General features: G+C 71.4%; 207 protein-coding genes, 9 tRNA genes and 1 other RNA gene (2 of these 217 only partly in view). 136 read left to right on the forward strand and 81 right to left on the reverse strand.

Annotated elements, in window-relative coordinates; all coding sequences use genetic code 11:
• Positions 1-485, reverse strand: the 5' portion of a protein-coding gene (locus ACA089_RS01070; RefSeq protein WP_372017583.1) for an arginyltransferase. Its footprint begins 253 nt before the window's first position; only the first 485 of its 738 coding nucleotides appear in the window; it begins with the start codon at positions 483-485; its stop codon lies off the left edge, out of view.
• Positions 486-646: 161 nt separating this feature from the next.
• Between ACA089_RS01070 and ACA089_RS01075 the strand changes: the two genes are divergently transcribed.
• Complete coding sequence (locus ACA089_RS01075) at positions 647-1,213, forward strand: EF-hand domain-containing protein (RefSeq protein ID WP_372012598.1); 567 nt, start codon at positions 647-649, stop codon at positions 1,211-1,213.
• A gap of 75 nt (positions 1,214-1,288) precedes the next feature.
• Here the strand turns inward: ACA089_RS01075 and ACA089_RS01080 are convergent, their stop codons facing one another.
• The 3 genes from ACA089_RS01080 to ACA089_RS01090 form a co-directional block, all read right to left on the reverse strand.
• Positions 1,289-1,810 carry a hypothetical protein gene (locus tag ACA089_RS01080; protein ID WP_372012600.1) on the reverse strand — a complete coding sequence of 174 codons (522 nt, stop codon included), beginning with the start codon at positions 1,808-1,810 and terminating at the stop codon, positions 1,289-1,291.
• Between the two features lie 3 nt (positions 1,811-1,813).
• Positions 1,814-2,725, reverse strand: a complete 912-nt coding sequence (gene tesB, locus ACA089_RS01085; RefSeq protein ID WP_372012601.1) for an acyl-CoA thioesterase II — start codon at positions 2,723-2,725, stop codon at positions 1,814-1,816.
• Positions 2,726-2,881: 156 nt separating this feature from the next.
• Positions 2,882-3,448, reverse strand: a complete 567-nt coding sequence (locus ACA089_RS01090; RefSeq protein WP_372012603.1) for an N-acetylmuramoyl-L-alanine amidase — start codon at positions 3,446-3,448, stop codon at positions 2,882-2,884.
• Positions 3,449-3,472: 24 nt separating this feature from the next.
• Here ACA089_RS01090 and ACA089_RS01095 point away from each other — a divergent pair, with 24 nt between their 5' ends.
• The 4 genes from ACA089_RS01095 to rlmKL all read left to right on the forward strand — a co-directional run bounded on the left by ACA089_RS01095 (position 3,473) and on the right by rlmKL (position 8,716).
• Positions 3,473-3,982, forward strand: a complete 510-nt coding sequence (locus ACA089_RS01095) for an MOSC domain-containing protein (protein WP_372012604.1) — start codon at positions 3,473-3,475, stop codon at positions 3,980-3,982.
• Positions 3,979-4,515, forward strand: coding sequence for a hypothetical protein (locus ACA089_RS01100; RefSeq protein ID WP_372012606.1), 537 nt, complete (start codon positions 3,979-3,981; stop codon positions 4,513-4,515). The genes ACA089_RS01095 and ACA089_RS01100 overlap by 4 nt, the downstream gene beginning before the upstream one ends.
• 178 nt (positions 4,516-4,693) lie before the next feature.
• Positions 4,694-6,307, forward strand: a complete 1,614-nt coding sequence (locus ACA089_RS01105; protein WP_372012608.1) for an ATP-binding cassette domain-containing protein — start codon at positions 4,694-4,696, stop codon at positions 6,305-6,307.
• A gap of 165 nt (positions 6,308-6,472) precedes the next feature.
• Positions 6,473-8,716 (forward strand): bifunctional 23S rRNA (guanine(2069)-N(7))-methyltransferase RlmK/23S rRNA (guanine(2445)-N(2))-methyltransferase RlmL, encoded by a 2,244-nt coding sequence (rlmKL, locus tag ACA089_RS01110; protein ID WP_372012610.1) that lies wholly within the window; start codon positions 6,473-6,475, stop codon positions 8,714-8,716.
• Here rlmKL and ACA089_RS01115 read toward each other — a convergent pair.
• The 7 genes from ACA089_RS01115 to aptA form a co-directional block, all read right to left on the reverse strand.
• Entirely contained in the window at positions 8,713-9,507 is a 795-nt protein-coding gene (locus ACA089_RS01115; RefSeq protein ID WP_372012612.1) for an EAL domain-containing protein, read from the reverse strand. The genes rlmKL and ACA089_RS01115 overlap by 4 nt on opposite strands.
• Before the next feature lie 62 nt (positions 9,508-9,569).
• Entirely contained in the window at positions 9,570-10,418 is an 849-nt protein-coding gene (locus tag ACA089_RS01120) for a chemotaxis protein CheX (protein WP_372012614.1), read from the reverse strand.
• A 39-nt stretch (positions 10,419-10,457) separates the two neighbouring features.
• On the reverse strand, positions 10,458-10,826 hold the full coding sequence (locus tag ACA089_RS01125; protein WP_372012616.1) for a response regulator: 369 nt from the start codon (positions 10,824-10,826) through the stop codon (positions 10,458-10,460).
• A gap of 105 nt (positions 10,827-10,931) precedes the next feature.
• Complete coding sequence (locus ACA089_RS01130; protein WP_372012617.1) at positions 10,932-12,221, reverse strand: DUF445 domain-containing protein; 1,290 nt, start codon at positions 12,219-12,221, stop codon at positions 10,932-10,934.
• Between the two features lie 82 nt (positions 12,222-12,303).
• Positions 12,304-13,791, reverse strand: coding sequence for a CoA-acylating methylmalonate-semialdehyde dehydrogenase (locus tag ACA089_RS01135; RefSeq protein ID WP_372012619.1), 1,488 nt, complete (start codon positions 13,789-13,791; stop codon positions 12,304-12,306).
• A 51-nt stretch (positions 13,792-13,842) separates the two neighbouring features.
• Positions 13,843-14,961, reverse strand: a complete 1,119-nt coding sequence (ald, locus tag ACA089_RS01140) for an alanine dehydrogenase (RefSeq protein ID WP_372012621.1) — start codon at positions 14,959-14,961, stop codon at positions 13,843-13,845.
• Between the two features lie 52 nt (positions 14,962-15,013).
• Entirely contained in the window at positions 15,014-16,363 is a 1,350-nt protein-coding gene (gene aptA / locus ACA089_RS01145; RefSeq protein ID WP_372017585.1) for an omega-aminotransferase AptA, read from the reverse strand.
• A gap of 214 nt (positions 16,364-16,577) precedes the next feature.
• Here aptA and ACA089_RS01150 point away from each other — a divergent pair, with 214 nt between their 5' ends.
• From ACA089_RS01150 to ACA089_RS01175, 6 genes are all read left to right on the forward strand, one after another.
• Positions 16,578-17,126 (forward strand): cupin domain-containing protein, encoded by a 549-nt coding sequence (locus tag ACA089_RS01150; protein WP_372012623.1) that lies wholly within the window; start codon positions 16,578-16,580, stop codon positions 17,124-17,126.
• Between the two features lie 244 nt (positions 17,127-17,370).
• Positions 17,371-18,873 (forward strand): aldehyde dehydrogenase, encoded by a 1,503-nt coding sequence (locus ACA089_RS01155; protein ID WP_372012625.1) that lies wholly within the window; start codon positions 17,371-17,373, stop codon positions 18,871-18,873.
• Positions 18,874-19,448: 575 nt separating this feature from the next.
• A complete protein-coding gene (locus ACA089_RS01160) occupies positions 19,449-22,211 on the forward strand; it encodes a TonB-dependent receptor domain-containing protein (protein ID WP_372012627.1) in 2,763 nt (920 codons plus the stop codon).
• Between the two features lie 44 nt (positions 22,212-22,255).
• Entirely contained in the window at positions 22,256-22,762 is a 507-nt protein-coding gene (locus ACA089_RS01165) for a hypothetical protein (protein ID WP_372012629.1), read from the forward strand.
• A 190-nt stretch (positions 22,763-22,952) separates the two neighbouring features.
• Entirely contained in the window at positions 22,953-23,168 is a 216-nt protein-coding gene (locus tag ACA089_RS01170; RefSeq protein WP_372012631.1) for a hypothetical protein, read from the forward strand.
• Between the two features lie 27 nt (positions 23,169-23,195).
• Entirely contained in the window at positions 23,196-23,390 is a 195-nt protein-coding gene (locus ACA089_RS01175) for a hypothetical protein (RefSeq protein ID WP_372012633.1), read from the forward strand.
• On the opposite strand, the gene ACA089_RS01180 is transcribed toward ACA089_RS01175, so the two are convergent.
• The 3 genes from ACA089_RS01180 to ACA089_RS01190 all read right to left on the reverse strand — a co-directional run bounded on the left by ACA089_RS01180 (position 23,335) and on the right by ACA089_RS01190 (position 26,455).
• The gene (locus ACA089_RS01180) at positions 23,335-24,885 is read right to left on the reverse strand and encodes a glycoside hydrolase family 27 protein (RefSeq protein WP_372012635.1); all 1,551 of its coding nucleotides are present in this window, start codon (positions 24,883-24,885) and stop codon (positions 23,335-23,337) included. The genes ACA089_RS01175 and ACA089_RS01180 overlap by 56 nt on opposite strands.
• A gap of 148 nt (positions 24,886-25,033) precedes the next feature.
• The gene (locus ACA089_RS01185; RefSeq protein WP_372012637.1) at positions 25,034-25,636 is read right to left on the reverse strand and encodes a GyrI-like domain-containing protein; all 603 of its coding nucleotides are present in this window, start codon (positions 25,634-25,636) and stop codon (positions 25,034-25,036) included.
• 51 nt (positions 25,637-25,687) lie between these two features.
• Positions 25,688-26,455, reverse strand: a complete 768-nt coding sequence (locus ACA089_RS01190) for a CHAD domain-containing protein (protein ID WP_372012639.1) — start codon at positions 26,453-26,455, stop codon at positions 25,688-25,690.
• 163 nt (positions 26,456-26,618) lie between these two features.
• Here ACA089_RS01190 and ACA089_RS01195 point away from each other — a divergent pair, with 163 nt between their 5' ends.
• The 6 genes from ACA089_RS01195 (at position 26,619) to ACA089_RS01220 (ending at position 34,631) form a co-directional block, all read left to right on the forward strand.
• Positions 26,619-27,341 (forward strand): DUF72 domain-containing protein, encoded by a 723-nt coding sequence (locus ACA089_RS01195; protein ID WP_372012641.1) that lies wholly within the window; start codon positions 26,619-26,621, stop codon positions 27,339-27,341.
• 562 nt (positions 27,342-27,903) lie between these two features.
• On the forward strand, positions 27,904-28,806 hold the full coding sequence (gene dapA, locus ACA089_RS01200) for a 4-hydroxy-tetrahydrodipicolinate synthase (RefSeq protein ID WP_372012643.1): 903 nt from the start codon (positions 27,904-27,906) through the stop codon (positions 28,804-28,806).
• Positions 28,807-28,944: 138 nt separating this feature from the next.
• A complete protein-coding gene (locus ACA089_RS01205; protein WP_372012645.1) occupies positions 28,945-30,210 on the forward strand; it encodes an HlyD family secretion protein in 1,266 nt (421 codons plus the stop codon).
• A 60-nt stretch (positions 30,211-30,270) separates the two neighbouring features.
• Positions 30,271-32,397, forward strand: coding sequence for a peptidase domain-containing ABC transporter (locus ACA089_RS01210; protein ID WP_372012647.1), 2,127 nt, complete (start codon positions 30,271-30,273; stop codon positions 32,395-32,397).
• A 142-nt stretch (positions 32,398-32,539) separates the two neighbouring features.
• Positions 32,540-33,427, forward strand: coding sequence for a transporter (locus ACA089_RS01215; protein ID WP_372012649.1), 888 nt, complete (start codon positions 32,540-32,542; stop codon positions 33,425-33,427).
• A 703-nt stretch (positions 33,428-34,130) separates the two neighbouring features.
• Positions 34,131-34,631, forward strand: coding sequence for a lipocalin family protein (locus ACA089_RS01220; RefSeq protein WP_372012651.1), 501 nt, complete (start codon positions 34,131-34,133; stop codon positions 34,629-34,631).
• A 6-nt stretch (positions 34,632-34,637) separates the two neighbouring features.
• Here ACA089_RS01220 and ACA089_RS01225 read toward each other — a convergent pair whose 3' ends face one another.
• Positions 34,638-34,865: a hypothetical protein gene (locus ACA089_RS01225; protein ID WP_372012652.1), complete on the reverse strand. Its 228-nt coding sequence runs from the start codon at positions 34,863-34,865 to the stop codon at positions 34,638-34,640.
• 193 nt (positions 34,866-35,058) lie between these two features.
• Between ACA089_RS01225 and ACA089_RS01230 the strand changes: the two genes are divergently transcribed.
• A complete protein-coding gene (locus ACA089_RS01230; RefSeq protein WP_372012654.1) occupies positions 35,059-35,355 on the forward strand; it encodes a hypothetical protein in 297 nt (98 codons plus the stop codon).
• A 54-nt stretch (positions 35,356-35,409) separates the two neighbouring features.
• Here ACA089_RS01230 and ACA089_RS01235 read toward each other — a convergent pair whose 3' ends face one another.
• Entirely contained in the window at positions 35,410-38,571 is a 3,162-nt protein-coding gene (locus ACA089_RS01235; protein WP_372012656.1) for an efflux RND transporter permease subunit, read from the reverse strand.
• A gap of 90 nt (positions 38,572-38,661) precedes the next feature.
• A complete protein-coding gene (locus tag ACA089_RS01240; protein ID WP_372012658.1) occupies positions 38,662-39,861 on the reverse strand; it encodes an efflux RND transporter periplasmic adaptor subunit in 1,200 nt (399 codons plus the stop codon).
• Positions 39,862-40,189: 328 nt separating this feature from the next.
• Between ACA089_RS01240 and ACA089_RS01245 the strand changes: the two genes are divergently transcribed.
• The gene (locus ACA089_RS01245) at positions 40,190-41,449 is read left to right on the forward strand and encodes an MFS transporter (RefSeq protein WP_372012660.1); all 1,260 of its coding nucleotides are present in this window, start codon (positions 40,190-40,192) and stop codon (positions 41,447-41,449) included.
• Between the two features lie 15 nt (positions 41,450-41,464).
• On the opposite strand, the gene ACA089_RS01250 is transcribed toward ACA089_RS01245, so the two are convergent.
• A complete protein-coding gene (locus tag ACA089_RS01250) occupies positions 41,465-41,926 on the reverse strand; it encodes a bacteriohemerythrin (protein ID WP_372012661.1) in 462 nt (153 codons plus the stop codon).
• Between the two features lie 90 nt (positions 41,927-42,016).
• The gene (locus ACA089_RS01255) at positions 42,017-43,303 is read right to left on the reverse strand and encodes an NAD(P)/FAD-dependent oxidoreductase (RefSeq protein ID WP_372012663.1); all 1,287 of its coding nucleotides are present in this window, start codon (positions 43,301-43,303) and stop codon (positions 42,017-42,019) included.
• Positions 43,304-43,436: 133 nt separating this feature from the next.
• Between ACA089_RS01255 and ACA089_RS01260 the strand changes: the two genes are divergently transcribed.
• Positions 43,437-44,324, forward strand: a complete 888-nt coding sequence (locus tag ACA089_RS01260) for a hypothetical protein (protein ID WP_372012665.1) — start codon at positions 43,437-43,439, stop codon at positions 44,322-44,324.
• 9 nt (positions 44,325-44,333) lie between these two features.
• Here the strand turns inward: ACA089_RS01260 and ACA089_RS01265 are convergent, their stop codons facing one another.
• Positions 44,334-45,719 (reverse strand): glutamine synthetase family protein, encoded by a 1,386-nt coding sequence (locus ACA089_RS01265; RefSeq protein WP_372012667.1) that lies wholly within the window; start codon positions 45,717-45,719, stop codon positions 44,334-44,336.
• A gap of 187 nt (positions 45,720-45,906) precedes the next feature.
• Between ACA089_RS01265 and ACA089_RS01270 the strand changes: the two genes are divergently transcribed.
• The 11 genes from ACA089_RS01270 to ACA089_RS01320 all read left to right on the forward strand — a co-directional run bounded on the left by ACA089_RS01270 (position 45,907) and on the right by ACA089_RS01320 (position 58,099).
• Positions 45,907-46,692, forward strand: coding sequence for a gamma-glutamyl-gamma-aminobutyrate hydrolase family protein (locus ACA089_RS01270; protein WP_372012669.1), 786 nt, complete (start codon positions 45,907-45,909; stop codon positions 46,690-46,692).
• Positions 46,689-48,077, forward strand: a complete 1,389-nt coding sequence (locus ACA089_RS01275; RefSeq protein WP_372012671.1) for a glutamine synthetase family protein — start codon at positions 46,689-46,691, stop codon at positions 48,075-48,077. The genes ACA089_RS01270 and ACA089_RS01275 overlap by 4 nt, the downstream gene beginning before the upstream one ends.
• 36 nt (positions 48,078-48,113) lie before the next feature.
• Complete coding sequence (locus ACA089_RS01280) at positions 48,114-49,508, forward strand: aspartate aminotransferase family protein (protein ID WP_372012673.1); 1,395 nt, start codon at positions 48,114-48,116, stop codon at positions 49,506-49,508.
• A gap of 53 nt (positions 49,509-49,561) precedes the next feature.
• Positions 49,562-50,710, forward strand: a complete 1,149-nt coding sequence (locus tag ACA089_RS01285) for a polyamine ABC transporter substrate-binding protein (RefSeq protein WP_372012675.1) — start codon at positions 49,562-49,564, stop codon at positions 50,708-50,710.
• 184 nt (positions 50,711-50,894) lie between these two features.
• Positions 50,895-52,043, forward strand: coding sequence for a polyamine ABC transporter substrate-binding protein (locus ACA089_RS01290; protein ID WP_372012677.1), 1,149 nt, complete (start codon positions 50,895-50,897; stop codon positions 52,041-52,043).
• A 61-nt stretch (positions 52,044-52,104) separates the two neighbouring features.
• The gene (locus ACA089_RS01295) at positions 52,105-53,238 is read left to right on the forward strand and encodes an ABC transporter ATP-binding protein (protein WP_372012679.1); all 1,134 of its coding nucleotides are present in this window, start codon (positions 52,105-52,107) and stop codon (positions 53,236-53,238) included.
• Complete coding sequence (locus ACA089_RS01300) at positions 53,235-54,146, forward strand: ABC transporter permease subunit (protein WP_372012680.1); 912 nt, start codon at positions 53,235-53,237, stop codon at positions 54,144-54,146. Before ACA089_RS01295 ends, ACA089_RS01300 begins: the two co-directional genes overlap by 4 nt.
• Positions 54,143-54,988 carry an ABC transporter permease subunit gene (locus tag ACA089_RS01305; RefSeq protein ID WP_372012682.1) on the forward strand — a complete coding sequence of 282 codons (846 nt, stop codon included), beginning with the start codon at positions 54,143-54,145 and terminating at the stop codon, positions 54,986-54,988. The genes ACA089_RS01300 and ACA089_RS01305 overlap by 4 nt, the downstream gene beginning before the upstream one ends.
• A gap of 77 nt (positions 54,989-55,065) precedes the next feature.
• Positions 55,066-56,427: an NAD-dependent succinate-semialdehyde dehydrogenase gene (locus ACA089_RS01310; RefSeq protein ID WP_372012684.1), complete on the forward strand. Its 1,362-nt coding sequence runs from the start codon at positions 55,066-55,068 to the stop codon at positions 56,425-56,427.
• Between the two features lie 36 nt (positions 56,428-56,463).
• Positions 56,464-57,123, forward strand: a complete 660-nt coding sequence (locus ACA089_RS01315) for a DUF2306 domain-containing protein (RefSeq protein WP_372012686.1) — start codon at positions 56,464-56,466, stop codon at positions 57,121-57,123.
• 115 nt (positions 57,124-57,238) lie between these two features.
• Entirely contained in the window at positions 57,239-58,099 is an 861-nt protein-coding gene (locus ACA089_RS01320) for a pirin family protein (RefSeq protein WP_372012687.1), read from the forward strand.
• Positions 58,100-58,135: 36 nt separating this feature from the next.
• On the opposite strand, the gene ACA089_RS01325 is transcribed toward ACA089_RS01320, so the two are convergent.
• The 4 genes from ACA089_RS01325 to ACA089_RS01340 form a co-directional block, all read right to left on the reverse strand.
• Positions 58,136-58,552 (reverse strand): hypothetical protein, encoded by a 417-nt coding sequence (locus ACA089_RS01325; protein WP_372012689.1) that lies wholly within the window; start codon positions 58,550-58,552, stop codon positions 58,136-58,138.
• A gap of 202 nt (positions 58,553-58,754) precedes the next feature.
• On the reverse strand, positions 58,755-59,186 hold the full coding sequence (locus ACA089_RS01330; RefSeq protein WP_372012691.1) for a DUF4426 domain-containing protein: 432 nt from the start codon (positions 59,184-59,186) through the stop codon (positions 58,755-58,757).
• 32 nt (positions 59,187-59,218) lie between these two features.
• Positions 59,219-60,058, reverse strand: a complete 840-nt coding sequence (gene proC, locus ACA089_RS01335) for a pyrroline-5-carboxylate reductase (RefSeq protein WP_372012693.1) — start codon at positions 60,056-60,058, stop codon at positions 59,219-59,221.
• Positions 60,055-60,762: a YggS family pyridoxal phosphate-dependent enzyme gene (locus ACA089_RS01340; protein ID WP_372012695.1), complete on the reverse strand. Its 708-nt coding sequence runs from the start codon at positions 60,760-60,762 to the stop codon at positions 60,055-60,057. Before ACA089_RS01340 ends, proC begins: the two co-directional genes overlap by 4 nt.
• A gap of 121 nt (positions 60,763-60,883) precedes the next feature.
• On the opposite strand from ACA089_RS01340, the gene ACA089_RS01345 reads away from it, so the two are divergent.
• From ACA089_RS01345 to ACA089_RS01355, 3 genes are all read left to right on the forward strand, one after another.
• Positions 60,884-61,921 carry a type IV pilus twitching motility protein PilT gene (locus tag ACA089_RS01345; protein WP_372012697.1) on the forward strand — a complete coding sequence of 346 codons (1,038 nt, stop codon included), beginning with the start codon at positions 60,884-60,886 and terminating at the stop codon, positions 61,919-61,921.
• 50 nt (positions 61,922-61,971) lie between these two features.
• Positions 61,972-63,102 carry a PilT/PilU family type 4a pilus ATPase gene (locus ACA089_RS01350; protein WP_372012699.1) on the forward strand — a complete coding sequence of 377 codons (1,131 nt, stop codon included), beginning with the start codon at positions 61,972-61,974 and terminating at the stop codon, positions 63,100-63,102.
• Between the two features lie 104 nt (positions 63,103-63,206).
• Positions 63,207-63,917 carry a YitT family protein gene (locus tag ACA089_RS01355; RefSeq protein WP_372012701.1) on the forward strand — a complete coding sequence of 237 codons (711 nt, stop codon included), beginning with the start codon at positions 63,207-63,209 and terminating at the stop codon, positions 63,915-63,917.
• Here the strand turns inward: ACA089_RS01355 and ACA089_RS01360 are convergent.
• Together ACA089_RS01360 and ACA089_RS01365 are read right to left on the reverse strand one after the other, a co-directional pair.
• Positions 63,914-64,810, reverse strand: coding sequence for a DUF72 domain-containing protein (locus ACA089_RS01360; RefSeq protein WP_372012703.1), 897 nt, complete (start codon positions 64,808-64,810; stop codon positions 63,914-63,916). The genes ACA089_RS01355 and ACA089_RS01360 overlap by 4 nt on opposite strands.
• Positions 64,811-64,853: 43 nt before the next feature.
• Positions 64,854-65,396 carry a DNA-3-methyladenine glycosylase I gene (locus ACA089_RS01365; RefSeq protein WP_372012704.1) on the reverse strand — a complete coding sequence of 181 codons (543 nt, stop codon included), beginning with the start codon at positions 65,394-65,396 and terminating at the stop codon, positions 64,854-64,856.
• Positions 65,397-65,473: 77 nt separating this feature from the next.
• Here ACA089_RS01365 and ACA089_RS01370 point away from each other — a divergent pair, with 77 nt between their 5' ends.
• From ACA089_RS01370 to ACA089_RS01380, 3 genes are read left to right on the forward strand one after another with little or no spacing between them, the layout of a single operon-like run.
• Positions 65,474-66,043 carry a YqgE/AlgH family protein gene (locus ACA089_RS01370; RefSeq protein ID WP_372012706.1) on the forward strand — a complete coding sequence of 190 codons (570 nt, stop codon included), beginning with the start codon at positions 65,474-65,476 and terminating at the stop codon, positions 66,041-66,043.
• Positions 66,044-66,050: 7 nt separating this feature from the next.
• Positions 66,051-66,509, forward strand: coding sequence for a Holliday junction resolvase RuvX (gene ruvX, locus ACA089_RS01375; protein WP_372012708.1), 459 nt, complete (start codon positions 66,051-66,053; stop codon positions 66,507-66,509).
• 42 nt (positions 66,510-66,551) lie between these two features.
• Entirely contained in the window at positions 66,552-67,496 is a 945-nt protein-coding gene (locus tag ACA089_RS01380) for an aspartate carbamoyltransferase catalytic subunit (RefSeq protein WP_372012710.1), read from the forward strand.
• Positions 67,497-67,548: 52 nt separating this feature from the next.
• Here the strand turns inward: ACA089_RS01380 and ACA089_RS01385 are convergent, their stop codons facing one another.
• The 6 genes from ACA089_RS01385 to ACA089_RS01410 form a co-directional block, all read right to left on the reverse strand.
• Positions 67,549-69,300 carry a vWA domain-containing protein gene (locus tag ACA089_RS01385; RefSeq protein ID WP_372012711.1) on the reverse strand — a complete coding sequence of 584 codons (1,752 nt, stop codon included), beginning with the start codon at positions 69,298-69,300 and terminating at the stop codon, positions 67,549-67,551.
• A 76-nt stretch (positions 69,301-69,376) separates the two neighbouring features.
• The gene (ppx, locus tag ACA089_RS01390) at positions 69,377-70,915 is read right to left on the reverse strand and encodes an exopolyphosphatase (protein ID WP_372012713.1); all 1,539 of its coding nucleotides are present in this window, start codon (positions 70,913-70,915) and stop codon (positions 69,377-69,379) included.
• A gap of 52 nt (positions 70,916-70,967) precedes the next feature.
• Entirely contained in the window at positions 70,968-73,079 is a 2,112-nt protein-coding gene (ppk1, locus tag ACA089_RS01395; RefSeq protein WP_372017587.1) for a polyphosphate kinase 1, read from the reverse strand.
• Between the two features lie 19 nt (positions 73,080-73,098).
• On the reverse strand, positions 73,099-74,445 hold the full coding sequence (phoR, locus tag ACA089_RS01400) for a phosphate regulon sensor histidine kinase PhoR (RefSeq protein WP_372017589.1): 1,347 nt from the start codon (positions 74,443-74,445) through the stop codon (positions 73,099-73,101).
• An 80-nt stretch (positions 74,446-74,525) separates the two neighbouring features.
• Positions 74,526-75,215 carry a phosphate regulon transcriptional regulator PhoB gene (phoB, locus tag ACA089_RS01405; RefSeq protein WP_372012714.1) on the reverse strand — a complete coding sequence of 230 codons (690 nt, stop codon included), beginning with the start codon at positions 75,213-75,215 and terminating at the stop codon, positions 74,526-74,528.
• A gap of 82 nt (positions 75,216-75,297) precedes the next feature.
• On the reverse strand, positions 75,298-76,938 hold the full coding sequence (locus tag ACA089_RS01410; RefSeq protein ID WP_459077388.1) for a M48 family metalloprotease: 1,641 nt from the start codon (positions 76,936-76,938) through the stop codon (positions 75,298-75,300).
• 163 nt (positions 76,939-77,101) lie between these two features.
• On the opposite strand from ACA089_RS01410, the gene grxC reads away from it, so the two are divergent.
• The 3 genes from grxC to ACA089_RS01425 all read left to right on the forward strand — a co-directional run bounded on the left by grxC (position 77,102) and on the right by ACA089_RS01425 (position 78,961).
• Positions 77,102-77,389 (forward strand): glutaredoxin 3, encoded by a 288-nt coding sequence (gene grxC / locus ACA089_RS01415; protein ID WP_372012718.1) that lies wholly within the window; start codon positions 77,102-77,104, stop codon positions 77,387-77,389.
• A gap of 71 nt (positions 77,390-77,460) precedes the next feature.
• Positions 77,461-77,796 carry a carboxymuconolactone decarboxylase family protein gene (locus ACA089_RS01420; protein ID WP_372017591.1) on the forward strand — a complete coding sequence of 112 codons (336 nt, stop codon included), beginning with the start codon at positions 77,461-77,463 and terminating at the stop codon, positions 77,794-77,796.
• 157 nt (positions 77,797-77,953) lie between these two features.
• Positions 77,954-78,961 carry an isocitrate dehydrogenase gene (locus tag ACA089_RS01425; protein WP_372012720.1) on the forward strand — a complete coding sequence of 336 codons (1,008 nt, stop codon included), beginning with the start codon at positions 77,954-77,956 and terminating at the stop codon, positions 78,959-78,961.
• A 69-nt stretch (positions 78,962-79,030) separates the two neighbouring features.
• Here ACA089_RS01425 and ACA089_RS01430 read toward each other — a convergent pair whose 3' ends face one another.
• The 6 genes from ACA089_RS01430 to ACA089_RS01455 form a co-directional block, all read right to left on the reverse strand.
• Complete coding sequence (locus ACA089_RS01430) at positions 79,031-79,789, reverse strand: Bax inhibitor-1/YccA family protein (RefSeq protein WP_372012722.1); 759 nt, start codon at positions 79,787-79,789, stop codon at positions 79,031-79,033.
• A 247-nt stretch (positions 79,790-80,036) separates the two neighbouring features.
• A tRNA-Leu gene (locus ACA089_RS01435) sits at positions 80,037-80,121 on the reverse strand.
• Between the two features lie 81 nt (positions 80,122-80,202).
• Positions 80,203-80,278, reverse strand: a tRNA-Lys gene (locus ACA089_RS01440).
• An 86-nt stretch (positions 80,279-80,364) separates the two neighbouring features.
• A tRNA-His gene (locus ACA089_RS01445) sits at positions 80,365-80,441 on the reverse strand.
• 43 nt (positions 80,442-80,484) lie between these two features.
• Positions 80,485-80,561 (reverse strand) — tRNA-Arg (locus ACA089_RS01450).
• A 36-nt stretch (positions 80,562-80,597) separates the two neighbouring features.
• Positions 80,598-80,674: transfer RNA gene (locus tag ACA089_RS01455), tRNA-Pro, on the reverse strand.
• Positions 80,675-80,940: 266 nt separating this feature from the next.
• Here ACA089_RS01455 and tig point away from each other — a divergent pair.
• The 8 genes from tig (at position 80,941) to ACA089_RS01495 (ending at position 89,953) form a co-directional block, all read left to right on the forward strand.
• Positions 80,941-82,236 (forward strand): trigger factor, encoded by a 1,296-nt coding sequence (gene tig, locus ACA089_RS01460; RefSeq protein WP_372012724.1) that lies wholly within the window; start codon positions 80,941-80,943, stop codon positions 82,234-82,236.
• A 114-nt stretch (positions 82,237-82,350) separates the two neighbouring features.
• Positions 82,351-82,974: an ATP-dependent Clp endopeptidase proteolytic subunit ClpP gene (clpP, locus tag ACA089_RS01465; protein WP_372017593.1), complete on the forward strand. Its 624-nt coding sequence runs from the start codon at positions 82,351-82,353 to the stop codon at positions 82,972-82,974.
• 152 nt (positions 82,975-83,126) lie between these two features.
• The gene (gene clpX / locus ACA089_RS01470; protein WP_372012726.1) at positions 83,127-84,413 is read left to right on the forward strand and encodes an ATP-dependent Clp protease ATP-binding subunit ClpX; all 1,287 of its coding nucleotides are present in this window, start codon (positions 83,127-83,129) and stop codon (positions 84,411-84,413) included.
• A 166-nt stretch (positions 84,414-84,579) separates the two neighbouring features.
• Entirely contained in the window at positions 84,580-87,045 is a 2,466-nt protein-coding gene (gene lon, locus ACA089_RS01475) for an endopeptidase La (RefSeq protein WP_372012728.1), read from the forward strand.
• A 15-nt stretch (positions 87,046-87,060) separates the two neighbouring features.
• Entirely contained in the window at positions 87,061-87,525 is a 465-nt protein-coding gene (locus tag ACA089_RS01480) for an HU family DNA-binding protein (protein ID WP_372012730.1), read from the forward strand.
• Positions 87,526-87,559: 34 nt separating this feature from the next.
• Positions 87,560-87,634 (forward strand) — tRNA-Val (locus ACA089_RS01485).
• An 88-nt stretch (positions 87,635-87,722) separates the two neighbouring features.
• Positions 87,723-87,799: transfer RNA gene (locus ACA089_RS01490), tRNA-Asp, on the forward strand.
• Between the two features lie 177 nt (positions 87,800-87,976).
• Positions 87,977-89,953, forward strand: a complete 1,977-nt coding sequence (locus ACA089_RS01495; protein WP_372012731.1) for a peptidyl-prolyl cis-trans isomerase — start codon at positions 87,977-87,979, stop codon at positions 89,951-89,953.
• 133 nt (positions 89,954-90,086) lie between these two features.
• Here the strand turns inward: ACA089_RS01495 and ACA089_RS01500 are convergent, their stop codons facing one another.
• Together ACA089_RS01500 and gloB are read right to left on the reverse strand one after the other, a co-directional pair.
• The gene (locus tag ACA089_RS01500; protein ID WP_372012733.1) at positions 90,087-91,265 is read right to left on the reverse strand and encodes a lytic transglycosylase domain-containing protein; all 1,179 of its coding nucleotides are present in this window, start codon (positions 91,263-91,265) and stop codon (positions 90,087-90,089) included.
• Complete coding sequence (gene gloB / locus ACA089_RS01505) at positions 91,262-92,023, reverse strand: hydroxyacylglutathione hydrolase (RefSeq protein ID WP_372012735.1); 762 nt, start codon at positions 92,021-92,023, stop codon at positions 91,262-91,264. The genes ACA089_RS01500 and gloB overlap by 4 nt, the downstream gene beginning before the upstream one ends.
• Before the next feature lie 12 nt (positions 92,024-92,035).
• Here gloB and ACA089_RS01510 point away from each other — a divergent pair, with 12 nt between their 5' ends.
• From ACA089_RS01510 to dnaQ, 3 genes are read left to right on the forward strand one after another with little or no spacing between them, the layout of a single operon-like run.
• Complete coding sequence (locus ACA089_RS01510; protein WP_372012737.1) at positions 92,036-92,680, forward strand: hypothetical protein; 645 nt, start codon at positions 92,036-92,038, stop codon at positions 92,678-92,680.
• A 17-nt stretch (positions 92,681-92,697) separates the two neighbouring features.
• Positions 92,698-93,150 (forward strand): ribonuclease HI, encoded by a 453-nt coding sequence (gene rnhA / locus ACA089_RS01515; protein ID WP_372017595.1) that lies wholly within the window; start codon positions 92,698-92,700, stop codon positions 93,148-93,150.
• Between the two features lie 6 nt (positions 93,151-93,156).
• Positions 93,157-93,894 (forward strand): DNA polymerase III subunit epsilon, encoded by a 738-nt coding sequence (dnaQ, locus tag ACA089_RS01520; RefSeq protein WP_372012739.1) that lies wholly within the window; start codon positions 93,157-93,159, stop codon positions 93,892-93,894.
• Between the two features lie 24 nt (positions 93,895-93,918).
• On the opposite strand, the gene ACA089_RS01525 is transcribed toward dnaQ, so the two are convergent.
• Positions 93,919-94,623: a PP2C family protein-serine/threonine phosphatase gene (locus ACA089_RS01525; RefSeq protein WP_372012741.1), complete on the reverse strand. Its 705-nt coding sequence runs from the start codon at positions 94,621-94,623 to the stop codon at positions 93,919-93,921.
• 187 nt (positions 94,624-94,810) lie between these two features.
• Between ACA089_RS01525 and ACA089_RS01530 the strand changes: the two genes are divergently transcribed.
• Together ACA089_RS01530 and ACA089_RS01535 are read left to right on the forward strand one after the other, a co-directional pair.
• Positions 94,811-94,901, forward strand: a tRNA-Ser gene (locus ACA089_RS01530).
• Positions 94,902-95,166: 265 nt separating this feature from the next.
• Positions 95,167-95,574, forward strand: a complete 408-nt coding sequence (locus tag ACA089_RS01535; RefSeq protein WP_372012743.1) for a DUF6165 family protein — start codon at positions 95,167-95,169, stop codon at positions 95,572-95,574.
• On the opposite strand, the gene ACA089_RS01540 is transcribed toward ACA089_RS01535, so the two are convergent.
• Positions 95,550-98,690 (reverse strand): spermine/spermidine synthase domain-containing protein, encoded by a 3,141-nt coding sequence (locus ACA089_RS01540; protein WP_372012745.1) that lies wholly within the window; start codon positions 98,688-98,690, stop codon positions 95,550-95,552. The two genes, ACA089_RS01535 and ACA089_RS01540, sit on opposite strands and share 25 nt — an antisense overlap.
• Entirely contained in the window at positions 98,653-99,693 is a 1,041-nt protein-coding gene (locus ACA089_RS01545) for a glycosyltransferase family 9 protein (RefSeq protein WP_372012746.1), read from the reverse strand. Before ACA089_RS01545 ends, ACA089_RS01540 begins: the two co-directional genes overlap by 38 nt.
• A gap of 29 nt (positions 99,694-99,722) precedes the next feature.
• Between ACA089_RS01545 and ACA089_RS01550 the strand changes: the two genes are divergently transcribed.
• The 7 genes from ACA089_RS01550 to ACA089_RS01580 all read left to right on the forward strand — a co-directional run bounded on the left by ACA089_RS01550 (position 99,723) and on the right by ACA089_RS01580 (position 104,519).
• Positions 99,723-100,472, forward strand: coding sequence for a 3-deoxy-D-manno-octulosonic acid kinase (locus tag ACA089_RS01550; RefSeq protein WP_372012748.1), 750 nt, complete (start codon positions 99,723-99,725; stop codon positions 100,470-100,472).
• Positions 100,472-101,233, forward strand: coding sequence for an MBL fold metallo-hydrolase (locus ACA089_RS01555; protein WP_372012749.1), 762 nt, complete (start codon positions 100,472-100,474; stop codon positions 101,231-101,233). The genes ACA089_RS01550 and ACA089_RS01555 overlap by 1 nt, the downstream gene beginning before the upstream one ends.
• Positions 101,230-102,252 (forward strand): GTP 3',8-cyclase MoaA, encoded by a 1,023-nt coding sequence (gene moaA / locus ACA089_RS01560; RefSeq protein WP_372012751.1) that lies wholly within the window; start codon positions 101,230-101,232, stop codon positions 102,250-102,252. The genes ACA089_RS01555 and moaA overlap by 4 nt, the downstream gene beginning before the upstream one ends.
• A 63-nt stretch (positions 102,253-102,315) precedes the next feature.
• The gene (moaC, locus tag ACA089_RS01565) at positions 102,316-102,753 is read left to right on the forward strand and encodes a cyclic pyranopterin monophosphate synthase MoaC (RefSeq protein ID WP_372017597.1); all 438 of its coding nucleotides are present in this window, start codon (positions 102,316-102,318) and stop codon (positions 102,751-102,753) included.
• Positions 102,750-102,995 (forward strand): MoaD/ThiS family protein, encoded by a 246-nt coding sequence (locus tag ACA089_RS01570; protein WP_372017598.1) that lies wholly within the window; start codon positions 102,750-102,752, stop codon positions 102,993-102,995. The genes moaC and ACA089_RS01570 overlap by 4 nt, the downstream gene beginning before the upstream one ends.
• 1 nt (position 102,996) lies before the next feature.
• Positions 102,997-103,485 (forward strand): molybdenum cofactor biosynthesis protein MoaE, encoded by a 489-nt coding sequence (locus tag ACA089_RS01575; RefSeq protein WP_372012753.1) that lies wholly within the window; start codon positions 102,997-102,999, stop codon positions 103,483-103,485.
• On the forward strand, positions 103,482-104,519 hold the full coding sequence (locus ACA089_RS01580) for a beta-propeller fold lactonase family protein (protein WP_372012755.1): 1,038 nt from the start codon (positions 103,482-103,484) through the stop codon (positions 104,517-104,519). Before ACA089_RS01575 ends, ACA089_RS01580 begins: the two co-directional genes overlap by 4 nt.
• 198 nt (positions 104,520-104,717) lie before the next feature.
• Here ACA089_RS01580 and ffs read toward each other — a convergent pair.
• An RNA gene (gene ffs / locus ACA089_RS01585) (signal recognition particle sRNA small type) lies at positions 104,718-104,814 on the reverse strand.
• 207 nt (positions 104,815-105,021) lie between these two features.
• A complete protein-coding gene (locus tag ACA089_RS01590; protein ID WP_372012757.1) occupies positions 105,022-106,251 on the reverse strand; it encodes a DUF418 domain-containing protein in 1,230 nt (409 codons plus the stop codon).
• 290 nt (positions 106,252-106,541) lie between these two features.
• Here ACA089_RS01590 and ACA089_RS01595 point away from each other — a divergent pair, with 290 nt between their 5' ends.
• The 5 genes from ACA089_RS01595 (at position 106,542) to ACA089_RS01615 (ending at position 111,995) form a co-directional block, all read left to right on the forward strand.
• The gene (locus ACA089_RS01595) at positions 106,542-109,349 is read left to right on the forward strand and encodes a PAS domain-containing protein (RefSeq protein WP_372012759.1); all 2,808 of its coding nucleotides are present in this window, start codon (positions 106,542-106,544) and stop codon (positions 109,347-109,349) included.
• A gap of 110 nt (positions 109,350-109,459) precedes the next feature.
• On the forward strand, positions 109,460-109,831 hold the full coding sequence (locus tag ACA089_RS01600; RefSeq protein WP_372012760.1) for a YciI family protein: 372 nt from the start codon (positions 109,460-109,462) through the stop codon (positions 109,829-109,831).
• A 70-nt stretch (positions 109,832-109,901) separates the two neighbouring features.
• On the forward strand, positions 109,902-110,459 hold the full coding sequence (locus ACA089_RS01605) for a dihydrofolate reductase family protein (protein ID WP_372012762.1): 558 nt from the start codon (positions 109,902-109,904) through the stop codon (positions 110,457-110,459).
• A 443-nt stretch (positions 110,460-110,902) separates the two neighbouring features.
• Positions 110,903-111,172 carry a hypothetical protein gene (locus ACA089_RS01610; protein ID WP_372012764.1) on the forward strand — a complete coding sequence of 90 codons (270 nt, stop codon included), beginning with the start codon at positions 110,903-110,905 and terminating at the stop codon, positions 111,170-111,172.
• A 79-nt stretch (positions 111,173-111,251) separates the two neighbouring features.
• Positions 111,252-111,995 (forward strand): hypothetical protein, encoded by a 744-nt coding sequence (locus tag ACA089_RS01615; protein ID WP_372012766.1) that lies wholly within the window; start codon positions 111,252-111,254, stop codon positions 111,993-111,995.
• A 193-nt stretch (positions 111,996-112,188) separates the two neighbouring features.
• On the opposite strand, the gene ACA089_RS01620 is transcribed toward ACA089_RS01615, so the two are convergent.
• Complete coding sequence (locus ACA089_RS01620) at positions 112,189-113,079, reverse strand: TolB family protein (protein ID WP_372012768.1); 891 nt, start codon at positions 113,077-113,079, stop codon at positions 112,189-112,191.
• 236 nt (positions 113,080-113,315) lie between these two features.
• Here ACA089_RS01620 and ACA089_RS01625 point away from each other — a divergent pair, with 236 nt between their 5' ends.
• Positions 113,316-113,759, forward strand: coding sequence for a Rid family hydrolase (locus tag ACA089_RS01625; RefSeq protein WP_372012770.1), 444 nt, complete (start codon positions 113,316-113,318; stop codon positions 113,757-113,759).
• 138 nt (positions 113,760-113,897) lie between these two features.
• On the opposite strand, the gene ACA089_RS01630 is transcribed toward ACA089_RS01625, so the two are convergent.
• On the reverse strand, positions 113,898-114,161 hold the full coding sequence (locus ACA089_RS01630; protein WP_372012772.1) for a hypothetical protein: 264 nt from the start codon (positions 114,159-114,161) through the stop codon (positions 113,898-113,900).
• A gap of 76 nt (positions 114,162-114,237) precedes the next feature.
• Complete coding sequence (locus ACA089_RS01635) at positions 114,238-114,774, reverse strand: carboxymuconolactone decarboxylase family protein (RefSeq protein WP_372012774.1); 537 nt, start codon at positions 114,772-114,774, stop codon at positions 114,238-114,240.
• 92 nt (positions 114,775-114,866) lie between these two features.
• Here ACA089_RS01635 and ACA089_RS01640 point away from each other — a divergent pair, with 92 nt between their 5' ends.
• From ACA089_RS01640 to ACA089_RS01650, 3 genes are all read left to right on the forward strand, one after another.
• Positions 114,867-115,775 (forward strand): AraC family transcriptional regulator, encoded by a 909-nt coding sequence (locus ACA089_RS01640; RefSeq protein WP_372017600.1) that lies wholly within the window; start codon positions 114,867-114,869, stop codon positions 115,773-115,775.
• A gap of 321 nt (positions 115,776-116,096) precedes the next feature.
• Positions 116,097-116,264, forward strand: coding sequence for a hypothetical protein (locus ACA089_RS01645; RefSeq protein WP_372012776.1), 168 nt, complete (start codon positions 116,097-116,099; stop codon positions 116,262-116,264).
• Between the two features lie 358 nt (positions 116,265-116,622).
• Positions 116,623-117,360, forward strand: a complete 738-nt coding sequence (locus ACA089_RS01650; RefSeq protein WP_372012778.1) for an rRNA pseudouridine synthase — start codon at positions 116,623-116,625, stop codon at positions 117,358-117,360.
• Between the two features lie 28 nt (positions 117,361-117,388).
• On the opposite strand, the gene ACA089_RS01655 is transcribed toward ACA089_RS01650, so the two are convergent.
• A complete protein-coding gene (locus ACA089_RS01655) occupies positions 117,389-118,246 on the reverse strand; it encodes a PA4780 family RIO1-like protein kinase (RefSeq protein ID WP_372012780.1) in 858 nt (285 codons plus the stop codon).
• Between the two features lie 375 nt (positions 118,247-118,621).
• Here ACA089_RS01655 and ACA089_RS01660 point away from each other — a divergent pair, with 375 nt between their 5' ends.
• The 10 genes from ACA089_RS01660 to ACA089_RS01705 all read left to right on the forward strand — a co-directional run bounded on the left by ACA089_RS01660 (position 118,622) and on the right by ACA089_RS01705 (position 131,578).
• The gene (locus ACA089_RS01660) at positions 118,622-118,756 is read left to right on the forward strand and encodes a hypothetical protein (RefSeq protein ID WP_372012782.1); all 135 of its coding nucleotides are present in this window, start codon (positions 118,622-118,624) and stop codon (positions 118,754-118,756) included.
• On the forward strand, positions 118,749-120,455 hold the full coding sequence (kdpA, locus tag ACA089_RS01665) for a potassium-transporting ATPase subunit KdpA (protein WP_372012783.1): 1,707 nt from the start codon (positions 118,749-118,751) through the stop codon (positions 120,453-120,455). The genes ACA089_RS01660 and kdpA overlap by 8 nt, the downstream gene beginning before the upstream one ends.
• Positions 120,456-120,465: 10 nt before the next feature.
• A complete protein-coding gene (kdpB, locus tag ACA089_RS01670; protein ID WP_372012785.1) occupies positions 120,466-122,544 on the forward strand; it encodes a potassium-transporting ATPase subunit KdpB in 2,079 nt (692 codons plus the stop codon).
• A 10-nt stretch (positions 122,545-122,554) separates the two neighbouring features.
• Positions 122,555-123,178: a potassium-transporting ATPase subunit KdpC gene (kdpC, locus tag ACA089_RS01675; RefSeq protein WP_372012787.1), complete on the forward strand. Its 624-nt coding sequence runs from the start codon at positions 122,555-122,557 to the stop codon at positions 123,176-123,178.
• Positions 123,179-123,210: 32 nt separating this feature from the next.
• Positions 123,211-125,844 (forward strand): ATP-binding protein, encoded by a 2,634-nt coding sequence (locus ACA089_RS01680; RefSeq protein ID WP_372012789.1) that lies wholly within the window; start codon positions 123,211-123,213, stop codon positions 125,842-125,844.
• Positions 125,845-125,857: 13 nt separating this feature from the next.
• Positions 125,858-126,580 carry a response regulator gene (locus ACA089_RS01685; protein ID WP_372012791.1) on the forward strand — a complete coding sequence of 241 codons (723 nt, stop codon included), beginning with the start codon at positions 125,858-125,860 and terminating at the stop codon, positions 126,578-126,580.
• 632 nt (positions 126,581-127,212) lie between these two features.
• Positions 127,213-129,537 (forward strand): arylsulfatase, encoded by a 2,325-nt coding sequence (locus tag ACA089_RS01690; RefSeq protein ID WP_372012793.1) that lies wholly within the window; start codon positions 127,213-127,215, stop codon positions 129,535-129,537.
• A gap of 118 nt (positions 129,538-129,655) precedes the next feature.
• Positions 129,656-130,144: a YidH family protein gene (locus ACA089_RS01695; protein ID WP_372012795.1), complete on the forward strand. Its 489-nt coding sequence runs from the start codon at positions 129,656-129,658 to the stop codon at positions 130,142-130,144.
• Between the two features lie 387 nt (positions 130,145-130,531).
• Positions 130,532-130,864 (forward strand): hypothetical protein, encoded by a 333-nt coding sequence (locus ACA089_RS01700; protein ID WP_372012797.1) that lies wholly within the window; start codon positions 130,532-130,534, stop codon positions 130,862-130,864.
• A 189-nt stretch (positions 130,865-131,053) separates the two neighbouring features.
• A complete protein-coding gene (locus tag ACA089_RS01705) occupies positions 131,054-131,578 on the forward strand; it encodes a hypothetical protein (RefSeq protein WP_372012799.1) in 525 nt (174 codons plus the stop codon).
• 184 nt (positions 131,579-131,762) lie between these two features.
• On the opposite strand, the gene ACA089_RS01710 is transcribed toward ACA089_RS01705, so the two are convergent.
• Entirely contained in the window at positions 131,763-132,239 is a 477-nt protein-coding gene (locus tag ACA089_RS01710; protein ID WP_372012801.1) for a hypothetical protein, read from the reverse strand.
• 356 nt (positions 132,240-132,595) lie between these two features.
• On the opposite strand from ACA089_RS01710, the gene ACA089_RS01715 reads away from it, so the two are divergent.
• The 5 genes from ACA089_RS01715 to ACA089_RS01735 all read left to right on the forward strand — a co-directional run bounded on the left by ACA089_RS01715 (position 132,596) and on the right by ACA089_RS01735 (position 136,421).
• Entirely contained in the window at positions 132,596-132,757 is a 162-nt protein-coding gene (locus tag ACA089_RS01715) for a polyprenyl synthetase (RefSeq protein WP_372012803.1), read from the forward strand.
• A 286-nt stretch (positions 132,758-133,043) separates the two neighbouring features.
• A complete protein-coding gene (locus tag ACA089_RS01720; RefSeq protein ID WP_372012805.1) occupies positions 133,044-133,523 on the forward strand; it encodes a hypothetical protein in 480 nt (159 codons plus the stop codon).
• 558 nt (positions 133,524-134,081) lie between these two features.
• Positions 134,082-134,750 carry a hypothetical protein gene (locus tag ACA089_RS01725; RefSeq protein WP_372012806.1) on the forward strand — a complete coding sequence of 223 codons (669 nt, stop codon included), beginning with the start codon at positions 134,082-134,084 and terminating at the stop codon, positions 134,748-134,750.
• 23 nt (positions 134,751-134,773) lie between these two features.
• A complete protein-coding gene (locus ACA089_RS01730) occupies positions 134,774-135,970 on the forward strand; it encodes an XRE family transcriptional regulator (RefSeq protein ID WP_372012808.1) in 1,197 nt (398 codons plus the stop codon).
• 232 nt (positions 135,971-136,202) lie between these two features.
• On the forward strand, positions 136,203-136,421 hold the full coding sequence (locus ACA089_RS01735; protein ID WP_372012810.1) for a polyprenyl synthetase: 219 nt from the start codon (positions 136,203-136,205) through the stop codon (positions 136,419-136,421).
• 65 nt (positions 136,422-136,486) lie between these two features.
• Here ACA089_RS01735 and ACA089_RS01740 read toward each other — a convergent pair whose 3' ends face one another.
• The 4 genes from ACA089_RS01740 to ACA089_RS01755 form a co-directional block, all read right to left on the reverse strand.
• Entirely contained in the window at positions 136,487-137,245 is a 759-nt protein-coding gene (locus tag ACA089_RS01740; RefSeq protein WP_372012812.1) for an HNH endonuclease signature motif containing protein, read from the reverse strand.
• Positions 137,246-137,352: 107 nt separating this feature from the next.
• Positions 137,353-138,927 carry an ATP-dependent nuclease gene (locus ACA089_RS01745; protein ID WP_372012814.1) on the reverse strand — a complete coding sequence of 525 codons (1,575 nt, stop codon included), beginning with the start codon at positions 138,925-138,927 and terminating at the stop codon, positions 137,353-137,355.
• Positions 138,928-139,017: 90 nt separating this feature from the next.
• On the reverse strand, positions 139,018-139,788 hold the full coding sequence (locus tag ACA089_RS01750; protein WP_372012816.1) for a hypothetical protein: 771 nt from the start codon (positions 139,786-139,788) through the stop codon (positions 139,018-139,020).
• A 302-nt stretch (positions 139,789-140,090) separates the two neighbouring features.
• Positions 140,091-140,183: transfer RNA gene (locus tag ACA089_RS01755), tRNA-Ser, on the reverse strand.
• A 144-nt stretch (positions 140,184-140,327) separates the two neighbouring features.
• On the opposite strand from ACA089_RS01755, the gene dnaX reads away from it, so the two are divergent.
• The 4 genes from dnaX (at position 140,328) to ACA089_RS01775 (ending at position 143,875) form a co-directional block, all read left to right on the forward strand.
• Complete coding sequence (gene dnaX, locus ACA089_RS01760) at positions 140,328-142,340, forward strand: DNA polymerase III subunit gamma/tau (RefSeq protein WP_372012818.1); 2,013 nt, start codon at positions 140,328-140,330, stop codon at positions 142,338-142,340.
• A gap of 12 nt (positions 142,341-142,352) precedes the next feature.
• Positions 142,353-142,679, forward strand: coding sequence for a YbaB/EbfC family nucleoid-associated protein (locus tag ACA089_RS01765; protein ID WP_372012820.1), 327 nt, complete (start codon positions 142,353-142,355; stop codon positions 142,677-142,679).
• A gap of 91 nt (positions 142,680-142,770) precedes the next feature.
• Entirely contained in the window at positions 142,771-143,367 is a 597-nt protein-coding gene (recR, locus tag ACA089_RS01770; protein ID WP_372012822.1) for a recombination mediator RecR, read from the forward strand.
• Between the two features lie 157 nt (positions 143,368-143,524).
• Entirely contained in the window at positions 143,525-143,875 is a 351-nt protein-coding gene (locus ACA089_RS01775) for a histidine triad nucleotide-binding protein (RefSeq protein ID WP_372012823.1), read from the forward strand.
• A gap of 84 nt (positions 143,876-143,959) precedes the next feature.
• Here ACA089_RS01775 and ACA089_RS01780 read toward each other — a convergent pair whose 3' ends face one another.
• The 4 genes from ACA089_RS01780 to ACA089_RS01795 are packed head-to-tail and all read right to left on the reverse strand — an operon-like array spanning position 143,960 to position 148,375.
• Positions 143,960-144,508 (reverse strand): Slp/YeaY family lipoprotein, encoded by a 549-nt coding sequence (locus ACA089_RS01780; protein ID WP_372012825.1) that lies wholly within the window; start codon positions 144,506-144,508, stop codon positions 143,960-143,962.
• A gap of 17 nt (positions 144,509-144,525) precedes the next feature.
• Complete coding sequence (locus tag ACA089_RS01785) at positions 144,526-146,463, reverse strand: transglutaminase TgpA family protein (RefSeq protein WP_372012827.1); 1,938 nt, start codon at positions 146,461-146,463, stop codon at positions 144,526-144,528.
• A complete protein-coding gene (locus ACA089_RS01790; protein ID WP_372012829.1) occupies positions 146,460-147,419 on the reverse strand; it encodes a DUF58 domain-containing protein in 960 nt (319 codons plus the stop codon). The genes ACA089_RS01785 and ACA089_RS01790 overlap by 4 nt, the downstream gene beginning before the upstream one ends.
• Positions 147,419-148,375, reverse strand: a complete 957-nt coding sequence (locus ACA089_RS01795; protein ID WP_372012831.1) for an AAA family ATPase — start codon at positions 148,373-148,375, stop codon at positions 147,419-147,421. The genes ACA089_RS01790 and ACA089_RS01795 overlap by 1 nt, the downstream gene beginning before the upstream one ends.
• 42 nt (positions 148,376-148,417) lie before the next feature.
• Between ACA089_RS01795 and ACA089_RS01800 the strand changes: the two genes are divergently transcribed.
• The 3 genes from ACA089_RS01800 to ACA089_RS01810 are packed head-to-tail and all read left to right on the forward strand — an operon-like array spanning position 148,418 to position 153,196.
• On the forward strand, positions 148,418-150,280 hold the full coding sequence (locus tag ACA089_RS01800; RefSeq protein ID WP_372012833.1) for an ArnT family glycosyltransferase: 1,863 nt from the start codon (positions 148,418-148,420) through the stop codon (positions 150,278-150,280).
• A 34-nt stretch (positions 150,281-150,314) separates the two neighbouring features.
• On the forward strand, positions 150,315-151,346 hold the full coding sequence (locus ACA089_RS01805; protein WP_372012835.1) for a glycosyltransferase family 2 protein: 1,032 nt from the start codon (positions 150,315-150,317) through the stop codon (positions 151,344-151,346).
• The gene (locus ACA089_RS01810; RefSeq protein WP_372012837.1) at positions 151,346-153,196 is read left to right on the forward strand and encodes a hypothetical protein; all 1,851 of its coding nucleotides are present in this window, start codon (positions 151,346-151,348) and stop codon (positions 153,194-153,196) included. The genes ACA089_RS01805 and ACA089_RS01810 overlap by 1 nt, the downstream gene beginning before the upstream one ends.
• A 7-nt stretch (positions 153,197-153,203) precedes the next feature.
• Here the strand turns inward: ACA089_RS01810 and ACA089_RS01815 are convergent, their stop codons facing one another.
• Positions 153,204-153,770, reverse strand: a complete 567-nt coding sequence (locus ACA089_RS01815) for a Maf family protein (RefSeq protein ID WP_372012838.1) — start codon at positions 153,768-153,770, stop codon at positions 153,204-153,206.
• 134 nt (positions 153,771-153,904) lie between these two features.
• Between ACA089_RS01815 and ACA089_RS01820 the strand changes: the two genes are divergently transcribed.
• The 13 genes from ACA089_RS01820 (at position 153,905) to ACA089_RS01880 (ending at position 165,233) form a co-directional block, all read left to right on the forward strand.
• The gene (locus tag ACA089_RS01820; protein ID WP_372012840.1) at positions 153,905-154,426 is read left to right on the forward strand and encodes a YceD family protein; all 522 of its coding nucleotides are present in this window, start codon (positions 153,905-153,907) and stop codon (positions 154,424-154,426) included.
• 96 nt (positions 154,427-154,522) lie between these two features.
• Positions 154,523-154,717, forward strand: coding sequence for a 50S ribosomal protein L32 (gene rpmF / locus ACA089_RS01825; protein WP_372012842.1), 195 nt, complete (start codon positions 154,523-154,525; stop codon positions 154,715-154,717).
• A gap of 87 nt (positions 154,718-154,804) precedes the next feature.
• The gene (locus ACA089_RS01830; RefSeq protein WP_372012844.1) at positions 154,805-155,785 is read left to right on the forward strand and encodes a beta-ketoacyl-ACP synthase III; all 981 of its coding nucleotides are present in this window, start codon (positions 154,805-154,807) and stop codon (positions 155,783-155,785) included.
• A gap of 193 nt (positions 155,786-155,978) precedes the next feature.
• Entirely contained in the window at positions 155,979-156,920 is a 942-nt protein-coding gene (gene fabD / locus ACA089_RS01835) for an ACP S-malonyltransferase (RefSeq protein ID WP_372012846.1), read from the forward strand.
• A gap of 60 nt (positions 156,921-156,980) precedes the next feature.
• A complete protein-coding gene (gene fabG, locus ACA089_RS01840) occupies positions 156,981-157,742 on the forward strand; it encodes a 3-oxoacyl-ACP reductase FabG (protein ID WP_372012847.1) in 762 nt (253 codons plus the stop codon).
• 181 nt (positions 157,743-157,923) lie between these two features.
• Positions 157,924-158,163 (forward strand): acyl carrier protein, encoded by a 240-nt coding sequence (gene acpP / locus ACA089_RS01845; RefSeq protein WP_013535667.1) that lies wholly within the window; start codon positions 157,924-157,926, stop codon positions 158,161-158,163.
• A gap of 140 nt (positions 158,164-158,303) precedes the next feature.
• The gene (fabF, locus tag ACA089_RS01850) at positions 158,304-159,542 is read left to right on the forward strand and encodes a beta-ketoacyl-ACP synthase II (protein ID WP_372012849.1); all 1,239 of its coding nucleotides are present in this window, start codon (positions 158,304-158,306) and stop codon (positions 159,540-159,542) included.
• 97 nt (positions 159,543-159,639) lie between these two features.
• On the forward strand, positions 159,640-160,992 hold the full coding sequence (locus ACA089_RS01855; protein WP_372012851.1) for an aminodeoxychorismate synthase component I: 1,353 nt from the start codon (positions 159,640-159,642) through the stop codon (positions 160,990-160,992).
• A gap of 75 nt (positions 160,993-161,067) precedes the next feature.
• On the forward strand, positions 161,068-162,150 hold the full coding sequence (gene mltG, locus ACA089_RS01860) for an endolytic transglycosylase MltG (protein WP_372017602.1): 1,083 nt from the start codon (positions 161,068-161,070) through the stop codon (positions 162,148-162,150).
• Positions 162,147-162,821, forward strand: a complete 675-nt coding sequence (tmk, locus tag ACA089_RS01865; RefSeq protein ID WP_372012853.1) for a dTMP kinase — start codon at positions 162,147-162,149, stop codon at positions 162,819-162,821. Before mltG ends, tmk begins: the two co-directional genes overlap by 4 nt.
• Positions 162,818-163,792 carry a DNA polymerase III subunit delta' gene (locus ACA089_RS01870; RefSeq protein WP_372012855.1) on the forward strand — a complete coding sequence of 325 codons (975 nt, stop codon included), beginning with the start codon at positions 162,818-162,820 and terminating at the stop codon, positions 163,790-163,792. Before tmk ends, ACA089_RS01870 begins: the two co-directional genes overlap by 4 nt.
• Complete coding sequence (locus ACA089_RS01875) at positions 163,789-164,142, forward strand: PilZ domain-containing protein (RefSeq protein WP_372012856.1); 354 nt, start codon at positions 163,789-163,791, stop codon at positions 164,140-164,142. The genes ACA089_RS01870 and ACA089_RS01875 overlap by 4 nt, the downstream gene beginning before the upstream one ends.
• 41 nt (positions 164,143-164,183) lie before the next feature.
• Complete coding sequence (locus tag ACA089_RS01880) at positions 164,184-165,233, forward strand: DUF4380 domain-containing protein (RefSeq protein WP_372012858.1); 1,050 nt, start codon at positions 164,184-164,186, stop codon at positions 165,231-165,233.
• Positions 165,234-165,259: 26 nt separating this feature from the next.
• Here ACA089_RS01880 and ACA089_RS01885 read toward each other — a convergent pair whose 3' ends face one another.
• Positions 165,260-167,323 (reverse strand): 3-hydroxyacyl-CoA dehydrogenase NAD-binding domain-containing protein, encoded by a 2,064-nt coding sequence (locus ACA089_RS01885; RefSeq protein WP_372012860.1) that lies wholly within the window; start codon positions 167,321-167,323, stop codon positions 165,260-165,262.
• 294 nt (positions 167,324-167,617) lie between these two features.
• On the opposite strand from ACA089_RS01885, the gene rpoE reads away from it, so the two are divergent.
• The 11 genes from rpoE to ACA089_RS01940 all read left to right on the forward strand — a co-directional run bounded on the left by rpoE (position 167,618) and on the right by ACA089_RS01940 (position 177,929).
• The gene (gene rpoE, locus ACA089_RS01890; RefSeq protein ID WP_372012861.1) at positions 167,618-168,247 is read left to right on the forward strand and encodes an RNA polymerase sigma factor RpoE; all 630 of its coding nucleotides are present in this window, start codon (positions 167,618-167,620) and stop codon (positions 168,245-168,247) included.
• Positions 168,244-169,113 (forward strand): sigma-E factor negative regulatory protein, encoded by an 870-nt coding sequence (locus ACA089_RS01895; protein ID WP_372012862.1) that lies wholly within the window; start codon positions 168,244-168,246, stop codon positions 169,111-169,113. The genes rpoE and ACA089_RS01895 overlap by 4 nt, the downstream gene beginning before the upstream one ends.
• 109 nt (positions 169,114-169,222) lie before the next feature.
• Positions 169,223-170,764 (forward strand): DegQ family serine endoprotease, encoded by a 1,542-nt coding sequence (locus tag ACA089_RS01900; protein ID WP_372012864.1) that lies wholly within the window; start codon positions 169,223-169,225, stop codon positions 170,762-170,764.
• Positions 170,765-170,916: 152 nt separating this feature from the next.
• A complete protein-coding gene (lepA, locus tag ACA089_RS01905) occupies positions 170,917-172,710 on the forward strand; it encodes a translation elongation factor 4 (protein ID WP_372017604.1) in 1,794 nt (597 codons plus the stop codon).
• Positions 172,711-172,773: 63 nt separating this feature from the next.
• Complete coding sequence (gene lepB / locus ACA089_RS01910; RefSeq protein WP_372012866.1) at positions 172,774-173,574, forward strand: signal peptidase I; 801 nt, start codon at positions 172,774-172,776, stop codon at positions 173,572-173,574.
• Between the two features lie 54 nt (positions 173,575-173,628).
• Positions 173,629-174,009: a DUF4845 domain-containing protein gene (locus ACA089_RS01915; protein ID WP_372012868.1), complete on the forward strand. Its 381-nt coding sequence runs from the start codon at positions 173,629-173,631 to the stop codon at positions 174,007-174,009.
• The gene (rnc, locus tag ACA089_RS01920; RefSeq protein WP_372012870.1) at positions 173,996-174,688 is read left to right on the forward strand and encodes a ribonuclease III; all 693 of its coding nucleotides are present in this window, start codon (positions 173,996-173,998) and stop codon (positions 174,686-174,688) included. Before ACA089_RS01915 ends, rnc begins: the two co-directional genes overlap by 14 nt.
• Positions 174,689-174,698: 10 nt before the next feature.
• Complete coding sequence (era, locus tag ACA089_RS01925) at positions 174,699-175,622, forward strand: GTPase Era (RefSeq protein ID WP_372012872.1); 924 nt, start codon at positions 174,699-174,701, stop codon at positions 175,620-175,622.
• 17 nt (positions 175,623-175,639) lie between these two features.
• Positions 175,640-176,371 (forward strand): DNA repair protein RecO, encoded by a 732-nt coding sequence (gene recO / locus ACA089_RS01930; RefSeq protein WP_372012874.1) that lies wholly within the window; start codon positions 175,640-175,642, stop codon positions 176,369-176,371.
• Between the two features lie 62 nt (positions 176,372-176,433).
• A complete protein-coding gene (locus ACA089_RS01935) occupies positions 176,434-177,042 on the forward strand; it encodes a GNAT family N-acetyltransferase (RefSeq protein WP_372012875.1) in 609 nt (202 codons plus the stop codon).
• Positions 177,039-177,929, forward strand: a complete 891-nt coding sequence (locus tag ACA089_RS01940; RefSeq protein WP_372012877.1) for a carbon-nitrogen hydrolase family protein — start codon at positions 177,039-177,041, stop codon at positions 177,927-177,929. Before ACA089_RS01935 ends, ACA089_RS01940 begins: the two co-directional genes overlap by 4 nt.
• A gap of 51 nt (positions 177,930-177,980) precedes the next feature.
• Here ACA089_RS01940 and ACA089_RS01945 read toward each other — a convergent pair whose 3' ends face one another.
• From ACA089_RS01945 to queG, 4 genes are all read right to left on the reverse strand, one after another.
• The gene (locus tag ACA089_RS01945) at positions 177,981-178,562 is read right to left on the reverse strand and encodes a phosphatase PAP2 family protein (protein ID WP_372012879.1); all 582 of its coding nucleotides are present in this window, start codon (positions 178,560-178,562) and stop codon (positions 177,981-177,983) included.
• Positions 178,543-179,697, reverse strand: coding sequence for a glycosyltransferase family 4 protein (locus ACA089_RS01950; RefSeq protein WP_372012881.1), 1,155 nt, complete (start codon positions 179,695-179,697; stop codon positions 178,543-178,545). Before ACA089_RS01950 ends, ACA089_RS01945 begins: the two co-directional genes overlap by 20 nt.
• Positions 179,698-179,786: 89 nt before the next feature.
• Complete coding sequence (xseA, locus tag ACA089_RS01955) at positions 179,787-181,148, reverse strand: exodeoxyribonuclease VII large subunit (RefSeq protein ID WP_372012883.1); 1,362 nt, start codon at positions 181,146-181,148, stop codon at positions 179,787-179,789.
• A gap of 42 nt (positions 181,149-181,190) precedes the next feature.
• Positions 181,191-182,276, reverse strand: a complete 1,086-nt coding sequence (queG, locus tag ACA089_RS01960) for a tRNA epoxyqueuosine(34) reductase QueG (protein WP_372012885.1) — start codon at positions 182,274-182,276, stop codon at positions 181,191-181,193.
• Positions 182,277-182,365: 89 nt separating this feature from the next.
• Here queG and ACA089_RS01965 point away from each other — a divergent pair, with 89 nt between their 5' ends.
• The 6 genes from ACA089_RS01965 (at position 182,366) to ACA089_RS01990 (ending at position 189,776) form a co-directional block, all read left to right on the forward strand.
• The gene (locus tag ACA089_RS01965; protein ID WP_372012887.1) at positions 182,366-183,853 is read left to right on the forward strand and encodes an NAD(P)H-hydrate dehydratase; all 1,488 of its coding nucleotides are present in this window, start codon (positions 182,366-182,368) and stop codon (positions 183,851-183,853) included.
• The gene (gene tsaE, locus ACA089_RS01970; protein ID WP_372012889.1) at positions 183,853-184,335 is read left to right on the forward strand and encodes a tRNA (adenosine(37)-N6)-threonylcarbamoyltransferase complex ATPase subunit type 1 TsaE; all 483 of its coding nucleotides are present in this window, start codon (positions 183,853-183,855) and stop codon (positions 184,333-184,335) included. The genes ACA089_RS01965 and tsaE overlap by 1 nt, the downstream gene beginning before the upstream one ends.
• A gap of 75 nt (positions 184,336-184,410) precedes the next feature.
• Entirely contained in the window at positions 184,411-186,000 is a 1,590-nt protein-coding gene (locus tag ACA089_RS01975; protein WP_372012890.1) for an N-acetylmuramoyl-L-alanine amidase, read from the forward strand.
• A gap of 82 nt (positions 186,001-186,082) precedes the next feature.
• On the forward strand, positions 186,083-187,882 hold the full coding sequence (mutL, locus tag ACA089_RS01980; protein ID WP_372012892.1) for a DNA mismatch repair endonuclease MutL: 1,800 nt from the start codon (positions 186,083-186,085) through the stop codon (positions 187,880-187,882).
• On the forward strand, positions 187,879-188,844 hold the full coding sequence (locus ACA089_RS01985; RefSeq protein WP_372012894.1) for a DUF1684 domain-containing protein: 966 nt from the start codon (positions 187,879-187,881) through the stop codon (positions 188,842-188,844). Before mutL ends, ACA089_RS01985 begins: the two co-directional genes overlap by 4 nt.
• A 26-nt stretch (positions 188,845-188,870) precedes the next feature.
• Positions 188,871-189,776 (forward strand): TraB/GumN family protein, encoded by a 906-nt coding sequence (locus tag ACA089_RS01990; RefSeq protein WP_372012895.1) that lies wholly within the window; start codon positions 188,871-188,873, stop codon positions 189,774-189,776.
• 24 nt (positions 189,777-189,800) lie between these two features.
• On the opposite strand, the gene rnfB is transcribed toward ACA089_RS01990, so the two are convergent.
• The 7 genes from rnfB to ACA089_RS02025 all read right to left on the reverse strand — a co-directional run bounded on the left by rnfB (position 189,801) and on the right by ACA089_RS02025 (position 199,675).
• Complete coding sequence (gene rnfB / locus ACA089_RS01995) at positions 189,801-190,232, reverse strand: Rnf electron transport complex subunit RnfB (protein ID WP_372012897.1); 432 nt, start codon at positions 190,230-190,232, stop codon at positions 189,801-189,803.
• 58 nt (positions 190,233-190,290) lie between these two features.
• Positions 190,291-190,881: an HAD family hydrolase gene (locus ACA089_RS02000; RefSeq protein WP_372012899.1), complete on the reverse strand. Its 591-nt coding sequence runs from the start codon at positions 190,879-190,881 to the stop codon at positions 190,291-190,293.
• A gap of 113 nt (positions 190,882-190,994) precedes the next feature.
• Positions 190,995-193,106: a methionine--tRNA ligase gene (gene metG / locus ACA089_RS02005; protein ID WP_372012901.1), complete on the reverse strand. Its 2,112-nt coding sequence runs from the start codon at positions 193,104-193,106 to the stop codon at positions 190,995-190,997.
• 131 nt (positions 193,107-193,237) lie between these two features.
• Positions 193,238-193,678 carry a DUF2147 domain-containing protein gene (locus ACA089_RS02010; protein ID WP_372012903.1) on the reverse strand — a complete coding sequence of 147 codons (441 nt, stop codon included), beginning with the start codon at positions 193,676-193,678 and terminating at the stop codon, positions 193,238-193,240.
• 85 nt (positions 193,679-193,763) lie between these two features.
• On the reverse strand, positions 193,764-194,552 hold the full coding sequence (locus ACA089_RS02015; RefSeq protein WP_372012905.1) for a tetratricopeptide repeat protein: 789 nt from the start codon (positions 194,550-194,552) through the stop codon (positions 193,764-193,766).
• Positions 194,553-194,657: 105 nt separating this feature from the next.
• Positions 194,658-196,646, reverse strand: a complete 1,989-nt coding sequence (locus ACA089_RS02020; protein WP_372012907.1) for a S9 family peptidase — start codon at positions 196,644-196,646, stop codon at positions 194,658-194,660.
• A 131-nt stretch (positions 196,647-196,777) separates the two neighbouring features.
• Positions 196,778-199,675 (reverse strand): TonB-dependent receptor plug domain-containing protein, encoded by a 2,898-nt coding sequence (locus ACA089_RS02025; protein WP_372012909.1) that lies wholly within the window; start codon positions 199,673-199,675, stop codon positions 196,778-196,780.
• A gap of 155 nt (positions 199,676-199,830) precedes the next feature.
• Here ACA089_RS02025 and apbC point away from each other — a divergent pair, with 155 nt between their 5' ends.
• Together apbC and dcd are read left to right on the forward strand one after the other, a co-directional pair.
• Positions 199,831-200,904, forward strand: coding sequence for an iron-sulfur cluster carrier protein ApbC (gene apbC / locus ACA089_RS02030; protein WP_372012910.1), 1,074 nt, complete (start codon positions 199,831-199,833; stop codon positions 200,902-200,904).
• 100 nt (positions 200,905-201,004) lie between these two features.
• Positions 201,005-201,580 carry a dCTP deaminase gene (dcd, locus tag ACA089_RS02035; protein ID WP_372012912.1) on the forward strand — a complete coding sequence of 192 codons (576 nt, stop codon included), beginning with the start codon at positions 201,005-201,007 and terminating at the stop codon, positions 201,578-201,580.
• A gap of 112 nt (positions 201,581-201,692) precedes the next feature.
• Here the strand turns inward: dcd and ACA089_RS02040 are convergent, their stop codons facing one another.
• From ACA089_RS02040 to ACA089_RS02055, 4 genes are all read right to left on the reverse strand, one after another.
• Positions 201,693-201,875, reverse strand: coding sequence for a LiaI-LiaF-like domain-containing protein (locus ACA089_RS02040; protein WP_372012913.1), 183 nt, complete (start codon positions 201,873-201,875; stop codon positions 201,693-201,695).
• 103 nt (positions 201,876-201,978) lie between these two features.
• Positions 201,979-202,143, reverse strand: coding sequence for a LiaI-LiaF-like domain-containing protein (locus tag ACA089_RS02045; protein ID WP_202935625.1), 165 nt, complete (start codon positions 202,141-202,143; stop codon positions 201,979-201,981).
• 30 nt (positions 202,144-202,173) lie between these two features.
• Positions 202,174-202,590, reverse strand: coding sequence for an HIT domain-containing protein (locus ACA089_RS02050; protein WP_372012916.1), 417 nt, complete (start codon positions 202,588-202,590; stop codon positions 202,174-202,176).
• Entirely contained in the window at positions 202,587-203,285 is a 699-nt protein-coding gene (locus ACA089_RS02055) for a dienelactone hydrolase family protein (protein WP_372012918.1), read from the reverse strand. The genes ACA089_RS02050 and ACA089_RS02055 overlap by 4 nt, the downstream gene beginning before the upstream one ends.
• Before the next feature lie 210 nt (positions 203,286-203,495).
• Between ACA089_RS02055 and rimO the strand changes: the two genes are divergently transcribed.
• Positions 203,496-204,866: a 30S ribosomal protein S12 methylthiotransferase RimO gene (gene rimO / locus ACA089_RS02060; RefSeq protein ID WP_372012920.1), complete on the forward strand. Its 1,371-nt coding sequence runs from the start codon at positions 203,496-203,498 to the stop codon at positions 204,864-204,866.
• Positions 204,867-204,944: 78 nt separating this feature from the next.
• On the opposite strand, the gene greB is transcribed toward rimO, so the two are convergent.
• Genes greB through ACA089_RS02075 form a run of 3 tightly spaced genes read right to left on the reverse strand, consistent with a single transcriptional unit; the run spans position 204,945 to position 207,433 of the window.
• A complete protein-coding gene (gene greB / locus ACA089_RS02065; protein WP_372012921.1) occupies positions 204,945-205,454 on the reverse strand; it encodes a transcription elongation factor GreB in 510 nt (169 codons plus the stop codon).
• A 1-nt stretch (position 205,455) separates the two neighbouring features.
• A complete protein-coding gene (locus tag ACA089_RS02070; protein WP_372012923.1) occupies positions 205,456-205,902 on the reverse strand; it encodes a hypothetical protein in 447 nt (148 codons plus the stop codon).
• Between the two features lie 22 nt (positions 205,903-205,924).
• Complete coding sequence (locus ACA089_RS02075; RefSeq protein ID WP_372012924.1) at positions 205,925-207,433, reverse strand: helicase HerA-like domain-containing protein; 1,509 nt, start codon at positions 207,431-207,433, stop codon at positions 205,925-205,927.
• 116 nt (positions 207,434-207,549) lie between these two features.
• Here ACA089_RS02075 and ACA089_RS02080 point away from each other — a divergent pair, with 116 nt between their 5' ends.
• Positions 207,550-209,109, forward strand: a complete 1,560-nt coding sequence (locus ACA089_RS02080) for a transglycosylase SLT domain-containing protein (protein WP_372012926.1) — start codon at positions 207,550-207,552, stop codon at positions 209,107-209,109.
• A gap of 12 nt (positions 209,110-209,121) precedes the next feature.
• Here ACA089_RS02080 and asd read toward each other — a convergent pair whose 3' ends face one another.
• Positions 209,122-209,970 carry an archaetidylserine decarboxylase gene (asd, locus tag ACA089_RS02085; protein ID WP_372012928.1) on the reverse strand — a complete coding sequence of 283 codons (849 nt, stop codon included), beginning with the start codon at positions 209,968-209,970 and terminating at the stop codon, positions 209,122-209,124.
• A complete protein-coding gene (locus tag ACA089_RS02090) occupies positions 209,967-210,620 on the reverse strand; it encodes an SCO family protein (RefSeq protein ID WP_372012930.1) in 654 nt (217 codons plus the stop codon). The genes asd and ACA089_RS02090 overlap by 4 nt, the downstream gene beginning before the upstream one ends.
• Positions 210,621-210,748: 128 nt before the next feature.
• On the opposite strand from ACA089_RS02090, the gene prmB reads away from it, so the two are divergent.
• From prmB to ACA089_RS02135, 9 genes are all read left to right on the forward strand, one after another.
• Positions 210,749-211,678, forward strand: coding sequence for a 50S ribosomal protein L3 N(5)-glutamine methyltransferase (prmB, locus tag ACA089_RS02095; RefSeq protein ID WP_372012932.1), 930 nt, complete (start codon positions 210,749-210,751; stop codon positions 211,676-211,678).
• 229 nt (positions 211,679-211,907) lie between these two features.
• Positions 211,908-213,029, forward strand: a complete 1,122-nt coding sequence (gene aroC, locus ACA089_RS02100; RefSeq protein ID WP_372012934.1) for a chorismate synthase — start codon at positions 211,908-211,910, stop codon at positions 213,027-213,029.
• 5 nt (positions 213,030-213,034) lie between these two features.
• Complete coding sequence (locus ACA089_RS02105) at positions 213,035-214,099, forward strand: 2-hydroxyacid dehydrogenase (protein ID WP_372012936.1); 1,065 nt, start codon at positions 213,035-213,037, stop codon at positions 214,097-214,099.
• Positions 214,100-214,216: 117 nt separating this feature from the next.
• Entirely contained in the window at positions 214,217-215,242 is a 1,026-nt protein-coding gene (locus ACA089_RS02110; protein ID WP_372012938.1) for an aspartate-semialdehyde dehydrogenase, read from the forward strand.
• Positions 215,243-215,321: 79 nt separating this feature from the next.
• Positions 215,322-217,019, forward strand: a complete 1,698-nt coding sequence (locus tag ACA089_RS02115) for a FimV/HubP family polar landmark protein (RefSeq protein ID WP_372012940.1) — start codon at positions 215,322-215,324, stop codon at positions 217,017-217,019.
• A gap of 16 nt (positions 217,020-217,035) precedes the next feature.
• Positions 217,036-217,809: a tRNA pseudouridine(38-40) synthase TruA gene (truA, locus tag ACA089_RS02120; protein WP_372012942.1), complete on the forward strand. Its 774-nt coding sequence runs from the start codon at positions 217,036-217,038 to the stop codon at positions 217,807-217,809.
• A complete protein-coding gene (locus ACA089_RS02125; RefSeq protein ID WP_372012944.1) occupies positions 217,806-218,459 on the forward strand; it encodes a phosphoribosylanthranilate isomerase in 654 nt (217 codons plus the stop codon). Before truA ends, ACA089_RS02125 begins: the two co-directional genes overlap by 4 nt.
• Positions 218,460-218,670: 211 nt before the next feature.
• A complete protein-coding gene (locus tag ACA089_RS02130) occupies positions 218,671-219,756 on the forward strand; it encodes a patatin-like phospholipase family protein (protein ID WP_372012946.1) in 1,086 nt (361 codons plus the stop codon).
• Positions 219,757-219,759: 3 nt separating this feature from the next.
• A complete protein-coding gene (locus tag ACA089_RS02135) occupies positions 219,760-221,205 on the forward strand; it encodes a GntP family permease (RefSeq protein WP_372012948.1) in 1,446 nt (481 codons plus the stop codon).
• Between the two features lie 96 nt (positions 221,206-221,301).
• Here ACA089_RS02135 and ACA089_RS02140 read toward each other — a convergent pair whose 3' ends face one another.
• Positions 221,302-222,189 carry a LysR family transcriptional regulator gene (locus ACA089_RS02140; protein ID WP_372012950.1) on the reverse strand — a complete coding sequence of 296 codons (888 nt, stop codon included), beginning with the start codon at positions 222,187-222,189 and terminating at the stop codon, positions 221,302-221,304.
• A gap of 104 nt (positions 222,190-222,293) precedes the next feature.
• Here ACA089_RS02140 and trpB point away from each other — a divergent pair, with 104 nt between their 5' ends.
• Positions 222,294-223,502, forward strand: coding sequence for a tryptophan synthase subunit beta (trpB, locus tag ACA089_RS02145; RefSeq protein WP_372012952.1), 1,209 nt, complete (start codon positions 222,294-222,296; stop codon positions 223,500-223,502).
• Positions 223,499-223,985: the 5' portion of a tryptophan synthase subunit alpha gene (trpA, locus tag ACA089_RS02150; protein WP_372012954.1), read on the forward strand. The gene runs 317 nt beyond the window's last position; 487 of the gene's 804 nt are visible here — the first part of the coding sequence; its start codon is at positions 223,499-223,501; its stop codon lies off the right edge, out of view. The genes trpB and trpA overlap by 4 nt, the downstream gene beginning before the upstream one ends.

Genomic DNA, 223,985 nt, shown 5'->3' on the forward strand with positions numbered 1-223,985 from the left:
AGCCGGCCCGGTCCCCGCTCCGCGCCCAGGCGCAGCTCGACGAAGCGCGTGTCCGACCAGCTGCCCACCAGGAACTGGTCGAATTCGGCGGTGCCGTGCCCGTCCATGCCGCCGTCCCGATGGCGCGCGCCGAGGTAGCGCTGGTACAGCTCGAAGTGCTCGCCGGTGCGCCGCGCCGGGGCGATCCGCGTCTGCACGTCGGCATTGCGCGCCAGGCAGCGGCGCTGGCTGCGGTCCGGTGCGAACGCCGCCACCGGGATGCGCACGGCCACGCAGGCGCGGCAGTGCGCGCAATGCGGCCGGTACACCAGGTCGCCTGAGCGGCGGAATCCCCAGTCCAGCGCCTGCGGGTAGATCTGCGGCAGGCGCGGATCGCGCGGATCCAGGACCAGGTCGCGGGCGCTGCGCTCGGGCCAGTAGCCGCACGCGTGGCCACCGGTCTGGAACAGGCGCAGGTCGTCGGTGGGGGAGGAATCGTGGCCCATGGTCGCGGCATCGACGGTTGCCGGCAGCATACTCCGGCCGCTTCCACGGGCGGTGGGCGCCCGGCCGCCGGCTGAACGGCGCGGTGCCGGCGTCAACGCCGGCCGGGCTCCGGCGTTCTCCCTGTCGTGGCCATCACGTCCACGACCTACTGGAGAATCGCGTGAACAAGACCCCCACCCTGATCGCCGCCGCGCTGCTGGCCGTGACCGCCGGGGCCGCCGTGGCGCAGACCGCCGGCACCACCGGCGCGTCGCCGCCGCGCAAGGCGCTCGATGCCAACAACGACGGTGTCGTCGACCGTGCCGAGGCGGCGGCGCATCCGCGCCTGGCCGGGAAGTTCGACAGCCTCGACGCGAACAAGGACGGCAAGCTCGATCGCGGCGAGATGCCGCGCAAGCACGGGCGCGGCGGCCGCGACGGCCATCCGTTCGCCGACCTCGATACCGACGGGGACGGCCGGATCAGCAAGGCCGAGGCAGCGGCGAAGCCCGAGTTCGCGGGGCGTTTCGCCGAGCTCGATGCGAACAGCGACGGATTCGTCGACAAGGCCGATCGCGAACTGGCCAGCCGGCAGCGCCGCGACCAGTGGTTCCAGCAAGCCGACAGCAACAAGGACGGCAGCCTGAGCAAGGCCGAGTACGACGCGGCGCATGCCAGGCGTGGCGCCGAGGGTCGCCGGCACGGCGGCGGGGGGCGCGGGCAGGCCCCGGACGCGGCGCGCAAGTAATGCAATGAGGTGGCGCGGCGGAGCGCTGGCCACGCCGGCGCTCCGCCCCTGCGCCGCGCGGCGGAAGAAGCGCGGTCAGCCGCCCGGCGGTGGCGTGATCCGCACGCGGACTTCCTCGTCCTCGCCGGCCTCTTCAGGTTCCTGGGCCGCCGGGGTGGCCGGCGTCGCGGCAGGGGCCGGCGCGACCTGCGGCACGGCCGGTGCGGGGTGGCGTCGCAGCCAGATGAACACCGCCACCGCCGCGATCAGCAGCAGCAGGCCCACGCGCACGCGCCAGGCCCAGCGCTTGCCGCCGTCCTCGAAGCGCGAAGGCAGCGGTTCGGTCGCTGGCTGCGGCAGGCCCGAGTAGGAGCGCGTGGTCGCCAGCAGGCCGGCCTCGCGCAGCAGTTCGCGCGCGCGCGGCTGGTCCTCGGGGATCCGCACCCACACCGCCGGCTGCTGGTTGGCCGGCGCGGGCTCGGAGTAGCTGAACTGCCCGCGGCGCTTGCCGCGGTAGGAACGCGGCTGGCTGATGTGCACCGGGATGCCCGCGTTCTCGAGCAGGCGGGCCACGCCTTCCACGGTTTCCAGTCGCTGGCTGGTGAAGATCTGGCGCATGGTTCAGTCCTTCGCCGGGACCAGGCGCGCGCTGCCCGGATCGGGCACGACCCGGATCAGGCCTTCCTGCGCGGTGCTGGCGACCAGCCGGCCCTGGCGGTCGAAGACCTGGCCGCGGGCGAGCCCGCGCGAGCCCTCGGTGCTCGGGCTGTCGAGCGAATACAGCAGCCATTCGTCGGCGCGGAACGGGCGGTGGAACCACAGCGCGTGGTCGAGCGAGGCCATCTGCACGTTCGGGGTGTAGTAGCTGATCCCGTGCGGGAAGGTCGCCGTGCCGAGCAGGTGGAAATCCGAGGCGTAGGCCAGCAGCGCCTGGTGCAGTTCGGTCGGGATCTGGCCCACGTTCTCGCGCAGCCGGAACCAGACCTGCTGGTAGGGCGGACGCTTGGGCGGATTGAGCTCGTCGCGCGGGTACACGTGGCGGAACTCGAACGGGCCACCGCGCGACAGCCAGCGCTGGACCTTGGTCGGCAGCGTCGCCATCACCTCCGCCGGCACCGGCGGCGCCGGGGCGATGTCCTCCGGCTGCGGCACTTCCGGCATCTTCAGCTGGTGCTCCGCGCCGGGTTCCTCGTCCTGGAACGAGGCCGCGCAGAAGAAGATCACCTTGCCGTGCTGGATCGCGGTGATCCGCCGCACCGAGAAGCTGCCGCCGTCGCGGGTGCGGTCGACGTCGTAGACGATCGGATGCTCGATGTCGCCTGCGCGCAGGAAGTACGCGTGCAGCGAATGGGCATGCCGGCCGTTGTCGATGGTCGCCTGGGCCGCGGCCAGCGCCTGACCCAGCACCTGCCCGCCGAACACATATTTCGTGCCGATGTCGCGGCTCTGCCCACGGAACAGGTTGTCCTCCAGCCGCTCCAGCGCGAGCAGCTCGATCAGTTCGGAAACCACGGGGCCGAGGGCGGGGGGCAAGGGAGCAGCCTGCTGCGGGAAAGAAGGCGATTATAGCGGCGCCACATGGCCCGCCCGTGCCCCGGGAACGCGGTGCAATGGCGGCGGGCGATGCGGTTCAGCCGGCGGCATCGGCCGGGGCGCGCCTGCATCCGGGCGTCGCCTCCGGCTGCAGCGCTACCGCGGCAGCCGCTGCAGCGGGACGCTGGCCAGCACCCGGGTCCAGGGGAACCGGGGGCCGGGATCGCGCTTGCGGGACACCTGCACGGCCGGATCGTCGCTGGCGGGGACCTGGTCGCGGTCCAGGTCCTCGTGCCCGGCGACGTGGCGCAGTGCCGGCAGGCGTGCGGCCAGGTCCTGCAGCAACGCCACCAGCGCATCGACCTGCGCGTCCGGATAGGCCTCGTCCATCGCCTGGTGGCGCGAATCCAGCCAGTGCGGCCAGCGGCCGGTGTTGACCAGTTCGATCCCGATCGCGCGCGGGTTCCAGCCGCGCACGTGGTGGGCGATGCGGTCCTCGGGCACGTAGCGCAGCACGGTGCCGTCGCGGTCGATGTAGTAGTGGCCGCTGTTGCCGGTCCCGCTGTCGTAGAGCACGCGCTCGCCGTACCCGCGCGCGGTGGCCAGGTCGGGCAGTTCGGTGCAATGGATGACGACCACATCGACCTGCTCGAGCGGGCGCTGCCCGAGCTGCTCCACGTAAGGCAACGGCTGGTCGACGATGGCGGGCGCGGCGGCGGTCATGGGGCGGGATGCTAGCATTCGCGCATGCCCGCTTTTTCTTCCTCGCGACCCGCTCCGGACAGCCCGCTCGGGCGCCTGATGGCGACCTTGCCGCGCAGCGGTCGGGTCGAATGGATCGGCCTGCGCCCGGCGCGCGAACAGGCGATGGTCGCGGTGGCCGAGGTGGAGGCCAAGGGCGGTGGCGGACTGCGCGGCGACCGCTACAAGGGCCGCAACGGCGAACGCGGCGTGACCCTGATCCAGGCCGAGCACCTGCCGGTGATCGCGGCGCTGGCCGGGCTCGAGGCGATCGCGCCGGCGACCCTGCGCCGCAACCTGGTGGTGTCCGGCATTCCCCTCGTCGCCCTGAAGGGCAGGCGTTTCCGGATCGGCGAGCTGGTGCTCGAGGGGACCGAGTCCTGCGATCCATGCTCGCGCATGGAGGCCGCGCTCGGGCCGGGCGGCTTCAACGCGATGCGCGGCCATGGCGGACTGTGCGCGCGCATCGTCGAGGGCGGCACGGTGCGCGTGGGCGACGCGGTGGCGGCACTGTGAGCCGCGGCCACTGCATCCTCTCGCACGGATTCGAGAGCGGACCGGACGCGACCAAGGTCACCGCCCTGGCCGAAGCCGCCGAACGCCTGGGCTGGACCACCGAGCGCCCGGATTACACCGACCTGGACGCGCGCGTGGAGGTCAGCCGGGTCGGCGACGTCCCCGCGCGGCTGCAGCGGCTGGTCGACCTGGCCACCGCCGCGGTCTCGCGCGGTGGTCCGGTGGTGCTGGGTGGCTCGAGCCTGGGGGCCTACGTCTCCGCCATCGCCTCGCTGCAAGTGCCGACCCGCGCCCTGTTCCTGATGGTGCCGCCGCTGGGCATGGGACCGATGCCGGCGCTGGACGCCGCGCCGGTGCCGCTGTCGGTGGTGCATGCCTGGCACGACGAGCTCATCCCGGCGGCCGGGGTGATCGAATGGGCGCGCACCCGTTCGGCACGGTTGCTGCTGCTCGACGACGGCCATCGGCTCGCCGCGCACGTGGACGCGACCGCGCGCGCCTTCGCCGAACTGCTCGAATCGCTGCCGCGCTGACGCGCCCGCGGGTCGCGGCCGGTTCAGCCGGGCGCGCATGCCCCGGGTTAGCATGTCCGCCCGATGTTCCCGCTGGAGGATGCGCACGATGCGCCAGTGATGCCGCCGTCTTCGACGGCCCGAGTCTCCGCCGCCCCAGTGGCCGGCCGGAGTGCCATGGCATCACACCGGAGCACGCATGTCGCATCCCTCCCTGGCGCTGGAAGGCGTCACCCAGGTCCTGGCCGACGGCCGGGTCCTGTTCTCCGACCTCCATGAACGCTTCGACCTGCGGCCGACCGCACTGGTCGGGCGCAACGGCGTGGGCAAGAGCCTGCTCGCCGCGATCCTGGCCGGCCGCCTCGCCCCGACCGCGGGCCGTAGCGTGCGCGAAGGGCGCGTGCACTACCTGCCGCAGCAGGTGGTGCCGTCGCCGACGGACAGCATCGGCGGCCTCGCCGGCCTCGGCCCGGTGCTGGCGGCGCTGGCGCGGATCGAGTCCGGCAGCTGCGATCCCGCCGATTTCGAGCGGGTGGGCGAACGCTGGAACCTGCGCGGGGAACTGCAGGACGCGTTGCGCGACGAAGGCCTCGCCGGCCTCGCACCGGAGACGCCGGCCGCGCGGCTGAGCGGCGGCGAGGCGATGCGCGTGGCGCTGGCTGGCGCGTGGCTGTCCGGTGCCGATTTCCTGGTGCTCGACGAACCCGGCAACCACCTCGACCGCGGCGCGCGCGAACGCCTGCGCGCGCGGCTGCGCGACTGGCCGGGCGGCCTGCTGCTGGTCAGCCACGACCGTGCGCTGCTGCGCGGGATGGAGCGCATCGTCGAGCTGACGGCCGACGGCCTGGCCAGCCATGGCGACGGTTACGCGGCCTACCTGGACAGCCGCCAGCGCGAGGCGGACGCCGCCCAGCGGCAGCTCGCCCACGCGCGCGCCGACCGCGCCCGCCAGCGCCGCGAAGCCGTCGTCCTGCACGAGCGCGAGCAGCGCCGGCAGTCGCGCGACCGCCAGCAGCGCCGCGACGCCAACCAGGCCGCGATCCTGCTCGACCGCCAGCGCGAGCGCAGCGAGCAGTCCGCCGGGCGGCGCGCGCTGCTGCGCCGGCAGGCCGAAGCGCAGGCCGGGCAGCAGGTGCGCGAGGCGGCGGCGCGGGTCGCCGATGCGGCGCCGGTGGCGATGTTCGCGCCGGCCCCGGCCAGCACGGCGCAGCGGCGCGTGGCGGTACTGGACGAGGTGGAGTTGCCGTTCGCCGCCCGCGGAACGCCCCCGCTGTCGCTGTCGATCGGTGGCGCGCACAGGATCGGCGTGGTCGGCGACAACGGCTGCGGCAAGTCGACCCTGCTGCGGCTGCTCGCCGGCGTGCTCGAACCGCTGGCCGGCCGCTGCGACGTGCACGTGCCCGTGGCACTCCTCGACCAGACCCTGTCGGGCCTGCCGCCGCAGGCCAGCGCGCTGGACAGCCTGCGCGCCGCCGCCCCTGGCATGTCCGAGGCGGACCGGCGCCTGCGCCTGGCGCTGCTCGGCCTGGATGCGGCGCGGATCGCGGTTCCGGCCGGCATGCTCAGTGGCGGCGAGCGGCTCAAGGCCGCGCTGGCCTGCGTGCTCTACGCGGCCGAGCCGCCGCAGCTGTTGCTGCTCGACGAGCCGGACAACCATCTCGACCTGGACTCGAAAGCGGCGCTGGAACGGATGCTGCTCGATTACCCGGGCGCGTTGCTGGTGGTCTCGCACGACGATGCGTTCCTCGACGGGCTGGCGCTGGGCGCGCGCCTGGAGGCCGGACGCGCGGGCTGGCAGCTGACGCCGTGGTGACCGTGGACGGGGCCGGGCTGGCGTTGCCCGTCCCGATGCCCGACCATTCCCGCCCAAACCAGTCCCGCTCATCCGGCGTGCCCGTGCATCCCGGTGACGGCCGCCGCCGGCGGACCGGCCGGCATGTCCGCGCGCCGGCCGCACGCCCCCTCCGTGGACCTCCCCATGAAGTTTTTCGTCTCCTGCGCCAAGGGCCTGGAATACCTGCTCGCCGACGAGCTGGTGGCACTGGGCGCGGCGAAGGCCACCGCCACGGTCGCCGGCGCCAACGCCGAGGGCACCCTGGACGATGCGCAGCGCGCGGTGCTGTGGTCGCGCCTGGCCAGCCGCGTGCTGTGGCCGCTGGCCGAGTACGACTGCCCGGACGAGCAGGCGCTGTACGACGGCGCCGCGTCGCTGCCGTGGCACGAGCACCTGCGCGAAGGCGACACCGTGGCCGTCGATGCGCACGTGTCCGGCGAGGCGATCACCCACGCGCGTTTCGCCGCGCAACGCATCAAGGACGCGGTGGTCGACGTGTTCCGCGCGCAAGGCCTCGAGCGGCCGTCTGTGGACGTGGACTCGCCGGGCCTGCGCCTGAACCTGTCGCTGCGCAAGGGCCGGGCGACGCTGTCGGTGGATCTCGGCGGCGGCCCGCTGCATCGCCGGGGCTGGCGCGCCTCGGCGCACGAGGCGCCACTGAAGGAGAACCTGGCCGCGGCGATGCTGCTGCGCGGTAGCTGGCCGAACCTGTACGCCGAAGGCGGTGCACTGCTGGACCCGATGTGCGGCAGCGGCACGCTGCTGATCGAAGGCGCGTTGATGGTCGCGGAGGTCGCGCCCGGCCTCGGCCGGATGCAGGCACTGCCCGCGGCGGATGCGGCCCCGCCCGGAGCGGCACCCGCCACGACCAACCCGTGGGACGCGGCGATGGCCACGCGTGCACCGGCCATGCCGGCGACGCCGCCACCGGTCGCCGTGCCCACCCGCTGGACCGGTTTCGACACCGCCGCCTGGGCCACCCGGGTCGCCGAGGCGCGTGCCCGCGCCCAGTCCGGCCTGGCCGCGCTGCGTCCGGTCTTCCATGGCAGCGACTTCGATCCGCAGGCGATCGCCGCCGCGCGCGCCAATGCCCAGGCAGCCGGCGTGGCCGGCGCGATCGTGTTCGAGGTGCGCGACATCGACGCCTTGCCGGTGCGGCCGGAACCGCGAGGCCTGGTGGCGTGCAATCCACCCTACGATCGCCGCCTGGCCGCGGATGGTGCGCTGTACCGGCGCCTGGGCCAGGCGCTGCAGCGGGCAGTACCGGAGTGGCGCGCCAGCCTGCTGTGCGGCGACGCCGACCTGGCCCATGCCACCGGCCTGCGCGCGGCGAAGAAGTACCAGCTGTTCAACGGGGCGCTGGAATGCGCGCTGATCGTCTGCGACCCGGTCCGCCCGCCGCAGCGCGACGCCGCGCCGCGGCCGCTGTCCGAAGGCGCGCAGATGGTCGCCAACCGGCTGCAGCGCAACCTGCGCAAGCTGAAGAACTGGCGCAGCGGCGAGGGCGTGACCTGCTTCCGTGCCTACGACGCCGACATCCCCGAGTACGCCGCGGCGATCGACGTCTACGCCGAGGACGGCGGCGAGCAGCGCAGCTTCCTGCACGTGCAGGAGTACGCGCCGCCGGCCGAGATCCCCGACGCCGACGTGCGCCGCCGCCGCAACGAACTGCTCGCCGCCGCGCGCGAGACCTTCGCCGTGCCGCCGGAGCGGCTGGCGCTGAAGACCCGTGAGCGCGGCAAGGGCGGCTCCAAGTACGGCAAGTACGACCAGCAGGGCGAGCGCTTCGTGGTGCGCGAGAACGGCGCGCGGCTGTGGGTGAACCTGTTCGACTACCTGGACAGCGGCCTGTTCCTCGACCACCGCCCGCTGCGCCGGCGCATGGCCCGGGAAGCGAAGGGCCGGCGCTTCCTCAACCTGTTCTGCTACACCGGCGTGGCCAGCGTGCAGGCGGCGGTGGCCGGCGCGGCCAGCACCACCAGCGTCGACCTGTCCGCCACCTACCTGCAGTGGTGCGCGGACAACCTCGCGCTCAACGGCATGGCCGGCGCGGCGCACCAGCTGGTGCAGGCCGACGCGCTGGCGTGGCTGGAAGCCGAGCGCGGGAAGTACGACGTGATCTTCTGCGACCCGCCGACCTTCTCCAACTCCGCCCGTGCCGACGACTTCGACGTGCAGCGCGAGCACGTGCGCCTGCTGCGGCTGGCCTCGGCGCGGCTGGCGCAGGGCGGGGCGCTGTACTTCTCCAACAACTTCCGCCGCTTCCGCCTGGACGCCGACGCGGTGGCGCAGTTCGCCGACTGCGAGGAGATCAGCGCTTCGACCATCCCGCCGGACTTCGCGCGCAACGCGCGCATCCACCGCGCCTGGCGGCTGGCCGCGGGCTAGCCCGGCCCGGCCAGCGGCGCGGTGCCGGCGTCCGCCGGTGCGTCCCCGTTCCAGGCCTGGAAGGCCTGCAGCGCGCGCGCCGCCAGTGGACGGCTGTACAGGGAGCCCTGCGCCAGGGGAATGCCCGCCGCGCGCAGCACCTGCTCCTGCGCCGGCGTCTCCACGCCTTCGGCGATCACCTGCAGGTCGGTGGCCGACAGCAGCGCCGACAATCCCGCCAGCCACTCCGGCAGCGGTCGAGCGCCGTCGATCTCCGCCACCCGCTGGCGGTCGATCTTGATCACATGGAAGGTGCAGCGCGAAAGGATCGCGAGGTTGGCGCTGTCCAGCGTCACGTCGTCCAGCGCGAAGCGCACGCCGTTGCGCGCGGCCGCCTGCATCTCCGCCATGCCCATGCTGTCGGGAATGCCGCGCTCGGTGATCTCGAGGATCAGCTGCTCGCGCAGGACGCGGTAGTACCCGGTCTTCTGCGCGGCATAGGCGATGCCGCCCCGGCCCAGCAGCGCCGGCGGCACGTTGATGCTCATGAACAGCTGCGGGCGCTCGGCCAGCCAGGGCCCGAGCTCGCGCGCGGCGGTCTCGATCGCGAAATAGGTGAGCAGCCCGCCGAGCGCGCTCTCCTCGGCGACCGGGATGAACTCGCCGGGCCCGATCATCCGCCCCAGCCGCCGCCAGCGCAGCAACGCCTCGCAGCCGGTGCAGCGGCCGTCGGCCAGCGACACGATCGGCTGGTATTCGAGGAAGAATTCCCCGCGGTCCAGGCCTGCCTGGATGTCTGCCGGAGTGACCATGGATCCTCCTGCTGCCGGATCCAGAATAACAGGGGACGCGGCACGCGCCGCGTCCCCGCGGGTCAGTCCCCGACCAGCAGGACGAACGGCCCGAGCTGGGAGTTCATCAGCAGGGCCAGGCTGCGCTCGCGGTCGGCCAGCAGCGTGGCGGCCGGGGTCGACAGGCCGGGCGGGAACGCACGGTACTGCACGTCGTCCGGCAGCACGTTGCGCACCACATACCCCATCAGCACGTTGACGATCTCGCCCAGGCCGTCGAGCGCCAGCGCATCGTCGCAGCGCTCCGGTCCGATCTTCAGGAACGCGCAGGCCATCGCCCGCATGGTGTCCAGGTTGCAGGCCATGCCGATGAACATCGGCTGCTCGCCGTCGATCCGCACGTGGGCCACGTGCGGGAACAGGTCCATGTCCTCCACCCCCAGCACCCCGGCGGCCTGGCACTGGCCGTCGAGCATGCGCGGGAACAGGCGCCCGCACAGCTGGATCGCGCCGTTGGCCAGTTCGGCCAGCGCATGGTCGGCCACGCCGACGGCCAGCGCATGGTTGGCCGCGTCCTGGTCGGCGCGGTGCGCGGCCAGTTCCGCTTCCAGCCGCGCCGGCTCGATGACGCCCTGTTCGAGCAGCACCTGCCCGAACAGCTTGCGCCCGGCCTTCTGCGCCGCCAGCAGGGTGTCCACCTGGGCCGCGTCGAGCAGGCCCATCTCCAGCGCGATGTCGCCGAAGCGGCGGTCGTCGGCGCGCTGGCGGTCGTTGATGCGGCGCGCCTGCGCCTCGGTCAGCAGGCCATGGCGCACGGCCAGCTCGCCCAGCAGCGGGTTGGAGGCGCGCTGCGCCTCGATCGCCGCCAGCAGCTGCTGGGGCGTGATCACGCCACGCTCCATCAGGAACTGGCCCAGGAATTTCACAGCCATCGGTTATCCCCTCAGCATTGTCCGGATGATACCCGCCGGTCAGGCGAGCGCGTCACGCAGCACGCGCTCCATCGCCTCGGGGTCGATGGGCTTCTGCAGGTAGGAGAGGGCGCCCAGGCGCAGGCACTCCTCGATGTCGCTCTGCGCGCCGAGCGAGCTGAGGATCACCACGCGCGCCTTCGGGTCGGCCTCAAGGATCCGCGCCAGCGCCTGGCGGCCGTCGCATTCGGGCATCACCAGGTCCAGCAGGACCAGGTCCGGCTTGAGCGCCTGGTACTGGGCCACGGCCTCTAGGCCGTTGCCGGCCTCGCCGGCCACCTGGAAGCCGGCCTCCTCGAGCTGGCCGCTGGCCAGCATGCGCAGGGCGCGCGAATCGTCGCAAAGCAGCACGGTCGGGCGTGCGGTCATGTCGTATCCCCTGTTCTACGGTGGCCGCAGGAGCGGTCGTCTATCGCATAGCGGCCGGGGCGGCCGGTGCTTGAGGACAATCGATGCTGCGTTGCGGCAGGGTGGTCAGGCCGGGCCGCGTTCCAGCAGCACGATCAGCGCGTGCAGGCCGAGGCCGATCAGGCCGCCGACCAGGGTGCCGTTGAAGCGGATGTACTGCAGGTCGCGGCCCACGCTCAGCTCCAGCTGCTCGACCAGGTGGCGTTCGTCCCAGGCCTTGACCGTCTGCGCGATGTAGTCGGTGACGCCGCCGCGCAGGCGCTGGGCCAGCTTCTCCGCGCCGCCGAGGACGTGCTGGTTGATCGCCTCGCGCAGCGCCCCGTCGCGCGCGAGCGCGCCGCCGAGCCCGGCCAGCGAGCGTTCCAGGTGGCGGGCGAGTACGCCGTCCCCGCGTTCCAGGTCGCGGCGCAGGCTGGCGTGGACCTGGTCCCACAGGCCGCGCACGTATTCCTGCACGCTTTCATGGCCGATCAGGTTCTGCTTGATCGCCTCGACCCGCCCGGCCAGCGCCGGGTCCTCGCGCAGGCGCTGCACGTAGGCCTGCAGCCAGTCCTCGTAGTCGCGGCGCAGCGGATGGTCGGCGCGCGACAGGATCTCGTTGAGCTCGTCGAGCATGGCCCGGGCAATGCGGTCGGCGAGGCTGTCGGCGATGCCTTCGACAGGCTTGACGAAATCCACCGTCCCCACCAGGCGCGGCCATTCCTTGCGCGCGTGCTTGACCAGCAGGCCGGACGCGCGCTGCTTGACCGCCTCGTCGTCCAGGTAGCGGGCCAGGCGCTTGAGCGCCTCGTCCAGCAGCGCCTGGTGGCGGCCGTCGGCGGTGAGCAGGCCGAGCACGTCGCCGGCGGTGGCGGCGGCGTTCCAGCCGCGCAGGCGGGCGGTGACGAAGGCCTGGATGGCCTCGCGCACCGCGCGCTCGTCCAGCAGGTCCAGCGCCTGCAGCGCCCAGCCCCGTGCGAGCCCGGCGAGCCTGTGCGACTGCTCCGGCCGCGACAGCCATTCGCCGAGCTTCGCCGCCGGATCGAACACTTCCAGCCGCGCCAGCAGCGTCTGCGGCTCCAGGAAGTGGTCGCGCACGAACGCGGCCAGGCTGTCGGCGATGCGCGCCTTGCTGCGCGGGACGATGGCGGTGTGCGGGATCGGCAGGCCGAGCGGGTGGCGGAACAGCGCGACCACCGCGAACCAGTCGGCCAGCGCGCCGACCGTGGCCGCCTCGCAGAATGCCGAGACCCAGGCCCACACGCCTTCGTTGCCCATCGCGTGGCTGAGCACGAAGCCGGCCAGCATCGCCAGCAGCATCGCCAGGGCGATGGCCTTCATGCGGCGCAGCTGCGCGCGGCGCGGATCGTCGGTCATGCCTCTCCCGTGCGGATCGGACGGCGGGGGCGCAGTGTAGCCATCGCGGCGTGCAGGCCGCATCGCGGCCGGGGCCGGCGCCTCAGCGCATCGTCGGCATCGTGAACTCGGCGCCGGCCGCGCCGTCCGGCCAGCGCGCCGTCACGGTCTTCAGCCGGGTGTAGAAGCGCACGCCGTCCGGGCCATGCATGTGCAGCGGGCCGAACAGCGACCGTTTCCAGCCGCCGAAGCTGTGGAAGGCCATCGGCACCGGGATCGGCACGTTGATCCCGACCATGCCGGCCTGCACCCGCCGGGCGAACTCGCGCGCCGCGCCCCCGCTGCGGGTGAACACCGCCGTGCCGTTGCCGTACTCGTGCCGGTCCACCAGTGCCAGCGCCGCTTCGAAGTCCGGCACCCGGACCACGCACAGCACCGGCCCGAAGATCTCCTCGCGGTAGATGCGCATGCCCGGCTCGACGCGGTCGAACAGGCTGCCGCCGAGGAAGAAGCCGTCCCCGCGCACGCATGCGTGGCTGCGCCCGTCGACCACCAGCCGGGCGCCCTCGGCCACGCCCAGGTCGAGGTAGCCCCGCACGCGTTCGCGGTGCGCCGCATCGACCAGCGGGCCCATGTCGGGATCGTCGATGCCCGGCGCGATGCGCAGCGCGGCGACCTTCGCCGCCAGTGCGGCGACCAGTGCATCGGCGGTCGCCTCGCCCACGCACACCGCCACCGAGATCGCCATGCAGCGCTCGCCGGCCGAACCGTAACCGGCGCCGAGCAGCGCGTCGGCGGCCACGGCGATGTCGGCGTCGGGCAGCACCACGGCGTGGTTCTTGGCCCCGCCCAGCGCCTGCACGCGCTTGCCGGCGGCACTGCCGCGCCGGTACAGGTATTCCGCCACCGGCGTGGAGCCGACGAAGCCCAGCGCCTGCACGCGACCGTCGTCGAGCAGCGCGTCCACCGCCGCGCGGCCGCCGTGGACGACGTTGAACACGCCGTCGGGCAGGCCGGCCTCGCCGAGCAGCGCGGCCAGGTGCAGTGCGGCCGAAGGCACCTTCTCCGACGGCTTGAGCACGAAGCTGTTGCCGCAGGCCAGCGCCACCGGCGCCATCCACAGCGGGACCATCACCGGGAAGTTGAACGGGGTGACCCCGGCGACCACGCCCAGCGGCGCGCGTTCGCTCCAGCTGTCCACGCCGCGGCCGACCTCGGCCGAGTATTCGCCCTTGAGCAGGTGCGGGATGCCGCTGGCGAATTCGACCACTTCCATGCCGCGGGTCACCTCGCCGCGGGCATCGGACAGGGTCTTGCCGTGCTCGGCGGTGATCGTGCGGGCCAGCGCGTCGGCGTCGCGTTCGAGCAGCGCGCGCAGGCGGAACATCACGCGCGCGCGCTGCAGCGGGGGCGTCGCCGCCCAGGCCGGGAAGGCCGCCTGGGCCGCATCCACCGCCACACGCACGTCATCGGAACCGGCCAGCGGCACGCGGGCGGTGACCTGGCCGGTGGCCGGATCGAACACCTCGCCATGGTCGCCATCGCCGGCATGCGGGCGGCCGCCGATGTGATGGTGGAGCGTCCGCGTCATGGCGTCCTCGCGTGGTCGTTGCATGTCAGGCCATGCCCGGCAACGCCGGCGTCAGGCGGCCAGGATCTCGCTGGCCGGCGTGTACGGCAGCGTCAGCGCTTCGGCCACCGCGCGGTAGGTCAGCCTGCCGGCGTGGACGTTCAGGCCGTTGCGCAGGTTCACGTCGTCGCGCAGCGCCTGCAGCGCCCCCTTGTCGGCCAGCGCCAGTGCATGCGGCAGGGTGGCGTTGGTCAGGGCGAAGGTGGAGGTGCGCGCCACGCCGCCGGGCATGTTGGCCACGCAGTAGTGGATGATGCCGTCGACCTCGTAGGTCGGCTCCTGGTGCGTGGTCGGGCGACTGGTCTCGAAGCAGCCGCCCTGGTCGATCGCCACGTCCACCAGCACCGAGCCGGGACGCATCAGCCGGAGATGGCTGCGCGAGAGCAGGGTGGGCGCGGCGGCGCCGGGAATCAGCACCGCGCCGACCACCAGGTCGGTGTAGGGCAGGCGGTCCTCGATCGCGTCGCGGTTGGAATAGATCGTGGTCAGGCGGTCGCCGTACAGCTCGTCGACGTACTTCAGGCGTTCGAGCGAGCGGTCGAGCAGGGTCACGTGTGCGCCCAGGCCCATCGCCATGCGCGCGGCGTTGAGCCCGACCGTGCCGGCGCCGATCACCATGACCTCGGCCGGCTTCACGCCGGGCACGCCACCGAGCAGGATGCCCGAGCCGCCCTGCGCCTTTTCCAGCGCGTGCGCGCCGGCCTGGATCGACATGCGTCCGGCGACCTCGCTCATCGGCGCCAGCAGGGGCAGGCCGCCGCGATCGTCGGTGACGGTCTCGTAGGCGATGGCAGTGGCGCCGGACGCCAGCAGCGCGGCGGTCTGCTCCGGATCCGGCGCCAGGTGCAGGTAGGCGTACAGGACCTGGCCGGGGCGCAGCATCGCGCACTCGGCCGGCTGCGGTTCCTTGACCTTGACCACCATCTCGGCGCGGCCGTAGACCTCGGCGGCGGTGTCGACGATCTGCGCGCCGGCCGCCTCGTAGGCCTCGTTGGCCAGGCCGATGCCGGCACCCGCGTCGCGCTCGACCAGCACCTGGTGGCCGCGCGCGGACAGCTCGCGCGCGCCGGCCGGGGTCAGGCCGACGCGGTACTCGTGGTTCTTTATTTCCTTGGGAACGCCGATCAGCATGGGAATCTCCGTGGATGTCGGTGTCTGCGGCGCGGGGGACCGGGTCGCGGGGTCAGAGGCCGGAAAGCACCTTGCCCAGCATGGAGAAGATGTCGTCGATGTGCTGTCGTTCGACGATCAGCGGCGGCGACAGCGCGACCGTGTCGCCGGTGGTGCGCACCAGCAGGCCACGGCGGAACGCGCGCTCCAGGACCTGGTATCCGCGCGCGCCGGGCTTGCCCGCTTCCGGCGCCAGCTCGACCGCGCCGATCAGGCCGAAGTTGCGGATGTCGACCACATGCGGCTTGTCGCGCAGCGCATGCAGGCCGTCTTCCCAGTGCTGTTCCAGCGCGCGCGCGCGGGTCAGCAGGCCTTCTTCCTCGTAGGTGTCGAGCGTGGCCAGCGCGGCGGCGCAGGCCAGCGGGTGGCCGGTGTACGTGTAGCCGTGGAACAGGTCGATCGCGCTGTCCGGACCCTGCATGAAGGCGTCGTGGATATCGGCCGACACGAATACCGCGCCCATCGGCACGCAGCCGGAGGTCAGGCCCTTGGCGGTGGTCATCATGTCCGGGGTGACGCCGAAGCGCTGGGCGGCGAACGGCTCGCCGACCCGGCCGAACCCGGTGATCACCTCGTCGAAGATCAGCAGGATGCCGTGGCGGTCGCAGATCTCGCGGATCCGCTGCAGGTAGCCGGGCGGCGGCAGGACCACGCCGGCCGAGCCGGAGATCGGCTCGATGATCACCGCGGCAATGGTGCTGGCGTCGTGCAGCTGCACCAGCCGCTCCAGGTCCTCGGCCAGCTCCACCCCATGCGCCGGCAGCCCACGCGAAAACGCGTTGCGGCCGATGTCCAGGGTGTGGCGCAGGTGGTCCACGCCCGGCAGGCCGGGGCCGAACCACTTGCGGTTGTTGGGCAGGCCGCCGACCGAGATGCCGCCGAAGCCGACGCCGTGGTAGGCCTTCTCGCGCCCGATCAGGCGCACGCGCTGGCCTTCGCCGCGGGCACGGTGGTAGGCGAGGGCGATCTTCAGCGCGGTGTCCACCGACTCGGAACCGGAGTTGGTGAAGAACACATGGTCGAGGGGGCGCGGGGCGATCGCCTTCAGCCGCTCGGCCAGCACGAACGGCAGCGGCGAGCCCATCTGGAAGTTGGGCGCGAAGTCGAGCGTGGCGACCTGCTTCGCCACCGCCTCCACGATCCGCGGGCGCGCGTGGCCGGCGTTGCAGCACCACAGCCCGGCAGTGCCGTCCAGCACCGGGCGCCCCTCGACGTCGCGGTAGTACATGCCCTCGGCCGAGGCCAGCAGGCGCGGGGTGCCGCGGAACTGGCGATTGGCCGTGAACGGCATCCAGAACGCGTCCATCGCCGCCGGCGCCGCCAGGTTCTGCGCGGCGTAGTGGTCGGCCAGGGCGGCACGCAGGGTGGGGTCGTCTTGGCTCATCGGCACGCTCGCAGGGTCGGGTCCGGACGGGACGTACCGGGCCGGCCGGGGCGTCGCCGTTTTAAAAATTCAACGCTCGGGGCGAGTCTACGCCAAAAATTGACCGTGGCGGGGTGGCATGTAAAGTATCCCGCAACACGCCGGACACCCGGCGGCCATCTTCCCCACCCGCGCACGGGAGCCGACACGCGGAATGGACATCGGCGCACGCCTGCAGCGGGTCCGCACCGCCCGCAACCTGAGCCAGCGCGAGCTGGCCCGCCGCGTGGGCGTCACCAACAGCACCATTTCGCTGATCGAGCAGAACAAGGTCAGCCCGTCGGTGAGCTCGCTGAAGAAGGTGCTGGACGGCATCCCGATCTCCCTGGCCGACTTCTTCACCCTGGACCTCGACCCGGGCCCGCCCGAGCAGCCGTTCTATGCCGCCGACGAATTGCCGGACGTGGGCAACAACGACATCCACTACTACCTGGTCGGCCAGCACCGCCCGCAGCGGCAGATGTGCATCCTGCGCGAGGTCATGCCGCCCGGCAGCGACACCGGCGAGGCGATGATCGAGCACGAAGGCGAGGAGGGCGGCGTGGTCATCGCCGGCCAGGTCGAAGTCACCGTCGGGGCGCAGGTGCGGGTACTCGGCCCGGGCGAGGCCTACTACTTCGAGAGCAGGGTTCCGCACCGCTTCCGCAACGTCGGCGACACTGAGGCGGTGATCGTCAGCGCGAACACGCCGGCGACGTTCTGATGGGCAGCTTGGCGGCCAGTGCAGTTCGGCGGCCTCCTTCGACGCACGTGGAAGATGGTAGCGGCGATCCGGCGCGAGGCCTGCCGACGTCCATGTCCCCCGGCTCCGGCCTGCGGCCGCAGCCTCCTCCTTTACTTCCCGTCGGCAGGCCTCGCACCGGATCGCTGGTGCGTGGCGAGGCCGCGAGTGAAGGCACACGGTTTCCGCTTGTGCGGACACGATCGCTGAGGAACTGGAGATTCCGATGAGCAACCCCCGCACCCGTGACGACTGGCAGGCGATGGCCGACGGCCTCGCCCTGCGCACGCAGGCCTTCATCGACGGCCGCTACGTCGATGCCGCCGACAGCGCCACCTTCGACTGCGTCAGCCCGATCGACGGCCGCGTGCTGGGCCAGGTCGCCGCCGGCGGGCAGGCGGACATCGACCGCGCGGTACGCGCGGCGCGGCGCAGCTTCGAGGCCGGGGGCTGGTCCCGGGCGCGGCCGGTGCAGCGCAAGAAGACCCTGCAGAAGCTGGTCGCGCTGATCGAACGGCACGCCGACGAGCTGGCGCTGCTGGAAACGCTGGACATGGGCAAGCCGATCGACGACGCGCGCAACGTTGACCTCGCCGCGACCATCCGCTGCTTCGCCTGGACCGCGGAGGCGCTGGACAAGGTGTATGGCGAGGTCGCGCCCACCGGCCATGACGAACTGGGCCTGGTCACCCGCGAACCGCTCGGCGTGGTCGGCGCGATCGTGCCGTGGAATTTCCCGCTGCTGATGGCGGCGTGGAAGCTGGCGCCGGCGCTCGCCACGGGGAACTCGGTGGTGCTCAAGCCGTCGGAGAAGTCGCCGCTGAGCGTGCTGCGTCTGGCCGAGCTCGTCGCGGAAGCCGGCATCCCCGATGGCGTGTTCAACGTCGTGCCCGGGTTCGGCAAGGAGGCCGGCGAGCCGCTGGCGCTGCACATGGACGTCGACGGCCTGGTCTTCACCGGCTCGACCGCCGTGGGCAAGCGCCTGCTGCAGTGCGCCGGCCTGTCCAACATGAAGCGCGCGTACATGGAATGTGGTGGCAAGAGCCCGAATGTCGTGTTCGCCGACGCGCCCGACCTGGCCAAGGCCGCCGAGGCCGCCGCGTCGGGCATCTTCTACAACCAGGGCGAAGTCTGCACCGCCGCCTCGCGCCTGCTGGTGGAGCGCGGCATCCACGAGGAATTCGTCGCCCGCGTGGTCGAGGCCGGCCGCAGGATGCAGCCGCGCCATCCGCTGCAACCGGGTGCGCCGATGGGCGCGATGGTCGACGAAGGCCAGACCCGGCGCGTGCTCGACTACATCGGAAGGGGCCAGGCCGAAGGCGCCAGGCTGGCGCTGGGCGGCAACCGCGTGCAGACCGTGGAGGGCGGTTGCTACATCGAGCCCACCGTGTTCGACGACGTGCGTCCGGAGCACGCCATCTCCCGCGAGGAGATCTTCGGGCCTGTGCTGTCGGTGATTCCGTTCGACGACGAGGCCCAGGCCCTGCGCATCGCCAACGACACCGAGTACGGACTGGCCGCCGGCGTGTGGACCGCCAACCTGGCGCGCGCGCACCGCATGGCGCGCGGCCTGCGTGCCGGCAGCGTCTGGGTCAACTACTGGGACGGCGGCGACATGACCGCCCCGTTCGGCGGCTACAAGCAGTCCGGCAACGGCCGCGACAAGTCGCTGCACGCCTTCGACAAGTACACCGAGATGAAGGCGACCTGGATCAACCTCGCCGACTGAGCGGGCGGGCGGCGGCCGCAGGGCCCCGCTTCGCGTCCCGCACGCGCCGGGTCGCGCGCGTGTCCGCGCCACCGCGCGGTCGCCACTGAAGTCCGCCGCACGCGCCAGCCACCGCGGCCACGCGCTCCCGGACGGACCTGCCCGATGCGCGCTGCGATGCGTGTGCGTGATGCAACCAGGCGGCATGCTGCCGATCGGGTCAGGCGTGGCGCGGATCGCGAGGCATGGCAGATGGCAGCGCGCGATGTCCGACCGCGTCGCCGACACAGAACCGGAACGCATGAGCAGATGAGCCCGCTGCTCCATGAGCAGATGCTTCCAAATGATTTTCTGATGCCGTCGTGCAACTGGCAGATTCCCGTGACGTTCGCGCATGTCGCGCAGAACCCAGGGGCTTCCAGACCATGTCCACAGGTACTCGTTCCGCTCCCGGGCGTCGCCCGGGGGAATGGCCCGCTGCGGCCCGCTTTCGGCGCCGCGCGCTCGCGCTGCTGGTTGCCGAGGCCGTCTGCCTCGCGCTGCCGGCCTACGCCGCCGATGACGCCGGCGGCGCCGCCGCGGCCGCTCCGGCAGGGGTGACCGCCACGGAACTGGATGCGGTGACCGTGACCGGCTCGCGCATCGCCCGGCCGGACTACGCCAGCAGCAGCCCGCTGACCAGCGTCTCGCGCGAAGCCCTGCGCGACACCGGCACGTCCACCCTCGAGGAAGCCCTGAACCAGCTGCCACAGCTGGGCATCGGCGCGAACAAGACCAATGCCGGCTGGGGCGGAACCGGGCAGGCCACGCTCAACCTGCGCGGGCTCGGGGCCCAGCGCAACCTGGTGTTGCTGGACGGCCGCCGGCTGCAGCCCGCCACCACCGACAACGTGGTCGACGTCAACGCCATCCCCGCCGCACTGATCGAGGACGTGCAGATCATCACCGGCGGCGCGTCGGCGGTGTACGGCTCGGACGCCATCGCCGGCGTGGTCAACGTGCGGCTGAAGGAGGACTTCGAGGGCATCCGGCTGGACGGGCAGTTCGCCCGGTACGGCGAGGGCGATGGCGACACCACCGACCTGGCCGTGACCCTGGGCGGCAACTTCGCCGATGACCGCGGCAACGCCGTGCTGTCGCTGTCGTGGAGCGACCGCGACGGGGTCGACTTCATGGCCCGCGAGTTCTTCCGCCGCAATCCCGGGGGGACCGACTTCCGGATCCAGACCGGCACCTACGAGTTCGGCGCGAACCTGCCGGCGCAGGCCGCGGTCGACCGGGTCTTCGCGCAGTACGGCGCCGCCCCCGGGCGCGTGCCGGTATCGCCGACGACGTACCTGGGCTTCAACGACGACGGCACGCTGTTCGCGGCCAACAAGGGGCCGTTCAACTGGCGCGGCCCGGACGGCCAGCTCAACGACACCGGCACCCAGCTCAACAACCTCAACCAGTTCTCGCTGGTCCAGGTGCCGCTGGAACGCCACGGCGCGTTCGCCCGGGTCGGCTACGACGTCACCGACGAGGTGCAGGCCTACGGCCAGTTCAGCTGGTCCAGCCTGTCCAGCTACGTGGCCGCCGAAGCGGGCAACACCGGCATCAACGTCCCGGTCGCCAACCCGTTCGTCCCCGCCGACCTGCGCACGATCCTGGCCTCGCGTGCCAATCCGAACGCCGACTTCCGCCTGCACAAGCGCTTCCAGGAGGCGGGTCCGCGCACCTTCGAGCGCGACTTCGACACCTGGCAGTTCCTGGCCGGCGTCCGCGGCGACCTCGCCGCGATCAACGGCTCGTGGGACGCGTACGCGAGCAAGGGCCGGCTGCGCGCGCACGAGGTCAACAACGGCGCGGTGGTCATCGCCTCGCTGCGCAACCTGCTGGGTGCCCCGGACGGCGGCGCCAGCCTGTGCGCAGGCGGCTACGACCCGTTCGGCCTGACCGTGCTCTCGCCGGAGTGCCGCACCTACCTGGTCGCGGCCACCGCCAGCCGGACCGAACTCGAACAGGAGGTGGTGGAGGCGAACGTGCAGGGCGGCCTGTTCCAGCTGCCGGCGGGCGAACTGCGCTTCGCCGCCGGCCTGGGCTGGCGGCGCAACAGCTACGGCTTCCAGCCCGACCGGCTGCTGCAGCAGGGCGGCATCGTCGGCGTGCCGGCCAAGGGACCCAGCCACGGCAGCACCCGGGTCGGCGAGGCCTATGTGGAGACGCTGGTGCCGGTCCTGTACGACGCGCCGTTCGCGCGCTCGCTGGACGTCGGCCTGGCGTACCGCTACTCGGACTACGACCTGTCCGGGGGCGTGGACACCTACAAGGCCGACTTCACCTGGGCGCTCATCGAGGACCTGCGCGTGCGCGGCGGCTACCAGCGCGCGGTGCGTGCGCCGAGCGTCGGCGAGCTTTACGTGGCGTCGGAAACCGAGTCCAACAGCTACGGCCTGGTCGCCAACGGCCAGGGCGACCAGTGCGAGGCCGGCAGCCCGCTGCGCCGTGGCGGCAACGCCGCGGCGATCGAAGCCCTGTGCCTGGCCCACGGCATCCCCGCGGCGCTGCTGCCCAGCTACATCGACACCCAGCGCGAATCGCTGGCGACCCGGTCCGGCAATACCGCGCTGGACCCCGAGACCGCCGACACCTACACCCTGGGCGTGGTGTGGACGCCGGACGGCACCGGGCTTTCGGTGGCCGCCGACTACTTCGACATCCGGGTCGAGGACGTGATCGGCACGCTGACCTCGGCGCAGGTGCTGGCCTCGTGCTTCAACCAGGACGGCTCCAACCCGGGCTACTCCGCGGGCAATTTCTACTGCGCGCTGATCCAGCGCAATGCCGACACCGGCCGCATCGACAACATCTACAAGCCCACCTTCAACATGGGCAGCCTGCGGACCAGCGGCATCGACGCGCAACTGGACTGGCAGGGCGAGCTCGGCAACGGCGCGCGGCTGTCCGCGGGGACCGTCGCCAGCTGGGTGGACAGGTACGAGGTGCAGGCGCTGAAGGGCGGCCCGGCCTACGACTACGCCGGCTACGTCGGCACGCTGCCGACGTGGAAGGCGGTCAGCCAGGCGCGCTACCAGCAGGGCCCCGGCAGCATCGGCCTCCGCTGGCGCTACATCGGCGCGATGGAGCATTCGTCCAAGGTGCTCAACCCGGCCTCGACCACGCCGCCGGTCGACGCCTTCAGCTACTTCGACCTGTTCGGCAGCTGGGATTTCGGCACCCGGCTGCGCCTGGGCGCGGGCATCAACAACCTGCTCGACAAGGACCCGCCGCAGGTCGGAGGGGTGGCCGGCGTCACCCACAACAGCACCTACGACATCTACGGCCGCCAGTACTTCGTGGCCCTCACCGTGCAGCTCTGAGCGGCGCGAATCCCCGCGTCGCGTTCCCTACCAGGAGACCCTCCATGACCGCCAAGAAGCACATCCTCGCATTCGTCGCCGCGCTCGGCATCGCCGTGCTCGGCATCCAGGCCGCGGCCGCCCAGGCCCTGGCCGGCCGCGACCTGCCCGACCGGCCGCGCGTGGGCGTCAGCTACTACAAGGTGCCGCCCGGCAAGCAGGACGAATGGCTGGCGCTGTACAAGAAATGGCACCGGCCGATCATGGAGGCGCAGATCAAGGCCGGCACCACCACCAGCAGCAACCTGTACGCCCTGCGCAACCACCAGGTCGGTTCCCCCTACGACTTCGTGATCATCAGCGTGTCGCCGGCCGAGCCCAGGCCGCTGGGCCTGTCGCGCGGCGAGCTCATCAGGAAGCTGTTCCCCGACACCGAGGCCTACGTCGCCGGCGAGAAGCGCCGCTGGGAACTGACCGTGGACCACTGGGACACCAGCCTGCTGGAAATCGACATCGACGACCCGAACCCGTCGGTCTACTACCCGATCATCGACGGCCGGATCGTCCGGTAGCCCGCCTCACGCCGCGCCGGCGATCGCCCCCAGGGGCGGGGCCGGCGCGGCGCCGTGTATCCACGCTTGCTTCCTGCAGGGGCATGCGCGTGGTCCCCGTCACGGCGCTGTCAGGTGGCCACGCCTAGCCTGTGCCGGGATCGCGCCGCGGCTCGCCGCCACGGCGTGCAAGACCTGGAGGACCACGCAGATGCGCCGCAACACATTCACGGGCACCACGACCCTGCTCATGCTCGCCCTCGCGCTGGCGGCATGCCGGCAGGAGCCCGCCGAAGGCAATCCCGCGCCGACCGCCGACGCCCACCAGCCGGAGACACCGAGTCCCTACGGCACCGGCGCCCAGGAAACGCGGTCGAACGATGAGGCCAAGGAAGCCGATTCGCCGAATGATGACGGAAAGGACTGACGGGCGAACGCCGGTCGAGGACCTGCCATGACCCCGCTCGACAAGCCCCTGCGCCGCGAGCTCACGATCGCAGGCCAGGCCTATACCCTGACCCTGGACCCCGACGGCCTGAAGCTGGTGGAAAAAGGGCGCCGCAAAGGCCTGGAGCTGCGCTGGGTCGAGCTGGTCAACGGCGATGCGGCCCTGGCCAGCGCACTGCAGGCGTCGCTGCAGCCGAAGTGAGGTCGTGGCAGGGCGATGCCGCGGTGCGTGGCGCGGCCTTGCGCATGGCGCGGGCGGTGGACATGCCGCGGCGCGATGGCCGGATGGATCGGGCCGCGGTTCCGCACGGGGAGCGTGCGGCACGCGGCCGGTCGACTCTGCGGACCGGTCGCAGCCGGAACAGCGCGGCCCCATGCGGCGCCACCTGCGGCGCGAAGGTGCCTTCCGCCACCGGCAGGTCGGTGCGGCGCCACAGGTCGCGCACCGCCACGCGGCCGTGCAGGCCCAGCGTGTCCAGCGCGACCGGTACCGCACGGGTGGCCGGCGCACCGGCCGGCGCATCGCGCACGTCGAACACGGCCAGGTAGGTGGCGCCATCGCCGCCGTCGGCGACCCACGCGACCAGGCCGTCTTCGGTGCGGAACAGCTGGCGGTTGCCGCGGCTGCGCTGGTTGACCGCCAGCACCTCGTCGTTGGTGAGCAGCGACCAGGTGAAGTCGTCGGTCCGGGTCAGGTCGCCGCCGTGGATCAGCGGCGAGCGGGCGATGCTCCAGAGGGTCATCAGCGTGTACTGCTCGTCGCGGGTGAAGCGGGTCGGCCGGCCGAACTCGACCAGGCCCAGCGGCAGCATGTCGGCATCGGGCCAGGCGCCGTCGCGGCGGTAAGGCGTCCAGTCGTGCAGGCGCTTGAACTGCGCCAGCAGCAGCGGCCACTGGTCCCAGAAGTCGTCGCTGATCCGCCACATGTTGACGTGCCCGCCGACATGCGGCCCGGCCGACAGCGGCGTTTCGCCCGGCGAGATGCTCAGCACGATCGGCCGCCCGGTCCGGTCGATCGCCGTCCGGATCGCTTCCACCTCGGCCTGGTGGTAGGGCCGGGCCAGGTCGTCGACCTTGACGAAGTCCACGCCCCAGTCGGCGAGCTGCTGCATCAGCGAGTCGTAGTACGCCTGGGCGCCGGGGCGCGCCATGTCCACGCCGTACATGTCCGGGTTCCACGGGCAGGTGCTGCCGCGGTCGGCGATGTCGGCGGCGCGGTAGGCCGTGCCGAGGATCGGCGTGTTGCGTTCCACCGCCTGGCGCGGGATGCCGCGCATCATGTGGACGCCGAACTTCAGCCCGAGCGCGTGCACCTTGTCGGCCAGCGGCCCGAAGCCGCGCCCGCCGGCCGCCGAGGGGAACTTCGCCACCGCCGGCTGCAGCCGGCTGTGGCCGTCCATCGACAGCGCCGCGCCTTCCTCGTAGGCGTGGCCGCGCGCGGTGGGCTGGTACCACTGGATGTCGACGGTGAGGTACTGCCAGCCGTGCGGCTTCAGGCGCGCGGCCATCACTTCGGCCTGCTGCATCACCTGTGCTTCGGTCACGGTCGTGCCGAACGCGTCCCAGCTGTTCCAGCCCATCGGCGGCGACGGCGCCCACTCGTGGAAGTCGGCCGCCGCCGCGGGCAGGCCGGCAAGCAGCAGGAGCACGGCCGCCAGGCGCGCGAACCGTGCGTGGGACCGGCGTGGAGGGCGCATCGGATCTCCCGGGGCAATGGGCGCCATCGTGGCGCGTGCGGATGCAGGGAACCGGGCGAGTATCGGATGGGCCGCGCATCGCGACCAATGCCATTGTCGGCGCGAGCGATGCCGATATCGGGATCGCGGGCCGCCGCGCCGGGCGCCGTCACCGCATCGGCTGGCGGATCACCGTGCGCCAGCGCGCCGGGGCGGCACGGCGCACGTCGCTGAGGTAGATCTCGTGGTGCCGGCCGCGCAGGCCCGAACGCGCCTGGATGAAGTCATGGACGCGCCGCACCGTCGGACCTTCGTCGCTGAAGGGACCGACGTGCAGCACCTGGGCGCAGCGGCCCTCGTGGAAGGTTTCCAGGCGCAGGCCGCCCGCCGCATCGAGGCCCTTCGCGCGGGCATGGGCGATGCCGGCCTGCAGCGTGGCATCGTCCACCACCGCTGGCTGCATCACCATCAGCGTCCACTGCCAGCGGGCGCGGTCGCCTTCGAGGAAGGCGGACATGTCGTCCGACCACCACAGGCCTTCCAGCGGCATCACCGCATAGTCGATCGCGACCCGCTTCTTCAGCGCGAAGCGCGCCGAGTACGACGCGGTGAACAGCGCCTGGACCGCGGCGGCATAGGCCGGCGCGGTGTCGGGATCACCCCGGCCGTCGACCATCAGGAAGCGCAGCGCCGGCACGTCGACTTCCACCACCTCCTGCGCGGAAGGCAGGTACAGGTGCCCGAGGTCCTTCTTCGCGTCGATCCTGGCCATGGGCTTCCTGCATCACGCGTTGATGTGGCGTCGCCGGCCGCCGGCGCGGCATCACGTCGACCGCGGCTGCGCCTGCAGCTGCGCCAGCAGTTCGCGGCGACCGTCCAGCGCGCGCAGCCGCCGCAGGGTCTCTTCCAGGACCGCCAGGTCCTGGCGCGCCCCCAGCGCGTCGCTCAGGCGGTGCAGGCGCCGGGAGGCGCCTGGGTCGTGCGCCGGCACGTCGATGCGCAACGCGTCGAGCGCGTCGACCTGCATCCGCAGGCGTCGCACCCGGCGGCGCCAGCGGTGCAGGTTGTCCGGATCCGGGTGCCGGTCCGCCCGCCGGCCGGCCCGCTCCGCCCGCCGCGCCTGGCGGACCACGCCGGTGCGGATGTCGGCCGAACGCACGTCGGCCCACGGCAGGTCGCGCAGCAGGCGCGCGGCGCGCTGGATCGCGCGGCGGCGCCGGGCGAAGCGCGGGTCGACCGCCAGTTCGCGCCGGGCCAGGCGATCGGCCCGGGCCTGCAGGGTCGCCGCGGCCAGGCTCCACGTCGCGTCATCCCGCGGGCGCGCCAGGCGGTCGGCGGTGAGCGCCACGGCGCGGGCGTCGCGCAGTGCGCCCAGGCTCGCGCCGGCGCGCCGGAGGATCCGGTCGGCCGCCTGCACGTCCAGCTCGCGCGCCACCAGCGCGAGCAGCGAACGCGCGCGGCGGATGGCCTTGCGGGCTTCGTGGACCCCGGCATGTGCGTCCCGGTCGGCGGTCGCGAGCGCCTCGACTGCCGCCAGGCATTCGCGCTGGAGGAGATGGCCGAGCCTGCTTCCAGGGGGAGGCGAGGGCATGGGGGCGGTCCGCGGGAAGGGTCCCGGCCGGCGATCCTAGCACCGGCAGCCCGGGGCGACGGAGGCTGCGGGTGCCGCCGCGTCGCGCTGGCCCGGACGGCCGGCTTTCGCCGGCGGATCACGCCCGGGGCCGGACACTGCGTGGCGTCGAAACGGAGGAACGATGGCGACACGGGTCCGGATCGGATGCGCGGGATGGTCGATCCCGCGCCAGCACGCGCACCTGTTCGGGCCGGGCGAGAGCATGCTCGCCCGCTATGCCACCCGCTTCGACGCGGTGGAGATCAACTCGTCCTTCTACCGGCCGCACCAGGCCAGGACCTACGAACGCTGGGCGGCCAGCGTGCCGCGTGGTTTCCGGTTCTCGGTCAAGGTGCCGAAGGCCGCCTCGCACGAGCGTGGCCTGCGCGCCACCGGGCCGGTGCTGGACCGCTTCCTCGACGAGAGCGCCGGCCTGGGCGGGCGGCTCGGCGGCTACCTGCTGCAGCTGCCGCCCGGCCTCGCGCTGGAACCGCGCACCGCTTCGACCTTCTTCCGTGCATTCCGCCGCCGCAGCGAGGCCCCGCTGGCCTGCGAGCCGCGCCATGCGAGCTGGTTCACGGCGCAGGCCGACGCCCTGCTCGAGCGCCATGGCGTGTCCCGCGCCGCCGCCGATCCGGCCCGCGTGCCCGGCGCCGACCGTCCCGCCAGCACGGCCCGCTGGCGCTACTGGCGCTGGCATGGCTCGCCGCGGATCTACTACAGCGAATACTCCGACGAAGCGCTGCAGGCGCTGGCGGCCGCGGTGCGCGCCGCAGGCCGGCAGGGCGCGTGGATCGTCTTCGACAACACCGCACACGGGTTCGCCGTCGCCGACGCGGCGCGGATGCAGCGACTGCTGGAATGAATCCGGCGCGGTTCCGGCCCGTGCGGGACCGCAGCGCGCCTGCGTGGGCTGGCCCGGGCCATGCCGGCTTGCGGGTCCGTCGGCAGGCGGGGGCGGGGCATCACGTGTGCCGGGCGTCCGCCATGGAGTCCGCCGGGGGTACGTGACCGCTGCTTCGCGCCGCCGTTCGCGGGCGGGTTCCGGAAAGAACAAGGCTCCTGCATGCAGGAGCCTTGTCGCGGCAGGGGACGCTATTCCTCTTCCTCGTCCGGCCCGCCCTGGCGCGGACCCCACTCCTGCCCCTCGTCCTGTTCCTGCCGACCCTCGCGCGTGTTCGCCATCTGGATTCTCCCGCCGGCACCATGCCGGGACGCGTACGCTCCGCCTGTTGTTGTAAGTCCGGTGTGGAGAAAACGTGTGGCGGGCGTAACGCGCGGCTCGTCCGCTCCCGGCGCGGCGCATCGGGCTCGAGCGGCTGTCGCCGGTCGTTTCCGGAGTAACCACGCGGACGGTCCGCCGGGTCCGTCGCAAGCCTCCGCGGCCCGATTAGAATCGGCGTTTTCCCTTCGCCCGCGTCCATCGAATGACCAGCACGCCTCGCGTCCTCCGCGGCAGCATCGTCGCCCTCATCACCCCCATGCACGAGGACGGCAGCGTCGACTACGACGCCCTGCGCCGGCTGATCGACTGGCACGTGGCGGAAGGCACCGACTGCATCGGCGTGGTCGGCACCACCGGCGAATCGCCGACGGTGGACGTGGAGGAGCACTGCGAGATCATCCGCGTGGCGGTCGAGCAGGCCGCCGGGCGGGTGCCGGTGATGGCCGGCTGCGGCGGCAACTCCACCGCCGAAGCCATCGCCCTGGCGAAGTACGCGCGCCAGGTGGGCGCCAGCAGCCAGCTGCAGGTGGTGCCGTACTACAACAAGCCCGGGCAGGAGGGGCAGTACCGCCATTTCAGGGCGATCGCCGAGGCCACCGGCGACCTGCCACTCGTGCTCTACAACGTGCCCGGCCGCACCGTCGCCGACCTGCAGCACGGCACCGTGCTGCGCCTGGCCCAGGTGCCGGGCATCGTCGGCATCAAGGAAGCGACCGGCAACCTCGAGCGCGCGCAGTGGCTCATCCGCGAGGCGCCGGAAGGATTCGCCGTCTATTCCGGCGACGACGCCACCGCCGTCGCGCTGATGCTGTGCGGCGGCCACGGCAACGTCAGCGTCACCGCCAACGTCGCGCCGCGGCTGATGCACGAGCTCTGCGTCGCCGCGCTGGCCGGCGACGTGCGCGCCGCGATGGCGATCCAGTCGCGCCTGCTGCCGGTGCACAGGCAGCTGTTCGTCGAGGCCAACCCGATCCCGGTGAAGTGGGCGATGGCCCGGCTGGGCCATTGCGGCGGTACCCTGCGCCTGCCGATGACGGAGCTCGAGGCGGGCCACCAGGCGCCGCTCGAGGCGGCCCTGCGTGAAGCGGGCCTGCTCGCCGGCTGAGTGCCGCCCGTGGTCCCGGGCCTGCGGCCCGCGACCCGGGGTCAGACAATCCTGACGTGTCGGCGATGACCGCTCCGATTGAGCGGTCCCCGCGCCGGTGGGAGGCTGGCGTGACACCGGCATGGACCGTGGTGCCACATGAGCCAGGACCTGTTCCGCAGGGAAGTGATGGAGGCCAGGCGCCATGGCTGGCTGGGGCACATCTCGCTCGTCCAGCCGGTGCGCTTGCGCGTGCTGGCGCTGGGCGCGGGCCTGGCCGCCGCCGCCGTCGTCCTGTTCCTGCTGACCGGCACCTACACGCGGCGCTCCACCGTCGCCGGCCAGCTGGTGCCTTCGAGGGGGCTGGCCACCGTGGTCGCGCCCGCCTCCGGCGTCGTATCCAGGCTGGAGGTGGCCGAGGGCGGGCGCGTGCGCCAGGGGCAGGCGCTCGCGACGGTCGCGGTGCCTCGTGCGACCCTCGCCGAAGGCGACACCTTCGCCGCGCTGGAGCGCCGGCTCGCGTCGCGCCGCGAAGGCCTGGTCGAAGAGCGCGCGGCGCGGCAGGCGCTGCTGGCGGCGCAGGACGCCGGATTGCGCGCCCAGCTGGCCGCGGCCGAACGCGAAGGCGCCCAGCTCGATGCCGAGGTCGCCACCCGCCGCGAGCAGGTGCGTATCGCCGGGGAGACGCTGCAACGGCTGAGGCCCCTGCAGGAGGCCGGCTATGTCGGGCTGCTGCAGCTCAGGCAGCAGGAATCGAACGTGTTGTCCTGGCGTGGCGAGATGCAGGCGTTGCAGCGCCAGTCGACCGCCACGCGCAGGACCATCGCCCAGCTCCGCCAGTCCCTGGCCGAACTGCCCGGCCAGGCGATGGCCAGCGACGCCGGCCTGCGCCAGGAACTTGCGCGCCTGGAGCAGGAGCAGCTGGAGACCCGCGCGCGCGGGGCGCTGGTGGTCAACGCACCGGTGGCCGGTTCGGTGTCCGCGCAGCTGGCCAAGGCGGGCCAGGCGGTGCAGGCCGGGCAGCCGCTGTTGAGCCTGCTACCCGCCGATGGCGGCCTGGAGGCGGAGCTGCTGGTGCCCAGTCGCGCGATCGGCTTCGTCGAACCGGGCGACGAGGTGCTGTTGCGCTACCACGCGTTTCCGTACCAGAAGTTCGGCCACCAGCGCGGACGGGTGGTCCGGATCAGCCGCAGCGCGCTGGACCCGGCCGATATCGGACCGGTGGCGGGCCAGCCACAGGCGCGCGAACCCCGTTACCGGGTCACCGTCGCGCTGGCGCGCCAAGCGGTGACCGCATTCGGCAACGAGGAGCCGTTGCGGCCGGGCATGCTGCTGGATGCCGACATCCTGGGTGAGCGCCGGCGCCTGATCGAATGGGTGTTCGAGCCGCTGTATTCGGTCAGGGGCCGGATCGGCGATGGCTGAGTGCCGGCGCACGCGGTCCTCCGGCAGGCGGCCCTGCGACCAGGGCCTGCGTGTGCGCCGATGGCTCGTGGAGGATGCGCCGTGAAGCCCGTGCTGCAGTCGGAGGCGGCCGAATGCGGCCTGTGTGCGCTGGCCATGGTGGCCGCCGCCCACGGGCACCACGTCGGGCTGGCCGAACTGCGTCGCCGCTACCCCACGTCGCTGAAGGGCGCGCGCCTGTCGCAGCTGATGCAGGTCGCCCAGCACCTCGGCTTCGGCACCCGTCCGCTGCGGCTGGAACTGGAGGAACTGGACCGCCTTTCCCTGCCCTGCATCCTGCACTGGGACCTCAATCATTTCGTGGTCCTGGTGCGGGTGGGACGTTCACGGGCGACGGTGCTGGATCCGGCCTGCGGGGAACGCACGCTCGCGCTGGACGAGGTGTCCGCCCACTTCACCGGCGTGGCGCTGGAACTGGCGCCCGGCGATGCGTTCCTTCCGCGGAAGCCGGCGCCCGCCGTTTCCCTGCGGCAGCTCGGTGGCCGCATCAGCGGCCTGTGGCCGGCGCTCGCGCAGGTCCTGCTGCTGTCGGCCGCGCTGCAGGTGTTCGTGATCCTGGCGCCGTTCCTCATGCAATGGGTCGTGGACCAGGTGCTGGTTTCCGCGGACCGAGACCTGCTGGCGGTGCTCGGGCTCGGCTTCGGGCTGGCGCTGCTGCTGCAGGTCGCGACCGGGCTGCTGCGCGGCTGGTCGCTGGTGCATCTGTCCTCGCGACTGGGCCTGCAGTGGGCAGGCAACGTCTTCGCCCACCTGCTGCGGCTGCCGCTGGACTTCTTCGAGAGGCGCCACCTTGGCGACGTGACGTCGCGCATGGACTCGGTGCAGGCCATCCAGCGCACCCTGACCACGGGGTTCGTCGAGGCGGTCGTCGACGGGATGATGGCCGCGGTGACGCTGGCGCTGATGCTGGTGTACAGCGGGAAGCTGGCGCTGGTGACGCTGCTGGCGGTGGCGCTGTACCTGGCCATCCGCGGACTGGCCTACCGGCCCCTGCGCGACGGAACCGAGAAGCACCTGGTCGCCGCGGCGCGCCAGCACGGCCACCTGCTGGAGTCGCTGCGTGGCATGCAGAGCCTCAAGGTGGCGGGCGAGGAGCCCGGGCGCCGCGCCTCCTATGCCAACCTGATGGTCGATACGTTCGACCTCGAAGCGGGGCTGGCGCGGATGGGCCTGGGCTTCGCTGCCGCCAGCCAGCTGGTGTTCGGCGTCGAGCGCATCGCGGTCATCTGGATCGGTGCGACGCTGGCGATGGAAAGCGTGTTCTCGGTCGGCATGCTGATAGCCTACCTGGCCTACAAGGACCAGTTCGCCACGCGCGCTTCGGCGCTGGTCGACCGGTGGATGGAGTTCCGCATGCTGCGCCTGCACGGCGAGCGGCTGGCGGACATCGTGCTGGAACCGCCGGAGGACGACGGGGAGGCCGCGGAAGCGCGGCTTCCGGAGGATGCGCGCATCGAAGTGCGCAACCTCTGCTACCGCTATGGCGACGGCGAGCCCTGGGTGTTGCAGGACTGCAGCTTCACTGTCGAGCCTGGCGAGTCGGTGGCCCTGGTGGGCGCGTCCGGGTGCGGCAAGACCACGCTGGTCAAGCTGATGCTGGGCCTGCTCCGGCCCACCGCGGGCTCCATCCGCATCGGTGGCTGCGGAGTGGACGGCACGGATCGGCGCAACCTGCGATCGATCGTCGGCGTAGTCATGCAGGACGACCAGCTGTTCGCCGGAAGCCTGGCCGACAACATCGCCTTCTTCGACCCGGACTGCGATCCGGCGCGGGTCGAGGCGGCTGCGCGGCAGGCAGCGGTGCACGAGGAGATCGCCGCCATGCCGATGGGCTACCACGGCCTGATCGGCGACATGGGCAGTTCGCTGTCGGGTGGGCAGAAGCAGCGGCTGATCCTGGCGCGGGCCCTGTACCGCCAGCCGCGCCTGCTGTTCCTCGATGAAGCGACCAGCCACTTGGACGTCCCCAACGAGCGGGCGGTCAACGACGCGGTCGCCAGGCTCAGGCTCACCCGGGTGATCGTGGCGCATCGTCCGGAAACCATCGCCAGCGCCGACCGCGTGCTGCTGGTGGAAGGCGGCAGGGTCGTGCCGCAGGCGCGTCCGGCACGCCCCGCACGGGCCGATGCCGCTGCGGCGCTGCCATGAGCGGCGGCCCGGGGCGCCGCGCGCTCCGCCGGGGAGTGGCCGGCGGGCGCCCGCGATAGACTCCGCCGGTACGGGACGGAGTCGCACGATGAGGCAGGGGACCCGGGAGACCTCCAGAGCGGCGGCACCGTCCCGCTCCGCCGTGTTTGCCGTCCTCCTGCTCGCCGCGTTCCCGCTCGCCGCGCAGGAATTCGAACCGCGCGCCTACGGCAACGTGCCGGTCGGCATGAACTTCGCCGTGGCGGGCGCCGCGCAGACCCGTGGCGGGCTGAACTTCGACGCGTCGGTGCCGGTGACCGACGAATCGCTGCGCACCACCAGCCTGGTGCTCGGCTACGCCCGCGCCTTCTCGCTGTGGGGGCGCTCGGCCAAGTTCGACGCCGCCGTTCCCTACACGCGCCTGGACGGCACCGCGGACTACCTGGGCGTGCCGGTCGAGCGCCGCGTCAGCGGCGTCGGCCGTCCGGTGCTGAGGCTGTCGACCGCCCTGTCCGGCGCGCCGGCGCTGTCGATGGCCGAGTTCCGCGGCTGGCAGCAGGACCTGATCATCGGCGCCAGCCTGCAGGTCTCGCCTCCGCTGGGCCAGTACGACGATGACCGCATCGTCAACATCACCGCCAACCGCTGGTCGTTCAAGCCCGAACTCGGGCTGTCCAAGGCCTCCGGTCCGTGGACCGGGGAGCTGAAGCTCGCAGCGACCTTCTACACCGACAACGACGCGTTCTACGGCGGCGTGACCCGGTCGCAGGATCCGGTGTACGCCCTTCAGGGCAACCTGATCCGCAGCCTGGCCACGGGCGCGTGGTGGTCGTTCGACGCGACGTACTTTGCCGGAGGGCGGTCGCAGATCGACGGGCGCTACAACCGCGACCTGCAGCAGAACTGGCGCGTGGGCGCCTCGCTGTCGCTGCCGGTGGACCGCAGGAACTCGGTGAAGGTGGCGCTCAGCAGCGGCGTGTACGCGCGCACCGGCAACGATTTCGATGCCGTCGCGGTGACCTGGCAGCATCGCTGGGGCGGCGGGCTCTGACGCGGCATCCGGCGCCTGCGCTGCCGTCGGCGCAGGCGGCGCGGGGCGGCGGCGCGGCGGGGGGCGGCGTGGGCAGCCCGCCCCCGGGCGCGCGCCCAGGGCGCGCGGCGGGCGACGCGCCATGCCTCGCCCGGACCGCGGAGGTCATGGCGCCCGACATGGCCCCACGGCGCCACCAGGGGCGCCAGGACCACGCCGACCAGGCAGGCGAACAGGGTTTCCGGTCCATGGGTGTCCAGCGTGCCGGCATGCCACCGCGGCAGCGCGGTGAGCACGACCCACAACACCTTCCAGGCCAGCTCGAACAGCAGCAGCGGCAGCATCCGCAGCGGATGCCGCAGGCCCAGCAGGCACATCAGCGACAGCGCGCCGAGCATGGCGCGGATCACCGGGTGCGGGTCGGCCGGGTCGTCCACGGAGCCGACGATCGACGGCCAGAGCGTCATCCGAGGCCGACGGCGATGAGCAGGTACATGGCGCGCAGCAGCGCCAGGCGCAGCGTGGATACATCGGTCATGGAGCGGGGTCGCAAGGACGATAGCCGCGTGCTCCGGTGCGCGACCATGTGCCGGAGGTCGGCAGGCGCAGGGCAGGGTGGCCGGTTGCGGCGCGGCGACGCGCCCGCGTCCCCGCGCGCGCGGGGCGCCGACGACCGGTTCACGTGCCGTGGCCTAGAACGGCCTGCCCACCACGGAGAACTCCCATGCCCCACGCAGGCGAACCGTCCACGGTCGCGCACGTCGACCTCGGGCGCTACCTCGGCACCTGGTACGAGATCGCACGGCTGCCGATGCGGCACGAGCCGGCCGACTACACCGACATCACCGCGACCTATTCGCTGCTGCCGGAGGGCAAGGTCAGGGTCGACAACCGCGCGCTCGACGGCAAGGGCGAACCGGAGCAGTCGATCGGCGAGGCCTCGGTGGTCGAGGGCAGCGGCAATGCCCGGCTCGAGGTCAGCTTCATGCCCGACGGCCTGAAGTGGGTGCCGTTCACCCGGGGCGACTACTGGATCCTGCGCGTGGACGAGGACTACCGGACGGCGCTGGTCGGCTCGCCCGACCGCAAGTACCTGTGGCTGCTGTCGCGGGAGCCGTCGCTGGCCGAAGAGATCAAGGCCGATTTCCTCGGCACCGCGCGCCAGCAGGGTTACGACCTGTCCGACCTGATCCTCACCCCGCACACCGGCCGGTCGGCAGGCTGAAACGCGCTACCAGGGCCGGGCGCCGCGCAGCGCCAGCGGCAGCGACGCCGCCATCGCCTGCAGGCGCGCGCTGACGAAGGAGGCGTGCTCGGGGCCGGCGGCTTCGGCGATGGCCTCGGCCTCGTCGGCGAACACGTCCATCAGCGCGTCCGGCGCGGTGTCGCGCACCAGGTGCGGCAACCGCGCCTCGAGCGCGTCGAGCATGGCGACCACGTCCGGATCGGCTTCGTCCACGGGCTTGCCTCCGCGCCCTCGGGGGCGGGCGCCGCGAGCGAGCATACCGCCGGCCGGCCTGCGCCGGCGAAGCGCGTCCCGCGACTTCTTCCCCGCTTCACGCTGCGGCCGCCCTCGCTCCATGCGCCGCGGCCATGCTGGCGCCGGCCGCGATGCGGCCGCAACGCCACGCTGCAGTACCGGGAGGATGGGGATGGACAGGCAGGCAAACGTCGGTGGCACGGCCGGAAACGGCTGGCGCCTGGCACTGTGGGGAGGGGCCGCCGCGTTGCTCGGCCTGCCGGCGGCGGCCATGCACGTCACCCGCGAGGTGGCCTGGACCGCGGGCGACTTCGCGGTGTTCGGAGCGATGCTGCTGGTGGCCTGCGGCCTGTGCGAACTGGCGATGGCGCGGCTGCGGCGCCGGCGCGCGCGGATCGCGGCGGTCGCCGCGGTCGGCCTGGCGTTCGGGCTGCTGTGGGCCGACCTGGCGGTCGGCCTGTTCCACTAGCCCGCCGGCGGCAGCACGGCGGCGGACCCGGCCGGGCCCGCCGCCGCATTCGGCCTACTGCGGCTGCGGCTGCGGCTCGCCGTCTGCCGCGGCGCCTGCTTCGGCGCGGTCGTGGCTGTGGTCGCGCGCCAGGTACAGGTAGACCGCGGGCAGCACGAACAGGGTGAACGCGGTGCCGATGGTCATGCCCGCGGCAATCACCATGCCCATCGAGAACCGCGCCGCGGCGCCGGGGCCGTTGGCGATCAGCAGCGGGAACATCGCGAACACCAGCGCCGCGGTCGTCATCAGCACCGGCCGCAGGCGGATGCCCGACGCCTGCTCGATCGCCTCGCGCTTGGACAGGCCCTGCTGCTGCAGCTTGTTGGCGAACTCCACGATCAGGATGCCGTGCTTGGCGATCACGCCGATCAGGGTGACCAGACCGACCTGGGTGTAGATGTTGATGCTCATGCCCGGGAAGGCCTCGACCCCGGTGAACTGCAGCACGCCGGCCACCAGCGCGAGCGCGTTGAGCACCAGCAGTGCGCCGGAGATCGCCATCGGCACGGTGATCAGCATGATCAGCGCGTCGCGGAAGCTCTCGAACTGCGCGGCCAGCACCAGGAAGATCGCGATCAGGGCGAAGGCCAGGGTGACCAGCATCGCCGCGCCCTCCTGCTTGAACTGGCGCGACTCGCCGGCGTAGTCGACGCTGTAGCCCTGCGGCAGCACTTCGGCCGCGGCCTGCTCGAGCACGCGCAGCGCCTCGCCCTTGGACACGCCGGGACGCGGGGCGAAGGTGATGCCCACGGCATTCAGCTGCTGGAAGCGCTTGAGCGTCTGCGGCTGCGCGGTCTCCTTCAGCGTCACCAGGGTCGACAGCGGCACCAGCTCGCCGTCGCGGGTGCGGGTGTAGTAGTTCTCCAGCTGCGCGGCGTTGAGCCGGTCGCTGCGCTGCACCTGCGGGATCACACGGTAGGAGCGGTTCTCCATGGCGAAGCGGTTGACGTAACCGCCGGAGAGCATGGCCGCCATGTCCGCGGCCAGGGTGCGCATGTCGATGCCCAGCAGCGCGGCCTTCTCGCGGTCGATCTGGACCTCGATGCGCGGCTTGTCGATCTTCAGGTCCTTGTCCAGGAAGATGAAGCGGCGGCTTTCCATCGCCTTCTGCAGGATCGCATCGGACAGCTCGTTGAGCTGCTCGAGGGAGCCGATGCCCAGCACCAGGAACTCGCCGCCGCCGCCGTCGCCGCCGGCGCTGGGCAGCGAGGGCGGGACCAGGGCGAAGGTGTTCAGGCCGGTGATCGAGGACAGCTTGGGCTGCAGTTCCTGCTGCAGCACCTGGTTGGTGGAGCGGTCGCGCTCGCTCCAGGGCTTGAGCACGAAGCCGCCCATCGCGCTGTTGCTGGCCCCGCCGCCGCCGCCGAAGCCGCCGTTGAACAGGAAGAAGTCGTTGACCTCGGGAATGCCCTTGACCGCGGCCTCCAGCTCCTCGGTGTAGCGCTCGACGTAGTCCAGGGTGGTGTAGGCGTCGGCGCTGCCGACGGCGAAGATGAAGCCCTCGTCCTCCAGCGGCGCGGGCTCCTTCGGCGCGGTCATGTACAGGAACACGCACGAGACCAGCACCACCGCGCCGAACACCGCGATCACCCCGCGGGTCTCCAGCGCGCTGTGCAGGCGCCGCTCGTAGCCGTTGCGCAGCCATTCGAAGCGGGCGTCCAGCCACGATTCCAGCTTCGTCTTGCCGTGCGCGCTGTGCGGCTTGAGCAGCTTGGCGCACATCATCGGCGACAGGGTCAGGGCGATGATGCCCGACAGCAGCACCGAGCCGGCCAGGGTGAAGGCGAACTCGGTGAACAGCACGCCGGTCAGGCCGCCCTGGAAGCCGATCGGCAGGTACACCGCCACCAGCGTGGTGGTCATCGCCACCACCGGCCAGGCCAGCTCGCGCGCGCCCTTGATCGAGGCGTCGTGCGGACTCATGCCCTCCTCGATGTGGCGGTGGATGTTCTCCAGCACGATGATCGCGTCGTCAACGACGATGCCGATGGCGAGCACCATCGCCAGGAGGGTCAGCAGGTTGATGGTGAAGCCCATCAGCAGCATCAGGAACAGCGCGCCGACCAGCGACAGCGGCACGGTGACCGCCGGGATGATCACGCTGCGCAGCGAGCCCAGGAACAGGAAGATCACCACGATCACGATCACCACCGCCTCGATGATCGTCTTGACCACCTCGTTGATCGCGTCCTGGATCGATTCGGTGCTGTCGTAGGGGATGGTGGCGACGATGCCTTCCGGCAGCTGCGGCACGATCTCGGTGTCCCAGACCTTGCGCACCTCCTCGATCACCTCCAGCGAGTTGGCGTCGGGCGAGACGAAGATGCCCATGAAGGTCGCCGCGTCGCCGTTGATGCGGACCGAGGTGCCGTAGTTCTCCGAGCCGAGCTCGACGTCGGCGATCTCGCCCAGGCGCACGATCGCGCCGTCCTGCTCGCGCACGATCAGCTGGCGGAACTCCTCGGCGCTGCGCAGGTCGGTGCGCGCGGTCAGGTCCACCGCGACCATCTGGCCCTTGGTCGAGCCCAGCGCGGACAGCACGTTGTTGGCCTGCAGCGCGGCGTGCACGTCGCTGGCGGTCACGCCCAGCGCGGCCATCCGGTCCGGCTTGAGCCACACGCGCATGGCGAAGGTGCCGGCGCCGAGGATGTCGGCGCGCTGCACGCCCGGGATGGTGGCGATGCGCGGCTCGACCGCGCGCATCAGGTAGTCGGTGATCTGGTTGTTGTCGAGCTGCTCGCTGGCGAAGGACACGTACATCGCCGCGATCTGCTGGCCCTGCTGCAGGTCGATCACCGGGTCCTCGGATTCGGCCGGCAGCTGGCTGCGCAGCTTGTTGACCTTGGCCGCGATCTGGGTGAGCGCCTCGTTGGCGTCGTAGTCCAGGCGGATGTAGGCCTGGATGGTGGAGATGCCGGCCGCGCTGGTCGAGGTCAGGTAGTCGATGCCCTCGGCCGAGGCCACCTCGCGCTCCAGCGGGGTGGTGACGAAGCCCTGCATCAGGTCCGCGTCGGCGCCGTAGTAGGCGGTGCTGACCGTGACCACGGCGTTCTGCAGCTCGGGGTACTGGCGCACGTTCAGTTCGTTGAACGAGCGCAACCCCAGCAGCAGGATGAACAGGCTGACGACCATCGCCAGCACCGGCTTGTTGATGAAGATGTCGGTGAATTTCATCCGGGTCCTCCGCCGGGACGCTCCAGGCGCGCCGGCAGGAAAGGGAAGGGCGGCGGGCCGCGCCGGGCGCGGGCCCGCCGTCGCGGCGCGTCAGCGGTTCTCGGGCTCGGGCTTGTCCTGCGCCGCCGGCTGCACCTTGTTGTTGATGGTCACGCCGGCATCGTTGCGCAGGCGCAGCAGGCCGCTGGTGACCACCACCTCGCCGGGCTTGAGGCCCTCGGTGATGCCGACCAGGTCGCCGCGGGCCGGCCCGGTGGTGACGAAGCGCTGCTTGACCACGTGCGTGGCCTGCGGCATGCCTTCGGCCGGCGGTTCGGCGGAAGCCTGCTTCGGCGCCTCGACCACGACGTACACGGCATTGCCGTACGGGTTGAAGCTGACCGCGGTCTGCGGCACCACCACCACGTCGCTCGAACGTCCCAGGTCGAAGCCGACCCGGCCGAACGTGCCCGGGCGCAGCGCGCCGCCCGGGTTCTCCAGGCTCGCGCGGACCTTGAAGTTGCGGGTGTTGGCATCGACCGACGGTTCGATCGCGGTGACCTTGGCCTCGAACGGCTTGCCGGGCTGCGCGTCCACTTCCAGGCGCACCGGTGCGCCGATCGCGACCTCGTTCATCCGCTGCTCGGGTAGGGTGAAGTCGACGTGGATCGGGTTGAGCGCCTGCAGGCCGACGATCGGATCGCCGGGGTTGAGGTACTGGCCCAGGTTGATCTTGCGGATGCCGAGCACGCCGTCGAACGGTGCGCGGATGGTCTTCTGCGCGATCAGGGCGCGCTGGGCCTCGGCCTGGGCCTGGGTGGTGGCCGCGTCGGCGATGCGCTCGTCCACTTCCGCGCGCGACACCAGCTTCTGCTGGCCCAGCTCCTGCCAGCGGTCGCGCTGGGTCACCGCCAGCCGGGCCGCGGTTTCCAGCGCCTTGAGCTGGGCCTGCTCGTTGGCGGTGTTCAGCTGCACCAGCAGGTCGCCCTTGCGCACGGTCTGGCCGGACTCGAAGGCGATGTGCTGGACCACGCCGCCGGCCTCGGTGGTCACGTCGGTGCCGTTGTCGGCGACCAGGGTGCCGACCGATTCGGCGGTGCCGCTCCACTGCTCGCTGCGCGCCTGGAAGGTGCTGACCTCCACCGGCGGCTGCGGCATGTTGTCGAAGAACTCGTTGGTGGCCTTGCCCATGAGCGCCTTGACCGCGAACACGCCGCCGAAGACCACGGCCACGCCGATCAGCATCAGGGTCATGCGACGCCCGTAGGAGGCCTTGCGCACGGTGGTGGAGGAGGGGTTGCGTGGGGCCATGGCGATTCCGTTCTGCTCTTTCAGGCGAGGGGCAGGCCGCTTCGACGCGGGGCGCGTCGTGGGCCCGTACAGGGCACTGCGTGGGTGGTTCCGGGTGCGGCGGGCGGCGGGCAGGGCCGGCGGCGGCCGCGATGCGACGTGGCGAGGCGGATTCTGCCGGTGAAGCGGGCGCCGGGCAACGCTTGCGGCCGCCGGCGATCCGTGAACAGCCGCGGGCCCGGCGGCGACCGGTGGACCGCTCCGCCCGCCGAGCACGGCCGGACCGTCTCCCGCGCCGCGCGCATCTGCCAGAATCGGCCCGATTCCACGCCGCCGCGACCGCCCGCCGATGAGTGCACCCGCTTCGCCACGCCGCATCCTGTTCGCCAGCCTCATCGGTACGACGATCGAGTTCTTCGATTTCTACATCTACGCCACCGCCGCGGTGCTGGTGTTCCCGCACCTGTTCTTCCCGGCGGCCGAGCCGGCGGCGGCCACCCTGCAGTCGCTGGCGACCTTCGCCCTGGCGTTCTTCGCCCGGCCGCTGGGCTCGGCCCTGTTCGGCCATTACGGCGACCGGGTCGGGCGCAAGGCCACGCTGGTGGCCGCATTGCTGACCATGGGCATCTCCACGGTGCTGATCGGCCTGCTGCCGACCTACGCCCAGATCGGGGTGTGGGCGCCGGCCCTGCTGGCGTTGTGCCGGTTCGGCCAGGGCCTGGGCCTGGGCGGGGAGTGGGGCGGGGCGGTGCTGCTGGCGACCGAGAACGCGCCACCGGGCCGCAAGGCCTGGTACGGCATGTTCCCGCAGCTGGGCGCGCCGCTGGGGTTCCTGTGCTCGACCGGCATCTTCTTGCTGCTGGCCGGGGTGCTGGACGAGGGCCAGTTCATGGCCTGGGGCTGGCGCATCCCGTTCATCGCCAGCGCCGCGCTGGTCCTGGTCGGGCTGTGGGTGCGGCTGCGGATCACGGAGACGCCGGCGTTCCAGAAGACCCTGGAACGCGAGGAACGCGAGCGCCTGCCGATGGCCACCGTGCTGACGAAGCATGCCGGCACGCTGCTGGTCGGCACGTTCTCGCTGATGGCGACGTTCGTGCTGTTCTACCTGATGACCGTGTTCGCGCTGAGCTGGGGCACCTCGCAGCTCGGCTACGGCCGGCAGGAGTTCCTGCTGCTGCAGATGGTCGGCGTGCTGTGCTTCGCCGCGACCATCCCGCTGTCGGCCATGTACGCCGACCGCCGCGGCCGGCGCCGGGCGATGGTCCTGGCGACGCTGGGGATCATCGCCTTCGGCCTGCTGTTCGAGCCGCTATTCGCCGCCGGCCACCCGGCGCAGGTGCTGCTGTTCCTGTGCCTCGGGCTGGGGCTGATGGGCCTGACCTACGGTCCGTGCGGCACGATCCTGGCGGAAATGTTCCCGACCCCGGTGCGTTACACCGGCGCGTCGCTGGCGTTCAACCTGGCCGGGATCCTCGGCGCCTCGCCGGCGCCCTACATCGCCACCCGGCTGGCCGGCAGCCACGGCATCGCCGCGGTCGGCGCCTACCTGAGCGCGATGGCCGCGCTGACCCTGCTGGCCCTGCTGCTGGTCCGGCGCGCCCCGGAGTGAGGTAGGTCCCGCGACTCAGCGGAACAGCCGCCTGACCGTGCGCGCGAGCCAGCCGCCGTGCTCGTGCTCGCGCGTGAACCGGTCCAGGTGGCGGCGCACCTGCTCGGAGTAGGCGCGGTCGTCGTTGCGGATGTGGTTGAACAGCCAGCGCGAGAGCATGCTCTTGAGTTCGTCGACCACGTCCTCGCCGGCCTGGAAGCGCATCCGGTACTCGCTGACCCGCTTGGTGAACACCTCGTGCACCCGCTTGTGCGCGGCGCAGAACGGGTAGCCGGCTTCCTCCATCAGCTCTTCCTCGAAGGCGAAGTGCGACAGGGTGTAGTCGACCAGTTCGTCGATCACGTCGGCCACCACCAGCGCCGAGGCGCCGGTCTGGGCCTGGTGCAGCTGGTTGATCATCGACACGATCCGGCGGTGCTGGTCGTCGATCACCTCGATGCCGGTGTTGAGGTCGTCCTGCCAGAGCAGCAAAGCCATGCGTCATCTCCTTCGATGCGCGCAGGCTAGGGGCGGCGTCGTCCCGGTGCCTTGATCGGGATCAATCCCCCGCCGCGCGTGCGCGCGCGGTCACCACAGCGCGTCGCGCATCCGGTACCAGGCCATCGCCAGCACCAGCAGCGGCGTGCGCAGCAGGCGGCCACCGGGGAAGGGCGCGTGCGGGATCTTCGCGAACAGGTCCAGCCGCGCGGACTGGCCGCGGATCGCTTCGGCGACCAGCTGCCCGGCCAGGCCGGTGCTGGCCACCCCATGGCCGGAAAAGCCCTGCGCGAAATAGACGTTCGGGGTCAGCCGGCCCCAGTGCGGGGCGCGGTTGAGCGAGATGTCGACGTAGCCGCCCCACAGGTACTCGACCGGCACGTCGTCCAGCTGCGGGAACACCGCGCGGATGCGCCGCCGCATCACCCCGCGCAGGTTCGGCGGCGGATAGCTGGAATAGCTGGCGCGGCCGCCGAACAGCAGGCGGTGGTCGCGGCTGAGGCGGAAGTAGTCCAGCGCCCAGTTCACGTCGGCCACGGCCATGTCGTTGCGGATCAGCGCCTGCGCGCGTTCGGCGCCCAGCGGCGCGGTCGCCGCGATGTACGTACCGACCGGCATCACCCGCGACTCCAGCTCCGGGGCCACGCCGCGCAGCCAGGCGTTGCCGGCGATCACCGCGAAGTCGGCGCCGACCTCGCCCTGCGCGGTCCGCAGCCGCGGCCGGGCGCCGCGCACCAGCTCGACCACCGGCGAGCGTTCGAAGATGCGCACGCCCGCCGCCAGCGCGGCGCGGGCCAGGCCGAAGGCGTATTCGAGCGGATGCAGGTGGCCACTGGCCGGGTCGTACACCGCGCCCAGGTAGCGGTCGCTTTCCAGTTCGTCGCGCAGGCGGCGCCGGTCCCACCACTGCAGCGGATAGTCGTACTTCTCCGTCATCTCGACGATGCCTGCGCGCAGGTCGCGTTCCTGGCGCGGCTTGATCGGCACGTGGGCATGGCCGTCGCGCCAGTCGCAGGCGATCGCATGCCGGGCGATCCGCGCCCGCAGCCGGTCCATGCCTTCGCGCGAGAGGTCGAACAGCACCCGCGCCGCCGCCTGGCCGAGCAGGCCTTCGAGTTTCGACTGCTCGCAGCCGTAGCCGACGATGGCCTGGCCGCCGTTGCGCCCGGAGGCGCCCCAGCCGATCCGCTCGGCTTCCAGCACCACGACCCGGTAGCCGGCCTCGGCCAGCTCCAGCGCCGTGGTCAGGCCGGTGTAGCCGGCGCCGAGGATGCAGACGTCGACATCGTGCAGCGTGCCCTGCAGCGCCGGCTGTTCCAGCAGCGGCGTGGCACTGGCGGCGTACCAGCTGGGCGGGTAGGCGGTGGCGGGCGGCATGCGGGGCCGGCGGCGGGAACGATGGATCGAGCCTACCGCAGCCCGGAGGGGCGGTGCGGTCCTCGGCCGCCGGGTTTCGCATGCGGCCAGGCCCGCTGCCATACTCGGCGAAGGGGATCCGGAACGCTCACGCATGCACATACCTGCTTCGAACCACGCCCGTCGCCGGGCCATGTCCATGGTCGTGCTGGCGGCGCTGTCCGCGTCCGCGCACGCGGCACTGCCGCCGGAGTACTACAGCAACGCGCGCGCCGAGGCCGCGCACCACCTGCAGCTGCGCATCGATGCGGTGACGCTGGAGCCGGGCGCCGGCTCGGCCAACTGCGAGGTGCGCGGCAGGGTGCTCCGCGACTTCCGCGGCGAGGCGGCTGCGGGCACGCCGCTGGCGTTCACCCTGAACTGCCTGGCCCCCGGCGTCAGCCCGATGCCCGGGGCGTCGTCGTGGCACGACTACGCGCAGCTGAAGACGGCGCGCTTCGCTGAAGGGTTCTTCGACGGCGTCGAATCCGGCCCGGTCTACGGCCAGCTCGGCATCGTCGAAGCGGAGCGGGCCAGCCCGTGGTGCGAGGCCGAAAGCGGGCGCTGCGACCTGCCGCCGGCCGCGCCGCCGCGGGTGCTCGAATGCCGCCCCGACGACGCCGCCGCAGGCCCCGGCTGGCGGGTCAAGATCGACAACGCGCGGATGTGGTACTGGGTCGATGCCGCCGCGGGTGCCGGCTCGACCGGCCTGGCGCCGGAACAGCAGGCGCCGGGCTGGCGCCGGTCGATCTGGCCGATCGGGCGGACCCAGGAGCCGCTGGTGGTGGAGCCGCAACGCTACCTGCACCGCACCGCGCTCTTCAGCGAAGGCGGCGAGCGGCTGCTGGAGGTGCGGCAGCTGACGATCGACCGGACGACGCTGGCGTTCGAGGACCAGTACATGGCGGTCGATGGCCCGGAACGGGCACCCACGCGCGGGACCTGCGTGGAAACCGCCGATCCGGAGGGCACCGCTCCGGTGGCCGGCGCGGCCGGTGGCTGAGCCGGACCGCTACACCGTGCGCAGGTACCAGGCGTAGTCCAGGTCCGGCACCCGCGCCTGGAAGTCGCGCATCTCCTTCAGCTTCTGCTGCCCGTAGACGTGGCGGAAGGCGTCTCCATACCAGCGGGCGGCGAAGGCACTGCCGAGGAAGGCGTCGATCGCGTCGCGCCAGTGCGGGCTCCGCGCCTCGAACTGCTCATAGGCGTTGCCCACCACCGGCGCGCCCGGGTCCGGCTGCCGCTCGATGCCGTCGAGCATGCCGGCCAGCACCGCGGCGGCGACCAGGTAGGGGTTGGCGTCGGCGCCGGCGATGCGGTGCTCGATGCGGGTGTTGGCCGCGTCGCTGTGCGGGATGCGCATGGCCACGGTGCGGTTGTTGAAGCCCCAGCTGTCGTTGAGCGGCACGAACGCGTTGGCGACGAAGCGCCGGTAGCTGTTGGCGTGCGGGGCGAACAGCAGCAGGTTGTCGCGCGCGCTGGCCTGCAGGCCGCCCACGGCGTGGCGCAGCGCGTCGGCGGGCGCGTCCGGCGTGCCGGCGAACAGGTTGCGGCCGTCGGCGTCGAGCACGCTGGCGTGCAGGTGCAGGCCGCTGCCGGCCTGGCCGGCCAGCGGCTTGGCCATGAAGCTGGCCAGCGCACCCTGCTGCTGCGCGATCGCCTTGATCGCGCGCTTGAGCAGGATCGCGTCGTCGCACGCGGCCACGGCATCGGCGCGGTGCTTGAGGTTGATCTCGAACTGTCCGGGCGCGTACTCGGCCACCGCGGTGTCGGCCGGGATCCGCTGCGCGCGGCAGGCACGCGCCACCGCGTCGATGAAGGCCGCGTTCTCGTCGAGGTCGTCGATCGAGTAGACCTGGGTGCTGGCGTTGCGCGCGCCGTCGCTGGCGTTGAGCGTGGGCTGCGGCCGGCCGTCGGCATCGGCAAGGCGGTCGAACAGGTAGAACTCCAGTTCCACCGCGACCACCGGGGTCAGCCCGGCGGCGCGGTAGCGGGCGAGCACGCGTTCCAGCACGCGCCGCGGGTGCGCCTCGAACCAGCCGCCGGCGCCGTCCTCCATCGCCAGCAGCAGCTGCAGCGCCGGCCGCGGCGACCACGGCACCGGTCGCAGGCTGCCGGGGATCGGCCGGCAGATCCGGTCCTCGTCGCCGATGTCGTAGCCCAGGCCGGTTTCCTCCACGGTATTGCCGGTGATGTCGGCGGCGACCAGCGACATCGGCAGGCAGACGCCGCCGGCATAGACCTTCTCCAGCGCCTCGGCGGCCACCCGCTTGCCGCGCAGCACGCCGTTGCAGTCGGGCAGCAGCAGGTCCACGTGCGCCTCGGCGTGGCCGGGCAGGGCGTGCAGGGTGGCCAGGTCCTCGGGCGGCAACGCGGACGGGGAGGCGGGGTGGTTCATCGGGGACCTCGGCGGGTGCCAGGCGAGAGTAGCAGGGCGGGGTTCGTCAAGAATACTCAACGGCAGGGGCGCCACTTCGGCCGATTCTGTGCACCAAAGCGGGGCGCAGGGGCTGGCGGGGGCCTTCGTGTTGTAAAAATAAAACGGCCGGGGTAAGTTCGACGGACGCCACCGGACCCCTCCGCGCATGGCCCTGCCGCCCCTCGTCGGCCTGCCCACCGACCGCAAACAGATCGGCCTGCATCCGTTCCTCGCCGTCGGCGAGAAGTACGTGCGCGCGGTGGTCGACGGGGCCGGCGCCACCCCGGTGCTGCTGCCGGCCCTGCAGCCGGCGCTGCCGGTGGACGACTGGCTGGCCCGGCTGGACGGCCTGCTGCTGACCGGCGCGGTCAGCAACATCGAGCCGCACCACTACACCGACGAGCCCAGCTACGAGGGCAACCTGCACGACCCGGCGCGCGATGCGACCACGCTGGGCCTGGTCCCGCGCGCCGTCGCGATGGGCCTGCCGGTGCTGGCGATCTGCCGCGGCTTCCAGGAGGTCAATGTCGCCTTCGGCGGCAGCCTGTTCCAGAAGCTGCACGAGGCCACCGGCTTCAACGACCACCGCGAGAACCCGGACGACCCGCTCGACGTCCAGTACGCGCCCGCGCACGACATCCGCCTGGCCGAGGGCGGGCTGCTGGCCGCCATCGCCGGCGGCTCCACCGCGCGGGTCAACTCGCTGCACGGGCAGGGCGTGGCCCGGCTCGGCGAGGGCCTGGTGGTGGAGGCGATCGCGCCGGACGGGGCGATCGAGGCGTTCCGCCGCGACGGTGGCGGCTTCCTGCTCGGGCTGCAGTGGCATCCGGAATGGCAGGTCGCTTCCAACCCGTTCCATCTCGGCATCTTCCGCGCCTTCGGCGACGCCTGCCGGGCCTACGCCGCGCGCCGCGCGCAGGCGCAACGCACCCTCCTCACGGAATCCGCATGAGCACCCGTCCCACCCGCCGCAAGCCCGCCAGCACCGCTTCGCAGGAGAGCTCGCTGCGGCGCTGGCTGAAGGAGCGGCGGATCACCGAGGTCGAGTGCCTGGTGCCGGACATCACCGGCAACGCGCGCGGCAAGATCATCCCGGCCGACAAGTTCAGCCACGACTACGGCACGCGCCTGCCCGAGGGCATCTTCGCCACCACGGTCACCGGCGACTACCCGGACGACTACTACGAGCTGACCTCGCCGTCGGACTCGGACATGCTGCTGCGTCCCGACCCGGACACGGTGCGGATGGTGCCGTGGGCGGCCGACCCGACCGCGCAGATCATCCACGACTGCCAGACCAAGGATGGCCAGCCGCACGAGCTGGCGCCGCGCAATGTCCTGCGCCGGGTGCTCGCCGCCTACGAGGAACTGGGCCTGCAGCCGGTAGTGGCGCCCGAGCTGGAATTCTTCCTGGTGCAGAAGAACACCGACCCGGACTTCCCGCTGCTGCCCCCGGCGGGTCGCAACGGTCGCCCGGAGACGGCACGGCAGTCCTACTCGATCGACGCGGTCAACGAGTTCGACCCGATCCTGGACCTGATGTACGACTACTGCGAGGCGATGGAGCTGGACGTGGACACGCTGATCCATGAATCCGGCGCCGCGCAGCTCGAAGTCAACTTCACCCATGCCGATGCGCTCTCGCGGGCCGACCAGGTGTTCCTGTTCAAGCGGACCATGCGCGAGGCGGCGCTGCGCCACGGCGTGTACGCCACCTTCCTGGCCAAGCCGATGGAGAACGAGCCGGGCAGCGCCATGCACATCCACCAGAGCCTGGTGGACGTCACGCGGGGGCAGAACGTGTTCGCGGGCAAGAAGGCGGGCGAGCACAGCGCCACGTTCATGCACTACCTGGGCGGGCTGCAGAAGTACGTGCCGATGGCGATGGCGTTCTTCGCGCCGAACGTGAATTCCTACCGGCGCCTGGCGCTGGGCCAGGTGGCGCCGATCAACGTGCACTGGGGCTACGACAACCGCACCTGCGGCCTGCGGGTGCCGATGGACACCCCGGAGAACACCCGGGTGGAGAGCCGCTTCGCCGGCTCCGACGCCAATCCCTACCTGGCCATGGCCGGGACGCTGGCGTGTGGCCTGCTGGGCATCCGCGAGAAGCTGCAGCCGATGCCGGCGATGGACAGCAGCGCGCAGGATGCCGGCTTCGCCCTGCCGCGCTCGCTCAACCAGGCGCTGGACGGCCTGGAGGGCTGCGCCGAACTGCAGGCGCTGCTGGGGCCCCGCTTCGTGCGCGCCTACGTCTCGGTCAAGCGCAAGGAATACGAGACCTTCTTCCGCGTGATCAGCTCGTGGGAACGCGAGTTCCTGCTGCTCAACGTCTGACCCCGACCGCCGACGCCCCGCACGGAGCCACGCCGCATGGAACCGCACCGCACCGAGCCGCATCCCTTCGAACCGGCGGAGCTGCGCGAGCTGCAGCGCCTGGACGCGGCCCACCACCTGCACCCGTTCAACGACAACGCGGCGCTGGCGAAGAAGGGCACCCGGGTGCTGACCCGCGGCGAGGGCTGTTATGTCTGGGACGCCGAGGGCAACAAGCTGCTCGATGCCTTCGCCGGGCTGTGGTGCGTGAACATCGGCTACGGCCGGCCGGAGCTGGGCGCGGCCGCGGCACGGCAGATGACGCAGCTGGCCTACTACAACAGCTTCTTCCAGTGCACCACCGAGCCGACCATCCACCTGGCGGCCAAGCTGGCCGAGCTGGCGCCGGGCGACATCAACCACGCGTTCTTCGTCAATTCCGGGTCGGAAGCCAACGACACCATCCTGCGCATGGTCCGCCACTTCTGGGCGGTGCAGGACCAGCCGCGCAAGAACATCTTCATCGGCCGCCACAACGGCTACCACGGCACCACCGTGGCCGGCGCCAGCCTGGGCGGGATGAAGGGCATGCACGGTCAGGGCGGCCTGCCGATCCCCGACATCCACCACATCGAACCGCCGTTCTGGTTCGCCGATGGCGGCGACCTGTCCGAGGACGAATACGGCCTGGTCGCCGCGCGGCGGCTGGAAGACAGGATCCTGGAGCTGGGCCCGGAGCGGGTGGCCGCCTTCATCGGCGAGCCGGTCATGGGTGCGATCGGCGTGTACATCCCGCCGATGACCTACTGGCCGGAGATCGAGCGGATCTGCCGCAAGTACGACGTGCTGCTGGTCGCCGACGAGGTGATCTGCGGCTTCGGCCGGACCGGCGAATGGTTCGGCTCGCAGTACTTCGGCTTCCAGCCGGACATCATGCCGGTGGCCAAGGGCATCACCTCCGGCTACATCCCGCTGGGTGCGGCCATGTTCAACGACCGCGTCGCCGGGGTGCTCAAGGACAGCGGCGGCGAGCTGGCGCACGGGGCGACCTATTCGGGCCACCCGGTGTGTGCGGCGGTGGCGCTGGAGAACCTGCGGATCCTGCAGGAGGAGCGCATCGTCGAGCACGTGCGCGACGACGTCGCCCCGTACCTGGCCGGGCGCTGGGCCGAGCTGGGCGAGCATCGCCTGGTCGGGCAGGCGCGCATCGCCGGGCTGATGGGTGCGCTGGAGCTGGTCCCGGACAAGGGACGGCGCGCGTTCTTCGAGGAGCGCGGCAAGGTCGGCGGCCTGTGCCGCGACATCGCCCTGCGCCATGGCCTGATCCTGCGCGCCACCTGGGATTCGATGCTGCTGTCGCCGCCGCTGGTGATCACCCGCGCGCAGGTCGACGAACTGTTCGACAAGGCCTGGAAGGCGCTGGACGAGACCGCGGCCCAGCTGGGCAAATGAACAGGCCGGCGCTACGCTGGCCCGATCCCCCGGAACGTGACGAGGAACACCCCATGAAGCTGCGCCCGCTGACCATCCGCCTGCTGACCGCCGGCATCGTCGCCACCCTGGCCGCGTGCGGGGGCAAGCAGGAGGGCGCCGCGCCGGACGGCGCCGCCACCGCCGCCGGTGGCGAGGAGAAGGTGCTCAACGTCTACAACTATTCGGACTACATCGCCGAGGACACCATCCCCGGCTTCGAGCAGCAGAGCGGCATCCGCGTCACCTACGACGTGTACGACAGCGACGAGGTGCTGGAGACCAAGCTGCTGGCCGGCTCCAGCGGCTACGACGTGGTGGTGCCGACCCTGAACTTCTTCGGTCGCCAGATCCAGGCGGGCGTGTTCAAGGAACTGGACAAGAGCAAGATCCCGAACCTGGCCAACCTGGACCCGCAGGTGATGCAGCTGATCGCCGCGCAGGACCCGGGCAACAAGTACGGCGTGCCGTACATGTCCGGCACCACCGGCATCGGCTTCAACGTCGACAAGGTCACCGCCGCGTTCGGCAGCACCGAGGTCACCAACAGCTGGAGCCTGGTGTTCGACCCGGCCAAGATCAGCAAGCTCAAGGATTGCGGCGTGACCCTGCTCGACACCCCGTCGGACATGATCCCGATCGCGCTGCATTACCTGGGCGAGGACCCGCACAGCGCCGATCCGGCGGTGATCCAGAAGGCGGCCGACCTGATCAAGTCGATCCGGCCGTACGTGCAGAACTTCCATTCCAGCCAGTACGTCAGCTCGCTGGCCAACGGCACGACCTGCCTGGTGGTGGGCTGGTCCGGCGACATCATCCAGGCGCGCGACCGCGCCGAGGAAGCGGGCAACGGCGTCAACGTCGGCTTCTCGATCCCGAAGGAGGGCGCGCCGCAGTGGTTCGACATGCTGGCGATCCCGGCCGACGCCAAGCATCCGGAGAACGCCTACGCGTTCATCAACTACCTGCTCGAGCCGCAGGTGGCCGCCAACAACACCAACTACATCCAGTACGCCAACCCGGTCGCGGGCGCCACGCCGCTGGTGGAGGAGGCGATCCGCAACGATCCGACCATCTATCCGCCGGCCGAGGTGAAGGCCAAGCTGTTCACCTACGCGATCAATTCGCCGGAGACCGACAAGCTGTACACGCGGCTGTGGACGGAGATCAAGACCGGCCGCTGAGCGGTCGCGCGGCATGTCCGGCGCCGATGCGCGGCGCCGGCGGCGGTATCCGCGGGACGTCCCGTCCCGCGTGGCCCTGGCGGTGGAAGAGGTGGGAGGCGAAGGGAGGGGAACCCGGTGGCGCCTGCCTTGCTGGCGGCGTCGTGGACAACCAGACGGCCCTGCGGGGCCAGGGGAAGCGACGATGAGTACGTGGACACCGAAGTGGTTGTGCGTTGCGCTGGCGGCGGTCGCGCTGGGCGCCTGCGGAAAGAAGGACGAGGCGGCGTCGCCCGCCGGCGGCGCCAGCGCCGCGGCCGGGGCCGGGGCCGGCACCCTCAACGTCTACAACTGGTCCGATTACATCGCCGAGGACATCGTTCCGAACTTCGAGCGGGAACGCGGGGTCAAGGTCAACTACGGCGTGTTCGACAGCAACGAGGTACTCGAGGCCAAGCTGCTGGCCGGCGGATCCGGCTTCGACGTGGTGGTGCCCGGCCTGCAGTTCCTCGGCCGGCAGGTCCAGGCCGGGGTGTTCCAGCCGCTGGACAAGTCGCGGCTCAAGAACTACGCCAACCTCGATCCGGAGCTGATGAAGCGCATCGCCGTCCAGGACCCGGACAACCGGTACGCGGTCCCGTACCTGTGGGGCACCACCGGCATCGGCTACAACGTCGACAAGCTCACCGCCGCCTTCGGCAGCACCGAGATCGCCGGCAGCTGGGACCTGTTCTTCAAGCCGGAGAACCTCGCCAAGATGAAGGACTGCGGGGTGATGATGCTGGACGCGCCGTCCGAGGTGGTCCCGGTGGTGCTGAACTACCTGGGGGAGGACCCCAACAGCACCGACCCGGCGGTGATCGAGAAGGCCGCCGCGCTGCTGAAGGCCCTGCGGCCGCATGTCCAGACCTTCCACTCCTCGCAGTACATCGACGCGCTGGCCAACGGCAGCGCCTGCCTGGTGATCGGCTGGTCCGGCGACGTGCTGCAGGCGCGCGACCGCGCCGAGGAGGCGGGCAACGGCGTCAAGGTGGCCTATTCGATCCCGAAGGAAGGCACGGCGCTGTTCTTCGACATGCTCGCCATCCCCAAGGACGCGAAGAACCTGGACAACGCCTACGCCTTCATCGACTACCTGCTGCGCCCGGACGTGGCGGCGGCCAACAGCAACTACGTCAGCTACCCGAACCCGGTGCCGTCCTCGCTGCCGATGGTGGACGAGGCGATCCGCAACGACCCGACGATCTATCCGCCACCGGCGACCGCGGCCAAGCTGTTCACCCTGGCCAACCTCCCGCCGGAGGTGGATCGCCAGTACACCCGCTTGTGGACCGAGCTGAAGACCGGCCGCTAGGCTATGCAACGCAGGTGCGGGCCGCCGCCGGGCGGCCCGCCCACCCCAACCTGGAGCGGCCATGGCGATCAACGAGCGCACGAACGGGGCCCCGGCCGAAGCCGGCGCCGAGCGCTACCTCCGGATCGAAAGCGTGCGCAAGGAATTCGACGGCTTCGTCGCCGTCGACGACGTCAGCCTCGACATCCGCAAGGGCGAGATCTTCGCCCTGCTCGGCGGCTCCGGCAGCGGCAAGTCGACCCTGCTGCGCTGCCTCGGCGGGTTCGAGCAGCCGACCAAGGGCAGGATCGTGCTCGACGGCGAAGTCATGAACGGCCTGCCGCCGTACGAGCGGCCGATCAACATGATGTTCCAGTCCTACGCGCTGTTCCCGCACATGACCGTGGAGCAGAACATCGCCTTCGGCCTCAAGCAGGACGGCCTGGCCAAGGATGCGATCCGCAGGCGCGTGGGCGAGATGCTGGAGATGGTCCAGCTCGGCAAGCTGGCCAGGCGCAAGCCGCACCAGCTGTCCGGCGGCCAGCAGCAGCGCGTGGCGCTGGCCCGTTCGCTGGCCAAGGGCCCCAAGCTGCTGCTGCTGGACGAGCCGATGGGCGCGCTGGACAAGAAGCTGCGTTCGCGCATGCAGCTGGAGCTGGTCAACATCATCGAGACCTCCGGGGTGACCTGCGTGATGGTCACCCACGACCAGGAGGAGGCGATGACCATGGCCACCCGGATCGCGCTGATGGACCAGGGCTGGATCCAGCAGGTCGGCACCCCGGACGAGATCTACGAGCAGCCGGCCAACCGCTTCGCCGCCGAGTTCATCGGCTCGGTCAACCTGGTCGACGCGACCATCGACGAGGACGAGCCGGACTACGTCACCCTGCGCACGCCGGCGTTCGACGCGCCGATCTACATCGGCCACGGCATCACCGGGTTCCCGGGCCAGGCGGTGTCCTTCGCGGTGCGCCCGGAGAAGCTGGACATCGGCAAGGACGAGCCGGCGCAGCCGCACAACAAGGCGCGCGGCACGATCGAGGACATCGCCTACTTTGGCAGCCACTCGGTCTACCACGTGCGCCTGCCCAGCGGCTTCAAACTGATGGCCAACTTCGCCAACGAGAAGCGCTGGGCCAGCGAGGGCATGACCTGGGGCGACCCGGTCTGGCTGTGGTGGGACGACAACGACGGCGTGGTGCTGACCTCATGAACGCGCGCGCGCTGAAGCGGTTCCTGCCGGGCGGCCGCTGGGCGGTGATCGCGGTGCCGTTCCTGTGGCTGGTGGTGTTCTTCGCGATCCCGTTCCTGATCGTGCTGAAGATCTCGTTCTCGCGGCTGGCCATCGCCATGCCGCCGTACACGCCGATCGTGGAGTACGTGGACAAGGCGCTGACCCTGCGCCTGAACCTGGGCAACTACGTGGCCCTGTTCACCGATTCCCAGTACGTGCTGGCCTACCTGAGCTCGATCAAGATCGCGGCGGTATCGACCCTGCTGTGCCTGCTGATCGGCTACCCGATGGCGTACTTCATCGCGCGGATGAAGCCGTCCACCCGCAACATCGCGCTGATGGCGGTGGTGCTGCCGTCGTGGATCTCGTTCCTGCTGCGGGTCTACGCCTGGGTCGGCATCCTCGACGCCAACGGCATCCTCAACCGCGCGTTGATGGGGCTGGGGCTGGTCGACGCCCCGCTGCGCATCCTCTACACGCCGCTGGCCGCCTACATCGGCATCGTCTACTGCTACCTGCCGTTCATGGTGCTGCCGCTGTACGCCAACCTGGTCAAGCTCGACCTGCGCCTGCTGGAAGCCGCCTACGACCTCGGCGCCAAGCCATGGCAGGCCTTCCTGCGCATCACCCTGCCGCTGTCCCGTGCCGGCATCATCGCCGGCTGCATGCTGGTGATGATCCCGGCGGTGGGCGAGTTCGTGATCCCCGAGATGCTCGGCGGCCCGGACACGCTGATGATCGGGCGGGTGCTGTGGGGCGAGTTCTTCAACAACCGCGACTGGCCGGCGGCGTCGGCGGTGGCGATCGTGATGCTGCTGCTCCTGCTGGTGCCTATCCTGGTGTTCAACCGCTACCAGCAGAAGGAGATGGAGGGCCGGCTGACATGAACCCGACCCTGGGACAGAAGCTGCTGCGCTGGGCCGTGCTGCTGCTCGGCTTCGCCTTCCTGTACCTGCCGATCCTGCTGTTGATCGTCTATTCGTTCAATTCCTCGCGCCTGGCCACGGTCTGGGCCGGGTTCTCGACCAAGTGGTACGGCGAACTGCTGCGCGACCGCCAGATCCTCCAGGCGGCCTGGGTCAGCCTGCGCATCGCCTTCTGGACGGCGACGGCGGCAACGGTCATCGGCACGCTCGGGGCGATGGTGATGACCCGCTTCCGGCGGTTCCCCGGCAAGACCCTGTTCGGCGCGCTGATCACCGCGCCGCTGGTGATGCCCGAGGTGATCATCGGCCTGTCGATCCTGCTGATGCTGGTGTCGGCCGGCGCGGCGCTCGGCATCCCGTCCAAGGGCATGGTCGCGATCTGGATCGCGCACGTGACCCTCACCGTGTCCTTCGTCACCGTGGTCGTGTCCTCGCGCCTGCAGGAGCTGGACAAGTCGCTGGAGGAAGCGGCGATGGACCTGGGCGCCAACCGGCTCAAGGTGTTCTTCCTGATCACCCTGCCGATCATCGCGCCGGCGCTGGTCAGCGGCTGGCTGCTGGCCTTCACCCTGTCGCTGGACGACGTGGTGATCGCCAGCTTCGTCGCGGGGCCGGATTCGACCACGCTGCCGATCAAGGTCTTCTCCTCGGTGCGGCTGGGCGTAAGCCCGAAGATCAACGCGCTGGCCACGCTGATGATCATGGCCGTGTCGATCGCGGCCGTGGTCGGCTGGTGGCTCATGTTCCGCGAGGAGCAGCGCCGCCAGCGCGACATGCAGCTGGCGCTGCAGGAGAACGGCTGAGGGCAGCGATGGCGGGGCACGGTGCCCTAACGACCGCGCCGGCAGAATCGGCGCCTGCAACGCGAAGCGAGGACGCCATGACGGTCGAGACGATCAACCCCGCGACCGGCCAGGTCGAGTACCGCCACGAGCTGATGGCGCCGGCCGAGGTGGAGGCGGTCCTGGCCGCCGCCCAAGCGGCGTTCCCGGCCTGGGCGCAGCGCAGCCTCGAGGGCCGCGGCGAGGTCGTACGGGCGATCGGCGCCGGCCTGCGCGACCACCGCGACGAGCTGCAGCGGACCATGACCGCGGAGATGGGCAAGCTGCGCAGGGAAGCGCTGGCCGAGGTCGACAAGTGCGCCGACGCCTGCGACTACTACGCGGCGCAGGCCGCCGCTTACCTGGCCGACCAGCCCGTCGCCACCGAGGGCCGGCGCAGTTACGTGCGCTACGAGCCGCTGGGCTGCGTGCTGGCGGTGATGCCGTGGAACTTCCCGGTGTGGCAGGTGTTCCGCTTCCTGGCGCCGGCCTTCATGGCCGGCAATGTCGCCGTGCTCAAGCACGCCAGCAACGTGCCGCGCTGCGCCGACCTGATCGCCAGGGTGCTCGCGGACGCCGGCCTGCCCGCCGGCGTGTTCGGCGTGCTGCACGTCGACAACGACCAGGCGGCGGGGGTGATCCGCGATCCGCGCGTGGTCGCGGTGACGCTCACCGGCAGCGAGCGGGCCGGCCGCTCGATCGCCGGCAATGCAGGCGAGCAGCTGAAGAAGTGCGTGATGGAGCTCGGCGGCAGCGACGCCTTCGTGGTCCTGGAGGATGCCGACCTGGACAAGGCCGTGGCCGGGGCGGTCGCCTCGCGTTTCGGCAACGCGGGCCAGACCTGCATCGCCGCCAAGCGGTTCATCGTGGTCGACGCCATCGCCGACGCCTTCACCCGGCGCTTCGTCGAAGCGGCGGCGAAGCTGCGCCTGGGCGACCCGAACGCGGAAGCCACCACGCTGGCGCCGATGGCCCGCCAGGACCTGCGGGACGAGCTGCACCGCCAGGTGCGCGACAGCATCGCCCGGGGCGCGCGGCCCCTGCTGGGGTGCGAGCCTGACGCCTCGCACGCCGGCTATCCGGCCTCGATCCTGGAAGCGGTGGTGCCGGGAATGCCGGCCTACGAGGAGGAGCTGTTCGGGCCGGTGGCCAGCATCCTGCGCGTGGCCGACGAGGCCGAGGCGGTGCGCGTGGCCAATGACACCACCTACGGGCTGGGCGGCAGCGTGTGGACGGGGGATCCGGTGCGCGGCGAACGGGTCGCGCGCCAGCTGCGGGTCGGCGCCGCGTTCGTCAACGCCATCGTGCGCAGCGACGTGCGCCTGCCATTCGGCGGGACCAAGCGCTCGGGCTTCGGCCGTGAACTGGCCGAACACGGCATCCACGAGTTCATGAACATCAAGTCGGTCTACGTGGCCTGAGCGGGGGCCGGCGCGATCCGGCCAGGGGAGAGCGGAATGCGCTGGAAGGGGCTCGGCTGGTACGCGATGACGGTGCTGGCGGTACTAGTGGCGGGCTACGCGTTCGCCATGGCGGGCGTGCCGGAGTGGCGGCACCCGCTGGTGCGGGGGCTCTTCGCGCAGCAGCCGCTGGCGACGTGGGGGCATTTCGCCGGCGGCGGGACGGCGCTGGTCGTCGGCGCATTCCAGCTGCATGCGCGCCTGCGCAACCGCTGGCTCGGCCTGCATCGCTGGCTGGGCCGCGCCTACGTGCTGGCCGTCGCCGCCGGCGGCATCGCCGCGCTGGTGCTGGCGCTGCGTACGACCAGCGGCGGAGTGGCCGCTGCAGGCTTCGCCTCGCTCGGCCTGGCCTGGCTGGCGACCACCGCGCTGGCGGTGGCTGCGATCCGCCGGCGGCGCCTGGCAGCGCACCGCGACTGGATGGTGCGCAGCTACGCGCTGACCCTGGCGGCGGTGACGCTGCGCATCTACCTGCCAGCCAGCCAGTTCGCCGGGATTTCCTTCGCCATCGCCTATCCGGCCATCGCCTGGCTGTGCTGGGTGCCGAACCTGCTGCTGGCCGAGGCCTTCCTGCGCTCGCGCGGCGCGCGCGACGCCCTGGCGGCCAGCGCCGTCCCGCCACGCTGGCGCCGCGGGCCGGCGCGTTCGCCGGCCTGACCGCGCTCCGGCGCCGTTTCGATGACGGCGGTGGAACAGACGGTTACGCCATGCGCGGTTCCGTTGTGGTCGCGCAGGCATCATCTTCCGTGCGACCGCAACCGGAGAACGTCCCATGACCGCCCCGATCGACACCGCCCCCGCCCGCATCATCCGCAAGGTGCGCGGCCAGGCCGCTTCCGACGGCGCGGGGGTCAGGCTGACCCGCGTGATCGGCGGCGCCGGGCTGCCGGAGCTGGATCCGTTCCTGCTGCTGGACGAGTTCGGCACCGACAAGGCCGAGGATTACATCGCCGGTTTCCCGAGCCATCCGCACCGGGGCTTCGAGACGGTGACCTACATGCTCGACGGGCGCATGCGCCACAAGGACAACCACGGCAACGAGGGCCTGCTCACGCCGGGCAGCGTGCAGTGGATGACCGCAGGCCGCGGCCTGGTCCATTCCGAGATGCCGGAGCAGGAATCCGGGCGCATGCGCGGTTTCCAGCTGTGGGTGAACCTGCCCGCGCGCGAGAAGATGACCGAGCCGCGCTACCAGGAATTCGCCCCCGACCGGATCCCGGTCGCGCACCCGGCCGCCGGGGTCGAGGTGAAGGTCATCGCCGGCCGGGTCGGCGACACCGTGGGCCCGATCGTCCAGCCGGCGACCGACCCGCTCTACCTCGACATCGCGCTGCAGCCGGGCGTGGCCTGGCGGCACGACCTGCCGGACGGCCACAACGCCTTCGCCTACGTGTTCGAGGGCGCGGCGACGGTGGGCGAAGGCGAGGAGGCGCGACCGCTCGATTCACGCGAGATGGCGGTGCTGGGTGGCGGCCGCCAGCTCGTGCTGCGCGCCGGCGAGGCGGGTGCGCGACTGATCCTGGTCGCGGGCACCCCGCTGCGCGAGCCGGTCGCGCGGCATGGACCGTTCGTGATGAACACGCGCCAGGAATTGATGCAGGCCTTCGTCGACTTCCAGGAAGGCCGGTTCTGACGGCGGCGCCGGCGGCGGCGCGCCGCCGCCAGGCGGTCAGTTGAGTGCGATGCCTTCGGCCATCGCCAGCAGCTGCCGCAGTTCTTCGTCATTGCCCGCGTCAACCCACACCTGCGCGTAGCGGTCCTCGCCGAGCTCGACGATCGTGATCCGCTTGCGCTCCCCGGTCTGGGCCGCGATCTCCGGCTGGTACCAGTGCACCTCGTGGGTGCCGATGCGTCCCTCCTCCTCGCGGTTGCGGCGCAGCAGGTTCACGGTCGGTTCGCGGGTCAGCATCAGCCCGAGCACCTGGCGCTCGCCGTCGAGTGCGCGGCATACGGTGAACCCGTCGCCGGCCTTCGCTTCCCAGCGCAGGGTCGAGCCCGCCGGCAGCGAGGGGCATGCCGCGTCCTGCGCGGCGGCGTCGAAGGCCGAGGCCGCCAGCAGGAACCCCAGGCAATAGAGCTTGTTCATCACGCTTCCCCCTGGCCCGCGGCTGGCAGGCCTGTCATCGGATGCGCGGGCGGCGCTGCGTGGCGAGGGCGATGCATGCCGCCACCGGCGCGACATCCGGCGCCCGCACGTTGCTGTCTCCCCTTGGCCGCGCCTGCGTTCCCCGCGCCGCGGCCCCCTCGGTGAAAGTACCCGCCGCGGCCCGGCCATGCAAACCCGCGCGTCAGAAATTGCGCTGGAAGTCGAATTCCTGCCGGCGTCCACCGGCCACCACGCCGACGCGCACGCGCATCGTGTCGTGCACGCCGATGCGCACGGTGCCGACATGGTCGATGTAGTCGCCGGTGGCGACCCGGCGCAGGCTCACCTGCTGGCGTCGGCCGGCCAGGTCGACCGCTTCGGCGGTCACTTCGCCGTGTGCGGTGGTCTCGTCGCCGTCGGCGGTCGGCCGGCGCAGGGCCACCACGAGCAGGGCGGAATCGGCCTCGCGCGCCACGCCGTACTCGCGGGCCACCGCCTCGCCGAGCGCCAGCGTCGGCAGCAGGTTGTAGCGGGCGCGCAGCGGCCCGTCGAGCTCGACCACGCTGGGGGCCGGCGGGACGAAGCGGGCCGGTTCCGGAGCCGGGCCACCGCAGGCCGCGAACAACAGCAACATCGCCGCCATCGCCCCGGCGCGGCCGACCGCGCTCACGACTGGCCCGCCGCGGCCAGCGCCGCGCCGCGTTCGCGGGCCGCGTGGACGGCACGCGCCACCAGGGCCTCGAAACCGCCGCCCTGGAACGCCTCGATCGCGGCCTGGGTGGTGCCCCCGGGCGAGGTCACCCGGCGGCGGAGTTCGGCCGGCGCCTCGCCGGCCTCGGCGAGCATGCGTCCCGCGCCGAGCAGGGTCTGCACGACCAGGGTGCGGGCGTCGGCGGCGGGAAGGCCCTCGGCCACCGCGGCGGCTTCCATCGCCTCGGCGAGCAGGAACGCGTAGGCCGGCCCGCTGCCCGAGACCGCGGTCACCGCGTCGATCAGCGGCTCTTCCGCGACCCAGACCGTAGTGCCCGCGCTCGACAGCAGGGCGTCGGCGCGCCGGCGCTGGCCGTCGTCCACGCCTTCGCCCGCGTACAGGCCGGTCACGCCAGCCCCCAGCAGGGTGGGGGTATTGGGCATGCAGCGCACGACCGGCAGGCCGCCGCCCAGCCACGCCTGCAGGGCGGCGACCGGAATGCCGGCGGCGATCGATACCACCAGCGGACGCTGCCGCTGCGCGGCATCGGCGAGCGGGGTGCACGCGGCCTGCATCATCTGCGGCTTCACCGCCAGCAGCCACAGGCTGGCGCCTTCGGCCGCCTGTTCGCCACGCTCGAAGACCTGGACGCCGAAGTCCGCCGCCAGGGCCTCGCGGGCGGAGGCCAGCGGCTCGGCGACGCGGATGCGGCGCGTGTCCGCGCCGCGCCGGGCCAGGCCGCCGATCAGGCTGCGGGCCATGTTGCCGCCGCCGATGAAGGCCAGGGTGTCGCGGTCGTCGGGCAGGGTGGTCATGGACGCTCCGTGGGGGGATTGGGACCGGCGCCGCGCGGGCCGAACAGCGCCGTGCCGATGCGCACCAGGGTGGCGCCTTCGGCGATGGCGATGGCGAAATCGTCGCTCATGCCCATCGACAGCGTGTCCACGCCGGGATGGCGCCCGGCCAGCGATTCGAACAGGCCGCGCATGCGCCGGAACGCCGGCCGGCGCTGCTCGGGATCCGGATGGGGGACGGGGATCGACATCAGCCCGCGGAACGCCAACGCCGGCTGGGCGGCCACGCGTTCGACCAGGGCCGGCAGGTCTTCGGGCCGGCACCCGGCCTTGCCGGTTTCGCCCTCGACGTTGACCTGGACGAGCACGTTCAGCGGCCCTCGGGCGGGCGGCCGGTGGCGGGCAAGGGCGTCGACCACGCCCGGGCGGTCCACGCTCTGCACCCAGTCGAAGACCTCGGCGGCCAGCGCCGCCTTGTTCGACTGCAGGTGCCCGATCAGGTGCCACTGCAGCGCCGGATGGCGGGCCGCCAGGGCCGCGCGCTTGGCCGCGGCTTCCTGGACGTAGTTCTCGCCGAAGGCGACGTGGCCCGCCGCGGCGAGCGCGGCCACCGCCTCGGCGGGCTGGGTCTTGGAAACGGCCAGCAGCGCGGGCGCTGGCCTCCCGGCCGCGTCCGCCGCGTTCAGGATGCGCTGCATCACGGTTCGCAGGCGGGCATCGGGCATGGATGGACGGGCCATTGGCGGCGGCGGCGGGAGCGCTATACTGCCCCGCGGGGATGTATCGTTCCAGCCTGCGGGAATCCGCCGGCTATCGATTGACTGCCGTATCACGGGGAATTCGCGCATGGATATCGCCGAACTGCTGGCCTTTTCGGTCAAGAACAAGGCCTCCGACCTGCACCTGTCCGCGGGCCTGCCGCCGATGATCCGCGTCGACGGCGACGTGCGCCGGATCAACATCCCGGCGCTGGACCACAAGCAGGTCCACGCGCTGGTCTACGACATCATGTCGGACAAGCAGCGCCGCGACTACGAGGAATTCCTCGAGGTCGACTTCTCGTTCGAGATCCCGTCGCTGGCCCGCTTCCGCGTCAACGCGTTCAACCAGAACCGCGGCGCCGGCGCGGTGTTCCGCACCATTCCCTCGGACGTCCTGAGCCTGGAGGACCTGGGCTGCCCGCCGATCTTCCGCGAGCTGATCAACCAGCCGCAGGGCCTGATCCTGGTGACCGGCCCGACCGGTTCGGGCAAGTCGACCACGCTGGCGGCGATGATCGACCACATCAACAAGAACGAGTACGGGCACATCCTCACCGTCGAGGACCCGATCGAATTCGTGCACACCTCGCAGAAGTGCCTGATCAACCAGCGCGAGGTGCACCGCGACACCCACGGCTTCAACGAGGCGCTGCGCTCGGCGCTGCGCGAGGACCCGGACTACATCCTGGTCGGCGAAATGCGCGACCTGGAAACCATCCGCCTGGCGCTGACCGCCGCGGAAACCGGCCACCTGGTGTTCGGCACCCTGCATACCTCGTCGGCGGCGAAGACCATCGACCGCATCATCGACGTGTTCCCCGCCGGCGAGAAGCCGATGGTCCGCTCGATGCTGTCCGAGTCGCTGCGCGCGGTGATCAGCCAGGCGCTGCTGAAGAAGGTCGGCGGCGGCCGCACCGCGGCCTGGGAAATCATGGTCGGCACCCCGGCCATCCGCAACCTGATCCGCGAGGACAAGGTCGCGCAGATGTACTCGGCGATCCAGACCGGCCAGCAGTACGGCATGATGACCCTGGACCAGCACCTGCAGGACCTGGTCAAGCGCGGCCTGATCACCCGCCACCAGGCCAGGGAATACGCCAAGGACAAGCGCCTGTTCGAATGACGGCCGCGGCATAGCCCGGCCCGACGCCCACGCACTTCCGGAGCACCGCCATGAGCACCATCGACTTCACCTCGTTCCTCAAGCTGATGGCGCACCAGAAGGCGTCGGACCTGTTCATCACCGCCGGCATGCCGCCGTCGATGAAGGTCCACGGCAAGATCAGCCCGATCACCCAGACCCCGCTCACGCCGCAGCAGAGCCGGGACCTGGTGCTGAACGTGATGACGCCGGCGCAGCGCGAGGAGTTCGAGAAGACCCACGAGTGCAACTTCGCCATCGGCGTCGCCGGCGTGGGCCGCTTCCGCGTCAGCTGCTTCTACCAGCGCAACCAGGTGGGCATGGTCCTGCGCCGGATCGAGACCAAGATCCCGACGGTGGAGGAGCTGAACCTGCCGCCGATCATCAAGACGCTGGCGATGACCAAGCGCGGCATCATCCTGTTCGTGGGCGCCACCGGCACCGGCAAGTCGACCTCGCTGGCGTCGATGATCGGCTACCGCAACCAGAACTCGACCGGCCACATCATCACGATCGAGGACCCGATCGAATTCGTGCACAAGCACGAGGGCTGCATCATCACCCAGCGCGAGGTCGGCATCGACACCGACAGCTGGGAGAACGCGCTGAAGAACACCCTGCGCCAGGCGCCCGACGTCATCATGATCGGCGAGGTGCGTACCCGCGAGGGCATGGACCACGCGATCGCCTTCGCCGAAACCGGCCACCTGGTGCTGTGCACGCTGCACGCGAACAACGCCAACCAGGCGATGGACCGCATCATCAACTTCTTCCCCGAGGACCGGCGCAGCCAGCTGCTGATGGACCTGTCGCTGAACCTCAAGGGCGTGGTCGCGCAGCAGCTGATCCCGACGCCGGACGGCAAGAGCCGCCGGGTGGCCATGGAAATCCTGCTCGGCACCCCGCTGGTCCAGGACTACATCCGCGACGGCGAGATCCACAAGCTCAAGGAAGTGATGAAGGAGTCCACCAACCTGGGCATGAAGACCTTCGACCAGAGCCTGTTCGAGCTGTACCAGGCCGGCGAGATCAGCTACGAGGACGCGCTGCGCTACGCCGATTCGCAGAACGAGGTGCGCCTGCGGATCAAGCTGTCGCAGGGCGGCGACGCGCGCACGCTCGCCCAGGGCCTGGACGGCGTCGAGATCGCCGAGGCGCGCTGACCCGGACGCAACAGCCCAGGGACCCGCGAAGGCGGCGGCTTCGCCTCCACGGCGGCCGCACGGCGGCGGTTAGAATGCGCGCCCCCCTCGCGCGCGCCTGACCCGTGAACTCCAGAGACCCGGATCTCCGGCCCGCTCCGTCGCCCGTCGATGGCGCCATCGTCACCGCCGGGCCGCTGACGCCTCCGCCCGATTCGGCCGGCACCCCGGCCGACGCCCGCGCCTTCCACCACTCGGTCGCCGAGGACGTGCAGGGCATGGTCCTGGCCACGCTGGTGGCGTCGCTGGGGCTGACGGTGTTCGCCCAGGGCGGGCTCATGATCGGCGGCATGGCCGGCGTCTCGTTCCTGCTGCATTACGCGCTGGGCTGGAACTTCGGCCTGGTCTTCGTGCTGGTGAACCTTCCGTTCTACTGGATCGCCGTCCGCAGGATGGGGTGGGAGTTCACCCTCAAGACCTTCCTGGCGGTGGGCGCCTGCGGCCTGCTGACCGACCTGCTGCCGCGCTGGGCGGGCTGGTCGCACATGACCGGGCTGTACTCGGCGCTGGTCGGCGGGGCGCTGTGCGGGCTGGGGATCCTGTTCTTCATCCGCCACCGGGCCAGCCTCGGCGGCGTGGGGATCCTGGCGGTGTACCTGCAGCGCGAGCGCGGGATCAGCGCCGGCAAGGTGCAGCTGGCGTTCGACACGGTGCTGATGGGCGCCGCGTTCTTCGTGCTGTCGCCGTCGAAGGTGCTGTACTCGGCGGTCGGGGCGCTGGTGCTGAGCCTGATCCTGATGTTCAACCACCGCCCGCACCGCTACATGGGCGTCTAGCCATCGCCGGCGGTCGCCGGGGCACGGCTGGCCAGCATCCGGTACAGGCGTTTGGCGTCGAACGGCGCGTCCACCTTGGCGTCGTTGTCGAAGTAGCAGTAGACGTCGCGGCGAATCCGCGGTGGCGGCGCCACGCCCGGCAGTGACCGGGCGTCCGCCGGCTCATGGCCGTCGGCCCAGCACCGTATCCGCGTGGCCCAGTGGTCCAGGGCATCGTCGGGATAGCCGCTGGCATAGAGTTCGGCCGGTCCGTGCAGGCGCAGGTACATGAAGTCGGCGGTGACGTCCTCCATGTGCGGGAAGCGGCCGCCGGTATCGGCCACCACCAGTGCCACGCCGTGGTGGCGCAGCAGGCCCACCAGGCCCGGGTCGCGGAAGCTGTCGTGGCGCACTTCCAGTGCGTGCCGGATCGGCCGCCGGGGTTGCGACGGCAACGAGGCGCGGCCGCGCATGCGCACGCGCTCGCGGCGGCGCGCCAGGGCCAGCGCGGCGTCGGTGTCCCGCGGCAGACGGGACAGGAACGGCTCCAGCACGTCCGGGGAATAGCGCAGGGTCGGCGGCAGCTGCCACAGCAGCGGCCCGAGCCGTTCGCGCAGCTGCAGCACGCCGGAGGCGAAGAAGTTGGCGAGCGCCGTGTCCACGTCGCGCAGGCGCAGCATGTGGGTGATGTAGCGCGGCCCCTTCACCGCCAGCACCGAACCGGGCGGGAACGCCGACGCCCAGTGCCGCCAGCTCTGCGGGCGCTGCAGCGAGTAGAACGAGCCGTTGAGCTCGATGCTCGAGAAGCTGTGCGCCGCATACTCCAGCTCGCGGTGCTGGGGCAGGCCCGGCGGATAGAACACGCCGCGCCACGGGCGATACCGCCAGCCCGATATGCCGATGTGGATGGCCATGTCCGCAGCTTCCCCGCCCCGCGCGCAGCGGCGGGTGAAGGCGTCAGCCGGCCGCCCCCATCCACGGCGGCCGCAGACTGGCCACGCGCGCGTAGGCCGGGCAGTCCGGACGGTGCGATCCGGGCAGGTAGCCCAGGCTCATCAGGAATTCGCCGGTGATTTCGCCGCCGGTGAAGCGGAAGGTTTTCCTGAACAGCTTCACCCAGTCGGCTTTCGCGCGGGGATGGTGCGCATCCAGCCACGCGGCGAATCCCCCGTGGGAGGCGCGCAGCCCGCGGATGACTCCGGCGTTGTGGATGGCCGCGTCGACCTTGAGCCGGTTGCGGATGATCCCCGGGTCGGCCAGCAGCCGCGCCCGGTCCGCCTCGCCGTAGGCGGCGACCGTGTCGACGTCGAAACCGTCGTAGGCGCGGCGGAACCCGTCCCGCTTCCTCAGCATCGTCTCCCAGCTGAGCCCGGCCTGGTTGATCTCCAGCAGCAGGCGTTCGAACAGCACGCGTTCGTCCCGTTGCGGGAAGCCGTACTCGGTGTCGTGGTAGGGCCCGTGCAGCAGATGGCCGCGGGCGAAGTCGCAATAGCCGGACATGGCGAAGTCCCGGGGAACCGGCGCCGATTATGGCAAGGACGCGGGCCGCGGCCAGCCGTCGGCGCTAGAATGGCCGCATGCCCGCGTCGAACGACAACCTGGCCAACCAGCTGCTGATCGCGCTGCCCGCGCTGGCCGACCCCAACTTCGCCCGCACCGTCGCGCTGATCTGCCAGCACGACGACGAGGGCGCGATGGGCGTGGTGGTCAACCGCGCCTCCGAGTACACCCTGGGCCAGGTCTTCTCGCAGATGGGCATCGGCAGCGACGACGAGGCGCTGTGCGCGCGCACGGTGCTGCATGGCGGGCCGGTCCACCAGGAGCGCGGCTTCGTGCTGCACGACGGCGCGCGCGAGTGGGATTCGAGCCTGCGCGTGGGCGGTGGCCTGTACCTCACCACCTCGCGCGACATCCTCGAGGCGATGGCCGCCGGCGAAGGCCCGGCGCATGCGGTCGTCGCGCTGGGCTGCGCCGGCTGGGGCGCCGGCCAGCTGGAATACGAACTCGGCGAGAACACCTGGTTGACCGCGCCGGTCGATGCCGAGCTGCTGTTCGAGCTGCCGCTGGAGCGGCGCTGGCAGACCGCCGCCGGCAGCATTGGCGTGGACGACCTGTTCCGCCTGGCCGACTACAGCGGGCATGCCTGATCCGACCATGAGCCCGGCGCTGCCGCCCCCCGACGCGATGGTGCTCGGCTTCGACGTCGGCGCGCGCCGCATCGGCGTGGCGGTGGGCAGCGCGCTGGCGGGCGCGCGCGCGGTCGCGGTGGTGGACGTGCACCCGGCGGGCCCGGACTGGAAGGCCCTCGATCGCCTGCAGGGCGAGTGGCGCCCGCAGGGGCTGGTGGTCGGCGATCCAATGACGCTGGAGGGCGGCGACCAGCCGATCCGCCGGCGCGCCCGCGCCTTCGCCGCCGAACTCAGGGCGCGCTACCGGCTGCCGGTGGCGCTGGTCGACGAGCGCTCGAGTTCGGTCGAGGCCGCGCAGCGCTTCGCGCGCGAGCGCGCCGCCGGCAACCGGCGCCGCCGCGATGCCGGCACCTTGGACGCCGCGGCCGCCGCGGTGATCATCGAGCGCTGGCTTTCGGCACCGGGCGACGCCACGCCCGCCTAGGCCGCATCCGCATCCCATTCCGAACCCGCACGCAGACCGACCATGACCCCGCAGATCGACCCGAACGGCCGCCTCCGCCACCTGCTCACCCTCGAGGGCCTTCCGCGCGCCACCCTGGTCCAGCTGCTCGACCGCGCCGGCCAGATCCGCGACGCGGCGGTCGGGCGGGTCGGCAAGCGCACGGTGCTGGCGGGCAGCGCGGTGTGCACGCTGTTCTTCGAACCCTCCACGCGCACGCGCAGCTCGTTCCAGCTGGCCGCGCAGCGCCTGGGCGCGGACGTGCTCAACTTCGACGCGTCGACGTCTTCCACGCGCAAGGGCGAGACCGCGCGCGACACCCTGAAGAACCTGGAGGCGATGGGCGTGCGCGGCTTCATCGTGCGCCACCCGGAAGACGGCGCCGTGCAGCGCCTGGCCGACGAGGCCGGGGAGGGCACGGCGCTGGTCAACGCCGGCGATGGCCGCAGCGCCCACCCCACCCAGGGCCTGCTCGACATGCTGACCCTGCGCCAGGCCTGCGGCGGCGACTTTTCGAAGCTCAAGGTGCTGATCGTCGGCGACGTGAAGCACTCGCGCGTGGCCCGCTCGGACCTGCACGCGCTGCGCACGCTGGGTGCCGGCGAGGTCCGCGTCTGCGGTCCGGCCTCGCTGCTGCCCGATGCCGGCACCACGGCGGGCTGCGTGGTCGGCGAGGACCTCGATGCGATGCTCGAGGGCGTGGACGCGGTGATGATGCTGCGCCTGCAACGCGAGCGGATGGAGGAAGGCCTGGTGCCCTCGCTCGAGGACTACCACGCGCGCTACGGCCTGAGCGCGCAGCGCCTGAAGCGCGCGGCGCCGGGCGCCGCCGTGCTGCACCCGGGGCCGATCAACCGTGGCGTTGAGGTCACCGACGAAGTCGTGGACGGCCCTCAGTCGTGGGTCCTGCGCCAGGTCGCCAACGGCGTGGCGGTGCGCATGGCCGTGCTGGAGCACCTGCTCGGCTGACGCTCCCGCGCGTCGGCGGACGCGGCGCCCGTGCGCCGCGTCCGCATTCCGCTCATTCCACCGCGATGGCGGCCGCCGGTGGCGGCGTGCCGGCGGTGACCTGCCGCGCGGATTCGACCAGCGCGGCGAACTCGCGGCGCAGCCCCCGGCGGTCCTCGCCCGCGGCGGCACGCGCGCTGGCGGCGACATCGTCCCAGTCCCAGTCGCCGACATTGCCGCCGCCGCGCAGCAGGTCGGCATAGCCGGCCACCGCGGCGGCGAAGTGCAGCGACTGGCTGGGGCGCGCCGCCAGTGCGTCGCGCCGGATGGGGGTTTCGATCAGGCGGCTGCGATCCTGGCCCGGCAGCTTGTAACGCAGGCGGAGGTGGGCCAGTTCGCCGCCCGTAGACGCGGCGGCCGGCGTGGCGCCGGTGCCGTAGCGCAGCGCCGGCAGGCGTTCGCCGCCCGAACCGGCCAGCGCGATCTCGTACAGCGCGGTCACTTCGTGGCCGGCGCCGATGTCGCCGGCGTCGACCCGGTCATTGGCGAAGTCCTCCCGCTCCAGCAGCCGGTTCTCGTAGCCGACCAGGCGGTACTCGGCGACCTGCGCGGGGTTGAACTCGATCTGGACCTTCACGTCGTTGGCGATGGTCAGCAGCGTGGCCTGCATCTGTTCGACCAGGACCTTGCGCGCCTCTTCGGGCGAGTCGATGTAGGCATGGTTGCCGTCGCCGGCATCGGCCAGGCGCTCGGCCATCGCGTCATTGTAATTGCCCTCGCCGAAGCCCAGGGTGGACAGCGCGATCCCCGACCGGCGCTGGTCGGCGACCCAGGTCTCCAGGGTGCCGCGGTCGACGGTGCCGACGTTGAAGTCGCCATCGGTGGCCAGCAGGATCCGGTTGACGCCGCCTTCGGCGAAGGCCTGCCGCGCGACCGCGTAGGCCAGCCGGATGCCGTCGCCGCCGTTGGTGCTGCCGCCGGCTTCCAGCCGGTCCAGCGCCGCCAGGATCTCGTCGTGGCGGTTCCCCGGGGTGGGGGGCAGGACCAGGCCGGCCGAGCCGGCATACACCACGATCGAGACGCGGTCCTGCGCGCGCAGCTGCGGCACCAGCTGGGCGAAGGCCTGCTTGAGCAGCGGCAGCTTGTCGGGCGACTGCATCGATCCGGAGGTGTCGACCAGGAACACCAGGTTGGCCGGCGGCAGGACGGCCTTGGCCACGTCGTAGCCCTTGATCCCGACCATCAGCAACTGCCGCTTCGGATTCCACGGCGATGGCGCCAGCTCGGTGGTGACCCGGAACGGCACCTCGCGGGTGGCCGGCGCCGGGTGGCCGTAGCTGAAGTAGTTGAGGAACTCCTCCACGCGCACCGCGTCGGCCGGCGGACGCACGCCCTGGCGCAGCATCCGCCGCACGTTGGCGTAGCTGCCGGTGTCCACGTCGATGGAGAAGGTCGATACCGGCTGCTCGCTCGCACGCCGCACCGGATTGTCGTCCCGTCCTTCGTAGCGCTCGGTATTGGCCGCCGGTGCAAGCGGCGGCGGCGCGAGGGCCATCCGTGCCTGGGCGGCGAGGTGGACCTGGGCCTGGGACGCCATGGCGTCCTGCCGCTGCTTCGCGCGCGCGGCCTCCATCGCGGCGATCGCGGGGGGCGGTGGCGGCGGTGCCAGCGGGGCGGCCGCGGCCGGGTCCGCCGTCCAGGCCGCAACCGGGGGCTCCTCGCGCACGGAACCGGCGGGCGGGGCGGAGTGGCAGCCGGCGAGCGCCAGCGCGAGCAGCAGCGTGGCGCCGGCGGGAAGCCGGGGGGATTTCGGTCTGGTGCGCATGTCTGACTCCCGTGTTGGACGGGATGTCGAACGCACCAGCAACGCAAGCGGGGTTGGCGCGGCGATCCGGGCCGGGTCAGGCCACCATCGGCTGGAACTCGATGCCCAGCCCGGGCATGCCTTCCTTCTCGACCAGCAGGTCGGCGCGCAGCAGCGGGCGGGTCTCGACCCAGTCGCGGTCCATGACCAGCTGCAGGCGGTTGCCGTCGGCGGCGAGGTCCAGGCGCGGGATGTGGTCGCCATCGTGGGAGCGGTGCAGCAGCACGGCCAGGCGCAGCAGCGCCGCCTTGCGCTTCGCCGGCAGCAACAGGCGGTCCGGAAGCGCGTCGAACGCATTCTTCGGCACCCCGCGCCGGTGGGTGCGGACCAGCGCGGCCAGCACCTGCTGTTCCTGCCGCGAGAAGCCGGCGATGTCCGAGTGCTCCAGCACGTAGGCGCCGTGCACGTGGTACTGGCTGTGGGCGATGGCCAGCCCCAGCTCGTGCACGCGTGCGGCCCAGCCGAGCATGCGCGCGTCGTCGTCGTCGAGCGACCAGGCGCCCGCGACCTGTTCGTGCAGGCGGATCGCCGTGCCTTCCACCCGCGCGGCCTGTGCCTCGTCGATGCCGTAGCGCCGGGTCAGCGCGTCGACGGAAGCATCGCGCGGATCGTTGCCGCCGCCGCGGCCGAGCATGTCGTAGAGGATGCCCTCGCGCATGGCGGCCTTGCTCACCAGGAGTTTCTGCAGCCCCAGCGCCTGGAAGGCGGCCTCCAGCACCAGCACCCCGCCGGCGATGATCGGGCGGCGGTCGCTGGACAGGCCGGGCAGGTCGATCTGGTCGATGCTGTCGGCCTGGAGCAGGCGCTCGCGCACCTGCGGCAGCGCCTCGGCGGTGATCGCGCCCTTGGTCAGTTTCATCGCCGCGCAGATCTCGCCGATCGCCTTGTGGGTGCCGGACGAGCCCAGCGCCTCCTGCCAGCCCAGCGCCCGGTACAGCCCGGCGAACTGCTGGAACTCGGCGCTGATCTCGGTCAGCGCGTCCTTCCATTTCTTCTTCGACAGGCGGCCGCTGGGGAAGAAGCGGCGGGTACTGGCGATGCAGCCGGCCTGCAGGCTTTCGCGCTCGATCGGGTCGAAGCCGCGGCCGATGATGAACTCGGTCGATCCGCCGCCGATGTCGATCACCAGGCGCAGCTGCCCGGGCTTGGGCGGCTGCGCATGGGCCACGCCAAGGTAGATCAGGCGCGCCTCCTCGCGGCCGGAGACCACCTCGATCGGCGAGCCGAGCACCGCTTCGGCGGGCGCCAGGAAGGACTGCGGATCGCGCAGCTGGCGCACGGTGTTGGTGGCCAGCGCGCGCACGTGCAGGCGCGGCACCCCCCGCAGGCGCTGGCCGAAGCGCGCCAGGCAATCCAGCGCGCGCTGGCGGGACGGTTCCGAAAGCCCGCCGGCGCCATCGAGCCCGTCCGCCATGCGCACGGTCTCGCGCAGGCGGTCCACCACACGCAGCTGGCCCAGCGTGTGCTGGGCCAGGACCATGTGGAAGCTGTTGGAGCCCAGGTCGATCGCGGCGAGCGCATCGCCGTCCTGGACCGGGGGGCGCGAGGACGCGCGCGAGGCGAGGGTGCTTGGCATGGCGGGAATGGTAGCGGATGGCCGCGGCCATTCCTCCCCCCGCGCGACCACCCTACAGCGCCTCCAGCAGGGCCAGCTGCGCCGAGTAGGGCGCTTCGCCGGGGGCCGGTTCGCGCTTGCGGTAGCGTCCGTCCGCGCCCAGCTCCCAGGCGTTGGTGTTGTCGGCGAGGTAGTTCTGCAGGGCTTCGCGCTGCACGCGGTCGACCAGGGCCGGGTCGAGCACCGGGAAGCAGGTCTCCACCCGCCGCAGCAGGTTGCGTTCCAGCCAGTCGGCGCTCGCGCCGTACAGTTCGGGCCGGCCGTCGTTCCCGAACCAGTACACCCGGCTGTGCTCGAGGAAGCGGCCGACGATCGAGCGCACGCGGATGTTGTCGGACACCCCGGGCAGGCCCGGGCGCAGGGTGCAGGCGCCGCGCACGATCAGGTCGATCTGCACGCCCGCCTGCGAGGCGGCATAGAGCGCGCGCACGACCTGCGGTTCGTTGAGGGCGTTCATCTTGGCGATGATCCGGCCAGGCCGGCCGGCCGCCGCCAGCCGGGTCTCGCGCTCGATCCGCTGCAGGATGCCGCTGTGCAGGGTGAACGGCGACTGCAGCAGCCGCTTGAGCCGGATCGAGGGCGCCAGCCCGGACAGCTGCTGGAACAGCAGGTGGACGTCGTTGCCGATGTCGGCATCGGCGGTGATCAGGCTCAGGTCGGTGTACGCGCGCGCCGTGCCGCTGTGGTAGTTGCCGGTGCCCAGGTGCACGTAGCGGCGCAGGCGCCGTCCTTCGCGGCGCACGATCAGCAGCATCTTGGCGTGGGTCTTGAACCCGACCACGCCGTACACCACCTGCACCCCCGCCTCCTGCAGGCGGTCGGCCACGCCCAGGTTGGCGTCCTCGTCGAAGCGCGCGCGCAGCTCGACCACCACGGTCACGTCCTTGCCGTTGCGCGCGGCCTGGACCAGGGCATCGACGATCGCCGAATCCTTGCCGGTGCGATAGAGCGTCTGCTTGATCGCCAGCACCTCCGGGTCCACCGCGGCCTGGGCCAGCAGCTCCAGCACGCCGGAGAACGAGTCGAACGGGTGGTGCAGCAGCACGTCGCCGCGGGCGACGGTCTTGAAGATGTTGTCGTCGTCCAGCCGGGTCCGCGGGGTGAACGGCGGATACTTGAGGTCGGGGCGCTGGACCAGGTCGTAGACCTGGATCACCCGGTTGAGGTTGACCGCGCCGTCGATGTAGTAGACCGCGTTCTCGCCCAGTTCGAAGTTCTGCAGCAGCGTGCGCACGATCGGCTTGGGGCAGTCGTGCGCGATCTCCAGCCGCACCGCCGGCCGGTAGCCGCGCCCGACCAGCTCGCTGCGCAGGGCCGAGGCCAGGTTCTCCACCTCGTCCTCGTCCACCACCAGTTCGGAATTGCGGGTCACGCGGAACTGGTAGGCACCGCGGACGGTCATGCCCGGGAACATCTCGTCGACGAACGCGGCCAGCATCGTCGACAGGAGCACGAAGGCCTGCTTGCCCTTCCCGGCCAGGCTCGGCGGCAGCTCGACGATGCGGCTGAGCGAGCGCGGCGCGCGGACGATGGCGAGGTGGCCCGGGCGGCCGAACGCGTCCATGCCCTCCAGCACCACCACCACGTTGAGCGACTTGTTGAGGATGCGCGGGAACGGATGCGACGGATCCAGGCCCAGCGGCGACAGCACCGGCATGACCTTGTTGCGGAAGTACGCGCGCAGCCAGCGGCGCTGGCGGGCGTTCCAGCTGTGACGGCCGAGGATGCCGATGCCCGCGTCGGCCAGCGCCGGGCGGATCACCTCGTTCCAGCAACGGTACTGGGCGTCGACCAGCTCCGCGGCGCGGTCGTGGATGAGGTCGAGCAGCCGCGCCGGGGCGATGCCGTCCGACTGCGCCGGCAGCCCGAGGTCCAGGGCATGGCGCACCGTCGCGGCACGGATCTCGAAGAATTCGTCCAGGTTGGTGCACGAGATGCACAGGAAGCGCAGCCGTTCGAGCAGCGGGACCTCGGGATCCTGCGCCTGGGCCAGCACCCGGAAGTTGAAATCCAGCTGCGACAGCTCGCGGTTGAGGTACAGCGCCGGGTCGCGCAGGGCGTCGCCGTGAGGCTCGTGCTCGTGCGCGCCGGGTGCGTGGTCGGGGAGTCGGCTGTCGTTGTCCATGGAGGTGGGCACTGGCATGTCAGCGGGTGGCGGGTTCGGCCGCGGGCAGGGCGAGGGGATCTTCCTGCCGCGCCTGCACGCGTTCGGAACCGAAATGGCAGGCGAACACGCTGCCCTGGCCGACCGTGCTCTGGATCGAAAGGCGCGCCTGGTGCAGTCCCAGCACGTGCTTGACGATCGACAGGCCCAGGCCGGTGCCGCCGCTTTCGCGCGAGCGGCTGCTGGACACGCGGTAGAAGCGCTCGGTCAGGCGGGGGATGTGCGCCTCCGGGATGCCGTAGCCGGTGTCGCGCACCGACAGGATGGCGCCGCCCTCGGCCGTGCGGGCGAATTCGACGTCGACGCGGCCGCCGGCCGGCGTGTAGCGGATCGCGTTGGTGACCAGGTTGGAGAAGGCGCTGTGCAGTTCCTGGGTGGAGCCGAGCAGGTCGCAGCCGGCGCGGTCATGCACCTCGACCGCGTGCCGGCCCTGGCTGTAGGCCTCGGCTTCGCGGCGCAGCGTGGCCAGCATCGGCGCCATCGCCACCGGCTCCTCGGGCAGGCTGTCGCGCGACTCCAGCCGCGACAGGGTCAGCAGGTCCTCGACCAGGCGCGTCATCCGCTGCGACTGCTTCTGCATCTCCGCCAGCATCGGCTGCCACGGCGGGAAGTCGGCCGGGTCGAGCATGTCGAGGTAGCCGTGGACGACGGTGAGCGGGGTGCGCAGTTCGTGGGAGACGTTGGCGACGAAGTCGCGGCGCATCTGCTCCAGGCGCAGCAGCTTGCTGACGTCGCGGGCGACCAGCAGCCAGTAGTCCTCCGAGTACGGGATCAGGCGCAGGTTCAGCCGCAGCCTGTCGTCGACCGGCGAGGGCGCGTCGAGCATCGGCTCGGCGTTGCGCCCGGCGGCCAGCCACCGCGCGAGGGGCAGCGGCTGCAACCGCTCGACCACCGGCACCCCGAGGTCGCGCGGATGGCGCAGGCCGAGCAGGTCGGTGGCCGCGCGGTTGAACCAGATGGTGCGCTGGGTGTTGCGTTCCACCACCACCACCGCGTCGGGCAGCGCGGCGGCCGCGGCGCGGTAGGCGCGCAGCATGTCCAGCAGCCGGCGCTTGCGCGCGCGCATCTCCACCTGGCTGCGATGCAGCAGGTGGTCGAGTTCGTTCCAGGCGCCTTGCCCGCGCGCGGGTTCCCAGCGCCGGCGCGCGGTCAGGCCCAGCAGCACCCGGCGCAGCCGCCAGTAGTGCCAGGCCAGTACGCCGAGCGCCGTGCCGGCCAGCACCCATCCGGTCTGGCCGACCGCCAGGCCGAGCAGGGTCGCGCCGGCCAGCAGCCCGGCCAGCACGGCCAGCGTCCGGCGCCAGGCCGCACGCAGGTGCGGCGGCATCTGTTCGGTCGTCGTGCCCCGGATGCGCGTGGATGGGAAGGTCGGGTCGTCGGTCATCCGGTGCGGCGCGTCCTGCGCCCTCAGGTCGCGGTCGAGAAGCGGTACCCGGCGCCGCGCACGGTCTGGACCATGTTCTCGACGCGGAACGGCTCCAGGGTCTTGCGCAGGCGGCGGATGTGCACGTCGATCGTACGCTCTTCCACGTACACGCTGCCGCCCCATACGTGGTCGAGCAGCTGCGCGCGGCTGTAGACGCGTTCGGGATGGGTCATGAAGAAATGCAGCAGGCGGTACTCGGTCGGGCCGATCGGCACCGCCGCCTCGCCGGCGAACACGCGATGGGCGGCGCCGTCGATGCGCAGGGGGCCGACCGCGACGCTGCCGTCCTCGTCGTCCTCGCGCGCCCGGCGCATCACCGCGCGGATGCGCGCCAGCAGCTCGCGCGCCGAGAACGGCTTGACCACGTAGTCGTCGACGCCGGCTTCGAGCCCGCCGACCCGGTCGTTCTCCTCGCCGCGGGCGGTGAGCATGATGATCGGCACCTCGCGGGTCAGCGTCTCCCGCCGCCAGCGCCGGGCCAGCTCCAGCCCGCTGGTGCCCGGCAGCATCCAGTCCAGCAGGATCAGGTCGGGGACGCGGTCGGCGATCGCGGCCTGGGCCTCGCGCGCGTCGCCGGCGTGCACCGGCGCGTAGTCGCCCTTGCGCAGGGCGAAGGCGACCATGTCCCGGATCGCGGGTTCGTCGTCGACGATCAGGATCTGCTTCTGCACGGCTTTCCCGGAGTTGGGGGGACGGCCGGGATTAGACTACCGTCCGATGACCGAATTGTGACAGCGGCGCCGGCATGGCGGCTCAGCGCCGCTGCATGTCGGGGTCGCGGATGCCCTGGCGGCGGAGCTCCAGCACGGTCGGGGTGATCGCGACGATGCGCGCATCGACCCGGGCCCGGGAGACGTAGTCCAGGCCACCCTGCTTTTTCAGTGTTTCCAGCTGGATCAGCGCCTGCTCCGGGCGGCCGTTGAGGAACGCGGCCTCCGCATAGGCCTCGGCGGCACGACTGGTGTCGCCGGCGAGCTCTGCGGCGCGGGCGAACGTCTGCTGGAAGACGGGGTCGCCGGCGGAACGGGAGAGCAGGGGCCTCAGCACCTCCTGGGCGCGGCGTCCGGCATCGGCGCCGCCCTGCTCGACCAGCGTGCGGGCATAGGTCAGGACCACGGCCCGGTGGCCCGGCATCCGCCGCAGCAGTTCGTCGAAGCGGCGGTTGGCCTGGGCGCCCTGGCCGGAGCGGGACTCGGCCTCGCCGAGCGCCAGCGCGATCCAGAGGTTGTCGGGGTGGCGGTCGAGCAGGCGGGCCAGCCCGGCGGCCGCGGCGGCCGGCTGCCGGGCCAGTCGGGCCAGCTCCAGCCCGTAGGCCTGCGCATCGCTGAGCCCCTCGGGGCTGGCGCGCCGCAGCGATTCATACTCGCGGATCGCCGCATCGGGGGTGTTCGCGGTCAGGGCGCGCAGGCGTTCCTGGGCCCACGCGAACTGGCTGCCAGCCGCCTCGGCCGTGGGGTCGAACGGCTCGAGGCGGAACCCCGCCGGCAGCAGCGGGTTGGTGCTGGCCGGCGGTGGCGCCTGGACCTTGAACGGGTCCAGCCTTTCGACGCGTTCGCCGCCGCCGGGCACGGACGTCACCGCGGTCACCGAGCCGCGCTTGAGCTGCTCCGCGCGCTGCTTGGCCTCGCTGATGCGCGTGGTGTTGACCGGGTGGGTGCGCAGGTAGTCCGGCGCCGTGTAGCCGCCCTCGTTGCCGCGCATGGCGAAGGACATGCGCTCGAAGAAGCCGGCCATGGCATCGACGTCGTAGCCGCTGCGCGACAGGGTGCGGATGCCGAGCCGGTCGGCTTCCGATTCGTTGGAGCGGGTGTAGTCGATCTGGTTCTGCTGGATCAGCGCCATCGCGCTGGCGACCGCCGCCTGGGTGGCGTCACCCGACGAGCTGCCGCCGGCGGCCTGGGCGGCCACGATCGCGGCGAGCATGCCCAGGAGGATCGGGATCTGGTCGCGCTGGGCGCGCTCGACGCCGCGCAGCACGTGCTGCTGGGTGACGTGCGCCACTTCGTGCGCCAGCACCGCGGCCACCTCGTCTTCCCGCTGCGCGGTGAGGACGAGGCCGGCGTTCATGCCGATGTAGCCGCCGAGCGTGGCGAACGCGTTGATCTGGCGGTCCCGGAGCATGAAGAACGTGTACGGCTGCTCCGGCCGGTCGCTGTTCGCGCCGAGGCGGTTGCCCATGGTCTGCAGCCAGTCATCCAGCAGCGGGTCCTCGAGCAGGTAGCCGTAGTTGCGCAGTTCGCGCAGCATCATCGCCCCGTACTCCGCCTGCCTGGCGGGGGTCAGCACGTCGCCGGCCGACGAACCGATGTCGGGCAGGCGCGGCTCCTCCTGCGCCGGCGCCCGCATGGGAGCCAGGGAGAGGGCGAGGGCGGCAGCCAGCAGCACGGTGCGCAAGACGGATCCTCCGGAAAGGCTGAACGGGTGGGGCGAGCATGGGCGCGGGCGGGACGACGCGCGTGAATCGGTCGTTAACCCGCTGTGTTCCATCCGTGCAGGCTGGACCGGACCACGCCGCTACCATATTCGGTCAGACCCCTTCCGTCCCGCGGAGTTTCCCGTGTCGTCGTCCCTTCCCCAGATCGTCATCTACTCCACCGCCGTCTGCCCCTATTGCGTCGCGGCGAAGAACTTCCTGAAGAGCCAGGGCCGCGAATGGACCGAGGTGCGGGTCGACCTGGACCTGGAGGAACGGCGAAAGATGATCGACCTCGCGCGGCGCACCAGCGTGCCGCAGATCTTCGTGGGCGACGTCCACGTGGGCGGCTACGACGACATGATGGCCTTGCACCGGGCCGGGCGGCTCCTGCCGCTGCTCGACGGGCAGGCGTCCGGGGGAGCGGCGTGAGCGGCGGGGAGACCGGCGGCGAAACCGGCGGCGGGGATCGCGTCCGCGAGTTCACCGAGTTCCGCCAGCGGATGAACCAGCGGATCCTGGCCGAGCCGAACCAGGTGGTGCGCCGCTTCTTCGCGCTGGACACCCAGACCTACCAGGCCGGCGCCCTCGACGTGAAGACCAAGGAGTTGCTGGGGCTGGTGGCCTCGCTGGTGCTGCGGTGCGACGACTGCATCAGCTACCACGTGGCGCAGTGCAAGGACGCCGGGGTCAGCCGCGACGAGTTCTTCGAGACGTTCTCGGTCGGGCTGGTGGTCGGCGGTTCGATCGTCATCCCGCACCTGCGCCGGGCGGTGGATTTCCTCGACCGGCTCGAGGCCGGCGAGCCGTCGGCGGTCCCGGCGCACGATCACGGCTGAGCGGCCGCCCGGGCCCCGTGCCGGAGGCAGCGGCGGGCGGCCCCTCCCAAGGTCGAGGTAGGGGATCGGGCGCCGATCGGGCATAATTTCACCAACAACTTTCTTCCCCCCGCGCCCGGGCCGCCATGGTCCGTGCGCCTGTTCCGGACAAACACCCATGACCCAGAAGATCACGGTCATCCGCGGCGACGGCATCGGCCCGGAGATCATGGACGCGACCCTGTACGTGCTCGACCAGCTCGGCGCGGGCCTGGAGTACGAATTCGCCGACGCCGGCGTGGCCGCGCTGGAGACGCACGGCGACCTGATGCCGCAGGCCACGCTGGACTCGATCGCCCGCAACACCGTCGCGCTCAAGAGCCCGCTGTCCACCCCGATCGGCGGCGGGTTCACCTCGATCAACGTCAGCCTGCGCCGGCATTTCGACCTGTACGCCAACGTGCGCCCGGCCAAGTCGTTCCCGAACACCAAGTCGCGCTTCGGCGACGGCGTGGACCTGATCACGGTGCGCGAGAACACCGAGGGCGCCTACCTGGCCGAGGGCCAGGAGGTGTCGGCCGACGGCCAGACCGCGATCTCCGGCACCCGCATCACCCGCAAGGGTTCCGAGCGCATCGTCCGCTACGCCTTCGAGCTGGCCCGCAGCACCGGCCGCAGGAAGGTCACCGCGGTGCACAAGGCCAACATCATCAAGTCGACCTCGGGCCTGTTCCTCAACGTCGCCCGCGAAGTGGCCGCGCAGTACCCGGACATCGAATTCCAGGAAATGATCGTGGACAACGCCTGCATGCAGCTGGTGATGCGTCCCGAGCAGTTCGACATCATCGTGACCACCAACCTGTTCGGCGACATCATTTCCGACCTGTGTGCCGGCCTGGTCGGCGGCCTCGGACTGGCCCCGGGCGCCAACATCGGCGAGCACGCGTCGATCTTCGAGGCGGTGCACGGCACCGCCCCGGACATCGCCGGCAAGGGCATCGCCAACCCCTGCGCGCTGCTGCTGGCGGCCGCGCAGATGCTCGACCACATCGGCCAGCCGCAGAACGCCGAGCGCCTGCGCAAGGCGATCGTGGCCACGCTGGAAGCGAAGGATTCGCTGACCGGCGACCTCGGCGGAAGCGCGGGCACGATGGATTTCGCCAGGGCGATCGCCAGCCGGCTGTAGCCCGGGCGTCGTGCGCGGGAACGAAAAAGGGCGCCATCGGCGCCCTTTTTCTTGCCCCCGGCGCCCTGGTCAGCGCGACTGCAGCTTGGAGAGCAGGCGCAGGAACTCGAGGTACAGCCAGACCAGCGTGACCATCAGCCCGAACGCGCCGTACCACTCCATGTACTTGGGCGCGCCCTGCTCGACGCCGTTCTCGATGAAGTCGAAGTCGAGCACCAGGTTCATCGCCGCGATCACCACCACGAACAGGCTGAAGCCGATGCCGACGATGCCCGACTCGTGGATCAGCGGGATCTGGATGTTGAAGAAGCCCAGGATGATCGAGGCCAGGTACACCAGGGCGATGCCGCCCGTCGCGGCGACCACGCCCAGCTTGAAGTTCTCGGTGGCCTTGATCAGGCCGCTGCGATAGGCGAACAGCATCGCGAACAGGGTGCCCATCGTCAGCAGCACCGCCTGCATGACGATGCCGTTGAAGCGCGCGTCGTACATCGCCGAGATCGCGCCGAGGAACACACCCTGCGCCAGCGCATACAGCGGCGCGGTGACCGGTGCCCAGGTCTTCTTGAAGATGGTCACCAGCGCCAGCGCGAAGCCGGCGAGCACGCCGCCCCACAGGTACATGCCGATCGCCGGGTTGACCGCGCCGTCGGCGCCGAAGGCCTGGCTCCAGGACCAGCTGCCGGTGAGCACGGCCAGCAACAGCAGCAGGCCGGTCTTGTTGCTGGTGCCGGTCAGGGTCATCGCCCCGCCGTCGCGTGAAACCACCGCGCCGCTGCCGAGGTCGAGGAAGGTCGATTCCTTGAGGGCGGGATTGCCGCTGCGCATGCCGCTGCTCCATAGAGTGTTGTCGGATGGATCCAAGCATACACGGGGAGCCCCAGCCCCCGGCGAGGCGCAAGGAAGTCAGCCGCCGGTGCGCCCATGGCGCGGTGTGCGGATCCCCGGCGACCGCGGACAGGCACGACACGGTGTGCGGCGGAAGCCTCGGCCGGTGATGGTTCCCCGGCCGGTGTGGCCTGCCGGGGATACGCGCCACGTGTCTTGGCCGCCGGTGGCCTGGAAGGGCGCGCGGTGGTGCGAAAGGAGGGACTCGAACCCTCACGGGGTTACCCGCTGGAACCTAAATCCAGTGCGTCTACCAGTTCCGCCACTTTCGCGAACGCGCCCGCATTCTAGCCGCGCCGCCCGGCCGGCGGCGGAAACGAAAACGCCCGGCGATGCCGGGCGCTTCCTCGGGATGGTGGGCCGTCAAGGATTCGAACCTTGGACCTACTGATTAAGAGTCAGCTGCTCTACCAACTGAGCTAACGGCCCCGAACAACTCGATTACAACCGAGCTGCGCATTCTAGCGGATTCCGCTTTCCTGGCAAGCTCCGCGGCGTGCGCCGCGTCGAACAAGTGGGGTGGCTGAGGGGATTCGAACCCCCGACCACTGGAATCACAATCCAGTACTCTAACCAACTGAGCTACAGCCACCACCGAAAAACCAACTCTGAACCGCGTCCGCCGGAGCCCGTGATGGCGCGCCCGGCAGGAATCGAACCTGCAACCGCCGGCTTAGAAGGCCGGTGCTCTATCCGGTTGAGCTACGGGCGCACAACTCGGTATCACATCGACCGCCTGGCGGCGGAATGGTCGGGGTAGAGGGATTCGAACCCCCGACATCCTGCTCCCAAAGCAGGCGCGCTACCAGACTGCGCTATACCCCGGTGTGCTGGGTCGGTCCGGCATCGCCCTCGAATTCCGGCCCGCCGGGCCCGGCTCCCGGGCGCCCGGAGGCTCCCTGGAAGGCCGGCTATTGTTCGTGAAGCACGCCGGGGCTGTCAATGGCGCCCGGGCCCGCAGGCTGGCGCGGGCGCGGCCGATAGGTGAAACTAGCGCGTTCCGCAGGGGCGGCCGGAAGCCGCGTCCCGACCCCACAAACCCGTCGATTTTCCGCCGTGGCAGGAGCCCCGGCCGCAGGAGCCAGACCACCATGCAAGTTTCCGTCGAATCCACCGGCAACCTCGAGCGTCGCATGAACTTCAGCCTGCCGGCGGATCAGCTGGAGTCCACCGTGAGCGGCCGCCTGCGCGAGATCGCGCGCACCGCGAAGATGAAGGGCTTCCGCCCCGGCAAGGTGCCGGCCAAGGTGATCGAGCAGCGCTACGGCGAGCAGGTCAAGGCCGAGGTGCTCGGCGGCATGGTCCGGCAGACCTTCGATTCGGCCGTGCGCCAGCACGACCTGCGCCTGGCCGGCAATCCGCGCATCGATCGCGCGGGCGAGGGCGAACTGGAATTCGTCGCCACCTTCGAAGTGGTGCCGGACTTCGGCGACGTCGATGTCTCCAAGCTGACCGTCGTGCGCAACACCGCCGAAGTCACCGATGCCGACATCGAGCAGATGATCGGAAACCTGCGCGTGCAGCGCCGGACCTGGAGCAAGGTCGAGCGCGCCGCGAAGGAAGGCGACCTGGTTACCGGCTCGCTGTGGACCCGGATCGACGACTTCCGCCAGCCGGCGGAAGGCTCCGAGCCGTTCACCACCGCGATCGGCTCGGGCCAGCTCCTGCCGGCGCTGGAGAATGCGCTGGTCGGGCTCGAGGCGGGCGTGGAGACGATCATCGACGTCGCCTTCCCGGAGGGCTGGCGCCAGCCGCAGCTGGCCGGCAAGACCGCCCAGGTGCACGTGACCCTGTCGCAGGTCTCCGAACCGGTGCTGCCGGAAGTCGATGCCGCCTTCATCAGGAGCTTCGGCGTGCGCAGCGGCGACATGGACAAGTTCCGCGACGACATCCGCAGCAACCTCGAGCGCGAGCTGAAGGGTGCGCTGATGGCGCGCCTGCGCCGTGAGGTCGGCGAGCAGCTGACCTCGACCTGGGCCCACGTGGAGCTGCCGCCCCGGCTGGTGGAGAACGAGGCGCGCGGCATGCTGGCCCAGCAGCTGGAGCAGATCCGCCGCGGCGGCCGCGACCCGGGGCAGCCCCCGGCCAACGCCCACGAGGCCTTCCTCGAGCCCGCACGCAAGCGGGTCCTGGCCGGCCTGCTGGTCGGCGAGGTGGCCCGCCGCCACGACCTGCGCCTGGACCCGAAGCGGGTGAACGAAACCCTGCGCCTGATCGCCTCGACCTACGAGCAGCCGGAGCAGGTCATTGAGATGTACCGCAACGATCCCCAGTTGATGCAGGGACTGCAGAACCGGGTGATGGAAGAGCAGGTGATCGACTGGATCGCCGAGCGCGCCCAGCACACCGAGACGCCGCTGTCGTTCCAGGAAGCGATCCGGGGATGACGGCGGTGGCGGGTGCGGCCTGACCGCCGCGCCCGCTATGCTGCCCCAGGGTGTCCGGAAGGCCGGCGCCCAGCCCCCGACACGGCACGCCCAGGAGCGTACGCACCAATGAGCATGATCCCGACCAAAGCCCTCAACCTGGTCCCGATGGTGGTCGAGCAGACCAGCCGCGGCGAGCGCGCCTACGACATCTATTCGCGCCTGCTGAAGGAGCGGGTGATCTTTCTGGTCGGCCCGGTCGAGGACCATGTCGCCAACGTGATCATCGCCCAGATGCTGTTCCTCGAGGCCGAGAACCCCGAGAAGGACATCAGCCTGTACATCAACTCGCCGGGCGGCCTGGTCACGGCCGGCATGGCGATCTACGACACCATGCAGTACATCAAGCCGGACGTGAGCACGATCTGCGTGGGCCAGGCGGCGAGCATGGGCGCGGTGCTGCTGGCTGCCGGCGCCCCGGGCAAGCGCTACGCACTGCCCAATTCGCGGGTGATGATCCACCAGCCGCTCGGCGGCTTCCAGGGCCAGGCGACCGACATCGACATCCACGCGCGCGAGATCCTGAGCATGCGCGCCCGGCTGAACGAGATCCTCGCCAGCCACACCGGCCAGTCGATCGAGACCATCGCCCGGGACACCGAGCGCGACAACTTCAAGAGCGCCGCCGAAGCCAAGGCCTACGGCCTGGTCGACGAGGTCCTGGAGCGTCGCCCGGACGAGTCCATCCAGGCGGGCTGAACCACGGTCCGCCGAACCTCCGCGGACCGCCCCGAGGGCCGGTCCGCGGCTCCATATATCGGGGCCCGGCGCGCCGCTGGCGCGGTTCCGGCCCTGTGCTATTCTCGAACCGGAGTCCGTCCCAGCGGGCTGCGATACTGGAAAAACGAAGCATGAGCGAAGACCGGCAAGGCCGTTCCGGCGACAGCAACAAGATCCTCTACTGCTCTTTCTGCGGGAAGAGCCAGCACGAGGTGCGCAAGCTGATCGCGGGCCCGAGCGTGTTCATCTGCGATGAATGCGTGGAGCTCTGCAACGACATCATCCGCGAGGAGCTCGAGGAGAAGGCGCAATCGGCGCGCAGTTCGCTGCCCAAGCCGCGCGAGATCCTCGAGGTCCTGGACCAGTACGTGATCGGCCAGCAGCGGGCGAAGAAGACGCTCGCGGTGGCCGTGTACAACCACTACAAGCGGATCGAGAGCCGCCAGCGCAACGAGGACGTGGAGCTGGCCAAGTCCAACATCCTGCTGGTCGGTCCGACCGGCTCGGGCAAGACGCTGCTGGCCGAGACGCTTGCGCGGCTGCTCAACGTGCCGTTCACGATCGCCGATGCGACCACGCTGACCGAAGCCGGCTACGTCGGCGAGGACGTGGAGAACATCATCCAGAAGCTGCTGCAGAAGTGCGACTACGACGTCGACAAGGCGCAGCAGGGCATCGTCTACATCGACGAGATCGACAAGATTTCCCGCAAGAGCGAGAACCCGTCGATCACCCGCGACGTGTCCGGCGAAGGCGTGCAGCAGGCGCTGCTGAAGCTGATCGAAGGCACCGTGGCCAGCGTGCCGCCGCAGGGCGGGCGCAAGCATCCGCAGCAGGAATTCCTGCAGGTGGACACCAAGAACATCCTGTTCATCGTTGGCGGCGCGTTCGCCGGCTTGGACAAGATCATCCAGCAGCGCAGCACCGAGGCCGGCGGTATCGGCTTCGGGGCCAAGGTGAAGAGCCAGGCGCGCAAGGCCGACACCGGCAAGCTGCTGGCCGAGGTCGAGCCGGAAGACCTGATCAAGTTCGGCCTCATCCCGGAATTCGTCGGCCGCCTGCCGGTGGTGGCGACCCTGGAGGAGCTGGACGAGCCGGCGCTGGTCAAGATCCTGACCGAGCCCAAGAACGCCATCACCAAGCAGTTCAAGAAGCTGTTCGAGATGGAGGGCGTGGAGCTCGAGTTCCGTCCGGACGCATTGTCGGCAATCGCCAAGAAGGCGCTCAAGCGCAAGACCGGCGCCCGCGGCCTGCGCACGATCGTCGAGTCGGTCCTGCTGGACACCATGTACGACCTGCCGTCGCAGGAGAACGTGAGCAAGGTGGTGGTGGACGAATCGGTGATCGAGCACAAGACCGACCCGTACCTGATCTACCAGACCCCGCCGGCCGCTCCCAAGGTCGCGTCGGCGGAGTGATGGCGGCACGCTGGTTCATCGTGTGAAGAAGCCCCGGCCAGACCGGGGCTTCTCGCATCTGCATGATACCAAAGGGAAAAGTCGCCGCTTCTTGCATCGCCCGAGCCTTGCCCCCATAACGGAGCGAGGACGGCCCCGGCCGTCGCCCCCATGTTCCGGAGTTTCCATGTCACGCACCCGATCCGACGCCCTCGAGCTGCCCGTCCTGCCCCTGCGCGACGTGGTGGTGTTCCCGCACATGGTCATCTCGCTGTTCGTCGGCCGGGACAAGTCCATGCGTGCGCTGGAGCAGGCGATGGAATCCGACAAGCAGATCCTGCTGGTCGCGCAGAAGTCGGCCGAGACCGATGACCCGGAGGCCGGGGACCTGTACGCGGTCGGCACGCTGGCCCAGGTCCTGCAGTTGCTGAAACTGCCCGACGGCACGATCAAGGTGCTGGTGGAAGGCACCGCCCGCGTGCACGTGGACCGCATCGCCGAGCGGGACGGCGCGCTGCACGGACGGGGCGAACTGGTCGAGGCGGGCAGCGGCCGCAGCGACCGCGAGGTGGAAGCGGTCGCGCGCACCCTCACCAGCCTGTTCGAGCAGTACGTCAAGACCAACCGCAAGCTGCCGCCGGAGCTGCTGCAGACGCTGTCCGGCATCGACGAGCCCGGTCGCCTGGCGGACACCATTTCCGCGCACATCGGCGTGCGCCTGGCCGACAAGCAGCGGTTGCTGGAAAGCGCCGACGTGGGCGAACGCCTGGAGCTGCTGGTCGGCCTGGTCGAGGGCGAGATCGACGTCCAGCAGATGGAGAAGCGCATCCGCGGCCGGGTCAAGTCGCAGATGGAGCGCAGCCAGCGCGAGTACTACCTCAACGAGCAGATGAAGGCGATCCAGAAGGAACTGGGCGACCTGGACGACACGCCGGGCGAGATGGAGGAGCTGGTGCGCCGCGTCGCGGAGGCCGGCATGCCCAAGGCGGTCGAGGCCAAGGCCCGTGCCGAACTCAACAAGCTCAAGCAGATGTCGCCGATGTCGGCCGAGGCGGCGGTGGTGCGCAACTACCTCGACTGGCTGCTGGGCGTGCCGTGGAAGAAGCGCAGCAAGGTGCGCAAGGACCTCAAGGCCGCGCAGGACACGCTCGATGCCGACCACTACGGCCTGGACAAGGTCAAGGAACGCATCCTCGAGTACCTGGCGGTGCAGTCGCGCGTGAAGCAGATGAAGGGCCCGATCCTGTGCCTCGTCGGCCCGCCGGGCGTGGGCAAGACCTCGCTGGGCCAGTCGATCGCCAAGGCCACCAACCGCAAATTTGTGCGCATGTCGCTGGGCGGCGTGCGTGACGAGGCCGAGATCCGTGGCCATCGCCGCACCTACGTCGGCTCGATGCCCGGCCGCATCGTGCAGAACCTCAACAAGGTCGGCACGAAGAACCCGCTGTTCGTGCTCGACGAGATCGACAAGATGTCGATGGATTTCCGCGGCGACCCGTCCTCGGCGTTGCTGGAAGTGCTGGACCCGGAGCAGAACCACTCCTTCAACGACCATTACCTCGAGGTGGATCTCGACCTGTCGGAGGTGATGTTCGTGGCGACGTCCAACTCGCTGAACATCCCGGGTCCGCTGCTGGACCGCATGGAGGTCATCCGCATCCCCGGCTACACCGAGGACGAGAAGCTCAGCATCGCCTTGCGCTACCTGGTGCCGAAGCAGCTCAAGGCCAACGGCCTGAAGCCGGAGGAACTGTCGATCGCCGAGGACGCCGTGCGCGACATCGTGCGCTATTACACGCGCGAATCCGGCGTGCGCAACCTTGAGCGCGAGATCGCCAAGATCTGCCGCAAGGTGGTCAAGGAGATCGCGCTGCGCGGTCCGCAGCCGGTCAAGAAGGTCTCGAAGAAGGCGGCGGCGCGCAAGCCCAGGGCCGCGCTGGTGCAGGTGTCGGCCAAGAACCTGGACAAGTACCTGGGCGTGCGCCGCTTCGACTACGGCCGTGCCGAGGAGCAGAACGAGATCGGCCTGGTGACCGGCCTGGCCTGGACCGAGGTCGGCGGCGACCTGCTCCAGATCGAGGCGACGCTGGTGCCGGGCAAGGGCCAGCTGATCCTGACCGGGCAGCTCGGCGACGTGATGAAGGAATCGGCGTCGGCCGCGCTGTCGGTGGTGCGGGCCCGCGCCGAGGCGCTGGGCATCGAAACCGACTTCCTGCAGAAGCACGACGTCCACCTGCACGTGCCGGACGGCGCCACTCCGAAGGACGGCCCCAGCGCCGGCATCGCGATGGTGACCGCGCTGGTGTCGACGTTGACCAAGGTGCCGGTCCGCGCGGACATCGCCATGACCGGCGAGATCACCCTGCGTGGGAAAGTGACCGCCATCGGCGGGCTCAAGGAGAAACTGCTGGCGGCGCTGCGCGGCGGTATCCGCACCGTGGTGATCCCTGAGGAGAATCGCAAGGACCTGGCCGACATTCCGGCCAACGTGACCGAAGGCCTGCGGATCGTGCCGGTGCGCTGGATCGACGAGGTCCTCGACCTGGCGCTCGAGCGCGCGCTGCGGCCTGCATCGGGCAAGGCCGGGCGCAGCGGCAAGGCGGGCGGACGCCGCCAGCGTCCCGCCGAAGATCAGGCCGGCGTAAAGCACTGACTCGCGAGGCTGGAAATGCAACGGCGCGGGCGCAAAACCCGCGCCGTTGCTGCATTTCCGGCTTGCCGCAAGGGCCCGGCGACCTGTATAACGGGCCCACCCGCCGACGGCCTGACCGTGCGGTGGCACTGGACCACTCGGGTACGCCCGCATCGCGCGGACCCGGTCACCCATCTCGCGGCGCGGCCGCACAGGGAGCACAGAAGAATGAACAAAACCGATCTGATCGACGCCGTTGCCAGCGAAGCCGAAGTCACCAAGGCCGAGGCCGCCCGTGCCGTGGACGCGGTCATCAACAGCGTCACCAAGGCGCTGAAGAAGGGCGACGCCGTGACGCTGGTGGGCTTCGGCACTTTCCAGGTCCGCAAGCGCGCCGCCCGTACCGGCCGCAATCCGAAGACCGGCGAGACCATCAAGATCAAGGCCTCGAAGAATCCGGCGTTCAAGGCTGGCAAGGCCCTGAAGGACGCTGTAAACTAATCGACCCGCTGCCGATGGCAGGGTGCATGCACCCGGGTGCTTAGCTCAGCGGTAGAGCGTCGCCCTTACAAGGCGAGGGTCGGGGGTTCGAAACCCTCAGCACCCACCAGCCTAGGCGGCGCGAGAAGAGAATAAAAAATTTGTCGGGTGGTCTGGCGCAAATGGCGCGAATCACCTTACAATAGCGGTCTTAGCGCGGAGTGGTAGTTCAGTCGGTTAGAATGCTGGCCTGTCACGCCGGAGGTCGCGGGTTCGAGTCCCGTCCACTCCGCCACTATCCGAAAGGGCCCCTGGGAAACCAGGGGCCCTTTCTCTTTCCGGTGCGGCCAGGCGCCCCACGGCTGCCGCATCCGGGCCCTGGCAGGGGCGGATCCGACCGGCACCGGCGCCGGCCACGACGGGTTACACTGCGCCGCTTACCTTTCGTCGCTTAACCACCAGGCTGGCAACAATGCTGCAGAAACTCCGCGAACGGACATCGGGCTGGGTCGCCACGATCATCATCGCGCTGCTGATGGTCCCGTTCCTCTTCGTCATCGACCAGAGCTACCTGGGCGGCGTCGGTGCCAACAACGTGGCCCAGGTGAAGGCCCCGCCGACATGGTGGAAGGGCGCCCCGAAGTGGTGGCCGGCCTCGATGCTCTGGGAACACCGCGAGGTGGGCGGAGACGAGTTCCGCCAACGTTTCGAACAGGAGCGCATGAACCAGCGCCAGGCGCAGGGCGAGGCCTTCGACCCGCGCGCGTTCGAGACCATGGAGAACAAGCGCAAGGTGCTCGACCAGCTGATCGACGAGAAGGCGCTGCAGCTGGCGGCGGAGCGGGCCGGCGTGGTGGTCGGCGACGACGCAGTCCGCGAGTACATCGCCTCGATCCCGGCGTTCCAGGTGGATGGCAAGTTCGACGCGAACCGCTACCAGCTCGCGTTGTCCTCGCAGGTGCCCGCGCGCACGCCCACGCAGTTCGAGCAGCTCGTGCGCGAGTCGCTCCAGCAGTCGCTGATCCCGCTTGCGCTCGGTACCTCCGCGTTCGTGACCGACGCCGAATTCGATCGCATCGTGCGCCTGTCCGGCGAGAAGCGTGACGTCGAACTGGCGCTGCTGCCCGCGGTGCCCGTCGACACGGCCGAGGTCGGCGCGGACGCCATCAAGGCCTGGTACGACGCCCACCCGGGCGACTTCACCCGGCCGGAGTCGGTCACGATCGAATACGTCGAGATCGACGGAAGCCGCCTGCCGGCGCCACCGGCGGCCGACGATGCCACGCTCCGCAAGCGCTACGAAGAAGAGCGGGCGCGCTTCGTGGAGCCCGAGCAGCGACTGGCGTCGCACATTCTGGTCCGCGTCGACGCGGGTGCGGACGAAGCCACGCGCAAGGCCGCCGAAGAGAAGGCGCAGCGCCTGGCCGACCAGGCCCGCGCGCCGGGCGCCGATTTCGCGGCGCTGGCCAGGGCCAACTCGGAAGACCCGGGTTCGCGCGACAGCGGCGGCGACCTGGGCTGGGTCGAGCGCGGGGCGATGGTCGCGCCGTTCGAGGAAGCGCTGTTCGCGATGCAGGCAGGCGAGGTGCGTGGCCCGGTGAAGACCGACTTCGGCTACCACGTGCTGCAGCTGCGCGAGCTGAAGGCGGGCGCGCAGGTCGCCTTCGAGCAGGCACGCGAGGAGCTGGCGCGCGAGCAGGCCCAGGCGGACCGCGAGCGTGCCTTCAGCGACCTCACCGGGCGGCTCACCGACCTCGTCTACCAGAATCCCTCGTCCCTTGCGCCGGCCGCCGAACAGGTCGGGCTGCAGGTGCAGAAGCTCGGACCGTTCACGCGCGAGGACACGCTCGGCATCGGCGCGTCGCCCGAGGTCAAGAAGGCCGCCTTCTCGGAGAACCTGATCGAGGACGGCACCGCGAGCGATCCGATCCAGCTCGGTCCCGAACATGCGGTCGTGATCCGCGTGCTCGAGCACACCCCCGAGCAGCCCCGCCCGCTGGAAGAAGTCCGTGAGCAGGTCGTCGCCGCGGTGCGGGCCGATCGCCAGCAGGCGGCCGCCGCCGCCGCTGCCGATGCACTGGTCAAGCGCCTGCAGGCCGGCGAGTCGTTCGCCGAGGTGGCCGCCTCGGCCGGCACCCAGGTGATGCCGCTTCCCGGCCTGCCTCGCGGCGTGCCCGCGCCCTCGCCGGAAGCCAATCGCGCGATCTTCGCCGTTACGCCTCCGGCGGAGGGCAAGCCTGCCGCCGGCCGTTTCGCGATGCCGGACGGACGCTTCGCGCTGTTCACGGTCACTGCGGTCCATCCGGGTGACCCGGCCGAGCTGCAGGCCGAGCAGCGCAAGGCTTTGCGCGACCAGCTGGCCCAGATCGATGGCGCGGCCGCGGTCGACGGCTACGTGCGCGAGATCCGCAAGAGCTTCGATGTCGTGGTGCAGGAAAGCCAGCTGTAAGCCCAGGGAGGGCGCGCCGGCCGGAGTGCCGGCCCGGACTCGAACTGCAAGGGCGCGGGAGACCGCGCCCTTTCTTCATCCCCGGATGCGGCCGCGATCCGGTGCGTCCTGCCCACGCATGCGCAGGACGCGGCTACTGCAGGCGGAGCACCATGCCCGGGCGCAGCACGCTGTCGGCCTTGAGGCCGTTGAGGTCCAGCAGCCGGCGGGTTGGCACGCCATAGCGCTTCGCGATGCTCCAGGCCGATTCGCCCTTGCGTACCGTGTGGCTGCGCACGGGGCCATCCGGGGCATCCGCGTCCGCGCCCGGGTCGGGCGCCTGCGCCGCGGGGAGGCCTTGGCCCGTGCCCGGCACGAGCGCCCATGGCGCCCCCCGGCTGGGCCAGTGGCCGGCGAGTGCCGGGTTGAGGCGCCGCAGGGTCGCCGCGTCCTGGTCGTTGCGTTTGGCCCACGCCTCGAGCGAGCGCGCGTCGTCGAGCGGCACGGCATGCAGCCGCGGCACGGGGGTCTCCAGCGCCGCGCGCCACTGCGGCTGTTCGCCCGCTTCCTCGAGCAGGCAGGCAAGCGCGTGCAGCTTCTCCACGTAGGCGTAGGTCACCGCCGGCAGCCCCTTGATGCTGGCGGGCGTGGCTTCGGCTGCGTTGCCGCCGCTGCCGTTGAGGGCACGCAGCACGCGGTATTCGCCGGCGTTGTAGGCCATGGCGGTCAGGCGCCAGTTGCCATCGAACCTTTGGTGCAGGGACTTCAGGTAGCTCGCCGCGGCGCGCGTGGATTCTGCCGGGGACAGGCGCCCGTCGTATCCCGCCTCGACGCGCACGCCATGGCTGCGTGCCGTGATCGCGATGAACTGCCACAGGCCCGCCGGCCCGGCCTTGCTGCGGGCGCCCGGTGCATAACCGCTTTCGATGAACGGAATCAGCGCGAACTCGGTCGGCAGGCCGGCCTCGCGCAGGGTCTGCACCACGTAGCCGAACAACGGCAGGGTGTCGGTTGCCGGGTCGCCCACGCGGCGCGGCGCGTGGGCGAAGTGCTTGCGCCACCGTGCCTGCGCGTTGCCGCACTGCGGTTCGGCCAGTCCCGCGCGGAAATCCTGGTAGATCGCCAGGCCGGTGTCGCGGGACGAAGGTTCAGCCGCGACCGTGGCAGGGCCCGACGCCGGCGGAGTGGCGGTCACGGACGGCGGGGCTTCGCGCGCGGAGGGTTCGGGCGGGCCCGGCGGAACGGCGCCCGGCCGTGGCGCCGGGGTGGTGCCGCAGGCCGACAGCGCGGCGGCCAGCAGGCCGCCGGCCACGAAGGACGATGTGCGGCTCATGCGCGGAACGTGTCCTTCCACGCGCGGAGCATGCCGAACGTCTCCACTGAATCGCCCGGTGTCCGCCCCGTCCGGCGTGCCGCCGACGCGCGCACTCCGGGCAGGTCGCAGCGCAGGAAGGGATTGCAGGCACGCTCGCTGGCGATGGTGGTCGGCAGGGTGGGCATGCCTCCCGCGCGTTGCGACGCGGCTTCGGCGCGCCGCCGGCCGAGCGCGGCGTTGTCCGGCTCGACCTCGAGTGCGAACGCGGCGTTGGCCAGGGTGTATTCGTGCCCGCAGCAGACGCGGGTGTCATCGGGCAGGGCGGCCAGCCGCTGCAGCGAGGCGTGCATCTGTGCGGCAGTGCCTTCGAACATCCGCCCGCACCCCAGGCTGAAGAGCGTGTCGCCGCAGAACACGTGGCCGTCCACCTGGTAGGCGACGTGGCTGCGCGTATGCCCGGGCGTGGCCATCACCTGCACGCGCATCCCCAGCACCTGCAACGACGCGCCGTCGCCGACACGGTCGCAGTCGATCTCGATGCGTGGGTCGTCCGGTGCGAACACGTCCAGGCCGGGCCAGCGTTCCTGCAGCGCCGGCACGCCGCCGCAGTGGTCGGGATGATGGTGCGTGAGCAGGATGGCGGCCGGTTCCAGGCCCCGTTCGGCCGCCGCGAGCACCGGCGCCGCATCGCCCGGATCGACCAGCAGCGCGCGCCCTGCGTCCCGGAGGACCCAGATGTAGTTGTCCTCGAATGCCGGCAGCAGGCTCAGTCGCATAGAATCGCGACCATGCCCGCCGCCGCGCCCAGCCGTCAACCCGGCGCCTCGATCCGGTTCAGTGGGAGGGAGGCGCAGTGGCTGCTGGCTGAAGAGCGTCGATGGCTGGACGCCAACCTCGCCAGCCGGCCTGCGCGCCCGTGGCTGTGGCTGGCGCCTGCCGCCACGGCCGCCGGCGACTGGCCCACGCCGCCACCGCGTGGATTGCGGCTGCACGAGCACGCGGACGGCTACGCCGGCACCGTGCGCTGCGGCCTGCCGTTGCCGTTGCCGAACGACTGCCTGGGCGACGTGGTGCTCCAGCATCCGGGCGCGCGCGATGCGGCCGTGCTGGTCGAGGAGTGCGCACGCGTGCTGGTCGATGGCGGCCGCCTGTGGCTGTTCCTGGTCAACCCGTGGAGTCCGTACCGGTGGCGCTCTCCGCGCGACCTGCCGGCGGCGGGCGCGGCCTGGCAGCACCACCTGCGCGCGCAGGGCATGCAGATCGACACGGCCTGCTTCATCGGTCCGAGCTGGCGGATGGCGAAGGTCGAGGGCGCGCAGGCCTCGGCGTGGCCGTTGCGGGCGTGCCGGGTGATCGTGGCCGAGAAGCGCGGCCTGGCGCCGGTGGTGCCGGCGCCTCCGGCCTGGCGCCGTGGTACCGCGCCAGCCGCATGAGCAACGACAGGGAGACAATGAAGAAGATCGAGATCCACACCGACGGCGCCTGCCTCGGCAATCCTGGCCCGGGGGGCTGGGCCGCGCTGCTGCGTTACAAAGCCCACGAGCGCGAGCTGGCCGGCGGCGAGCCGGACACCACCAACAACCGCATGGAGCTGATGGCGGCGATCATGGGCCTGGAGGCGCTGAGCGAGCCGTGCGAGGTGATGCTGCAGACCGACTCACAGTACGTGCGCCAGGGCATCACCGAATGGATGGCCGGCTGGGTGCGGCGTGGCTGGAAGACCGCCGGCGGCGATCCGGTCAAGAACCGCGACCTGTGGGAGCGCCTGCACGCGGCGGCCGGCCGGCACCGGATCGACTGGCGCTGGGTCAAGGGCCACAACGGCGACCCCGACAACGAGCGGGTGGACGTGCTGGCACGCACCGCGGCGCAGCGGGTGCGAGACACCGGCGCGGTACACTGACCGCGCATGCGCCAGATCATCCTCGATACCGAAACCACCGGGCTGGAATGGAAGAAGGGCAACCGCGTGGTCGAGATCGGCTGCGTGGAGTTGCTGGAGCGGCGCCCGAGCGGACGCAACTTCCATCGCTACCTGAAGCCGGACTGCGACTTCGAGCCCGGCGCGCAGGAAGTGACCGGGCTGACCCTCGAGTTCCTGGCCGACAAGCCGGCGTTCGAGGACGTGGTCGACGAGTTTCTCGCCTACATCGACGGCGCCGAGCTGATCATCCACAACGCCGCCTTCGACCTGGGCTTCCTCGACAACGAACTGTCGCGGGCCGGAAGCCACTACGGGCGGATCACCGACCGCGCCAGCGTGGTCGACACGCTGCTGCTGGCGCGCGAGCGCTACCCGGGGCAGCGCAATTCGCTGGACGCGTTGTGCAAGCGGCTGGGCGTGGACAACTCGCACCGCCAGCTGCACGGCGCACTGCTCGACGCCCAGATCCTGGCCGACGTGTACATCGCCCTGACCTCCGGCCAGGAGGAGATCGGCTTCGGCGACGTGCAGGCAGCCATCGCCCGCCCGGCGACGGTCGCGACGTTAGCCCCGGCGAGCGGTGCCCGGCCGCGCATCAGCGCGTCTGCCGAGGAGGCCGCCGCGCACGCCAGGCGGCTGGAAACCCTGCGCAAGAAGGCCGGCCGCGCCGCGTGGGACCTGGCGGTCGAGCCGCCGGCGATGGTCGAAGCCGAGCCCGCCTGATCCACGGCAGGGAGGTCCTGGCGGCTACTGGCAGCGCACCAGCACCGCGGTGACGTTGTCCGAGCCGCCGCCGTCCAGGGCCGCGGCCACCAGCGTGTCGACGCATTCCTGGGCGCTGCAGTCCTGTTCGGCCAGGGTGCTGGCGATGTGGCGGTCGTCCACTTCCTCGGTTAGCCCGTCGCTGCACAGCAGCAGCTGCATGCCCGGGCGCAGCTCGCCGGCCATCGTCGACACGTTCAGGTGGGTGGGGTCGGTCACCCCCAGGGCCTGGGTGACGACGTTGCGGTGCGGGTGGGAGCGCGCCTGCTCCGGGGTCAGCGTGCCCTGCGCGATCAGGTCCTGCACGTAGCTGTGGTCCTGGCTGAGCTGGGCCAGCTTGCCGTCGCGCCAGAGGTAGGCGCGGCTGTCGCCCACCCAGGCCACCTCGAAACGCTGGCCCTGGACCCGCGCGGCGACCACCGTGGTGCCCATGGGCAGGGCGTCGTTGCGCCGGCGCGAGACGCGGATGATTTCCTCGTCGGCGATGCGGATGGCCTGGGCCAGCGGAGTGCCGCTGCGGATCTCGCGGACGATCGTTTCCCGCGCCAGCGCGCTGGCCACCTCGCCGCAGGCGTGCCCGCCCATGCCGTCGGCCACGAGCCACAGGCCGAGTTCGCTGTCGCCGTAATAGGTGTCTTCGTTGAGCTGGCGGCGCAGGCCGACGTGGGTCAGGTGTCCGAATTCGATCATGGCTGCCTGCGGGGCAGGATTGCTCAAGGATGCTTACGCAATCATCCGTGCGGAACGGACAACCCACAAGGCGATGGATGAATGTCCCGGGAAGGCGGCCTGCGCCGCGCCGCGCCGGGTGGTACCGCGGCTTGTCCCGGAACCTCCGGGCCCGTATCATGCACGCCCCCGGTCATGCCGGGGCCACGGAGAGGTGGCAGAGCGGTTGAATGTACCTGACTCGAAATCAGGCAGGCGTTTATAGCGCCTCGAGGGTTCGAATCCCTCCCTCTCCGCCAGATCCGCAGAAACCCCCGGAAGGGGGTTTTTGCATGTCTGGGGACAAGTGGACGCGGTGGCGCCGGTTCCGGGGGCGGCGGCCACCTGGGACCGCCACGGCCCGGGCAGCCGCGCACGCATCGGATCGGCGCAGGCCGCGGCAGCGGCGGCCGCTTCGGCACCTGCTTCGGCGGTCTGCGCCAGCGGGGGCCGCCGTGATGGCATATCCACGGTCCCGGATGCGCCGGCGCTAGACTGTCGGGGTTTCTCCACGACGTCGCCGCCATGTCCGAACTCCTCGTGCCCGTTTCCTTCGGCGAACTGCTCGACAAGATCGCGATCCTGCAGATCAAGTCCGAGCGCATGACCGATCCGGCCAAGCTCGCCAACGTCCGCAAGGAGCTGTCCGCGCTGGAGCGCAGCTGGATGCAGCACCCGGCCGCCGGCGGTGACATCGCCCTGCTGCGTGCGCAGCTGAAGGCCGTCAACGAGCGGTTGTGGGACATCGAGGACGAAGTCCGGGTCAAGGAGAAGGCGCAGGCCTTCGACGAGGAGTTCGTGCGGCTGGCGCGCAGCGTCTACTTCGAGAACGACGAGCGGGCCCGGGTCAAGAAGGAGATCAACCTGGCGCTGGGCTCGGCCTACGTCGAGGAGAAGTCCTACCAGGACTACCGGGGCGGCGAGGCGCCCTGATCGGGCGCGGTCGCCTTGCGCGCCTGCAGCTCCAGCGCGCGGATCCGGATCATGTGCCGGACCATGCGCATGGAAGGGCTCGAAGGCAGGGCCACGCCGTAGCCGGCGTGCAGCTGCTCGACCTCGGCCGGCCGTCCCTGTCCCAGCGCGCCGAGCTGGGCGATGACCAGCCCCTGTTCCTGGACATCCGCCGGCAGCGCCTGCGGCAACTGCAGCAGGCCCTCGCCGCTGGCGCGCATGGCGTCCGCGTCGCGGGCGGCGGCGGCCGCGTACATCTCGAGCATCCGGCGGACCGGCTCGGGCTGCGCCGGGGCATCGATCCAGGCCGGCGCGATCCACGCGCCTTCCAGGTCTTCCGCCGGCAGGTGGCCGAGGGTCGCCACCGCCACCTTGGACGCCGCCTCGGCCCACGTCGCCGGATCCTCGACGGTGCCGCGCGAGAGCCCGAGCAGGGCCTGCAATTCGATCTCCGCCGGTGGAGCGTCGCGATCGCGCATGGCCAGTGCGCTGGCGTGCGTCCCGCCGCGCAGCGCCGCGGCCAGGCCGATCGCGTGCTGCCTGGCGAGCAGCAGGCTGTGGCCGGGCAGCGCAGCCACCGGCTCGCTTCCGCCCGGAATGCCGCGCCGCTCCATCAGGTCGAGCACCGGCAGGCCGTTGTCGGCCAGGCGTTGCAGGGTGTCGGCGCGGTCGCCGCGGAACCGCGTGCGCGGGCCCTGCAGGGCGACCAGCGGATGGAAGTCGCTGTGCGGCTCGGCCTGCAGCGCCCGGACGTAGGTCCGCAGCAGCTCGCGGCCGCCGATCCGGCGCAGCCGCAGCGCCGCGTCGCCGTCCAGGCCGACGCGCGCGGTCTCGCGGGCCAGCGCGGCGGTTGCCTGGAGGCGGGCGGCATCGGCGGCCGGGCAGCGGCGGCGGCAGCCGACCACGACCAGGTCGTTGTCCTGGGCGAGGTAGACCGCGGCGTCGGGGAACGCCTCCAGCAGCGCGGCGACGATGCTCGCCAGCAGCGCATCGTCGATCTCGTAGGTCTGCAGCCATTGCACCAGCAGGCCGTCGTCGGCCAGGTGGCCATGCAGGAAGCCGTAGAACTCGGTGGTGAACAGTCCCGCCACGCCACTGACCCAGGGGTTGGACGGCTCGGACACGATCACGTCGTAGCGGCGGCGATGGCTGGAGAAATAATGGCGCGCGTCGTCGAAATGGATGTGCGAGCGCGGATCGTGCAGGGTGCGCCCGATCCGGCCGGCGAACAGGCGGGTCCCGGCGGCATGGACCACCGGCTCGATCTCCACGGTATCCACGCGCTCGACCCGGTCGCTGCCCAGCAGGGTGTGGGTGGAGAGCCCGAGGCCCAGGCCGATGACCCCGACCTGCCGCGGTGCCGGGTGCAGGGCCAGGGGCAGCGCGCCCAGGCTGACCATGGTCAGCTCGTCGCCGCCGGGCGGGCCGGTCAGGGTCACGGCCATCGCCCCGTCCGACTTGCCGTTGGTCAGCAGCGACAGCATTCCCTGCGAGGGTGACCGGGCCACGCCGATGGTGGCGGTGCGGCCATCGCGCAGGAACGGCACCTGCAGGGTTTCGTCCAGCCGGGCGAAACCGGTGCGGAACGCGCCGGACAGCTGCGCGCGCGGGTCGGGCCGGCCCCAGGCCAGGGCGATGCCGAACGCCGCGGCGACCCCCAGTGCCAGCCCGGCGACCCGGCGCGGCGCCACCTCGCCGCGTCCGTGCGCCAGCAGCCAGAAGCCGAGCAGCACGTCGCCGGCGGCGGCCAGCATGATCCCGGCGCGCACGCCCAGCAGCGGGACCAGTACGTGCATCATCAGCAGCACGCCGGCGATCGCGCCGACGGTATTGGCCGCGTACAGGCGGCCGATCGCCGCTTCGCCGGCGCCGGCGCGCAGCAGGGCCAGGGTGAACAGCGGCAGGGTGGTGCCGGCGAAGAACGCGGCCGGCAGCATCACCGCCATCGCGATGCCCGCGCTGCCCAGCAGGTAGAGGCGATAGCCGCCGTCGGTGCGCGCCAGCGACTGCACCAGCGCGGCGGTCCAGTCGAAGGCGTGCGCGAAGGCCAGCAGCGACAGCAGCGCGGCCACGCCCATCGCGACCTGGGCCAGCGCCGCGGTGCGCAGTGGGTCATGCAGGCGCGCCGCGCGCCGGTGCACCCACGCGCCGCCGAACGCCAGCCCCAGCAGGAACGCGGCGAGCATCAGCTCGAAGCTGTGCAGGGTCGTGCCCAGGGCCTGGTTGAGCAGGCGGATCCAGCCCAGTTCGTAGACGAACGAGCAGGCGCCCGACGCCAGCGCGACCCACAGCACCGTGCGGGCGAGGGCGACCTGCGCCGCCGGCGGGTGGCCCGTCGGTGTCGCGTCCGCCGCGGCCGCGCGGCCGGGGCGCGGCATGCCTCCGTGGCGCAGCGACAGCGCCCATGCGCCCGCAGCCACCGCCAGGTTGGCGAACCCGGCCACGGCCATGGCGCCGGGCATGCCCAGTCGCGGCAGCAGCAGGAAGGTCGCGCCCAGCGCCCCCAGTGCGGCGCCCAGGCTGTTGGCGAAGTACAGGCCGCCGAGCACGCGGGCATCCTGTCCGTCTGCGCCGGCGCCGGTGCCGCTGCGCAGCCATCCGGCGCTGAGCAGCGGGAACGTCGCGCCGAGCAGCAGGCACGACGGCAGGATCAGCAGCGTGGCCGACACCCAGGGGTACAGGCGTCCGGCGAGCCCATCGCCGAGCACGGGCAGTGCAGCCCCGGAGAGCCCGAGGTAGCCGAGGAACAGGGGATGGAAGGCGAGCCCCAGCAGGCCGATGCCGGCCTCGGCCACCGCGTAGGCGCGCAGCAGGTGCGTCCAGCGCACGCCCAGGCGTGCGGCCAGCCAGGCGCCCAGGGCCATGCCGCCCATGAAGATCGCCAGCACCAGGCTCTGCGCGTAGGCCGCATGGCCCAGTACCAGCCCCAGGTAGTGCGTCCACAGCGACTGGTACACCAGGCCCGCGGATCCGGACACCACGAACAGCGAGAGCACCGCCGCGGCCGGCAGGGCGGCCGGCGCCACGCGCGCGGGTGCGCCGCCGCCGATGGCGCGCGCGTCAGGCGCCGTGGTCGGCGCGGTAGCGTTCGAAGGCATCGATCGCGTCGGCGACGGTGACCAGTTCCATGACGCCGTCGTGCTCGATCTTGGTCCCCCATTTCAGTGCCGCGGCCGGCTTGCCCAGGTAACGGCGGGCGGCATCGTCGTAGCGGTCCACGCAGTACCGGCGGTCGGAATAGGGCCCGCTGCGTGCCGGATTGCTGGCCGCATGCAGGCCGAGGACCCGGGTGCCCATCGCGTTGGCGATGTGCATCGGGCCCGAGTCCGGCGTGACCAGCAGGCGTGCACGCGCGAGCAGGGCGGGCAGCTGCTTGAGCGTGTCCTTGCCGACCAGGTCGAGGACCGGGGCGCGCATCGCCGCCTGGATCGCATCGGCGGTGCTGCGTTCCAGTTCGCTGCGGCCGCCGCAGAGCACCACCCGCCAGCCGCGCGAGGCGGCGTGGTCGGCGAGGGCGGCATGGCGGTCGGCGTACCAGTTGCGCCGCACGTGGCTGGAGCAGGGGGAGATCATCAGCACCGGAGTGCCGTCGTCGGGCCATTGCGCCGCGGCCCATTCCCGCGCCGCGTCCGGGACCGGCAGGTCCCAGCGCACTTCGGCCTGGGCCAGTCCGAGCGGCTCGCAGAAGCTGCCGATCGCGTCGAGCACGTGGATGCCGGGGCGGTCGGGGATGCGTTCGTTGACGAAGAGGCCGTGCAGGTCCTTGGAGCGCGCACGGTCGTAGCCGATCCGGCGCCGGGCGCGGATGTGGGCCGACAGCAGGTTGGCGCGGAAGGCCACCTGCATCTGCAGGAGCGCGTCGAAGCGGCCCGCCGGCAGAGTCGCGCGCAGCGCACGCATGCCGGCCAGCCCGCTGCGCTTGTCGTAGACATGGAAGCGCACGCCTTCCAGCCCGTCGAGCAGGCGGAAGCCGGCGGGGTCGATGATCCAGTGCAGCGGCGGCGCGTCGGGCCAGGCGCGCTGCAGGGTGCGCACCAGCGGCACGACATGGGTCACGTCGCCGAGGGCGGACAGGCGCAGCAGGCAGAGTGAGGGGCGCATCGCTTGCAGGTGTTGTTAGACTCGTGCGGATGGTCGCCTTCGACGCCAGCGAAGCCTTGACGCCGTACCGCGCCGACAGCGGGTACGGGGCCATTCTCTTCGACCGCCAGCGACTGCGGCAAGCCGGCGCCGAACTGTTCTCGCCGGCAGCCTGGGGCGAACGGGCCCGGCCGGTGGGGTCGGGCGGCCGCGGCGGCGCCTGGTTCGTCGATGCGCCGTTCGGCGCCTGCGTCCTGCGCCAGTACCTGCGCGGGGGCCTGGCGGCGCGCTTCAGCCGCGACCGCTACCTGTGGCGCGGGGCCTCGCATACGCGCAGCTTCGCCGAGTTCCGGCTGATGCGGGAACTGATCGTGCGCGGCCTGCCGGTGCCGCGCCCGGTCGCCGCCAGCTACGTGCGCGACGGCTACAGCTACCGCGCCGCGATCCTGCTCGAGCGCCTGATGGACGTGCGCTCGCTGGCCGACCGCGCGCTGGTGGCGGGCAACGGCGCGCCGTGGGAGGAGGCCGGGCGGCTGATCGCCCGCTTCCACCGCGAGGGCCTGGACCACGCCGACCTCAACGCCCACAACCTGCTGTTCGACGGCAACGGCCGCGGCTGGATGATCGACTTCGACCGCGGCCGCCTGCGCATCCCGGCCACCCACTGGCGCGAGGACAACCTGCGCCGGCTGCTGCGCTCGCTGCTCAAGCTGCGCGGCGAGCGCGCCTCGGGCGAGGTCGAAGCCGATTTCGCCCGCCTGCGTCGGGCCTACGACCTGGCCTGGAAGCGGGGCTGCTGATGGCCGCCTGGGCGCTGCGGCTGCATGGCGTCGGCAACGCCTCGGCGGTCGAGCTGGGTTCGGCCATGGCCAGCATCGAGCGCGACGGCCGGCCATGGCTGACCATCGACTGCGGCGCCGAGGGCCTGACCGCGTTCGAAGGCCATTACCGCGCCATGCCCGATGCGGTGTTCATCACCCATGTGCACCTGGACCATGTCGCCGGGCTCGAGCGGCTGTTCGTGTCCAGCTACTTCGATCCGCAGCGCCGCGGCCGCGTGCGCCTGTACGTGCCCGCACCGGTGGTGCCGCTGCTGCAGCGCCGGGTCGGCGACTACCCCAACGTGCTGGCCGAGGGCGGCGCCAATTTCTGGGATGCGTTCCAGCTGGTGCCGGTGAGCGACGCGTTCTGGCACGACGGCGTGCGGCTGGAGGTGTTCCCGGTCCGCCACCACTGGCCCGACACCGCGTTCGGGCTGCGCCTGCGCGGCAGCGTGGTCTGGAGCGGGGACACCCGGCCGATCCCGGAGATGCTGGCGCGGCACGCCGACGCCGGCGAACTGGTCGCGCACGACTGCGCGCTGCACGGTAATCCTTCGCACACCGGGCTGGACGACCTGGAGCGCGAGTATCCCGACGCACTGCGGCAGCGCATGCTGCTGTACCACTACGCAGGCCAGGGCGATGCGGCGGCCATGGTGGCCCGCGGCTACCGCGTGGCCCGGCCCGGCGAGGACTGGCCGCTGGCCGAGCCCAGGACCGGGGCGATCGCGCTGCCATGAACCTGGCCCGGCCGCTGCAGGCGTTTCCGCACGACCGCCTCGGCCGTCCGCTGCGCGACCTGCGCCTGTCGCTGATCGACGCCTGCAACTTCCGCTGCGGCTACTGCATGCCGGCCGACCGGATCCCCGACGACCACGGGCTGGACGCGGCCGGGCGGCTGGACTTCGAGCAGATCGAGACGCTGGTGCGCGGCTTCGCCGCCATCGGCGTGCACAAGCTGCGGCTGACCGGGGGCGAGCCGCTGCTGCGCAAGCGCCTGCCGGAGCTGGTCGCGCGGCTGGCCCGGATCCCGGGCATCGACGACCTGGCCCTGACCACGAATGGTTCACTGCTGGCCGCGCACGCCGGCGCGCTGCGCGAGGCCGGGTTGCACCGGTTGACGGTCAGCCTCGACGCGCTGGACCCGGGCGTGTTCGGCGCCATGTCCGGCGGGCGTGGCGAGGTCGGCGCGGTGCTGGATGGCATCGCCGCCGCCGAGGCCGCCGGTTTCAGGGCGATGAAGATCAACTGCGTGGTCCAGCGCGGCGCCAACGAGGACCAGGTGCTGCCGCTGCTGGAGCACTTCCGCGGCAGCGGCCACGTGGTCCGCTTCATCGAATACATGGACGTGGGCACCTGCAACGGCTGGCGCCAAGACGAGGTGGTGACCTCGGCGCAGCTGCGCGACCGCATCGCCGCGCGCTGGCCGCTGCATCCGCTGCAGTCGCAGTACCGCGGCGAGGTGGCCGAGCGCTACGCCTTCGCCGACGGCGCCGGCGAAGTCGGCTTCGTCAGTTCGGTCAGCGCGCCGTTCTGCGGCGACTGCCACCGCGCCCGCGTCTCCGCCGACGGTCGCCTCTACACCTGCCTGTTCGCCGGCGAAGGCCACGACCTCAGGCCGCTGCTGGCCCAGGGCGAGGCCGCGCTGGCCAGCCATGTCGCCGCGCTGTGGTCCCGTCGCGGCGACCGCTACAGCGAGATCCGCGGCAACCCGCAGGCACCGCGCAAGCACATCGAGATGTACCTGATCGGAGGTTGAGTGGCCACCCGCAAGCCGTCCCGCCCGCAACTGACCCACCTGGACGCCGAAGGGCGCCCGGCCATGGTCGACGTGTCGTCCAAGGCCGTCACCGCGCGCAGCGCGACCGCCGAGTGCAAGGTGAGATTCCCGGCCGTCGTGGCCGCGCAGCTGCGCGCCAGCGGCCTGCGCGGCAGCAAGGGCGGCATCGTCGAGACCGCGGTGATCGCCGGCACGATGGCGGCCAAGCGCACCCACGAGCTGATCCCGTTCTGCCACGCGCTGCCGCTGGACGGCGTGCGCATCGCCATCGACTGGCACGGCGAGCGCGAGCTCCGGATCGAATGCAGCGCGCGCACCACCGCGCGCACCGGCGTGGAGATGGAGGCGCTGACCGGCGCGACCGTGGCCGCGCTGACCGTCTACGACATGAGCAAGGCGCTGTCGCACGCGATCGTACTCGGCCCGGCCCGGTTGCTGGGCAAGCGCGGCGGCAAGCGCGATTTCGGCGGGGAGGGCTGATGGCCACGGTGCGGCTGCTGTATTTCGCCAGCCTCCGCGAGGCGGCCGGGCGCGACGACGAGACCGTGCACAGCAGCGCGGGCGACCTGGCCGCGCTGTACGCCGAAACCGCCGCGCGGCACGGCCTGCAGTGGCCGCGCGAACGCCTGAGGGTGGCGGTGGACGGCGCGTTCGCATGCTGGGACGACGCGCTGGCCGATGGCAGCGAGGTGGCCTTCATCCCGCCGGTCTCGGGAGGCTGAGGTGGCGACGAACCAGACCCCGCCGCCCGCGCGCTTCGAGCTGGCCGATGCGGCCTTCGACATCGCGCCGCTGCGCGCGCGCCTGCTCGACGACCGCGCCGGCGCCTACGCCAGCTTCGAAGGCTGGGTGCGCGACCACAACGAAGGCCGGCCGGTAGGCGGCCTGCACTACGAGGCCTATGCCGCGCTGGCCCTCGCCGAGGGCCGGCGCATCGTCGAGGACGCCGCCGCGCGCTTCGCCATCACCGGCGTGCACTGCGTGCATCGCACCGGCGAGCTGGCCATCGGCGACCTGGCGGTGTGGGTCGGGGTCAGCGCGGGCCATCGCGGCGCCGCGTTCGACGCCTGCCGCTTCGTGATCGACGAGGTCAAGGCCCGGGTGCCGATCTGGAAGCGCGAACGCTACCTGGACGGCGACCGCCAGTGGCTGCATCCGGAGACGGGGGCGGCCGCCGGTGCCCCGGGTGGCGACACGGAGGAAGATCGATGACGAGGACGTCCCTGCACCGGCTCGGCCTGTGCGCGGCGCTGTTCGCCGTGGCCGGTTCCGCCCATGCGGCCGAGCTGCTGGTCGGCAACAAGGCGGCCGACACGTTGTGGCGCCTGTCGCTGGAAGATGGCCGCAAGCGCGGCGAAGCGGCGACCGCGCCGGGCCCGCACGAGATCGCGGTAAGCCCGGATGGCCGCATCGCGGTGGTCAGCGAGTACGGCCGGCAGTCGCCCGGCAACACCCTGGGCGTGTACGACGCCGTCGGCGGCCGGCTGCTCCGGCGCATCGCGCTGGGTGCGCACACGCGCCCGCACGGCCTGCGCTTCCTGGACGACGACCACCGCCTGCTGGCCACCGCCGAAGGCAGCGATGCGCTGCTGGTGGTCGACGTGGACGCGGGCAAGGTCGAACGCGCCATCGACATCGGCCCCGGCAAGGGGCACATGGTCGCGCTCGCCGCCGACCGCAAGGTCGCCTACGTCAGCAAGGTCGGCGCGGGGACGGTGGCGCGGATCGACCTGGCCAGCGGGGAGGTGCTGGAACGGCCCGCCGGCGCCGGGGCCGAGGGGATCGCGGTCGCCGCCGACGGCTCGGTATGGGTGAGCAACCGCGAGGAGGAAACGCTCACCGTGCACGATGCGGCCACGCTGGAGGTGCTCGACACGCTGGCCAGCGACGGCTTCCCGATCCGGATCGTGTTCACGCCCAGCGGCCGCCACGCCCTGGTGACGAATGCGCGCGCGGCGACGCTGGCGGTGTTCGACGCGGTCACGCGCGACCCGGTGGCGCTGGTCGAACTGGCCCGTCCCGGCGCCAGTTACCGCGAAACCATGCTCGGCCGCGCCGCGCTGCCGATCGGCGCGATCGTCGATCCTTCCGGCCGCCGCGCCTACGTCGCCGTCAGCGGCGGCAACGAGATCGCGGTGGTCGACACCGCCAGCTGGACGGTGGTCGAGCGCTGGGCGACGGGCGAGGAGCCGGATGCGCTGGGGATCGTCGGCGCCGCCGCAGCGCCGCCTGCGCGGGCGAAGTAGCCCACGCGCGCCGCCGGCTGGCAGCGTCGCCAGGCGGCCCTGCGGCGCCCACATCGTCGCCGGCAGGCGCCCGGGTCGGCCTTCCATGCCGAATCGACGCGGCGGGCGACGGCAGTACGTCCGCGATGGGGTCGGCGGAAGGACGCCGCCACGGGCGGCGGCATGAGGCACGGGTTTCCGGGGCCCGGAAAGGTGGCGGCCCCGCCGGCTGGCCTCGGCGCCCGCATCGACCGATACCGTTGCTGCCTTCCGGCCCTGGCGGGATTTTCGGTCTAGCGTCGCGAGGGGCCGACGGGGCCACCATAGGACTGGAACGCGCGGGGCGACCGCGGGTTCCGGCGCGCGGGGCGGGCTGCGGGAGCGGCCGCCGCGCGAGCGGGACGCGAATTCTAGCCGATCCGCGCAACCGCCCGCCATGGCGGCGGCCATGGCGCGGACGCGCGGTTCAGCGCCGACCCCGCGGTGACCGGATCGATGGCGGCCCCGGCCCGGCCCGCAGGCCTCAGGCCGGCACGCCCGCCTTGCCGCCGCCGCTGCGGCGCACGAACGGCACGTCCACGGTGAGGTAGGTGCCCGCGCGCCACAGCCATTCCAGCGGCCCGTAGTAGAAGCGCCGGAACCAGAGGTGGGCGAACACCAGCTGCGCGGCGAACGCGACCAGGCCGAGCAGCAGCGCCTGCAGCTGGGTCATGCTCGCATGCAGGCCCAGCCCGTAGCCGTAGAACACCGGCACGAACAGCAGCGACTGGGCCAGGTACAGGGTCAGGGTCATGCGGCCGGCGGGCGCGAGCACGCCCAGCGCACGGTGGCCGCCGCCGTAGTAGAGCGTGCAGAAGCCGAGCATCAGCACCGCCATCATCGCCAGGTCGAACAGGCTGCCGAGCAGGGCGCCGGCGAGCGCGCGCGGCATGGTCATCGCCTCGCTCGCCGGCACCAGCGCGGCCAGCGGTTCGCGCCCGAAGTACAGCGCCGCGGCAGCGGCCAGCGCCACCGCCAGCCCGGACACGCGGGCACGCGCGAACGCCCCGGGCCGGGCGAAGAATCCGATCCGTCCCAGCAGCATGCCGACCAGCGACAGGCCCAGGATCTGGCTCAGCCGTCCCGATTCGTACATGAACAGCCACTTGAAGGCCCAGCCCTCGGTGACGTTGGTGCGCAGCGTGTCGGTGAAGCCGCCGTCCAGGTAGACCTGCGGGATGGTCGCGCTCCAGAAGCGCAGCGGCTGGTTGGCCCACGCGCCCAGGGCAGTGTCCCCGCCGGCCAGGCCCGCCGCGATCCGCACCAGCATCAGCGGCTGCAGCAGGAAGAACACCGCCACCGCCAGCAGCGCACCGTTCGCGCGGACCCGGTGGAACGGAAGGAGGAACAGGCCCATCACCGCCAGCACCTCGAGCACGTCGCCGCGGTACCACAGCCCGTGCAGCAGGCCCATCGCCGCCAGCAGCGCCAGCCGCCAGACGAAGCGCCCGGTGAAGTCCACGCCGCGGCGCGCGGCGCGGTCCATGATGATGAAGAAGCTCACGCCGAAGCACAGCGCCAGCAGCGCGAACGCCTTGCCGGCGAACACGAGCCAGACCGTGTCGTGCACGGCCAGCTGCAGCGGGTCGGTCGCCGGGTGCGCCCAGTACAGTTCGAACAGCTCCGGCATGTGCACGATGAACAGCCCGAACAGGGCGAAACCGCGCAACGCGTCCAGCCCCTCCATGCGCGGGGTGTAGCCGACGTTTTCCATGGGGTTCCCCATCCCGAACAGGGACATGCCTGCCGCCCCGGTGGCCGGCGTGTCCACGGTGTTGCTCCCAGGGCTGCGAGCATAACGGCACGGCCCGCAGCGGGGGAGATGCACGGGCACGGCCGGCGCGCTGTCGGCGGCCGGCCGGCGGCCGCGCCGCGATCGCCCGGGCCCGCCCGCCGCCTGCGCGACGGCGGCACCCGACGCGGTGCACTAGACTCGGGTGCCTGCTTTCCGGCCGAGCTGCGCGACGGATCGCCCCGGGCCGCCCTCCCACCGCGAGACCCCACGTGACCGCTCCACAGGACGACATGCACGGCCCGATCCTTTCCGACACCGAGCGGGTGCGCATGGCGCTGGCGGCAGGCGCCATCGTCGGCACCTGGTTCTGGGACGTGCGCCGCGACCAGCTGAGCGTGGACGAGGCGCTGGCGCGGACCTTCGGCCTGGACCCGGCGCTGCGGCGCGACGCGCTGCGGCTGGAGCACGTGGTGTCGATGGTCCATCCCGACGACCGGCAGGCGCTGGGCGAGGCGATCACCCAGGCCATCCGCCGCGGCGGGCCGTACGCGCACCAGTACCGCGCCCGTGGCGCGGATGGCCAGTACCGCTGGATCGAGGCCATCGGCCGGGTCGACCTGGACGCGGCCGGCAACGCGGCCAGCTTCCCCGGCGTGCTCATCGACATCCACGAACGGCGGCGGATCGAATCCGAGCGCGACCAGGCCCAGTCGCTGCTGCACGCCTTCGTCGAGGCGATGCCCGGGGTGGTGTACGCCAAGGACCGGCAGGGCCGGCTGCTGGTCGGCAACCGCGGCGTGACCGAGCTGCTCGGCGTGCCGCCCGAGGCGTACATCGGCCGCACCGACGCCGAACTGCTGGCCGACAAGGACCAGGCGGCCCGGGTCATGGCCAACGACCAGCGCATCATCCAGACCGGGACCACCGAGCAGGTGGAGGAGGAGGTCAGCTACCCGGATGGCCGCCGCGCCTGCTGGCTGTCGACCAAGGCCCCGCTGCGCGACGGTGCCGGCGCGGTCATCGGCCTGGTCGGCACCTCGCTGGACATCACCGACCGCAAGCGCGCCGAGCTGGCCCACCGCGAGATCGAGGAACGCTACCGCCTGGCCGCGCGCGCCACCAACGACGCGATCTGGGACTGGCGCATCGCCGACGGCGAGGTGATCTGGAACGAGGCGCTGGGCACCCTGTTCGGGCACCCGGTCGCCGGCACCACCGCGCAGTGGTGGCTGGAGCACATCCACCCGGACGACCGCGCGCGCATCGACGCCGACATCCACGCGGTGATCGACGGCACCGGCACCGCATGGGTCGGCGAGTACCGCTTCCGCCGCGCGGACGGCAGCTTCGCCTCCGTGCTCGACCGCGGCACGGTGCTGCGCGGGCCGGCGGGTGAGCCGCTGCGGATGATCGGGGCGATGCTAGACCTGAGCGGGCGCAAGGCCGCCGAAGCGGCGCTGGCCGAGAGCGAGCAGCGCCTGCGCCTGGCCACCGACGCCGGCGACCTGGGCTTCTGGGACGTCGACCTGGTCCAAGACATCCTGATCTGGCCGGCGCGGACCAAGGCGATGTTCGGCATCTCGCCCGACGTGCCGGTGTCGATGCGCGATTTCTATGCCGGCCTGCATCCGGAGGACCGCGAGGCCACCAGCGCGGCGCTGGCGGCGGCGATCGATCCCCGGCGGCGCGCGCTGTACGACGTGGAGTACCGCACCGTCGGCAAGGAGGACGGCGTGGTGCGCTGGGTCGCGGCCAAGGGCCGCGGCCTGTTCGAGGGCGGGATCTGCGTGCGGATCGTCGGCGTGGCGATCGACATCACCGCGCGAAAGGCCGACGAGGCGCGGCTGCGCGAACTCAACGAGCGGCTGGAAAGCCGGGTCAGCGAGGAAGTGGCCGAGCGCCTGAAGGTCGAGGAAGCCCTGCGCCAGAGCCAGAAGATGGAGGCGGTCGGCCAGCTCACCGGCGGCATCGCCCACGACTTCAACAACATGCTGGCCACGATCATCGGTCCCCTGGACCTGCTCGCCGGCCGCATCGACGACGGCGACGCGCGCGCGCGCCGCTACATCGACCTGGCGATCGACGGCGCCCGCCGCGCCGCGCAGCTGACCCAGCGGTTGCTGGCGTTTTCGCGCCAGCAGCCGCTCAAGCCCGAGCCGGTCGACGCCAACCGCCTGGTCGCCGGCATGTCCGAGCTGCTGGTGCACGCGCTGGGCGCCGACGTGCGGCTGGAGACCGTGCTGGCCGCCGGCCTGTGGCGCACCCACGCCGACCCCAACCAGCTGGAGAACGCGATCCTCAACCTGGCGGTCAACGCGCGCGACGCGATGCCCGGCGGCGGGCGCCTGACCGTGGAGACGGCCAACTGCCACTTCGACCACCGCTACGCCGCCGAGAACCTGGGCATGCCGGTCGGGCAGTACGTGATGGTGGCGGTCACCGATACCGGCACCGGCATGCCGCCGGACGTCATCGCCAAGGCGTTCGACCCGTTCTTCACCACCAAGGAGGTCGGGCGCGGGACGGGGCTGGGGCTCTCGCAGGTCTACGGCTTCGTCAAGCAGTCGGCCGGCCACGTCAAGATCTATTCGGAGGTCGGGCAGGGCACCACCATCAAGGTCTACCTGCCGCGCCTGCTCGGCGAGGCGGAGGAGTCCGCCCCGCCGCCGGCCCGCATCGCCCTGCCGCAGGGCGAGCGCAACGAGGTGATCCTGGTGGTGGACGACGAGCCGGCGGTGCGCCAGTTCTCGGTCGATGCGCTGACGGAACTGGGATACCACGTGCTGGACGCCGGGAGTGCCGCCGCCGCCCTGCGCCTCCTCGACCTCAATCCGGAGATCGCATTGCTGTTCACCGACGTGGTCATGCCCGAGGTCAACGGCCGCCAGCTCGCCGACGAGGCCAGGCGCCGGCGCCCGGACCTCAAGGTGCTGTTCACCACCGGCTACAGCCGCAACGCGGTGGTCCACAACGGCGTGCTGGACCCGGGCGTGGAACTGATCGCCAAGCCCTACACCGTCGAGGAACTGGCCCTGCGCGTGCGCGAAGTGCTCGACCGGGTCGCCGGCGGCGCCTGAGGCGCCGACGGGGCGCTCCTGCAGCGCGGTGCCGCCGGGGGCGCGGGCGTGGCGCGTCGATTCCGGGCCCGCTGTTTCGTCGTCCCTGCATCCCATCCAAGGATCCGTCCATGAAATACCTCGGCCTGGCCTACTACTCCCCCGAAGCCTTCGCGGCGATGACGCCGCAGGCTGTCGAGGCGCTGACGCGCCAGTGCCCCGCGCTGGACGAGAAGATGCAGGCGACGGGCAAGATGCTGGTCTCCGCCTCGCTCGGCGACCTGCACACGTGGAAGACGCTGCGCCCGCGCGGTGGCCGGACGCAGGTCAGCGACGGTCCCTACACCGAGGCCAAGGAAGTGGTCGGCGGGCTGTTCATCATCGACGCCGACGACGAGGAGGAGGCGCTGCGCATCGCCTCGATGCATCCGGCGGCGACGATCGGCGAGGAATGCGGCTGGACGGTGGAACTGGTGCCGCTGGATTTCTACCTGGGCCGGTGAAGTCCGCGCGGGCCTGGCGTGCAGCCCGGTAGGCAGCGCGCAGCGCATCGTGTCGCCGATGGAGGACGCCGTGGGACTTCTGACCTTCGCTTTCAACCTCACCCTGGACGGTTGCGTCGACCACCGGGAAGGCATCGCCGACGACGAGACGCATGCCCTCTTCACCCGGCTGATGGACGAGGCCGGGGCGATGCTGTGGGGACGCGTCACCTACGAGATGATGGAAGACTGCTGGCCCGCGGTCGCGCGTGGCGAGGTCGCGGCGCCGCCGGCGGTGCGCGAGTGGGCGGTCAGGCTCGAGGCCAAGCCGAAGTACGTGGCGTCCTCCACGCGAAGCGACTTCCCGTGGAGCAACAGCCACCACCTCGCCGGCGACCTGCGCGCCGGCATACGCGCGCTGAAGGCCGCGACTCCTGACGGCGTGCTGCTCGGCAGCGGCCTGCTTGCCGCGGAACTCGACCGGCTGGATCTGATCGACGAATACCGGCTGCTCATCCACCCGCGGATCGCCGGCCACGGCCCGACCCTGTACGCGGGCGGCCTGCCGGGCACGCGACGGCTGGAGCTGGTGTCGGCGACGCCGCTCCGCAACGGCGCGATCGCCACGCATTACCGTCGCGCGCGCTGACGGGCGAGCCATCGCCGTCCCATACCTCCGGTCGATCCCATTCCGACGCCTCGCGGCGCCCTCCGTCTGTTCCACGGGTCAGGCAGTGCCGTCGCGCGCGGATCGGAGGCGTCGCGGCCATCGGCAGCGGCCAGTCCGAAGCCGTCCCCCGGGGCCTGATGCGCCTGCTCCAGGGGCGTGGCATATCCCAGCGATCCGCGGAGGTGGAGGGTTGCCTATTAAGGTTCTACGTCCCACGAAAAACCGGCGCTCATGAGGACAAGCCGACCCGTCGATGAATGCGGCGCGGGCGCGCGGTGCAGGGGCCGGACGGGAGGCGCAATGCTCCATTTTGCGCATCTTCACGAGCCATCCACGTATGCCAACGTCAGCTGAAGGCGCCCGGTGGCACCGATGGGAAAGGCCGCTATATTCCGGTCGTCCCAGACGAAGGAGGAGTGGAAATGTTCCCGACCAAGCAACATGTGACGACGGCCCGTACGCTCGGCGTGGCGCTTGTCGCCGCACTGGGTCTTGCCAGCTGCGCCACCTACGACGACGAGTTCGCGACGATCAATTCGCGCCTCGACCAGCTCGACACGCGGGTGCAGGGTGCGGCCCAGAGCGCGGAGTCCGCCAACCAGTCCGCGCAGCAGGCCAACCAGCGGCTGGACCAGCTGGAGAGCCGCGTCCAGCAGCTGGAAACGGCGCCGCGCCGCCAGCCGCGCGGATAATCATCCCCGCGATACGTGACCGGAGGGAACCGGTGGCCTTCGTCGGCCACCGGTCTTCTTCCCTTATCCAGCTTCCAGCATGAGGAACCGTCCCATCCGCACTCGCCGTTACCCTGCTTTCCGCGCCTACGGCGCCCTGGTGCTCGCCCTTGCATTCGCGGTTCCCGGCGTGGCCACTGCCGGGGACGCCGCCGCGCAGGCGGCGCTCACCGTCGACCAGCTTCCACCGGACCAGCACGTGTCCGACACGGTGATCGAGCTGGCGGGCTGGGTGGTCGCGACCCGCGACAGCCAGGGCTATCCGTTCGCGGTCATGGACAAGTCCGCGGCGCAGATCCTGGTGTTCGACGGCGACGGCCGCATCATCGGCGCCGCGCCGGGGCTCTTCGGCTCGGCGGTGGGCGACCACACCGCCCCGGGCGTCGCGGGGCTCGCGCTTCGCGAGATTCCGGGTCGCGACCGCACGACGCCTGCCGGTCGTTTCGTGGGTGGGTACGGTCCCTCGATCGACGCCGGGCGCGTGCTGTGGATCGATTACGAGTCGGCCGTTTCCATGCACCCGACCGCGACCGGCGTGCCGGCCGAGCGCCGCGCCGAGCGCCTGGCCTCGCCATCGCCCGACGACAACCGCGTCACCCATGGCTGCATCAATGTCGAGCCCGGGTTCTACGAGGGCGTGATCCGCCCGACCTTCGAGCGGGGCGGGGTGTTCTACATCCTGCCGGACACCGACTCCCTGGCGGACACCTTCCCCGAGTTCGTGCAGACCCGCGGTACCGCGCAACGGGACGACGGCAAGCGCGCACGCACCGCCCGCCACTGAGTGGCGACAGCCTCACGCGACGCGTGGTGCCGGGCGGCGGCAGGTCGCCACCGTCCGGCGCCCGGATCTGTGGCAGGCGTGAAGCATGAACGACCGCGTGGAGCGGCTCCGACCGCGGCATGGTGAACCGGGCCCGCATGTGCGGGTGCGCCGGTCGCCTGCGCCCGTCGTCGGTGGTTGAATCGCGTTCGTGTCAGGGCGTGCCGGCGCATGCCGGTGGCCATGCGCGGTCGGCATCCGGCGCCAGGTCCACGAGGAAGAACTCGCCCGAACGTTCCCCGACGGCCTGCGCGAACAGCAGCCGCTTCCCGTCCGGCGAGAGCAGCGGTCCCACCTGGAACACGTCGCTGCGCGCCGGCACGCGCCCGCGCTCGCGCCAGGCTTCGCCGTGGCGGTCGTACACGTACAGGTGCGAGCGCGTCCCGCGATTGGCGACCACCACCAGCACGCGGCCGTCGCGCGACAGGTCGGCCTCGTACTCGTCGGCCGCCGTGTTGGCCGGCGAGGGCAAGGGGGCGAGGTCCCATCCGCCGCCGGCGCGCGGCGTCGCCAGGTAGAGGTCGCGTCCGCCCGGGCCGCCTTCGCGGCTGGAGCCGAACAGCAGGCGCCCATCCGCCTGCGGCCGCGGCAGCAGCTCGGTCTGCGGCGAGTTCACCGGTGACGGCAGCCGCTCCGGCTCGCCCCAGCGGCCGTCGGCATGGCGCGGCACCCGCCAGATGTCCAGGTCGCCCGCGTGCGCGCGGTCGCTGGCGTAGTAGAGCCAGGCGCCGTCGGGGCTGTACGCCGGGTCGGTCTCCAGCGCGCCGGCCGGGGCGGCGAACGCCGGCTCGCGTGGCGCGTCCCACTCGGTCCCGCCGCAGCGTGCATGCAGCAGCCGGTAGCGGTCGAACGCCGGTGGTGCGCGGAAGAAGAACAGCTCGCGGCCGTCCGGCGAGAAGACCGGGGACGATTCGTACTGGCCGGTCGACAGCGCCGGCGGCGTCCAGCGCACCGGGGCCGGCAGCGGGAGGTCGGCGGCGGACGCGGCGACGCACGCGGCGGCCGACAGGATGCAGGGGACGATGACCAGCGCACGCATCGGCATTGCAGGCTCCCGGGACCTGCGCGGAGGGTAACGATCCGCGCGGCCGGGGCGTAATGAACATTCCACAAGCCAGCCTTGAGCGCGGCTCATGCCCGCGGAAGGGCACTGCCCGCTGCGCACCACGCGGGCGTTCGCGCCGACCGCGCGCGGTCGTGCCCGCTGCGCGCTCCCCGATCGGGGGAGGCATGCGTGGCCGGTCGACCGCCACACTGGCCGCCTTCGCACAAGGAGCCGCCATGGGCAACACCACACGCAGGACCGCCAGCTTCGGAGTGCCGTGGGAATCGGCCTACGGGTACGTGCAGGCGTTGCGCGTCAACGACACGATCTACGTATCCGGCCAGCTCGCGCACACGCCGGAGGGCACCCTGGTGGCGCCGGCGCCGCTGGCGCCCGACGGCAGGCCGGCGAACTTCGACACGATGGAGGCGCAGATGCGGCGTGCCTACGAGAACGCGCAGGTGCTGCTCGCCGAGCTGGGCAGTTCGCTGGCCGACGTGGTCGAGGAAACCCTGTTCGTGATCGACGTGCCGGCGGCCTTCGCCGCCAGCGGCAAGGTGCGTCCGTCCGTCTACGGCCAGCCGGTGCCGCAGGTGGCCAGCAACCTGATCGGCGTCTCCGCGCTGGCGTTCCCCGAGCAGCTGATCGAGATCGCGTTGCGGGCCGAAGTCCAGGCCTAGGCTCGGACGCCGCCGCGCCTGGAGGTCGCGCAGGAGGCGTCACGGCCGACACGCGTGGCATGGACCGCACGCCGGGATGCGCACGGCCAGGCGAGGCGGGCCGCGGGCATCGGTCCCCGGGGCCCGCGGCGACGCCGCTCAGGCGACGCGGCACGCATCGGCGAAGCGCGCCGCCTCGATGCCGTCGACCGCGGCGATGCGGTCCAGGCGCACCTCGCTGCCGTCGTCCAGGCGCATGTACTCGGCGCCGTCGCGGGCATGGAGGTCGGCGATGCGGGCCAGGAGGGTGCGGTGCGCGCCGCCGTCGTCGCGCAGGGTGAAGCTGGCGAGGCGTCGACGGATGGCGGTCGCCTCGAGGACGTCATGGAACTCGCAGTTGATGGGAACGTAGGGACGGGACACGGGTCGATCCTCCGGTGGGATGCCAGCAGGCATGCCGCGTGGACCGGCGAGGCCGGTCCACGTGACGGGCGGGCGCTCAACGCAGCTTGACGCCGGGGAAGTCGACCGGCACCGCGAACGCGACGTTGACGTAGTTGGTGAACAGGTTGAGCGCGACGTGGGCCAGGATCTCGACGATCTCGCCGTCGTCGAAGCCGGCCGCGCGCAGCTGCGCCACGTCGGCCTCGTCGACCTGGCCGCGCCCTTCGACCACGCGCAGGGCGAAGCGCAGCGCCGCCGCGGTCTTCGGGTCCGCCGATTCGCCCGCCTGCGCGGCGCGCATCTCCTCGCTGCTCGCGCCGGCCTTGCGGCCCAGGGCGGTGTGCGCGGACAGGCAGTACTCGCAGGCGTTGCGGTTGGCGATGGCCACGGCGATCTGCTCGCCCAGCCGCGGCGGGATCACGCCGCCGCCCAGCGCGCCGAACGAACCCCACATGCTCTTCAGGGCGGCGGTGGAGTTGGCGACGGCACGGAACATGTTGGGGGTGGCGCCGAAGGCCGCGTGGATCTGGCCCAGCAGGGCCTGGCGTTCGTCGGTGGTGTCTTGCGGGTTGATGAGGGGAACGCGGGACATGATCGGATTCCTTGTCGAAGGTCCGGCCGGGGCGGCCGGTTGAGGGGCATAATGGGCGCCCGATCGGGACGTTTGGTGGCTTTGTGTCGCTTATAGATGGCAATTCGTCCACGTCCGCGACCCGCGCCGCCGACGCGCCCGTCCCCTCGATCGACCGCCTCACGCCGGTGCTGGAACGTTTCCGGGTGCAGGCCTCGCTGTTCCATTCCGGCCCGCTGTGCGGCCACCAGGTCTTCGATGCGCGCCCCGGCCGCGGCTTCCTGCACGTGCTGCGGCGGGGCGAAATGGAGATGCTCCACCGCGACGGCGCGCGGATGACCCGCACCCACCTCGACCAGCCGACGCTGCTGCTGTTCCCGCGCGCGGTGCACCACGAGTTCATCAACCCGCCGGTCGACGGCTCGGACTTCACCTGCGCCACGCTGGATTTCGACGGCGGTGCGCGCAACCCGATCGTGCAGTCGTTGCCGGACGTGGTCGCGCTGCCGCTGGAGAAGATCGACGGCCTGGGCGCGGCGCTGGACCTGCTGTTCGCCGAGTCCGACCACGCGCGCTGCGGGTCGCGGCTGCTCGCCAACCGCCTGTTCGAGGTGGTGCTGATCCAGGTGCTGCGCTGGATCATCGACCATCCCGACGAGGCGCGCGTCTCGCAGGGGATGATGATGGGCCTGTCCGACCCGCGCCTGGCGCGGGCCCTGATCGCGGTGCACGAGGCGCCCGATGCGGACTGGACGCTGGAGCGCATGGCCGCGCACGCCGGCATGTCGCGCAGCGCGTTCGCCGCCGCGTTCAAGGCCGCCACCGGCACCACGCCGGCCGCCTACTCGCTGGACTGGAAGCTCAACGTCGCCGCCTCGCTGCTGCGCGCGGGCCGTTCGGTCAAGCAGGTCGCGCTGGACCTCGGGTTCGCCGATGCGCCGGCGCTGTCACGCGCGTTCCGGCGGCGCACCGGCGCCTCGCCGCGCGAATGGCTGGCCGGGCAGTCGTCACAGGCGGGCTGAACGGTCCGGCTACGAGCCGCGTACACGCGCCGGGGCACGCGGCTGCCGCGGCGCCGGTGGGCCTGCCGGCGCACGTCGGTGCGTTGCGGACGGGCTGGCAAACACGGCGCATCGATGCAGGCGCAAGCGCCACCTCAGGCGTCACCTCCCTGCCATCTCTCTCGCCAGGAAACTCACGGCCCGCCACGCCTGGGCCATGCTGCAACTTCTGCAGGCATTGAAGCGGCTTCCTCTGCGTTTTCCACGCGTGCGCGATGCGCGCGTGCCTAGCTTCCGTCCCAGGACGTCGGCAATCACGCCGCGGCCGGCCAGGAGACGGACATGACCCAGCAGAACAACAACAACGAACAGCGCCAGAACCGCCAGCAGGAACAGGAGCAGGACCAGGAGCGCCAGAACCAGAACCAGAACGAGCGGCAGCAGCGCCAGGAGAACGAGGAAGAGGACCGGCAGGACCAGCGCCGGGAACGTGAACGCCAGCAGCGCTGAGCGATCCACGTGACCAGGGGCCTCCACGGAGGCCCTCCTTCTGTCTGGAGCCCCCATGACCCCGGCGACACTCGAAGACCTGCTGCTGCACGTCACCCTCGATTCGTTGCATGCCCACGAGCACGGCTGTTTCGCGGTCCACCGCGTGGACGCGACCGCCGACGACACGTCCACGTCCGTCTGGAATACCGACGGCCAGGTTCCCGATTCCCGGCAAAAAGCGCCCGGCGGAACCGGGGCGTCGACACGTCCTGCCGGCGCGGCCGCAGCCGGGCGTGGCCGCGGGTGTCTGGGCGTGCCGGGGCGGGACCTGCCTTCCCGGCCGTTACACTGCACGCCCCGTCTCCTGGTGGTCCCGATGTCAGCGCCCGTTCGACTTGCCCATCGCGTCAGCGAACTGTTCGCCTGTTCGCGCGCCGAAGCCGAGCAGTTCATCCGCAACGGCTGGGTGATGGTGGAGGGCAGCGTGGTCGAGATGCCGCAGCACAAGGTGACGACCGAGCGCGTCGAGCTCGACCCGGAGGCGCGCCTGGAGGCGGTGGAGCCGGCGACGATCCTGTTCCACAAGCCGGCCGGCTTCGATGCGATCGACGGGCGCAGCCCGGCCAGCGTGCTGGTGCGGCCGGACACGCGCTGGGCCGACGACCCCAGCGGCGTGCGCCTGTTGCGCCGCCATTTCCACCGGCTGACGCCGCTGGTGTCGATGGACACGCAGGCCAGCGGCCTGATGGTGCTGACCCAGGATGGCCGGGCATGGCGCCGCCTGACCGAGGACGCCGACCTGATCGAGCACGAGTACATCGTCGAAGTCGCCGGCGAGATCGCGCCCTACGGCCTGCACAGGCTCAACCACGGCCTGGCGTTCAACGGCCGCGCGTTGCCGCCGTGCAAGGTCAGCTGGCAGAACGAGACGCGGCTGCGCTTCGCGATCAAGGGCGTGCGCGACGGGCAGCTGCGCGCGATGTGCGCGCAGGTCGGGCTGGACGTGCTGTCGATCCGCCGCCTGCGCATCGGCAAGGTGGCCCTGGGCAAGGGCCCGAACGGCCCGATGCCGCCGGGCGCGTGGCGTTACCTGCCGGTCGGCGAGAAGTTCTGACCTCCCGGCGGCCCGCCGGCCGATCGCCTCAGTCGTCCTGCTCCGCCGCCTCGCGGCCCTGCTGGCGGATCAGCGCTTCCTCGCGCGCGTCGTTGATGGCGTGGCGCACGCTGTCCAGGTCGACGCTGCGTTCGTCCGCGGCGAACGTGCCGGTCAGTTCGCTGTCCGGCCGCAGTTCGCCGGCCTCGAACAGGGCCCACATCTCCTCGCCGTACCAGGTGTCCAGCAGCTCGGGCGCGAAGCGCCCGAGGTAGGCGGTCAGGGTGTTGACGTCGCGCAGCAGCATGGTGCGCGCGGCGTTGTTGCCGGCGGCGCTGACGACCTGCGGGAAGTCGATCACCACCGGCCCGTCCGCATCGACCAGCACGTTGTAGGGCGACAGGTCGCCGTGGATCAGCCCGCAGCACAGCATCAGCACCACCTGCCGGACCAGCACGCGGTGGAACTCGCGTGCCTGTTCCGCGCCCGGTTCGAACTCGCCCAGGCGCGGCGCGGAGAACCCGTCGGCATCGGTGACCAGCTCCATCACCAGCACGCCGTGGAAATAGCCGAAGGGCTCGGGCACGCGCACGCCGGCGGCGCGCAGCTGGTACAGCGCATCGACCTCGGTGTTCTTCCAGGCGACTTCCTGCTGTTTGCGCCCGTACTTGCTGGCCTTGCCGATGGCGCGCGCTTCGCGGCTGCCGCGCACCTTGCGGCCCTCCTGGTACTGCACGCGCTGCTGGAAGCTGCGTTGCGCCATGTCCTTGTAGACCTTGGCGCACCGCACCTCGTCGCCGCTGCGGACGACGTACACCGCCGCTTCCTTGCCGCTCTTCAGCGGCCGCAGCACTTCATCGATGACGCCGTCCTCGATCAGCGCCTGCAAGCCTTGGGGAGTCTTCACGGTATCTCTGGACGGGGGGCGGCTGGCACGTGCGTGCGTGCCGCAGGCCGCGAATTTTCGCATGTCCCGGCAGGCGTCGCGACGGCGGGCATGGCGGGACATGCGATCCGCGCCCGGCCGGGTGGTTGCAGGCGTCCGCTCGTGGCCCGAAGCGGACAGCGACGGGGGAGGGGCCAGGGGCCGTTTGCCGGGGTTGGAGGGCCGCGCCCGGCTCAGGGCGGACGCCGATGCGAGTGAGCCACTGGCGCCGCCGAGGGGAGCCCAGCCCGAGGTTACGAAGAATTTACGTCCCCGCTCCCGGTTCGCATGGAGCCTTTACGGGGAGCGCTCCCAGACTTTCGTGACCGGCGGAATGGTTCCGTCCCGATCACGCACATGGCCACCGACTTCCTCATTCTGCTGCTGACACTGGCGGGGCTGTTCGCCGCTACCGGCCTGCTGTTCCTGTTGCTGACCCGCCACGCCAGCGCCCGCCCGGCCGGCAGGAAGCGCGGAGGCGCCCGTGGCTGAGTTCCTCCTCGTCTTCTTCCTGGCGGTCGCGCTCGGCTGGCCCCTGGGCCACTACCTGGCGGCGGTCATGCGCGGCGCGCCGATGCGTGGCGACCGCGTGTTCGGCTGGATCGAACGGCCGGCCTACCGCCTGCTCGGCACCGACCCCGCGCAAGGCATGGGATGGAAGGGGTATGCGGCGGCGTTCCTGCTCAGCAACCTGGCGGTCGGCGTGGTCGTGTGGGTCGTGCTGATGACCCAGGCCTGGTTGCCGCTCAATCCCAACCATGCGCCCAACATGCGCTGGGACCTCGCCTTGCACACGATGGTCTCGTTCCTGACCAACACCAACCAGCAGCACTACTCGGGCCAGGCACAACTGTCGTTCCTGGCGCACATGACCGCGATCGTCGGACTGCAGGTGGTCACGCCGATGATGGGCCTGGCGCTGGTGGCGGCGACGCTGCGCGGCCTGTTCGGCGGCCGCGCCAACAGCCGCGGCCAGGTCGATGGCGGCGCCGCCGCGGTCGACGTGGGCAACTACTGGGCCGACGTGCTGCGGCCGACGGTGCGCTTCCTGATGCCGCTATGCCTGGCGTTCTCGCTGCTGCTGACCTGGCAGGGCGTGCCGGCGACCCTGCAGGGCGGACCGGTCGCCACGCCGCTGGACGCACAGGCCCGGATGAAGGAACAGAAGATCCCGCTGGGGCCGGTCGCGCCGATGGTGGCGATCAAGCAGCTGGGCAGCAATGGCGGCGGCTGGTACGGCCCCAACAGCGCGGTGCCGCTGGAGAATCCCACGCCGCTGTCCAACGTGGTCCAGATGCTGGCGATCGTCCTCATCCCGGTCGCCGTCGCCTTCATGGTCGGCCCGTTCACCGGGCGACGGAAGTTCAGTGCCCTGGTCGTGGGCACCATGCTGGCGATGTCGCTGGCGACCACGGCTGCGGCCCTGTGGTCGGAAGCGTGGTCTTCGACCGCGCAGGACATCGCGCTGATGGAGGGCAAGGAGGTCCGCTTCGGCGCCGAACCCTCCGCGCTGTGGGCGGCGCTGACGACTTCGGTCAACAACGGCTCCGTCAACATGATGCACGACTCGGCCGCGCCGCTGACCGGGCTGGTGGCGATGGCCAACATGCTGGTCAACGCCATCTGGGGAGGCGTGGGCTGCGGCCTGCAGCAGTTCCTGGTGTACCTGCTGCTGGCGGTGTTCCTGGCCGGACTGATGACCGGACGCACACCCGAGCTGTTCGGCCGCAAGATCGAGGCCGGCGAAGTGAAACTGCTGGCCGTGCTGGCGTTGCTGCAACCGCTGGTCCTGCTGGGCCTGACCGCGGCGACGCTGGCGATGCCCTCGGTCACCGGCGCCTCCAACCCGTCCTTCCACGGCATCAGCCAGGTCTTCTACGAGTACGCCTCGGCGTTCGCCAACAACGGCTCCGGCTTCGAGGGCCTGGGCGACGCAACGGCGTGGTGGAACCTGACCTGCGCGCTGGTGCTCGCGCTGGGCCGCTATCCCGCGCTCATCCTGCCGCTGGTGATCGCCGCGCAGCTGGGCGCCAAGCGTGCGGCGCCCGAGGGCCCGGGCACCCCGCAGGTGGAGACGCCCACTTTCGCCCTGACCCTGGTCGCGATCGTCGTGGTCCTGACCCTGCTGCAGTTCATGCCGGTGCTGGTGCTCGGCCCGGTGGCCGACCACCTCGCGCTGATGGCTTCCTGAGGAAATCGAAATGAGCGACTCACTTCCGACAGACGCGGCATCCGTCGCACCGCGGTCGCCGCGGCTCGCCTTGCTCGACGGTCCCGGGCTGCGCCAGGCGATCGTGGCCTCGTTCGCCAAGCTCGCCCCCGCCCACGCCTTCGGCAACCCGGTAATGGCGGTGGTCTGGCTCGGTACCGTGCTGGCCGCCGCGATGACCTTGGCCGGGCAGGCCAGCTCGTCCGCGCTGGGCTGGGCGGTGACCGCCCTGCTGTTCCTGACCGTGCTGTTCGCCAACTTCGCCGAAGCGGTGGCCGAAGCGCGCGGGCGCGGCCAGGCGGCCTCGTTGCGCCGCGCACGCAAGGACCTGGTCGCGCGGCGCGTGCGCACCGCGTCGGGCGGCAACGAGGAGCGCATCCCGGCCGCCGGGCTGCGCCCGGGCGACCTGGTCGTCGTTTCGGCCGGCGAACAGGTGCCGGCCGATGGCGAGATCGTGCGCGGGCTGGCAACGATCAACGAGTCGGCAGTGACGGGCGAGTCGGCGCCGGTGCTGCGCGAGGCCGGCACCGATCGCTCGGGCGTGATCGGTGGCACCCAGGTCCTGTCGGACGAGATCGTGGTCCGTGTCACCGCCCAGCCCGGCCACAGCTTCCTGGACCGGATGATCGCCCTGGTCGAAGGCGCCAACCGGCAGAAGACGCCGAACGAGGTCGCGCTCGGCCTGCTCCTGGTGACCATGACCGCGACCTTCCTGGTCGTGGTGGCGAGCCTGCCGTTCATCGCCGGCTTCGTCGGCGCTCGGCTCGATCCGCTGCTGCTGGTCGCGCTGCTGGTCTGCCTGATCCCGACCACCATCAGCGGGCTGCTGCCGGCGATCGGCATCGCCGGCATGAACCGCGCCTTGGCCGCCAACGTGCTGGCCAAGTCCGGCAAGGCCGTGGAGGTGGCCGGCGACGTCGACGTGCTGCTGCTGGACAAGACCGGCACGATCACCCACGGCGACCGCCAGGCCACCGCGTTCCATCCGCTGGCCGGGGTCGACCTGGAGCAGCTGCGACAGGCCGCGCTGCTGGCCTCGCTGGCCGACCCGACGCCGGAGGGCACGTCGATCGTGCGGCTCGCCAGGGCGCCGGGGTCGCCGCTCGAGGCGCCGGCTGGCGCGGCCTTCGTGGCCTTCACCGCGCAGACCCGGATGTCGGGCGTGGACCTGCCCGGCGAAGGCGCCGGCATGCGGCACGTCCGCAAGGGCGCGATGGACGCGATCGTCGAGCACGTGCGCGGGCTCGGCGGCGCGGTGCCGGTCGAACTGGCCGGGCGCGTCGGGCAGGTCGCGCGCGGCGGTGCCACGCCGCTGGTGGTGGCCGATGGCCGCCACCTGCTCGGCGTGGTCGAGCTGTCGGACGTGGTCAAGCACGGGATCCGGGAGAAGTTCGCGCAGATGCGGGCGATGGGCATCCGCACGGTGATGATCACCGGCGACAACCCGTTGACCGCGGCGGCGATCGCGGCCGAAGCCGGGGTGGACGACTACATCGCGCAGGCGCGGCCGGAGGACAAGCTCGCCCGCATCCGCCAGGAACAGGCCGGCGGGCGGCTGGTGGCGATGGTCGGCGACGGCACCAACGACGCCCCGGCCCTGGCCCAGGCCGACGTGGGCCTGGCGATGAACTCCGGCACGCAGGCGGCCAAGGAAGCCGGGAACATGGTCGACCTGGACTCGGACCCGGCCAAGCTGCTGGACGTGGTCCGCGTGGGCAAGCAGCAGCTGGTCACCCGTGGCGCGCTGACCACGTTCTCGCTGGCCAACGACGTGTCCAAGTACTTCGCGATCCTGCCTGCGCTGTTCGCCGCGGCGATCCCCTCGCTGGCCGCGCTGGACGTGATGCGGCTGTCCAGCCCGACCAACGCGGTGCTGGCCGCGCTGGTGTTCAACGCGGCCATCATCCCGCTGCTGATCCCGCTGGCGCTGCGTGGCGTGCGTTTCCGTCCCGCCAGCGCCACCGCGCTGCTGCGCAGGAACATGCTGGTGTACGGCGTCGGCGGCGTGCTGCTGCCGTTCGCGGCGATCAAGCTCATCGACATGGCGCTGGCCGCCACGTTCGGCGCCTGAGGAGGCTCCCATGGTTGTCATCGATTCCACGCCCGTCCACGTCGGCCCGCGCTCCCGCGTGGCGCTTCTCCTGCGCGGCGCGTCCGGCCTGTCGCTGGTCACCCTGCTGGGCTTCGGCCTGGCCTACTCGCTGGTCGGCGTCGGCCTGGGTCAGCTGCTGTTCCCGCATGCCGCGTCGGGCAGCCTGGTCGAGCGCGGCGGCCGGGTCGTGGGTTCGACCCTGGTCGCCCAGCCGTTCGCGGGCGAGGGGTACTTCCAGCCGCGGCCATCCGCCGCCGGCTACGACCTGATGGCGCTGGCCGGCAGCAACCAGGCACGCACCAACCCGGACCTGCGTGCGCGCATCGACGCCGCACGGGACGCCGTGGCCGCGCGCGAGGGCGTGCCGGCCGCGCGCGTGCCGGGCGACCTGGTGACCCAGTCCGGCGGCGCGATCGACCCGCACATCTCGCCGCAGGCCGCCGCGCTGCAGGTCGCGCGCGTGGCGCGGGCGCGCGGGCTGGATCCCGGTGTCGTGGAAGCGCAGGTGCGCGCGCGCACCGAGCCCCCGCAGTGGGGGCTGTTCGGCCAGGCGCGGGTCAACGTGCTCGAACTCAATCTCGCCCTCGACGCCGCTACCCCGATCGCGCGATAGGCGCCCGTCGCCGCCGCCCCTAGACTGCACCCATGAACGCACCCCGCGAAGCCGTGGCCGACGCACTGGCCGGCGAACTGCGCCGGCAGGAAGCCGGGCGGCTCACCGTGTTCCTCGGCGCCGCCCCTGGCGTCGGCAAGACGTTCGCGATGCTGGTGCGCGCGCGCGAGTTGCAGCGGCAGGGGGTCGCGGTGGCCGTCGGCGTCGTCGAGACCCATGGCCGGGGCGAAACCGCTGCGCTGCTCGAGGGGCTGGAAGTCGTGCCGCGGCGGAATGCCGAGTACCAGGGGCGCCGGTTCGACGAGATGGACGTGGATGCGATCCTCGCCCGGCGGCCGCAGGTCGCGCTGGTGGACGAACTGGCCCATCGCAACATGCCCGGCAGCCGGCACGAGCGCCGCTGGCAGGACGTGGTCGAGCTGCTCGACGCCGGGATCGACGTCTTCACCACCATCAACATCCAGCACCTGGAGAGCCTCAACGACATCGTCCACCGCATCACCGGCGTGCGCGTGTCGGAGACCGTGCCCGATGCACTGTTCGACCGGATGCGGGACATCCGCCTGGTCGACCTGCCGCCGCGCGAGCTGATCGAGCGGCTGCAGCAGGGCAAGGTCTACCTGCCCGGGATGGCCGAACAGGCGCTGCAGGCGTTCTTCTCGCCGGCCAACCTGTCCGCGCTGCGCGAGCTGGCGATGCAGGCCGCCAGCGACCGGGTGGATGGCGACGCGCGCGAGGCGCAGGCCGCGCGCGGCCTGCCGGGCGTGCCGCTGCGCCGGCGGGTGCTGGTGGCCATCGATGGGCTGGGTAGCTCCGAGTACCTGGTCCGGGCCGGGCGCCGGATCGCCGAGCGTCGCGATGCGCCGTGGAGCGTGGTGACGGTGCAGTCCGGCGCGGGCATCGATGGGCCGCGCCAGGCCGAGCTGGACCGGGCCTTCGCCCTGGCCCGCGGCCTCGGTGCCGATACGGCGGTGCTGCATGGCTCCGGCGTCGCCGACGCGCTGCTGGACCACGGCGAGCGCGAGGGAGCATCGACCCTGGTGGTCGGGCGCACCCGCGAACGCCCGCTGGCGCGCATGTTCAACCGCACGCTGACCCAGCAGCTGCTGCGGCGCGGCGCGCACTACGAACTGGTGATCATCAGCTCGCCCGGTGCACGCGCCCGTGCCCGCCGCGGCCAGGACCCGCAGGGCGCGCGCCTGGATCGCCACGAGGCCGGGCTGGTGCTGGCCGCCACCGGCGGTGCGGTGGCGCTGGCCTGGGCCAGCGAGCGCTGGGTCGGCCTGGACGACCTGTCGATGATCTTCATCCTGGCGGTGGTGCTGGTGGCGTCGCGGACGCGCCTGGCCGCCGCCTCGCTGGCCGCGGCGCTGTGCTTCCTCGCCTACAACTTCTTCTTCCTCGCACCGCGCTTCACCTTCCTCATCAGTGCCCGCCAGGGCGTGGTCACCGTGTTCCTGTTCCTGGCGGCCGCGCTGGTGGCCGGCCGCCTGGCCTCGAAGCTGCGCATGCAGGTGCTGGCGCTGCGTGCGGCCAACGCACACGCCACGGTGCTGCAGGCACTGGGAAGGCGGCTGGGCGCGGCCGCCGACCTCGACCAGGTGCTGGAGGCCGGCCGGCAGGCGCTCGGGCGCCATCTCGATGCGGAGGCCTGGCTGCATGCAGGGGCTCCGGGAGCACCGGTCGATGCGCCTGCGGGCATCGACCCGGGCGCGGTCGACTGGGTCCGCGTCCACGGACAGGCCGCCGGGCGCCATACCGACACACTGTCCGGCTCGCCGTGGTGGTACCTGCCCATGCGCGAAGCCCGCGGGGTGATCGGTGTCGCGGCGCTGCGCTTCGATGCCGCACGACGCAGCCTGTCGCTGGAGCAGCGCCGCCTGGCCGAGGCCATGGTCGAGGACATCGCCCAAGCGGTGTCGCGTGTGCAGCTGGTGGCCGAACTGGAAACCGCACGGGTCGGCAGCGAAACCGAGCGGCTGCGCTCGGCGTTGCTCTCGTCGGTGTCCCACGACCTGCGCTCGCCCCTGGCATCGATGATCGGTTCGGCCGGAAGCCTGGCCAGTTACGGCGACGCGATGGGCGTGGACGACCGGCGCAGCCTGCTCGACACGATCCGGCGGGAGGGCGAGCGACTGGACCGCTACATCCAGAACCTGCTCGACATGACCCGGCTGGGCCACCGCGGCCTGACCCTCAACCGCGACTGGATCGGGGTGGACGAACTGGTCGGCTCGGCGGTCACGCGCCTGCAGCGCTACCAGCCGGAGGCGGCGGTGAGGACGGTCATCGCCCCCGGCCTGGCGCCCATCTGGGTGCACCCGGCCTTGCTCGAACAGGCGCTCTTCAACGTGCTGGAGAACGCGGCGAAGTTCTCGCCGCCGGGCGAGCCGGTGGAGGTCGAGGCCCGGTGCGTCGACGCCGCGCTGCGCATCGACGTGCGCGACCGCGGCCCAGGCATCCCCGAAGACGAGCGCAGCCGCATCTTCGACATGTTCTACAGCGTCGAGCGCGGCGATCGCGGCCGGCAGGGAACCGGCCTGGGCCTGGCGATCTGCCAGGGCATGGTCGGCGCCCACGGCGGCAGCGTGCAGGCGCTGCCGGGGCCCGACGGGCGCGGCACGCTGATCCGGATTAACCTGCCGCTCCTGGCTCCGACGACCTGACCACGACTTCGCCATGCCCCCGACCCGTTCCGCGAACCCTGGCGCCGTGCCGGCGGCGCGCGTCCTCGTGGTCGATGACGAACCCCAGATCCGGCGTTTCCTGGACATCAGCCTGCGCAGCCAGGGCTACGACGTCACGCTGGCGGCCAGTGGCCATGCCGGGTTGGCCGAACTGGCCGCGCATGGCGCGGACCTGGTCGTGCTGGACATCGGCCTTCCGGACATCGACGGCCACGGGGTGCTGCAGGCGCTCCGGCAATGGTCGCAGGTGCCGGTGATCATGCTCACCGTGCGCAACGGCGAGCAGGAGAAGGTGGCCGCGCTGGATGCAGGCGCCAACGACTACGTGACCAAGCCCTTCGGCATCGAGGAGCTGATGGCGCGCATCCGCGGCCTGCTGCGCACCCATGCGGTGCCGGCCGGCGCCGCGGTTCCGGTATTCGACGACGGTCACCTGCACGTGGACCTCCTGAGCCGCGAGGTCCGCGTGGGTGGGACGCCGGTCGCGCTGGGTCGAAAGGAATACGCGTTGCTGGCGGCGCTCATGCGCCATCCGGGTCGCGTGGTCACCCAGCCGCAGCTCCTGCGCGAGGTATGGGGGCCGGACCACCAAGAAGACACGCACTACCTGCGCATCCTGGTGGGGAAACTGAGGCAGAAGCTGGGCGATGACGCCACCGCCCCGCGTTACATCGCCACCGAACCCGGGGTCGGCCTGCGCTTCGTTCCCTCCTAGCGCGGCGTCCGCTTCCGGCCAGGAGCGGACATCAGCAGGGCAGGCGAGCGGGGTACTTCATGGTGTGAAGGCACTGTCGGACCCCAAGCAGACTTGCATCCTTGTGGCGCTCGCAGGTTCGCATACAAGCGCGCGCGCTGGCATCCAATCCGAGCGTGACCAACTAGGCCCAAGGTCCTATTCCAGCGAAATCGGGCTGGGGTTAGCTTCGCCCGACGCCGTAGGCCGGAACCCGTCGAATGCCGAGGTATGCAGGCGTCGCGATCCGAACAACGAGTGGGCGTCCTTTTCGGTGCTGTCCCAATACTCATTCGGAACGGCCGGTCCACCGGCATACGCCGGGCGCGGGCAGATCCTGGCCGGGACCGGCAATGAACGTTGAAGTCGCGGAACAGCGAACTTCCAGCGGCTTGATGCTTCCGGTGCGCGAGAACATCCATCCGGTCCACGGGACAACCCTCGCATCGATGCCCGCAGGATTTGCAACCGCGGCCTGATATGGACCCATAGGGGGCAACCGGACCGACGCCGCCGAGTATCGGTGGACACGACGGCAGCAAGGACGCGTCCCTGCCGTTACGGCAGTAGACGCACTTCCCCAGGAAAGATCCCATTCGGCAGGAGCACTCCCCATGATCCATCCGAAGCTTCCCACCCAGGACACGCTGCCGTTCCCGCCCACGCCGTCGGGCAGCATTGCCGGCCGGACCATGCAGGAATCCATTTACCAGCCCGCGCCGCACCCGCGGCACCTGCCCGGCGACGCGCCGAACATCCTGATCATCCTCATCGACGACGCCGGGCCCGGGTTGCCGACTACCTTCGGAGGCGAAGTCACGACCCGGACCATGGACCGGATCGTGGGCGAAGGCATCGCCTACAACCGCTTCCATACGACGGCGATGTGTTCGCCGACCCGTGCATCGCTGCTGTCCGGCCGCAACCACCATCGCGTCGGCAACGGCCAGATCGCCGAGCTGGCCAACGACTGGGACGGCTACTCCGGCCACATTCCCAGGAGCAGTGCACTGGCAGCCGAGGTGCTCCGGCACTACGGCTACTGCACGGCCGCCTGGGGCAAGTGGCACAACACCCCCGCGGAGGAGACCACGGTCGCCGGTCCGTTCGACAGCTGGCCGACCGGGCTGGGCTTCGAGTACTTCTACGGCTTCCTGGCCGGCGAAGCCTCGCAGTACGAACCGAACCTGGTGCGCAATACCACGGTGGTCCTGCCACCGCGCACGCCCGAAGAGGGCTACCACCTGAGCGAGGACCTCGCCGACGACGCGATCGACTGGCTGCAGAAGCACAAGGCCATGCAGCCCGACAAGCCGTTCTATATGTACTGGGCCAGCGGTGCGGTCCACGGACCACACCACATCATGAAGGAGTGGGCCGACCGCTACAAAGGCAAGTTCGACGATGGCTGGGACGCCTATCGCGAACGCGTGTTCAAGCGGGCCAAGGAAAAGGGCTGGATACCGCAGGACGCCAAGCTCACGCCCCGCCACGAGAGCATGCCCTCCTGGGACAGCATCCCCGAGGACGAGAAGCCGTTCCAGCGCCGCCTGATGGAGGTGGCAGCCGGTTTTGCCGAACACGTCGACGTGCAGGTGGGGCGCCTGATCGACGAGGTCGAGCGCCTGGGCTACGGCGACAACACGCTGGTTTTCTATATCTGGGGCGACAACGGCTCTTCATCGGAAGGCCAGAACGGCACCATCAGCGAGCTGCTGGCGCAGAACAACATCCCCACGCAGGTGAGCCAGCACATCGCCGCGCTCGAAGCGCTCGGTGGCCTCGACGTGCTCGGCTCGCCCAAGACCGACAACCAGTACCACGCCGGCTGGGCGTGGGCGGGCAGCACCCCGTACAAGGGCACCAAGCTGCTGGCCTCGCACTTCGGCGGCACGCGCAATCCCATGGCGGTGCGCTGGCCGGCGCGCATCAAGCACGACGGCACGCCGCGCGCCCAGTTCCACCATTGCAACGACCTGGTCCCCACGCTGTACGAAGTCATCGGGATCACGCCACCACGGGTGGTGAATGGCATACCCCAGGACCCGATCGATGGGGTGAGCTTCGCCTACAGCTTCGATGATCCGACGGCCGAGGGTCGCCTGCTCACGCAGTATTTCGAGATCATGGGCAGTCGCGCCATCTATCACGACGGCTGGATGGCTTCGGCGTTCGGTCCGCGGACGCCCTGGCTGCCGGGCGCACCCGCCGGCATCCGGGAGTGGACCCCGGACCAGGACACCTGGGAGCTGTACAACCTGCGGGAGGACTGGACGCAGGCCAACGACCTGGCTGACTCGATGCCGGAGAAGCTGGCGCAGATGAAGGACATCTTCCTGGTCGAGGCGACCCGCAACAAGGTGCTGCCCATCGGTGGCGGCCTGTGGGTGGCGGCTCTGCATCCGGAGATGCGCATCGCCCCTCCGTATACGGAATGGACGTTCTCCGGCAGTACGGTGCGCATGCCCGAGTTCTGCGCGCCGGCGCTGGGCAACAAGCCCAACGTGGTGACGATCGATGCGCAGGTCCCCGACGATGCGAACGGGGTGCTCTACAAGCTGGGCTCCGCGGCCGGCGGACTCACCTGCTTCGTCGAAGACGGCGTGCTGTGCTACGAGTACAACCTGTTCATCATCCAGCGCACGAAAATCCGTGCCCAGGGCAAGCTGCCAACCGGCCAGGTCAGAATCGAGGTCGAGACCACCTACGTCGAGCCCCGGCCGGCCGGGCCGCTCAAAGTGGTCCTCAAGGTCAACGGCACGCAGGTCGCGGAAGGAACGGTTCCGGTCAGTGCGCCGCTGCTGTTCACCGCCAACGACTGCCTCGACATCGGCGTCGTCCACGGCTCGCCGGTTTCGCTGGACTACTACGACAAGGTACCGTTCAAGTTCAGCGGCAGGATCGACCAGGTGCACGTGAGATACCTCACCGCCTCCTGACGGCCGGAGCCTGCGCGCCGCTGCGGCGGGGCGCAGGCCCGCTTCGATCATCTTCAAGGCCTCCGGTTTTCGACACTCCCTGGCTCGCCGGAGGGAGCATTCCAAGCGCGGTTAACCCATGAACGCCATCACGCCTGACACGCAGTTGCCGGAAGACCTCTCGCGGTCCATCGAAGGCAAGGACAGCGGTACCGCCTCCACCCTGCTGGCGTCCCACCGGACCAGGCTGGCCATCCAGCGCACGGGCCTGTCGGACCTGCGTTCGAACCTGGCCAACGAACGCACCCACCTGGCCTACCTGCGTACCGCGATCTCACTGATCGGGTTCGGGATCACCATCAACCGGTTCAGCGTCTTCCTGCAGGAAAAGGGCAGGCTGGCGGAGGACAACAGCGGCCCGTTGATGCGCAGCTCGGAGTACGCAGGCGCCGGGATGGTCATCATTGGCCTGATCGTGATCGTGTGGTCCTTGTACCGGTACTGGCACGTCAAGCAGGACATCGAGCGCGCCGTCTTCAGGCCGCTTCATCGCGCCGTGGTGATGCTGACCGCACTCCTGCTGCTGGCTGGCGGATTCACCTCGGCCTGGTTGTTCCTGCAGTCCTGACCCGGCGAGCTGCGCGCGGGAGGCGATGTCCGTCGACGCGCCCCGGCACCATCGGGTCCGGATCCAGATAGCCGCCACGCGTCCCGGGAGATCATGGCGGGCCTGAAGCGCTGAAGCCGCTGCGGACGGACGCCGTGGTCCGGTCCCGGCGATGGTGTTCGGGGAACGGGGGGAGAGCGGTGGCGGTCAAGTTTCCCGTCTTGCGGGAAGCTCCTGGCCTATGAAGGGGGGGGGCGGACAGAGGCGAAATACTGGTCCTCCTCCACGAAGTGAGCCAGGCCCCGTGCGTGCGGAGGCGTTGCTTGCCTGCCGCACGGCGAAGCCTTACAAGGCCTGTGGCGGCACCCCGCTCCTGCACGTCCCGACCGATGACCTGGAGAACCGAGCATGCGCAAGCCACTTTCGATCGCCGTCCTGCTCCTGTGCGCGACCGCCTGCCAGCGGCAACCGGCCACGGAGCCGGTCGCCAGCATCGGCGGCAGCGGGCCGACCCATCCGGTATCCCGGTATCAATGCGGCGACACCCAGCTTGGGGTGCAGCTGCTCGGCGAGAGCGCGGCGGTCACGGTCGATGGCGGTGCGCCGGTGCAACTGCCGGAGCAGGGGTCCACGAGCGGAAAGACCGTGTTTTCCGATGGGCAGCACACCCTGACGATCGAGGCCGGACAGCTGGCCTGGACGCCGCCGCAGGGCACGCCGGTGGCATGCACGGGAGGCTGATCGGGTTCGGCGCGTCCTGTCGCAGGAAACCGCGGGCGGCGTGCACGTCCGTTCGGGTGGGCCGCCCCCGGTCGTGGGCAAGCGAAGCAGGGGCCCGCGCGCGACTCCGGATGGGGCTCGCCTGCGTTCGATCCCGGCGTCCTGGCGTGCGCCCCGGCTGAGTCCGGCCGACCCCTCCCCGAGGTCCCGATGAAGCGCAGGCCGCCGCTCGACCTCCCGCAGCAGATCGACTACCTCCGGCGGTTCGGCGAATCGCGGGCGCTGCCCGTCGCCGCCGTCATCGCCGCGCTCGTGTGCGTGGCGTGCCTGGTCCTGTTCGGCCGGGTGTCGCAGGAGCCGGTGAAGGTGCTGCTGCTGTTCTTCGCCGGCGTGGGCGGGCTGTTCGCGGTGGCCCTCGCGGTGCAGCTGCCGCAGTTCAGGCGCGGCGCGCGTGCCACCCGGGTCGGACGGCGCGTGCGCGCCACCGTCGACCTGGTGGTCGACCGCAGCGAGCCGGACAGCCCGGTGGTCCGCGGCGCGGTGAGCGCGGAATCGAAGACGTGGGCGCTGGAGTTCGGCAAGCCGTTCGGCTGGGAGCCGCAGGAGGGCGCGTGGCCCTGCGAGCTGGTGTTCCTCGCGGACTGGCACGGCCCGGTGCTGGTGCAGCTGGCGGAAGGGCTGCTGGTGCCGTCGCGGGCGTCGCGGGCGTCGCGAGCGGGGCGGTCAGGCAAGTAGAGCTTGGCCGGCGGTGCGCCTGGGTCGGGCTCGGCGGAGCGGGACACGGCTGCGCGGCGGCTTCGCACCTGGCCCCTCGGCGGCCACCGCCGGCGTGGCGGGCGGACGTGCGCGCTGATTCCCGGTTCTGAAAAGAAACGCCCCGGCGAACCGGGGCGTTTCCGTCATCGGCGCGGGCGCGAGGTCAGGCCGGCGTGGCGGTGGGCTGCGCCGCCTCGCCGCGGCGGCTGCGGAAGCGCGCCGACAGCGCCTGGCGCAGGTTGTCCAGGCCGGCGCTCTTGCCCGATACCTTCAGCACCGCGTAGCCCTCCAGCGAGGCGGTCATCAGGTCGCTGCCCAGCGCCATCTCGGTGTGCTCGAGCAGTTCGCGCAGCCGTTCCAGCCGCTGCCGGCGCGGGCGCAGCGCGTCGAGCGCGGCCAGGTCGCCGCGGTAGGCGGCCACGTCGAAGTTGCGCGGCAGCACCTGGGCGTGCTCGCTGAAGGCGGCCACCGCCTGGCGGCAGAACGCCTCGGACTTGGCGCCCATCTTGGTGAGGTCGCGGCGCAGCTCCGGGTCCAGCCCGAGCAGTGGGGCCAGCTCGGTCTCCAGGGTGGCCAGCGCCGCGTCGATCGCGGCCAGGGATCCGGCGGACAGGTTCAGGTCGATCAGGTTCTGGGTCATGGCAGCAGCGTCCTTGTCAGTGGGCCGGCCGGGAGTGGCCGGCGGGGACACGCTGGCGCGGGACGGCACGCCGGGCTATCGGCGAAGGGCCCGGTGCGGGGTAGGAATTTCCTGACAGGTGGGTAGGAAAAGGCCGGGGGCGGGGCAGGGCGAGGGGCGGGTGGGGTGGGCGGGTGCGCGATCGGGCGGGTCGAAGTCGTTGCAGGGGTTACTGAATGTCGGTGACGGGTGCCGGAGGTGCGTGATCGGGGCGGAAAGCAACGGCGGCGGGGCTGGGGAGCACCGGCGGCGAGGCTGAAAGCCCCGGCGGCGAGGCCCGGGAGCTCCGCGGGCGGGGTGAAAGCCCCGGTGTCGGCGTGATCGGCTCGGCGCTGCCCCGGATCATGCGCATCCTGGAGGCGGAAGACGTCCGCCTGGAGGTCGGCCGCCCACTGTCGCGCAAGGAGCGCGATTACGTGCGCGTGCAGCTGGAGATCGGGCTTAGTGTTTGGGAGATCGTGGCGGGGTTGAAGCGCTGAACGCGCTGCAGAAGGAGGTTGAAACGGCCAGGAGGAAGTGAACCTGACCCCGTTCTGGCTGGCCAGCGTGGCGGGGGTAGGGAAATTCCGAATCGTCGCGGGGAGTTTTCCTACTTATCCGGCCCGACTTCCCCGATTGGAGATTTTCGACGCACGCGCATCCTTACGTGGCCGCCCGCGGTGCGAGATCGGACCAACACCATCGACGAGGGAGTCAGGGGTGCCGTGAAGCATCGCCGTCCCGCGGGACAGGGCGGTATCCCTTCCAATGCAAAAGGACCCTGCAATGAAGAACTTGGTATCGCTGTCGTATTCGGCCGAAGACCTGGCGGCGCTGGACGCCGCGCTGCTGGTGGTCGAGGAGAAGCTGGCCGGCCTGGTGTCGTTGACCCCGCCGGAGGTGCGCGGCCTGGCGAAGATGGGCGAAAAGTCCGAGGTGTTCTGCCGCAGCGTGCTGCAGGTGCTGGAGCAGAACCCGCAGGTGGTCACCCCGGCGCTGGGCCTGGACGAGGCCACCGCCGACCTCGCCACCCTGGACGCACTGCGCCCACGCCTGCGCCGGCTCAAGCTACTCACCACCCGCGGCGAGGACACCCTGCTCGCCTTGGGCGCGGACGTGATGTCGGCCTCGCTGGAGGGATACGCACTCCTGAAGGTGAGCGGGCGGGCCAGCGGGCTGGAGGACCAGCGGCGGGAGCTGGGCAGCAGCCGCTTCGCCCGCGGCCCGCGGCGCGAGGAGGTCGAACCAGTGGTTGAGCCGGCCTGAACCGGGCCCGGCGCGGCCAGGCAGGTGGGAACCGAAGCCGGGCGGAGGCGACTCCGCCCGGCTTTTTGATTGCCTGCGCTGGCGGGAATTCCCTTTCGGGACACGCGCTTGAGTGGCGGAGGCCGATGCGCGAGTGATCGGAACCGGCGCGTCAGTGAGTGGCAGGGAACGATGCGTGGTGGGGGACTGGCGCGTCATTGATTTCCATACGTGCGCGCATGGAAATCACTAGGGCGCGAGTGGTTGGGACGGGTGCACGGGTGATTAGAACTGGCGGGCGCCTAATTTCCATGCGCTGACGCATGGAAATCGGGTCTGCGTCGGTGATTGGGACTGGCGCGCCGGCGATTTCGATGCGCGGCCGCATTGAGATCACTGGGGTACGAGTGATCGGGGCTGGCGGGGTGCTGGAACTTGGGTTCGATACCTCCCCGGGCTTCTCCTGCCTTTGGTCACCGTTCTTCCGCGGCAGCTGGCCTCCGGCAAAATCGCGGCTGGGCGCGTTGTAACGACAAAAATTTCGATGTATATTCGCGCTCACGACAAAGGAGAATTGTCTTGAGCGCCAGCGGCCACGAAATCATCGGCAAAAAGTTGTCGTCTGACATCCCCCGCGGTTTTTGGCTCGCTTTAGAGCGACTGGTGCCTCAGGCGCTGGCCACCGCCAACGCGCAAGGGATGCTGTTCCAAGAGGGGCATCGTCCTTCGGCAACGGGCTTCGCGCGCCATCTCCTACTCAATGAGGTGATGCATCAGGCGCTCGATGAGTCTGGAATTGACCACAAGGCACCGCGGGGCAACGCCATCGTGTTCGGCACAGTGGGGGTGGTGACGATAGCCCGCGTCCACATGGGTCAAGTCAAGTGGGACAACGCTCGGCGCAGCAAGATGAAGGTGAAGCTGTGCAAGCCCAACGCTCACGTAAAGAAGCTCCTTCATCCGGACCTGTTCGAGGACGAGATCTCGATCACGGAACCGGTCGAGATGACTGCATTCGTGGTGACGGAAGCCTGGGGGCCGGGAGATCATTACGCCATCCATATCGTCGTCACCGACGAGACGATGGACCTGCGCCACCCCGTGTTCCGGGAAGAAATCCACCAGTTCCTGCAGCGATACCAGCAGCCCCAAGACGTGGAAGATCGCGTCAAGCCGACGCTCAAGAGCAACATTAAGAAGCTTCTCGACAAGACCGACGACGACCAGCCCGACGCGACACCTGCATGAATCATCGGACTAACAATCGCTCCGTGGGCAACTTCGTACCCGACAGGCTGAGCCAGGCTTTGTCTGTGCGCGGCCTTTCTGCCACGGAGTTGGCGGCGCGTATTGGTGTGACTAACACCACGATCAGCCGCTGGCGCAATAGCAGTCAGATACCCAGTCCCGCGATGTTGGAATCCATGGCGTCGGAGCTGAGAGTTGCACCGGAATGGTTGACGCGCCCGATGCGTAGCGCCACCTCCAAGCCCAATTACCGCGGCAGCATCGCTCAGCTGAAGCAGGAGCGTGGACTGCTGGGTGGTCGCATCGAGTGGCTCGAAGAAGTTTCGGCTCAGCTTGAAGAGTTCGTGGACTACCCTCCGGTGAATCTGCCAGATCTCGGCATTAAGCGTGTTGCTGAGATTACGGACAGCGTGATCGAGGAGGCCGCCGATGCCTGTCGCAAGTTGTGGAACTTGGGTGACGGCCCAGTCGGCGACACGTTACTGCTTCTCGAGAACGCTGGCGTTGTCGTGGCACTGGAAGAAACGGGCATTGCTCGCATCGAAGGACTGTCGTCCTGGAGTATGTCCGGCAGGCCACTTGTGCTGCTGTGTGCAGACAAGGGCAACGCGTTCCGCAGTCGGTTCGATGCCGCCCACGAACTTGGGCATCTGGTGTTACACCGCGGTATCACGGCGCCGGCGGACTCTGCAACTCACAAGCTCATGGAGCAGCAGGCACACCGGTTCGCAGGCGCGTTCCTGCTCCCCGCGCGTGGGTTCGTGGCCGAGGTGTCCACGCCGGTTTCCCTGCATGCGCTGGTGTTCCTCAAGCAACGTTGGGGTGTGTCGGTGGCCGCTATGATCATGCGTCTGCGTGCGTTGGGCGTGGTGTCGGAAGAAGACTATCTGAGATTGATCAAGCATCGGTCGGCTAAATGGGGCAACAAGCGTGAGCCACTGGACGATGAGCGTCTTCCAGAGGCGCCCAGACTGCTCAGACGCACCATGGAGCTGCTGATCAATGAGGGCGTCATCCGGGCTGATGGCCTAGCTGACATGCTTGGTATTTCCGCGCGGGATGTCGAAAGCATGTTCGGGCTTCCGATCGGCTATCTGACCGGAAAGTCGGCCGACATCGTGGAGCTTGCGATCAAACGGCGGGATCCAAGCGATGCAGCGATGCCGACCATGCCGAACGGGCTTCCCAATGTGGTCTCACTTGACCGATTCAGGAAATGACCTGGAAACGGGATTGGGTTGGCTTTTGGGATGAGGGCTGCCATGTTCGCCGGTGGGCTGGGCGGTTCCCGGCGAAGAGAGAAACAGCACCGAGTCGAAAGCCAGAGTTAAGAATGCTATTCGGTCCCTACAAATAGCAAAGGTGCACTCTGACCGGTTCTGGAAGGTGCACTCCGCCCCTTGCTTCGCCGATGGCGCACAATGCGGCGCCCGACCCTCCTCCGGACGCTCCATGGACGCTGAATCCCTCATCCGCACCGCCCTGCGCGAAGCCGGCTACGGCCAGGACGTGATCGGCTCGGCGCTGCCCCGGATCATGCGCATCCTGGAGGCGGAAGACGTCCGCCTGGAGGTCGGCCGCCCGCTGTCGCGCAAGGAGCGCGACTACGTGCGCGTGCAGCTGGAGATCGGGCTTAGTGTTCCGGAGATTGTGGCGGCGTTGAAGCGGTGAAGCGGCTGCGGAGGGGATCCTGACCCCGTTCTTCCCGCTTATCTTCAAGATATCAATCACCACCCTTATATGAGTCGTCTGTAGCCCTCAGTGTGAAACCAGATGTCGTTCGCGATGGCTTTGGCTAATGCCGCCTGCCATGAGTTTCGGCCTATCCTTAGCTCCGTCCGAGCCCCTCGTTGTAGATGCGTGGCGACCTCATCCTGCGCGCCAGCGCTGACGAGCTCATGAACTACGGCCGCATAGACCATTAAACGCTCAGATGCTTGGGTCGCATAGCGGCCGGCCAATTCAAATCTATCGAAGTGGTTAGTGACCCTCTGAGCCACTGCTCGATCCCAGGTGTCAGGAGGCATTACATGGAATGTTGCGGCAGGTCGCGCTGAGTGGATGAGGCTTGCATAAAGCCACTCGTCGACCGCAACGCACGATTCCTCAAAGTATGGGTGCGATGAAATGCCTTCTGCTGTCTCTACCCCGTCGTGCTTCTTCCTGTTGCAGTCGCTACACGCCGGCACCAAGTTCATCGGCAGCACTGCTAAGGAACAATAGCGACCCTTCGCAAGGAAGTGATCCAGGGTTTCTACTGCGCCAAACCCACAGTACGGGCAAATGTTGTTCGGCGCTGACATTTTTATTCGATCGTAGAAAGGACGTGCATGGCTTCCACTCCTCGCGAGCTGCCCTGTATACATCCTCTTGAAGTCTCCTCGCGTAACCATTCCGAGTGCCACTACATCATCGCCACCACGGGGGTGTGACGCCCACTGATGCAGCTGTCCGACCATCGCTAAGGCGCGATAACTATGTTCCTGTTGATCCATTTGATCGGAAATGGCGACAGCCTTGGCTCTCGCGCCTTGATCACGGAGCCCCAGTGCACATGCGGCATAGACAGGTGCCTGACTTAGATCAGGGATTGTAAGTCGCCTCAATTTCCACCCCTGTGCATGCTGGAATCGCGCGTGCCGATCATGGCTGCAAGAATTGATGCGCCCTCCATGCCTATCCTGTTCTTAAAAGAATCGGAAATTTCTTCGAAGGTGCCGCCAGCGTCTACGGCATCTTGAAGCATCGAATGGAAGCCTGATTTGGTGACCTCAAGGCCGAACACTTCCTTTGTGAGGATTCCAACGTTCTCTGCGAATGTCTCGCGAACTGGTCGGTCTCTACGCCACTGCAAGCCCGATCTGTTCAAGATCCAAACGCAGGAACGGGGAACCTCTTGAACCACTACGGGGGAGTGCGTCGCAATGATGGCCACGCCGTTTCTGTCGTGGAGGAGTTCCGAAAGCGCACGAGTGAACGCGGAAAGTAAGGGGGGATGCAGGTGGCTTTCGGGCTCATCAAACAACACTAGAGTCTTCTCCTCCACAAGGTTCACCAAGGCCGTTATCGTTAGGAGTACGATCTTGTGTCCGGAGCTCATTCTTCCAAGAATGTGCCTCGCATACTGACTCGATCGTGCATCTTTTCGACTTGCGGCATCCGCGAGAGTAGGTAGTTCCATGGCGGCAAAGTTCACATCGGATGAAAGCCTTTCTATAGCCTTGAGCCAGCGCTTTGCCTTCGTTTCAAGGCTCATGCACTGTTCAAAGCTTGAGGCGAAATCGTCAACCAGATCTTCTTCACTCTTTAGGGTTGCTGAGTCCGTGGCTGACCCCAGCCGGGATCTCTTCATGCCGATGTAAAAGTATTTGGGTCCCCTCTTTGGTTCGTCGTTGTCCGGCGGCGGAACAAACGGATCGAATGCGCTAAAGGATACGGAGACAACGCTTCCGAAGTAATTATGTGAAAGCTCGCTCTCGTTGCCCAAGAAGTCTCGGGATGCGAACCCGCCAGTCCTTTCTTTGCCGTAGTCCTGGTGAACCGCCTTGACCATTCCGTTCAGAATGGTGGTCTTGCCAATGCCATTTCGACCAATCAGAACATGCACATTCGTCGGCGGCCTTGAGCCTGCGTTGACTCGGAAATCTAGATCCACACTAGCTCGCTTGTCGCTTCCTGGGTCTATATAGGAAAACTGGTAGTCACTCAATATTGCTTCACCGCGGAGCACTCTTCGGAATTGAGCGTGTACCGTGAGTTCATTCACATTACGAAGTAGGGATGTTTCGAAAACGCTTTCTTCTTTCGCGATCTGAAATGCTTGCTCGATGAACGCCACGTCCCGTAGTCCGGACAATATTGCTATCCGTTCTTCTTCTGACAGTTCCTGGACTGCATTGGCGTAGTAGTCGACATCCTGGCCCAACGAGAACCACGCGTCCGGTAGCTGTTCAAACTGGCTGGGGATCGAATCGCTGGTCCTCCCGGTCGTCTGGCCCTTGAACCCGATTTTCACTGCGCCAAGCTCCACATGACGTCCGGCCATGTCGACGTAGTGCAGTACGAACAGCGTCTTAAATGAAAAGTCGTCCCAGTTATCAGGCAGGAGCTGTGCCACGCCGCGCAGACCAGTTCGAAAGCCCGCGCCTTTTGATAAGACTTGGAAGGAGATAGTCATCTGGGTGCTCGTGGCCGTTAGTTGGAGGGGCGGCTTTAGGCCTTTTTTCCTGCGAAGCCCTAAGCGGGTCCGCCCGAACGCTTGACGTTGTCACGTCTCTAGCTTCAGCTTTCGTAGGGCCACATGAATGGTTGCCAAGTAGAAGTAGAACATCCAGCTAAGCCATATGCCGACGTCGTAGTCAGTCTTCTGGCTCTCGTTATGGTGGCGAATTCCGAAGTTGTTTGCGATATTGAATAGATCGCTTTCGTCGGATCTTGTCAGGGCTGCTTGAAGGCGTGGCCGTAAATACTCGAAGACGTCGCATAGCTCGCGGACCGCCTGTCGCCGATCATCGATACTTGCGCGGTGGCGCAGGTATAAACGGACGGCTGAGTCGATTCGACTTCTAATCTTGTCGTCATTGGTGGGGATATCTGCTCGAAAAATTGCTTCGAACCCTGCCTCGGGCTTGTTAAGAATCTCGCCGTTCTCCGATAGCTCGAATCTTTTCTTGTAGTGCATGAGTACCTGATTCATGCGATTTCGGAACTCCTTCTGGCCGGCCTGTTTGCTGAAGGTATGCCAGTGCATTCCGCAGTTGCCGTAGTTATGGAGGTTTCCGTCGACTGGCTTCGATACGTGCTGGTACAGAAATTCGATCACGTCAAAGAGGTCGTCTTCGTCATACGACGTGCCGTACTCGTGTATCGGCCATAGATTGTTCTTTCGGATCGAGAGAAGTATCTCGAGTGAGACGTCCGCGACGGAGCCCGGGGTGAACCCAAGGTCGACACAATGTGAGCCGAAAGCCTCGTCGAAATAGCCCAGCTCCGCCATTTGCTCGTAGCTGCGATTGAAAAGATCGACGATAGTGGGCAATGGGAGGCCATCCTTGTTCGGATTGCTGCCCGTCCGATGTGACCGGTACTGGTGTGCCATCGCGCCCCCGATAATCTGTTTGTCCCTGTGCTGAGAGGATATCTTGGCGCCACTATGCGTCGACAACCGACGGGGTAAGAGGGGATTCACTGCGGCGCTTCGCGCCTTGCCCCTTCGGGGCGACGGCTTCGCCGTCGTGTCCACCCGCTGCGCGGGTGGTCGAACCCGCTGGGGTTCGAATCTAAGTCACCTCTCTCCGCCAGATACGCAAAAGGCCCCCTTGCGGGGGCCCTTTGCGTATCTGGCGGAGAGAGGGGGATTCGAACCCCCGAAGCGCGGTTTAGACGCTTACACACTTTCCAGGCGTGCTCCTTCAACCACTCGGACACCTCTCCGGAACCTGGTGAGGGGGCCGTCGGGCTCCCGTCAGGGCCGCGAATTCTAGCGCCCGCGGGCACTTGCCACAAGCGCGGGGGTGGTCCGGGGCGGGGCCGGGGGCGGGCGTGGCACAATGCCGGTTCCGGTCGAAACGGTGTCCGATGTCCTATCTCGTCCTGGCCCGAAAGTGGCGCCCGAAGCGGTTTTCCGAGCTGGTCGGGCAGGAGCACGTCGTGCGCGCGCTGGGCAACGCCCTGGACACCGGGCGGGTCCACCACGCCTTCCTGTTCACCGGCACCCGCGGGGTGGGCAAGACCACCATCGCCCGGATCTTCGCCAAGTCGCTCAACTGCGAGAAGGGCACCAGCGCCGAGCCCTGCGGGGTCTGCGGCGCCTGCACCGACATCGACGCCGGGCGCTACATCGACCTGCTGGAGATCGACGCGGCCTCCAACACCGGCGTGGACGACGTCCGCGAGGTGATCGAGAACGCGCAGTACATGCCCTCGCGCGGGCAGTACAAGGTGTACCTGATCGACGAGGTGCACATGCTGTCCAAGGCGGCGTTCAACGCGCTGCTGAAGACGCTGGAGGAGCCGCCGGGGCACGTGAAGTTCCTGCTGGCCACCACCGACCCGCAGAAGCTGCCGGTGACGGTGCTGTCGCGCTGCCTGCAGTTCAACCTCAAGCGGCTGGACGAGGGCCAGATCGAAGGCCAGATGACGAAGATCCTGGCCGCCGAGCAGATCGAGGCCGACGCCGGCGCGATCCGCCAGCTGGCGCGGGCGGCCGACGGCAGCCTGCGCGACGGCCTGTCGCTGCTGGACCAGGCGATCGCCTACGCCGGCGGCGCGCTGCGCGAGGACGTGGTCGGGACCATGCTCGGCAGCGTCGACCGGACCCAGGTCGCCGCGCTGCTGGACGCGCTGGCCGACGGCGACGGCGGCCGGCTGCTGGACACCGTCGAGACCCTGGCCGGGTTCGCCCCGGACTGGGGCAACGTGCTGGAGGCGCTGGCCGAAGCGCTGCACCGGATCCAGGTCAAGCAGCTGGTGCCGGTCGCCAGCCGCGACGACGAGGGGCTGGACGTGGCCGGCTATGCCGCGCGCGTGCGCCCGGAAGTGGTCCAGCTCTGGTACCAGATGGCGGTCAACGGCCGCCGCGACCTGGAGCTGGCGCCGGCGCCGCGGGTCGGGTTCGAGATGAGCGTGCTGCGGATGCTGGCGTTCCGGCCGGAGGCCGATGCCGGCCCGCTGGGCGGCGGCGATGCCGCGGCCGGGGCACGCGGGTCTGCCGGTGGGGCCGGGTCGCGTACCGCGCCGGTGTCAGCGGCGGCCGGTGAGGCCGGGGCGGCCGGGTCGCGCGAGGCGGTGCCGCCGCGTGCGGTGTCGGCGCCGGCCGGGGCAGCGCCGGTCGCGTCTGCGCCCGTCGTGCCCGCGCCCGGCGTGCACGGCGCCGCGACCGCCGCGGTCGACGCCGCGCCGGTGCGTCCGGCCGTGGTCGCGGCCGACGATCCGCCGCCGTGGGAGGTGCCCGCGCCGCGCCAGGCCGCGCGGCCCGTGGTCGCGCCGGAGATGGCGTCCGCGCCGCCGCCCGCGCCGGTGCGCCGTGCGCCTTCGCTCGACGATGCGCCGGTCGTGGTCCCGGCCTCCGGCACCGCGTCGCCGGCGGCCGCTGCGGCGCTGGCGCCGGGCATCGTGATGTCGCCGCCGGCGCAGGCGGCAGCGCCGGTCGCGGCCGTGGCGCCCGCATCGGCGTCGTCCGCCGGCGCCGGCCCGGTCGTCGCCGACGCCGAGGACTGGCTGCGCCGCGTCGCCGCCTGCGAGCTCACCGGTCCGGCCCGGCAGCTGGCCGCGCATACCGCCTTCGTCGGCCACGCCGACGGCGTGCTGACCCTGGCCCTGGACCCGGGCTTCGAATACCTGCGCAGCGAGCGTTCGCTGGCCGCGCTGGCCGAGGCGATGGCCGGCTCGCTCGGCGGCGTGCCGAAGATCGCCATCCAGGCCGCCACCGGCCAGGCCGAAACCCTGCACCAGCGCCGCGAGAGCGAGCGCGACTCGCGCCAGAGCGCGGCCGAGCAGGCCTTCCTCAACGATCCGGCGGTCAAGCGCCTGATCGAGCAGCACGGCGCCCGCGTGGTGCCGGACTCCATCCGACCGTTAGACGAGAATTAGACGAGAACCGACATGCGCGGCAATATCGCCCAGCTGATGCAACAGGCGCAGAAGATGCAGGAGAACCTGCAGCGCGCCCAGGAAGAACTGGCCAGGCTCGAGGTCACCGGCAGCGCCGGCGGCAACCTGGTCAGCGTGACCCTCAGCGGCACCAAGGAGTGCCGCAAGGTGCGGATCGACCCGAGCCTGCTGGCCGAGCCCGATGCGGAGATGATCGAGGACCTGGTCGCGGCCGCGTTCAACGACGCGTCCAACAAGGTCGACGTCGAATCCAAGGCGAAGATGGCCGCGGCCTCGGCCGGCATGCCGCTGCCGCCGGGCATGAAGCTGCCGTTCTGATCCGCGCGCCAGGTCGCGGCCGGCGGATCGGACGCCCCGATCCCGGCCCTTCCTGGCGCGACCGGCTTCGATACCGAGATCGACCACACCGATGTCCGCATTGCTCGAGCAGCTGATCGAAGCCTTCCGCGTGCTGCCCGGGGTCGGCCGCAAGACCGCCCAGCGCATGGCCTACCACGTGCTCGAGCGCGGCCGCGACGGCGGCCGCCGGCTGGCCGAGGTGCTGGCCGAGGCGGTGGAGCGGATCGGCCACTGCAGCCAGTGCCGCGACTTCAGCGAGAGCGAGGTCTGCGCGACCTGCGCCAGCGCCGGGCGCGACCGCCAGCAGCTGTGCGTGGTCGAATCGCCGGCCGACCGCCTGGCGATCGAGACCGCCACCGGCTACCGCGGCCTGTACTACGTGCTGCAGGGCCGGCTGTCGCCGCTGGACGGCATCGGCCCGCGCGAACTGGGGCTGGACGCGCTCGCCACGCGCCTGGCCGCCGGCGAGGTCGCCGAACTGATCGTGGCCACCAGCGCCACGGTCGAGGGCGAAGCCACCGCGCACTTCCTCGCCCAGCTGGCGCGCCAGCACGGCGCGCGGCCGAGCCGGCTGGCGCAGGGCCTGCCGCTGGGCGGCGAACTGGAATACGTGGACCGCGGCACCCTGTCGCACGCGTTCGGCACGCGCGGCGAGATGCGCGACTGAGCGGTCCGGGCATGCCGGCGCCGCGATGGCGCGGCCGCCCACGCGCCGGTCGATGCAGGCGCGATGCATGCGACACGGGCCACGGGCTGCGCACCGGGCTAGGAGGCCCGGGGCGTTATGCTGGCCGCCTCCTCACGGCATCGGCAAGGAGCCGCCCATGAACGACACCCTCTTCGGCAAGATCATCCGCCGCGAAATCCCGGCGACTGTGGTCTACGAGGACGAGGACATCCTCGGCTTCAGGGACATCGCCCCGCAGGCGCCGGTGCACGTGCTGTTCGTGCCCAAGGGCGAGGTGATCCCGACCCTCGACGACGCGACCGCGGACCAGGCGCCGCTGCTGGGCCGGCTGATGCTCGCCGCGGCGGAATACGCGCGGCGCGAAGGCTTCGCGCAGGACGGCTACCGGGTGGTGATGAACTGCCGCGGGCACGGCGGGCAGACCGTGTTCCACGTGCACCTGCACCTGCTGGCGGGTGCGCCGCTGGGGCATTTCGGCACGCCCTGACGCGCGTGCCGCCGGCAAGGACCCGGAACGGAAAACGCCGCCCATGGGCGGCTTTTTTTTTTCATCCGGACCGGGGCGGGTCGCTCACCAGCCCCAGTAACCCCAGCGACCCCACGGGCCGCCCCACGGACCCCACGGGCCCCAGGGACCCCACGGGCCCCACGGATCGTTGACCACCCGGATCTCGGTGACCACCGGCCACAGGTAGACCACGTCGGCGGCGAGCAGCGGCAGCCGGTAGTCGTACTCGCCGATGCGCACCGACTCGGTGCTCTGCACGCGGCCGACGAAGGTCACGTCGCGGCCGGGGGTGAACACCGCCGGATCGTAGAAGCCCTGGCGGCAGGCGACGAAGCGGCCCTGGGCCGAATCGGCGCGGTTGCTGTCGGGACGGCCGGTGGCGTTGAGCGGGGTGGACACCACCTGGAAGCAGGTGTTGTCCGGGCCGGTCGTGGTCTCCACGATCCGGCCGCCCCAGCGCACGCTCGCGCCGATCTGCTGGCCGACCACGGCCTGTTCGGGGGTGACGCCGAGGAACGTGCCCTGCAGCGGCTGCGGGGCGCTGGCGCAGGCGCCGAGCAGGGCGGTCGCCGCGAGGGCGAGGGCGAAGCGGAACGGATTGCGGACGGACATGACAGCCTCCCGGGAATTCAGGGGCGGTGTCGCCGCAGGTCCTTTACCAGCTGGCGCGTTCCCCCGTTGCCGCGAGAGTAGCGCGCATCGGCGAAACGTTGGCTGAGCGTGCGCAGCTCCGGCGCGGCCGCCGGATGGGCCACGATGACCCGTTCAGCCCAGGCCAGCGCCGGTTCGTGCGCGGCACGGCCCAGCCCCAGCGTCGCGTAGCGGCGGCCGAGCCGGTGCCACGCGCGCAGCAGCGGATCGCGCTCGCGCTCGCCACGGGCCAGCAGCCAGATCATCCCGGCCAGGGCCAGCGCGGCGAAGGCCACGAACAGGCCGAGCAGGTGCGCCGGTGCCAGCTGCAGGCCGAGCGGGCTGAGCAGGGCCTGCTGCCGTTCGGCATCGAAGCCCAGCACCAGGTCGTTCCAGCCGCGGCGCAGCCAGTCACCCACGTCGTGCACGTTCCCCAGCGCCAGGCCCTCGAGCGCGCCGCCGCCGGCCACGCGCTGTTCGAGCGTGTCGTAGATGCGTTCCGGCGCGACCGCCGCGGTCGGGTCGATCCGCACCCAGCCGCGCCCGTCCAGCCACACCTCGACCCAGGCGTGGGCGTCCATCTTGCGCACGATCCAGTAGTCGCCGAGCGGATTGCGGTAGCCGCCGGCGTAACCGGTCACCACGCGCGCCGGGATCCCGGCCGCGCGCATCAGCACGGTGAACGCCGAGCTGAAATGCTCGCAGTAGCCGCGCCGGGTCTGGAACAGGAACTCGTCGATCGCGTCGCGGCCGGGCAGGGCGGTGTCGAGGGTGTAGCCGAAGTCGGCGCGGATCCAGGCCAGCGCCCGCTCGATGATGGCCGCGTCGTCGCTCCCGGCTTCGGCCCGCCATTGCCGGGCGAGCGCGCGGGTGCGCGGATCGAAGCCGTCGGGCAGCGCCAGCGCGCGCTCGCGCAGGGTCCGGCGCAGGTCCGGTTCGAACACCACCGGCGCGGCGGACTGCAGCAGCCAGCGGCTCGGCGCCGACAGCGACTGCCCGGTCACCAGGCTGCCGCCATGGGTGAGGTGGGCGCCCTCGGGCACCGAGGTGGCCAGGTCCAGCGCGGGCAGGTCGCGCCGGTCGGAAGCTTCCACGTCCAGCTGGTAGCGCCAGCGCACCGGGCCGCTCTCGACCTGCGGCGGCGGCAGCGCCTCGAGCCAGCGCGCGCGCGCCCAGGTGCGGCCGTCGTAGTCCATGAACACCGGCCCGCGCCAGTACAGCTGGTCCGCGGCCGGGGCGGCGCCGTCGAACTGCACGCGCATCGCCGGCGCGTCGTCGACCATCAGGTCCACCCAGTCGCCGGGGCTCATGCTGTCGGACAGGCCGAGCTGGGCGACCGCGCGATCGGGCACGCCCCACAGCGGCGAGCCCAGCCGCGGGAACAGCCAGAACGCGACCAGCGCCAGCGGCAGGCCGATGGCCACCAGCCGGCCCAGCGTGGCCAGGCGCGCGCCCAGCGCCGGCGGCGCGATCGACGCCTCCAGGTCGGCCAGCCGCTGCAGGGTCAGCAGTCCGGCCAGCACCGCGGCCAGCGCGGCGACCATCACCATCGGACCCTGCTCGAGCAGGAACGCGGCGAACGGCGCGAACAGCGCGAACCCGACCAGGCTGCGCGCATCGCGCAGGCTGCGCAGTTCGGCCGGCTTGATCGCCAGCATCGCCGCCAGCAGCGCGCTGCCGGTGTCGCGTCCGGGATGGGTCCCCATCACCGCGACCACCGCCATCAGCATCGCCAGCGTCAGCAGCACGCGCAGCCAGCCCGGCACGGGGAACCACCATGCGATCGCGGCCACCCCCAGCGCGGTGGCGGCGAATCCGGCGCCGAGCGCCGGCGGCAGGGTCGCCAGCAGCGGCAGCAGGGCCAGGCCGGCGGAGGCCAGCGCCCAGCCGCGGCTGCCGGCATCGAGCGGCACGGCGCGGGCGGCGACGGTGCTCACGTCGCGCCCGGCAGCAAGGCCAGCGCACGCAGGCAGGCGTGGTGGTGCTCGGGGCCGTTGCCCGGCCCCAGCGGCGGTTGCGCCGGCAGCTGCAGGCGATAGCGGCGTCCCTCGCGCTCGGCCATGTCCACCCACGCCGCCAGCCGCGACACCCGCGCCTCGTAGGCGAGCCCGCGCAATCCGCCCCAGTCGAGCACGACGTCCTGCTGCCGCGCGCGTTCGTACTCGCGCACGACCAGGCTGCCGCGGCGCGCGCTGTGCTTCCAGGCCACGGACCGGCGCGGGTCGCCGGCGCGGTAGGCGCGCAGCTGGTGGGGCTCGTCGCCCAGCGGGTGGACCTGGCTGCACTGCGCATCGGTGCCGGTGTCGGGCAGCGGCGGCGCGCCGGGCTCGGCACGCGGATAGACCAGCAGCGGTTGCCGCGGCCACACCCGCGACCAGGCGCGGGCGAGCCCCAGGGGCTGGGTGGTGGACAGGCGCACGCGACCGGGGTGAAGCCATCCGCGGCGACGGGTCGGGACCGGCAGGGACAGTTCCGCCATGCCGTCCTCGCCGGTGGCGGCCCAGGCGTCCGCGCCGTCCACGTCGCCGCGCAGGCCGCGCCGGCGGCGGCCATCGCGGCACGACAGCGTCAACCGCAGCCACAGCGGATCGCCGGCGGCCACGGGCTCGGCGGACACCGCGTCCAGGTGCAGGCCGGACAGCTGCAGGTGCGCGGCGATCAGGCTGGCCAGGCCGGCGGCGCCCAGCAGCAGCGCCAGCAGCAGCGCCGGGTTGTTGTTGTAGTTCAGCGCGCCCAGCGCCATGCCGGCGACCAGCAGTCCGTAGAACAGGCCGAAGCGGGTGGGCAGCACGTAGATCCTGCGGCGGCCGATCCGGACCGGCAGCGGTTCGGGCGCGCGCGGCCGCTCCAGCGCCTGCAGGCGCATGCGCAGCTCGCGCAGCGGGGCGGACATCAGTCGACCGGCACCGCGTGCAGGATGGACTTGGCCAGCACCGCGCCGCCGCCGGCTTCGGCCTCGCCGACCAGGCGGTGCCCGGCCACGGCGATGAACAGCGCCTGCACGTCTTCCGGCAGCACGTGGCCGCGGCCGAGCAGCAGCGCATAGGCACGCGCGGCGCGCAGCAGCGCGAGGCCCGCGCGCGGCGACAGGCCGACCCGCACGCCGGGGTGCTGGCGGCTGCGCGCGAGCAGCGCCTGCACGTAGCCGACCAGCGCTTCGCTCGCGTGCACCTGCTCGGCGGCCCGGCGCAGCGCCTGCACGTCGCCGTCGCCCAGCACCGGCGAGGCGCGGGCGATGAGCTCGCGGCGGTCGGCGCCGGTGAGCAGCGCGCGTTCGGACTCGGCATTCGGGTAGCCGAGCGAGAAGCGCAGCAGGAAGCGGTCCAGCTGCGAATCCGGCAGCGGGAACGTGCCCGACAGGTCCACCGGGTTCTGGGTGGCGATGACGAAGAACGGGTCGGGCAGCGGGTGGGTCACGCCGTCCACGGTGACCTGCTGTTCGGCCATCGCCTCGAGCAGCGCGCTCTGCGTGCGCGGCGGCGCGCGGTTGATCTCGTCGGCCAGCAACACCTGGGTGAACACCGGTCCGGGATGGAACTGGAAGCGCGACGTGCCGGCCTCGTACACCGACACGCCGAGCACGTCGGCCGGCAGCAGGTCGGAGGTGAACTGGATGCGCTGGAAGGTCAGGCCGACGGTGGCGGCCACCGCGTGCGCCAGGGTCGTCTTGCCCAGCCCCGGAAGGTCCTCGATCAGCACGTGCCCGCCGGCCAGCAGCGCGACCAGGGCGAGGCGGACTTCCTGCGGCTTGCCGAGCACCAGGCCGTTGACCTGGCGCTGCGCCTGCGCGAGGGCGTCGCGCAGGCCGTCGGTTAGGATGGGGGGCGGGGTATCCACGGACCGCGTCATCGTCGTCCTGCATCGTGGGTCTGAACCGGAGTGTAGCGGTAGATGGAGGCCGAGCATCGCGCGCGGCGTGCGTTCATCGCGTGGTGGACGCTGGCATGCGCGCTAAAACTGGTCGTGGCGGCGAGGCTGCCGCTGTTCGTCGACGAGGCCTTCTACTGGCAGGAAGGACGCCACCTCGCTTCGGCCTATTCGGACCTGCCCGGCATGACCGCGTGGCTGGCGCGGCTGGGCACGCTGCTGGGCGGCGAGCACGTCATCGCGTTGCGGCTGCCGTTCCTCGCGCTGGGCGCGCTGCTGCCGTGGTGGGTGGCGCGGATCGGCCGGCGCTGGTTCGGCGCGATCACCGGCTGGCACGCCGGTACCCTGGCGGTGCTGATGCCGCTGGTCGGCATGCTCGGGGTGCTGGCCCTGCCCGACGTGCCGCTCGCCCTGGCCACCGTGCTCTGCCTGCACGCCGGCGCCCGCCTGCTGCACCAGGTCACGCCGTTCGGTGTGATCGAGCTGGCGCTGGGGCTGGCGCTGGGCGCACTGAGCCACTACCGGTTCGCCGGCGTGGTGGTGGTGGGCGCGCTGGTGATGCTGTGGCTGCCACAGGGCCGTCGGCTGCTGCGCGATCCGCGGATCCTGATCGCGCTGGTGGTCGGCATGCTGGCGTGGCTGCCGCTGCTGCTGTGGAACCTGGAAAACGGTGAAGCGGGCCTGCGCTTCCAGCTGCTCGACCGCCACCCGTGGCGCCTGCACGCCGGTGGCCTGGCCTTCATCCCGGTGCAGGCGCTGCTGGCCACGCCGCTGCTGGCGTGGGCGCTGCTGCAGGCGGCATGGCTGACCGGCTGGAGGCGGCGGCCGGCACGCCCGCAGTGGCGGTTCCTGGCGCTGTTCGGCGCGATCGTGCTGGCGGGGCTGTTCGTGCTCGGCTTCTTCGCCGACCGCGAGCGGGTGAGCTTCCACTGGCCGGTGCCCGCCTACCTGGCCCTGCTGCCCGCCGCGGCCATGATGATCGAAGGCTGGCCGGTTGCATGGCGCCGCGCCGCCTGGATCACCGCGGCGCTGGGCCTGCTGGTGGCGCTCGCCGCGTGCCTGGCCATCGCCGCGCCGGACCTGCGGGCGGCCAGCGCGGGCTCCAAGCATTACCCGCGCAACTTCGCCGGCTGGGAACCGCTGGCCGCGGCCGTGCGCGAGGAACTGGCGGCGATGCCCGAGGGAACCCGGGTGCTCGCCGACAATTTCAAGGTCGGTGCCGAACTCGGCTTCGCGCTGGACGATCCGCGCATCGCGGTACTCGACCATCCGCTCAACCACGCGCACGGGCGCGCGCCGCAGCTGCGGCTGTGGGACATCCAGGCCGACGGTCCGGCGGACGCGCCGACGCTGCTGGTGCTGGCGCCGGGCGACCTGCCGTTCAAGTCGCTGCTGCAGCGCTACCACGCATTGTGCGAGGTGCTCGGGCCCCTGCCGCCGGCGTCGCGCACGGTGCTGGTCGACCACGGTGCCCAGCGCTTCCTGCTGGTGCGCCTGCCGCCGCATGGGCAGGGGCCGCTGCCGGCGGGCGCCTGCACGGCGCCGGCGCTGGCCTGGGTCGACGCGCCCGTGCCGGGCCAGCCGGTGCCCCCGCGTTTCGAGGTGCGCGGCTGGGCGTTCAAGCAGGGCGTCGGGCTGTCGCGGGTGGAACTGACCCTCGACGGCGCGGTGGTCGCCGAGGCGCAGTACGGCGAGCCGCTCGATGTGACCGGGGCCTTCCCCGGCGCGGCCGATCCGCATCTCCCGCGTGTCGGTTTCAGGGCCGTCGTCGACCTGCCGGCCAGCCAGGCCGGCGAGCGCTGGCTGGGCCTGCGCCTGCACGGCAGCGACGGCAGCGTCGAGGACTGGCCGCGGCAGCGTGTGCGGATCGTCGCCGGCGGCGGTTAACATGCGCGCCCAGTCGATCCAGGAACGGGGCAGCATGCACACAGCCGGAAAGCAGGCCGCCGCGGGCGGGGTGGAGCCGTTGCGCATCGCGCTGCTGGTGCCATGCCGCAACGAGTCGGCCACGGTGGCCGCGGTGGTCGCGGCCTTCGCCGAAAGCCTGCCGGCCGCCAGCTGCCACGTGTTCGACAACCGCTCCGACGACGACACCGCCGCGCTGGCGCGCGCGGCGGGCGCGCGCGTGCACCCGGTGTCGCTGCGCGGCAAGGGCAACGTCGTCCGCCGCGCGTTCGCCGACGTGGAGGCCGACGTCTACGTGATGGTCGACGGCGACGCCACCTACGATGCGTCCGCCGCGCCGGCGCTGGTCCGCCGGCTGCTCGACGAGGGCCTGGACATGGTCGTCGGTGCGCGCGTGGACCAGGACCCGGCCGCCTATCGCGCCGGCCACCGCTTCGGCAACCGGCTGCTGACCGGCTGCGTGGCGCGGCTGTTCGGCGACAGCTTCGACGACATGCTGTCCGGCTACCGGGTGTTCTCGCGCCGCTACGTGAAGTCGTTCCCGGCGCACGCGGCGGGGTTCGAGATCGAGACCGAGCTGGCGGTCCACGCGCTGCAGCTGCGCATGCCGGTGGCCGAGATGCCGACCGCCTATGGCGCGCGGCCGGAAGGCTCGACCAGCAAGCTCAACACCTACCGCGACGGCGCCCGGATCCTCGCCACGATCGTCCGCCTGTTCAAGGCCGAACGGCCGCTGCTGTTCTTCTCGCTCGGCGCCGCCGCGAGCCTGCTGCTGTCGGTGCTGCTGGCCATCCCGCTGTTCGTCACCTATTTCGAGACCGGGCTGGTGCCGCGCTTTCCCACCGCGATCCTGTGTTCGGCGCTGGTGCTGCTGTCGGCGGTGCTGCTGGCCTGTGGCCTGATCCTGGACACGGTCACCCGCGGACGCGTCGAAGCCAAGCGGCTGGCGTACCTCGCGCTCCCGGCGACCCGCGGCGAGCTGCCGGTGCGCGCCGCCGGGCGCGCGGACGCCGCCGCGGCGGTGTCCGCCGCCGGCGAGCCACGCTGATGCGGTGGCTGCGGGGCGCGCGTGCGCGCAGCCGGCTGGCGCCGGTCCTGCTGCGCCTGGGTCGCACGTTCGGCTTCGGCACGCGGCGCGGCATCGCCCGCGCGACCGTGGCCGTGTCGCTGCTGGGCGGGCTGGTATCGCTGCTGCGCGGCCAGGATGCGAACTGGGACCTGCGCAACTACCACGTCCACAACGCATGGTCGCTGCTGGAAGGGCGGCTGGGCATCGACCTGGCGCCGGCGCAGATGCAGAGCTATTTCGTGCCGGTGCTGGACGTGCCGTACTTCCTGCTGGTACAGCACGCGCCGGCGCCGCTGGCCGGGCTGCTGCTGGGGCTGCTGCACGGGCTGGCGTTCCTGCCGGTGGCCTGGATCGCCTGGCGCGTGCTGGCCGCCGACCCGCGCCGCGACTGGCTCGCGCCGCTGCTCGGACTGGCCGGGCTGGCCAGCGCCGCGTTCCTGTCCGAGCTCGGCAACACGATGGGCGACGCGACCACCGCACCGCTGGTGCTGGGCGCGCTGGCGCTCGCGCTGCCGCGGGCCGACGGGCGCTGGCCGGCCACGCGCATCGCGCTGGCCGGTGCGTTGCTCGGCATGGCGGTCGCCTTCAAGCTGACCAATGCGCTCTATGCGGTGGCGCTCGGCCTGGCGATGCTGGCGCCGCGGCAGTCGTGGGGCGCGCGGCTGCGCGGGGGCGTGGTGCTGGCGACCGTCGCGCTGGGCGTCTTCGCGGTGCTGGCGGGGCCCTGGCTGTACCGGCTGTGGAGCACGTTCGGCAACCCGTTGTTCCCGCAGTTCAACGCCTGGTTCCAGGCGCCGCTGGCGGCTCCGGTGGCGGTGGCCGACACGCGCTGGCTGCCGCAGGGCTGGGGCGAGGCGCTGGTCCGGCCGCTGCTGTTCACCGTCAATCCCTATCTCGTCAGCGAGATCGCGCTGCTGCAGGTGATGTGGGCGCTGCTCTACCTTGCCGGATTGGCCGCGCTGGCCCGCTGGCTCGTGGTCCGGCGCCCGTCGCCGGCCGCCGTGGCCGGCGACGTGTCGGCCACGCGCATGCTGGGCGTGTTCTTCGCGGTGGCGTTCGCGGTCTGGCTGCTGCTGTTCAGCATCCATCGCTACCTGGTCGTGCTCGAGCTGCTCGCGCCGCTGGTGCTGTGGATGCTGCTGAGGTACCTGCTGCCCGTGCGCTTCGCCACGCGCGCAGCCCTGGCGGCGCTCGCGCTCGCCGCGCTGGTGGCGCTGGCCGGCTGGAACGACTGGGGACACGCCGGCTGGGCGCGCAGCGCCTTCCGCGTGCAGGCGCCGCCCGGACCGCCGGTCGGCCTGGTGCTGGTGGTGGGCGCGGAGCCGCAGGCGTGGCGCCTGCCGTATTTGCCGCCGGGTCCGGCCTACGCGTCCGTGGGGTCCAACTTCCCCGAGACCCCCGCGTACGCGGCGAGGGTGTCGGACATGGTGCGCGCCTCGGGCGGCGAAGTCGCGGCGATCCTGCCGGTGGTGATGGACCGGCGCGTCGACGGCATCGCCCGCCGCAACCTGTGGGCAGGGCGCTTGGGCCTGGATGCCGGCGACTGCCCGGTGCTGCGCTGGCTCGCCCGGCGCAGCCGCAGCCTGCAGCTGGTCGAGCCGTCCCAGGCCCCGGACGGGCGTTGCCGCCTGGCGCCGGCCGCCGATCGCGTCCACGCGACCGCGCAGGCGAACGAAGCGGTCGTCGCCGACGCGGTGCCGCTCCTGGCGCGCCATGGGCTGCACCTGGAGCCGTCGTCCTGCATCCAGCTGGACAGCTGGATCGGTGCGCAGTCGCACCCCTATCGCTGGTGCAGGCTGGTGCCCCTCGCCCAAGACCCCGGTCGCTGAGCCCGGATCAGGGCACCGCGTAGCCGGCCTGGCGCAGCAGTCCGGACAGCGCGATCAGCGGCAGGCCGACCAGCGCGGTGGGATCGTGGGTTTCGATCGCCTCGAACAGCGAGATGCCCAGGCCTTCGCACTTGAAGCTGCCGGCGCAGTCGAAGGGGCGTTCGGCATCGACATAGCGCTCGATCTCCGCGGCGGACAGGGCGCGGAAACGCACCCGGGTACTGTCCACCGCCGCCAGTTCGTGGTCGCCACGACGCAGGCAGACGGCGGTATGGAACTGGACCGTGCGCCCGCCCATGGCCGCCAGCTGGGCGAGCGCAGCCTCGCGGCCCCCCGGTTTGCCAAGGATGCGCCCGTCCAGGTCGGCGGCCTGGTCGGAGCCGATCACCCAGGTCCCCGGGTGCCGGCCGGCCACCGCGTCGGCCTTGGCCCGGGCCAGGCGGCGGACCAGCTGGCCCGGACTCTCGCCCCGCAGCGGGGCCTCGTCGGCCCCCGGGGCCGCGCATTCGAACGGGAGCCGCAGGCGTTGCAGCAGCTCGCGGCGGTAGGGGGAGGTCGAGGCGAGGATCAGCATGGCCGGGGGTTCCGCGTGGGGAGGTCCAGTCTGGGCGCGGCGCGGGGGGGCGGGCAACGTGGCCAACGCCATGTGTACGGAGGTGGCCGCCGGGTTTGACAGGGTGCGGTCCGATCCTTAACATTCAGCGGCTTATGTCCGCAGGTGCGTCTGTCGTGCAGCTTCCCGAAACGCTGGATGCCTGGCGCATGGTCGCCGCGAGGCGGCAGTTCGAAGGGACCTTGCCGCTCTCGGCGATGTCCAGGCTCGGTGGCAGTCTTGCCGACAGCGACGGCGAATGCCGCTTCGCGCTGGAGTTCGGCCAGGACACGCTGCAGGTGCCGTTCGTCGAGCTGTCGATCGAGGCGGGCCTGCCGCTGGTGTGCCAGCGCAGCCTGGAGCGGTTCGTGTTCCCGGTGAAGACCGTGCAGCGGCTCGGCCTGATCCGCGACGAAGCCGACGAGGCCGCGTTGCCGCCGGGGTACGAGGCGCTGCTGGTGCCGGAAGACGGCCTGCTGCGGCCGGTCGACCTGGTCGAGGACGAACTCGTCCTGGCCGTGCCGGTGGTGCCGCTCGCGCCGGACAGCGCGCCGGTCGACCGCACCTGGTCGGCGGGCGAAGAGGAATTGAAGGCGGCCAGCCCGTTCGCGGCGCTGGCATCGCTGAAGAAGAAGTAGACGGCCGCGCCGCCGCCGAAGGCGCCCTGGAACGGCACCGGCGGGTGGCTTGCAGGTCCCACAAGAACACGCAATCAACGAGTTTGGAGCAATCCCATGGCTGTGCAGAAATCCCGTGTCACCCCGTCCCGCCGCGGCCAGCGCCGTTCCCACGATGCGCTGACGGCCAAGCAGCTGGCGACCGACCCGACCACGGGCGAGACCCACCTGCGCCACCACGTCACCGCCGACGGCTACTACCGCGGCAAGAAGGTCATCGCGACCAAGACCTCGGTCGTCGACGAAGACTGAGCGTGACCCCCGGCGCGCGCCGGCGGCGCGCGCCGCGTCCGTGGCACTGAACATCCCGGCTCCGCGGAGCCTCCAGCGGGAACGCGCATGAGCGAGCGGATCTATTCGCGTATCGCCGGAACCGGCAGCTACCTGCCGGAGAAGGTGGTGACCAACGACGACCTGGCCAAGGTGGTCGACACCAGCGACGAATGGATCCACTCGCGCACCGGCATCCGCGAACGGCGCGTGGTCGCCGAAGGGCAGACCACCAGCGACCTGGGCTACCAGGCCGCGCTCAAGGCGATCGAGGCGGCCGGCGTTTCGGTCGACGAGATCGACCTGATCGTCGTCGGCACGACCACGCCCGACCTGATCTTCCCCTCGACCGCCTGCCTGATCCAGCAGAAGCTGGGTGCGCGCGGCTGCCCGGCGTTCGATGTCAACGCGGCCTGCTCGGGCTTCGTGTTCGCGCTCAGCGTGGCCGACCAGTTCGTGCGCAGCGGCGCGGCCAGGACCGCGCTGGTGATCGGCGCCGAGACCCTGACCCGGATGGTGGACTGGACCGACCGCACCACCTGCGTGCTGTTCGGCGATGGCGCCGGCGCGGTCATCCTCAAGGCCGACACCGAAACCGGCATCCTCAGCACCCACCTGCATGCCGAAGGCAGCAAGAAGGAACTGCTGTGGAACCCGGTCGGCGTGTCCGCCGGTTTCGACGCGCAGGCGCCCAACGTGGGCGTGCGCATCGTCATGGCCGGCAACGAAGTGTTCAAGCATGCGGTCAAGGCGCTGGATTCGGTGGTCGACGAGACCCTGGAGGCCAATGGCCTGGACAAGCACGACCTGGACTGGCTGATCCCGCACCAGGCCAACCTGCGCATCATCGAAGCAACCGCCAAGCGGCTGGACATGCCGATGGAGCGGGTCATCGTCACCGTCGACCGCCACGGCAACACGTCCGCCGGTTCGGTGCCGCTGGCGCTGGACGAAGCGGTGCGTTCGGGGCGCGTGCAGCGCGGCCAGCTGCTGCTGCTGGAAGCCTTCGGCGGCGGCTTCACCTGGGGTTCCGCGCTGCTGCGGTACTGACCAGGCCCCGCGGCAACCCTGCCGTCCGGCATCGGCGTCATCGAACCAGCAAGGGCCGCGCATCGCGCGGCCCTTCGACGTTGCGGGGGCTTCGAACGAGGTGTCCGTTCCATACGGCGACATACGGGCTGGTACAGACAAACCCGCGGAATCGCCCGTATCATCGCCGCTCTTTCCCGTTGTGCGGCTGCGCGTGACCGATCCGACGCTCGCTTTCGTTTTCCCCGGCCAAGGCTCCCAGTCCGTCGGCATGCTGGCCGAGCTGGCCGAACTGCATCCGCAGGTCCGCGAGGCCTTCGCCGAAGCGTCCGAGGGCGCCGGCGTCGACCTGTGGGCGCTGTCGCAGGGCGGCCCCGACGAGATGCTCAACCGCACCGAGTACACCCAGCCCGCACTGCTCGCCGCCGGCATCGCCGTGTGGCGCGCGTGGCAGGCACAGGGCGGCGCACGGCCGTCGCTGCTGGCCGGGCACAGCCTGGGCGAATACACCGCGCTGGTCGCCGCCAGCGCGCTGTCGCTGAAGGACGGCGCGCACCTGGTGCGCCTGCGCGGCCAGCTGATGCAGGACGCCGCGCCAACGGGCACCGGCGCGATGGCGGCGGTGCTCGGCGCCGAGGATGCGCTCGTGCTGGAAGTCTGCGAAGCGGCATCCGGCAGCCAGGTCGTGGTGCCGGCGAACTACAACTCGCCGGGGCAGATCGTGATCGGCGGCGATGCGGCGGCGGTGGACCGCGCGCTGGCGTTGCTGGTCGAGCGCGGCGTGCGCAAGGCGGTCAAGCTGGCGGTGAGCGTGCCTTCGCACACGCCGCTGATGCGCGAGGCGGCCAACCGCCTGGCCGAGGCGATGGCCGGCCTGGAGTGGCGTGCGCCGTCGCTGCCGGTGGTGCAGAACGTCGACGCGCAGGTGCACGAAGGCGCCGCGGCCATCCGCGACGCGCTGGTCCGCCAGCTGTACCTGCCGGTGCGCTGGACCGACTGCATGCAGGCGGTCGCCGCGCGCGGCGCCACCCGCGTGGCCGAGTGCGGTCCCGGCAAGGTGCTGGCCGGACTGGCCAAGCGCATCGACAAGTCGCTCGACGCGCGCGCCATCGGTGCGGCAGGCGACTTCGAATCCGCGCTGGCCGACTGGCGCTGACCCGCTTCCGACGCGAGCGGCGCCCGGCGCCGCCCGTCATCACGAACGACGAGGCCTGACATGAGTTCCATTCCTTCCGACGCCCGGCCCCTCACCGGTGAGATCGCGCTGGTCACCGGCGCCAGCCGCGGCATCGGCGCGGCGATCGCCGACGAACTGGCCGCGCGCGGCGCGACCGTGATCGGCACGGCGACCAGCGACGGCGGCGCCGAAGCCATCGGCAACCGCCTGGCCGGGAAGGGCGGCCACGGGCGCACGCTCGACGTCACCGACGCCGCCGCGGTGGACGCGCTGATCGAAGCGATCGGCAAGGAATTCGGCGCGGTCTCGATCCTGGTCAACAACGCCGGCATCACCCGCGACAACCTGCTGATGCGGATGAAGGAAGAAGACTGGCAGGCGATCCTGGACACCAACCTGACCAGCGTCTACCGCACCTCGAAGGCGGTGATGCGCGGCATGATGAAGGCGCGCAAGGGCCGCATCGTCAACATCGCCTCGGTGATCGGCGCCACCGGCAACGCCGGCCAGGCCAACTACGCCGCGGCCAAGGCCGGGATCATCGCGTTCTCCAAGTCGCTGGCCAAGGAGATCGGCAGCCGTAACGTCACCGTGAATGTCGTGGCGCCCGGCTTCATCGACACCGACATGACCCGCGACCTGCCCGAGGACGCCAAGAACGCCATGCTCGGCCAGATCGCGCTGGGCCGCCTCGGCGAGCCGTCGGACATCGCCCGCGCGGTGGCCTTCCTGGCCGGCCCCGAGGCGGGCTACATCACCGGCGAGACGCTGCACGTCAACGGTGGCATGTACATGGCCTGAGCCCCCCGGGCCAGAACAAGGATTTCAAAAGCCACGTAAGCTTTTGATCTGGTTGCGGTTGCCGGGCAGTGCCCGCTGCCGCGGCTTTTGACTACACTATCCGCCCTGTGGACAGTGAACCCCGCGTCGACGCGTGTCGGCGCATCGTATCGACAACCACTCCGCCTGGAGCAGCAAACCCATGAGCACCATCGAAGAGCGCGTCAAGAAAATCGTCGTCGAACAGCTCGGCGTCAAGGAAGAGGAAGTGACCAACAGCGCATCGTTCGTCGACGATCTGGGCGCCGACTCGCTCGACACCGTCGAGCTGGTGATGGCCCTCGAGGAAGAGTTCGAGTGCGAGATCCCGGACGAAGAGGCCGAGAAGATCACTTCCGTCCAGCAGGCGATCGACTACATCAAGGCGCACGTCAAGAGCTGACGCACGCCGCGACCGCGGGCCGCGTCAGGCCCGCGGCGCCGCAACACAACCGGGGCCGCTGCGTGCGGCCCCGTGCGCGTCCGGCGCCGTCCGCCGGCGCGACGCAAGACTCTGATCCGCAGAACCACGAGGAGCCGTCCATGAGCCATCGTCGCGTCGTCGTTACCGGCATGGGTGCAGTCACCCCCCTGGGCAACGACCTGGCCAGCACCTGGGACGGCATCGTCAATGGACGATCCGGCATCGGCCCGGTGACCCATTTCGACACCACCGGCTTCACCACCAAGATCGCCGGCGAGATCCGCGACTTCGATCCCACCGCCTTCGTGTCGCCCAAGGACGCGAAGAAGATGGAGCCGTTCATCCACTACGGGCTGGCGGCCTCGTTCATGGCCCTGGACGATTCCGGGCTGGAGATCACCGAGGCCAACGCCGAGCGCGTGGGCTCGATCATCGGCTCGGGCATCGGCGGCATCCTCGGCATCGAGGAGCAGACCGCCAAGTACCTCGAGGGCGGCGCCCGCAAGATCTCGCCGTTCTACGTGCCCAGCACCATCATCAACATGCTCCCGGGCCAGCTGAGCATCATCCGCGGCCTGAAGGGCCCGAACTTCTCGGCGGTGTCGGCCTGCGCCACCTCCAACCATTCCATCGGCACCGCGATGCGGATGATCCAGCACGGCGACGCGGACGTGATGGTGGCCGGCGGCGCCGAGCGTGGCTCGTCCCCGACGTCGATGGGCGGCTTCTGCTCGATGAAGGCGATGTCCACCCGCAACGACGAGCCCGCGCGCGCGTCGCGCCCGTGGGACGCCGAGCGCGACGGCTTCGTCCTCGGCGACGGCGCCGGCATCCTGGTGCTGGAGGAGTACGAGCACGCCAAGGCGCGCGGCGCGCGCATCTACGCAGAGCTCGTCGGCTTCGGCGCCAGCGCCGACGCCAACCACATGACCGCGCCCAGCGAGGACGGCGACGGCGCGGCGCGCTGCATGCTGGCCGCGCTGCGCGACGCGAAGATCGATCCGGCGCAGGTCGGCTACCTCAACGCGCATGGCACCTCCACCCCGCTGGGCGACCTGGCCGAGACCCTGGCGATGAAGCGCGCCTTCGGCGAGCACGCGTACAAGCTGATGGTCAGCTCGACCAAGTCGATGACCGGCCACCTGCTCGGCGCGGCCGGCGGCATCGAGGCGATCTTCTCGGTACTGGCCATCCACGACGGGGTGGTGCCGCCGACGATCAACCTGGAGAACCCGGGCGAGGGCTGCGACCTGGACTACGTGCCGAACGTGGCGCGCCAGGCGAAGTTCGACGTGGCCGTGTCCAACGGCTTCGGCTTCGGCGGCACCAACGGCACCCTGGTGTTCCGCCGGATCTGACCGGCGGACTGCGCACGCCATCGCGGGCATGGCGTCGCGCCCGCCCGCGGCGCTCCGCTGGCCGGGGTTCCCGCATCCTCTACGCCGGCAGGACCTGATGCTGCGTTTCCATCCGCTTCCTTCCGATACCGACCTGCTGGCGCTGCACCGGCAGGCGCCCTCGCGTTACCCGCTGCTGCTGGAGTCGGTGGCCTCCGGTACCGCCCAGGGGCGCTGGGACCTGCTGCTGGCGACCGATGGCAGCGGCCTGCAGCTCGATCCCGACGGAACGACGCGTGACCTGGGCGGCCAGGTCCAGGCCGGCGACTTCCTCGCGGTGCTCGACGCGCACTGGCGACGCGACCAGGTCGCGGCCGAGGAGCCGCGCTGGCCGTTCCACGGCGGCTGGGCGCTGCTCCTGGACTACGAACTGGCGGCCCAGGTCGAACCCGTGCTGCAACTGCCGCGACGGGACGGCGCCGGGCGCCCGGTGGCGCTGGCGCTGCGTTGCCCCGCGGCCGTGCTGCGCGATCGCGCCAGCGGCGAGTGCATGGCGGTGGTGGAGGAGGCGCATGCCGCGCTCATGGACCTGCTGGTCGCCGACGTCGAAGGCGCCGTGCGGCAGCAACCGCCCGATCCGTGGCAACCGCCGGCCTCGATCGTCGAGGACGACCCGCAGCGCTTCCTCGAGGGGGTCGGCCGTATCCTCGACCACCTGCGCGCCGGCGACGTATTCCAGGTCAACCTGTCGCGCGCCTGGCGCGCCCGTTTCGAGGCGCCGCTGGATCCGGCGGCGTTCTACCAGCGCCTGCGCCTGGCCAATCCCGCCCCGTTCGCCGGGCTTTTCGCCGGTCCCGGCTGGGCGGTGGCGAGTTCCTCCCCCGAGCGCCTGGTGTCCGTGCGCGGCCGGGTGGTGGAAACGCGGCCGATCGCCGGGACCCGCCCGCGCTTCGAGGGCGACGACGACGCGGCCCGGATCCGCGAACTGGTCGGCCACCCGAAGGAACGCGCCGAACACGTGATGCTGATCGACCTGGAGCGCAACGACCTGGGGCGCGTGTGCGAGCCGGGCAGCGTCCAGGTCGACGAGCTGATGACGGTGGAAAGCTATGCGCACGTCCACCACATCGTCAGCAACGTGCGCGGCATCCTGCGCGAGGACGCCACGCCGGGGCAGGTGATCGCCGCGGTCTACCCGGGCGGCACCATCACCGGCTGCCCGAAGGTGCGCTGCATGCAGATCATCGCCGCGCTGGAGGCCACCCCGCGCGGCGCCTATACCGGCGCGATCGGCTGGCTGGACCGCAACGGCGACCTGGACCTGAACATCCTCATCCGCAGCGCCGAACTGCAGGGACACGAAGCGGTGTTCCGCACCGGCGCGGGGATCGTCGCCGATTCGGTGCCGGAGCGCGAGCTCGAGGAAACCCGGGCCAAGGCGCGGGGGCTCCTGCGCGCGCTGGAGCCCTAGGCATGCGCGCGGGAAGACGGCGGCGGTTGCCGCCTGGCGCGGTATGCTGGCCGGATCGTGATCGACGAGGTGGACGTGGCCGGCGGACGTAGGAGCGCACTGCGCTGGGGACTGGGGGTTTCGTGCGTGCTGCTGCTGGTCGCGGCCGCGCTGGCGGGGTGGGGCTGGCTGCATTTCCAGCGTTTCGCCGATGCGCCGGCCGCCAGCGGCGATGCCGGCGCCAGCGTGCGGATCGAGCGCGGCGACGGCTTCGCCACCGTCCTGGGCCGCTTGCGCGAGGCCGGCGTCGATGCCGGCCATGACCTCGAATGGCGGCTGCTGGCGCGGCGGATGGATGCGGCCGGCCGGCTCAAGGTCGGCGAGTACGCCCTGGAGCCGGGCCTGACGCCGCGCGAGCTGCTGCAGCGCATGCGCGATGGCCGCGTGGTCCAGTACCGCGTCACCCTGGTCGAGGGCTGGAATTTCCGCCAGCTGCGCGCTGCGCTCGCAGCGGCCGAACCGCTCGGGCACGAGACCCGCGGCATGGACGACGCGGCGGTCATGGCCGCGCTCGGCCGGCCCGGCCAGCATCCGGAAGGGCGCTTCCTGCCCGAGACCTACCTGTACCAGCGCGGCGACACCGACCTGGACGTGCTCGGCCGCGCGCACGCGGCGATGGAACAGGCGCTCGCCGAAGCCTGGGCCGGCCGGGCGCAGGACGTGCCGCTGAAGTCGCCCGACGAGGCGCTGGTGCTGGCATCGATCGTGGAGAAGGAAACCGGACAGGCGCGCGAGCGCCCGCAGATCGCCGGCGTGTTCGCCCGGCGCCTGCAGAAGGGCATGCTGCTGCAGACCGACCCGACCGTGATCTACGGCATGGGCAGCGGCTACGACGGCAACATCCGCAAGCGCGACCTGACCACCGACACGCCTTACAACACCTACACCCGCCCCGGCCTGCCGCCCACGCCGATCGCGATGCCCGGCCGCGCCGCATTGCAGGCGGCGGTGAACCCCGCGCCGGGCGACGCGCTCTATTTCGTCTCGCGCAACGACGGCAGCCACATCTTCTCGGCCACCTACGCAGAGCACAGCGCCGCGGTGGACTGCTACCAGCGGCGCCGCTGCCCGGCCGGCTCCACCGCGGGCGAAGCGCAGGACGGAGCGCGCCAGCGATGAGCGGAGGCGTCCTCTCGCACCCGCGGTTCATCAGCCTGGAAGGCGGCGAGGGCGCCGGCAAGAGCACGGCGATCGCCGCCTTGCGCGACGCGCTGCTGCAGCGCGGGCACGAGGTGGTGCTGACCCGCGAGCCCGGTGGCACGCCGCTGGCCGAACGGATCCGCGCGCTGATGCTGGACAACCGCGACTCGCTGCGCGGCGACGGCGGCGAAGACGAGCCGCTGTCGGCCGAGGCCGAACTGCTGCTGGTGTTCGCCGCGCGCGCCCAGCACGTGCGCCAGGTGATCCGCCCCGCGCTGCAGCGCGGGGCGTTCGTGGTCAGCGACCGCTTCACCGATTCGAGCTACGCCTACCAAGGCGACGGCCGCGGCCTGGACCCGGCCTGGATCGCCGACCTCGAACGGCGTGCGGTCGGGCTGCGGCCAGGCCTGACCCTGCTGCTCGACCTGGACGTGCGCGAGGGCCGTGCCCGCACCGCCGGCCGCGACCTGTGGCCGGACCGCATCGAAAGCGAACAGGACGATTTCTTCGAACGCGTGCGCGCCGGTTTCCGCCGCCGCGCCGCGGCCGAACCCGGCCGTTTCCGCGTGGTCGACGCGTCGCGCGCGCCGGGCGAGGTGGGCCACGCCGTCGCCGTGGCGGTCGCGCGCTGGCTGGAGGAACAGGCGTGAGCGAATCGCTGGCGCCGTGGCAGCAGCGCGTCCACGACCAGGCGATGGCCACCCTGTCCGCCGGTCGGCTCGGCCACGCGCTGCTGTTCGATGGCCCGGCCGTCCTCGGCAAGCGCGCGGTGGCCGAGCGCCTGGCGGCGTACGTGCTGTCCGGTGGCGAACCGGCCGCCGAGGCGCGCAATCGTCCGCTGATCGCCGCAGGCACGCACCCGGACCTGCACGTGGTGTCATTCGTACCGAACAAGGAAGGCACCCGCCTGCGCACCGAGATCGTGATCGAGCAGATCCGCGAGCTGGGGCAGCAGCTCGCGCTCACCCCGCAGTACGGGCGGGCGCAGGTGGCGATCATCGATCCGGCCGATGCGCTCAACACCTCCGCCTGCAATGCGCTGCTCAAGACCCTCGAGGAACCCGCGCCAGGCCGTTACCTGTGGCTGGTGAGCGCCCGGCCGGGGCGCCTGCCCGCCACCATCCGCAGCCGCTGCCAGCGGCTGGAATTCCGCCTCCCGCCCCGCGACGAGGCGGCCGCCTGGCTGCACGCGCGGGGGCACGCGGTGCCGGCGGCCGCGGAAGCACTGGACGCCGCCCGGGGGCATCCCGGCCTGGCGGACGAATGGTTGCGGGGCGACGGGCTCGCCCTGCGGCGGGAAGTGGCGACCGACATGGCCGCGATGGAAGCCGGCCGGCTGGAGCCGCTCGAGGCGGCGACCCGCTGGACCGCGGACGACCATGCCGCCGAACGGCTGCGCCACGCCGCCGAACACGCGCTCGGCCTGGGCCGCGCGCAGGCGGCCGGGACCGGCTTGACCGATCCGGACCGATTGCACAAGCTGGGGGCCTGGTTCGATGCCGCCAACCGTGCCCGCGAACTGCTGCGCAGCACGGTGCGCGCCGACCTGGTGATGGCAGATCTGCTGCTGGCCTGGCGCGACGCGTCGCGTCCGCAGGCCGGCAAAGGGGACAACCGATGAGTGCTGCAAGCGGGCGCCAGGGCATCCTGTCGCTGGCGGTCAAGGACAAGGCCGCGCTGTACAACGCCTACATGCCGTACGTGCGGCATGGGGGCATTTTCGTGCCCACGCCCAAGCGCTACTTCCTCGGCGACGAGGTGTTCCTGCTGCTGACCCTGCCCGATTCCAGCGACCGCCTGCCGATCGCCGGCAAGGTGGTCTGGGTGACGCCTGCCGGCGCCCAGGGCAACCGCACCGCCGGCATCGGCGTGCAGTTCCCGGAAGGGGCGGAGGGCGAGGCGGTGAAGAACCGGATCGAAACCCAGCTGGCCGGCACCCTCAACGCGGACAAGCCGACCCAGACCATGTGACCGGCCCCGCGCGCGGGGCGCGCGGCGCCTGGAGGGATGCGATGCGGCTTGCCCGGCTCCTGCCTGCCACGGTCCTGCTGGCCTTCGGTGCCGGCCCGATACCGGCTTCCGCCGTCGATGCCCCCGCCCGGGTGCGCCTGGAAAGCCCGAAGCTCGCGCTCGAGGTTTCCCCGCGGCTCGGCGGGCGCGTGCTGCATTTCTCGGTGCCCGGGGCGCCCAACCTGCTGCGCACCGGCGAGGCGGTCGCCTCGCAGCCGGACCCGCGGGTGGACCCGGCCGGCCCGAACATTCCCTACCTCGGCCACGAGATGTGGGTCGGTCCGCAGGCGGCGTGGTGGACCGACCAGCGCCTCAATCCGGCCCGGCGCGACGCGGCGGCACAATGGCCACCCGATCCGTGGCTGGCGCATGCCCCGGCGCAGGTGCGGGTGCATGAAGCCGACCGGCTGGTGCTCGAGGGCGCAGCCAGCCCGGTCAGCGGCGTGCAGCTGACCCAGTCGTTCTCGATCGCGCCGGAGCGGCCGGATACGGTCGAACTGGCGGTCGAGATGCGCAACATCCGCAAGCAGCCGGTGGCGCGCGACATCTGGTTCAACACCCGGGTGCACCCGGAGACGCGGGTGTTCGTGCCGGTCGCCGCGGACGGCAGCGGCGTGCGCGTGCGCTCGGATACCGGCGAGGGCTTTGACGGACTTGTGAGCAGCACGGCCGACGGCCTGTTCTCGCTCGAGCCGCTGCCGCCCGCTCCCGGACTGCAGGGTCGCCGCGGCAAGGTCTTCATCCAGCCGCGGGCGGGCTGGATCGCCGGTTTCAATGCCGGCCAGGCGTTCCTGGTCCACTTCGAGCTGCAGCCGCTGGACCGCATCCACCCCGACCAGGGCCAGGTCGAGCTCTACCTGGCCTGGACGCCCGGCCAGCGCGATACCGGGGTGATGGAGCTGGAGGTGCATGCGCCGTTCGCCACGCTCGCCCCCGGCGAGACCACGAGCGCGCGCGAATGGTGGACGGTGCGCCGTTACGACGGCCCGGACCGTCGCGACGCGCAGGTGGCCTTCCTGCAGCGGATGCTGGCCGAGGCCGGAGTCGAATAGGCTCCGCGCCAGGTCGGACGCCGCGCCTACTCCGGGGGCTGCCGCAACAGCGGATTGTCCCAGCCGGGGCGCGGTGCGAAGCGGTCGCCGTGCCGCGCCTGCAACGCCTTGAGCCGCTCGAGCAGGGCGTCGGCGCCGGTGGCGCGGATGTGCTGGATGGGGCCGCCGCGGAACGGGGCGAAGCCGGTGCCGAAGATCACGCCCGCGTCGAGCAGGTCGGCATCGGCCACCACGCCGTCGTGCAGGCAGGCGACCGCTTCGTTGAGCAGCGGCAGGACCAGCCGGTCCTCCAGGTCGGACGGCGCCTGGTAGCCGCCCGGCGCTTCGGGCTTGACCGGCTTGCCCTGTTCCCACTTGTAGATGCCTTGGCCGTCCTTCTTGCCGCGCCTGCCCGGTTCCACCGTGGCGAGCGTCGACGGCACCTGCAGGCCGAGGAACGGCGACAGCTCCGCGCCCACGCCTTGCGCCACGTCGAGGCCGACCGTGTCGATCAGCTCGATCGGGCCCATCGGCATGCCGAACTTCACCGCGGCCTTGTCGATGACCACGCCGGGGATGCCCTCGGCATAGGCGGTGGCCGCCTCGAGCATGTACGGGAACAGCACGCGGTTGACCAGGAACCCCGGGGTGCCGGCGACCGGCACCGGGAACTTGTCCAGCGCCTTGCAGAACGCGGCCAGCCGCGCGACCACGGCCGGGTCGAGCCGGTCGTGCTGGACGATCTCCACCAGCGGCATCAGCGCCACCGGGTTGAAGTAGTGCAGGCCGGCGAAGTGCGCCGGGCGGGCGATGTGCTCGCGCAGCTCGTCCAGCGGAATCGAGGACGTGTTGGTGGTGAGCAGCGCATCGTCCTTCATCCGCGGCTCGAGCGCGTGGTACAGGTCGCGCTTGGCCTCGGGGTTCTCGATGATGGCCTCGATGACCAGGTCGGCCTCGGGCACGCCGGCACCGGCCAGGTCGCCCTTCAGCCGCGCGGCGACCGCCGGCCGCTTGCCTTCGTCCTTCACCTTCTTCGCGACCAGCTCCTGCGCGCGGGCGAGGGCGCCGTCGATGAAGCGCTGCTCGCGGTCCTGCAGGGTCACCTCGAAGCCCTTGTAGGCCGACCAGGCGGCGATGTCGCCGCCCATCACGCCGGCGCCGACCACGTGCACGTGGCGGATGCCATGGTCTTTGCCGCCGAGGCCCTTGAGCCGCTCGGTGAGGAAGAAGATGCGGATCAGGTTGCGCGCGGTCGGGGTGCCGGCCAGCTTGACCACCGCGCGGCGCTCGGCGTCCAGGCGCGCCTGGATGCCGCTGCCGCCGGCGCGTTCCCACGCCCCGATCAGGGCATACGGCGCGGGGTAGTGGTCCTTCTTCGCCTTGCGCGCGACCTGCTTGGCCATCTGCGGCGCGAGGATCTTCCGCGCCGGCCAGGTGTTGGTGACCCAGCCGGTGAAGCGCTGCTTGAACGGACGCTGCGTGCCCTTCAGCGCCAGCGCCGCGGCGGCATCCTCCAGCAGCGCCGGTTCGACGACCTTGTCGACCAGTCCCATGCCGCGTGCGGCCGAGGCGGACAGCGTGCGGCCGGTCAGCATCAGGTCCATCGCCGCCGGCGCGCCGACCAGCCGCGGCAGGCGGGCGCTGCCGCCCCAGCCCGGGAAGATGCCGAGCTTGGTCTCCGGCAGGCCGATCCGGGTGGACGGATCGGCCGAGGCCACGCGGTAGTCGCAGGCCAGCGACAGTTCGGTGCCGCCGCCCATGCAGAAGCCATGGATCGCGGCCACGGTCGGGCAGGGCAGTTCGGCGACCTTCTGGAACACCGCCTGGCCACGGCGGATCGCGTCGTTGACCGTGCCCTTGCGGTCGAAGTCCTGGAACTCCTTCAGGTCGGCGCCGGCGATGAAGCCGGACGCCTTGGCCGAGCGGAACACCACCCCCCTGGGCGGGTCGATCGCCAGCCGTTCGACGATGTCGCCCAGTTCGATCAGCACGTCCTGCGAGAGCGCGTTGACCGGCGCTCCCTGGCGGTCCAGCGCCAGCACGACGACGCCGTCATCGCGCTGTGCGGCTTGCCAGTGGCTGAATCGCAGTCCGTCGAAGCCTGGGAGCATGGCCTGACCATCCGGTTGTGTATGGAGGAGCCGCTATCATCCCGAGGTTGTTTCCGTGGCGTCAAATCCCGATCCAGTGGATCGGACCGGTCGCGGATGGCGGCGAGCCCGACCATACTGGCCGCGCGGTTAAGGTCCTGCATGACGATCGCGGCACGGCGCCGCAGGCGGGCCGGGCCTGGAAACACCCGCGCGCGGCCCCCGGGCAGCGGCTTCCGCCAGGCCGCTGAACTTTTTCCGGCAACGGCGGTCACAAGGCCCGGAACGTCGGGCTGACCAGGAGTGTGGCCCGGCATGGCCGAAGGAACGCCAAAGGATCCGACCCAGGAGCTGGACCTCGAGCTGGTCCGCCGCGTGCAGCGTGGCGACAGCGCGGCATTCGACCTGCTGGTGCGCAAGTACCAGCACCGGATCACCGGGCTGATCGGACGCTACGTGCCGGACTGGAGCGAATGCCAGGACGTGGCCCAGGAAACCTTCATGCGCGCCTACCGCGCGCTGGGGAATTTCCGCGGCGACGCCCAGTTCTATACCTGGTTGCACCGCATCGCCGTGAATACCGCCAAGAACCACCTGGTCGCCCACAACCGCCGTCCGCCCACGGACGACATCGACGCCAGCGACGCCGAGCAGTACGACGCCGGCGCGCGCCTGCGCGATACCGACACGCCCGAGCGCGAAGCGATGCGCGAGGAGCTGGAGCGGACCGTGATGAAGGCGGTGGATGCGTTGCCTGAGGAACTGCGGACCGCCATCACCCTGCGCGAGGTGGACGGCCTGAGCTACGAGGAGATCGCGCAGAAGATGGCCAGCCCGATCGGCACGGTGCGTTCGCGCATCTTCCGGGCGCGCGAGGCCATCGATGCCGAACTGCGGCCCCTGCTCGACATCCAGAGCGCCACCCGCGAACGAAACCGTCCATGACCCACGACCCACGCATCCAGCCCGGCGACGCCACCGTCGACAAACTCGAACTCCACGCGCGGCAGCAGCTGTCCGCCCTGGTCGACGGCGAGCTCTCGCCCGACGAGGCGCGCTTCCTGCTGCGCCGCCTGCAGCACGACACCGAGCTGTCAGGCCGCTACGAACGCTGGCACCTGGCCGGCGACATACTCCGGGGCCAGGTGCGGCGCGCGGCCGCACCCGGTTTCGCCGAGCGCGTGGCCACCGCGGTCGCCGGCGAACCGGCGGCCGAGGGACGTCCCGCCGCAGTGGCGGGCGCCGGTCGCCGCCGCGGTCTCGCGCGCTGGGGCGGCGGCGCGGCACTGGCCGCCTCCGTCGCCGCCGTGGCGATGATGGTGACCGGCCGCGAAGAACTTCCGCAGCCGGCGCCGCCGCTGGTCGCGATGCAGACCCTGCCGTCCACCGAGGCGCGGCTGGCCGCGCCGCCTGCGCAGGCCGCATCGTCGGCCGCTTCGCGCGAGGCGGCCATCGCCCAGGCGCCGCGCACGGCGGTCGCCGCAAGCCGTCGCACGGCCGTGGTCGCGGACGCCACCCCGGCCGCGCAACCCGGACCGGCGGCGCCCGCGCTGCCGCTGGTCGCCGATGCCGGGGCCGGTGTGCTGCGGCCGACCGATCCGTTCGCGTCCTCGGCGCCGCTGCAGGCGCGGCCGTGGCCGCGCGCCGCACTCTCGCAGCCGGCTTCGAGTTCGTTCACCGCGAGCTTCGGCCAGCAGGCGGCACCGCGCCCGTTCTATCCGTTCGAGCCCGGCCCGCAGCTCGCGGTACCCGCGGCCGCGGACGAGGCAGGCGACCTGCCGGCTCCGCCGCCGGAGGACGACGCGCGTTGACCGGCAAGGGCGTCGCGCGCGCCGGCAGTTCCCCCGATCCCGATAGCTCCGTGTCCACGGCCGCCCGGTCGTGGCCGCTCCTCCCCCTGATCCCGAAGGCATGATCCCGATGAATTCCCGCGTCCGTCCCAGCCTGCTTGCCGCACTGGTCCTCACCGTCCCGCTGATGGCCTGCGCGCGTGCGCCCGAGGGCGCGGCGACCGCCTCCCAGGCCGCCGCGCCGGCCGCGGCCGTGTCCGCCCCGCAGGCGCCTTCCGCTCCGCTCGTCACGGGCCTGCCGGATTTCACCCGGCTGGTCGAACAGGTGGGCCCGGCGGTGGTGAACATCGAGGCGCGGATCCCGGCGCGTACCGCCGGCCGCGGCGGCATGCCCGGCAACGACGAGATGCCGGAAATCTTCCGCCGCTTTTTCGGACCGGACTTTCCCGGAGCGCCGGGCCAGCCCGGTCGCCCCGGCCCCGACGCGCCGTCGGGCCGCTCGGTCGGCTCGGGCTTCATCATTTCCAGCGACGGCTATGTCCTGACCAACCACCACGTGGTCGACGGCGCGGACAGCGTCACCGTGCGCCTGTCCGACCGCCGCGAGTTCACCGCCAAGGTCGTCGGCAGCGACGAAACCTACGACGTCGCCCTGTTGAAGGTCGATGGCAAGGGGCTGCCGGTCCTGCGCCAGGGCCAGTCGGGCTCGATCAAGCCGGGCCAGTGGGTCGTGGCCATCGGCTCGCCGCTGGGCCTGGACCAGTCGGTCACCGCCGGCATCGTCAGCGCGGTCGGCCGCACCGGCGGTCCCGGCCAGCAGTACGTGCCGTTCATCCAGACCGACGTGGCGATCAACCGCGGCAACTCCGGTGGCCCGCTGCTCAACACCTCCGGCGAGGTGGTCGGCATCAACTCGCAGATCCTGAGCAACTCCGGCGGCTACATGGGCGTGAGCTTCGCCATCCCGATGGACCTGGCGATGGGCGCGGTCGAGCAGATCAAGAAGAGCGGCCGGGTCAGCCGCGGCATGCTCGGCGTGCAGATCCAGGGCCTGGATGCGACCCGCGCGCGGGCGATGGGCCTGGACACCAATGACGGCGCGCTGGTCAACAGCGTCGAGCCGGGCAGCGCGGCGGAGAAGGGCGGTATCGAGATCGGCGACGTGATCGTCTCGGTCAACGGCCGCAACGTGGCCACCAGCGCCGACCTGCCGCCGATGGTGGGCATGCTGGCGCCGGGTTCGAAGGCCAAGATCGGCGTGATCCGGGACGGCAAGCCGCGCGAGCTCAGCGTGACCCTGGGCGAACTGCCGAGCGATGCGCAGCGCGCTTCGGCCGGCCCCGACGACGCCGGCGCGGGCCCGGCCGCCGCTTCGGCGGTCGACGAACTCGGCCTGCGGGTCGCGGAGCTGGATGCCGGCTCGCGCCGGCAGCTCGGCCTGGGCGCGGGCGAGGGCGTGCGCATCACCGGCGTGGACGGTACCGAGGCCCGCGAAGCCGGGCTGCAGCCCGGCATGGTGATCCTGCGCGTCGGCCGCACCCCCGTGGGCAGCGTGGCCGCCCTGGAGCGCCAGCTCGGTGGCGTCGGCCCCGGCGATGCGGTGATGCTGCTGGTCCGCGATCCCGCCGGCCGCACCAGCTTCGTGGCCCTGACCGTGGGTTCCGGCGACTGACGATCGAGGCGCCGGCGGCCCCCGCGGGCCGCCGGCGTCCCCGGCACCAGGGCCCGCGGCCGGGGGCGGGGCGGGAACCCCGCCCGGCGTGCGATAATCCGCCGTTGTCCGACGACGGCCGAGACCGCCGCCCCCACATGTCATCCGATTCGATGCGGTTCATCCGCAACTTCTCCATCATCGCCCACGTCGACCACGGCAAGTCGACCCTCGCCGACCGCATCATCCAGCTGTGCGGCGGCCTGGAGGCGCGCGAGATGGAGGCCCAGGTGCTCGACTCCAACCCGATCGAGCGCGAGCGCGGCATCACCATCAAGGCCCAGTCGGTCTCGCTGCCGTACAAGGCGCAGGACGGCCACACCTATTTCCTGAACTTCATCGACACCCCCGGCCACGTCGACTTCTCCTACGAGGTCAGCCGTTCGCTGGCCGCGTGCGAGGGTGCGCTGCTGGTGGTCGACGCCGCCCAGGGCGTGGAGGCGCAGTCGGTCGCCAACTGCTACACCGCGGTGGAGCAGGGCCTGGAAGTGGTGCCGGTGCTGAACAAGATCGACCTGCCCACCGCCGACATCGACCGGGCCAAGGCCGAGATCGAGGCGGTGATCGGCATCGACGCCGACGACGCGGTCGCGGTCAGCGCCAAGACCGGCCTGAACGTGGAGCAGGTGCTGGAGGCGATCGTGCACCGCATCCCGCCGCCGGTCCCGCGCGACACCGACAAGCTGCAGGCGCTGATCATCGATTCCTGGTTCGACAACTACCTGGGCGTGGTCTCGCTGGTGCGGGTCATGCAGGGCGAGATCAAGCCGAAGAGCAAGATCCTGGTGATGTCCACCGGGCGCGCCCACGACGTCGACAAGGTCGGCGTGTTCACCCCCAAGCGCAAGGAACTGCCCGCGCTGCGCGCCGGCGAGGTGGGCTGGATCACGGCTTCGATCAAGGACGTGCACGGCGCCCCGGTCGGCGACACCCTGACCCTGGCCGGCGACCCGGCGCCCAAGCCCTTGCCCGGCTTCCAGGAGATGCAGCCGCGCGTGTTCGCCGGCCTGTTCCCGACCAACGCCGAGGACTACCCGGCCCTGCGCGAGGCGCTGGAGAAGCTGCGCCTGAACGACGCGGCGCTGCGCTTCGAGCCGGAAAGCTCCGAGGCGATGGGCTTCGGCTTCCGTTGCGGCTTCCTGGGCATGCTGCACATGGAGATCGTGCAGGAGCGGCTGGAGCGCGAGTACGACCTGGACCTGATCACCACCGCGCCGACGGTCGTGTACGAGGTCCTCAGGACCGACGGCACGGTGGTCTCGCTGGACAACCCGGCCAAGCTGCCGCAGTCCAACCTGGTCGAGGAGGTGCGCGAGCCGATCATCCGCGCCAACATCCTCACCCCCGAGGCGTACATCGGCAACATCATCAAGCTGTGCGAGGACAAGCGCGGCGTGCAGATCGGCATCACCTACATGGCCAGCCAGGTGCAGATCAGCTACGAGCTGCCGATGGCCGAGGTGGTGCTGGACTTCTTCGACAAGCTCAAGTCGGTCAGCCGCGGCTACGCCTCGCTGGACTACCACTTCCTGCGCTTCGACGCCGGCCCGTTCGTGCGCCTGGACACGCTGATCAACGGCGACCGGGTAGACGCGCTCTCGCTGATCGTGCACCGCAGCCACGCCGACCGGCGCGGCCGCGAACTGTGCGAGAAGATGAAGGAGCTGATCCCGCGCCAGATGTTCGACGTCGCGATCCAGGCGGCGGTCGGCTCGCAGATCATCGCCCGCTCCACGGTCAAGGCGATGCGCAAGAACGTGCTGGCCAAGTGTTACGGCGGCGACATCACCCGCAAGAAGAAGCTGCTGGAGAAGCAGAAGGAAGGCAAGAAGCGGATGAAGCAGGTCGGCCGCGTCGAGATCCCGCAGGAGGCCTTCCTCGCCGTGCTGCAGGTGGACAGCAAGTAAGGGCGGCCGCGGCTGCCGCGTTCCGATCCCGTTCCCAGATGCGTTCCCCGCCAAGGATTACGAATGAAATGGTTTGAGCTCGGACTGGTCGTGCTGACCTTCGCCACCGGCCTGATCTGGCTGGTCGACCGGCTGTTCTTCGCCAAGCGCCGCGCCGCCGCCGGCGGCCTGCTGGACGAGGAGCCGGTGGTCGTCGACTACTCGCGCGCGTTCTTCCCGGTGCTGGCGCTGGTGCTGGTGCTGCGCAGCTTCGTCGCCGAGCCCTACAAGATCCCGTCCAGCTCGATGATGCCGAACCTGCTGATCGGCGACTTCATCCTGGTCAACAAGTTCGCCTACGGCCTGCGCCTGCCGGTGAACAACCACAAGTTCGTGTCGATCGGCGAGCCCGAGCGCGGCGACGTGGTGGTGTTCAAGCCGCCGCACGCGCCGGACCAGAACTGGATCAAGCGGGTGATCGGCCTGCCGGGCGACCGCATCGGCTTCCATGGCGACACGCTGTACATCAACGGCGAAGCGGTGCAGTACGAGAAGCTCGGCGACTTCGTCGGCCAGGGCCGCGGCGCGGAGATGACCGGGGCCAGCCTGCTGCTGGAGAAGCTTCCCGGGCGCGAGCACCAGGTGCTGGAGTGGCTGGACCGGGCCAACCCGGCCGGCCAGGGCGAATGGACGGTGCCGGCGGGGCAGTATTTCGTAATGGGCGACAATCGTGATAATAGCGAGGACAGCCGGTTCTGGACCCAGACGCACTTCCTGCCGGAGGAGAACCTCCGGGGCAAGGCGTTCCTGATCTGGCTGAACTGCGAGGGGTGGTTCTGCAAGGGGAGTTTCGATCCGTCGCGGATCGGGACATCGATCAAGTAGCGTGCCGGCGCGTCGGGTGCACCTGCCGGTGGCGCACGTCATAGGGGGTTGGGAATGAAGCGCAAGCAAAGCGGTCTGAGCCTGGTGGCGTTCCTGGTCGTGCTGGCCGTCGTCGGCTTCGCCGCCTACATCGGCATGAAGCTGTTCCCGATGTACCAGGAGTACTACTCCGTCCGCACGGCGATGAAGGGGCTGGCGAACGAGCCGGGCGTGGGCGACATGGATCCGCGGAGGATCCAGGACCTGTTCTTCCGGCGGCTGGACATGAGCTATTCCGACAACGTCAAGCCGCAGAACGTCAAGTTCGAGCGCACCGACGGCGGCTGGGACATGCGCGTCCAGTACGAGGTGCGTCGCCCGCTGGTCGGCAACCTGGACGTGGTCGGCCACTTCGACAGCACCCAGAACCTCTCCAGGCGTGGTGGCGGGCAGTGACCGCAGCGTGTTGCGCGACCGGATCGGCCACCCGTTCGCCGATCCGGCGCTGCTTGCGCAGGCGCTGACCCACCGCAGCGCCGGCACGCCGCACAACGAGCGCCTGGAGTTCCTCGGCGACGGCGTGGTGAACCTGCTGGCGGCCGAGGCCCTCTACCAGCGCTGGCCGACCGCCGACGAGGGCGTGTTGACCCGGGCGCGCGCCGAACTGGTCCGCGAAGCCTCGCTGGCCACCATCGCCCGCCACCTGGAGCTGGGCGACCGCCTGACCCTGGGGCCGGGCGAACTGAAGTCGGGCGGGTTCCGCCGCGATTCGATCCTGGCCGACGCGCTCGAAGCGGTGGTCGCGGCGATCTACCTGGACGCCGGCTACGAGGCCTGCCGGCGCGTGGTCCTGCCCTGGTTCGAGCAGGCGCTGGCGGCCCTGCCGGTCGGCAAGCCGGAGAAGGACGCCAAGACCCGCCTGCAGGAATGGCTGCAGGCGCGGCAGCGTCCCCTGCCGGCCTATGAACTGGTGTCCGAGAGCGGCGAGGAGCACGCCAAGGTCTTCCTTTCCCGGTGTACCCTGAGCGAACCGCCGGTCAGTGCCGACGGGCAGGGCACCTCCCGCCGGCTGGCCGAACAGGCCGCCGCGGCCGCAGTGCTGGAACGGCTGGAGCCTTCGCCCCGGCATCCATGAGCGTCGTCGAGTGAACTCCGAAAACAACCAAGACTCCCACCGCTGCGGCAGCGTCGCGGTGATCGGCCGGCCGAACGTCGGCAAGTCCACCCTGGTCAACGCGCTGGTCGGCGCCAAGGTCAGCATCGTCTCCAACCGCCCGCAGACCACCCGCCACCGGCTGCTGGGCATCGCCACCGTCGAGGGCGGCCAGCTGCTGCTGGTCGACACGCCCGGGCTGCATCGCGGCGAAGGCCGGTTCAAGGCCTCGGCGATGAGCCGGGTGATGAACCGCACCGCGCGCGGCGCGGTCGAGGACGTCGACGCGGCGCTGATGGTGGTCGAGGCCGGGCGCTGGGACGAGGAGGACTCGCTGGTCTTCAACGTGCTGCGCGATGGCGGTATCCCGGTGGTGCTGGCGGTGAACAAGGTCGACCGGCTCAAGGACAAGAGCGTGCTGCTGCCGTTCCTGGCCCAGGTCAGCGAAGGCCGCGACTTCGCCGCGATCCACCCGGTGTCGGCGCTCAAGCACAAGGGGCTCGAGGCGCTGGTCGGCGACCTGCTCAAGCTGGTGCCGGAGGCCCCGCCGGCCTACGAGGAAGACGAGATCACCGACCGCAGCCAGCGTTTCCTGGCCGGCGAACTGGTCCGCGAGCAGCTGATGCGCCAGCTCGGCGACGAACTGCCGTACGCGACCACGGTGGAGATCGAGCGCTTCGCCGAGGATGGCGAGCTGCTGCGGATCGGCGCGGTGGTGTGGGTCGAGCGCGAAGGGCAGAAGCCCATCGTCATCGGCAAGGGCGGCACCCGCCTGCGCGACATCGGCAGCAAGGCGCGGCAGCAGATGGAACGGCTGTTCGGGCGCAAGGTCTTCCTGGAGACCTGGGTGCGCGTGCGCGAGGGCTGGTCCGATGACGAGGCCGCGCTGAAGGCCTTCGGCTACGGCGAGAACTGAGCGACGCTCGCGCCGGGATGCGGATCGAAGGCGAGACCGGCTTCGTCCTGCACGCGCGGCCGTGGCGCGAGACCAGCCTGCTGGTCGAGGTGCTGAGCGCCGGCCACGGCCGGATCGGCCTGGTCGCGCGCGGCGTGCATTCGCCGAAGCGGCAGGTGCTGCGCGCCGCGCTGCAGCCGCTGCAGCACATCCGCTTCGACGCGGTGCTGGCCGGCGAGCTGGCGCAGCTGCGTGGCGCCGAGGCGCTCGATGCGGCCCCGGCGCTGGCGGGCGACGCGTTGCTGGCGGCGTTCTACCTCAACGAGCTGGTGTTGCGCCTGGCGCCCCGCCAGGATCCGCTGCCCGAGCTCGACGCCGCCTACGCGCGCACGCGCGAACGCCTGCGCGGCGGCGAGCCGCTGGCCTGGACCCTGCGGCGTTTCGAGCGCGACCTGCTGGACGCGCTGGGCGTCGGCTTCGAGCTCCACTGCGACGGCGACGGCGAGCCGCTCGATCCGGCCGCCCGCTACCGGCTCGACCCCGAGCATGGCCCGCGCCGCCTGCTCAGCGACCGCGGCCATGCCGAGCGCAGCGCCGCGGCCACCGGGCGCGCGCTGCTCGCCCTGGACGCCGACGCGCGACCGGAGCCGGCCGACCTGGCCAGCCTGCGGCTGCCCTTGCGCGCGGTGCTGGCCCACCACCTGGGCCCGCGTGGCCTGAAGTCGTGGGAGATGGCGGCGACCCTGGGCCGGATCGCCGCGGTGCGCTGAGCGCCGGTTCCCGCGCCCCGGCATGGCGACGCGGCTGGAGGCCCCGGGACTAGAATCGTGCGATGACTCCACGCCCCGAGATCCGCCACGTCCATGGCGAGGCCATCGCCCCCTGGCTGGAAGACGTCGCCCGCCTGCGCATCGCCGTGTTCCGCCACTGGCCGTACCTGTACGACGGCGATGCCGCGTACGAACGCGACTACCTGGCCGCGTACGCGCGCTCGCCGGACAGCATCTTCGTGCTGGCCTTCGATGGCGGACGCGTGGTCGGCGCCTCCACCGGCCTGCCACTGGCCGACGACGCGCCCGCATTCGCCGCGCCCTTCGGCGCAGGCGCCATACCGGCGACGCAGGTGTTCTACTTCGGCGAGTCGGTCCTGCTGCCGGAGTACCGCGGGATGGGCGTGGGCCATGCGTTCTTCGACCGGCGCGAGGCGCATGCGCGCGCGTCGGGCCGCCATCGCTGGACCGCGTTCTGCGCGGTCGACCGCGACCCGGACGATCCGCGCCTGCCCGCCGGCTACCGCCCCAACGACGCGTTCTGGCACGGGCGCGGCTACCTCCGCCAGCCGGGCATGGCGATGCGGCTGCGCTGGAAGGAGCCGGGCCTCGGCGAGGTCGACCACACCCTCACGTTCTGGCTGCGCGACTGGCAGGAGCCGTCGGCATGAAGGTCGCGGTATGCAAATACGCGGTCGGGCAGCCGGCCGACTTCGAGGCCTTCGCCGACAGGCAGCAGCGCCTGCTCGAGGAAGCGGCCGCGCGCGGCGCCCGGCTGGCGGTGCTGCCGGAATACCTGTCGCTGGAGCTGGCGGCGGTGTTCCCGGCCGCGGTACGCGGCGACCTGCACGCTTCGCTGCAGGCGATCCAGCCGCTGCGGGCGCGCTGGCTGGCCCTGTTCGCCGGCCTGGCGCGCGCCACCGGCATGCACGTGCTCGCCGGCAGCTTCCTGCTGGCGACCGCGGAAGGGCGCTACCGCAACCGCAGCGACCTGTTCGCGCCCGATGGCGGCCACGCGTGGCAGGACAAGCTGCAGCTCACCGGGTTCGAGAAGGCCACCGGCGTCATCGAAGGCGGCGATGCGTTGAAGGTGGCCGGGATAGGCGATGTCCGCGCCGGCATCTCGGTCTGCTATGACAGCGAGTTCCCGTTGCCGGTGCGTGCGCAGTACGAAGCCGGCGCACGCCTGCTGCTGGTTCCCAGCTGCACCGACACCGCCGCCGGTGCCACCCGCGTCCAGGTCGGCTGCCTGGCCCGCGCCCTGGAGAACCGCATGTTCGTGGCCCAGGCGGTGACCGCGGGGCGGGCGGCCTGGAGCCCTGCGCTGGACGAGAACACCGGCGAGGCGACCCTGTATGCACCGATGGACCGGGGTTTCCCGGACGACGGCATCCTGGCCCGCACGCGCGGGGATGAGGCGTGGGCCGTGGCCGAGCTCGACTTCGCACTGCTCGAGGGGACGCGTGGGCGCGCGCAGGTGGCCAACGACCGCGACTGGCGCGGCCAGCAGTCGCCGGCGCTGGCGCGGGCCCGGGTGGTGGAGTTCACCCCGCCATAGGTCGTTTCGCCCATCCGCCTGCGCGGCCGCCAGCGCCGCGGGTGGCCCGGGCTAGAGCATCGTTCCCGCCCACAGCGAGGCGCCGGCCAGCAACGAGCCGATCGCCGTCGCGGCCAGCACGTCGCTCGGGTAGTGCAGGCCCAGCACCACCCGCGACACCGCGACCGACGCGGTGAACGGAATCAGCACGGCCGCCAGCCACGGGTAGTAGGCGAGGGCGACCACGGTGAAGGCCACCGCATGCAGGGTGTGTCCGGACGGGAAGCTGAACTCGTCCAGGGGCGCGACCCAGGCCCGGATGCGGCCATCGGCCGCGAACGGCCGGGGCCGACGGGTCCAGCGCTTGAGCCGGCGGTAGAGGGCCAGCGCGGCCACGCCGGTGAGCGCCAGGTGCAGCGAAGCGGCGAGTCCATCGCGTCCGTCGAACGCCACCAGCGTGGCCATCAGCGCATACCAGAACACGCCGTCGCCCAGCCGGCTCACCACCGAGAAATAGCGGCGCACCGCGCCGCGCGCGCCCCAGCGGTTGGCGCGGATGCACCAGCCCCGGTCGTGGGCACGCAGGCGCGCGCCGCGGCGGTCGCCTTCCGGGGCGAAGGTCGGGTGGCTGCGGTCAGGCGGCGAGAGCGGCATGTCGGTCTCCACGACGGGCCAGGGCGGCCAGCAGGGCGTCGAAGTCGGCGGCGACCTGTTCCGGCCGCAGGCGCAGCATGGCGGTCCGTCCCGCCCGGCCCATGGCGCGCAGGACCAGGTCGTCGCCGGCCAGCCGGGTGGCGGCATCGACGAATCCGGCATCCGTGTCCGCGAGGGCGCCGTGCACGCCGTGGACGAGGTGTTCGCGCGCGGCGCCGGAGTCGAATGCCACCGTCGGCACGCCACTGGCCATCGCCTCGAGGGTGACGTTGCCGAACGTCTCGCTGCGACTGGGGAACAGGAACAGGTCGCCGCTGGCGAAGTGCCGCGCCAGTTCGGCGCCGCGACGCACGCCGCAGAACACGAAATCCGGGTTGGCGCGCGCGAGTGCCTCGCGCGCCGGTCCGTCGCCGACCCACACGAAGCGCGCGTCCGGCCGCTGCCGCTGGATCGCGCGGAACGCGCGCACCGCCAGGTCGAGATTCTTCTCCGGCGCGATGCGGCCGACGTGGATCGCCACCAGCGTTCCCGCGTCCGCGCCCCAGGCCGCCCGCAGCGCGTCGTCGCGCGAGGAGGGCGACAGCTGCGCCGAATCGACCGCGCGGGCGAGCCGGACCACGCGTTCGAAACCGCGGGCCTGCAGGAATTCCTGAAGTTCCAGCGTCGGCACCAGAGTGGCGTCGGCGCGGTTGTGGAAGCGGCGCATCCAGGACAGCGCGGTCCCCTCCAGCCAGGGCATGCCGTAGTCGCGCATGTAGTGGTCGAAGCGGGTGTGGAAGCCGGATGCGACGGGAATGCCCAGCCGTGCCGCGGCGCGCAGCGCCGACCATCCCAACGGTCCTTCGGTCGCGACGTAGACCGCATCGGGCGGTGCCTGCAGCCAGTGGCGGGCCAGCAGGCGCGTGGCCGGCAGCCCGAAGCGCAGGCCCGGGTAGCGCGGCAGCGCGGCGCCACGCAGCAGCAGCGTGGCCAGCGTTCCATCCTCGGCCGCGGAGCGCGCGTCGCCGGGTTGCCGGGGCCGCACCACCTCCACCGCATGGCCCCGCGCACGCAGGCCATGGGCCAGGCCCTGCACGGTCAGGGCGACACCGTTGACCTCCGGCGGCCAGGTTTCGGTGACGAGGGCGTAGCGCATGCGGCGGCTCCGGTTTTATCCAGACTGCGCCGCCTGCATGCAACCGCGGTGACCGCTCGATGACCGCGGCGTGACCGCCGCGCGTGGCGTCAGGCCGCGTTGTCGTCGCGGTCGCGGCGCACGCCCTGCACGGTGACGGAGATCACGCCGTCGCGCACCCGTGCCTGCAGCGGTTCGCCGGCGGCGACCTGGTCCACCGACTGGACCAGCCGGCCGTCGTCGCCGCGGGTCACGATCGAGTAGCCGCGCGTGACGGTCGCCAGCGGGCTGCAGGCCTCGAGCGAGCGCGCCAGCGCCCGCAGCTGCAGGGCATCGCGCTGCAGGACGCGGGCGATCGCCGCCTGCGGACGGGCCTGCAGGCGCTGCAGGCGCGCCTGCAGCTGGGCGAGGCGCCGCGCCGGGTGGTGCGCGCGCAGCACCGCGTCTGCGTGGCGCAACCGCGCGTGGCGCTGCTGCACGCGCTCGCGCCACAGTGCGTCGAGCCGACGGCCCAGCGCCTGCTGGCGTTGCCGCAGCAACTGCAGGCGGGCCTGGGGCGACTGCGCCTGCAGCCGCAACACCGCGCGGTCGGCGCGCTGCATCGCCTGGCGCAGGCGGTGGCGCTGCACCGCCTGCACGCGCGCCGCCAGCGCGCGCAGCCGCGCCTGCAGGTCGCGCCGGTCCGGCACGAGCAGCTCGGCTGCGACCGAAGGCGTCGGCGCGCGCACGTCGGCGGCGAAGTCGGCCAGGGTGAAGTCGGTTTCGTGGCCGACGGCCGACACCACCGGCACCGGCGAGGCGGCGATCGCGCGCACCAGGCGTTCGTCGTTGAACGCCCACAGGTCTTCCAGCGAACCGCCGCCGCGCGCCAGCAGCACGGCGTCGTAGCGCCCGCTGGCGCCGGCGCGGCGCAGCAGGTCGGCGATCTGCGCGGCGGCGGTCTCGCCCTGGACCAGGCTGGGCAGGACCTCCACCTCGAGCAGGGGCAGGCGCCGCGCCAGCACGCTGAGCACGTCGCGGACCGCCGCGCCGGTGGGCGAGGTGATCACCGCCAGCCGTCGCACGAAGGCCGGAAGCCCGCGCTTGCGCGCCCCGTCGAACAGTCCTTCGGCCTCGAGCCTGGACTTCAGCGCCTCGAACGCGCGGCGCAGCGCGCCTTCGCCGGCCTCCTCCAGGTGGTCGAACACCAGCTGGTAGTCGCCGCGCGCCTCGTACAGCGTCAGCCGGCCGCGACCGAGCACCTTCAGGCCTTCGCGCGGGACGAACTTCAGCCACTGGCTCTTGGGCCGGAACATCGCGCAGCGCACCTGGGCGCGCGCGTCCTTCAGGGTGAAGTAGAGGTGGCCCGAGCCCGGCCGGGTGATGTTGCCGAGTTCGCCCTCGACCCAGACCAGCGGGAACGCGCTCTCCAGCAGGTCGCGTGCCAGCGTGTTGAGCTGGCTCGGGCTGAGGACGGGATTCTGCTCGGACATCGGCACGCGCGGGTCGGCGGGACAGGATAGCGCGAAGCCGGCTCAGCGCCGCGGGTGGCGCCGGAGCGCCCATTCGACGTGTTCGCGCACCAGCGGCGAGGGGTGTCCACGACGCGACTCCAGCGCACCGAGCACCGCCGGCGTGGATGGCGCGTTGCCGAGGGCCACGGCGATGTTGCGCAGCCAGCGCTCGTGCCCGCTGCGACGGATCGGGCTGCCCTCGGTGCGGCGCAGGAACTCGTCCTCCTCCCACGCGAACAGCTGCGGCAGCGTCGCCGTGTCCAGGTCGTTGCGCGCGCGGAAATCCGGTTCGTCGCTGCGCCGGGCGAACTTGTTCCATGGGCAGACCAACTGGCAGTCGTCGCAGCCGAAGATCCGGTTGCCGATCGCCGGGCGCAGGTCCTCGGGGATCGGGCCTTCGTGTTCGATGGTGAGGTAGGAGATGCAGCGGCGCGCGTCGAGCCGGTACGGGGCGACGATCGCCTGCGTGGGACAGACGTCGATGCAGCGGGTGCAGGTGCCGCAGTGCGCGCTGGCCGGCGCGTCGACCGGCAGCGGCAGGTCGACGTAGATCTCGCCGAGGAAGAACCACGAGCCGCCGTCCCGGTCGATCAGGCAGGTGTGCTTGCCGATCCAGCCCAGGCCCGCGTTGCGCGCCAGCGCGCGCTCCAGCACCGGCGCCGAATCGACGAACACGCGATGGCCGAACGGACCGACCTCGGCCTGGATGCGCTCGGCCAGCTTCTGCAGGCGGTTGCGCATCAGCTTGTGGTAGTCGCGTCCCAGCGCGTAGCGGGCGACGTAGGCGCGGCCGCCATCGGCCAGCGTCGACCAGACCTCGTCGCCGTCGTTGCGGCCGTAATCCAGGCCGACCGAGATCACCCGCAGCGTGCCCGGGATCAGTTCCTGCGGACGCGAACGCTTGTCGCCGTGCGCGGCCATCCAGTCCATCGTCCCGTACAGGCCCTGGGCGAGCCAGTCGCGCAGGTGCGCCTCGTCCTCGCCGAGTTCGATGCCGGAAATGCCGACGCGCTGGAAGCCGAGGCCGGCGGCGAGCGCGCGCACGCGCCCGGCGAGCGCGGCCGGGTCGGCGGCGCGTCCGGTCACGGGCGGGGTGGCGGCGGTCATGGCGGAATTATAGGGACCGGCCGCCGCGGGCCCCGCGCGCCCTGCGGGCCGCAAGGGGCTGCGCGCGCGGGGCGGCTAGAATCCACCCCGTGCATGCCACCTCCGCCCTCTACGACTCCGCCGCCGCGCGCCGGATCGACCGCCTCGCCACCCAGGCGCTGGGCGGCGACGGTTACGTGCTGATGCAGCGCGCCGGCCAGGCGGCCTGGCAGGTGCTGCTGCAGCGCTGGCCGCAGGCCAGCCGCGTGGTCGTGGCCTGCGGCCCGGGCAACAACGGGGGCGACGGCTACGTGCTCGCGCGCCTGGCCTTGCAGTCCGGCCGCCGGGTGCGGGTCGTGCACCCGGTCGATGGCGGGCCGCGCACGCCGCCGGCCCAGCGCGCCTGCACCGAGTATCTGGCCGCCGGTGGCCAGGTCGACCTGTATCCGGGGCCGCTGGACGATGCCGACGTGCTGGTCGACGCGCTGTTCGGCATCGGCCTGCGCGAGGCGCCGCGCGATGACGTCGCCGCGCTGATCCGCGCGCTCGACGCGGCCGGGGCGCCGGTCTTGTCGCTGGACGTGCCCAGCGGCATCGACGCCGACCACGGCTGCGCACCGGGCGCGGCGGTGCATGCGCACTGCACGCTGCAGTTCATCGTCGCGCATGCCGGGCTGCGCACCGGCGCGGCGCTGGACCATCGCGGCGAGCTCCTGCTCGATCCGCTTGGGGTGGATGCCGCGGCAGACGGCGCCCCGGCCTCGCCGGCGGCGATGCTGCTCGACGCGACGTTCCTGCGCGAGCGGCTGCGACCGCGGCCGCGCGACACGCACAAGGGCCGTTCCGGTCGCGTGCTGTGCGTGGGCGGCGACCACGGTGGCGGCGGTGCGGTCGCGCTGTGCGCGGAAGCCGCGCTGCGCACCGGTGCCGGGCTGGTCACCGTCGCCACGCGTGCCGCGCACGTGCCGGCGATCCTGGCGCGGCGTCCGGAGGCGATGGCGCATGCGGCCGAAAGCAGCGCCGAATTCGCACCGCTGCTGGAAGCGGCCGACGTGATCGCGTGCGGCCCCGGCCTCGGCCGTGGCGAATGGGGCAGGGCGCTGCTCGCGCGCGTGCTCGCCTGCGGCAAGCCGCTGGTGCTCGACGCCGACGCGCTGAACCTGCTGGCCGGTGGGCCGCAGGCCCTGGCCGACGCGGTGCTCACGCCGCATCCGGGCGAGGCCGCGCGCCTGCTCGACACCGATACCGCGTCGATCCAGCGCGACCGCTTCGCGGCCGCCGATGCACTGGCCGCGCGCCATCGCTGCGTGGTCGTGCTCAAGGGCGCCGGCACGATCGTCGCCGCACCCGGCGAAGTCCCGTGCGTGGTCGAGGCGGGCAATCCCGGCATGGCCACCGGCGGCATGGGCGACCTGCTCACCGGCGTGATCGCCGCGCTGCGCGCGCAGGGGCTGGCGGCCTTCGAATCGGCGTGTGCCGGTGCACTGCTGCACGGGCTGGCCGGCGACGCGGCCGCCATGCACGGCGGCGAGCGCGGGTTGCTGCCATCGGACCTGTTGCCCTGGCTGCGCCGACTGGCCAATCCGGAGGAGAGTTGATGCAGATCGCACTGGCCGACAGCGAGGCCACCGAAGCGCTGGGACGCGCACTCGCCTCGACCCGTCCGCCGCTGGCCGCGGTGCACCTGCACGGCGACCTCGGTGCGGGGAAGTCGACGCTGGCGCGCGCCCTGCTGCGCGAACTCGGCGTGCAGGGGCCGATCCGCAGTCCCACCTACACCCTGGTCGAGCGCTACCCGGTGCCCGGTGGCGAAGCCTGGCACCTGGACCTGTACCGGATCGGCGATGCGACCGAGCTGGATTTCCTCGGCCTGGACGGTGGCGAGGCCACGCTGTGGCTGGTCGAATGGCCGGAGCGGGGCGCGGCGGCGCTGCCTGCCGCGGACCTCCACGTCCATCTGGCGCAGGCGGGTCCGGGACGGCGGGCCTGGCTGGAGGGCGGGACGCCGAGCGGCCTGGACTGGCTGGCTGCGCTGGCACAAACCGGCAGTTTGCCGGGCTTTCCTGCCGGGCGACCCTAGGAAGGTATCCCAGGTCCCGGATTATTAAGGGAAAACCCCTTGCACTCGTCGCGGCATGGTGGTTGAATCCGGCCCATGCGCCAAGGGAATGCCCGGTTCGGACGATGCAGGGGGGGCTTCGTGCTCGCCGCGCTTGCGCTGGCCGGCCACGCCTGGGCGGGCCAGGTCAGCTCCGTGGCCCTGCACCAGGGCGCAACCGGGACGCGCGCCGAAGTCCAGCTGCAGGGCGCCGGCACCTACAAGACGCTGACGCTCAGCGGACCCGATCGCCTGGTGCTGGACCTGCCCGACTCGAGCGCGGCGCGCGGCCTGGCCCTGCCGGCTGCCGCCGGGGTCGTCACCGCGGTGCGAACCGGCCAGCCGGTCCCCGGCACCCTGCGGATCGTGTTCGAACTGTCCGCGCCGGTGGCGGCCCTGCCGCTGCGGACCGAATCCACCGGCAGCGGTGCACGGCTGCTGATCGAATGGCCCGGCGACGGGCCCGCCCCGACCTCGCCGACGCGCACCGCGGTCGCCGCGGCGGTGCCGGCCGTGGTCGCCGCCCCGACCTCGCCGCCGACCGCCCCGCCGCCCAAGGATCCGCGCGAAGACGCCGCGCGCGCGACCGCGCTGTTGACGGCGCAGGTCACGCAGGCGCTGCGCCAGCCGACCGCCGCTGCCGTTCCGCCGGCGACCGCCCCGGTCCAGAGCCCGTCGGCGTCGGCCGGGCCGGTCGCGACCGCCGCGTCGCCCCGGTCGATCCTCGAAGGCAGCCCCACCGCGCCCCCGGCGGCGACGGTCTCCACGGGTTCGACGGCGGCCGCCACCCCCCAGGTCACCCCGGCGCCGGTGCCGGCGAGCACGCCCGTGCCCGCCACCCCGCCGCCGCCCGTCGCGCCGCCGCGCCCCGCCATTTCCGCCGCCGGCATGCGCCCGCTGGTCGTGGCCATCGACGCCGGCCATGGCGGCCAGGATCCGGGCGCGATCGGCCCCACCGGCAAGCGCGAAAAGGACGTCACCCTGGCCATGGCCCGCGAGCTGGCGCGCCAGATCAATGCCACGCCCGGCCTGAAGGCGTTCCTGGTGCGCGATTCGGACGTGTTCATCCCGCTGCCGTCGCGCGCCCAGCGCGCGCGCGCCGCCAAGGCCGACATCTTCGTTTCCCTGCATGCGGATGCGGCCGAGAACCGCAGCGCGCGCGGCTCCTCGGTGTACGTGCTGTCGACCAAGGGCGCGTCCTCGCAGCGTGCGCGCTGGCTGGCCGACAAGGAGAACGCGGCCGACCTGGTCGGCGGCGTGCGCCTGCAGCAGACCGAGAACGTGCTCGCCGGCGTGCTGCTGGACCTGGCCCAGAGCGGGCACATGCGCGCGTCCGAGGATGCAGCCAACCACGTGCTCGGCGGGCTGAAGCGGGTCGGCAACAACCACAAGCCGAACATCGAGCGCGCCAACTTCGCCGTGCTGCGCACCTCGGACATGCCGGCGATGCTGGTGGAGACCGCCTTCATCTCCAACGCCGAGGAAGAAAAGCGGCTGACCGATCCGGCCTACCAGCGCAAGGTCGCCGGCGCGGTGGTGGACGGGATCAACACCTACTTCACCCGGCAGCCGCCGCCGGGCACGCTGTTCGCCGCGCGCGCCGAGGCCGAAAGCCTGGCCATGGCCGGGGCCGGCGGCACGCCCTGAGCCCCGCGCGGGACGCGGCGCACGCCCGCTCCGGCTATCATCCACGCATGTCTTCCGAACCGGCGCGCGACGCCGCGACGCCGTGCCGATCCGACCGCTTCCGGACACCCTGATCAACCAGATCGCCGCCGGCGAAGTCGTCGAGCGGCCCGCCTCGGTGGTCAAGGAGCTGGTCGAGAACGCGCTCGACGCCGGCGCCCGCCGGGTCGACATCGACCTGGAAGAGGGCGGCATCCGCCTGATCCGGATCCGCGATGACGGCGGCGGCATCGCCCCGGACGAACTGCCGCTGGCGGTGTCGCGGCACGCCACCAGCAAGATCGCCTCGCTCGACGACCTCGAGGCGGTGGCCACGCTCGGTTTCCGCGGCGAGGCGCTGCCCTCGATCGCCTCGGTCAGCCGCTTCCTGCTCGCCTCGCGCCGCCCCGGCGACGCGCACGGCGCGGCGCTGCAGGTGGACGGCGGCCGGGTCGGCGAGGTGGGACCGAAGGCGCACGCGCCCGGCACCACGGTGGAAGTGCGCGACCTGTTCTTCAACGTGCCGGCGCGACGCAAGTTCCTGCGCGCCGAGCGCACCGAGCTGGGCCACATCGAGGAGTGGCTGCGTTCGCTGGCGCTGGCGCGCCCGGACGTGGAGCTGCGGGTGAGCCACAACGGCAAGCCCTCGCGGCGCTACCGGGCCGGCGACCTCGACGCCGCCGCGCGGCTGGGCGAGACCCTGGGCGAGGACTTCGCGCGCAGCGCGCTGCGCATCGACCACAGCGGCGCCGGGTTGCGCCTGCATGGCTGGATCGCGCAGCCGCACTATTCGCGTTCCAGCGCCGACCAGCAGTACCTCTACGTGAACGGCCGCGCGGTGCGCGACCGCAGCGTCGCCCACGCGGTGAAGCTGGCCTACCAGGACGTGCTCTTCCACGGGCGCCAGCCGGCCTACGTGCTGTTCCTGGAGCTGGATCCGACGCGGGTGGACGTGAACGTGCACCCGGCCAAGCACGAGGTGCGCTTCCGCGATTCGCGGCTGATCCACGACTTCGTGTTCCGCACCCTGCAGGAGGCGCTGGCGCACACGCGCGCGGGCGCCGAGGTGGCGGCGATGGCCGGTGCGCCGGTGGCTGCCGGCGGGTCCGCCGGGCCCTCCGCCGGCGGCATGCCGGCGTGGACCCCGCAGCCGCAACCACTGGGACTGCGCGTGGACGAAGCGGCAGGCGCGTACGCGGCGCTGTACGCGCAGCCCGCGGCCACGTTCGCGCCGGCACTGCCGCGCCAGGACCTGGCCCTGCCGGCCGGCGATGGCCAGGTGCCGCCGCTGGGCTATGCGATCGCGCAGCTGCACGGGATCTACATCCTCGCCGAGAACGCCGAAGGCCTGGTCGTGGTGGACATGCACGCCGCGCACGAGCGCATCGGCTACGAACGGCTCAAGGGCGCGCACGACGGCATCGGCCTGCGCGCGCAGCCGTTGCTGGTGCCGCTGGCGCTGGCGGTCGGCGAACGCGACGCCGACGTGGCCGAACGCGAGGCGCAGACCCTGGCCGACCTCGGCTTCGACGTCACCCGCAGCGGCCCGCAGACGCTCAACGTGCGCAGCGTGCCGGCCTTGCTGGCGCACGCGGAACCCGAGGCGCTGCTGCGCGACGTGCTCGCCGACCTGCGCGAGCATGGCGACAGCCGCCGCGTCGCCGCCGCGCGCGACGAACTGCTGTCGACCATGGCCTGCCACGGCGCGGTGCGCGCGAACCGTCGGCTGACGGTTCCGGAAATGAACGCGCTGTTGCGCGACATGGAAGCCACCGAGCGTTCGGGGCAATGCAACCACGGCCGCCCGACCTGGGCGCGCTTCAGTCTGGGGGAGATCGATCGATGGTTCCTGAGGGGAAGATGAGCATTGCGCGCGCCGCCGGCATCGCCATGGGGATGGCGTTGCTGGCCGCCACGCTCGCCGCCTGCGGCGGCATGGGCGGGGCGGATCCCGCGGACAAGGCGGGCGCGACGCCCAGGGTGGACCAGGCCTTCGTCGCCGAGCAGCAGGCCTGGCGAAACCAGCGCCTCGAGGAGCTGCTGCGGCCCGACGGCTGGACCAGCCTTGTGGGCCTGCACTGGCTCGAGCTGAAGGCGCATTACCTGGGCAGCGGCGCGCGCATCGGCAACGGCGTGCGCTTCGCCTTCGGCCCGGAGAAGATGGGCATGATCGCGCGCGAGGGCGCCGGCGGCTGGTCCTTCATCCCGGAAAGCGGCGTGGCGCTGACCTTGAACGGCGAGCCGCTCAAGGGCCGCGTCGCCCTGCGCAACGACCACGACGCCGAGCCCAGCGTGATCGGCTTCGACGAGGGCAGGGGCCAGGTCACCCTGATCCGCCGCGGCGACCGCGATGCGCTGCGGGTGAAGTACGCCGATGCCGCCACCCGCCTGCAGTTCGCCGGCCTGGAGTATTGGCCGGCCGACCCGTCGTGGCGGATCGAGGGGCGTTTCATCGCCCATCCCCCGGGCAAGACCCTGCCGATCGGCGACATCGTCGGCACCCGGAGCGATTCGCCCAACCCGGGCGTGGTCGAGTTCGAGCGCGACGGCCGCCTGTTCCGGCTGGAGGCGCTGGGCGAGCCGGGCGGCGAGCTGTTCTTCGTCCTCGCCGACCGCACCAGCGGCCACGGCAGCTACCCGGCCGGCCGCTTCCTCGAAGCGGCATGGCCCGGCGCGGACGGCAAGGTGGTGCTCGACTTCAACCGCGCCTACAACCCGCCGTGCGCGTTCACCCTGTTCGCCACGTGCCCGCTGCCGCCGCCGGAGAACCGGCTGGACCTGGCCATCGCCGCGGGCGAGAAGAACTACGTGGCGCCGGTGCACTGACGCACCCGCCGGGAGGATTCCACACGATGCGCACGACCCGACTGTTCCTCGCCTTCGTGGCGGCCGCGTTCCTTCCCGTGGCCATGCCGGCCCGCGCCGAGCCGCCGGTGCCGCTGCTGTGGAAGGTGTCGGACGCGGACAGTTCGATCTACCTGCTCGGCTCGTTCCACATGCTGACCCGCGACGACTATCCGCTGGCCGCCGATGTCGAGGCCGCCTTCGCGGACGCCGAATCGCTGGCGTTCGAGCTGTCGCCGGAGGAGGCCAACTCGCCCGGACTGCCGGCGCAGATGGCCCGCGCCGCGCTGCGCAAGCGCCCCGGCACGTTGCAGCAGGACCTCGGGCCGCAGCTGTGGAGCCGGCTGGAGGCGTACGCGAAGGCCAACGGGTTGCCGCTCGCGCAGCTGGCGGCGTTCGATCCCTGGTTCATCGCCCTGAGCGTGAGCCTGACGGAGATGGCGAGGATGGGCCTGGATCCGGCGCTCGGCCTGGACCGGCATTTCATGGATGCGGCCGCGCGCGCCGGCAAGCCGGCCGCGGGGCTGGAACAGGCATCGGGCCAGATCGCGGTGCTCGCCGGCATGACGGCGCTGGAACAGACCCAGATGCTGGCCGAGTCGCTGGAGCAGGCCGAGCAGGGCCCCCGCGAACTGCGCGACATGCACGCGGCCTGGCGCGCCGGCGACGCGGAGCGGCTGTGGAACCGGATGGCGGCGGACATGAAGCGCGACTACCCGGCGCTGTATCGCCGGATCAACGTGGAGCGCAACGACGCCTGGCTGCCGAAGCTGGAGCGCGAACTGGCGCGCAAGGACGACGACGTCCTGGTGGTGGTCGGCGCGCTGCACCTGCTCGGCGGGGACGGCGTGGTCGAGAAGCTGCGCGCCAGGGGATACCGGGTGGAACGGATCTGCTCGGCCTGCGCGCGCTGAGCGCAGGCGTCCGCGCCCGCCGCCTCACGCCCTGCCGGGGTGCGGCTCCATCACGATGCAGTCCACCGGGCATGCGGGGACGCACAGCTCGCAGCCGGTGCAGAGCGCATCGATGACCACGTGCATCAGCTTGTTGCCGCCGATGATCGCGTCGACCGGGCAGGCCTGGATGCACTTGGTGCAACCGATGCAGTCGGCCTCGACCACGACCGCCACCTGCGGTGGCTTGTGCGTGCCGCGGGCGCGGTCATAGGGCACCGGATCGACCCCGAGCGCCAGGGCCAGCGCCCGCGCGCCGGCGTCGCCGCCGGGCGGGCAATGGCCGGTGCCGGCCTGCCCGCGGGCCATCGCCTCGGCGTACGGCCGGCAGCCGGGAAAGCCGCACTGGCCGCACTGGGTCTGCGGCAGCAGGCGGTCGAGGCGTTCGACCAGGTCGGGGGCGGAGGCGTCGGTCATGCGGCGGGTGGAGCGCGAGGGCCGCGCGTCGGCGGGAATTATCGCGCGGCCGCGGGTTTCAGGCGACGCGGCGGCCGCGGTACCAGCGCTCGTGCGCCAACGCGAGCATCGGCCGGTCTTCGCGGCTGTCGCCATAGGCATGGACCCGGGCGAACGCGGCCAGGTCATAGCGGGCGAGCACGTCGGCGGCCTTGTGCCGGCCGCGGTCCCCGTGCAGGTAGCGGCCGCTGAGCCGGCCGTCGATGTTCTCCAGGCGGTTGCACACCAGCTCCAGGCCGTGGCGCCGGCACCACGGCCGCAGGTATGCATCGAGCGAACCCGATACCAGCACCAGGGTGTCGCCGCGGCCGCGGTGCCACGCGATCCGCGCCATCATCTCCGGGCGCAGGAGGCCGGGCAGCACGTCTTCGGCGTAGCGTTCGCCGGCCGCCTCGATCTCGCCCGGATCCCGGCCGGCAAAGACCAGCCGGGTGACGCGGGTACGCAGCGCCGCCGCCGACACCAGCCCGATCCGGTAGCCCGCCAGCCACGGGCCCACGCTCCACTTCGCCGCGGCGAGCTGGCGCGGCGACGCCAGGCCGCGCAGGAAGCGCGCGTAGGTGTCGCAGGTGGTGACCGTGTGGTCGAAGTCGATCAGCGCCAGGTCCATCGGGGTCTCGACCGTGGCCGCGCGTCGGCGCGGCGGGTGTGCGCAGGACGCGACCGGCATGGCGCCGGCGCAGCGGCCTGTCCGTGCGGGCCGCGACGCCCGGGCTGGCGCCTTTACCGCACCGGCATGCCCGGCAGCGCGCCCGCGTCGGCGTCCAGCAGCGCCAGCGCGCCACCGTCGAAGCCGGCCGACAGGATCATCCCCTCGCTGACGCCGAAGCGCATCTTGCGCGGGGCGAGGTTGGCGATGAAGACCACGCTGCGGCCGACCAGCTTCTCCGGCTCGCCATAGCTGCCGCGGATGCCGGAGAAGATCTGGCGCTGGCCCAAGTCGCCGGCGTCCAGCAGGAAACGCAGCAGCTTGTCCGAGCCGTCGACGAAGCCGCACTCGAGCACCTTGCCGATGCGCAGGTCCAGCTTCGAGAAATCCTCGATGCCGATGTGCTGCGGGGCATCCGCGGCGGGCGTGGCCGCCACGGGTCTGGCCTCCGCCGGCTTCGCCTCGGCCTTGGCCGGAGTGGCGGGAGCGGCGGCGAGGGTGTCCTTGGAAGCGTCGGTCATGGCGTCGATGAGCTTGGGGTCGATGCGGGTGAACAGGGGCGAGTAGGACGCCGCCAGGGTGCGGCCGTCGAGGTCGATGCGGCGGTCAACGGCCAGCTCGACCCCCAGCCAGGCCTCGGCCCTGGCGACGGTGACCGGCACGACCGGCTTGAGCACGCCGGCGATGTCGGCGAAGGCCTGGATGGCGGTGCTGAGCACGACGTGCAGTTCCTCGCGCCGTGCCGGATCCCTGGCCAGCGCCCACGGCGCGGTCTGGGCGATGTACTCGTTGACCTGGTCGGCGGCGGTCATCGCGTTGCGCGCCACCGCGGCGAAGTTGTCGTCGGCGTACAGCACGGCGGCCGGGCCATGGGTGTGCGCCGCGACGCTGCCGAGAAGCGCGGCCCGCTTGCGCCAGATGTCGCCCAGCCCGTCGACATCGGCAGTCAGCGATGGCGCGGTCCACAGCACGTTGCCGAAGTGCGTCTCCAGCAGCTTCGCGCAGCGGCTGGCGATGTTGACGAACTTGCCGACCAGGTCGCTGTTCACGCGGGCGACGAAGTCGGACAGGTTGAGGTCCAGGTCGTCCACGCCGCCGGAGGACTTGCAGGCGAAGTAGTAGCGCAGCGCGTCCGGCTCCAGGCCCACGTCCAGGTAGGTGCGGGCCATGATGAAGGTGCCACGCGACTTGGACATCTTGGCGCCGTCCACGGTCAGGTAGCCGTTGACATGCAGCCGGGTCGGCGCGCGCAGGCCGGCCCCGTGCAGCACCGCCGGCCAGAAGAGGCCGTGGAAGTTGACGATGTCCTTGCCGATGAAATGGTGCAGCTCGGCGTCGCTGTCGCGTGCGAGGAAACGGTCGAAGTCCGCGCCGTTGCGCGCGCACAGGGTGCGGAAGCTGGAGAGGTAGCCGATCGGCGCGTCCAGCCAGACGTAGAAGTACTTGCCGGGCTGGCCGGGGATCTGGAAGCCGAAATACGGCGCATCGCGCGAGATGTCCCACGCGCGCAGGCCGCCCTCGGCGTCCAGCCACTCCATCAGCTTGGCCTTCACCCCGGGCAGGGCCACGTCGCCGGCCAGCCATTCGCGCAGGAAGGCCTCGAAGCGGCCGACCTCGAAGAAGAAGTGCTCCGAATCGCGCATTTCCGGGGTGGCGCCGGACAGCACCGACTTCGGCTCCCTCAGGTCGGTCGGCGCGTAGGTCGCGCCGCAGACCTCGCAGTTGTCGCCGTACTGGTCGGCCGAGCCGCAGTTCGGGCAGGTGCCCTTGATGTAGCGGTCCGGCAGGAACATGCCCTTGGCCGGGTCGTAGAACTGGGCCACGTTGCGCCGGCTGATGTGGCCGGCGGCGTCCAGGTGCGCGTAGAACAGCTCGGTCAGCTCGCGGTTGGCGGCCGAGTTGGTCGAGTCGTAGTGGTCGAAGGCCACGCCGAACGCGGCGAAGTCGCGCTCGTGGCTGGCCTGCATCCCGGCGATGAAGGCTTCCGGGGTGACCCCGGCCTTCTCGGCGGCGAGCATGATCGGGGTGCCGTGGGTGTCGTCGGCGCACACGTAGTGCACCGTGTCGCCGCGCATGCGCCGCGCCCGGACCCAGATGTCGGCCTGGATGTAGCCGACCAGGTGGCCCAGGTGCAGCGGGCCGTTGGCGTAGGGCAGGGCGTTGGTGACGAGCGCGGAGCGGGACATGGCGGGCAGGCTGCGGAGGGGCGGGGATTATCGCACGGGGGCGAAGCCGCACCCGCCGCCGCCCGGCGCATGGCCCGAAAAGCAGCGACCCGGCCGGGGCCGGGTCGCGGGCATGCCGTGGCGGGACGGGCTTACTGCCGGAGCCAGGTCTGCGACTTGCAGATGAAGGCGATACAGCCGGACACCTCCAGCTTCTTCCCGCCCTCGACGAGTTCCATCTTCGACTTGTAGACCTTGCCCTCGTCGGGCTTGAGGATGGTGCCGCCGGCGTACTTGCCGCCGCCGCTGGCCTTCATCCCGCGGATGATCTCCATCCCCGTGATCGGCTTGTTCTTGCGGTCGTCGCTGCACTTGTCGCAGACCGGGTTCGGCTTGCTCGGGTTGAGCAGTTCGACAATGTGGCCGCTGAGGGTGCCATTGGCCGCTTGGGTGATCTCGACGATCGACTTCGGCTTGCCGGTTTCGCTGTCGATGGTCTTCCAGCGGCCGACGACCGAGTCGGCGGCACTGGCGGCAAGCGGAACGGCGGCCAGCACGGCGCTGGCCAGCGTGACGAACAGGATGTTGCGCATGTTCCCCTCCCAGGGATGTGATCGGTCCGCCGTCGGAAGCAGGGACTGGAGACGTTATACCGCATCCGCATGCGTATGGATGTGGCTACGGCGGCGGCGGATCCTGCCTCGGGGCTTCCGCGGGGGGCTGGTCCCCACCGGCCGGCGGGAGCAGCGGCCTGATCCCGGCGGCAGGCACCTGCTCGACCTCGCCGACCGATACCCGTCCGGCGGGAGGATCCTTCCACAGGCTGTCGTGCCAGGCCAGGTACTGCGCCGGGTTCCAGTAGCGTTCGTCGTAGAACTTCGAACCATCGATCGAGATGGTGCTGTCGGGCCCGGGCACCTCGATCCGGACCGAGCCGGTGAAGCCGGTGCGGCTGCCGGTCACCTGTTTCTTTTCCCGGCGCAGGATGATGGCCAGGCGCGGCAGGGCGACATCGTCGCCATACTCGGCGTAGAGGGCTTCGCCGACGTCCAGCGCGCGCTGCCGCTGCTGCTCGTCCAGCTGGCTCCAGTAGAGCTCCCGCCATGCGGCGAAGCCTGCGTAGTCGCGCTCGGCGGCCAGGTCCATCCAGGCGTAGGCCTGCGCGGGATCCCTGGGCAGGCCGTTCCCGCTCCACAGCATTTCCGCCAGCATGCCCTGGGAGGGCTTGTCGCCGTAGCGCGCAGCCCGCTTGAAGAAGCGGACCGCCTGCTCGTGCTTGCCGGCCTTGAAGGCGTCCATCCCCAGCATCCGGTAGCGCAGGTCCGGATGGCCCTCGAGGAAGCCCGCGCTCAGGAGCGCGCTGTCGCCGGTCGGATCCGGCGGCGGCGCCGCCAGCAGCGCGGGAGACGCGACCACGAGCAGCAGGGCCGCGACCAGGGGTCGCAGGCGGGTGGGGTGACAGGTCATGGCAGCCGGGTCCTTTGGCAATGGGCGACGGGGTATCGTCCGCGAAGGCCCGTGCGGGCGCATGCGCCTGTGGTCACGGTCGGGCCGCGCGCGGCCCGGCTCCGGTCACGGCGCGGCGCCGTCTGCCCCTGTCGACTGGCCGATGTGGCGGTCGAAGAACGCGAGCATCCCGGTGTAGAGGGCGACCCGGTTGTCCACTTCGTAGAAGCCGTGCATCTCGCCTGACTGGATGACCATGCCCTCCGGCGGGTTGCCCGCCGCGGTCAGGGCCTTGGCCATCAGCTCGGTCTGTTCCGGCGGGGCACGCATGTCGCGGGCGCCGGCGGCGAGGTAGACCGGGATCTTCACCTCGGCCGCGCGCCGCGCCGGCGAGTTCTCGGCCCACCGCTTCGCGTCGGTGCCGTGCGTGCGGCGCAGGAAGCGCTGCCCGGATTCGCGTTCCGGGATGTCGCCCTTCTCGAACATCATCGCCACGTCGTACACCCCGACGTAGCCGAAGGCGCACTTGAACATCCCGGGCGCGCGGATCGGCGCCATCAGCGAGGAATAGCCGCCGAAGCTGCCGCCGTACAGGCAGATGCGGTCGCGGTCGGCGAAGCCGCTCCTGACCGCCCACTGGGTGGCGTCGATGATGTCGTTCTGGATTCCCTGGCCCCACTGCCCGTGGCCGGCATCGCGGAAGGCGCCGCCGTAGCCGCCGGAGCCGCGGAAGTTCACCTGCAGCACCGCGTAGCCGCGGCTGGCCAGGAGTTGTGCTTCCTGGTTGAACGCCCAGTCGTCGCGCGGGCCGATCGGACCGCCGTGCGGATTGACGATCATCGGCAGGTTGCGTCCGTCGGACCCGCGGGGGATGGTCAGGAAGCCGTGGATCGTCTTGCCGTCGCGTGCGGTGAAGCTGAAGGGCTTGACCGCCGCCATCGCGTCCTTGTCCAGCTTCGGGCGCCGCTTCATCAGGAAGCTCGCCTTGCCCGTGTCGCGGTCGTACAGGTAGAGCTCGCCCGGGTTGGTGTCGCTGTACACGGACACCACGATCTTGCGGCCGTCACGGGTGTGGCTGGAGAAATCCACCATCTGGCCGCCGAACGCGCCGGCCAGCGAAGCGTACAGCTCCGCGTCCGGGTGCGCCTCGTCCACCAGCGTGACCGCTGGCGCGCCGGCCTCGGTCACCACCGCCACCAGCGCCGATTCGTCGGTCGACCAGATGTAGCGGGAGACCTCGGCCTGCCGGTCCTGGAACAGCGGCTTGAACTGGCCCGTGGCGGTGTCCAGGGTGCCGACCGCGGCCGGCGCGCGGCCGTCGTCCTGGGTCACGAATACGGTGCCGTCGGCGGCGGTGTGGAGGATGTCCAGGTGCCGGCCACCGGCCGTGGAGGCGTTGACCAGCGTCCAGTCGCGGCCGTCGCGGCGGTACAGCTCGGTGCGTTCGTCGTACTCGCCGTCCTCGTTCTGGCTGGAATAGCAGACCGCGAAGCGCGCCTGCTTGGCCTGGTCCAGCGCGATCCGGCAGTTCTCCCGCGGCGCCCGCCCCATCGACAGGCGCCGTCCGTTGAGCACGTCCACCTTGAACAGCTCGCTGCCTGCGCCCTCGCTCGAGCGCGGCGAACTGGCTTCCATGATCACGAACTGGTCGTCGTCGCGCAGGGTGTCGACCAGGCGGAAGCGTTCGGAGGAGAGGGCCTTGCCGCGCTGCGTGGCGTCCAGCGTGCCGTAGAAGATCAGCGGCCGGGGCTGGGAGCCGTCGGCATTCACCGCGAACCATTCGCCCGTGTTGAAGGGCTGGGCGTAGCCGCCCATCTTGCGCACCGCGTTGAACATCAGCCGTTCGGGGCCCACCCACTCGAACGAGCCGACGCTCTTCTTGTCCGGCAGCTGGGTGACGTTGGCCACCTCCATGCTGTCGGTGCGCATGACCGTGAGCACGTCCTGGTCGCCGCGGTCCACGGTGATGGCGAGGTAGCGGCCGTCCGGCGAGATCTTGGCGGTGCCGAAGGCAGGATGGTCGACGAAGTCGCGGATCGCCGCGGGCGCGGCGGTTGCGGTGGCGGATGCGAGCAGGCCGGCGGCAAGCAGGCGGGCGGCAAGGCGTGGCTTCATGGTGTCCCCGTTGGAAATCCCCGCTTCGATGGTAGCGGAGGGCGCCGGGCGCGTGCGTGTCCCGGGCACGTCCGGTGCAAAAAAAAAGGCCCGGCGTTGCCGCCGGGCCCAGGTGGAACATCGCGATCCGATCAGTTGAACTGGTAGGTCGCTTCGAAGCCGACCTGGCGGCCGATCGGGTCGAACGCGCGCCAGAAGTACGGGTACGTGTAGTTGGTGATGTCGGTCGGATGGTGGTTGTCGAAGATGTTCACCACCGAGACGCGGAAGGTCAGGTTCTCGGTGATGTCCTTGGCGACGCTCGCGTTCCAGGTGATGTACGGCCCGATGCGGGTGTCGAACTCCGGATAGGCCACCGGCACGGTCGGATCCCAGATCGGGGTGCTGCCCAGGCGGTTCATGAACACCGTGGCGGCCCAGTCGTCCAGCTTCCAGTTCACGGTCAGGCGGACGCGGCTGCGGTTGTCCAGGTTGCTGTTGAGGTCGCGGTAGCTCTGCAGCGGCTGGTCTACCGACAGCTTCTGGGTCTGCTCGAGCACGTGGGTCCACTGCAGCGACGTGTTGAAGTCGCCGAAGCGGTCGGTGTCGAACTGGTAGCGGACCGTGCCGTCGATGCCCTTGGTGCCGAGGAACGACTGGTTGATCGGCCCGGAACGGATCTCCGTGAGCGCGCCGGTTTCCGGGTTGCGGTCGATGCGCGAGGTGATCGAGTTGCAGTAGCCGCTGCCCGCGGCATGCGGGAACGTGCTGCCGTTGGGGTAGCTGCCGGTGATGCAGCCCAGCTCGGCGGCCAGGATGTCGGTGCCGCTCAGCACCGCGACCACGTCGTTGAGTTCGATCTGGTAGTAGTCGGCCGAGAACGACAGGTCGTCGGTGGCGTCCCAGACGAAGCCGGCGGTCCAGGAGTCACCCGTCTCTTCCTTCAGCGTCGGCTGGCCCTCGGAGGTGGTGAAGACCTGGTAGCTGTAGGTCGCGCCGGAGGTCGAGCAGACGTTGCCGCTGGTGCTGATGCCCGCCTGGTAGCAGCGGTAGTAGTCGGTGACCGTGCCGAACGAACCGCTGGGCTCGGAGAACACGTAGTGCATGTCCGGTGCCTTGAAGCTGGTGGCGTAGTTGGCGCGCAGCAGCAGCGAGTCGATCGGGCGGAACTCCAGGCCGGCGCCCCAGGTCGGCGCGGCGTCCACTTCGGTGATGTCGTCGTACTTGTCGTAGCGACCCGCCAGGCTGGCGGTCAACATGCTGAACAGCGGGATCTTGAACTCCACGCCGGCCGCATAGCGGTTGCGGTCGCCGCCGCCGCCGGTGCCGGTGAGGTTGTAGATCTCGCGCACGTCCGGCAGCAGGCGACGATCGCTGTCCACCCGGTAGCTCTGGCGCTGGGCTTCGACGACGCCGGCGAACGACAGCGGGCCGGCCGGCAGTTCCCAGAGGTCGCCGGACAGCACGAAGTTGCCGGCGCCGTTCCGGGACTCGGCCTCGTAGTGGACCATCGTCGACATCGAGCGGTAGTCCGCCGCCGAGATCGGGCCGTAGAAGCGGTCCAGGTTGAGGCGGTAGACGGGCAGGCCGTTGGGCACGCCCGCCAGGCCGGTGTAGGCGCCCTGGCCGGTGGTGCCGAGGCGGTTGCCGAGGAAGAACGCGGTCGCGCCTTCCACGGTCATGCGCGGACGGTCACGCACGATCTCGTAGCTGGCGCCCGAAAGGGTCAGTTCCCAGTCGAAGCGGTCGGCCATGGTGCCGCGCAGGCCGACGGCCAGGTCCAGGGAGTTCTCCTCGAACTTCTGGAAGGTGCCTTCCTCGCCGCCATAGGTTTCCGGGGTCAGGGCGCGGATCGGCAGGACGCGCATGCGCAGGTCCGGGTCGTAGAACGTCGCGTTGGACTGCGGGCCGCCGAACCACTGTTCGACGCCGCCGCCCAGGCGGCTGCGCGAGTTGAACGCCATCACGCTCGCCCAGCCTTCCAGGGTGTCGGTGAGGTTGAGCGTGCCGTAGACGTAGCCCGACAGGTCGTTGCTGCCGTTGGCGACGGTCTGCTCGGCCGGGTAGCGGTCGTAGCCGCATCCCGGGCCCAGGTTGGCGCCGGTGGAGGAGCTCGTGTAGAAGTGCGGGTCGTAGAACGGGCTGCCGCTGCAGTCGCGACCGGCCGGCATCACGTAGCCCTGGGTGGCGCCGGTGCTGCTGATGCGGCGGATCTGGATGCCGATCGGCGGCTGGTAGCCACCGCGGCCGTTGCCGTTGGCGAGCGGGAAGGTGCCCGGGGGAGCCGGGTTGTCCTCGGCCGAATCCATGAAGTCGCGCTGCCAGCCGAACAGCGGCTCGACGTTGTACGACTCGAACGCGTAGGTGACGCTCCAGTTGTCGCCGGTCCTGCCGCCGACCCACTGGATGTCACCCATGTCGCGGCCACCATCGGTCGAGGTCTGGCCCTTGACGCGCAGGACGTTGCCTTCGAAGCCCGTGCGCAGCACCACGTTGACCACGCCGGCGACGGCGTCGGACCCGTAGACCGCCGAGGCGCCACCGGACAGGATCTCGATGCGCTCCACCGCCGCGGCGGGGATGTTGCCCAGGTTCTGGAAGTTGCTGCGCCCGTTGTACGGGAACGGATAGTCGTTTGCGCGGCGGCCGTTGATCAGCAGCAGCGTGCGGCCCGGGCCGAGGCCGCGCAGGTTCACCGGGCTGGCGTTCGGGGTGAAGCCACCGGCGGCGTTGAAGTCGTTCTGGACCGAGCCGGTGTTCTGGTTGATCGAGTCGATGGCCTCGGCGACGGTGACGAAGCCTTCCTGGCGCATCTGCTCGGCGGTGATCACGGTGACCGGCGACGGACCTTCGATCTGTGCGCGCTTGATGCGCGAGCCGGTCACGGTCACCTTGTCCAGGTTGGTGGTGCCTTCCGCCGCGGCGGTGGCCTGCGCCGGGGTTTCGGTTTCCTGTGCAAGCACCTGGCCGGCCACCAGCGGCAGGACTAGGGTGGAAATGAGCGCCGCGCTCAGGCGGCTACGCTTGGGCGCGTAGTAGCGCTTTTTCATCGATGGGATCCCCTAACAAGTTCAAGAAGTCGGCTCACCCCGAGCCAAACTGAATACGGCCATAACAAATGACCTGGCCCGACCTTAACACGCTTTTAATTCCAGATGCATCCATTTGTCACAATGACGTCCGACACGGCTGATGACCTGATTTCATGAGCAACTTTCCAACGTTCATTTCGTCCCTGCAGCACCTGGTCGAACCCGGCAGCGGGCTCGCCCTGACCGGGCCGCAGGCCCGCTGGGAGGGGCGCGCCGACGCGCACGGTTTCCACGTCGAGCTGACCACCGGCTTTCCCCTGGCCGCGGCGGCCGCGTCCGCGATCCGCGACGAGGTCGCGGCGCGGGCCCTTGCCGCCGGCAGCGCGCTGGCATCCTTCGACGCACGCCACCGCATCGCCGCCCATGCGGTGCAGCCGGGCCTGTCGCCGGCCGCGCGCGTGCGCAACGTGATCGCGGTGGGGTCGGGCAAGGGCGGGGTCGGCAAGTCGACCACGGCGGTCAACCTGGCGCTGGCCCTGCAGCGGCTCGGCGCGAAGGTCGGGCTGCTCGACGCCGACGTCTATGGCCCCAGCGTGCCGGCCATGCTGGGCCTGTCCGGGCGGCCGGAGAGCCCGGACGACAAGTCGATCGAGCCGATGCGCGCGTTCGGAGTGGAGGCCATGTCGATCGGCCTGCTGGTGGACACCGACACGCCGATGATCTGGCGCGGGCCGATGGCGACGTCCGCGCTCACCCAGCTGTTCACCGACACCCGCTGGGGCGACCTGGACTACCTGGTCATCGACCTGCCGCCGGGCACCGGCGACATCCAGCTGACCCTGGCGCAGAAGATCCCGGTCGCCGGCGCGGTGATCGTGACCACGCCGCAGGAGATCGCCACGCTCGACGCGCGCAAGGCGCTGAAGATGTTCGAGAAGGTCAACGTGCCGGTGCTGGGCATCGTCGAGAACATGGCCGTGCACGTGTGCAGCAACTGCGGCCACGCCGAGCACCTGTTCGGCCAGGGGGGCGGCCAGGCGATGGCCGCGCAGTACGGCGTGCCACTGCTGGGCTCGCTGCCGCTGGACCTGCGCATCCGCGAGCAGGGCGACGCCGGCACGCCGGTGGTCGCCGCGGCGCCGGACTCGGCGCCCGCGCAGGCGTACCTGGCCGCGGCGCAGGCGCTGGCCGCGCAGCTGGCGGCGCGGCCGCGCGCCTCGATCCCGATCGCCTCCACGCTGGCCTGAGCCGGCGTTCCCCGACCGTGGCGGCGGTGGCGGCTGCCGCCGCCGGTCGCCTCCGCTAGAATCGCGCGGTCATGGGCCGCCGCGCCCCAGGGAACACTTCATGAGCATCAAGAGCGACCGCTGGATCCGCCGCATGGCCGAGCAGCACGGGATGATCGAGCCGTTCGAGCCGGGCCAGGTCAAGCATGCGGCCGACGGCCAGCGCATCGTCAGCTACGGCACGTCCAGCTACGGATACGACGTGCGCTGCTCGCGCGAGTTCAAGGTGTTCACCAACATCAACTCCACGATCGTCGATCCCAAGCACTTCGACCCGAAGAGCTTCGTCGACATCGAGGCCGACGAGTGCATCATCCCGCCCAACAGCTTCGCCCTGGCGCGCACGGTCGAGTACTTCCGCATCCCGCGCGACACCCTGGTGGTGTGCCTGGGCAAGAGCACCTACGCGCGCTGCGGGATCATCGTCAACGTCACCCCGCTCGAGCCGGAGTGGGAAGGGCACGTGACCCTGGAGTTCAGCAACACCACGCCGCTGCCCGCGCGGATCTACGCCAACGAGGGCGTGGCCCAGATGCTGTTCTTCCAGTCCGACGCCGACGACGTCTGCGAGACCTCGTACCGCGACCGTGGCGGCAAGTACCAGGGCCAGACCGGGGTCACCCTGCCGCGCACCTGAGCGGGCGGGCAACCGGATCGCAGGAGAAGGGCGCGGATACCGCGCCCTTTGCACATGCGCCGGCCGGGTCAGCACGGCGCGGCGAGCCTCCGACGCGGCGGCTGGACGCCGCTCAGCAGTGCCGGGCGCTGCCGCCGGCGGGGAGGAGCAGCTTGCCGACGCCGGCCGCGATGAGCAGCGCGGGCCACCAGGTGCCCAGCAGCTGGCCGGCATCGATGCCAAGGCCGAGGTTGTCGAGCAGGAACAGCGTGCCCAGCACGATCAGGACCAGGGCGGGAATCAGGCGGCGGTGCATGGCGGCGTCCTCGGGAGGGTGTGTCGCCATGCTGGGGCCGGGGCGGTCGCGGATCAGGTGCCGGAAGTTACTTTTTGCGCCCTGGCCACGGCCGGCGAACGGACTACTTGCGCCGCAGCAGCATGCCCACGCCCACCGCCACCAGCACCGCCGGCCACCAGGTCGCCAGCAGGCTGCCCAGGCCGCTGTCGATCCATCCGAGGTTGCGGGCCAGGAAGAACAGCCCGAGGACGATCAGGACGAGCGCGGCGAAGACATTGGAGCCCATGGCGGGTCGTTCGGCAGTTGGAGTGGGCGCCTATCCTAGCCGCGAACGCCACAGTGCCGCACGCGCGGCCAGCGCCTCGGGCGCGTGCCGCTGCATCGCGCCGCTGCCCCAGACCGGCCCGGGCCAGGCCGCGTCGGCGGCATGCCGGCCGACCACGTGCACGTGCAGCTGGCGGACGATGTTGCCGAGCGCGCCGATGTTGAGCTTCTCCACGCCGGCCTCGGCGCGCAGCAGCTGCGAGAGCTGGTTGAGCTCGGCCAGCAGCATGCGCTGCTGGCCGCCGTCCAGGTCGATCCACTCGCTGGCGTCGGCCACCCGCGGTACCAGCACCAGCCAGGGGAAGCGGGTGTCGTCGATCAGCCGCACCTGGGAGAGCGGGCCGTCGGCGATGAAGGCGCTGTCGGCGGCCAGGCGCGGATCGAGCTGGAACCCGTCGGCCGCGCTCACTTCAGCTGCTCGGCAAGGAAGCTGAGGGTGCGGTCCAGCGCCAGGCGCGCGCTGGGCTTGTCGTAGGCGTCCGGATCGACGTCGCGGTTGAAGGCGTGGCCGGCCGGGTAGGTGTGGACCGGCATGCCGGGCAGTGCGCGCCGGTGCGCGTCGACGGCCGCCGCGGTGATCGAGGCGTCGTGCTCGCCGAAGTGGAACATCACCGGCGCGCGCGGCGCGGCGACCAGCGCCGCGTCCTCCAGGAAAGGCAGGTTGCGCGCGCCGTAGTAGCTGACCGACGGCAGGCCCAGCTTCAGCGCCGACAGCATCGCCACCGTGCCGCCCCAGCAGTAACCGACGGTCCCGACCAGTGGCGGCGCCTGGAACACCGACAGGTGCGCCCGCAGTTGCGAGGCGGCGGCCGAGGCGATTTCCAGCGCGGCATCGATCCCGAGCTGGCCGACCAGCTCGCGCCCACGGGCGAAGCCCGCCGCGTCGTAGCCCAGTTCCACGCCACGCTCGACCGGATCGAAGAACGCCGGCGCCAGCACCGCGTAGCCCTCGGCTGCGAAGCGGTCGGCGACGGCGCGGATGTGCGGGTTGACCCCGAAGATCTCCTGGATCACCACCAGGCCGGCCTTGGGAACCCGGGCCGGGTCGGCCTGCCAGGCGGCGACGGGGCCGCGCGCGGTGTCGAGCTGGATCCACTGGCCCATCGGGGCGCTCCGGTCGAGGTGGGGGCGCCAGTGTAGGCGGTCGACGCGCCGGAGCCGGTGGACGCGATCCCGGAAGCCGGCGGCGTCCCGGTCGATCCTGAACACCGCCCCGCGCCAGGCCCGGTGGCGGCGGGCCCGCGCGTATAATTCCGCGCCCGGCCACGCCGGCACCGCCACCGTCCCGGCAGCCCGCCCCACACGCCCGTCACCATGTCCCTGCAGAACCCGAAAGTCGGCTTCGTCAGCCTCGGCTGCCCGAAAGCGCTGGTCGATTCCGAGCGCATCCTCACCCAGCTGCGCGTGGAGGGCTACGACATCGTCCCCAGCTACGACGCCGCCGACGTGGTGGTGGTCAACACCTGCGGCTTCATCGACTCGGCCGTGGCCGAATCGCTGGACGCGATCGGCGAGGCGATGAACGAGAACGGCAAGGTCATCGTCACCGGCTGCCTGGGCAAGCGCTCGGAGCTGATCCGCGAGCAGTATCCGGACGTGCTCTCGGTGTCCGGCCCGCAGGACTACGGCAGCGTGATGGAGGCCGTGCACAAGGCGCTGCCGCCGAAGCACGACCCGTTCCTGGACCTGGTCCCGGACTACGGACTCAAGCTGACCCCGCACCACTACGCCTACCTGAAGATTTCCGAGGGCTGCAACCACCGCTGCAGCTTCTGCATCATCCCGTCGATGCGCGGCGACCTGGTGTCGCGCCCGGTCGACGAGGTGTTGCGCGAGGCCGAGCGCCTGGTCAAGGGCGGCGTGCGCGAGCTGCTGGTGGTGTCGCAGGACACCTCGGCTTACGGCGTCGACCTGAAGTACGCGTCGCGCAGCTGGCGCGGCCGCGAGTACCAGACCCGGATGAAGGCCCTTTGCGAGGGCCTGTCCGAGCTCGACGCGTGGACCCGCCTGCACTACGTCTACCCGTACCCGCACGTGGACGACGTCATCCCGCTGATGGCCGAGGGCAAGGTGCTGCCGTACCTGGACATCCCGTTCCAGCACGCCAGCCCGCGCATCCTCAGGCTGATGAAGCGCCCGGGCGCCGTGGACAAGACCCTGGAGCGCGTGCAGCGCTGGCGCGCGACGTGCCCGGAGCTGACCCTGCGTTCGACCTTCATCGTCGGCTTCCCGGGCGAGACCGAGGCCGAGTTCGGGGAACTGCTCGATTTCCTCGACGAGGCGCAGCTGGACCGCGTCGGTGCGTTCGCCTATTCGCCGGTCGATGGCGCGGCCGCGAACGACCTGCCCGGTGCCGTGCCAGAGGAGGTCAAGCAGGAGCGCCTGGCCCGTTTCATGGAGCGGCAGGGCGAGATCTCCGCCGCGCGCCTGGAGGCGAAGGTCGGCACCGTGCAGCGCTGCCTGGTCGACGTGCTCGACGGCGAGCTGGCGATCGCCCGCTCGATGGCCGATGCGCCCGAGATCGACGGCGTGGTCCAGATCCAGGACGGCCGCGACGCCGGCCTGCAGGTGGGCGAGTTCGTCGACGTGCGGATCATGGGCAGCGACGAGCACGACCTGTACGGCGAGGTCGAGTACGCCGAAGCCTCCGGCGATTCCGGGGCGGCGGGGCTGCGCGTCCTGTAAGGCGCCCGGGCCCGCGGCCTGCCGGCGCCGGCCGCTATGCGGTCCTTGCCCGGGCCGCCATCCGCGCGGACGCCGCGCTCATGGGCCCGGCGCGTACTCCACCGCCACGATCGCGAAGCGCGCGGGCCCGCCCGGCAGCTGCGCCTCCACCTCGTCGTCCACGCGCTTCTTCAGCAGGGCGCGCGCCAGCGGCGAATCGATGCTGATCCAGCCGGTCGCCGCATCGGTCTCGTCCGGGCCGACGATGCGATAGCGCGCCAGCTCGCCCGTATCCATCCGTTCCAGTTCGATCCAGGCGCCGAAGAACACCGCGTCCGGATCGGCGGGCGCCTGGTCGATGACCTTCAGTGCCGGCACCCGCTTGCTCAGGTAGCGCACGCGCCGGTCGATCTCGCCCAGCTGCTTCTTGCGATAGGTGTATTCGGCGTTCTCCGAGCGGTCGCCTTCGGCGGCGGCCGCCGCCAGCGCCCTGACCACGTCCGGGCGCTTCACCCGCCAGAGGTCGTCGAGCTCGGCCTTGAGCCGGTCGTGGCCGCCGCGGGTGATCAGCGCGGTGCTCTTTTCCGGAGGCGGTCGCCAGCGCGACATGTCAGCGCGCCGCCGGTGGCGCCAGAGCGCGGTGCAGGCTGCGCCCGCGCGGGTCGTCGACCGGCTCGATGCAGCTGCCCGCGGTGAGGACCAGCAGGTCGTCCAGCGCCACCGCGAACTCGCGCGCGCCGGCCAGGCCGTCGGCGACCAACCGCACGCAGGTGCCGTTCCATTCCACCGACCAGGCGCCGTGTTCGGGCGGCAGGTCCTGCAGCGTGGCGCGGCAATGCGACTGCAGCAGGTAGCGTCCGTCCGCATCCAGCCGCAACAGCGCGTCGGCGCCGGCGCAGCCATGCAGGGGCAGGCTGCCGAAGAACGTGCCCGGCTCGACCGCGGCGGCGACCGGCGCGGCCGGCTCCGAGGCACGGACCCCCGGTGGCGCGAGCATCGCCAGCCCCAACGCCGGTACGAACGCCAACCGCAAGCGGGCAGGCAGCGCGCTCGTCATTTGCTGGGGCGCCCGTGACGGTTCAACGCTTCCTGCCTCCGAAGATCCCGCCGAGGATCCCGCGCACGATCTGGTTGGTGATGGTGCGCGCGGCCTGCTTGCCGGAGGCCTCGATCACCCCCTGGCGACGGCCGTTGCCGAACAGCACGTCGCTGACCGCCTTGCCGAAGCCGCCTTCCTCCTGCGGCGCCGGAGTCTTGCCTGCGCCCCCCCCCTTCGCGGGCGGGGCCTGCACGCTGTCCGCGGCGGCCTGCGCACGCGCGGCCAGCATCTCGGTCGCCGATTCGCGGTTGACTGCGTGGTCGTAGCGGGTGCCGAGCGGACTGCCCGCACGCACCTGCGCGCGCTCGGCGCCGGTGATCGCGCCCATCCGGCAGCGCGGCGGCGCGACCATGGTCTGCTGGACGGGCGAGGGCACGCCCTTTTCCTGCAGCGTGGACACCAGCGCCTCGCCGGTCCCCAGCTGCGACAGCGTCGCGGCCACGTCCAGCCGTGGATTCGGCACGAACGTCTCGGCCGCGGTCCTGACCGCCTTCTGGTCGCGCGGGGTGTAGGCGCGCAGTGCGTGCTGCACGCGGTTGCCGAGCTGGCCGAGGATGTCGTCGGGCACGTCGTCGGGGAACTGCGAACAGAAGTACACGCCCACGCCCTTGGAGCGGATCAGGCGCACGACCTGCTCGATGCGCTGCTGCAGCGCGGGCGGCGCGTCGTCGAACAGCAGGTGCGCCTCGTCGAAGATGAAGGCCAGTTTCGGCTTGTCCAGGTCGCCGACCTCGGGCAGGTTCTCGAACAGCTCCGACAGCAGCCACAGCAGGAAGGTGGCGTACAGGCGCGGCTTGAGGATCAGCTGGTCGGCGGCGAGGATGCCGATCACGCCGCGGCCGTCGTGGTCGACGCGCATGAGGTCGGCCAGTTCCAGCGCCGGCTCGCCGAAGAAGCCTTCGCCGCCGTCCTGCGACAGGCGCAGCAGCGCGCGCTGGATCGCCGCCACCGACTGCGCGCTGACCAGCCCGTACTCGGCCGACACCGCCTTGCGCTCCGCGGCGACCAGGCTGAGCAGGGCGCGCAGGTCGTCCAGGTCGAGCAGCAGCAGGCCGCGGTCGTCGGCCAGCTTGAACACGATGTCGAGCACGCCGGACTGGGTGTCGTTGAGTTCCAGGATGCGGCCGATGAGGGTCGGCCCCATCTCGCTGACGGTGGTGCGCACCGGATGCCCCAGCGTGCCGTACAGGTCCCAGAACACCACCGGGCTGGCGCCGGGGGCGTAGCCGGCCACGCCCACCTCGGCCGCACGCTGCGCCACCTTCGCGTTGCCGTCGCCGGCCACGGCCAGCCCGGCCACGTCGCCCTTCACGTCGGCCATGAAAACCGGCACGCCGATCCGCGAGAAGCCCTCGGCCAGGGTCATCAGGGTCACGGTCTTGCCGGTGCCGGTGGCCCCGGCCACCAGGCCGTGGCGGTTGCCGTACTTGGGCAGCAGGACGACGGGGACGTCGTCGGTGAGGCCCTTGCCGAGCAGGATCGGATCCATGCGTCGCCTCCTGGCGATGTCAGGCTGTGGTGGCGTCGATTCTAGCGGGGTCGCGGCTTGCCGCCCGCGGCGGCGGGCGGCTACCCTGCCGGTCGCTTCGTTTTCCGATGTGCCCGATGTCCTTCCGTGTCCCGAAACACTGGCCGCTGGCCGCCGCGCTGCTCTTTTGCCTCGTCCCGTCCGCGCACGCGCAACGGGTGTCCGCCAAGGACAGGGCCGCCTCCGACGCCCTGGTCCAGCGCATGGCCACCGCCGAGCAGCGCTATCGCGATGCGCTGGTGCTGGCCGCCAACGGCGATCCGAAGGGCACCACCGAGAGCAACGCCGCGCTCGAGGACATGGAGGACGTGGTCGACGCCTGCGTGAAGCAGAAGGGCTGCCCGATGTCGGACCTGCTGGCGACGTGGAAGCGCCTGCTGAAGGCCGAAGTGGACGCCGCCGGCGAGGAACTGGACGAGGATCCGGGCGAGGAGGGGCTGCTCGAGGCCGACACCGCGCTGGCCGCCGACATCCCGGAGGCCGCCCGCGCCGTCCGCCTGCTGGGTGACGACAACCGCCACGCCTTCGACCGCATGGTCAAGTTCAATCCCGCGATCCAGGCCGGCATCCGCCGCTGGCTGACCGACATGCGTCCGCAGCTGATGGACAGCTACGAGAACTACCAGGTCATGCGCCACCTGATGTGGCCGGAGTTCGAGCGGCGCGGGCTGCCCGAGGCGCTGCTGTTCGGGATCATGGCCAAGGAGTCCAACGGCCGCGTGCATGCGGTCTCGCGCGCGGGCGCCGCCGGCCCGATGCAGTTCATGCCGGCCACCGGCCGCCGTTTCGGGCTCGGCCCGGACGACAGCGGCTTCGACAGCCGCTACGACCCGCGCAGCGCGGCCATGGCCAGCGCCGCCTACCTCAACGAGCGCCTGCGCCAGCTCAACAACGACGTTGAGCTGTCGCTGGCCGGCTACAACGGCGGCGAGGGCCGCGCCCTGCGGGTACACCGCGCCAGCGGCGGCACCGGCTTCTGGGACGCCTCGGTGTACAGCCAGTTCCCGGCCGAGACCCGTGACTACGTGCCGATGGTGATCGCCGCGGCCTGGATCTACCTGCACCCGCGCCAGTACGGGGTGGGTTTCCCGAAGGTCGACGCACACCCGGCGACGTTCAAGCTGGTGCGGCCGGCCAGCATCTACGCGCTGACGATCTGCCTGGGCAACTACGGCAACCGCGACGGCTACATGCGCACGCTGCGCAACCTCAACCCGCGCTACGAGGCCGAGGCCTGGATCCCGGCCGGAACCACGCTCAACGCCACCACCCGCGTGGCCGGGCTCTACCACCGCCACTGCAGCGGCGGTGCGCGCACCGAGCTGGCCCAGGCGCTGGTGACCGCCGACGTCAATGCGGCGATCGTGCGCGACGATCCGGGCGGCACCGTCGCCGTCGGCGACGTGACCCCGTTGCCGGGCGTGGCCACCACGGTCGCGACCGGCGTCCCCCAGGCGGCCACGCCCAAGGCGCAGCAGGCGCGCAGCTACCGGGTGGCCAAGGGCGACACGCTCGGCCGGATCGCCCAGCGCCACGGCTGCGATGCCAAGGCGCTGGCGCGCGCCAACGGACTGAAGGCGCCGGGCTACAGCGTGCGCCAGGGCCAGCAGCTGAAACTGGAAGGCTGCACGAAGTAGCGCGACGCCGGATCAGCGGGCGAGGTGGGCCAGCGCCTGGCCCAGCCGCACCGGCGATTCGGCCCCCAGCCCGGGGGCCAGGGTGGCCGCACCCGGCGGCAGCAGCACGACCACGGTCGAGCCGTAGTTAAAGCGCGCCATCTCGGCGAAGCGCTCCAGCACGATGCCCTTGCCGCGCCAATCCTTGCGGGTGATGTCGTCGCCGTAGGCGGGGATTTCCTCGCCGCTCCAGACCGTCTCCACCCCGGACACGAGCAGCGCGCCCACCATCACCGAGGCCATCGGCCCGAAGTCGGTGTCGAAGTGGCACACCAGCCGCTCGTTGCGCGCGAACAGCCGCGGGACGCGGCTGACCGCGGCCGGTCCCACGCTGAACAGCCGCCCGGGCACGTGCACGGTCTCGCGCAGCGTGCCGGTCCACGGCATGTGCACGCGGTGGTAGTCGCGCGGCGACAGGTACACGGTCGCGAAGCGGCCGCCGGCGAACACGCGCGCGGCTTCGGCGTCGCCGAGCAGCTCGGCGGCGGTGAAGGACTGGCCCTTGGCCTGGAAGATCCGGCCGTCGGCCTCGATCGCCCCGAGCTGGCTGATCCGGCCGTCGGCCGGCATCAGCAGCGCCCGCGGGTCCGGGTCCGGGGTGCGCGCGCCCGGCTTGAGCGCACGGGTGAAGAACGCATTGAAGGTCGGGTACGCCGTGGGGTCGGGCTGGGCGGCCTCGTCCAGGTCGACGTCGAAGTTGCGCACCACCGCGTCGATGAAGTGCTGCTTCAGCCAGGGCGTGTCCGAGTAGGCGGCGCTGCGCGCGATCGACGACAGCAGCCGGTGCGGCAGCACCCAGCTGAGGGTGGTCATCAGGCTCATGGCGCGCGGTCCGCGGCGGTCAGGCGGGCGAGGTCGTCGGCGATCGCCTGCGGCTGGAACGGCGGCCGGATCAGGCCCGCCAGGCGACCCTGCGGGTCGAGCAGGGCGATGTTGGCCGAGTGGTCGACGCTGTAGTCCTGCGGGTTCTGCTCGAAGCCCTTGCCCGGGACCTTCATGAACACGAAGCCGACCGAGGTGGCGAACTTCTCCAGCGCCGGCACGTCGGCGGTGGCGGCCAGGGTGTCCGGGTGGAAGGCGTGGGCGTACTCGCCGGCCTTGCCCGGGGTGTCGCGCTCCGGGTCGACCGACACGAACAGCACGCGCGGACGCGTGGATTCGGGCAGCGCTTCCCACTGCTTCTGCGCCTGGGCCAGCTCGGCCAGCGTGGTGGGGCATACGTCGGGGCAGAAGGTGAAGCCGAGGAACACCAGGGTCCAGTGCCCGGCCAGTTCGCCCGGCACCAGCGGCGTGCCGTCGGACTGGCGCAGGTTGAACGCCGGCAGTTCGCGCGGCTGCGGCAGCAGGGTGACGGTTTTCAGCTCCGGCGCGGCGGGGCCGGGTTCGCGGCCGAGGAAGTGCCATGCGGCCAGCAGCCCGAGGCCGCCGGCCAGCGCGGCGGCGAGGATGTAGCCGAAGGTGCGGTTGAACATGCGGTCCAGCATCCGGTGTGTCCGAGGCCGGACATGATACCGGCAGGGGCGGTCGCGGTCGGGCGAAGGCGCCCCGCTGGCCTATAATCGCCGGCCTTTCCCGACACCGCCGCCCGGCGGCACGCGCCATGACCGTCGACCCGGCCGCCGAGCTGCACACCCTCATCGACCTGATCCGCTACGGCGGCAGCCGCTTCAACGAGGCCGGGCTGACCTTCGGCCACAGCTACGACAATGCGATGGACGAGGCCACCCAGCTGGTCCTGCACGCGCTGCACCTGCCGCACGACCTGAGCCCGGTCTATGGCCAGTCGCGCCTGACCACCGCGGAGAAGCACAAGGTCCTGGCGCTGTTCCAGCGTCGCATCGACGAGCGCGTGCCGGCTGCCTACCTCACCGGAGAGGCGTGGTTCGCGGGCCTGAGCTTCAAGAGCGACGCGCGCGCGCTGGTACCGCGCTCGCCGATCGCCGAGCTGATCGAGGCCGGTTTCGAGCCGTGGCTCGGCGGCCGCGAGGTGCGCCGCGCGCTCGACCTGTGCACGGGCTCGGGCTGCATTGCCATCGCAATGGGCCACTACCAGCCGGAGTGGCAGGTCGACGGCGTGGACATCAGCGACGACGCGCTGGCTCTGGCCGCCGAGAACAAGGCGCGCCTGCACGCCGACAACGTGACCCTGCTCAAGTCCGACCTGTTCGCCGGACTGACCGGGCGCCACTACGACCTGATCGTCACCAACCCGCCGTACGTCACCGACGACGAGACCGACGCGCTGCCGAAGGAATACTCGTACGAGCCCGAGCTGGGCCTGCGGGCCGGGCCGGACGGGCTGGACCTGGTGCTGAAGATCCTGCGCGACGCGCCGCTGCACCTGTCGCAGGACGGCCTGCTGGTGTGCGAGGTCGGCGAATCCGAGCGCCACCTGGTCAGGCTGCTGCCGGAGCTGGACCTGGCCTGGATCGAGTTCAAGGTCGGGCAGATGGGCATCTTCGCGGTCGAGTGCCGCGACCTGATCGCGCACAACGCGCGCATCGCCGAGCTGGCAGCCGCGCGCGGCTGAGGCGGGCGCGGCGCGGGCCGGCCGCGAACGCATCGGCAGTCCCGGGATCGGACCTGCCGTCGCGGCAGGGCGCGACCCCGACCGGCTCCGCGTGTTCGCGGACCATGCCGCACCCATGGAAACCGTTGCCAAGGCAACATTTCCCCGCGTCCTGCCGCACTGCAGCAGGCCCCGCCGATGTGCGATCCTTGCGCGTCTCCCCACCGGTTCTCCCCCGCGGAGCGGCGCCTTGAGCAGCAACACCTTCGGCAAACTGTTGTCGGTCACCACCTTCGGCGAATCGCACGGCCCGGCCATCGGCTGCGTGGTCGACGGGTGCCCGCCGGGGCTGGAGATCGCGCCGGAGGAGTTCGCCCACGACCTGCAGCGCCGCGCCACCGGAAAGTCGCGCCACACCTCGGCGCGGCGCGAGGCCGACGAAGTCGAGATCCTGTCGGGCGTCTACGAAGGCCGTACCACGGGCACGCCGATCGCGCTGCTGGTGCGCAACACCGACGCGCGCAGCAAGGACTACGCGAATATCGCCGCGCAGTTCCGCCCCGGCCATGCCGACTACAGCTACTGGCAGAAGTACGGCATCCGCGATCCACGCGGTGGCGGACGCAGTTCGGCGCGCGAGACCACCATGCGCGTGGCCGCCGCGGTCATCGCCAAGAAGTGGCTGCAGCAGCGTTACGGCGTGGGCGTGCGCGGCTTCATGGCCCAGATCGGCCAGGTGAAGCCGGCGGGCTTCGACTGGCGCGCGGTCGAGGAAAACCCGTTCTTCTGGCCGCATGCGGCCCAGGTCGACGAACTCGAAAACTACATGGACGCGCTGCGCAAGTCCGGCGACTCGGTCGGCGCGCGCGTGACCGTGGTCGCCGATGGCGTGCCGCCGGGGTGGGGCGAGCCGATCTACGGCAAGCTCGACGGCGAACTCGCCGCCGCGCTGATGAGCATCAACGCGGTCAAGGGCGTGGAGATCGGCGACGGCTTCGACGTGGTCGCGCAGAAGGGCACGCAGCACCGCGACCTGATCGCGCCGGACGGCTTCGCCAGCAACCACGCCGGCGGCATCCTCGGCGGCATCTCCACCGGCCAGCAGGTGGTGGCCTCGATCGCGCTGAAGCCGACCTCCAGCCTGCGCCTGCCGGGCCCGACCGTGGACGTGCATGGCCAGCCGGTCGAGGTGGTCACCACCGGGCGCCACGACCCCTGCGTCGGCATCCGCGCCACGCCCATTGCCGAGGCGATGGTCGCGCTGGTGCTGATGGACCACGCGCTGCGCCATCGGGCCCAGTGCGGCGACGTCGGCACGGTCACCCCGCGCATCCCCGCCGGGCCGGCGCTGGGCGAAGGCGGGCAGGGCTAGCCGCCATGTCCGCCCCGCGTCCCCGCGTCTGGGTGTCGCAGCCGCTGTTCGACGACATCGTCGGCCAGCTGGCGGCGCATTGCGAGGTGGAGGCGGTGTCGGCGGTCAGCGAGCACGCGCCGGCCGACGTGGCCGCCGCGCTGCGCGACGCCGATGGCGCGCTGGTCACGCTCAACGAGCGCATCGGCGCGGGCGAACTGGCCGCCGCGCCGCGCCTGCGCGCGATCGCCAACGTCGGCGTCGGCTACAACAACCTGGACATCGCCGCGCTCGACGCGCGCGGGATCATCGCCACCAACACGCCCGACGTGCTGACCGAGACCACCGCCGACCTCGGCTTCGCCCTGCTGATGGCCGCCGCCCGGCGGGTCACCGAGTCCGAGCGGTGGCTGCGCGGGGGGCATTGGCGGCAGTGGTCGTTCTCCACGATGCTCGGCGCCGAGATCCACGGCCGCACGCTCGGCATCCTCGGCATGGGCCGGATCGGGCAGGGCATCGCCAGGCGCGGCCACCACGGCTTCGGGATGAAGGTGCTGTACCACAACCGTTCGCGCCTGCCCGACGCGGTCGAACGCAGCGTGGGCGCGCGCTACGCCACGTTCGACGAGCTGCTCGCCCAGGCCGACCACCTGGTCCTGGTGCTGCCGTATTCGGCGGCCAGCCACCACCTCATCGACGCCGCCGCGCTGGCCCGGATGAAGCCGACCGCGACCCTGGTGAACATCGCCCGCGGCGGCCTGGTCGACGAGCCCGCGCTCGCCGACGCCCTGGCGAACGGACGCCTGGCCGCGGCCGGCCTGGACGTGTACGAAGGCGAACCGGCCGTGCGCCCGGAACTGCTGGCCCTGCGCAACGTGGTGCTGACCCCGCACATCGGCAGCGCCAGCCTGGCCACGCGCCGGGCGATGGTGCAACTGGCGGTCGACAACCTGCTCGCGGCGCTGGGCCTGGGCCCGGACGCGGGCCGTCCGCCGACGCCGGTCACCGCCACGAAGACCACCGCCGCCCGACCGGGCGCCACCGACGCCGCCGGCATCGCCACCGGCAAAACCGCGGCCGGCAAACGGTAGGGAACCTCCCAGGCGCCGGAGCACCGGCCGCACCCAGGAAGAGGTTCCCCGAACCCGGCCCGGACGCGCACCGCGCGAGACACCTCCAACGAACACAGAACCGGAAACGAAAAAACCATGAGCACTGCAGAACGCCGTTTCACTGTCGCCGTCGTCGGCGCCACCGGCGCGGTCGGCGAGACCATGCTGTCCATCCTGGCCGAGCGCCAGTTCCCCGTCGGCGAGCTGGTCGCCCTGGCCTCCGAGCGTTCCGCCGGCGGCGAGGTCGACTTCGGCGGCCGCAAGGTCCCGGTCCGCGACCTGGCCACCTTCGATCCCCAGGGCGTGGACATCGCCCTGTTCTCGGCCGGTGGCGGCGTGTCCAAGGAATACGGCCCGAAGTTCGCCGCCGCCGGCGCGGTGGTGATCGACAACTCCTCGGCCTTCCGCTACGACGACGACGTGCCGCTGGTGGTGTCGGAAGTCAATCCGGAAGCGGCGAAGAACCGCCCGCGCGGCATCATCGCCAACCCGAACTGCTCGACCATGCAGATGCTGGTCGCGCTGGCGCCGATCCACCGCGAGTACGGCATCGAACGCATCAACGTGGCCACCTACCAGTCGGTGTCCGGCGCCGGCCGTTCGGCGCTGGAGGAACTGGGCCGGCAGACCGGCGCGCTGCTCAACTTCCAGGACGCCGACCCGCAGCGCTTCCCGGTGCAGATCGCCTTCAACCTGATCCCGCACATCGACGACTTCCAGGACAACGGCTTCACCAAGGAAGAGATGAAGCTGGTCTGGGAGACCCGCAAGATCCTCGGCGACGACAGCATCCAGGTGAACCCGACCGCGGTGCGCGTGCCGGTGTTCTTCGGCCATTCCGAGGCGGTGGCGATCGAGACGAAGAAGAAGGTCACCCCGGAGGCCGCGCGCGCGCTGCTCGAGCAGTCGCCGGGCGTGGAAGTGGTCGACGAGCGCAGGCCCGGCGGCTACCCGACCCCGGTGACGCACGCCTCGGGCAACGACGCGGTCTACGTCGGCCGGATCCGCGAGGACTTCTCGCACCCGCGCGGCCTGAACCTGTGGATCGTCTCGGACAACATCCGCAAGGGCGCGGCGCTCAACGCCGTGCAGCTGGCCGAGCTGGTCGCGCAGGAGCGCTGATCGTCGCGGCGGCGCGGGCCTTGGCCTGCGCCGCCCGCCCGGCTGTGTTCGGCCGGGGGGCTCGGCTATAGTGCGCCGCATGAGAACGAGGGGACGGGGCGCCAGGCGCCCGTGGCACTGGTTGCTGGCGGTCGGGCTGTCGCTGCTGAGCAGCGGCGCGATGGCGCTCGGCCTGGGCCAGATCCGGGTACTGTCGGCGCCGGGGCAGCCGCTGCTGGCGGAAATCCCGATCATTTCCAACGCCCCGGGCGAGCTGGAGAACGCGCGCGCGCGGCTGGCATCCCCGGAAACCTTCGCCCGGGTCGGCCTGCAGCCGCCGGCGGGCCTGGTCAGCGACCTCCAGTTCGAGATCACCAGCGACGCCCAGGGCCGCGCGATCGTGCGCGTGACCAGCACCGCGCCGGTCGACGTGGCGGCGGTCGGGTTCCTGGTCGAGGTGGACTGGGGCCAGGGCCGGCTGGTGCGCGAATACTCGGCGCTCGTCGCCGCGCCGCAGACCGCGGTGGCGATCGAGGCTCCCTCGATCCAGGCGCCCGCGGCGGTGCCGTCCGACACCATCGTGCGCGAGCCCGAACCGGTGGCGGACGCGCCCGATGCGGCCCCGCCGGCCGCCCCTTCCGCGCCCCCGGCGCCGGCCGAACCCCGTGCCGTTCCCGCCGCCGCGGCGCCGGGCGACGTCGTGGCCCGGGTCGAGCGCGGCCAGACCCTGTCGCAGATCGCCGCCGGCATGGACCGCGGCGGGCGCAGCCTCGACGAGGCGATGATCGCGCTGCTGCGGGCCAATCCCGGCGCGTTCATCGACGGCAACATCCATCGCGTGCGCAGCGGCGCGGTGCTGCGCATGCCGGATGCCGATGCCTACGACGCCACCGCCGCATCGGCGGCGGCCCAGGTGCGCGAACAGACCGCGCAATGGCGGCAGGCACGGACCGCGATCCCGCAGCCGGCCGACACCGGCACCGTGGCACCGGCCGCGCCCGCGGCGGCCGCGGCGCCGGCCGCCCCGGCCGGGGCCCGGCTGGAAATCGCACCGGCGGCCGCGGCGGCCGGGACCCAGGCGACAGAATCCGGACTCGGCGCCGGTGGCGAGGGCGACATGCTGGCAAACGAACAACTGCGCCAGGCCCAGGAAGACCTGGCCACGCGCGACTCGGAACTGGCGGAACTGCGCAGCCGGGTCGATGAACTGGAAAAGATGCAGCAGGCGCAGCTCAAGCTGATCCAGCTCAAGGACAGCGAGCTGGCCGCCGCGCAGCAGACGCTGGCGCGCAGCAATGCCGCCACGGCCGACGGCGCTCCGGGCATGCCGGTCTGGCTCTGGGGCGGCCTCGGCCTGGTCCTGGCGGCCGCACTGGTGTGGTGGCTGGCCCGGCGTCCCAAGCCGTCGCCGATCCCGGCCCCGCGCGGCCGCGGCTTCGATGCCGCCGCGCTGGCCGCGGCGGTTCCGGCACAGGCGGCCGCCGCCGACCCCGTGCTGGCCGCCGATACGCCGGAGGAGGCCCACCACGCCGCCTACGCGGAGGACACCTCCTATCCCGCCGCGGCCCACCCGGACGATGTCGCGGTGCCGGCCTGGCACACCGGCACGGCCGGCGCGGCGATCGGACTGGCGCCGCTCAATCCCGCGCCCGCCGGTCGCGAGCGGCTCGAACTGGCGATCGCCTACCTGGACCTGGGCGACGTGCAGACCGCGCGCGCGCTGCTGAGCGAGGTGGCCGCGGGCCAGGATCCTTCCGCGCGCGACGAAGCGGCCCAGCTGCTGCGCGAGATCGGCTGACACGGGAAGCGTCGCGATGCGTTACGCGCTGGGCGTCGAATATGACGGCGGCGGCTTCCAGGGATGGCAGGGCCTCGGGCCCGGCGGCCCGCCGACCGTGCAGGCGGCGCTGGAGCGCGCGCTCGGCTCGGTCGCCGACCAGGCCATCACCGTGACCTGCGCCGGCCGCACCGACGCCGGCGTCCATGCGGAATGCCAGGTGGTGCACTTCGACAGCACCGCCCAGCGCGACCCGCGCGCCTGGACCCTCGGCGTGAGCGGGCGCCTGCCGCCGGCGGTATGCGTGCGCTGGTGCGTGCCGGTGCCGCTGGACTTCAACGCCCGCTTCTCGGCGCGGGCGCGCCGCTACCGCTACCGGCTGGTCAACCGCCCGGTGCGGCCGGCGCTGTACCGGCAACTGATGGCCTGGGAGCGGCGCCCGCTGGATGCGGATGCCATGCACCGCGCCGCGCAGGCGCTGCTGGGCGAGAACGACTTCAGCGCGTTCCGGACGGTGCACTGCCAGGCCCCGCACGCGCGCCGCGACCTGCAGGAGATCCTGGTCCGGCGGGCCGGGGAAACGGTCGAGATCGAGGTGCAGGCGAACGCATTCCTCCATCACATGGTGAGGAATATCGTGGGCTCGTTGCTGGAAGTGGGGGCAGGCACGCAGGACGAGGACTGGATCGCCCGCCTGCTGGCCGGCCGCGACCGCACCCTGGCCGGGCCGACGGCGCCGCCGCAGGGGCTGGTCTTCCTGCGTCCGCTCTATCCACCCGAATGGGGCCTGCCCGAGGAAGTGAGCCTGTGAACCGCACCCTGTACCGCACCCGGATCAAGTTCTGCGGCATGACCCGTCCCGGCGACGTCCGCCTGGCCGGGGAACTGGGCGTGGACGCGATCGGCTTCGTGTTCGCGCACGGCAGCCCGCGCCGGCTGACCGCGGCCGAGGCCCGGCAGCTGCGGCTGGCGCTGGCGCCGATGGTCAGCGCGGTGGCGCTGTTCCGCGACAACACCGCCGCCGAAGTGCGCGAGGTGGTCCGCCAGGTGCGCCCGGCCGTGCTGCAGTTCCATGGCGACGAGGACGACGCGTTCTGCCGCGCGTTCCGCGTGCCGTGGATGAAGGCGATCCCGATGGCCGGCGGCGAGAACTGGGATGCGCGCACGCTGCAGGCGCGCTGGCCAAATGCCGACGGCTTCCTGTTCGACAGCCACGGCAAGGGCGGCGCCGGCGGGACCGGGCAGCCGTTCGACTGGAGCCGCGTGCCGACCGGACTGCACCGGCCGTTCGTGCTGGCCGGGGGCATCACCCCGGACAACGTGCATGACGCGATCCTGGCCACGCTGCCGTGGGCGGTGGACGTGGCCAGCGGCATCGAGGTGTCGCCGGGGATCAAGGACGGCGAGAAGATGCGCCGCTTCGTCGCCGAGGTCCGGCGCGCCGACTGCAGCAGCGACTGAGGCGCGGGGCGTCATCATCCTGGAATGGAACCGTGGCACTTTGCCGCGGCCCTGAAGCGCGGTAGCGTTCGGGACGCGGGAGGCGCGATGCATCGCGGCTCCCGTGGAGCGCGTTCCGGGAGGGGGCGCCGATCCGGTCCGGCAGGCAGGCAGCCGTGCCGGGTGGAGCGGGGCGTGGATCGAACCGATGCCGACGCCGGAGCCCATGCCCATGCCCGCACCCCCGCGCTCGACCGAGGTCCCCAGGCCGCCCACGCGCAGGGCCCGCGCACGCGCGCCGAAACGCAAACCGGTCCTGGTCGATCTCGCACTGCAGGGCGGCGGCGCGCATGGCGCGTTCACCTGGGGCGTGCTCGACCGCCTGCTGGACGAGGAATGGCTGCGCATCGACGGTATCTCCGGCACCTCGGCCGGGGCGATGAACGCGGCGGTCATGGTCGATGGCCTGGACCGGGGCGGCCGCGAAGGCGCGCGCCAGGCGCTGGCGCGGTTCTGGCGCGACGTGTCCGACGCGGCCCGCTTCAGTCCGCTGCAGCGCGGTCCGCTGGACGTGCTGCTCGGACGCTGGAGCCTGGACGGCTCGCCGCTGTTCGTCGGCATGGAACTGGCCTCGCGGCTGTGGTCGCCGTACGACCTCAATCCCTTCGGGCTCAACCCGCTGCGCGACATCCTCGAGCGCACGATCGACTTCAAGCGCCTGGCGCGCGCGCCGGTGAAGCTGTTCATCACCGCCACCAACGTGCGCACCGGCCGCGGTCGGGTGTTCCGCAACCCCGAGCTGTCGCCCGAGGTGCTGCTGGCCTCGGCGTGCCTGCCGAACATGTTCCAGGCGGTGGAACTGGATGGCGAGTACTGGTGGGACGGCGGCTATTCCGGCAACCCGACCATCACCCCGCTGGTGCGCGAATGCGACTCGCGCGACACGATCCTGGTCGCGATCAACCCGGTCGAACGCGCCGGCCGCCCGACCACCGCGCGCGCCATCCTCAACCGCATCAACGAAGTCTCGTTCAACGCCGGCCTGCTCAAGGAGCTGCGCATGATCGCGATGCTGCGCCAGGTGGTGGACGCGGGCAACTGCGAGGGCGCGCGCTGGGCGCAGATGCGCATCCACCTGGTCCGCAACGAACTGGCCCAGGAACTCGACTATTCGTCGAAGATGAATGCCGAGTGGGCGTTCCTGTCGATGCTGCACGGCGAGGGCCGGCGCGCGGCCGGGGCCTTCCTCGCCAGCGAAGGCGGCAACCTCGGCCGGCGATCGTCGATCGACCTCGACGTGTTGCTGGACGGAGTCTGAGCCATGGGCCTGATCGGGATCCTGCTCGGCCTCGGCCTGCTGGTGTTCTTCTCCTATCGCGGCTGGAGCGTGCTGCTGCTGGCGCCGGCGGCGGCGCTCGTGGCGGCGCTGTTCTCCGGCGAACCGCTGCTGGCGCACTGGACCCTGACCTTCATGTCCAGCGCGGCGGGCTTCTTCGCCCAGTTCTTCCCGCTGTTCCTGCTCGGGGCCCTGTTCGGAAAGCTGATGGAGGACAGCGGCTCGGTCGCGGCGATCGCCCGCTTCATGACGGGCCGGCTGGGCGCGCGCCGGGCGATGCTGGCGGTGGTCCTGTCCGGCGCGCTGGTGACCTACGGCGGGGTCAGCCTGTTCGTGGCGTTCTTCGTGCTCGCGCCGATGGCCGCGGCGCTGTTCGCCGACGCCGGCATTCCGCGCCGCTTGATGCCGGCCGCGCTCGCGCTCGGCACGTCGACGTTCACCATGTCGGCGATGCCGGGCACGCCTTCGATCCAGAACGCGATCCCGATGCCGTTCTTCGGCACCACGCCGTTCGCCGCCCCCGGCCTGGGGCTGATCGCCTCGGCGATCATGCTCGGCTTCGGCCTGTGGTGGCTGGGTCGCGCCGAAGCGCGGGCGCGCGCGGCAGGCGAGGGTTTCGGTGCACCGGCGCCGATCCCGGAGCCGACCGCGGACGGGGTGGTGCGCGAGCGCGCGTCGGTGGCGCAGGCGTTCGATCCGGCCGAAGCCGGGCGCGGCGCGGCCTGTCCGTCGCAGCCGCCGGTGGCGGTGGCGTTCGCGCCGCTGGCGGTGGTGGTAGGGGTGAACCTGCTGATGGCCCTGGTCGTGCTGCCGCGCATGGACGTGTCCTACCTGGCCGAGCCGCGCTTCGGCACCACGCTGCCGGCGGTGGGCGGGGTGTGGTCGGTGTCGGTGGCGCTTGCCGCGGCGATCGTCGCGGTGGTCGCCCTGAACCGGCGCCGCTTCGCCGTGCTGCGGGCCACGGTGGATGCCGGCGCCAACGCTTCGGTCCTGCCGATCCTGTCGGTGGCCAGCCTGGTCGGTTTCGGCGCGGTGGTCGCGGCGATGCCTGCGTTCGCGGTGGTCCGCGAATGGGTGCTGGGCATCGGTGGCGGGCCGCTGGTATCGCTCGCCGTCGCGACCAATGTCCTGGCCGGACTGACCGGCTCGGCGTCAGGCGGCCTGACCATCGCGCTGGATTCGCTGGGCGCGGCCTTCATGCAGGTCGCGGCCGAGACCGGGCTGTCGCCGCAGCTGATGCACCGGGTCGCGGTGATCGGGTCGGGTACGCTCGACAGCCTGCCGCACAACGGCGCGGTGATCACCCTGCTGGCGGTGTGCGGCTGCAGCCATCGGCAGAGCTACCGCGACATCGCGGTGGCGGCCATCGCAGGGCCGGTGGTCGCGCTGGTGGTGGTGATCGCGCTCGGATCGGTGTTCGGGTCGTTCTGAGCGTCGCAGGGCGCCTGCCGCGCGATGCGGCGGGTCCGGGATGCCGGCGTGCGTCGCCGCATCGCCGGCGCCAGGTCGACCCCCAGGCCGAGGCGCTCAGCCGGCCAGCTGGCGACCCAGCCAGTCGCCCAGGCGGGCGAGGCGCGGATCGTCGTTGCCGCGCGCGCTGCACAGCGCCCACTGCCCGCCGGTCTCGATGAATCCCCATGGCGCGACCAGGCGGCCGCCTTCGAGGTCGGCCTGCACCAGTTCCTGCGGCGCGATCGCCACGCCCAGCCCGGCCACCGCCGCCTCCAGCAGGTAGGTGAGGTGGTCGAAGGAGGTGCCGGGCGGCAGCCCGGCGTCGGCCAGCCCCTGCGCACGGAACCAGCGTGGCCATGCCTGCGGCCGCGACGCGGTGCGCAGCAGGGGTTCCTCGAGCAGCGCCGCCGGCGGCGCGGTGCGCAACGCGGCATGGCGCGCATGGCGCGGGCTGAGCACCGGGCCGATGCGCTCGGGTGCCAGCGGACGCACGTCCCACCCCGGCGGCCATGGCGCCTCGCCCAGCAGCAGGGCCGCGTCCAGCCCGGCCAGCGTGGGGCCGAACCCGCCTTCCTGCGCCGACAGGTGCAGCTTGAGCGTCGGCAGGTCGGCGCCCAGGCGCTCCAGTCGCGGAATCACCCAGCGCGCCAGCAGGCTGCCCGGGCAGCCCAGGACCAGGGCCGAGGGCAGGGCGTCGCGGCGCAGGCCGGCCCACGTCGACTGCAGCGCGTTGAAGGCATCGCCGGCCGCGTCGCGCAGGCGCAGGCCGGCGGAGGTCAGGCCCAGGCCGCGCCCCTCCCGTTCGAACAGCGGCGTGCCCAGCGCTTCCTCGAGCGCACGGACCTGGCGGCTGACCGCGCCGTGGGTGACATGGAGTTCCTCGGCGGCCCGGGTGACGCTGCCCAGGCGGGCTGCGGCCTCGAAGGCGCGCAGGGCGTTGAGCGGCGGCAAGGGGCGGGTCATGGCGTGAGTTTATCTCACATGTACAGGCGCAAATGTCGCTGTCCCGGGGTGGAACCCGTGCGCTAGGCTGACAGTCCCCGCCGAATCGCCGGATCCGCCTCGCCATGACCGTCGCCGACTTCCATGCCTACCCGGATGCCGCCGGCCATTTCGGCCGCCACGGCGGCCGCTTCGTGGCCGAGACCCTGGTCGGTCCGCTGCAGGAACTGGCCGCGGCCTACGACGCCGCCCGGGTCGATCCGGCCTTCGTGGCCGCGTTCGACAAGGACCTCAAGCACTACGTCGGCCGGCCCAGCCCGATCTACCACGCCGAGCGGCTGAGCCGCGAGACCGGCGGCGCGCAGATCCTGCTCAAGCGCGAGGACTTGAACCACACCGGCGCGCACAAGATCAACAACACCATCGGCCAGGCGCTGCTCGCCGCGCGGATGGGCAAGAAGCGGATCATCGCCGAGACCGGCGCCGGCCAGCACGGCGTGGCCAGCGCCACCGTGGCCACGCGCCTGGGCCTGGAATGCGTGGTCTACATGGGCGCCACCGACATCGAGCGGCAGAAGATCAACGTCTACCGGATGAAGCTGCTCGGGGCCACGGTGGTGCCGGTGACCAGCGGCTCGGCCACGCTCAAGGACGCGCTCAACGAGGCCATGCGCGACTGGGTGACCAACGTGCAGGACACGTTCTACATCATCGGCACGGTCGCCGGCCCCGATCCGTACCCGCGCATGGTCCGCGACTTCAACGCGGTCGTCGGCCGCGAGGCGAGGGCGCAGATGCTGGCCGACTACGGCCGCCTGCCCGACGCGATCACCGCCTGCGTCGGCGGCGGCAGCAATGCGATCGGCCTGTTCCATGCGTTCCTCAACGACGCGTCAGTGCGGATTGTTGGAGCCGAGGCGGCGGGCGACGGCATCGAGACCGGGCGCCATGCCTCGTCGCTGGCCGCCGGCCGGGTCGGCGTGCTGCACGGCAACCGCACCTACGTGATCTGCGACGACGACGGCCAGATCATCGAGACCCACTCGATTTCCGCCGGCCTGGACTACCCGGGCGTCGGCCCGGAGCACGCATTCCTGAAGGACAGCGGCCGCGCCGAGTACGTCGGCGTCACCGACGAGGAAGCGCTGGCCGCGTTCCACAAGCTCACCCGCACCGAGGGCATCCTGCCGGCGCTCGAATCCAGCCACGCGGTCGCCCAGGCGATCAGGCTGGCGCGCGAGCTGCCCAAGGACGCGCTGGTGCTGTGCAACCTGTCGGGCCGCGGCGACAAGGACGTGCACACCATCGCCGCGCGCGAGGGGATCGTCCTGTGAGCCGCTTCGAAAAGACATTCGCCGAGCTTCGCGCCGCGGGCCGCAAGGCGCTGATCCCGTTCGTCACCGCCGGCGACCCGTCGCTGGAAGCGACCGTGCCGGTGATGCACGCGCTGGTCGGAGCCGGCGCCGATGCGATCGAGCTCGGCGTGGCGTTCTCCGATCCGATGGCCGACGGCCCGGTGATCCAGCGCAGTTCGGAACGCGCGCTGGCGCGCGGCGCGGGGACGGGCTACGTGTTCGAGTGCGTGCGCGAGTTCCGCAGGCGCGACGCCGGCACGCCGGTGGTGCTGATGGGCTACCTCAACCCGGTCGAGATCCGCGGCGCGGCGCGCTTCGCCGAGGAGGCGGTGGCCGCCGGGGTCGATGGCGTGCTGCTGGTCGACCTGCCGCCGGAAGAGGCGTCGGAGTTCCAGCGTGCGTTCAACGCCGCCGGGCTGGCACTGGTGATGCTCGCGTCGCCGACCACGTCGGACGCACGCG

The sequence above is a fragment of the Pseudoxanthomonas fibrivorans genome (assembly GCF_041464125.1).
GTDB lineage: Bacteria > Pseudomonadota > Gammaproteobacteria > Xanthomonadales > Xanthomonadaceae > Pseudoxanthomonas.

Excerpts from the sequence above, each read along its gene's own strand:
- apbC (WP_372012910.1), top strand. The coding sequence starts at position 199,831 with ATGAGCAACTTTCCAACGTTCATTTCGTCCCTGCAGCACCTGGTCGAA.
- ACA089_RS01165 (WP_372012629.1), top strand. The coding sequence starts at position 22,256 with ATGACCGCCAAGAAGCACATCCTCGCATTCGTCGCCGCGCTCGGCATC.
- ACA089_RS02140 (WP_372012950.1), bottom strand. The coding sequence starts at position 222,189 with ATGACCCGCCCCTTGCCGCCGCTCAACGCCCTGCGCGCCTTCGAGGCC.
- ACA089_RS02075 (WP_372012924.1), bottom strand. The coding sequence starts at position 207,433 with ATGGATCCGATCCTGCTCGGCAAGGGCCTCACCGACGACGTCCCCGTC.
- ACA089_RS02110 (WP_372012938.1), top strand. The coding sequence starts at position 214,217 with ATGAGCACTGCAGAACGCCGTTTCACTGTCGCCGTCGTCGGCGCCACC.
- ACA089_RS02070 (WP_372012923.1), bottom strand. The coding sequence starts at position 205,902 with ATGACGAGCGCGCTGCCTGCCCGCTTGCGGTTGGCGTTCGTACCGGCG.
- ACA089_RS01945 (WP_372012879.1), bottom strand. The coding sequence starts at position 178,562 with ATGCCGCTCTCGCCGCCTGACCGCAGCCACCCGACCTTCGCCCCGGAA.
- ACA089_RS01720 (WP_372012805.1), top strand. The coding sequence starts at position 133,044 with ATGAAGAACTTGGTATCGCTGTCGTATTCGGCCGAAGACCTGGCGGCG.
- ACA089_RS01185 (WP_372012637.1), bottom strand. The coding sequence starts at position 25,636 with ATGGCCAGGATCGACGCGAAGAAGGACCTCGGGCACCTGTACCTGCCT.
- ACA089_RS01795 (WP_372012831.1), bottom strand. The coding sequence starts at position 148,375 with ATGACGCGGTCCGTGGATACCCCGCCCCCCATCCTAACCGACGGCCTG.
- ACA089_RS01210 (WP_372012647.1), top strand. The coding sequence starts at position 30,271 with ATGGCTCGTGGAGGATGCGCCGTGAAGCCCGTGCTGCAGTCGGAGGCG.
- ACA089_RS01685 (WP_372012791.1), top strand. The coding sequence starts at position 125,858 with ATGCCCCCGACCCGTTCCGCGAACCCTGGCGCCGTGCCGGCGGCGCGC.
- prmB (WP_372012932.1), top strand. The coding sequence starts at position 210,749 with ATGACCGTCGACCCGGCCGCCGAGCTGCACACCCTCATCGACCTGATC.
- ACA089_RS01420 (WP_372017591.1), top strand. The coding sequence starts at position 77,461 with ATGAACCAGCGGATCCTGGCCGAGCCGAACCAGGTGGTGCGCCGCTTC.
- ACA089_RS02080 (WP_372012926.1), top strand. The coding sequence starts at position 207,550 with ATGTCCTTCCGTGTCCCGAAACACTGGCCGCTGGCCGCCGCGCTGCTC.
- ACA089_RS01855 (WP_372012851.1), top strand. The coding sequence starts at position 159,640 with ATGCTGCGTTTCCATCCGCTTCCTTCCGATACCGACCTGCTGGCGCTG.
- ACA089_RS02055 (WP_372012918.1), bottom strand. The coding sequence starts at position 203,285 with ATGGGCCAGTGGATCCAGCTCGACACCGCGCGCGGCCCCGTCGCCGCC.
- ACA089_RS01895 (WP_372012862.1), top strand. The coding sequence starts at position 168,244 with ATGACCCACGACCCACGCATCCAGCCCGGCGACGCCACCGTCGACAAA.
- ACA089_RS01555 (WP_372012749.1), top strand. The coding sequence starts at position 100,472 with ATGGCCGCCTGGGCGCTGCGGCTGCATGGCGTCGGCAACGCCTCGGCG.
- dnaX (WP_372012818.1), top strand. The coding sequence starts at position 140,328 with ATGTCCTATCTCGTCCTGGCCCGAAAGTGGCGCCCGAAGCGGTTTTCC.
- recR (WP_372012822.1), top strand. The coding sequence starts at position 142,771 with ATGTCCGCATTGCTCGAGCAGCTGATCGAAGCCTTCCGCGTGCTGCCC.
- ACA089_RS01590 (WP_372012757.1), bottom strand. The coding sequence starts at position 106,251 with ATGGAAAACGTCGGCTACACCCCGCGCATGGAGGGGCTGGACGCGTTG.
- ACA089_RS01360 (WP_372012703.1), bottom strand. The coding sequence starts at position 64,810 with ATGGCCATCCACATCGGCATATCGGGCTGGCGGTATCGCCCGTGGCGC.
- dcd (WP_372012912.1), top strand. The coding sequence starts at position 201,005 with ATGAGCATCAAGAGCGACCGCTGGATCCGCCGCATGGCCGAGCAGCAC.
- rlmKL (WP_372012610.1), top strand. The coding sequence starts at position 6,473 with ATGAAGTTTTTCGTCTCCTGCGCCAAGGGCCTGGAATACCTGCTCGCC.
- ACA089_RS01250 (WP_372012661.1), bottom strand. The coding sequence starts at position 41,926 with ATGGCTTTGCTGCTCTGGCAGGACGACCTCAACACCGGCATCGAGGTG.
- ACA089_RS01975 (WP_372012890.1), top strand. The coding sequence starts at position 184,411 with ATGCGCCAAGGGAATGCCCGGTTCGGACGATGCAGGGGGGGCTTCGTG.
- rimO (WP_372012920.1), top strand. The coding sequence starts at position 203,496 with ATGTCCCTGCAGAACCCGAAAGTCGGCTTCGTCAGCCTCGGCTGCCCG.
- ACA089_RS01935 (WP_372012875.1), top strand. The coding sequence starts at position 176,434 with ATGACTCCACGCCCCGAGATCCGCCACGTCCATGGCGAGGCCATCGCC.
- rnfB (WP_372012897.1), bottom strand. The coding sequence starts at position 190,232 with ATGACCGACGCCTCCGCCCCCGACCTGGTCGAACGCCTCGACCGCCTG.
- ACA089_RS01320 (WP_372012687.1), top strand. The coding sequence starts at position 57,239 with ATGACCGCCCCGATCGACACCGCCCCCGCCCGCATCATCCGCAAGGTG.
- ACA089_RS02045 (WP_202935625.1), bottom strand. The coding sequence starts at position 202,143 with ATGGGCTCCAATGTCTTCGCCGCGCTCGTCCTGATCGTCCTCGGGCTG.
- ACA089_RS01180 (WP_372012635.1), bottom strand. The coding sequence starts at position 24,885 with ATGCGCCCTCCACGCCGGTCCCACGCACGGTTCGCGCGCCTGGCGGCC.
- ACA089_RS01990 (WP_372012895.1), top strand. The coding sequence starts at position 188,871 with ATGCGCACGACCCGACTGTTCCTCGCCTTCGTGGCGGCCGCGTTCCTT.
- ACA089_RS01155 (WP_372012625.1), top strand. The coding sequence starts at position 17,371 with ATGAGCAACCCCCGCACCCGTGACGACTGGCAGGCGATGGCCGACGGC.
- metG (WP_372012901.1), bottom strand. The coding sequence starts at position 193,106 with ATGTCCCGCTCCGCGCTCGTCACCAACGCCCTGCCCTACGCCAACGGC.
- ACA089_RS01650 (WP_372012778.1), top strand. The coding sequence starts at position 116,623 with ATGTCAGCGCCCGTTCGACTTGCCCATCGCGTCAGCGAACTGTTCGCC.
- ACA089_RS01295 (WP_372012679.1), top strand. The coding sequence starts at position 52,105 with ATGGCGATCAACGAGCGCACGAACGGGGCCCCGGCCGAAGCCGGCGCC.
- ACA089_RS01625 (WP_372012770.1), top strand. The coding sequence starts at position 113,316 with ATGGGCAACACCACACGCAGGACCGCCAGCTTCGGAGTGCCGTGGGAA.
- tig (WP_372012724.1), top strand. The coding sequence starts at position 80,941 with ATGCAAGTTTCCGTCGAATCCACCGGCAACCTCGAGCGTCGCATGAAC.
- ACA089_RS02010 (WP_372012903.1), bottom strand. The coding sequence starts at position 193,678 with ATGCGCAACATCCTGTTCGTCACGCTGGCCAGCGCCGTGCTGGCCGCC.
- ppx (WP_372012713.1), bottom strand. The coding sequence starts at position 70,915 with ATGCCAAGCACCCTCGCCTCGCGCGCGTCCTCGCGCCCCCCGGTCCAG.
- rnhA (WP_372017595.1), top strand. The coding sequence starts at position 92,698 with ATGAAGAAGATCGAGATCCACACCGACGGCGCCTGCCTCGGCAATCCT.
- clpX (WP_372012726.1), top strand. The coding sequence starts at position 83,127 with ATGAGCGAAGACCGGCAAGGCCGTTCCGGCGACAGCAACAAGATCCTC.
- ACA089_RS01915 (WP_372012868.1), top strand. The coding sequence starts at position 173,629 with ATGAAGCGCAAGCAAAGCGGTCTGAGCCTGGTGGCGTTCCTGGTCGTG.
- ACA089_RS01645 (WP_372012776.1), top strand. The coding sequence starts at position 116,097 with ATGACCCAGCAGAACAACAACAACGAACAGCGCCAGAACCGCCAGCAG.
- ACA089_RS01125 (WP_372012616.1), bottom strand. The coding sequence starts at position 10,826 with ATGACCGCACGCCCGACCGTGCTGCTTTGCGACGATTCGCGCGCCCTG.
- ACA089_RS01600 (WP_372012760.1), top strand. The coding sequence starts at position 109,460 with ATGAAATACCTCGGCCTGGCCTACTACTCCCCCGAAGCCTTCGCGGCG.
- rpmF (WP_372012842.1), top strand. The coding sequence starts at position 154,523 with ATGGCTGTGCAGAAATCCCGTGTCACCCCGTCCCGCCGCGGCCAGCGC.
- ACA089_RS01740 (WP_372012812.1), bottom strand. The coding sequence starts at position 137,245 with ATGGATCAACAGGAACATAGTTATCGCGCCTTAGCGATGGTCGGACAG.
- ACA089_RS02115 (WP_372012940.1), top strand. The coding sequence starts at position 215,322 with ATGAGAACGAGGGGACGGGGCGCCAGGCGCCCGTGGCACTGGTTGCTG.
- ACA089_RS01315 (WP_372012686.1), top strand. The coding sequence starts at position 56,464 with ATGCGCTGGAAGGGGCTCGGCTGGTACGCGATGACGGTGCTGGCGGTA.
- ACA089_RS01380 (WP_372012710.1), top strand. The coding sequence starts at position 66,552 with ATGACCCCGCAGATCGACCCGAACGGCCGCCTCCGCCACCTGCTCACC.
- ACA089_RS01330 (WP_372012691.1), bottom strand. The coding sequence starts at position 59,186 with ATGTTGCTGTTGTTCGCGGCCTGCGGTGGCCCGGCTCCGGAACCGGCC.
- ACA089_RS01255 (WP_372012663.1), bottom strand. The coding sequence starts at position 43,303 with ATGCCGCCCGCCACCGCCTACCCGCCCAGCTGGTACGCCGCCAGTGCC.
- ACA089_RS01325 (WP_372012689.1), bottom strand. The coding sequence starts at position 58,552 with ATGAACAAGCTCTATTGCCTGGGGTTCCTGCTGGCGGCCTCGGCCTTC.
- ACA089_RS01540 (WP_372012745.1), bottom strand. The coding sequence starts at position 98,690 with ATGCCTTCGAACGCTACCGCGCCGACCACGGCGCCTGACGCGCGCGCC.
- ACA089_RS01285 (WP_372012675.1), top strand. The coding sequence starts at position 49,562 with ATGAAGCTGCGCCCGCTGACCATCCGCCTGCTGACCGCCGGCATCGTC.
- ACA089_RS01305 (WP_372012682.1), top strand. The coding sequence starts at position 54,143 with ATGAACCCGACCCTGGGACAGAAGCTGCTGCGCTGGGCCGTGCTGCTG.
- ACA089_RS01745 (WP_372012814.1), bottom strand. The coding sequence starts at position 138,927 with ATGACTATCTCCTTCCAAGTCTTATCAAAAGGCGCGGGCTTTCGAACT.
- ACA089_RS01695 (WP_372012795.1), top strand. The coding sequence starts at position 129,656 with ATGAACGCCATCACGCCTGACACGCAGTTGCCGGAAGACCTCTCGCGG.
- ACA089_RS02025 (WP_372012909.1), bottom strand. The coding sequence starts at position 199,675 with ATGAAAAAGCGCTACTACGCGCCCAAGCGTAGCCGCCTGAGCGCGGCG.
- ACA089_RS01235 (WP_372012656.1), bottom strand. The coding sequence starts at position 38,571 with ATGAAATTCACCGACATCTTCATCAACAAGCCGGTGCTGGCGATGGTC.
- ACA089_RS01105 (WP_372012608.1), top strand. The coding sequence starts at position 4,694 with ATGTCGCATCCCTCCCTGGCGCTGGAAGGCGTCACCCAGGTCCTGGCC.
- ACA089_RS02135 (WP_372012948.1), top strand. The coding sequence starts at position 219,760 with ATGGGCCTGATCGGGATCCTGCTCGGCCTCGGCCTGCTGGTGTTCTTC.
- ACA089_RS01080 (WP_372012600.1), bottom strand. The coding sequence starts at position 1,810 with ATGCGCCAGATCTTCACCAGCCAGCGACTGGAAACCGTGGAAGGCGTG.
- ACA089_RS01875 (WP_372012856.1), top strand. The coding sequence starts at position 163,789 with ATGAGTGCTGCAAGCGGGCGCCAGGGCATCCTGTCGCTGGCGGTCAAG.
- ACA089_RS01120 (WP_372012614.1), bottom strand. The coding sequence starts at position 10,418 with ATGGCTGTGAAATTCCTGGGCCAGTTCCTGATGGAGCGTGGCGTGATC.
- ACA089_RS01245 (WP_372012660.1), top strand. The coding sequence starts at position 40,190 with ATGAGTGCACCCGCTTCGCCACGCCGCATCCTGTTCGCCAGCCTCATC.
- greB (WP_372012921.1), bottom strand. The coding sequence starts at position 205,454 with ATGTCGCGCTGGCGACCGCCTCCGGAAAAGAGCACCGCGCTGATCACC.
- dnaQ (WP_372012739.1), top strand. The coding sequence starts at position 93,157 with ATGCGCCAGATCATCCTCGATACCGAAACCACCGGGCTGGAATGGAAG.
- ACA089_RS01480 (WP_372012730.1), top strand. The coding sequence starts at position 87,061 with ATGCAACGGCGCGGGCGCAAAACCCGCGCCGTTGCTGCATTTCCGGCT.
- ACA089_RS01345 (WP_372012697.1), top strand. The coding sequence starts at position 60,884 with ATGGATATCGCCGAACTGCTGGCCTTTTCGGTCAAGAACAAGGCCTCC.
- kdpB (WP_372012785.1), top strand. The coding sequence starts at position 120,466 with ATGAGCGACTCACTTCCGACAGACGCGGCATCCGTCGCACCGCGGTCG.
- ACA089_RS01765 (WP_372012820.1), top strand. The coding sequence starts at position 142,353 with ATGCGCGGCAATATCGCCCAGCTGATGCAACAGGCGCAGAAGATGCAG.
- ACA089_RS01940 (WP_372012877.1), top strand. The coding sequence starts at position 177,039 with ATGAAGGTCGCGGTATGCAAATACGCGGTCGGGCAGCCGGCCGACTTC.
- ACA089_RS01170 (WP_372012631.1), top strand. The coding sequence starts at position 22,953 with ATGCGCCGCAACACATTCACGGGCACCACGACCCTGCTCATGCTCGCC.
- xseA (WP_372012883.1), bottom strand. The coding sequence starts at position 181,148 with ATGTCCGAGCAGAATCCCGTCCTCAGCCCGAGCCAGCTCAACACGCTG.
- ACA089_RS01525 (WP_372012741.1), bottom strand. The coding sequence starts at position 94,623 with ATGATCGAATTCGGACACCTGACCCACGTCGGCCTGCGCCGCCAGCTC.
- ACA089_RS01900 (WP_372012864.1), top strand. The coding sequence starts at position 169,223 with ATGAATTCCCGCGTCCGTCCCAGCCTGCTTGCCGCACTGGTCCTCACC.
- ACA089_RS01710 (WP_372012801.1), bottom strand. The coding sequence starts at position 132,239 with ATGACCCAGAACCTGATCGACCTGAACCTGTCCGCCGGATCCCTGGCC.
- ACA089_RS01690 (WP_372012793.1), top strand. The coding sequence starts at position 127,213 with ATGATCCATCCGAAGCTTCCCACCCAGGACACGCTGCCGTTCCCGCCC.
- ACA089_RS01660 (WP_372012782.1), top strand. The coding sequence starts at position 118,622 with ATGGCCACCGACTTCCTCATTCTGCTGCTGACACTGGCGGGGCTGTTC.
- ACA089_RS01820 (WP_372012840.1), top strand. The coding sequence starts at position 153,905 with ATGTCCGCAGGTGCGTCTGTCGTGCAGCTTCCCGAAACGCTGGATGCC.
- ACA089_RS01195 (WP_372012641.1), top strand. The coding sequence starts at position 26,619 with ATGGCGACACGGGTCCGGATCGGATGCGCGGGATGGTCGATCCCGCGC.
- ACA089_RS01190 (WP_372012639.1), bottom strand. The coding sequence starts at position 26,455 with ATGCCCTCGCCTCCCCCTGGAAGCAGGCTCGGCCATCTCCTCCAGCGC.
- ACA089_RS02130 (WP_372012946.1), top strand. The coding sequence starts at position 218,671 with ATGCCCGCACCCCCGCGCTCGACCGAGGTCCCCAGGCCGCCCACGCGC.
- ACA089_RS01780 (WP_372012825.1), bottom strand. The coding sequence starts at position 144,508 with ATGTCCGTCCGCAATCCGTTCCGCTTCGCCCTCGCCCTCGCGGCGACC.
- ACA089_RS01205 (WP_372012645.1), top strand. The coding sequence starts at position 28,945 with ATGAGCCAGGACCTGTTCCGCAGGGAAGTGATGGAGGCCAGGCGCCAT.
- ACA089_RS01135 (WP_372012619.1), bottom strand. The coding sequence starts at position 13,791 with ATGACGCGGACGCTCCACCATCACATCGGCGGCCGCCCGCATGCCGGC.
- lepA (WP_372017604.1), top strand. The coding sequence starts at position 170,917 with ATGCGGTTCATCCGCAACTTCTCCATCATCGCCCACGTCGACCACGGC.
- ACA089_RS01300 (WP_372012680.1), top strand. The coding sequence starts at position 53,235 with ATGAACGCGCGCGCGCTGAAGCGGTTCCTGCCGGGCGGCCGCTGGGCG.
- ACA089_RS01350 (WP_372012699.1), top strand. The coding sequence starts at position 61,972 with ATGAGCACCATCGACTTCACCTCGTTCCTCAAGCTGATGGCGCACCAG.
- tsaE (WP_372012889.1), top strand. The coding sequence starts at position 183,853 with ATGCAGATCGCACTGGCCGACAGCGAGGCCACCGAAGCGCTGGGACGC.
- clpP (WP_372017593.1), top strand. The coding sequence starts at position 82,351 with ATGATCCCGACCAAAGCCCTCAACCTGGTCCCGATGGTGGTCGAGCAG.
- ACA089_RS01885 (WP_372012860.1), bottom strand. The coding sequence starts at position 167,323 with ATGCTCCCAGGCTTCGACGGACTGCGATTCAGCCACTGGCAAGCCGCA.
- ACA089_RS01310 (WP_372012684.1), top strand. The coding sequence starts at position 55,066 with ATGACGGTCGAGACGATCAACCCCGCGACCGGCCAGGTCGAGTACCGC.
- ACA089_RS01150 (WP_372012623.1), top strand. The coding sequence starts at position 16,578 with ATGGACATCGGCGCACGCCTGCAGCGGGTCCGCACCGCCCGCAACCTG.
- ACA089_RS01365 (WP_372012704.1), bottom strand. The coding sequence starts at position 65,396 with ATGTCCGGCTATTGCGACTTCGCCCGCGGCCATCTGCTGCACGGGCCC.
- fabG (WP_372012847.1), top strand. The coding sequence starts at position 156,981 with ATGAGTTCCATTCCTTCCGACGCCCGGCCCCTCACCGGTGAGATCGCG.
- ACA089_RS01610 (WP_372012764.1), top strand. The coding sequence starts at position 110,903 with ATGTTCCCGACCAAGCAACATGTGACGACGGCCCGTACGCTCGGCGTG.
- tmk (WP_372012853.1), top strand. The coding sequence starts at position 162,147 with ATGAGCGGAGGCGTCCTCTCGCACCCGCGGTTCATCAGCCTGGAAGGC.
- ACA089_RS01550 (WP_372012748.1), top strand. The coding sequence starts at position 99,723 with ATGGTCGCCTTCGACGCCAGCGAAGCCTTGACGCCGTACCGCGCCGAC.
- ACA089_RS01800 (WP_372012833.1), top strand. The coding sequence starts at position 148,418 with ATGGAGGCCGAGCATCGCGCGCGGCGTGCGTTCATCGCGTGGTGGACG.
- ACA089_RS01830 (WP_372012844.1), top strand. The coding sequence starts at position 154,805 with ATGAGCGAGCGGATCTATTCGCGTATCGCCGGAACCGGCAGCTACCTG.
- lon (WP_372012728.1), top strand. The coding sequence starts at position 84,580 with ATGTCACGCACCCGATCCGACGCCCTCGAGCTGCCCGTCCTGCCCCTG.
- ppk1 (WP_372017587.1), bottom strand. The coding sequence starts at position 73,079 with ATGGACAACGACAGCCGACTCCCCGACCACGCACCCGGCGCGCACGAG.
- ACA089_RS01370 (WP_372012706.1), top strand. The coding sequence starts at position 65,474 with ATGCCCGCGTCGAACGACAACCTGGCCAACCAGCTGCTGATCGCGCTG.
- ACA089_RS02020 (WP_372012907.1), bottom strand. The coding sequence starts at position 196,646 with ATGAAGCCACGCCTTGCCGCCCGCCTGCTTGCCGCCGGCCTGCTCGCA.
- kdpC (WP_372012787.1), top strand. The coding sequence starts at position 122,555 with ATGGTTGTCATCGATTCCACGCCCGTCCACGTCGGCCCGCGCTCCCGC.
- ACA089_RS01260 (WP_372012665.1), top strand. The coding sequence starts at position 43,437 with ATGCACATACCTGCTTCGAACCACGCCCGTCGCCGGGCCATGTCCATG.
- proC (WP_372012693.1), bottom strand. The coding sequence starts at position 60,058 with ATGACCACCCTGCCCGACGACCGCGACACCCTGGCCTTCATCGGCGGC.
- ACA089_RS01805 (WP_372012835.1), top strand. The coding sequence starts at position 150,315 with ATGCACACAGCCGGAAAGCAGGCCGCCGCGGGCGGGGTGGAGCCGTTG.
- asd (WP_372012928.1), bottom strand. The coding sequence starts at position 209,970 with ATGAGCCTGATGACCACCCTCAGCTGGGTGCTGCCGCACCGGCTGCTG.
- ACA089_RS01385 (WP_372012711.1), bottom strand. The coding sequence starts at position 69,300 with ATGCGCACCAGACCGAAATCCCCCCGGCTTCCCGCCGGCGCCACGCTG.
- ACA089_RS02090 (WP_372012930.1), bottom strand. The coding sequence starts at position 210,620 with ATGTTCAACCGCACCTTCGGCTACATCCTCGCCGCCGCGCTGGCCGGC.
- ACA089_RS01580 (WP_372012755.1), top strand. The coding sequence starts at position 103,482 with ATGACGAGGACGTCCCTGCACCGGCTCGGCCTGTGCGCGGCGCTGTTC.
- queG (WP_372012885.1), bottom strand. The coding sequence starts at position 182,276 with ATGACCGCCGCCACCCCGCCCGTGACCGGACGCGCCGCCGACCCGGCC.
- ACA089_RS01950 (WP_372012881.1), bottom strand. The coding sequence starts at position 179,697 with ATGCGCTACGCCCTCGTCACCGAAACCTGGCCGCCGGAGGTCAACGGT.
- moaA (WP_372012751.1), top strand. The coding sequence starts at position 101,230 with ATGAACCTGGCCCGGCCGCTGCAGGCGTTTCCGCACGACCGCCTCGGC.
- ACA089_RS01735 (WP_372012810.1), top strand. The coding sequence starts at position 136,203 with ATGGACGCTGAATCCCTCATCCGCACCGCCCTGCGCGAAGCCGGCTAC.
- ACA089_RS01275 (WP_372012671.1), top strand. The coding sequence starts at position 46,689 with ATGAGCACCCGTCCCACCCGCCGCAAGCCCGCCAGCACCGCTTCGCAG.
- ACA089_RS01545 (WP_372012746.1), bottom strand. The coding sequence starts at position 99,693 with ATGCGCCCCTCACTCTGCCTGCTGCGCCTGTCCGCCCTCGGCGACGTG.
- ACA089_RS01615 (WP_372012766.1), top strand. The coding sequence starts at position 111,252 with ATGAGGAACCGTCCCATCCGCACTCGCCGTTACCCTGCTTTCCGCGCC.
- ACA089_RS01115 (WP_372012612.1), bottom strand. The coding sequence starts at position 9,507 with ATGGTCACTCCGGCAGACATCCAGGCAGGCCTGGACCGCGGGGAATTC.
- ACA089_RS01495 (WP_372012731.1), top strand. The coding sequence starts at position 87,977 with ATGCTGCAGAAACTCCGCGAACGGACATCGGGCTGGGTCGCCACGATC.
- ACA089_RS01510 (WP_372012737.1), top strand. The coding sequence starts at position 92,036 with ATGCCCGCCGCCGCGCCCAGCCGTCAACCCGGCGCCTCGATCCGGTTC.
- ACA089_RS02015 (WP_372012905.1), bottom strand. The coding sequence starts at position 194,552 with ATGACCTGTCACCCCACCCGCCTGCGACCCCTGGTCGCGGCCCTGCTG.
- ACA089_RS01430 (WP_372012722.1), bottom strand. The coding sequence starts at position 79,789 with ATGCGCAGCGGCAATCCCGCCCTCAAGGAATCGACCTTCCTCGACCTC.
- ACA089_RS01810 (WP_372012837.1), top strand. The coding sequence starts at position 151,346 with ATGCGGTGGCTGCGGGGCGCGCGTGCGCGCAGCCGGCTGGCGCCGGTC.
- recO (WP_372012874.1), top strand. The coding sequence starts at position 175,640 with ATGCGGATCGAAGGCGAGACCGGCTTCGTCCTGCACGCGCGGCCGTGG.
- ruvX (WP_372012708.1), top strand. The coding sequence starts at position 66,051 with ATGAGCCCGGCGCTGCCGCCCCCCGACGCGATGGTGCTCGGCTTCGAC.
- ACA089_RS01790 (WP_372012829.1), bottom strand. The coding sequence starts at position 147,419 with ATGTCCGCCCCGCTGCGCGAGCTGCGCATGCGCCTGCAGGCGCTGGAG.
- ACA089_RS01880 (WP_372012858.1), top strand. The coding sequence starts at position 164,184 with ATGCGGCTTGCCCGGCTCCTGCCTGCCACGGTCCTGCTGGCCTTCGGT.
- ACA089_RS01265 (WP_372012667.1), bottom strand. The coding sequence starts at position 45,719 with ATGAACCACCCCGCCTCCCCGTCCGCGTTGCCGCCCGAGGACCTGGCC.
- ACA089_RS01500 (WP_372012733.1), bottom strand. The coding sequence starts at position 91,265 with ATGAGCCGCACATCGTCCTTCGTGGCCGGCGGCCTGCTGGCCGCCGCG.
- ACA089_RS02000 (WP_372012899.1), bottom strand. The coding sequence starts at position 190,881 with ATGGACCTGGCGCTGATCGACTTCGACCACACGGTCACCACCTGCGAC.
- ACA089_RS01680 (WP_372012789.1), top strand. The coding sequence starts at position 123,211 with ATGAACGCACCCCGCGAAGCCGTGGCCGACGCACTGGCCGGCGAACTG.
- fabF (WP_372012849.1), top strand. The coding sequence starts at position 158,304 with ATGAGCCATCGTCGCGTCGTCGTTACCGGCATGGGTGCAGTCACCCCC.
- ACA089_RS01700 (WP_372012797.1), top strand. The coding sequence starts at position 130,532 with ATGCGCAAGCCACTTTCGATCGCCGTCCTGCTCCTGTGCGCGACCGCC.
- ACA089_RS01240 (WP_372012658.1), bottom strand. The coding sequence starts at position 39,861 with ATGGCCCCACGCAACCCCTCCTCCACCACCGTGCGCAAGGCCTCCTAC.
- ald (WP_372012621.1), bottom strand. The coding sequence starts at position 14,961 with ATGCTGATCGGCGTTCCCAAGGAAATAAAGAACCACGAGTACCGCGTC.
- ACA089_RS01425 (WP_372012720.1), top strand. The coding sequence starts at position 77,954 with ATGACCCAGAAGATCACGGTCATCCGCGGCGACGGCATCGGCCCGGAG.
- ACA089_RS01095 (WP_372012604.1), top strand. The coding sequence starts at position 3,473 with ATGCCCGCTTTTTCTTCCTCGCGACCCGCTCCGGACAGCCCGCTCGGG.
- ACA089_RS01815 (WP_372012838.1), bottom strand. The coding sequence starts at position 153,770 with ATGCTGATCCTCGCCTCGACCTCCCCCTACCGCCGCGAGCTGCTGCAA.
- ACA089_RS01220 (WP_372012651.1), top strand. The coding sequence starts at position 34,131 with ATGCCCCACGCAGGCGAACCGTCCACGGTCGCGCACGTCGACCTCGGG.
- phoR (WP_372017589.1), bottom strand. The coding sequence starts at position 74,445 with ATGCCGCCGCACCTGCGTGCGGCCTGGCGCCGGACGCTGGCCGTGCTG.
- trpB (WP_372012952.1), top strand. The coding sequence starts at position 222,294 with ATGACCGTCGCCGACTTCCATGCCTACCCGGATGCCGCCGGCCATTTC.
- ACA089_RS01130 (WP_372012617.1), bottom strand. The coding sequence starts at position 12,221 with ATGACCGACGATCCGCGCCGCGCGCAGCTGCGCCGCATGAAGGCCATC.
- lepB (WP_372012866.1), top strand. The coding sequence starts at position 172,774 with ATGAAATGGTTTGAGCTCGGACTGGTCGTGCTGACCTTCGCCACCGGC.
- ACA089_RS01775 (WP_372012823.1), top strand. The coding sequence starts at position 143,525 with ATGAACGACACCCTCTTCGGCAAGATCATCCGCCGCGAAATCCCGGCG.
- ACA089_RS01705 (WP_372012799.1), top strand. The coding sequence starts at position 131,054 with ATGAAGCGCAGGCCGCCGCTCGACCTCCCGCAGCAGATCGACTACCTC.
- ACA089_RS01340 (WP_372012695.1), bottom strand. The coding sequence starts at position 60,762 with ATGCCCGATGCCCGCCTGCGAACCGTGATGCAGCGCATCCTGAACGCG.
- gloB (WP_372012735.1), bottom strand. The coding sequence starts at position 92,023 with ATGCGACTGAGCCTGCTGCCGGCATTCGAGGACAACTACATCTGGGTC.
- ACA089_RS01270 (WP_372012669.1), top strand. The coding sequence starts at position 45,907 with ATGGCCCTGCCGCCCCTCGTCGGCCTGCCCACCGACCGCAAACAGATC.
- ACA089_RS01635 (WP_372012774.1), bottom strand. The coding sequence starts at position 114,774 with ATGTCCCGCGTTCCCCTCATCAACCCGCAAGACACCACCGACGAACGC.
- moaC (WP_372017597.1), top strand. The coding sequence starts at position 102,316 with ATGGTCGACGTGTCGTCCAAGGCCGTCACCGCGCGCAGCGCGACCGCC.
- dapA (WP_372012643.1), top strand. The coding sequence starts at position 27,904 with ATGACCAGCACGCCTCGCGTCCTCCGCGGCAGCATCGTCGCCCTCATC.
- rpoE (WP_372012861.1), top strand. The coding sequence starts at position 167,618 with ATGGCCGAAGGAACGCCAAAGGATCCGACCCAGGAGCTGGACCTCGAG.
- truA (WP_372012942.1), top strand. The coding sequence starts at position 217,036 with ATGCGTTACGCGCTGGGCGTCGAATATGACGGCGGCGGCTTCCAGGGA.
- ACA089_RS01175 (WP_372012633.1), top strand. The coding sequence starts at position 23,196 with ATGACCCCGCTCGACAAGCCCCTGCGCCGCGAGCTCACGATCGCAGGC.
- ACA089_RS01620 (WP_372012768.1), bottom strand. The coding sequence starts at position 113,079 with ATGCCGATGCGTGCGCTGGTCATCGTCCCCTGCATCCTGTCGGCCGCC.
- ACA089_RS01290 (WP_372012677.1), top strand. The coding sequence starts at position 50,895 with ATGAGTACGTGGACACCGAAGTGGTTGTGCGTTGCGCTGGCGGCGGTC.
- ACA089_RS01985 (WP_372012894.1), top strand. The coding sequence starts at position 187,879 with ATGAGCATTGCGCGCGCCGCCGGCATCGCCATGGGGATGGCGTTGCTG.
- ACA089_RS02040 (WP_372012913.1), bottom strand. The coding sequence starts at position 201,875 with ATGCACCGCCGCCTGATTCCCGCCCTGGTCCTGATCGTGCTGGGCACG.
- acpP (WP_013535667.1), top strand. The coding sequence starts at position 157,924 with ATGAGCACCATCGAAGAGCGCGTCAAGAAAATCGTCGTCGAACAGCTC.
- ACA089_RS01090 (WP_372012603.1), bottom strand. The coding sequence starts at position 3,448 with ATGACCGCCGCCGCGCCCGCCATCGTCGACCAGCCGTTGCCTTACGTG.
- ACA089_RS01535 (WP_372012743.1), top strand. The coding sequence starts at position 95,167 with ATGTCCGAACTCCTCGTGCCCGTTTCCTTCGGCGAACTGCTCGACAAG.
- ACA089_RS02105 (WP_372012936.1), top strand. The coding sequence starts at position 213,035 with ATGTCCGCCCCGCGTCCCCGCGTCTGGGTGTCGCAGCCGCTGTTCGAC.
- ACA089_RS01280 (WP_372012673.1), top strand. The coding sequence starts at position 48,114 with ATGGAACCGCACCGCACCGAGCCGCATCCCTTCGAACCGGCGGAGCTG.
- ACA089_RS01230 (WP_372012654.1), top strand. The coding sequence starts at position 35,059 with ATGGACAGGCAGGCAAACGTCGGTGGCACGGCCGGAAACGGCTGGCGC.